Consider the following 190404-nt stretch of genomic DNA (forward strand, 5'->3'; position numbering starts at 1 on the left):
AAAAAAAAATCAAAAGTCAATTCTATAAACGTCAATTTAATTGACTGTCAAAAAAAAATGTCAATGAAATGAACTAAGTGTTTTGGCGTCTCGTTCTACTATTAAACCAAATACCTTTTTTTATGCCAAAGACAAATCAGCACGTTGTTCCCCGGGGAGACGGATGGGCCGTGCAAGGAGCTGGTAATAGCCGAGCTACCCGTATTACAGAGACACAAAGCGAAGCTATCAATGCCGCGCGTGACATCGCTCGCAATCAAGGATCAGAGCTGATTGTGCACAGCCAGGATGGCAAAATCAACTGGCGCAACTCGTACGGAAATGACCCGTATCCCCCAAAGGGATAACAAAAAGAGCTGAAGGCTACTTCGGCTCTTTTTCTTTTAAATAGTACTCACTGGTAACTTAATATAACAATGCAAATCAAACAATCGCGGATTAACAATCCGCATAATTTTCTTCAATCGCTACCTGCTGGTAGCCGCTTCTATATAGTTTTGACGGATATAGAAAGCCATGCCAACAAACTTCAAAAGATAGGATTTAGCGCGGACCTCCGAGCGGGTGAGAAACTACTACCTAAGCCCTTTGGGTCTGTTTCACGTTTCAACGCTCAAGGGAGAGACGACAAATTGACTGATCTTCCAAAAGAAACTTGCTATAGAGACGGAATGGTCAAAGACTGGCACGGAAGATGGCACAATGTCGAAATACCTTATCAACGATATCAGCGTATACATGTTCCTGGTCCAAGCGAAGAACTTATAATCGCCATCAAGGATAACAAGAAAGTAGTCATCTCCCGGGAACTTGAGTACCACTCCGATCAACAAAAGAGCGTTAGTGAAGTAAAACACGTAATCAATCTGTTCTTGGAGTTGTTCGGCGAGTGTGAAATATTCTCTGATGCTTTAGTACAGCTGCACCAATTCGAAATCGAACGTCGTAACTGGACCGTTTTACCAACGGGTGAATACCCTTGGGATAGAGCTAAAGACGTGCTGAGTGATGTTACCAAAGGACTATCAGAAAGCAAACGTCGGTTAGTTGATTTTCGATTTGAGCACATCACTAAATTTAAGCCCAGTAAGCTCATAATTGGAACCGCAGGTTTCTACGGATACGTTATTTTCTGCTTTGAAGATGTTAATCTGTATCTTCTTGAAAGCCGATTTACTGACAATGCCACCTACGTTTTTGACGATAAATGGGAAGCTCTGGCAAAGCTGACGAAAAGCGAAATTATAAACGGCGAGTTAGCAAAAGATCGTGTTGTACATAAGAGTGGTTGGCCAATGCAGATTAGTCGATTATTCCCTAATCGGCCAGATACTAGTGATTCAATCCAGAAAGCCGCTTAATCACTTATGTAATTTTGGGAGCTAATAATGGCTCCCTTTTTTGTATCCTCGGAATACCATTATGAATATGTTCTTGGTGCTATCTTGTCCTACAGTAAACGAACGTTTGATTAAGGCAGAAACTGCTAATTAGTAGATCGTCTTGTCACGTTATAAACATTGGAAAAGGTATGCATATTATTACCGGTTGCACTCCCATGTGACCAAAATTGCTATGAAAATATTGGACTTGAGAAATGAAAATAGTTGGCCCACAGAGGTACTTAATTTTTTAGAGGAGAAAGCAGAGATATTTCGTGCTTGGAAGACAAGTAGCGGCCAAGTTAGCGCAACAGAATATGATGAAGTGGTAAACGGGCTCCTTGCAATTCTAAGAACTGATTATGTTCTGCGCGGCTATCATTGCACACGTCTAACAGACACAGAGATTCAAAATATTGTTACAAATGGCATGTCTTTACCCAGCGCGTCTATGTTGAGTGAGCGATTGGAAGCCATTGTACAAACTGGTGCGATTGAATCACAGGTGGCAAGGCATTTGCTCACTAATAACGAGGCTCATAATACCAGCAGAGCCGGGATGATTTGGTTTTGCTTTTTTCCACCATATAAAGCAGGACAAGGAGGAATAGAGCGGTTCTTTCGTAGCTGGGGCGGTGAAGCACTTTATAACAGCCATGAGGATGATCCCCTATCTGGCCCTATTATTACGACAATTGGTAGGCCCTGCATAATTGAGGCTTATGTCCCCATAGCATCTTTAGAATATTACGGTGGTTTAGAGTCTATAGTGATAGGCCATTATTTGAGAAAAAGAGGGGTGATAATAGATATGGACCTAGATCACGAAGATCGAGCCAAACAGCCGATCCCAGCTAGTAATATAGTTAGGATTATAAAATTCCCGGAAAAAGATTTCATTGATTTAACGAAATGCGACAAATGGAAGCCACCTTTAGAGCCGTCTGCGAATCCAGAGGATTTGATAGAAAAAACCCAGGAAACAACACTAAGTAAACCACTCAATATGAGCAACTCAGACAAGTTGAACGAAGCCTTATCAAAGTTTAATAAAGCTCTAAGCGAGAAGAAAGAAAGTGTTCAAAGCGAGGAAGACAAGGTATTATCATTCTTAAAAGCTTTTGAAAGTACAGCTCGGGGAGTTATTGTACCTGCATTTGAGGAAGCTTTAGAAGAAATAAAGCTGCATGATCATGAAGGAAGAGTTGAGGTTAAACCTTATTCTTCAGGCTCCCAAAGCAAAGGCAAAGTAGAAATTAAGGCTGCTTCTGTTTCACTCCATATTTTTATAAAGGGCTTGAAGCGCAAAAGGCTCGAAGGTGAGCCGCGCATCTTTTTTAACGCCAGGTCGGACAATGCTAACAGTCGTGAGGTCCAGGCAGTATACAACTTCTTCACGTCAGGCGAATTGGAAACTGGAGGATATATATCAATTGGTACTGAATCACAGATAAGCGGTGGTAAATATGTCTTGGAAGACATTACTCCTCAGGTCGCTAAGGATGAAGCTATTAAATTTTTAACCATCCTCTTTGAGAGACTAGAAATAGTGAAATGATAGACAGAAGCCTCGTAGTTTATTTGCCCTGTTTTGTTCACAAGCATAAGCTCGTATAGTCATTAACAGAGCTAAGCGAACGGGTATAGTCGCAAGGGGTAAAAAGAAGAAATGGTGTCTAATAAATAGCAAAAAATCCTAGTGTAAATTTGACAGATATGGGTATTTAAAAAATATGAAAAAAGAACAATTCCGCAAAGGTCAAGTATTTGGAAAATGGACTCTCGACGCTTATCTAGGCGGTGGAGGCAATGGAACGGTTTGGCGATGTTTAACTAAAGAAGGCGAAGAAGGGGCAATCAAAATACTCAAGCAAGTAAACCCTAAATCATATTCTCGTTTCCTTGACGAAACAAGTGTATTAGATAAAAACTCTGATGTTATAGGTATCATACCGATACTTGATAGATATTTACCTGATGATATAAAGGGGAAAGTTCCTTTCTTCGTAATGCCTGTTGCCAAAAATGCAGAAAAAGAATTTATTAATAAATCATTTGAAGAAAAAATAGATGCGATTCTAGAGGTTTGCGAAACTCTTAAAGTGCTACATCAGCGAGGAATATCGCATAGAGATATAAAACCATCCAATTTATTATATTACAATTCACGATTTTCGCTTGCAGACTTCGGATTAGTTGATTTTCCAGATAAAAGGGATGTATCTGTAGCTAATGAACAAATAGGTGCTAGATGGACAATAGCTCCTGAAATGAAAAGAGAATCTTCAAAAGCGGAAGGTATCAAAGCTGATATATACTCTTTAGCAAAGACATTGTGGATTGTTCTTACTGGAAACTACAAGGGTTTTGAAGGGCGTTATTCAACAGAATCTATTATAGAGCTAAAAAAATTCAATACAGATATATATACAAATCCAATTGATAAATTATTATCTGCCTGTACTGATAATGACCCAAACGCTCGCCCAAACATCGATGAATTTAGTATAGAACTTAATAACTGGAAAGCAATAAACGAAGACTTTCATAAAAGGAATCTTGCACAATGGTTTGAAATTCAGACTAAGCTCTTTCCGTCTGGGTTTCCAACTCGAGTGATTTGGGAAAGTATTGATGATATTATAAATATTCTAAAAATAGTATGTTCATACAAAGACCTAAATCATATGTTCTTTCCAGATGGAGGTGGGATGGACTTGGAAGATGTAAGGTTGTCTAATGAGGAAGGATGTATTGAATTAGACTATCAATTTATTGAAGTAATAAAGCCGAAAAGATTAATTTTCGAGTCTTTCAATTACAATCCAGAATGGAATTATTTCCGTTTGGAGCTTGACGAATTAATGCCCTTGAATCTCGACGGACGTTTAAAGCGCGAAGACATTAGAGAAGAAGTATCTGAAATTCATCCTGGTATTTACGATAGATATGAAATCGTCGAAAATAGATATGAGTACAGCGAATATGGTAGAAGTATTCCTGAATCCGCCCGTCATGTAACAAGATGGCTTAGAGGATCATTTGTTTTATTTAACAAACGATCCCCTTATAACATGGATAATACTACATACGATGGTCGACATAATGAAAAAGATTCCAAAGATTTTAGGGAGTATATACAAAATAATTTGAACCTTTACAAACGAATAGTATCAAGGCCTGATTTTAAAGATATGGATGATGAATTCAAAGAGTATTGGAGATACAGGTTTATGGATATATAATTCCAACCATAGGGTATTCTTATAACTGTCCCTTCCTTTCATTTGAAATTGTAACTTATTGCAATTAAGATTTTTGCAATCTTATTTTTGAGAGTTTTATGAATGAACGAACCAGATAGTATACTTCTTCTTAGCAAACTCATTAAATAAGTAGTTTTCTTAAAATCTGGTTACAAGGACAGCAATATGAAACGTTTGTGAGGGTCATAAATGTGAAATCATCACACTTATGACCCTTTTCGTCCAATTGACCGTTTAAATGATAAGATTTTGATTAATAACTAGTAAAGCATTTTTTTTTGACTAGTTAGATGAAAATTTTGCACCATTTATGCAGGATAATGTACAAACTACTATTGAATTTTAGTTAAAGGCAGGGTTTGTTACGAATGTTAAACGGTCGTCGTTTATGATTTGTAACAAATACCACTTTTCCTTTATATTGGCTGTTTAATTTACTCCTTGATGGAAAGTCAGCCAATACTTCATGTTGCTTATTACCGAGTCTCGACCAAGCAGCAAGGCCAGAGTGGGCTAGGTCTGGAGGCCCAGCGTACCCAGGTCATGGGTTTCATCGGTGGCCAGGCCTAACTGGTGCAGGAATTCATCGAAGTTGAAAGCGGTAAGCGTTATAGACGCTCCCTGAGGCTTTGGCCTATGCCAAATTGAACAAGTCCCGCTTAGTGATTGCTAAGCTGGATCGGCTCAGCCGCAACGCTGGATTTATCTTTGCGCTTAAAGATAGTGGGGTGGATTTTGTCTGCGCTGACATGCCCCATGCCAACACCCTAACCATTGGCATTTTTGCTACCCTTGCTCAGCATGAAAGAGAGTTGATTGGCGAACGAACCAAGAAGGCTTTAGCTATTAAGAAGCAACAGGGGTTTGTCTTAGGCTCCCGCCAGAACTTGACGCCACAGGCTCAGCGAAAAGGGGAGGAAGCCATCAAGGCCAAAGCAGCAACGAACGAAAACAACAGGCGGGCTTTATTGACCATTAAAGGCTATCTCCATCAAGATAAGACCCTGCAACAGGTTGCAGACGAATTAAATGCGTCAGGATTCCGCACAGCCAAAGGTCAACTCTTTCAGCGGGTGCAAGTTCATCGGCATATGGCTAAACTCTTGTCTGCTTTAGAAATGAATAGTTTGTTTCCTGAGCAAAGGGGTAAAGATCATATACCAAGAACACGTCATGCGCTTGTATGTGAAGCCTGATCCAAAAAACAGCCCATTTCACATTAGATAACTATCTTTACCAAAATCAACTATAACCTATAACACGTAGCCACCACGCAGTTTTATTACTCTCAATTCTCACCGTAAAATCGTCACACTCCACTTATAATAACAGAATTCTTTTCGGGTAACACATACATAAATTCTTTAGTGTGTTACTTTTAATCACTTTCTTAATGTTTCTTTTTATCCGCAATTAATAAACTGAAAGTCAAATAGTTAACAATAATAAAATAACCTATATCACGTCTAAATATAACTCATATCTCGTTTATATGTAACTTATATCTCGTAGGACTATAACCTGATTCTCGTTTAAACATAACCTAATTCACATAGATATATAACTTATATCTCGTATTCACCAAAGCGCCGATTAGTCTAATATTCATGAGTTTGAATACCCTATGAGCTAAAAAGCTATTTTCTGCCATCAATTTTCTTGTACTTATATGAAACTAGATGTACTAATTCACTCGGTCTCACTCTACTTACTTCTCAACTATAACCGGTAACACGTAATTATAACCTAAAACACGTATGCCTGAAAAATTAGGGTAAAACAGCATTTTAAAGTCAAATCAAAATTTTTGTAGTCCAATCATATTCACGTAAGTTGATACATCTTTTTAAGTATATTTAGTGGTATGACGAAGGAGACTACATTACGAAGACGCTCGGATATAGGTGAACGAACAATCGCCCGAATGAAAGCGGGTAAGAACGGTATCGTAGAGGCTACGTACCGCATGGACGTAGTGGAATTCCGCGTGTTTTTCACAATGCTTACTATGATTAGTCCAGATGACTTAACCTTCTGTGAATATGAACTACGCGTTGCAGACATTATCCGGTTATTTAGTTTAAGTCGAGACGGGCGCAGTTACGAAAGTATAAAAGATGCAGCGGAACGGTTGGTAAACAAAACAATGGTACTTTATCATACAAAGGAAGATGGTAACCGGTATCGTACAGTTATTCCCTTTCTAACTAGTGCTAGTTCACAAATCGGCAATACTAAGTCTGAATCGATTCGTGTTACTTTTCATCCTGAATTAAAACCGTATTTGCTTCAACTTCGCTCGGAGTACCTTGAATTTGACGTACGTAATCTCTCAGGAGTGCATAGTCAGTTTTCTATTCGCCTGTACATGATGCTACGCCATCAGATGAACTTAAAAAAGACCTCTATCCGCTATACGGTGGAGCGGCTTCGAGATGTCCTTGAAATTGGTGAAAAAGAATATCCGCTTTACGGAAATTTCAAGCAAAAAGTATTACTTAGAGCTTGTAATGACCTAAATACATTTACGAATATCCGTGTTAATGAAATGAAAGAGGAGCGTAGTAACCGTAAAGTTGCTGCTGTTATCTTTCATATGTCTACCCAAGCCTCACCCCTACTTCCAGCGGCCAAACCCACTATCTCAGTCAGTAAGAGTAAAGAGGCCAATAAGATTACGAAAGAAAAGCAAGAAGTTATAATTGGAGCCAATGATTCTAGAACTGAGCATATTGCTGATCAATTGTATGCTTCTGTTGCGCAGTTTGTTAGACGTGAAGTTATATTGAACTGGCTTCAAAAAGCATCGGAAGATCAAGTGCGTACTGCTATCAACTACACGTTGAAACAAATAAGGCAAGGGACGGTAATTAAAAATGTAGCGGGCTATATACAGAAAATGATCAATACGCCATTACCAACCTCCAATGATGTTACTGATACACAGATAGATCCGGTAAAGCAACAAGTTAAAGAACAGGCGCAAGACCGCCAGCGGCAACAGGCCATTGAAGAGGCAAAATTGCAGGCTCTAACTGAAACGAAACACCAAGTAGCTTTCCAGTTAATAATTGACCATCCCGAGTGGCACGAAACGGTTCGTCAACACATGCAATCAGGCATGTTTGGAAGATTTTATAACAATACGCTATCCCTTTTCGAGAATGCTCAAAATCCAGTTATGTACGGCCCATTTTTTCAAGCGATCGAACGCCTTCAGCCATTAATATTTAAGGATTTAGAATAATAGTTTCCATACGCCCCCCAGAATGGCCTCCCTCCTATTCGGGCTGTTTTGATGTTGGCGCTAAGGATTATCAGTCTTAGCAATTCTGATACTATTTTAGACAATAGCCTATTTTTCAAACATTTAAATAATTAGACGTACATAGAAAGAAAAGTTCTTTATTTTGCCTTGGATAAAAGAAGTTCTTTATACTTTTACAAAAGATAAAATTTTATCCTTAAGCTCATGATTAACCAGGACAAATTAGTTCGGTTCCTGCGTTCTAAACCCGCCTTAAATCTGTCTCAGATTGAAAAGGAAGCGGGTATTCCTTCTAAGACGCTGCATAAAGCCCTATCCGATCAAAAAGACATCCCGGCGAAACACTTGCCTGCTTTAGACGAAGCGGTACGAAAGTATGGCTATTCAGAAGCCCTTTTTAATAAAGCCAAAGTGATTTCGATTGTGAATCACAAAGGCGGAGTGGGTAAAACGACAACGACTATCAACGTGGGTAAAGCCTTAAGTTTACTTGGAAATCGGGTGTTACTCGTTGATATGGATTCACAGGGGAATTTGTCCCAGTGCTTTGGTATTCATGACCCGGATGAACAAGTAATTGATGCCTTGCTAACGGGGTCAGACCTACCTATGATAGAGATTTCCCCTAGTTTATTTCTTTCCCCTTCCGATATACGGATGGCGTACCGGGAATCAGAATTGGCTAATTCTATTGGAGCCGACCGCCGATTGGCCTTAAAGCTGGAAGATGAACGAGATAAGTTTGATTATATTCTCATTGATTGCCCGCCAAGCCTAGGCATTTGTACAACCTGCTCGCTCGTAGCATCAAATTATTGCGTAGTGCCGATTCAACCCGAGGCCAGTGCCTACCACGGCGTAGAAAGCCTGTTTAATCGAATAGCTGAGGTTCGCAAATACATTAACCCTACTTTGTCAGTGAAAGGAATTGTGTTTACGATGGTGCATAAGAATCAGAGTATTCATAAAAGCATGATGACTCATATTCGGGATACCTACCGAAACTTTCCCATTTACGAAGCGATCATTGAGGTATCGACGGTCATTAAGCAATCTCAGGTTGCCAAGGAAGATTTGTACACATATTCTAACAAATCAGTCTCCTGGCAGCAGTATCATCATCTTGCCACTGAAATAATGACAATCTGATATGAAAAAGGACTTCATGAGTTCGATGCGCGAGAAGACCTCTACCCTACCGACATCCCTTTTATCGACCGAGGAAAATATAAAGAGCCAGATTCAGGTCCTTGACCAGCTTCGGGATTTAATTCCGCCCCTCGCGCAGGAGGAATATAGTCAACTTCAGCAAAATATCCTTAAACATGGGGTAAAAGATCCGCTGAGCGTTTGGGAGACAACCTCAACAATTTTACACCTTGATGAGGAAAACCGACCGGTTTACGTCCTTATTGACGGGCACAATCGGTACCGAATCAGTCAGGAGCATAAATTGGATTACCGGATTAACCTGCTTCGATTTACCAGCTTAGACGAGGCCAAGGATTACATGATCGACTTTCAGTTAGGAAGACGCAATCTTTCAACTGAGCAAATCGCTTACCTAAGAGGTTTACGGTATCTACAACAAAAGACGGTTCGGGGTGGAAATAAAGTAACAACTACTCCTATAGTTGATGTTTCTATTGTGCTAGCAGAAGAGTATGGTGTTAGTAGTCGTACCATTAAGCGGGATGGGGATTTTGCCGCAGGTTTAAATAAGCTAAACCCTGAGCAAAAACAGGAGATTCTAACGGGAAAGAAAAAGATCGCTCGATCAGCTATTGAAGCGATAGCCAAATCTAATTCAGTTGATTTCAATTCAATAGTTGAAGATGCGAACTTAACAGTTAAAACAAGTCAAAAAACAGTAGGGGAGGATCGCATAAAAAAACTTGAGACTGCGATTCGAGAATTAGCTGCTGGAACACTTTCCCGTAAATCTTGCGAACGTATCCTACAGAAAACCAATGAATTACTTGCCATTTTACAAGCAAAATGACAAGCTGTCACTTTGCTTGTAAAATCAGATAATGTAACTAATTTCATAGTTGATCCATATTGATCCTTATGCAAAATAGCCCAAAGTGACAGCTTGTCACTTTGGGCTATTTTGCATAAGGATCAATTCAAAAACGAGTAGGGGAGTAAGCTGTTGTGAAGCCTTCAAGTAAACTCAAAATGATCAATTCCCCAGACCAGAAGTTGTTAGAATTTCCTGTTGTAGATCCTGGTTGAAGTCTTTTGAAGTCGATTTGTTAATACAAATTCGTTTGTTAAGCCCACTTAGCTCTAATAAGCTTTTGGTGAAATAGGAGAGAGGTAAATTAGCTTCGGGAAGACTTAGCACTAGTTGATCTGTGGTTTGGTCAATAGAAATTAACAAATCAGTTGACTCGGTTGCATTGGCGTTAAGCGATATGGACGATTGGCCCAAAATCATTTCATTATAGGCTTTAATACGATCAAGTAAATCGTCTCGGAAAGCTCTGTAGGTTTCCTGCGTAGGCAATGCAAAGCCAATCTTATATTTTCCCACAGGTACAGAACGAAGCGGGAATTTAGTGGCCAATAATTGTTGAATGAATTGCAGATCATACGCAAAGCCTTTTGCATCATTATCAAACGCTAGGTTAATTTTCCAAGCGTGTGCTTTAGCGCTTGTGTCGATATACTTGGTTATGGTGTTGACCTGCTCGGGTGTAAGATGGCCACCTGTAGAAAAATACACCGAGTTAAATTTAATATCTCCGCGTAGAATCCGTAACTGCTTATGTGAAAGTGCATCAATGGCGCTTTCCATAATAATAAATTGCTCCACTTTTGGGGGCAGATTCGACATAAAGACGCTAGATGTCTTATCGCTACCCGGTGCATGCAGTTTCACATTCTCATTGCGAATTTCTAAACCAGTCACTTCCGTTGATACCCCATCATAATACGGAAAGGCAACATTTGAAAACAGAATGTACTTGTGCTGAGGATTGTCTTTTACGGTAGTAAAGTCTACTATCTGATGTTTTTGAGGATCAAAATACGTGATTTGGGTAGCGATTCTATTAATAAACTCAATACTATTAATAGTTTCTAAACTAATATGACGAGTCTTTAAATAGTTATCATTTTCCAGTGGCCAAAGTTCAAATAAGTCTAAGGAAAAGACTGGCTTAAGCTTCCTCTCAACTAGCTGGTCAGTCGCTCGTCTGTTTAAATCAACTTGTTCAGGATCAATACGTAAGTAATCGTAAAGGACACTCACAATATTTTTAAATTCATCTTCGCCGGAGCGGTTAAATTTAGAAAAGACGGTTGCTAAACGGTTGCGAATGAAATTGATAATTGTCCCGGAATCTGTGAAATTACCAACCCGCTGATAGACCTGTTGGCTGGCATCCTGAGCGTTCTTGATGAGAATTACGTCGTTATAGGCTACATTCTCCAGAACAGGTCGAGCTTTCCCTTTATTCAGTTTCAGCAAGTAGCCATAGTGAATGGCCAGTTCGACGATAGACACGTTTGACCGCAGTTCCTGAACGGGAATCAGGTTCGGGAATCGTTTCTTTAGCTCGTCAAATTTTGTCATTTCTAAGAATTACTTGCCAAAGTAATATTACAGTAAATCAGGTAGAAAAGCCCCTTCCTTGCAAATGAATGGTTCAAACCTTTGTTGATCAAGTATCTTTCCGCATTCATATTTATTAATGAATCCCTATGAATACTAGCCTTACCCTGCCTCAATTGGTTGAGCAGTTTAGTAAAGTAACAGCTACCAAAGCCAACGACGTATCAGGGATTCTACAGACTTATCATTCAATTGGTATTGAAGGGGGAACATTAACACTACTCCAAATTCAGAATTTACTTCAAAAAGGAATCAGACTTACTGACAAGTCCCTAGTTGATCAGTTGAGGGTTGTTGATCATCATAATGCCCTTCAGCAAATATTGACGATGGCAAATGAGCACATTCCTTTAAACCGCACCATTTTACAGGAATTAGCCTCAACACTAATGTGTCATACGGGCGGTCTTATCTATTCATTATTGAGTCAGTATGACACTAGCCGAGGAGAACTTCGGATTGATGATAAAACGGTGGGAAGGCGGGTACTAATTGATTTTCATAAACTGCCTAGGGCCTTGGATAATCTACTAAAGGAGGTTAATACGGCCATTACACGGTTGAGAACACCCCGGCAGATATACGACCTATCATTTACAGCCCACTTTCAACTCTTAACGCTTCATCCCTTTGGGGCAGGCAACGGCCCGATGGCTCGGCTACTGATGAACTATATTCAGCAATTTCATCAACAACCAATAAGTTTAATTCATGTCGATAGCCGAATCCCATACTTAAATTCATTAGATGCCAGTTGGCGACAGAAATCACCAACTCCCATTGTGAGTTTTATGCATAGCCAACTAGTAAGATTTCTGCAAGAATGTATTGACCCGCATTAAGTCATGCCATTTGGAGCCGCTGAAGAGCAGATTATTGATGCTGCCAAGAACTATAGTACCGTCCTGCACAAAGCCAGTGAGCTAGTCACCCAGGCTCCTGATGAGCTACTTTCGGGCTCTCCGGCAACGATCTATTTAAAGAAACTTGGACATCGACCACTTACTTCAGAGGATTTAACGAAGCTTATCAACGCGCTGGGAAGTGCGGACGATAAGCAAATTGTGCTCGACTTTCAACAGGCTCAGTTGGAGCTATCCCAGCGCCTTCAGCAGACAAAAAATATTGGCTTAGTCCTCAAGCAGGCCAACATACCCTATCAACAGGCGTATGCCCGCTTTAGTCGAAGTGACCTCTGGAAACCTGATCAGATGATTCAGATAATGGAGGTACTTCGGCGCTTGCAGCTCTGAAACTTAAGATTTAAATTAAAGGGACATTTTATTGAACGATTTTCAGTGATAGCCGGTGCTAACACAACCCATTCATCGATAGTTACATAGCTAGTTCATTAAATAGTATTCATTATCCATTTATTGATCGGAAACAGCCGGTTGAGTAGGAGAGGAACCTGTACCGATATAAACACGTAAGTGGCGTAAAGAAAACGCGACAAAACCTCTACCAGAAGTCTACTAAGTACAATCAAGAAAGACCTGTCGGGTTGCTCCGATGATTGATAGCACTTTTTCAGGTGCTTGATTATAGCGGGCAAAGAAGTTATTGGTCGCTTCAATCAGCTTTTTGATGGATTCGAATAACTCACAATGCGTCACCTCGCGTCGCCAGTGTCGCCACAACATCTCAATGGGATTGAGCCAGGGACTGTAAGTGGGCAGATACAGCAAGACTAACCGGCCAGCGGCTCCTCGTACTACGGCATCTATTTCTCCGCCACTATGGGTATCGGCGTTGTCCCAAGCCACGTAAATGGTTTGCACTGGGTGCCTCAGCAGAAGCTGCTCAAGAAGCTCCGTAATCTGTTCGCGTCGTTTTCGTTTACGAACAATAACCACCGTTTCGCCTGTATGATAGTTGACCGCCCCGATGCCGAATCGTTTGTTGGTTTGTCCCGGCGTGGGAATCATTACCTGCCGACCTACGGGGCTCCACATCGCTCTAAGGGTCGGTTGCCAACTCAGATTAAACTCGTCAGCATAGTAAAAAACCGCATTAGCTTCTAACTGATCTCTTTTGATCTCAATCTCCTTTTTTTAAGTAGGTACTCTGGATCAGGGCTGCTGATTTTATGTTGGGGCCGGGATAAGACAATCTCCATGGCTTTTAGTTGAAGACGCACACCCTCTTCCGATAGGCGCACACCCGTTTGCTCGGCTAAATAATCGGCCAGCCGAGCCAGCGTCCACAGCGAAAATTCCAGGCCTAAACTGCGGGGACGTTGGCGTACACTGCTGAGTAGTTGTTGACGATAAGCCTGACTAACTTTGGAAGGCTTCCCACTTTTGGGTGCATCATGCAGGCCAGTAATCCCTTCGGCTTGATAGCGTTTGAGCCAACGTTGAACCGTGCGTTCACTTTCGCGAACAATCAGGGCGATCTGGGGAGCTTTTAAGGCTTGCTCGGCTGAAAGCAAAATCATTTGGGCACGAGTACGGATACGTGGGAGCTTAGTGGTTTGATACAAATCCACTAGCTCCTGATGAGCCGACGGGGGTAGGTTATCGATTTGGAGTGCTCGCATATCCAAAGATAAGCCAATCTGGTGTCCGACAAGTCTTTTTTGAATATACTTAGGGGGGTATTGAACTGTCTACCGCCTAAAGAAAACTGAGCACCGCTGTACAGCTATAATCACTTCATTTACCGCCCGGCTTCCTTATACCACTTCGGCGCATCGAGTGGCAGTCTCCGCCCATCGAAGGGCGTTTTGATAGGGCCGTAATATTTGGTCAGGTACGTCAATACGGCGGGTTCAGTGTCGCCAAGGTCCCAGAGTTTCTGCGTCCGCTGCATCCAGCGAATCCGCTCGACCCACTTCTCCCGGTCGAAGTGGCTTTGCAGAATCAGCTTGCTGGAGTGGCAAACAGTGCATTGGCCTTTCACCAGCATCAGGTTCTTATCCAGGGCCAGCCCCGTTTCGGAGTCAACCTGTACGCCATCGGGGTGAACAGACACAGCACCATCTTTGGCTACAGCCGACGACTTAGCTTTTACTGCCTTCCCGGCTGGCGAACGGTGGACTGGCACCGTTGTGGCTGTCGGTTTTGACGGCCCTTTTTTAGCGGGCATGGGCTGCTGCGTTATCCACGCACAGAGCAGCCAGATGCATAGGCTGCCTATCAGCCACTGGTATTTTTTTTGTCTCGTAGTCATGATTTCTGTGTTCGATTTATCCCACTCTTCCCACTCCTCCTTTATTCCCGTTCTTACACTACTTTGAGTGCAATCCGATGACAGGCATTATTAATGTAACCTTCGGGATTCCACTGCGGCATCACCATCGGCTGCGCCACGCCCGCGTCGTCGGTAGCCCGCGCCCAGACCTCATAATACCCCTGAATGGGCATTTTTACCTCAGCGGTCCAGTGTTGCCAGGCCAGCCGGTTTTTTGGGGCTTTCAAGGCCGCTTTCTGCCAGGTCTGGCCAAAATCAATTGACACGTGTAGTTCTTTCACCGTTCGGTCGCCCGCCCAGGCATGACCGCGCAACGCCAGCGGTTGGCCCATCGGCAGTTCCAGCCCCGTTTTGGGCGAGGTAATTACCGACTTCACCGGCATCGACTCGATGATTTTGAAGTCGCTATCGGGTGGATCAACGCCGGGCACGACCGGGTGAATGGGGATGCGGTAACTTTTACCCGTCATTTTAGCCCCGTCGTGGACTTTATCGCGAATGGCAATCGTGTGCAGCCACTTCCCCGATACCGACGCGGGCCAGCCGCCAATGACCAGCCTTAGCGGGTAGCCGTGCACCAGTGGAATATCCTGCCCGTTCATAGCCCAAGCAATCATCGTTTCCTCTTCGAGGGCTTTGGCGATGGGAACACCCCGCGAGATGACCGGCTGTTTCGGGTCGCGGCTCAGGTGCAGGTCCTGCCCGTAGTAGCCGATATAAACCGCATTATCTTTCAAACCCACATCGGCCAGCAAATCTTTAAGCCGGATACCAGTCCACTCGGCGCAACTGACTCCGCCTTCGGTCCACTGGTTACCCGCTGTTTTGGGGAAGTACCCCGCCCGGCCGTTTCCTCCGCACTCGACCACCAGTTGGTAGGTGTAGGGCTTGAATTTGGTTTTAAGGTCGTTGAGGGTGTAGGTTTTGGGCGCGTTCACCGATTCGCCGTTGATGGTCAGTGTCCAGTTGGCCACGTCGATGGTTTCGGGGATCAGGCCATTGTTGCGGATAAACATCTTGTCGGCGGGTGTCACGGCATCGTCGAGCAGATAAGCCGGGGTCTCCACGTTCCAGGGTTTGTCATTCAGCACGACTAAGTTCTTGTTTTTAGTCGCCATTGGGTCGAGCGGGTCGAAGGCCAGCGGCAGGTACTGTTTGGGGAGCCGGTCGGCAAAGGCGATGTTGGTACCCAGCAGGGCGGTCAGGGTCGTGAGCGAACCGGCTTTTAGGAAACCCCGCCGGTCGAAAAGATTGGCTGCGTCGTTTTTCATGGGATCAAAAGCGTCAGTAAAAGTGATTTTGTTTAGTTGATTGAACTATACATGCAGGATAGCATAGAGTGATACAGTGGAGATCAGTATCCACAAAACGACGCCCTGCACCATTGGTTTCCAGCCCACCGCGCGGATAACTTTACCCGATAGCCCGGCCCCAATCAGAAACAGCGTCAGCGTCAGGCCAACGTGGGCCAGGTGCACCAGCACCCCGGCGACCGGCTCAATAGCGGGCAGGTAGGTATGGGCGATCATGGCCAGAATAAACAGACCGATGAAGTACGGAATGCTGATGTTACGGTTGCCCGTTCTGAACATAGCTGCCGTGCCAAGAGCGACCGGAATGATCCAGAGGGCGCGGGCCAGTTTCACGGTTGTAGCCAACTGCAAGGCGTCCGGGCCAAATTTAGCGGCTGCGCCCACCACCGAACTCGTATCGTGAATGGCCAGCGCGCACCACAGTCCGAACTGAGCGGGCGTCAGGTGCAACCATTGGCCAATGAGCGGAAAGACGATCAGTGCGACGGAGTTCAGGATAAAAATGGTACCGAGGGAGACGGACAGTTGCTTTTCTTCGGCCCGCATCACGGGCGATAAGGCCGCAATAGCGCTCCCTCCGCAGATGGCCGTACCGGCTGCAATCAGGTGAGCCGTAACCCGGTCGATCTTCAGCCATTTGCCCAGCAGAATACCCACCGTCAGCGTCCCGGCAATGGACACGACCGTAAACAGTACGCCTTCTTTCCCCGCCTGCACCGCACTGTGTATGTTCATACCGAAGCCCAGCCCGACCACCGACGCCTGTAACAGCCAGTGCGTGGCTTTATGATTGAGGTGCAGGAATGGATGGCCGACAAACTGCGCCATCAGCAGCCCCAGCAACAAGGCCAGCGGGGGCGACACAATCGGGGTCAGGCAAAGCACCAGCGCGGCCCCGAAAATTAGCTCGCGGGTGGTGAAGGTGTGCGTGCGCAGGGTGTCGATATACTTGAGGAAAGGGGGTCGGGGCGTTGTTGTCGGATTCATAACCGGTTGCTTTAATGATAGACTAAAGGTACCCTACCGACGGGCACGGGGCCAATCATCCCTGCTCATGGGTTATTACGTCCGGTTATAGTGATGGCGTGTAAAGCGCATGAATGTATCGGCCAGCCCCTCGCTTACCCCCTGCAACTGAATGGCGTAAAAATCGCGCTGTATCGCCAGACCGGCCACATCCAGCACTCGCAATGTACCCGATTTGAGTTCATTCTGCACCGCAAAAATGGACACAAAGGCCATGCTCTTTGAACTGCCCAGATACGATTTGATTCCTTCGGTGCTGCCCAGCTGCATACCGACGGTGAGGTCGGTCAGGCGCAGCCCCGCCTTGCGCAGGGCGTGTTCGACTACTTCGAGTGAGCCAGAACCGCGTTCGCGCAGCACCAGCGGAATGGTTTTCAACTCATCCAGCGTCAGCTCATCCCGCCCGGCCAACGGGTGGTCGTCCCGGCAAACCAGTACCAGTTCGTCTTTGACAAAGGGCGTATAGCGAACATCGCTGTGGTGGGTGCGGCCTTCCACTAAGCCCAGATCGATGTCGTTGCCCAGCAGGGCCTGTTCGATCTGTTCGGTGTTGCCGCTGAGCAGGGATAGCTTCACCTCGGGCGTGTGCTCCTGAAAGCGGGCCAGTACCGCCGGAATGACGTACTGGGCAATGGTCGAACTGGCCCCCAGCCGCAGCTGTCCGCCTACCCGGCCCTTGAGTGTATTCATGTCGAATTCGGCCTGCTGGTAAATCGCAATGATTCCTTCAGCGTGGCGAAACAGCACCTGACCGGCCCTAGTAAGACTAACCTGGTTACCCCGCCGGTCGAAAAGGGCCGTGCCAAACTGGCTTTCGAGTTCCTGAATGTGTTTGGTAATGGCGGGCTGGGTCACGAATAGGTCGGCGGCTGCTTTGGTGAAACTGAGCCGTTTGGCCACCGTGTAAAAGACATTCAGGCGAAAATCGAGCATAGAACGATAGGAGTGAACGGCTAAAAATGAATTGGTCAAACCGGGAAGAAGGTGTTTTACAGTGTCGGGGTTAACTCACCTTTTCAATAACCATCAGGGCGTACTCAGAACCACGGCACCGGCCGGATTTTTATCGCCCTGCAGCACCACCAAGAACCGCCCCGCCAGCCGCAGTTTAATCTGGTAGTACGCATTGATTTCCACCGCGCCTTTGTCATCCGTTTTAAACGCTACCACCGCTTCGGGGTTGACCGCCATGCTTTTCTGGTCGGACAGGTAGAGCGTGTATGCTGTGTCGGGCGTCAGCTTTTTGAGGGCCAGAACCAGCTCGTCGATCCCCCCGATGGTGCGCACGGTAGCCCCGCCCCCGACGCCCGGAACGGGTGGCGTCCCGTTGGGCGTCAGCCGCACGTTTACCGGTGTGGTTGGTACGAAAGCCTCCAGATTGGCTAGCCCGGTCGATCCGTCGGGTATCGCCCGGACGGCATACACCAGTGCCTGCGGGGCCTGCCCGCCCGGTATCTGCCGAATTTTGGTGTTGGTCTTCGTATCAATGACATCAACCGCGTCGCCGTTCTCCAGCCCTACGTACAGTTTACTGCCGTCGCCCGAGGGCCATATCCCGTGGGGATTCGGGCCGACCGGAATCGTGGCCACCAACTGACGGCTGCGGCTGTAGACTTTCACCACGTTTTCCCCGCCCACCGTCACGTAGGCAAACGCCCCGGCGGCACTGCCGCTGTAGCGCGAGCCGCCCTCCGCCCCCGCGAAGTTGACGTGGTTGGTGCCCGGTCCGGTGTCGATGACGCCTTCGGTTTCGTAGGTCTGGGCATTCACCACGCTTACTTTGCCCTCATCCTTGTGGGTGAACCAAACCTGCTGCCCGTCGAAGGTGGCCGCGATATTGGGCGAAAAGGGCGTTACGGTTGGAATACGTTTGATAACCTGGTAAGTTTTGGTGTCGACTACGTCCAGTTCGGCGGTGAACGAGTGGTTGACGAAAGCCACCTTACCGTCGGGCCGGAACACGACCATGCCCGGCCCTTTGGCCGTCTCGATGCGTCGAACCTCCTGCAACTTCTCCACGTCGATAACGGACACGTAGTCCTCCCCCCGCACCGTTAGCCAGAACTGCTTACCGTCGGGCGTGAAAAAACCCTCGTGCGGGTTGCGGCCCACGTACACTTTCCCCTTGATTTTGTTGGTCGTCAAATCCACAAAACTGACCGAGTTCGTCAGCGTAGAAACGACGCCTAAGGTGCGGTTATCCGGAGAGATGCCCAGGCCGTGCACGTTGGCCTCCCGGTCGTAGAGTGGGCTAAAGTCGTTGGGGCGGGCGATGCCAAAGCGAATGACCCCCAGGAGTTTGTCAGTCGAGGGATCAAACACCGATACTGTGTTGGAACTCTGGTCGGCGGTGTAGACCCGGTCCTGGCCCGTCACGCCCACCGGACCCGCATCCGGCGTGGTGACCGGTGTCAGCATGTGATCCTGGCAGGCGGTCAATACGCTCAGGCCAACCGCCATTAGTAGTACTGGAATTTTCATGATCTGTTTTCGTTGAGTGTGATTGCTGTATATGGCTGATTCAGCGCGGTTAATCCATCACAACACCGAACGCCTTGGGTTGGTAACCCATGTGGTGCTGTGATGGATCAATCAGTTCATTATGAATTAGGGGTCAGGGCCTGCCCGTTCACCACCGGGCTGATCTGCACCACGCGGGTAGCACTCCCCGTCTTCCCCGCATTGTCGGTCACGCGGGCCGTAATGGTCACCGATGTTTTGCCCACGGGCATCAGCAGCGAGCCGCCCACCACCCAGCCGAAGGTCGTCCGCACGTAGCCCGTGGGGTCGAGTTCGCTGCCCGCAATGTTGAACACAGGGGCTAAGTTACCCCCGGCCACGATGATGTTGCCGTTGGGTTGCAGCAGGGGCACGTCGAAGGTCACGTTCAGCCCCGTTACGTAGCGGTTGGGCCCTTTGGATGACTGGGTAGGGTCGACGATCGTACCCCGGGTGGCGTCGTCGCGGCCCTCCCCATTTTCATTGACCCCAATACCCGCTCGGCTGATGTCGAGTGCGGACACCTGAATGAAAAACAGCGAGGCATTGGTGGGTGGCGTGGGCGAGGTTTTGGGGCCAGTGGACACACTAGACGGATCGCGGGGAGCCAGCAGGGTGACAACCGGACCCGCCGGGTCAACCGGACCCGTGGTGTTGAGGGTCGCCGAGGGCGGGGGCGTCAGGGCCTGCCCGCTGGTGGCTATTCCATTGCCTTCGGCAACGGAGAGGGTGATTTTGTCGGTGCCCGTTTTGCCCGCTTTGTCCCGGACCGAGACGGTAATGGTAAACTGACCGACGCCCACCGGAATGGATTCGAGCACGTGCCAGCCGGTCCAGATGGTGACCCCCGGGCCGGGCGTGTCGTCGGTGCCGGCGATGTTGAAGAGGGCCGCCAGGTTGGTATTTTTTGGGATGATACCACCGTCGGGTTTAACCAGGTCGGTGTCGAAGAGAACCGTCAGGCCCGGCATGTTGGGGTTGACATTACCCAGCAGGGCGGTGTTGCGAATGTTGAGGCTTTCGTTGGTAATGACGTTGACCGAATCGCGGGTGACCACTTCCACATTAATCTCAAAGCCGCTGCCGTTGAAGCTGCCGGCTCCGGGTCGGCCGTCCCCGCGCGTGACGCGGGCATTAGCCACGGGTGAAACAATGCGCACGGTAGGGGCAAAATTTTCCGGTTCGCGGTGGTCGGCGCAGGCGGTGGCCAGCAGGGCCAGTATTCCAATCAGCAGTAGTCTATTGAACATCCTATTGGTTTTACTTAACGGGTTAATTGTGAGCTAACTTAGCTACTACGGAATAGTTTGGAAAAAGGTTGCGTGGGATAGATCGTCTGCCCGATTCGTCTATCCTCGGGAAGCGGATTTAAAAGGGGCAGGTGCCGTCTCGTTGCGGTATCGGGCTAACTACCAACCGGCGAAATGAGCTCCTTCGGGCGCTGTTGTTTTTCGTAGAGGATACCCAGGACGGCCCCGAAAAGCCAGTTAGCCACCGCAAAGTAGGCTATACCGGATGGGGGGAGTACGCGCCAGCCGATTACTCCCTGGCCGAGTGCGGGTAAGACCAGCAGGCCGTTGATGAGCCAGGGGAGCAACGAAAACAAACTGCCCTTTACCAGCCCGCTACCGGGCAGCCGGGCGTGTAGGACCGCGACGAAGAGCCACACCATACCAAAACCGGTCGCGTAGTGAAACGCCAGCCAGAACGGAAGCGTAGCCGGGCCGGGTAATCCGGCCTTCGCCCAGGCGTAAGTGATGCCCAGCCCATTGGCTATCGGTCCGGCGTAGCGACTACCGAGCCGGAGCAAACCGCCACTTTCCGCCACAATACCCAGGGGTTGCGCCAGTTTCAGGGCCAGTGTATTGACCGTAATCGCTACAGTTCCGGCCAGTAGTCCCGCTCTTAGTGGTGTTGGGGTCATGTTTGGATGATAAGTCGACTTGGTGAACGGATGATGGGTGGCAGGCAGGTAAATTAGGCCGGGTTGAAGGCCCGGTCAGGGGGCAATGGGCGGTTGAAAGCCATATTTTTTGTAGATGGCCTGCGCGGTTGGCCCGGTCAGGAAGGTCATAAAGTCGGTGGCAGCCTGGGGATGCGGGGCCGTTTTGACTGCGCCCCCCTGGTATTCGGCCACCACGTTTTCAATATCGGGAATGGCAATCAGCTCGACGGGGTTCTTCAGCTTCTGCTGATAAAACGCTTCGGTAAACCAGACTGGCCCCGCGTCCGACTCGTCGTAGAGCACCCGCATGGGTGTTTGGCGATGGTGAATCTGGGTCAGAAATGTGCTGTGGTCGGCTACTTTCGTTTGCATGATGGCCGATTTGAGCGCGTCGCCCCCGGCCTTTATGTAGGCCTCCTCGATGCGTCCGCCGATGCCTTCCCAGGCGGGGTTAGGCATGCTTATCCTCACGTCGGCCCGACTCAGGTCTTTCAGTCCGGTGATCTTTTTGGGATTGCCTTTTCGCACCATAATCGCCAATTTATTCCGGGCGTAGGTCTGAATGCTCACCAGCCGGTCGCGGTTTTCCTGCACCCGCTTTTTGCCGCCCAGGTACACATCGGGCTGGTGGTCGATCCGCATATTGCCGATGACGATCGAGCCGGTGGCCATCTGTTTGGCCAGAATACCCGGCGGCAGCGTCTCCACAAAGATCCGGGTGTAGGTGGGATAGTCTTTTTTGAAAGCGGCCAGCAGATCGTCCAGTACCATAAACTGATTGCCGCCCATAAACACCACCAACTGCGGGTTGACGATGTCGCCGTAGAGGTCGGGCACATTATCGACGCCCGGTACGGTGAAGGATACCCCACCGGTGGGGGGCGTATTCCAGGGTGGGTCGAAACGGTTCGGAGTAGGGGCTGGCTGCGCCTGACTGTCGGTAAGGAGGCTGGCCATGAGCACTATCGTAGCGAGAATTGGGTTGATTTTCATGAGCGAATATGGATGAAATTCCGGTGGAAAGTCTTGTTGATTGGATTATGGGTGAATGATCGTCCAGCCTTCCTGCCCCCGGATAATCAACTCGCCATTGCCGCTCGGCACGTAGGACAGGAACGGAAACAGTTCGTCTTTGCTGATTTTACGCTCGCGCATGGTATTCTCGCACATGGACAGGGTTACGCCCCGGTCCTGGAGTTTTTTGACCATCTCCTCATAACCGCTGTCTTTTCTGAACGCGGCTACGCCGGGGCCGTGAACGACCAGTTCGAGGTCGAGTTTACCCTTGAGCCGGGGATCGTCGAGGGCGTTCTGGATGTTGCGGAGGGTGCCTTTAATTTTATCGGGTTCTTCGCTGTCGAGCTGGTAGGCCGCTTTATAATGGGCTTTGGTGGCTTCAGCTCCATGGAAAACTGACGGGTCTTTGGTCTGCGCCAGGGCGGGTACGGTTGCGCCCAGCAGGGCGGTGACAAACAGCATAGTGATTGTTTTGAGCGTTTTCATACGAACTGGGTTGAGATTGAATTTAGTCATTTTGCTTGCGGGTCAGCCGCTTTCTTTGCGTCGGCAATGGGTTGATATGGCCCGAATTTGTGCTGTTTTTCGCTGAATGCGTCTGCATAGGGCGCAAAGGGGAAATCGACGGGTTTGGCTTCGATCTTCGGCCAGTCTCTGTGTTGATCTTTGTGGGGCCGGGGCATCGAGTTGACAAAGGCCGCCAGGTCCCAGGCTTCAGCATCGGTCAGCATCGGGCTTTCGTAACTGGCTCCAAACGGCATGTTGTTTTTAACGTATCCCGCAAAACTGGATAGCCGGAACAGGCCCGCTCCGTCGTTGTAACTGTGCGGCCCCCACAGGGGTGGGTAGGTGTACTGCGCGTCACCCGCCACCTTAATGCCTTCCCCTTTCGCCCCGTGGCAACTCTGGCATTTGGCCGCATACAGCAACTTACCTTTGGTCGGATCGGCTGCGCGGTCCAGAAAATCCAGTTTCGCCAGGCCCGCCCCTTTTGGCTTATCGCCTTTGGGAACACCCGTGCCGATCCATTTCATGTAGGCTACCATCGCTTTCATTTCACGGCTGCTGCTGTCGGGTCCTTTGCCGCTCAAGCTCCGCTCGAAACAGTCCGTGATGCGTTTCACCACCGTCTCGATACCCCCCGACCGTTCCCGAAATTTGGGATAGGTCGAAAAAACGGCCGCGTAGTTGTTGCCCATGATTTTGGTGCCCGCATCCAAGTGGCAGTTCTGGCAGTTCATGCCGTTAGACAGGTGTAATACCGATCCGTTCGGGCCGAGGTATTTGGCGGTGTGGGCCACTAATTCCCGCCCGTAGCGGATCTCTTTGCCAGCCGCCCCGGCGGGCAACTGGGCATCGCCGGGCGGGTGCCAGTAGTTGGGTTTGGGCTGCCCGTCGGGTTGCGATGAAACAACCGGAGTTACGGAGGCCGTCTGCACCGCCGGGCCAGTGGTCCAGGCAACCGATTGGGCCGGCGCGGTCGTGTCGCCGAGTCCGACCATAACGACAACGATCAGCAGGCCGACGATAGCCACAGCGATCAGGCCAATCAGCGCGTTGAGCCAAGTAATCAGTTGCCAAACCGGCGCATCGGCCGATGAGTCAGTTTGGCGGGGTGCGGGCAGATCAGGTTGCGTTTCCATTTTTATCGTTGTGCGTTTACTTATTTCGTGAACCACAGTTTTATGGCAATACCAACCAGCAGGACCGCAAAACCTTTGGTCATTAGCTTGACGGGTATCATGGTGGCGAGTTTGGCTCCGAAAAAGCCGCCGATCAGAAATCCGGCGGCAATCCAGACGGCGGCCCAAATGTCGATAGCCCCCTCTTTGTAGTAGGCAAACGCGGCCAGCAGCCCCACCGGGGGAATCAAGGTGGCCAGGGCCGTTCCCTGCGCCGTTGTCTGCGAGAAGCCGAAGAGCAGCACCAGGGCCGGTACGATGATGATACCCCCGCCGATGCCAATCAGCCCGCTCAGGGCACCGGCCAGCAGACCAAGCAGGAGTAATAGCAGGACATGAGTCATGGTAATTCAGGGGATAAATGACGAATAAGCACCAAACAGATTTACGGATGGTCCGGTTAGCGGAGACTGGCTTTTTGTAACCGATCGGTCAGCAGACCCTGTAAGCCACCCAGCACCAGCAGAAACAGTCCTACGAAACCCAGGGACGTTTGCAGCCCGTCGGGACGCATCACTAAGGAGAAGGCAAAGCCACCGGCTACCAGCACGCAGATGGCATGAATGATCTCGACGCCGTAATCTTCTTTCTCGTCGGAACGGGTGCCCAGGAAGTAGAAAATGGCTTCGATGGCTTGCAAAAAAGCGTAAACGATGCCCCACAGCCCCAGAATATTGACTATCATCGCCAGTGGCTGACCAGCTTCGACCAGCAGGGCAACCCCGAAGATACTGTCCCGAATACCGGAAATGATAAACCAGCTATCGACCTGTTCGTGGCGTTTCCGGCGGAAGCCCAGAATCATCGTGCAAACCCCGGCGGCCAGCAGCAGGCCACCTAGCAGCAGGGCGTGGAGTAACGATGCCGTTGTTGGATGAATCAGCAGGACCAGGCCCATTCCGGCATAAAAGCCACCATGAAGGCCCATCAGCCACCAGGGCTGGGTTGCGGTTTTAATCGTGTTCGTTTTCATGAGTATAAGGGGTTTAGCCCGTTTTGTTGTTTCAAAGGTCAGGCCTTTTCAGAACCTCCGCCAATCACCAATAGTTATGGTCGATCCCCGATGGACGAGGGAGTACCCACCAACACCCCCTCGCTCGTTTCGATCCGTACCTGTTCCTGCTCGTGGGGCAGATTCGATTCGGGCGTGGCCGCCAGGGGTACCGTCTGCGGAATAAAATCATCGATAGCACCGGGTTTACTGTAGTCGTAGGGCCAGCGGTAGACCAGCGGCAGCTCACCCGGCCAGTTGCCGTGGAGCGGTACAATGGGCGTGGTCCATTCCAGGGTGTTCGATTTCCAGGGATTTTGCGGAGCGTACTTCCCCCGGAACATACTCCAGAAAAAGTTGAACAGGAAAATAAACTGCGCCCCAAACGTCACGAAAGCCGCGACGCTGATAAACTGATTCAGGTCGGTAAACGAATGGGTAAAATCGTAGGTGCTGAACGAATAATACCGGCGCGGAAACCCGGCGATACCGAGGTAGTGCATGGGGAAGAAAACTAGGTAGACACCCACGAATGTCAGCCAGAAATGCACGGCTCCCCAGGTGGCGTTCATCAGCCGGCCAAACATCTTGGGGTACCAGTGATAAATGCCGGCCATTGTACCAAAGAACGAGGCCGACCCCATAATGAGGTGAAAGTGGGCCACCACAAAATACGTGTCATGCAGTTGAATATCGAGTACGCTGTTGCCCAGAACGATGCCCGTGACGCCCCCGGTAAACAGAAACGAGACCACCCCGATGGCAAACAGCATGGCCGGACTGAAGATGATGTTACCCCGCCACAGCGTGGTGATGTAATTGAAGCCCTTGATGGCCGAGGGGACGGCAATAATCAGCGTCAGCAGCATGAAAATCGACCCCAGAAACGGGTTCATACCCGACACGAACATGTGGTGTGCCCAAACGACGAATGATAAAAAGACGATGGCAGCCATCGAGATGATCATAGCCAGGTAGCCAAAAATGGGCTTGCGCGACATGGTGGCAATCACTTCGGAGGTGATGCCCAGCGCGGGCAGAAAAATAATGTATACTTCTGGATGGCCCAGAAACCAGAACAGGTGCTGATAAAGAATAGCGGCTCCACCCGTTTCGGGCAATGCCTGACCGCCGATGTATATCTCGCTCAGGAAAAAACTGGTCCCCAGCGAATGATCGAAAAACAACAGCAAAAACGCCGAGAGCAGCACCGGAAAGGCAATGGTAGCAATGATGGCCGTGAAGAGAAAGGCCCAGACCGTTAGCGGGAGCCGTAGCATCGACATGCCCCGTGTGCGGTAGTTGATCACCGTAGCGATGTAGTTGATACCCCCCAGCAGAGTAGAAATCACAAACAGGGCAAACGCCAGCAAATAGAACGTCATGCCCAGGCCTGACCCGCCAGCCGCCTGGGGTAAGGCACTCAGGGGCGGATACACGACCCAGCCCCCTTCGGGCGGGCCGGTGGCGATAAAAAAGACCGAGAGCATCACCGCACTGGCCGCGAAGAAAAACCAGTACGACAGCATGTTGATAAAGCCCGATGCCATGTCCCGCGCCCCTATCTGGAGCGGAATGAGCAGGTTGCTGAAGGTACCGCTCAACCCCGCCGTCAGCACAAAAAACATCATGATCGCCCCGTGCATGGTGACCAGCCCAAGGTAACTGTCGGGCGTGAGCTGGCCCGTTTCGCTCACATAGTGGCCCAGCAACGGGCGCAGCCAGCCCAGTCTGGCAGCCGGGAAGCCCAGTTGCAGCCGAATCAGCATCGACGCCCCCCCCCCAATCACCGCCCAGGCCATGCCCGTCAGCAGGTATTGTTTGGAGATGACTTTGTGGTCGGTACTAAAAATGTAGCGGGTCCAGAACGACTGTGGCTCGTCGTGGAGGTCGATGTCAGTGGCAGGGATTGGCGCTTCGGTAATCATAACAGTGTTGATGAGTAGGGCCAAAGCTACCGGCTTCGGGCGGTCTGATAAAGAGACAAAAGAACAGTTACACAGGACAATTCAATGATTATCAGGCGGTAACTCGCGGCGCTGCTGGGGCGTTTGCCCATTGTTTTTACGATAAAAGCGCGAGAAGTAAGCCGTATCGGTAAAACCCAGCGTGTAGCTGATGGCCTTGATCGTCAAGTCGGTATGCAGCAACAATCGGTCGGCTTCGGCCAGCAGACGGTCTCGGATGAGCTGGCTGGCTGTTTTGTCCAGTTGCTGCCGACAGCAACTGTTGAGGTAATTGGGCGTGACGCGCAACTGATCGGCGTAAGCCTGGCAGCTTCGCTGGTTGGCAAACTGTGCATCGAGTAACTCCTCGAACCGACGCACCAGCCCGCTGCGGTTGTGGGCAGGTACATAAGCCACCTCTTCGTAAAGCTGAAAGGCGTTTTCGAGCATCAGGTGCAGCAGCGAGGCAAACACCTCGGCCTGCCGGGGCCGGGGGTGCGTAAACTCCCGGTACGCCCAGTCGAACAGGGTAGGCAGCATGGGGGCGTCGGGCCGGAGCGACAGCAGCGCCGTGGGCCGGTCGGGCCGGAAAAACGGGTAGTCGAACAACCGTTTGGGAAAACGGGCCTGAAAATAGGCCCCATCGAAAAAGAGCAGCACCCCCTGGGCATCATTGCTCAGGCTCCAGCCGTGTACCTGCCCCGGTGCCAGAAAATACAATTGCGGGGGCGTAACGGTGTATGTTTGGGCATCGATAGTATGCGTACCCGACCCGGCCCAGACGTACATCACCAGGTAGAACGCATGGGCGTGGGGCTGGTCGATACCCCGCATCTGCCGGATTAGATCGGCGATTTGAATCATGTAAAACCCACGCTGATCCGTGGCATCACTGGGGTAATCGGCAATAGTATAGGTGGTTAATGGCTTGCGTTTCATGGTCGTGTCAGTCGCCTGGCTGGATAAGTATGTCCAGACGACCGGCTCAAAAGTAGGGAGCCATCGACCGGTGCGCCAATCATAACTGGTGCGGGGGCATTCCGAAAAATGATAGCCAGGTGGGAGCGGATTGCGTCACCTTTGTGGCCTGCTCGGCGTGTGTCGGAAAGCCCGATCAGGTTCCATTCACTTCCGGTTTTATCAACACACGTATGACCAACTTCCGGCACTGGCCGATTCTCGCTATGTTATTTACGCCCGGATTACTCGCGGCTCAGACCCCAACCGACACCCTGCATGTGTATGGTCCCGGTGGTCCGTTTGGCCCCCTGAATGAATGTGCTGCCCTATTTGGGCAGCAGACGGGCCACCCCGTTAAGGTGGTTGCTGGTCCTGATGTGGTCTGGCTGGCCGACGCGCAGCAACGTGCCGACCTGTTTTTTGGCGGTTCGGAATATATGCTCACCCAGTTTACGGCCGCGCACCCCGATCTGGTCGATGCCGCGAGTCGCACGGAACTGTACCGCCGGGCGGCCGCCATCCTGGTGCGGCCCGGCAATCCGAAGCAGATCAAAACCCTGCGCGACCTGACCAAACCGGGCATTACCATCCTCGACGTGAACGGGGCCGGGCAACTAGGGTTATGGGAAGACCTGGCCGGTCGGCAAAACCTGATTGGCGGCATTCAGGCCAACATCGGGCAGTCGTTCGCCAATTCGGCGCTGGGCATTGCCGCCTGGAAACAGGACAGCCGCTACGATGCCTGGATCACGTATGCGTCGTGGCATAACCGGCTGACGACCGAAACGGCGGTGGTGTCGTTGCCCCCATCGGAAGTCGTTTTTCGGGGTACGCCGATTGCCTTGAGCAAAACGACCCGGCAGGCCGATACAGCCCGGCAGTTCGTCCAGTTTCTGCAATCTGACAAAGGCCACGCGGTCTTCAAAAAATGGGGCTGGGACTGATGGCTACGTGCTTCTGTCAGTAACGTCTACGCCGACCGCTGGCCGAAGGAACAGAACGTAAACGGCTGAAGCGTACCGAACGGCGTTGGGTGCTCGACCTGCTGGCAATATCGCTTGTTGAAAAACTGCCCCAGCGTAGCGGTTAACTGGGTTTCGGAATACTGCTGAACAGGTAAGCCGCTGCATCGTCCCGGCCCGTCTTCGGCAAACGTACCCACCACCAGCCGCCCCGTTGCGGCCAGGTTATCCCGAATCAGCGTCAGGTAGTCAGTTATTTCAGACTGGCTGGTCAGGAAGTGAAACGCGGCCCGGTCGTGCCAGAAATCAAAGGGCGTGTCCGGTCGAAACCGGGTCGCATCGGCCACCACCCAGGTGACCCGGTTGGCCTGTGCACCAAGCCGCCGCCGGGCTCGGTCGAGCGCAGCCGCCGAAATATCCAGCACCGTAACTTGCTCGAAACCCCGCTCCAGCAGACAGTCGACCAATCGGCTATCGCCCCCGCCCACGTCGATGATTCGGGCGGATTGGGGTAGCTTGGCTTCATCTATGAAACGCAGCGATTCGGCAGGCACCGGCTCGTACCAGCTAACCTGATCGGTTTCTTTGGTTTGATACACAGTATTCCAGTGCTCCTGACGGTGATGGGGGTTAGGCTCCATGGGAATTGATAGTAAGTAATTTTGGTCGTAAAGTAATCACATTACGGATGACCTTGTCTTGTCCTAAAATGAGTTTACCATCACTCTAAGCAGATGGACCACTTATTTTTGCTTCGTACTCAGGCGCATGAGCTCAAGATGCGTCAGATGGTTGAAGAGATCAACCTGGGTCGGCTGACCATTGATCAGGCCATGGCCAAGTTTAACGTTTTGACTCGCCACACGGTTAGAAAGTGGCTGGACCGGGTACGCCACGAGAACTTTCAGCGCACAGACGCCATGAAACAAGCCAGCCAGCAGCCACCGCCAACGATTGTCGAACAGATGGCCCATAAGGCCGATGAGTTGGCCCGACAAGTCAAACAGCTCCAGAAAGAGTTGGAGCAAGCTCAAACTCAGGTGCTTTATTATTCGACCGTCATTCGGGTTGCCGAGCAGGAGCTGGGCATCGCCATCGAAAAAAAGTCCGTTACCAAACAATCCAACTCCTTCGAGTAAGCTATCCTCACCTCCGCGTTCGGCGGATCACGGGATTGTTTGGGTTTAGTCGGCAAGCTTACTATCAACATAACCATCGGCAGATTAAAGGAGAAGAAGCCGATAAACAAGTGCTGGATCTGATCGAAGCAGTTCGAAAGGATCACCCTCGCATGGGAGGTAAGAAACTATACTGGCTCCTTAAAGAAGAGCTGGGCCAAAGGGGAATAAAAATGGGTCGGGACGCTTTGTTCGACTTAATGGCAGCTAACCATCTGTTAATCAGAAAGCGAAGGCGAAAGATGATCACCACCTTCTCTCGGCACCGGTTTCGCAAATACCCGAATTTGATCAAGGACTTAGTCATCTTAAGGCCTAATCAGGTTTGGGTGGCGGACATAACGTATTGGCTAACGGAGGCTGGCTATCTGTACATTTCATTGATTACCGACGCCTATTCGCATCGAATTGTGGGTTTTGCTGTAGCGGAAAATCTGGAAGCCGTTCATTCTCGACGAGCCCTGGAGATGGCACTCAAGCAAATCACCAAACGAATGGGACCGCACTTGATTCATCATAGCGACCGGGGTATCCAGTACTGCTGTGATGAATATACCAAGGTCGTGGATGCCTATCATATTCGAATCAGCATGACGGAGAACTCGGACCCCTTAGAGAACTCGGTGGCCGAGCGGGTCAATGGAATTCTTAAAGAGGAGTATCTAAGCCATCAACCGGTTCGTTCGCTGGAGGAGGCCTACACCCTGTTGGAGAAAGGGGTGTTTCTCTACAACTACAAGCGCCCCCATTTGAGTTGTGATATGCTCAGTCCGGTAGCCGCTCATGGGAGCCATGGGCCGTTAGAACGGCGCTGGAAAAATTACTATAAGCCGCCCGAATCAGGGGCCAAGAAATAGCTTAACTTCGGACTACCAGTAAAACTGTCTTGTCCTAAAATCAAACCGACGTTTTCGTGAACGTTTTTTTTGGATGTTGATCTTTAATAAACGATTCATTAATAGTACATTATCGGCCCAAAAAATAATATTAGATAACCTTTTCTTGAACGAAATTGGTCGTGACCCGTCCTAAAATATTGACCGTATTACATTCTTAAAACATACCTGACTCGTTGTTCTTTCCGGGTATAGGCAAAAAAGCATTGTTTATTCCACAAGCAGTGCTACCTTTGGCTTACAATACCTGGAAATGGTGTCTTCCCGGAACCGCCCTTAATAAGGCTGATGGCGCCTGTACTCTACAACTTATCCTGTAGCTACAGTGCCTATGTCTTTATTTGACGCACCTTCCCTGCGCTCTCCCCGCGTCCTTACCGTACTTCGGCGCTTTCCCACCCTGTTCTTTATTGGCAAATGGCTTCTAATTTGTAGTTTGATTGCCATAGGCGTTGGCACGGCATCGGCTTTTTTTCTGGTCGCGCTGGATTACGCGACTGCCTGGCGGGAAGCTCACCGCTGGATCATCACCCTTTTGCCATTAGGGGGACTGCTAATTGGGTTACTCTATCATTATGTAGGCCGCTCGGTCGAAGCGGGCAATAATCTGCTACTGGATAATATTCACCAACCCAGCGCTATTATTCCCTTTCGTATGGCTCCCTTAGTGCTTTTAGGGACGATTGGCACTCATTTATTTGGTGGCTCGGCAGGACGGGAAGGAACGGCCTTGCAAATGGGTGGTTCGATTGCCGATCAGTTTACCCGACTATTCCGTCTGGGCCCTCGTGACCGGCGATTAGTACTCATTGCAGGCATGAGTGCAGGCTTCGGGTCTGTTTTCGGAACGCCCCTGGCTGGAGCGGTCTTCGGTTTGGAAGTCTTTTTTATTGGCCGACTTAGTTACGAAGCTATTTTTCCGTCTTTTGTGGCGGCTATCGGCGCTGACCTGGTTACGCGCTGGTGGCAGGTGGGTCACACGCACTATGTCATCCCTTCTGTACCCGTACTCTCGCCACTTTATGCCCTGTATGCGGGCCTGGCGGGACTAGCTTTTGGCGGTTGTGCGGTTGTTTTCAGTGAACTTACCCACGCCATTGGACGTGCCTTTAAATCCCGGATTCCGTTTTCCCCTTTCCGACCCCTGGTGGGTGGGGCGCTGGTCGCCGGAGCCGTGTGGATCGTTGGAACAACCCGCTACATCGGGTTGGGCGTTCCGGTTATTGTCGAGTCGTTTCAGGAGCCCATTGAACCCTACGGATTTGCCCTTAAACTAGCGTTTACAGCCCTGACGCTGGGAGCAGGCTTCAAAGGAGGTGAAGTCACGCCCTTGTTTTTTATTGGTGCTGCTTTGGGTAATGCCCTATCCTACTGGATACCACTGCCCACCGCCTTACTGGCTGGAATGGGATTTGTGGCCGTTTTTGCCGGTGCCGCCAACACGCCCTTAGCCTGCATTATCATGGCCATTGAATTATTCGGCACGGCCTGCGGACCCTATGTCGCCATTGCCTGCGTGGTCGCCTATCTCTGTTCAGGACACCGTAGTATTTACGGTTCTCAAGTGATTGGTCAACCCAAACACCGGTATTGGAGGCACCATGAAGGGCAACGACTATCTACATTATCGAACCAGACCAATAAGTCTACATCACTAAATCTTAAATCGAATGAATCACCAGCCCCTTGAGTGGTCGCAGCGGTGTAGCCTCCGCATTTATGTTACGTATCATCAAGTATCGCCGAATAGTCGTTTCTGGCATCGACATTTCGGGCCGAGTCTGGGACAGAAGCTTTTACAACTGGCAAAAGCACAGGATGTGCATCAGGCTATTCTCTATCATACTAAGGCAGGCTATCTGGCCAAGGAAGGGATTAGCCACCACTTTGCCGAAAGCACACCCGCATCACACCCACTCTGTCTGGAGCTGATCGACACCTATGAGATCATTCACGCATTTATTGAGAAAAATAGACCCTTACTCCAGGAAGCCCTCCTCCTGTTGACCAATCTGGATTCATTTCAGCGAGTCGTCTGAGCGGGCAGTACTAACCAGAGAAAAGGCATCAATTACGCATTATTTTTTATTTAAATTATATAGGTACTCACGATGAAAATTCAGGAACTCAATGCCCTCGAAGTCCTCGATTCCCGAGGCAATCCAACGATTGAAGCGACGCTAATTCTTGAGGATGGTAGCGCTGGTCATGCCATGGTGCCGAGCGGGGCCTCAACCGGCGAAAACGAAGCCGTTGAACTGCGGGATGGTGACCCGCACCGCTACGGTGGTAAAGGCGTTCAGAAGGCCGTCTCCAATGTAGAATCCCAAATCGGAGACGCTATTCGTGGGAAGTCGTTTGCCAGTCAGCAGGAGCTGGATGCCAGCCTGATCGAACTGGATGGGACACCGAATAAAGCCCGATTGGGAGCTAACGCTATTTTGGCCGTTTCCATGGCCTTTGCCCGTGCGCAGGCCCAGGCGAATCAGGTGCCCTTGTATCGCCAGCTTCAGTTACCCCTAACGGATGCAGTCTGGTTGCCGGTTCCCTGCATGAATGTGATTAACGGCGGGCGGCATGCCGATAACAACGTGGACTTTCAGGAGTTTATGATCGCGCCCCACGGAGCAAGCTCGTTTCAGGAAGCAATTCGGATGGGAGAAGCGGTCTTCCACACGTTGAAAGACCTGCTTAAAAAGCGGGGCCTAAGCACGGGTGTGGGCGATGAGGGTGGATTTGCGCCGGATTTAAAGGCCAATGAGGAAGCGGTGGAACTAATTCTGGAAGCGATCAATAAGGCTGGCTTCAAACCTGGTGAGCAGGTTAGTTTATGTTTGGACCCCGCCACCAGCGAACTCTGGCAGGATGGGAAATATGTCCTGTTTAAAAGTACAGGGGAACGCTTATCTAGTGATGCCATGATCCGGCTCTGGGATGAGTGGACGCGGCAATATCCAATTGTGCTACTGGAAGACGGATTGGGTGAAAATGATTGGGACGGTTGGCAGGCCCTAACGGCTACCCTGGGTGATCGACTTGAACTGGTTGGCGACGATTTGTTCTGTACGAATCCGACTTTACTTCAAAAGGGTATTGACCAGCACGTAGCAAACTCCGTATTAATCAAACCCAACCAGATTGGTACCGTAACCGAAACGCTGGCCACCATTCAGCTGGCTCAGCAAAACCAGTATCGGACATTTATCTCGCACCGTAGTGGAGAAACGGTTGATACGTTCATTGCTGATCTAGCCGTTGCGACCAGCGCCGGAAAGCTTAAAACGGGTTCTGGATGCCGGGCCGAACGCACCGAAAAATTCAATCAACTGCTTCGTATCGAACACCGGCTGGGCGAGGCTGCCCGCTTTGCCGGACATGATGCGTTTGGAAAGTAGGAAATCATTAACATGGCTCGTTATGGAAACAATTCAATTATCAGAATCGCATCAGCGTCGGCTGGAGACGGTCTTGCACATCATTGAAATGAGATTGGGGGAACTACAAGTCGACCTTGATCGGCAGATGCCCCCTATAACCTATCACCTTGAGCCCCCGCTTTCCGAAGATCAGCAGACGCTACTGAGCCATCAGATTGAGGCCATTCGGGACGAACTAGCTCAACTCATGCGTAAATACGGACTGGCGGTCCGTCACCTGCCCTGGAGCCAACGGCTCAATGCACTTAGTTCATCTTTATGGGTTGATTTGCAGGACAGTCGTTCTGATCAGATGAAAGGATATGGCGCGTTTACGCCCGACGAACATCCGGCGGACTATGATCAGGATATAAGCCAGTTGCTGTCTCTAATTGGCACGATTCAGACCTTATCAATTCTTGAATAGATCCTGAAGGAAGGTGAAGAAACCTGCCAGCTTTTGTCGTTACCTCCTGCACTGAATTGGGTGTAGGAGGTAACGGCCTAAGTATCCGTTCACCAAAGCTTTTTCATCAATCGTTTATGTCTGCCGATTTAATCCGATTTTGTTGGATAGCGAGCCTATCCTTGGAATTACTCGTCTATATGAGCAGCTGCGCCAGCCTGCAAAATACAGCACAGCCCCCAACGCTGGCACGAAGTAATTGTCATTCGTCTGTTTCATGGACAAGAGACTATCCTGCCCTAGCGTCACTGACTAATCTAAATCATACCGACACCCTGCTGACCAAGCGCTTCTCACCGAACAGTTTGAAAATGGCCCACCTGATGGGGATGATTCCCCTTCTGAACGAGCTTGTCATGCAGGAAAAACGCCTGGCTTCGTCAGGACATCCTGATCCATCCGCTTTTCGTTTTGTTCGGCAGCAGATTACCGAATGGATTGGTCTAACCAACCTCCAGATTTCATCGACTGCTTCTGAAATGGATTGTGAAGAGGAACGGGCTGATCAGGTGGCTACCTATCTGGTGCAACAGGCCAATGGCCGGGAGCAGAAACTAACCGTTGCGTCCCTAACCGTGGGTGCCCTTACCAGTATCATCTCCATTGCCCTGTTTGCCCGGAAGTCAAATTCGGATGCCCTAAATGCGCTAGGCATTGGGGGCGGAGCCGCCGGAGCGGGATTGGGTCTGGGAATTCTGCTGGTAAAGCAAAAGGTTCCATTTCAACATCCCCGAAACCCGCTGGGGGATCTTTGGACAGGCCCTGACACCTCCTCAATTTTTCCGCCCTTGGTCTGGGCGTTTTTGAACCAGCCAACGCAACCCGGCCATCCATCCTCCTCTGTACGACGGCAATTGTTGGAACGGTGGAACGACTTGGGACAGTTGGGAACGACGCCGGGCAAGGAGCAAACCCGCTTAAGGGCCCTGTTTTTTGGCACTGGTGGTACGTACACCGCTGACGAATTACAGATCCGGGCCAATATGCTCGACCAGCTTGAATCAGAAATCAATTTAATAAAACAGGATTTAGCCACCCTGCAACTGGATGTGCTGCATTAGCTTAAGGTTAACCGAATCTGGTAAGAATATGAAGTTAATTCCATTAACACGTCTTCGATTTGAGCAGGTTAACCGCGCCTGGCTACTTATCTTTTTGTTAGTTGCTGGTTGTAAGGGCAATGAGCGGGCAGAGCAAATGGCTGAACACGCGACGCAATGCGCCCCTTTACCACCCTTACCCGCCTACTCTGTCGAACCCCTTGAGCCAATTCATGGCATTCAGCGGGACACGTTACTACGTAAACGATTTTCTGTTTCGGCTCTAGAAACCGCATGGGCTTGTCGGTTGCTACCCGAACTACGCGGTTTAACGCGGGCTGAAGCAAAAAATGCGCCCGTAGCACTATGGCATCAACGAATCAATGAGCGGCTTACGCTGGTCTCGCTCGAACTGGCCAGTGTGGCGGCTGAACTGGATTGTCACGAAGAAACGACCGATCAAGTAGCTGATTATCTAGCTGAACAGAAGAATAGTCGTACCCGTGTTCTGACGTTACTCTCAATTTTGGTTGGCGCGTTTGGGGGGGTACTCACCAGTGTCATGGCCCTGCGCAATGTCAGTAAAACCGTTATCAAATATTCTGCTATCGGGTTTGGCTTGTTTGGTGCCGGTATAGGCTTGACTACGCTAATGACAACCCAACGAGTACACATCACCCATAAGCGTAATCCGCTACGGGACATACTGACAGGCCCGATACGCTCTAATTACTTTCCACCCATGGTCTGGGCATACCTGAACCAACCCAATAGCCGAAATATCAATCGGCAGTCGATCCGTCAACAGCAATTAATACGATGGGCCACTTTCGAAGGCCTGACAACACAACAATTAACCTCAGACCAGAATAAGCTGATCAGTCAGGGGGGGATCTACACGGCCGATGAACTACAGCGACGAGCCAATCTTTTCGATCAACTGGAGTCAGAGGTCAATTTGATGAATTATGACTTGCAGCGACTGGCCCGTGAGGTGAACTCAGTGCCTAGGCATTGGTAGCTGGCTGTAGAAGGTGGGCCATTTTTGACGAACATAATGTAGGCTGTAAAGGCTACGAATAGGATTAGAAAGCAGAGATTAGACTAAATAAATGACTCAAAAGCATAAAAGGTTGGCCAAATTTAGCCGGTATATGAAACGAATTCGTACCCACTATTGGATTCTCATATGGTTATATCCTATGTGTTTAACTGCCCAGATTCAGGTTTCGTTTCCTGTCAGCCGCGCCGTTTTTCAGCGAACAACCACGAATAAGGCAACGATTCGCATCAATGGCTATTTTACCTTACCGGTAAGCCGGATTGACGCCCGGGTTCTGGCTCGCAACGGCCAGGGTACCTCATCTGACTGGGTAACGATTCAGAGCAATCCATCCAGTGGAAACTACGCCGGTGATCTGGATGTGCTGGGCGGCTGGTATAATCTGGAAGTACGGGGCATGAAGGGTGACCAGCTTGTCGGCACGACAGTTGTCGAACGGGTTGGCGTTGGTGAAGTATTCATTGTGGCGGGGCAATCCAACGCACAGGGCATGTATGATGACATGGCCAGTGCCAGTGACGACCGGGTTAATACAATCAATTATTTTGATGCCACCGAATCACAGACTGACCCGTCTCCCGATGTACTCAATAAGTTTGCTCACCTGGACCAAGGTGGCCGAATTGCTCCACGTGGGCTGGGCAGCTGGTGTTGGGGGCGGCTGGGTGATTTACTCGCGCAGCGGTTAAATGTCCCCATTCTGTTTTTCAATGCGGGCTATGAGGGCACGGCGATGCGAAACTGGCGGCAAAGTATTGAAACGGACCATTCGGAAAGTATCTATGTACCAGGCACTTATTATAAAGACGGGCAGCCGTATGCCAACCTGCGGGTTGCCTTACAGTTTTACACGCATATGCTTGGTGTACGTGCTGTGCTTTGGCATCAGGGAGAAGCGGAAAATTTTGCCAATACATCCCTGACGAGTTACGTGAATGATCTTCAATATGTTATCAATCGGAGTCGACAGGATTCGGGGAAGAACATCGCCTGGATGGTAGCCAGAGTATCTTACACCGGTGATGGTATAGGGAGTCGCCCCGAAATTATCGCAGCCCAGAATCAGGTGATTGCATCCGGGCCAAATGTATTCGCCGGTCCAGAAACAGACGGTATTCAGATCCCCAGGCAACGACCTCCCCGAACGCAGGCCACCTACGACGATGTCCATTTTGACATCAATGGCCTGTTCGAAGTGGCTAATGACTGGAATGCGCGGCTAACCGACGATTTCTTCACTACAGCCCAACCGCAACCACCTGTTCCGGCTCCGACAGTTTCCATTTCCTGTTCAACCGATAACCAGCTGACGATTGCGGTAAATGGGACGTTCCCATCGGTTAGCTGGAACACGGGTGAGAATGCACAGTCTATTGTGAAAGGGAGTGGCACTTACCGGGCGAAAGTCAAAGATGCCTTGGGGAATGTACTTCTTTCCTCCGTTGTTAGGGTGCCTGATGTTCCATCCATTCAGGCGTCTGGACCAACCACTTTTTGCGCTGGAGGCAGCGTCAAACTAAAATCTTCGTATGACACCGCCATTCTCTGGTCAACCAGTGCTACCAGTCCGGAAGTGACGCTAACAACGCCGGGTGATTATTCAGTGCGTTACCAGGACGTAAGCGGGTGTTCGTTCATTTCCCCAACCGTATCCGTTCGGGTCAATCCATTACCGGCCCAGCCATCGGTTACAGCCGTTACGCCCACTACATTTTGTCAGGGCGGTGCCACCACCTTAAGTTCGGATGAGAATGCCGCTTACAACTGGAGTTCAGGGCAAACCTCCCGTAGTATTAATGTAATGGCCGCTGGTACTTATACAGTCAGCGTTACGGATCAGAATGGATGTATCTCGCCCCGTTCAATGGGCGTTGTAGTGGTCGTAAATCCATTACCATCAACACCGGTCATTACTGCCAATCGAAGCACAACCTTTTGCGCCGATCAGCAGGTAACCTTAACCGCCACCGAAGACCAGCGTTATCAGTGGACGAGTGGGCAAACCGATCGTTCCATTACTATCAATCAATCGGGCACCTATGCCCTACGCACCCAAAACAGGTTTAACTGTGTTTCGGCCCTCTCATCTGCTGTTGAGGTACTGGTGAATTCATTACCACCCTCTCCCGTATTAACGGCCAGTGGACGAACGGTTTTTTGCGAAGGAGATCAGGTCACGTTAACGGCTAGCAGCTCGTTGCCACCCATCTGGACGACAGGCGATTTGACGCTAACCCTTATTGTTCAGCAATCGGGAACGTATACGGCTCGTGTGCAGGATGCCAATGGTTGTTTTTCGCCAACTGCTCAGGCCATTGCAGTGGATGTAAAGCCGTTACCCAGCGTGCCCTCGGTGAATCAAATTGGAACGTACACCCTCCAGGCGACGGGTTCACTACCAGGTGACTACTATCATTGGTATGTAGATTCCGCTTTGCTTGCCGCTCAAGTAGAAACGATCAAAGCCAGCCGGTCGGGTCTTTACTCCGCGCAAGCATTTATTACCTATAGCCCAGCGCTAACGTGTTTTTCTGCATCCTCAAGCGGCTTCAATTTCGTGATTGATGATAGCAATCAGGGACTGAGCATTTACCCGAATCCGAGTCCAACCAAACAAGTTACGGTAGAAACCCTGGCTACGTTAACCGATGCCACCATCGGTATTTACACGCTGGCCGGTCAGCAAGTCGCCACGTTTGAAGTTCCAATTTTCGATGAGCAAAAGCTACTTGATCTGACGATGCTTTCTGAGGGAATCTATATCGTGCGCGTACAGGCGGCAGGTTTTTCTGTCGCAAAACGCTTTTTGATTGGTGTTGATCGTTAATAAAATGACTTATGATTCCCTAGGGACGGACGTTTAGTAAACGAATGAAACTACAGGTCAATTTAACTAACCGATCAACTTCATAATCGGGAAAAGCATCCAATTACCCTGAGTTCATAATCTCTGTCAGACATTAATCGTCATCATCCTCGTTTTCGATTTTATAGATTGTTCCATTGGGTCGGACGTTAAGTTCTTTTCGATCCTTACCCACTTGAATTTTCACTTCGTAATGTATTTTGTCCTTATCCCGTTCACGTTCGGCTGAAATCAGTTTAGCCCCTGGGAATCGTTTCTCAATAGCCTGCGTAACAGCTTTGGGTAGGTCTGAAACGGCTATATCATCGGCCCGGCTGGGTAATGTACTAAAACTAAAGGCGATCAGGGCTAACCCAATCAGCCATTTTTTTGTGCTCGTTTTCATATCGTTGAGGTACTATCGTTGAACTATACTTACTAATCTAACGACAAACAGGCCCAACTGTTTAGCAGGACTTTATGAGCTAATCTGCTCAACAAAGAAACTATTTGGCTAGGCCCCTGTCTCTGGGTAATATGTTGCTACGCGATCAAATTGATTTGCCTTACTCCACTTTTACTATTGACACAAGCGGCCGGATTACTGGGCAATGTTAGCAGCACAAAATTATTTCCTTCGTATGCTATGTATCTAGATATAGTTGCTAGGCTAGGTGGAACGGTGGGGTCGTACTACGGCAGTCAGCGGCTTCAGCACGTCCTGATTAAGCGTCTTTTAGCCCTCGTACTTTTAGTTGCCGGGGCTAAACTCATTTTTACGTAAAAGCAATCAATTCTATCCTTGAGTGTATGACTTTTGCTTCGATGAAACAGCTATTTATTAAATAGTTCTGTATAATCGCTATGCCGCTCAATGCCCAGACAGGATGGGCTCAATCAACGATGTCAAGGCAAGCGGCTGTAGTAGTTTAAGGTGACTGAGCTGGCACTGGCCCGTTCGCTGAGGGTAAAGAAACCTTTGCCTTCCTTATCAAAACAAACCGTTTCGCCCTGTGGCTCAATCTGATATCCTAGTTGGCGGGGTTCCGCCCGAAGCAGTGTCTGCCCAACGGATTCCCCTGGTTGACGGGTCCAGTAATAGAGACCGGTGTACGTTTTTAGAATAATTTCACTCCCATCTGCCGACAGGCTGCCACCGGTTACCAGGCTAAGCGATAGTTCGCCGATTCGCTCGGCTAGGCTAATGCTACTGGTTGATTGCGGGTAGGCAAGGCGATAAAGTTGCACCTTTGTTTCCCGTTTAGTCACGATCCACAGATCACGGGTAAGCGGGTCGAGCAGTAGCGTTTCTGCATCGCGGGCACCATCGGGATAACGAAACTGAATTTGGGTCAAATCGTGAACCGGCTCAGAAAGGCTACCGGGTTCGGCAAACCGATAAATCGTATTGACATCGTTGGTGGCGTTGTTATCGCCCAGATCGGCCAAATAAAGGTACGTGGTGTTCGGCTGTGGCCCCGGCCCGATGGTCAGATCTTCCCAATCCCGGTTGGTAGTTCCTGGTAGGGCGTAGCGACCGGTAAGACTCCCATCATGAGCCAGCAGGGAAAGCTGAGCAGGCGTTCCTCCGTCTTCCTGAACCCACAATTGGCCATTCATTGATCGGCTGTCCACTAGGCCCGACGCTTCGTCAACCAGACCGGGCATTACCGGCTTTCGATCAGGAATGGTCGCAAAGTGCGCAATTGCCGGACCCGAATCGCTTTTCGGTTGGCAACCGATGATGAGCCAGCTACTGAGTAGGAATAACTTAGTAACGTGAGTAGCGATCATAGGAATCAGTTTAAGGAACTTAGTACTCTTTATCTGCCGTGATGCCGAAGAGTTTACCCGTTGCCCATAACCGTTTCTCCTGCTTTAGCGCCTTTCGGTTACGCCGGGTCAGAGCCGAAGGATCAAGTTTGGATAGATCGGGGCGGCCCGCGTTAACCCAAGCCGTATACCAGTAATTGCTGGTGGCCTGAGCAGCCGCCCGCATCTGCTGTTCGACCATGCCGTTGAGCCGGGTATGGTACTGCCGGGCATAGTCCACCGAAAAAAACGTCTGATTAAACCGGTTCTTTGCCAATGCCCCCGACGAATCGGTCTGATAAATCTGATTGGCGGCAAACGCCCGCCGAACAGCGCGCTCAGTGCTAAGCAACGTATCGACTAATGCATGGGTCTGACCGATAATGTGCCAGGTCTCCGCCCGCACGTCGGGAATGTACCGCGCCGGACCCGTGTGCAAATTGTAATTTTCACCGAAAAGCTCAGGTATTCGCGATTCCCAAAGGGCATGAATACCCCGCTGGCCCGTCAATTGGCCGTCATGGTTCGCTGAGGTATGCAAGGGCATATGGGCATCACCAATGTAGTGCGCCAAATCGGCTGCCAGAAACAGAATCTCGGTTTTGCGTTGTTCGCGAAACGCCCGGGTCAATTTATCCATTACATCAGCGATGTACCAGGGCAGAATTCCGTTCTGTTGCAGAAAATTCGCATCGTAGGCTTTCTGTGCGTCTGCCAGGGTGAGCAGTTGTTCCGGCTGCGGCTTGAAGTTCTCGATGTCGATGTAATGGCGCGGGTTCTCGGCTTTGTCATTAAGGGTGTACTTTCGCAGGTCCGGCACAGTCGATTCCTGAGTGATAAAATCAACATGATTAAAAAAGAACGTTTGCAGGGAATCTGGCAGGGCCATGACAGCCGCCCGGTTGATGTGCTCATGCCCAAATGTACCCCAGGCCAGCAGGGCCGGTGCCACCAGCAACATAGCCATGGGAAATAACCAGCTTTTAGTTCGTTGTTTCAGGTCGTTGTTCATCAGCTTGAAGAAAGTAGGTCTTACTGACCTAATTCGAGTAAGACGAAGGTATCCGGCAGAATGCTAGGACGCGGATTGGGGTTCTCGGCGGTTGGGGCCGGGGCGGGACCGAACTGAGCGGTAACGGTGAACAGATGTCCCGTTTTGGCATCGAAGGCCAGCGTTCGGGCACCACGTTCGGTCGGTGCGTTTTCCAGGACGCGAAAGGAAGTAGGCGATATGGCCTGTACGACGGTTAACGTTCCATCCCCATTCGAACTAAACGCCCGGTTCGTTTTGGGATCGAATGCCGCACCATCGGTGCCTTGTCCAATGGGCAACTGGGCCACCCGTTTACCCGTTTCGCTATCGAGCACCACCATCGTCTGGTTTTTACGGCAGGCACTAAACAGCCGGTGATTGACCGCATCGAACGCAATACCGGTGGGTTCTTCGCCCGGTGTCAGCGGGTAGCGGTGTAGTTCCTTCAGCGTTTTGGCATCGAAGACGACGATCTCGCTGGTATCTTCCACGTTGACAAAAATCCGGCCCTTCCCATCGGTTACACCGGCTTCAGGATTGCCCCCGATGCTGAACGTGGACAGAGGCTTCCCCGTTGCTGCTTCCAACACCGTAATATCCCGGCTGTCATTATTAAAGATAAACACCCGGCCTGAAAAAGCATCGTAGAGCAGCGCGTCAGGGTTGGTTCCGGCTGGTACATCGCCCAGCGTTTTCAGTGTTTTGGGGTCGAACATCATGACCGTATTGTTACGACCATTGGTGATAAAGCCCCGGTTCTGTTTAGTCGCAATCGCTACCCCGTGCGCGCCTGACATGTTGGGAATGACACCCACCCGCTTCTTGGTGTCAGCGTCAACTACCTCGATCTGGTTGTTGTGGGTAATATACACGCGTCTGGCATCCGGGTCAACCGTTACGTAATCCCAGAAACCAGTGCCCCCTAAGGGCGTTTTTGAGAGAACGCGGTACGTCGGCGGGGTCTGTGCCATCAGCGAGCCTACCAACAAAGCTGGTAATAAGAATAAAAGCGTCCTTTTCATTGATTACTTATTTATACGTGATTTCTGTAGGTCTATACGTTTTCTGGGAGTTGACGCCTACGTACGGCGTTGATTCACCCGGACTTTTAGTCGACCGTGAAACAAGGCTCTCAGTGCCGTAGGGAACACAAGTAGCAGTAAAGGCAAACCGGCCACGAAGCCACCAATGACGGCCACCGCCAGCGGTTGCTGCATTTGCGCGCCCAGTCCGAAGCCCAGGGCCAGCGGCATCAGGGCTAGTATCGCGCCAATGGCCGTCATCAGCTTGGGCCGCAGCCGCAGGGCGATGGCATAGTTGACCGATTCGTCCACGTCACCGGTGCGGGCCAGCGTGTGCTCAAACTGGTTGACCGTAAAAATGGCGTTCTCGGCGATGATGCCTACAATCATGATGATGCCCGTGTAGCTGCTCACATTCAGGGCGATACCCGTCAGGTATAGCGCTGTGATGCAGCCCGTGATGCCCAATAGCGAGAGCACCAGCACCAGCACCGATAGCCACCAGTCTTTAAACAAAAACATCAACACGGCCAGTACCAGTAGGGAAGCCAGCGTTAGAATCAGTAATAATTCACTGAACGATTGCTGCTGTTCGGCGTAGGCCCCACCGTAGCCAATGGTATAGCCCTGCGGCAGGGGCAGTTTTTGAGCCAGTTTGGTTTGGATTTCGGTAATCGCACTGCCTAAATCACGTCCGTCTAAACGAGCTGTTAGTACCACAGTCGATTTAAGGTCTTCCCGACGCTGCTCGATTTCACCGCCCAAAACACTCACCCGGCAGAAAAACGATAAGGGGCGCGTGGTGCCATCGGGCAGAAATATCAGCACATTACGTAGTTTGTCCAGGTCATTCTGATCGAAATTGGCAAACCGCAGCACCATCCTCCGCATCTGCTCGCCATCCTGAAACGAGCCCACCTGAATGCCGGCGGTCAGAGCCGCTTGCGCGGGTGAAGGAATTGGTTGAGCCGCATTAGGACCCAACGATACACCACCCGTGTAGGCTGTGAGCTGGGTCTGAAAATCGGTCAGACCAATTTTATACTGACTCAGCTTGGCCTGATCCGGCTCGAATACCAGCGACGGCCCGGCTTCAACCAGTCCATCATTGACATCGACCACGCCCGGTACGGTTTCCAGAATACCGGCGGCCTGGCGTGATAAATTCTGCAACAAGGCGTAATTGTCGCCAAATAGTTTGATTTCAATCGGCTGGGGGGTACTCATCAAATCACCCAGCAAATCGGCAATCCGTTGCCCGAAAGAAATATCCAGTACCGGCTGGGCGGCATTGATGCGGGTACGTAACTCGTCAATGACTTCCACCGTCGATTTAGTCCGTTCGGTTTTCAATTGAATAGAGTAGTCACCGAAATTGGTAGGAACCCCCTTGAAGGCCATGCGAATACCGGTTCGGCGGGAATAGGTCGCTACATCAGGATGCGCCACAATGATCTTTTCCGCTTGCCGCAGAATTCGGTCAGTTTCCTGAATCGAGGTACCGGGCGGGGTAAAATAATCCAGCACGATGGTGCCTTCGTCTAAGTCGGGCAGGAAGCCCGTTTCCAATCGGCTGTAGGACCACCAGGCACCCAAACCCAGCAGGGCGATAAACACCAGCGAGACCAGGGGCCGGGCAAACTGGGCCGTGAGCCACCGCAGTCGACGCACATTAGCCGCTTCGTCCACTGCATGCGGATTCTTATCGGGTTTAAAACCAATCATCAGGTGCAATACGGGCAACAGCAGCCAGGTGACCAGAAAGGAACAGATCATCGTAATCTGCATCGTATCCGAAAGCTCCCGAAAGAAACTACCTGCCAGCCCGCTCATCAGCCGGAACGGAAAGTGAATGACAATGGTGGAGAGCGAAGAGCCTACCATTGCCGGAAATAGATTACGAATCGCCTGTTGTACCACCGAATAGCGATCCTTTTCCGGCTCTTCTTCGTGAACCCGGTAGATCTGCTCAATGATAACGATGGCATCGTCGATAATCAGCCCGATAGAGGCCGCAATGGCCCCCAGCGACATGATGTTGATGGTGATACCCACCACATAGAGCACTAAAATGGTAAAGGCTAGCGTAACGGGGATGGTGAGCAATACCACCGTGGAGGCCCGCCAGGAACGCAGAAAGACGATCATCACCAGAATGGCCAGTAGCAGCCCTTCGTAAATCGTTTTGGTGACGCTGTTGATACTGTCCCCCACGAAAGCGGACTGATTGTAGTACGATTTGAGCCGCATTCCTTTGGGCAACACCTTGTTGATCTCGGCGGCTTTGGCTTCGGCGTTCTTGGCAAAATCAATCAGGTTTATGCCCGGCTGCTTGACCAGATCAATCTGGACCGCATCGTGCCCATTGGCATTGATCACCAGAAACTCCTGTTGCTGTTCCTGCACGTCGATCCGGGCTACTTCACCCAGCCGCACCATCCGTGTCCCATCGTTTTTTACAATCAGATCACCCAGCGCGTCTACATCCAGCACGCGGGTGTCGGTCAGGGTTAGATAAAGCCTGCGGTAATCGGCCACGTAGCCATTGGACAGCACGTTGTTGTTGGCGTTGATGGCCGTCATCAGCGCCGAGATCGACAGGTTGACGGAAGCTAATTTGACCGCATCGGGCATCACCACGATTTCTTTGGACTTCCCCCCCCGAATCACTACGTTGGAGATACCCGCTACCTGCGAAAAAATAGGCCTGACGAGCAGATTCGCTTTGTCACGTAGAGCCACTAATCCGTGCTGATCGCTCTCAAGCGTATAACCATACACTGGAAACAGGGATTGATTCATGGCCTCGATGGACAGATTCACGCCCGGCGGCAGAAAGTTGCGAATCTCGTTGATGCGGCTTTCTACCTGCGTTTTCTGGGTGTAGATGTTTTGTCCCCAGTCAAAAAACACGTCGATGGTGCAACTGCCCCGGCTGGTACTGCTCTTGACCACGGTTACTCCGTTGACTTTCTTCACCGCACTTTCGAGCGGCTTGGTCACCGTAATCATCATCCGGTCACTGGGCTGCTGGCCATTATCGGCGATGATGGATACGCGGGGGAAAAGTACCTCAGGGAACAGGTTTGTCTGCATCCGGGTATAGGCAAATACGCCTGCCAGGAGCAGCAGTACGCCCGTAAACAGAATCGGGCGGCTGAAGACTTCGAAATACGACCGGTTGGTCGGAGGGAGATCGGGCCGGGAACTGGAGGTCGGTGCCGGTTTGGGTGGCTGGTCGATCATAGCTTCCGGGGAATAACCTGTACCCTGGCCGTATCAGGCAGGCCATAGTTGCCTTCAATGATGATTCGATCACCGGCCCCGAAAATAGGAGCACGTACCTCAACGGTCGTGGTCGTGCGTTCACCGAGCGTTACGGGGACTTTCACGGCCGTACTGTCATTAACTAAACGCATCACCCAAAAGCTCCGCAGCATCTCATCGGTCAACACGGCGGCTTTCGGTAGCAGCTGGGCATTGGCGTTGGCCTGACTGGTTACATCGACCTGCACCGTCAGGTTTTCGGGCAAAGGCACAGGCCGACTGATGCGGGCCAGTACACTCTGGGTCTGGGCCAGCGCATTCACCGTCGTCAGGGGGGTGGTGAAGGTTGCCATCAAAGCGCGTCCATCGGGCAGCCGAACCCGGCAGCTGCGGCCCGGTTTGGCCAGCGCCTGGTATTCATAGGGTACATTGACCTGCACGGCCAGGGCATTATCTTCGGCAATAGTGCATAATTGGGTGCCTTCCAGGACATAGTCACCTGTTTGCTGTTTGTCGAAGGTAGTGATTAAGCCCCCCGAAGCCGCCCGTACCGTTACCCGGCCAATGAGGGAGGAATCACCCGCGATGGCTAGTTTGCCCAGTGCCCGGCGCTCTTTGGTTTCCAGCTCATAAAGCGCTTGCCCGGCCTGCACCCGTGCGCCCAGACTCACGTTTACCTTCGTAATAAACCCCGCCACGGGGGCCGTAACTGCGTTTCGTCGCAGATAGAGTGTCGTACCAAACAGCGTGAGACTGTTACTGATCCCCCCCCGTTCAACAGTCTGTACCATGACCGGGGTTCGGGCAACGATCTGGGCTGGGGCCGATTCCGTTTGATCCGCAGTTCCGCAGCTTCCCAGACACAGCAGGAGCGTTAGCCCAATGATGCCAGGCCATAAGCGGGTCGGCCTAACGTGGCCCAACCAAAGGCTACCAGTTATAATAGTTGAATGCATTGATGAGTAGTTGACGGTTGGATTGGAGCAGTAGGGCGTCGCGACGGACGGCTACCATGTTTTTGAGTACCGTGATGTAATTGATAATGGAGAGTTGACCTTGTAGCAATTCACGGCGGTACGAGGAAAGGACGCCCGCGTAGCCAGCCAACTGCTGATTAAACACGAGCAGCCGTTCATCCAGCCCCCGCAGCTCACCCCGGATTCGTTCCCGTCGGACACTATTCTGCGAATTGATGAACCGGCGATAATTGCCGAAACTCTGTTGCAGAACGGCTGTTCGCTGGCTGTTCAGTCGTTTTTGGTGGCCATCGTATAGCGTCCAAACCAGCGACACGCCCGCGCTGAAGCCCAGTCGCCGGGGCAGGTCGGGTAAATAGGAGGTATTGAGTCCGCCATTGGCAATGAAGTTCCACTGCGGTTTATAGCGCAGCTCGAAGATTGTCTGCTGGGCCAGTAAGGCTAAACTATCCAGTCCGTAGCGCCGGGTGAAACCGGACTCCTGGAAACCAAGATCCGTATTCATCGTCAAATTCAGCGGGGCCAACTCAACCAATGTTGTATCGGCGATACCACTTAGGGCACTCAGTTCCAGCACATCACGCCGGTAAGCGGTTTGATAGCCCACCCGCAGGTTACGCTGCGTTTGGGTCTCAATATCCACCAGCGTCAGGTCGGATTGTTTGAGCAGGGAGGATTCGACAAATTTCTGCACGATGCCGCGCTGCTCGGCCAGGAGCCGTAACAAACTATCGGTGTACTGAACCTGCAAGCGATCCTGCAAACAAAGAATGTACTGATCGGTCACGATCCGTTCGACATCATGCTGCCCCAGCCCGATAACGGTCTGCCCAATCTGGGAGGCCAGTACGAACGGTTCGGCATAGGCTTTGGCTCGAAATAAATTGGAAATAGGCTGGGTGACATTAATAAGGCCCTGATACAGCCCCCCATTGGATACGGCCAGGTCATACCCAAAATAACGGTCGGCTCCGTGCGAGTTTAGCTCAGGGGTAACGCCCCCGTTGTCGGTCGAAAAAATAGGGGCAAATTGAACCGCTCCGGATAGTTGCACCAGTGGTTTGGTATAAAAGGCCTGAAGTCGCTGGGCTTCGAAGGCGTTCCCCTGAAGCTGGTTCTGGGTATCACGAATAAGCGGGCTGGCCTGCCGGGCGTTGTTCAGATAATAATCAAGACCCTGCTGAGCCTGTAGGGGCTGGGTCAGGAGAATACCCAGCCCCAGAACTAGATAGCTTGTGCGCATCAATGAAACCATTATCAATCTTTTTCTTCTTCAAGGAATTTACCGGCTTTGTCGAAAACGACTTCCATACCGGTGATCCGAATTTCATAACTGCGTTCGCCGTTGGCTTTAGTCACGGTTTCTGCCGCCTGAATTTTCTCCTTCGGATAATGCGCTTTCATATAAGCCGTGATAGACGTTGGCAGACTGGAAATGGGTACGCCCACTTCTGTTTCGGCCACGTTGCCCTTCGTATCGAATTTGACGGCTCGGTGATTGCCCGCCAGTTTGAAAATGGCTTCGTAATAGGGCGTAGCCCGTTCCCACTCCAGGTGCTCTACAGTTGGGTGAAGCTTTTTAAGGGCTTGTTGAATGGTAACGGGCACTTGTTTTTCAGGGATTAGTTGAGCCTGAAGGGAAGGAATAGCCAGTATAATCAAGGCAAAAATCAGCGTGCAGCGCATGGGATGTATTGGTTGAGTGAATAATGAGTGTTTACATATTACAGGATTAGAACAAGCGTGCCGCCGATGATTAACGCAGCCCCCAGGGCCGCTTTCCAGGTCAGTACTTCGCCAAGAAAGACGACCGACAACAGGATGGCAATGGCCACGCTGAGTTTATCCACCGGAGCCACCTGCGAGACTTTTCCTAATTGAAGCGCTTTAAAATAGAGAATCCACGATAAGCCCGTCGCTATACCCGAAAGGATCAGAAACACCCAGTTTTGCCGGGTAAGTGCGGGTAAGCCTTCCAGGCCACCCCGCCCCAAAACAATGCCCCAGGCAACGAGTAGAATGACTACCGTTCGGATGGCCGTGGCCAGATCGGTATTGACTCCTTTGATACCAATCTTGGCCAGAATGGCCGTTAAAGCGGCAAACAGGGCTGAGCCCAGGGCGTAGGTCCACCACATACGTATACGAACTTAAATTGGTTAGCTCAAACGTACGCGTCAATTCTGATGGAAATCTAATACGGTCAGTCTGAATGGGCCCCTTTTGTCGAACAGACTTTAGTGGCGGGTGTCAGAATTGAACCTGCCTAAGCGGGCAGAACGCTATTTCCAGGCGATGACCCCAAGCCCCAGCAAAATGAGTAAGGCCCCGCCCATTGTTTTCAGGGTCAGGGGTTCTTTTAGCAGCCATACCGATAGAAGCAGCGCAATCACAATACTGCCTTTGTCGATCAGGGCCACCTGGGAGACGGGACCGAGTTTGATGGCCCGGTAATAAAATATCCAGGATAGCGACGTAGTAACGCCGGAGATGGCCAGGAAAATAACGGATGCGCGATCCAGGGCACGAAACTGGCTGCTTCCCTGCAAGAACAGGGCGTTCCCCCAAACCAGGATGAAGACAACGACGGTTCGAACCGCCAGACCCGTATCGCCACTGACCTGTTTAAGCCCGAATTTGGCGATGACGGAGGTCAGCCCGGCAAAGAACATTGAGACGATAGCGTAAACGATCCATTTTTCCATATTCATTTCATGATTTAATTGGTCAATAGGTGATCAGTCTTTGCAGGAATCATCCCCATCGTTTCTGACTTGATAAATTTATCGGCTAACAAAATGCTTCTGTATTATCGCTGGGAAGACATGGCTCCTGAGGAGTCGAAATAACGTTTGACAAGAAAATTAGTAAGCCGATACACGCTGTAAGCAATGGGTAAACTCACGAATACGGGTACTAGTACGTCGGTTGGATAATGAACGCCTAAGTACACCCGGCTAAAAGCTACCAGACATGCCCAGGGAAATAACAGCCAGGCTACCCATCGTAGCGCTCGCTGGGTCAGAAACCAGTAGTAGTAGGCCAGCGAAAATACATTGCAGGCGTGGGATGAAATAAACCCGTAAAGACCACCCCGGTAGCCATTGACCAGATGGAGCTTACCCGTTAACGCAGGCTCGTGGCTGGGCCGCAGCCGATGAACCAGGGGCTTGATGAGACCGGATGCCAGCTGATCGCTAAGCAGGATCAGCAGCACGATTAAGCCAATCATGACGATACTGCGCTGGCCATACTGGTAAATGAGTAGACCCATCAGAAACCCGTACCAGGGTAACCATATCCACTGGTCACTGGCCCACCACATACTTTGGTCGAGCCAGGGAGTATGATACCCATTAATCCAGCGTAGTACGTCGGTGTCCACTCCATTGATCGTCGCCCAAAGCCCTTGTGGACTACTAAGCCGACTTACCATATAACCAAGCAAACCCACCAGACCAATCCTCCAGGCAGTTCGTTCGTAGGCGCTACAGGTTCGTGTATTCATCCGGCTAACGGAGCAGTTTAAGTATGGATACAACTAATGTCTTTTTATAGGTCGTTCTTAAATCGGCGTATCAGAGGGGTAAATTACCCGGTTGCCGAAATCCTAAAAGCCTTCTCGAACCTGTGCATAAACGTATAAATCAATTCTGATGCAATTCTATTGCAACCAGTTAGTGGGCAGGAGGCCAGTGTAAGGTAAAGGCATGTTGATGTAAAGTAGACTCATAGGCGTAGGTTAACGTTAAGCCATACCGATCTGTAATTTGCCGGGCAATAGCCAGCCCCAGTCCGGTAGCCTCCGGGAGGGCTGGATTTTTAACGAAACGCTCAAAAAGTTCTTCAACCGGAAACGGCAAGGGTTTACCCGTGTTCGTTAATTGCAATCGTTCGGCGGTTAGCTCAATGGTTATGCTCCCCCCATCGGGCGTGTGCCGAATCGCATTTCGCAGCAGGTTCCCCAGCAGTACCTCGGCCAACTGAGGATTCATCTGCACGGTTGGATCGCCTGTCTGGTCCTGGTGTAATTGAATCTGTTTATGACGAATAAATTCCGAATTAATTTTCAGTAGCCGATCGAGAGCCATCCCAACGTGTATCGGCTTGTCTTCGGTAAACTGCTGGTTTTCAATTTGGGTCAGTAGCAGTAACGCTTTGTTGATCTGGGCCAGTCGCCGAACCGCTTCAGTGGCCCGTTGCACGTGGGCTAACTCCGCATCGGGCAACCCTTCTGACTGAAATAAGACTTCTAATTCGGCTGAAATGACGGCTAGGGGCGTTTGCAATTCATGGGATGCATTTTCAGTGAATTGCTTCTGAGAGGCATACACGCTTTGATTACGGCGAATCAGTGTTGTCAGATCGTTTTGTAACTCGTTGAATTCGGTTACCTGCGTTGGTGGCCAGCTCGGCAGCGGGTCCGTTTCCAGCCTAAATCGTCGAATTTTGGCCAGTGCATCAGTAAAGGGTTGCCAAAGTCGCCTGGTCATCCGCCGGTTGATTAGCCCCAGGCCGAGCAACAACAGTAAAAAAACGCCGGTTTGCAGACCGGTAATAGTTAAAATAAAGTCTTCCCTTTCGACCAAGGACTGCCGAACCCGGAGTTTATAGGCATGCCCACGTATCCGCAGATGAGTGGCTAATTCACGATGGGGCTCCCATTCGTCTAGCATCGCCAGGTAATACGTTGTATCGTATAAGGTGTATGACTTCCGGCCCAACGAACGCGAGCCGGTTGAGTCCGGCTGAAGCTGTACGTCTGGATCGGTTCGCGGTAAATAGGGCAAAAGTCCCGGTTGATGAGCGAGTAACTGGGTAATCTCCGTTCTGCGAGCCATTAACGCTTCGTCAACATCCTGTATGACAAGCCCCTGAATCAGGGCATAAGTGAGGGGAATACTCACCAGCCATAGCAAACCCGCCAGGGCTGCATAATAGCGGAAGGTAAGCGTGAGCAGGTTTTTCATGGCGTTAGCGAAAATAAATAACCTACACCATAGCGCGTTTTGAGATAATCGGGGCAACCCGCCCCGATGAGTTTCTTACGCAGGTTTTTGACGTGCTGATAAATAAACTCGTGCGACTCGGCCAGTTCCATCGATTCTCCCCAGATGTGTTCGGCAATGGCTGCTTTACTCAGCAACCGATTCTTGTTGGCAATAAAATAAAGTAGCAGTTCATAAGCTTTACCCGTCAACTCAATCGGTTGACCGTTTATACTTACTGTCTGACTTTGGGGCTGGATACTGATAACCCCAAAGTTGATGGTCCGTTCGCCTTCGAAGAGCCGCCGACGAAGTACCGAGCGTATGCGGGCGTTCAGCTCCGAGAGGTGAAAGGGTTTGGTCAGGTAATCATCGGCCCCCAGATCCAGTCCGGTTAGTTTGTCGTCTAAGCCTGTTCGGGCAGAAATCACAACGATACCCGCCTGGGGCTGACTTTCCTTGATACTACGGACTAAATCGAGGCCACTGCCATCAGGTAAGCCGATGTCGACCAAAAAACAGTCAAAATCTGTGTCGTTAATCAACCGGGACGCTTGCCCAAAGCGGTCTGCCGTCGAAACCCGGTAGCCTTCTTTTTCCAGATACGCACGAATAGCTTCCTGAAGCGTCGGTTCATCCTCAATGACTAATAACCGCATAATTTTCACAAATAGAGCCGAAAGTACACCTCAAAGCTGAAGCAATTCTAATAAACCAACGAAATCCAGACGTCGGGAGGGCGTAAAATTTGGTTCATTGGCAGCCCTTTTGGCTAGTATCAAAATTGCTTCAGAATCGGGTAGTACGTTTACAGGGTAACCAACAAATAACGTAGCGGTATGAAAACGAATGTCATTGCATCTGCCCTGCTTCTAGGCGTAGCTATGGGAAGTATATCGGCTCAGTCTGTTGGCACCAATGGGGTACCACAAGCTGTGAAAACGGCCTTCGCGGGTAAGTACGCCATGGCCAAAGGGGTGAAATGGGATAAAGAAGGCGGAGCCTGGGAAGCGTCGTTTGAGTTGAACGGGGAGAAAAAATCGGCGGTCTTTACCCCCAGTGGTAAGCAAACCGAATTGGAAATTGAAATTCCGGTGGCAAAACTGCCCCAGATGGTACTTACCTATATGAAGGAGCAGAAAAAAACCATTACGGAAGCCGCCGAAATTTCTGATGCGACGGGTAAACGGTATTATGAAGCCGAGGCAGGTGGCAAAGACTATCTATTTAATGCCCAAGGCAAACCTGTTCAGAAAATTGGTCAGTAAGTCTGTTCCCTTGTAGCTAGATGGCTAGCTACAAGGTTTTTCGTTTTTTGCACGCTATAATGAAACAATTTATTTTTCTTCTCGTATTCACCAGCTCTATACAGGCTTCTGTAGCCCAAACCCAATCGGAAACCGCGAAAGCCTCTTCCGTAAGTACCAGGTCAGCCATTAGTCCCAGCGCTTATATTATTCCAATCGGGCTAATGACAGCGGGTCTGTTGACGCAGGGTGAAATTAGTCGCCATGTTCAGTCGGAAGTTGTCGGGCGGTATCCCGGTTTTACATCCCACGTCGACGATGTCGGTCAGTTTGTACCTACGCTGGCGGTGCTGGGGCTGGGAGCCGCTGGCGTAAAGGGTAAACACACATTCGGCGACCAGGTGGTGCTGACATTCTTATCCCACGGGGTCGCGCAGGTCATTACGCAGGGGCTAAAATATACAGTGGCGTATCCCAGACCCGATGGCGTTGGTAATGAGTCGTTTCCGTCGGGGCATACTTCGTTTGCCTTCACGGGTGCCGCCCTGTTGGCTCATGAGTACGGCGGCCGTAGTGGCTGGTATAGCGTAGGGGGCTATGGTATGGCCACGACAGTAGGGGCATTGCGGGTCCTGAAGAACCGGCACTGGCTGGCCGATGTGCTCTTTAGCGCTGGAGTAGGCATTGGAGCCACCCAACTGGTCTATCAGACCTATCCCAGGCTCAAGCGGGTTATTTTCCACAAAAAGAATATGGCTTTAGTGCCTGTGTATACGGGGTATAGTACCGGGATCTGTATGATGGCCGTGTTTTAAGGCTGCGTTTGTCAAATCGTGTTGTGGCAGATGTCTCGTCCTGATTTTATTCGGACGTTTTTCTGAACGGTGACAGGGTAGGAGGTAAGTGGCTAAAAACAGGCCTTTTTGCGTTCAATAAATCCGTTCAGTTTAATAGTTCACCATTATCACCTTCTATAAGCTTTTTCTGAATGATTTGGGTTAGCTAGAGCGCCATGTTATATACAGTAATTTGAAAAAACAAAACCTAGTTCAGCTGCTGCAATCAAACTGAAATTTATGGTAATCCTGCCATCTTTGGTACACTTTTAAAGGCACTATTTACCTATCAAGGCTTAATGGATTTCCAATTGGTAAACGAATTAACAAGATTATATTAAAATTCATCAACTATTTCTACACTTGCTTTTGCAAATGGGCTTTTGTTAAGTTGTAATTGAAGCACCCTCTTAAAATTATTAAGTTCCCTCTGTTCTATAACTTCTTGTAGCTTAGTTCTACCTTGATATCCTTTTTGCAATATCATTTCGATTGCATCATCAATACCTGTTAATGTACTAGGCATATCATACATAACTGCATGTGGCGCATTCGAGGAATCCAATTGAAACCAAGCGGGATGTTTGCGAAACCTAGTTTTCATTGTATTTTCTACAAATCCGTGTCTCTTATAAAATTGCGCTGCCTTTTCTCTTATCATTCCCTGTAAGTCTCCAGGTATAATAACTTTTAAAGTAAAATCAGTAAAAGTTATTCCATTAAATTCTAATGCATCAGCATTTTGTATACTATCAACTAACCCTGCAACGAAATTCTTATAATATCCAATTGCCAAAGCTGTAGTAGGATATAAGCTTGAATGACCTAGTTTGTAATGTTCCTCTATTTTATTTGCACATTCGCTACAAGCCGATTTTATACTTGCATCATCTGCCTTGTTAAAACGTGGCATATAAATTCCATTGAAGTCGGATGGCAACTTCATATCTAAACCTTCTTCTACGAGTAGATAAGATTTATCACGGCCCATCGAGCCTAGAAAAAGAGCCATTTCAAGTATTACATTGTCTCTCGGCTCTATAACTAACTTATTATCAGATGTTAATGTCAAGTCATCCGCAGTAGCTACAAAGACTCCAAAGTCAAAATAGCTAGCCATTCGTAGAAGGTTATCAAAGGTACTACGGTTAGGTTCCCAAATACCAGGCTCTTTCCATAGAAAACAATCTCCCAAATCTGATAAGTAAGCTTTAACTTTTTCAGCTACGCTGTAACCTGCCTTTGAAGAACCAATAAATATTTTCGGTTTTAAGTCAGTCATTAAAAAATATTTTAATAGGTGATAATTGCCTTTTCTAATACATTACTTCTCAGAATATCCTTAGATGAATCTTCAATTAGAAGGTCCAAGTCTTTTTTCAAAAGTTTGATGTCGGGTACTAAATCGTCTGATGACAATGGGTTTTCCGTTCCATTAGGGCTGTCAATCTGTTTCCTATAAGCTGGATCATCTATTATACGTTGCATCTGAACTGATGCTGATTTTGCTAGAGCCAATTCAGCCCCTGGAAAATATATTAAGTTGTTATTCTCGATTGAATGTACAATCGAAGTGATTTGAAAACTTTTCAGGTTTTTTAATTCCACATCACTATCCGCTTTTAGGTTTTTAAGTAGCCTAATTGTTCTTCTTAATCCGTCTTTAGTATTGTCTCCTTTCAAATTCACTTGATGAATATGTGCAAAAGGAAAATCTGCCTTACTGTTTCTGGGGCCATTTGGAAATTTATATAGATAAATTCCTCTGTAATACTCGTCATTTCGCTGATTCTTGGTCTCCTCATATATATCTGAGTGGTACCAGTACCCAAATACTATATCTACTTTCCTTCCCAATGATTTATTAAAAATGGAAATACACTTTTCATGACTATCATCTACCTCGTCATAGATGTCTTTCAAAATCTTAGTAGCCTGTTTTCTTAGCTCCTTTATGTCTTGATTAGGATCAGACGCTGTGTAACTACTGCGTGAGGTTTGGGGATAATGGTATTTATCCACTATCGTAAGCAGATCAAAATCACTATGGACCTTAATATTAGTATTAGTTTTAACAGATCCTTGCGTCCTGTAAGCCCTTTCGAAATGTAGATCAAGGCCATTTTGCAGATGTGTTTGTACTCGTTGAGCAGCAGTATACGTCTTATCATTATACTTCTGATCAATTGGTCTCATTGATTCTAATAGGTATTTAACATCATCCGGAATTTGACGAGTATCAAATGATTTTGATAGAACAGACTCATTTAGTTCTTTATCAAATTTTCTGTTTTGAAGATTAGCAAGTCTGTTTGTGTAGTTTAAAGTTGCCATTGTTGTTATTTAAATTACTGTGTAAGGTTATGATATCTAGATAGATATAAGCTAAATGAGCGTTTTTTTAATCTCGCAAAAGGGTAGCAAATAATCGCATCTCCCATTTCTACCCTCTGTCCACTTTCATTTGATGACATACATTTATGCCACCATATTGAAATGTGTTGATTCTTTATATGCGCCGTTGATTATCCTTTACTTTTTGACGTGTATTAAAATAGGTCGCACTTAGAAAATGTATACATAAATATCTATATAGGCTATTTAACCCATATTGTGCATTTCTTCTCTCTAAATCGTCCGATTCATTCTTTCATCCACGTCAACTCTATGAACCTCTAATTTTTAGGCAGTTGGATAGATTGACAATTTGAATCACACCCATTCAGGTACATTTTATTCATTTTTAGATACGATATATTTGATTTTAGGTACGAATATAGTACATTTGATAACGACTTTACTCAAATGATTACAGAAATTATAAAAATTATTGAAGGTGGTCTTAACAAAGACCCTCAGAAGGTTCTCAACTATGCGAAGCTACTTGCTGAAAACTTGAGCAAAGCGGGTGATAGTAAGGGGGCTGATCGGATCCTACGGGCAGTACATAATAAACAAGCGCAACCTGTATATCTAGATCAACTTCTTACCGCTCCCGTTGATCAGGAAACTCGGATGAATATTGCGGACTTAATCATTCCTCAACCCAATCACCAAGTACCCATCATTTTATCAGAAAGCCTTCGGCATAAGTTAGATGGTTTTATAGGGCGTGTTCAACACCGGAATGAACTACAAGCTGCGGGCGTTGACCCGCACGCATCCTTGTTACTTTATGGTCCCCCGGGTTGTGGGAAGACAACTTTGGCCCATTATATCGCGCAACAAATGCAATTACCCCTGGTGGTTGCCCGGCTCGACTCGTTGGTTTCCTCATTGCTAGGGAATACAGCCAAGAATATTCGTAAAATCTTTGAGTTCGCTAGCCGTCAGCCTTGTATATTATTCTTAGATGAATTTGATGCGATTGCCAAAGCACGTGATGATCAACACGAACTAGGTGAATTAAAACGAGTGGTTAACAGCTTGTTACAAAATATTGATGAGTATATAGAATCAAATATTCTCATTGCCGCCACCAACCATGAAGAGCTGCTGGATAAGGCAATCTGGCGACGTTTTAATAGCATAATTGAAGTTTCTCAACCACAAGTCTCAGAAATCCAACAGTTACTAAAGCTGTATTTACGATCTACTAACTCCAGTTTTGAATTAGACAGTAAAAAGGGGGAATCTCTGTCCGAACTATTAACTGGTAGTAGCCCAGCCGATATAAAATCAATTTGTCAAAATGCCATTTCTCAAAATGTGCTTGACAAAAAACATTCGCTTACATACGAAGATCTCTTGTTGCAATTCTATTATTATAAACATCACAGTGCTGCCTCACCAGAAACCCTGATGAGCTTTCTAAACTCGCATGGAGTTTCCCAAGCAGCTATTGCCGACTTATTGGATACATCGCTCCGTCAAGTGCGTAATTACTTTAATCCTAAATCATAAGCATGGAATCTAGAAATCTTCCTATAAAACTGTTTAGCAAACGAGGTACACAAGATGAACGGCGTACTGAGGGTGGTGGCGGAAACAACTTGCCCGCCTGGGTCCTTTCGGAAGTTCTCTTAGAATCAAAATCGGCTGAGTTTAGAGAAGCGCTAGGGACCACAGCCCAACTACTTGCTGAACGATCAGCAAATCGACGCTTTATTCCTGCCGTGCTTACAGTTACAGTTCGGGAAGATGCTATGGCTAAATCCCATCGGGGTGAAGTCGCTAAGATTTTTAATCGGAAGGAAGAATACAATTTTATTGGGGTATCTGAAGATCTAGATTTCTTGGTCAAAGTTGATTCTGCCGAACATCTTGCCTTTATCGACCATAATTTAGAGCGGCCCACGTCATTTGCATTAGGTGTATCGGCGATTGATGAGATTCGCCCTTTTCAACCTCATGTTGATTTACCCATTGATCATGATGCTCCGCTAAAAGTAAAGCTTGTCAATTTTCATAATCGCCAGATAAATCAGCGCATCGAACAAGCGTTTGAACAAACACTTGAAGCCAATGATATCAGCTTTAAAAAAACAGAATATACGTCAGGCTTAACCATCTACAAACTGAATCATGTTCAGCAGGATGCCTTAGTCTCTGTACAGGAATTTGAGGCACTCTATTCTATTGATCCGATGCCTTCATATCGCATCACATTAGATGAGTTAACGCCTAGTGTACCATTGCCAGTTAAAGCTCCAGTTGATGGACAGGATTATTTAGTAGTTGGCGTACTTGATTCTGGAATTGCTCCTATTCCGCACTTAGCACCCTGGCTGGATTCGCGACGATATACCGCTTATGCTGAATCTGAAGTAGATAGGTCACATGGAACATTTGTAGCTGGCATTCTTCTCTATGGGGATGAATTAGAAAAAAGTAACTGGGTTGGCATGGGTGAGTTTAAATTACTGGATGCCACAGTATTTCCACATCCAGGAATGGGAATTGATGAAGATGAACTGATCGAGAATATTAAGAATGCTGTAGAAGCTCACCCTGACGTACTCCTTTGGAATTTATCAGGGGGCGGTACCTTAGAGTGTAATACCCGCGATTTTTCTGATTTTGGTAAAGCATTAGATGATTTACAGAATCTATCAGGTGCTTTGATTTGCAAGTCGGCTGGCAATTGTACCAATTTCGCATCGGGACAGCCGAAACGTCGAATCCCAAATTCCGCAGATTCTGTACGCTCGTTGGTCATTGGCAGTATAGCACACAATCGTGGTATACATGATCAAGTCCCAGAAGGTCATCCTTCACCTTTTTCCCGTACTGGGTTTGGTCCAAATAGACTTATAAAACCGGAGCTAACACATTTTGGTGGAAATGCCGGTGTTGAACCAAGCGGGCGGATGACTTTCACAGGTGTTAATTCTTTTTCTATTTCTGGTGGAGTAGTTAAACAAGCAGGTACTAGTTTTTCAACTCCACGAGTAGCTTCCTTACTCGCAGGCCTATCTCACCGAGTAGCAGGAGAATTCGATCCTTTGTTGTTAAAAGCTCTCTCCATACATTCAGCTAGATACCATCCAAGTATCAAATTGAGTCCAAAGGATCGATTAAAAGAAATGGGCTTTGGCTTACCTAGCTCAATTGAAGATATAATTTTCAATTCACCTCATGAGAGTACTCTGATTTTACAAGACAATATTGTCCGAGGAGGCTACATTGAAATATTGGATTTCCCATTCCCTGACGTATTGGTGAATGAGGAAGGCCAATACTACGGCGAAGTAATTATTACCCTAGTCACAAATCCAAGACTTGATAGCACCCAAGGAGCTGAATATTGTCAATCAAACATTGATGTTTCATTTGGTACATATGATCGTATCCGTTTACGTGATACAACGAAGAAAACTGTTTCTAACCCCATCGGTAAACAAGAACCTTACAATCTTTTACTGCCGAGTCATTACGCGGCTAAATTCCAACGGTATATCGATCACCCATTTACACAAGAAAGGCAATTACGTGATGATTTAGGCAAATTTCACCCGATCAAAAAGTATGCAATTAATTTACAAGAAATGACCGAATCGCACCGGGTTCGAGGATTAGCCTTTCCTAAAAAATGGTTTCTAGAGCTTAAAGGATTATTTTCTCATGCAGCCGAAAATGCAGCTGCTACAGATGGTGAGCAATTGTCTCAAGAATTTTGCCTTGCGGTTACAATTCGCGACCCATTAAAACGCCACGACGTTTATAGTGCTGTGACTCGAAGCTTAACTATTAATAACTTTCAGCATAACAATATTCAATTAAGGAATGAAGTGAATATTAATCTACGTAATCGTAATGGTGGGTCAACTTCATAATCCACTCAAGGTAAAAAATATAAATATTTTTACCTTGAGTGGATTATTTGAAAAAAATTAAATTGATTAAATTTTAAATGAACTTTAAACAACTAAAGTAACATTTGTTATGGCTATTTTAACAGTTGCATCGAACAACCGTCCGAGTATTTTCATTGGTAGTAGTAGTGAAGGTTTAGAAGTGGCAAGAGCTGTAAAGACAAACTTTGATAAAGAAGCTGATGTGGATATATGGGATGAAAATCTTTTTGCACTAAATAAAAGTACACTTGAAAACCTAATTAACAGGGCATCTTTTTATGATTTCGCAATAATTATTTTGACTCCTGATGATGAAGCTGTAATTCGAGGTAAAAATGAAGTAATTCCAAGAGATAATGTATTATTTGAATTTGGTCTCTTTTTAGGGGCAATTGGAATAAATCGCGCTTTTTATATCGCAGAAGAATCTGTTAAAATTTTATCAGACTTTAATGGAATAAGTAGAACTACATATAGGGGAAGAGACAATCTAGTAGCAGCTGTAGGAAATAGTTGCAATACAATTAGAAGAGAAATGGAAGTTGCTGAAAAATTGTATAGATTCTCGTTACTTCCTTCAACATCACTAGCAATTGGTTATTTCAAAAATTTCCTTGAAAAAGTTGCTGATGCCTTTACACATATTGATGAATTTGAAGTACTTGAGAAGAACTCAAAAGGTGATGTAGTAAATAGGCAGGTAGTGCAAGTAAAGAATAGATTTCCATCAATAACAATTTTACTGCCTCAAAAATTATCTGATCTGCAACCAGCAATTTTAAGAAGAAGAACTAGTGCATTAAAGCAAATTACAGTCAATACTTCGTTTCGTCCTTTTCCGTTTTATATAGAAGGAGATGTTAATGAAGAAAACGTTAATTTTTTTGATATACCCACAACTTTACTGTCGTCACTTGAAACGGTGAATAGAATATTCTCGCAAGATTTTTTGGTGAGAGATAACAACCTTGATCGAATACAACGGCGTGAAATTTCAAACTTTGAAAAAACAATTAGGATACTTGTTCCTGATAACATTGAAAATGAACTAATTAAATTTGACATTTTAAAATAACCTACTTAAACAACAAAGAAAATGGCCGATTGTCAAAATTTATTCAGAACCTATCTCTCTAAGATTTCGATTGATAGTGATAAAGAGAAAAAAATGAAAATTTCACGTGATAAGTTGCGTGATAAAATTCGTGATTGGTTTAAGGAAAATCAACCTAATTATAAGCCCTACTTTTATGTTCAAGGCTCCACGAAGATGAAATCAGTTATCAGGACAAAAGATGATATCTGTGATCTAGATGATGGAGTCTATTTTTTTCAAACTCCTGATCATAAGCCTGAGACCTTACAAGACTGGGTACGTCAGGCGGTCGATGGATATACAAGTAAGCCCGCACAACATCGAAAAAAATGTATACGAACGATATTCGCGGGAGATTATGAAATTGATCATCCAGTCTATTACAAAGATGCAGATAGCGATGAGTATCAAATAGCGATTAAAGGTGAAGGATGGCGCGATGATGATCCAAAAGGAATGATTTCCTGGTTTATTAAAAAGAAGAAGCAGGATGCGCGAATTGTTAATGCAGTCATGTATTTGAAAACCTGGTGCGATTTTAAACGACATAAAATGCCTAGTGGCCTAACGATGACAATTTTAGCATCAAATGCATTAGACAAAATCGTCCTTAATGATCGTGATGACATAACGCTGAAAGATATTCTTAATGAGATTAAAAAAACTTTGGACGCCGAATTTGAATGCACTGTTCCTGTTGAACCTGGTGATGACCTTTTTGAAGATTATGATCAAGCTAGGAAGGATAACTTTATGACTGCTTTAAAAGAGTTTTTAGATGATGCAGATAAAGCCCTTAAAGAAGACAATCAATTAAAAGCAAGTAAGTTGTGGCAAAAACATTTAGGCGATCGTTTCCCGGACGGAGAAGATAAAAAACAAGATTCAGTATTAAAAACAACTGTAGCTGCTGGGGCAGCTAGGTCTAATCCCTGGAGTAATGGCTAGTGGAATTGAATTATTTAGGCAAGAGTCAATAAACATAAATGACCATTTTCCTTCTTTGAACTATTCTGAGGAGGAAAATGGCCTTCCATTTATTTATGGTAATATCCCGCTTCATGACACTGAAGGGGAGCTAATAGATAATTATTCAGTAAAAATAGTGCCAACGGATGAGTATCCTTCAAAGCTTCCTTTTGTGTTTGAAACGGGAGGAAGGATTCCTATTAACATCGATTGGCATGTTTTTTCAGATGGACATTGCTGCTTAATGCCATTTCCTCAAGAGACTTTAACGTGTAAAAAAGGAATAAAACTAGCTAATTTTATTGAAAAAGAAGTTGTACCTTATTTTTACAATCAAAAACACCGTGAGCTCTATGGGTATTTTTTAAAAGAAAGATCTCACGGTAATAAAGGGCATACTGAATTCTTTCAGGATAAGTTTAATTCGACAGATCCAATGTTAATAGCAAAAGGTCTTCGCTATATTGCGCAGCATAAAGAGCCAAAAAACACAGATAAATGTTTTTGTGGCAGCGGATCTAAATATGGAAAATGCCATCGTCAGGTATTCAGGGAGTTGAGTTTATTTAGTGAACAAGAATTATTAATTTATGCAAAACTTGTTTTAAACGAGTTTTAATATTGATAATAGTTAAATTTGACAGTAAATTCTATTATCCCTATCTTCTAGTAATAAATTAACTAGTGTGTTGATGTTCAGCAATCTGATAATTATTTATTTGCTGAGTAATTATTTACCCGCCTATTATGCAATTCTCAGAGTTAATTATTACATTAGAAGGGCTGCACCATCAGCTTAGCCAGCAGGCTGCTCGACAAGCCGATCAATTGCTGACTCTTCGTAACTATCTGTTTGGATTTTATATTGTCGAGTTCGAACAGCATGGTACTGACCGTGCTGCTTACGGGCAGCAATTACACAAACGTTTGTCTATTGAACTCCAAAAATATTCTATTAAGGGCGTGTCAGATCGTTCCTTAAGGCAGTATCGTCAATTCTATCTAACCTATCCTCAAATTTGGCAGACGCTATCTGCCAAATTCAAACTGCCTGATTTCGAAGCCATTCGTCAGGTAGATGCAAGATGGGACATGAATATTGACACAGATATACCTGCTCTTGACTCGACCCTCTTATTAGATCGACTAACTTACTCGCATTTTGTTGAACTATTAAAGGTAGATAATCCATTGTTACGTCGTTTTTACGAGGTCGAAGCACTCAAAAACAACTGGAAAGTCCACGAGCTAAACCGGGCTATTACAACGCTCTTGGCCGAACGCACTAGCCTGTCAACGGATAAAACTGCCGTGATTGCTCGCATTCAGGAGAATCAACCGGCTGGTCTAGAAGACTTGATTCGAAATCCGTATTTGCTAGAGTTTCTGGGCTTACAAGAAAAACCGGAGTACACAGAGAACGACTTCGAAAAAGCCATCATCGACAATTTACAAGATTTCTTATTGGAGTTGGGACGAGGATTCTGCTTTGAAGCTCGTCAAAAGCGTATCAGTTTCGGTAATCGTCACTATCGAATCGACTTAGTTTTCTACCATCGAATTTTAAAGTGTCACGTGTTGATAGATCTCAAAATCGGCGAATTCGACCACGCGGATGCCGGCCAGATGACCGTTTACCTCAACTACTATAAAGCCAACGAAATGAGCGCAGGTGATAATCCGCCCGTTGGTATAATCCTCTGCGCCAGTAAAGACAACTCCCTAGTCGAGTATGCCACAAGTGGTATGGCAAATGAAGTGTTTGTCTCACAATACTTGGCTGAATTGCCAGACAAAGAGCAGCTACGGGCCTTGATTGAGCGGGAAAGTCGGGGCTTGTAAAAAAGATTGCTTATATTATTGAAAATAGCTAAGACACTAAAGAGATTATAAATCGTCAAGGTTTTTTTGTGGTAATTAAGAGCAAAAACTATGCTACATTCCACTTGCTAAGCCTTATCTTTTTTTCATCAATCGGTAATAGTGCTTTGACTTCTAAAATTTGTTTCTCAGTTTCAACATATATGTATTCAATGTCATTTTCGGTAAAAACTAATGGATACTTTTCCAATTGACTATTGTATAAATTTTGCTTTGCTATGTATTTTCTTCTATCTTGAGATATAAGTTTTCCTTCAATTTGTTTTTTAGTCGGCACAAAACGCCATTCATTCTCACTTCTGAAATCAAAGTTATTTTGGTTAAAATAGCTATTATAACCAAAAGCGTTTTTAGTGAAGCATTTAATTGTCATAATAGACAATCTGATATTTGGCGAGAGTTGTGTAGCTGCATTTTTACGTCTAGCTTTTAATAAATCTGCTAGCGAGTTAGCGATGACTGAATTCTTGTCTATATATAAGACAGGATGAATTTTATGTTTATTTACCCATGATTTAGTAAAGGCAATTCCGAACTTCCCGTATGTAATGTTATTATCATTTATCGTTGCAAGGTTATATTCACTAAAAGAAATCATAGGGTGTGCAGCACTTGAAATTTTTTTGTCTCCAAGGCAAAATTCCTCTTTACAATAGTGAAGTCTAAGTGAACGAGACATAATTATACTTTTCAGTTTATCAAAGTCTGATGTGAAGTGGACAATATATTTCATTATATTTTATGTATGGTGAAGAGTCGATATTTGAACATAATCTGGGCGTATTTTTTCTAGCTTAGGCGTTTAAGGTCACAATCTATAATTGTTACAAATCATAAACGAGCGCGTTCAAGATTTGTAACAGGCTAACTTGATGGATTCAAGTATATGTCCCTCTTTCAAAATTTGTGTCAGACACAGAATCAATGATACACAAATCATAGAAAGTTAGAAAGTAAAATTAACAATTCTTCATCTTACAGATAAGGTGGACAATAACTATCTAGAAACTTACAATAGATTGCTGAAGGCTGAAATCAACTCCATATCATGAAATACTATACATTTGATCAGCATCGGCACAATTATGCTATCTGGACAGCGGCAAGAGCAGTACAAAGGGACTTTACAACGACGGGCAAGATTAAGCATGCAATTGATCAGTCGAGTCTCGAACGTTTTGCCCAAGATGAGAGCGAAGTGACTATAGAGCAGTTTGACGCACTTCATCAGCTTTGGGCTGATAGAATCATTAGCAGTTTAAAAGCTGACGACGTTCAAACAGCTACTTATGGTAGAGCCGCAAAGATCATCTCCATTTATCTCAAGACGTCTGTTATATTATGTAACAGGGGTCAATGCAACCGAAGCAGCATCATTCATCCACCAATTGATAGTATTTTGCTTAAAAGTCTTTCAGCCTTGCCAGGACTCACTGATCTAAGATCCATTAGGTGGACTCAACTCGATAAAGTAGGTTACTGGTATCTAGCAGAAAGATTACGAGATCATTTTGGGTCATTTGATTGGCGATTGGAAAATTACTGGGTAACTAGGTAAAGTAGTAATTGATTCTCAAAGTTTTACTGGTTTCAAAACCTCCTATCATAATCTCATAAAAGTCAAAGCTTTTTTTACAGCTCAAACATACGTTTATGTTAGTACAAGGTGGGTAGGATATATGATTTAAAGAAGTGCTATTACTAAAATTTATACTTGATAAGTGCCAGATCCTGACCCAGGCATATAAAAAGAGCCTGATGATGTTGTTTTAATAGGTATTATTGGTTTTGATGATGTATAGTGATCAATGATATCATTATACTCTGCTTGGCTCAGACCCCATAAAGCGATGTACGATTGTTGCTGAATTAATGTGTCAAGGGTATTTTTTGCAAAGTAATACCCTTGATTAAGCCAATTATATGTTGCACCAATGAGACTTAAACACGCATCTTCTATAAGTAAGAATTTTTCAGGGTTTGTATTAAATAGGTCATATGTTTCTTTCCAAGTTAAATCACTTTTGTTTCCTTTTCTATCATCATAAAAGTAATTAGATACTTCATATGGGTCCATCATATATGCAACGTCTCCTTGTGAATTTGGGCGAATAAATATGGCTACTTTGCCATTATGAGTTTGTGTATTTCTATAACTAATAACTATTTTTCTTTCAGCTAACCACTTATCTTTGATTATTTGAACAGGACATATTGATAAGCTCTGAAAACCGAGTTTATTTTTCAAATCTATTTCAATTGCATCTTGTAGATTTTTAAATTTTTGAATAGCATCACCTGTATAGTTAATGATATCTAGTACATTTTTAAAGTTTAAGCCGCCGAAATCGCCAACTTTTATTTTATTTACTGCAACTTCGGCTTCATACATATCTGTAAAAATGGAATAACTATTTTGGCCGATTTGATGAGTTTCTCTTGAAGCTGATTTTCTTGAGTTAATGCTATTAGGTCGTTCTGTAGCTGGAACTACATGAAACTTCCAAAAGCTTTCGTAGTTAAAGAATGATTGAGCCATTCCAAAATTTTTAGCTCCATCTTGTTCGACTGAATCTCCGTCGCTGACAAGGTTTATATTATTTAATGCTGTAGTCAGCTTATTTAAGTCAAACGAGTTGCTAGGTTGCATAAAAATTTGATTGGTGGCTAAATACATGGTTTAAAGGGAGAATTACCTATTAAAGCTATTTAGGTCACTTTATAAAATCGTACATAAATCCTCATTCTGTAATTAATACCCGTTTGTTGAGACACCTCTAATCGGGTATTGACGACTTTTGTATCTTTCTTTAAACGCGCCCTGCTAAACAATCCAGAATTAAACAAACTAAAAACGTCAATAAATTCATTCTAGGATAGGTGAATCCTGAAATCGTCCAGTAAAAGGCTTGTCATTTATATTTAATGAACATGATATATACTTAAAAATCAAGCCCTTATGACCCTTTTGAATACTTATAAAAAAGCGTTCACGAAAACCCTTGGCCAAATGAACGCGTTTACAGATAGGTTCTTTTATTGGTAAGGAGATGTAACAGTAGCGAATGCATTTTACCCGCTATCCTATTCTAAGCCGCGTGTCAGGTAACCTCTCTAATCAATCAACTTTCCTAATCTCGGTTGCACTGAGGGTGATGGCAAATTCGCGCCGTTGGCTGTTCCAGCAGTGTACTCGCTGACCATATTGACTGATCACCGGAACAGGCCAGTCAATATCAGCATTAGCCGCTTCTAACTCTTGAGCTGCCTTGGGGTTAATGAGCGTAACTAAGTCGTTCACCTTAAATTCGTGGTTTGTCCTCATTCATTAGTTAACTTCCTACCTTTGTTTCCTGGTAAAAGTCTTAAAACCAAGTGAATGAAAGCTATTAACATCCATTTTTTTTCACCTACTGAAAACCAACAGCCTACGGCCAAGGCCGAAAAAGCCCCTAAACCAGCTAAGCTAATTTTAACCGGTTTCATTTCTAGTGCCGGTAAACTTGTTTTGCCCGCCAAGACGGTGGCTCATTTAGGGGTCGATCTTAGCCAAACTTCCTTTAAAGTAGGTATGGACGAGGGCAAGCGCAAAGCCAAATCCCTCTACCTGGTTCCAGGCAGTACCGATGCGGAAACCTTTACCTTCGAGAAAGCGGCCAAAAGCTATACGTTGGCACTACCCTTTATTTTGAAGCGGAGCGGAGTGGATTTTACCAAAACAAAATACGACTTTACGATTCGTCTTTTCGAGTATGAAGGCACAACCGCCTTTGACCTAAAAATAGCTCCTGAAGCAGCAGCTGTTAAAGTACCTTACACCGGTAAGCCAAGAGGCCGCAAGCCCAAGCCGGACATCGTTGCTGAGTAACGTTAAGAAGCCCTGATCAGTCAGGGCTTTTTTGTGTTTTGTATTTTTTGACAGGCAAGGTAATTTTTCAACCGGCCTTGATTGCCTAAGGCCATCTTTTATCAGTTTCACTCCACATTTTTCTTTCTCTGCCAACCTGACAGCTTTTAGGCGGTGAATTCAATTCCCTTTTCCACTATCTTTGTTTTGTCACAAGGCTACAACGTGCGTTCTTGACTTGTGACAAACTTCCTTTATATATACTTATAGCGTCTTTATGGTGAAATACGTAGCTTACTACCGGGTATCTACCCAAAAGCAGGGGAGGAGTGGGTTGGGACTTGATGCACAAAAGGCAGGCATCCACGCCTTTTGTGGTGATGCGTTAATCGGCGACTTTATTGAAATTGAATCGGGTGGCAAGACGAGCCGCAAGGAGCTGGCCAAAGCCATTGAACTCTGTCAGAAAGAAAACGCCAAGCTGATTGCTTACCGGCTGGACCGGGTGCTTAGGAATCTGGAAATTCTGGTTGCTCTGCGGTTGAATAAAGTTATGTTCACGGCCCTGGATTGTCTCAATGACTCCGATATGATTATTAACATCAAAGCCGCCTTAGCTGAGGATGAACTGCGCAAGATCTCCGAACGGACAAGGGCCGCTTTACACCAAAAGAAAGCCCGGGGTTTTACCTTAGGCAAACCCGAGAATTTTTGTGACGAAGGCCGTCGGAAAGGAACGGCCGTTGGCAAACAAGCCGCCCGGATTCACCCGGCTAACCAGCAAGCCGCCGAATTGATTCGACTCTATCAACGCGATAAGCTTCCCATGAGAGCGATTGCGGAACGACTCAATAAAACAGGCTTCCGGACTCGAACTGGCAAGTTGTTTCATGCCGAATCGGTACGCCGGTTAATGCGTGAATCGACCGTGCTGGAATGATATAAAGAACCCTATCAACAGTAGTATCAACTAGCATGGCCAACGCTAAAAGCTAATTTTATTCCCTTTATTTGTTTATAAGACCCCTTGCCCATTGTGGACGATTTACTGCCCTTGCCTCATCAGTCCTTGATGCGGAGTTTCTTACAGCAGAGCCATTTTCAGCACGTTTCCATTATTGGTTTATTGGCAATGGCTTTCCAGACTCGCCTGCTAATGAGCGAACCTGATAAACCCCTTCGTGACGATATATCTCTACTGGGGTGGCCACCCCAGTATATTACCCATCTGATGGATGAATTAGATGTAACTTCGGCTGAACTTACTCAATATGCTCGACTGGGTAATGATTTTTGGAGTTCTCAACTCAAACTGATGCCCACCTTTCAACGCACGATCGTTATGGGGCTGGCTACTATCATTCTTACCCCGTCGGGGAGCAACATGAATCCCAACCGATATACCCCCTGGCTGCGATACTGGGCAAATGAACTCAATATAGATTATCTTACCATGTCCCATTGGATGGAAATATACGGGATAAAACAGATCAATTATTTACTGGCTCGGGGGTTTATTCCCAGTGAATTTTAACAGATCTTGCGCGATTGACGGATTTCAGTAAGAACCAAACAGTCGCTGATACACATCCTATTTAAGGCAATGGATGTTCCTTGATCGTTGTAGTCGTGTCTGGCTATAGTGTATTGCTAATCTTGCCAGCTAGTCTTTAAGCTTAGATTTCCATTACTCTTTCACCTTCTAGCAATGACACCGAAGCAAATTCAACGGCTGGAGAAAAAGATTGCTGATATTAAACGAGCTTTAGCCGCCGAAAAACGAAAGTTTGGTGGCTACGATGATTCGCGAGGATTGCGCTATTTACCCACTCGGTATTATCTTCAGTTAGGCGATTACAAAGGGGGAGTAACGTATACTCGTTGGTTCGCCAAAACATTTCCCGATGACATTGGCTTTCCCGATTTTCTGTTTGAATGGACAGTACTGCTTTTCAAAGCTGGCAAATTCGACCAAGCCAGGATCAAGGCTTGGCAAACCTTCTGTTCTAATACGTATATCCTGGATACATTTCTAGGCAATCCAGCCCAGCCCATAGCTAAATACGAGTGGTCCAATCTGGCTCAGGAAAGCTTTACCGATCAGTTTCCCTATTCGCAGCAGCAAGCCGAACTACAGGATTTTAGTCAGTGGTTAGTCGAGCTTTTGTCAACGGATTTATTCAAAACCCGTAAAGACCGCTACATAGCCATTCAGCAACGATTAGCCACTGAGGACGACCAGGAAACGCGGCGCTATTTATTGAGCGAAGCCCATCAGCTAGAGGAGTGGTTTTAAAGCAAAGCCGTTTGATTCATAAACTCAGCTACGTCCCAATTTTTGAGACGTTGATACGTGAGACGGCAATTTGAGATTACTAATAATGTCCGGGTGTATGTCCCGAGAGGAAGCTATGCTGTTTTGGAAAAACGGGCGTTTGAAGAAACACTACCCTAACTGTCCGATCCTGAAAATAAATTATCTTCGTAAAGTTGCGATGAAGCCGTTAAGCGTCGATCCAAGCCTTTATAATAGTACCAAAAACTACTTTGCTGCGGTTAAGTTGTCATCCAGAATCGCTGTGATTCTGCAATGATTAGGACAATCGGCAACCGCTTCCAACAACTGTTGTTTGATGCGCTGCAATTGGCTGATTTGCTCTTCGATCAGCCGGACTTTTTCTAGTACCTGGCCTTTGCCTGCTAGGCAGTCCAAACCACCGGTTTCGTAGCAGGTAATGACCTGCCGAATTTCTGCCAGTGTGTAGCCGATCTTCTTTAATTCCTTGATCGCCCGAAGTCGCGATAAAATGGCCAGTGAATATTCCTTGTAGTTGTTTTCCCGCCTGGCTCGTTTGGGCAATCGCAACAGACCGATTTTCTCGTAATACCGGATCGTGTCGCGGGAAAAGCCCGATTCTCGGGCTAGGATGCCGATGAGCATAACTATTTATCGGTGAAACGCTTGACAGTGGACTATACTCCACCGTTTAAATTTACCAGAAAAACATGAAAGCACTCCTGCTTACCGGGTTTGCCTGGCTGGTCGCACTGTCCTGCCTGGCTCAGACAAAAACAGTAAAGACGATGGAAACCGAAGCCGTATTGAAAAAGAAAATCGCCCTGGCCTGCAAGCTTACGGACAAGAACCAGATCAAGCGAATGAATGAATTGCATCAGACGCTTTTTAAAAAAGTGTCGCGCGCCGTAGAGCATCCCAATATTTATGAGCTGGTATTCGAGAAGTCGGATAATGCCATGATTGTCGATCTGGCCGAATTTATCAAATTCGAGCGACTATGCTGCCCCTGGCTAGTATTTCATTTAACCTTTCAGCCCGAAGAAGGCCCGATTTCGTTGGAGATGAGCGATTCCGCCGAAACAAAGCAAATGGTCTATCTGGTGATGGAACTCGACAAACTTTAAAAGCCCGCCGTTCGCTAGGCTGGCTGCTTAATTACGGGGCGCGTAATAGATGATGCACACCCCGACGAGCGCGATTAATGCGCCAATAATATCGTATTTGTCTGGCCTAAATCCATCCACCTTCCAGGCCCATAGAAGCGCCATAACGATAAAAAATCCGCCATAGGTAGCGTATACCCGGCCAAATCCGGCTGGCTGAAAAGTAGCCACGATGCCATAGCCTGCCAGAATGATACCGCCAACAAGGCCATACCAAAGCGGTTTTCCTTCTTTCATCCATTGCCAGACCAGGTAACCGCCCCCGATCTCACACAGGCCCGCCAGAATAAATACAAGAATGGATTTTAAAACTGCCAGCAGCATACTCGTAAAACGCTAAGGGGCTCGTTCAAAAATAGAGCTAACCATCAAGCAGTACGCAAGGCTTCCGCCTAGACATCCGGCCATTCGCTTTGCTTAACGGCCTGTGCCGCTTTCTCCACATCCTCAGCGACGCACACGAAGTCACCTCCCGTAAAGTTGCCATTCCTTTAACTAAATCAAGCGGCCATATTCTTTATGGTCTACGAAATAAAATATAGACTTGTATTTGACTACCTGTTGTACAAAGCTTTGCCGTACCTTTGTGGCTGTGAAGTGGTTTACGACGATATTGTCTCTCTACCTGCTTGGTCTATCGGTATGGCCTTGTGCGGATGAGGTGCAGCCTATTCCCAGGCAGGACCATACGATCGTGCTGTCAAAAGCTGATCGGTCTTATCCCGGTTCGTCCCATGAACACCGCGATCAATGTACCCCTTTTTGTAGCTGTTCGTGTTGTGCCGCTATCGTTACGTTCCTGCCACAGTTCAGCTATAAGCTGACTGCTTCCGTGGCGATAAAACCTGTAGTGGCCACCAGCTTCCGCTATACATCTCCCCATTGGGCTGATACGCTCTCCGCCATCTGGCAACCGCCCAAGCTTACCGTCTGAACACAACTGAGTTTATGACTAATCGTGCCCGCTTTTAATCAGCGTGTGCTGCTAGTTTGTGAACAGCTTCTTCTTGTTACTCACTTGTTCAGATCTGATCATGCTGGATCGTATCATTCGCTTTTCCATACAGAATAAACTCATTAGTGGGCTTTTTATGCTCAGCTTACCGCTAGCCACCTGGCTTATTTCCTGTACAAATGGGTCGCCCGAACCTACAATGGGCTCCGTTAAGCTCACGTTTGATAATGTCGTGGGTAACCAGGATTTAGAATTGGCTAAGGGTAGGTATGTAAATGCGGGTGGCGAACCGTTTAGCATTACAAAACTTCACTATTTTGTCAGTAACCTTCGGTTTCATCGCGCCGATGGTACTGAGTACGTAGTGCCTCAAGATAGCAGTTATTTTTTAGTCCGCGAATCCGACTCCGTTTCGCAAACGCTCACAATTAACCAGGTACCCACTGGCCACTACACCCGTGTTAGTTATTTGATTGGTGTAGATAGCCTGCGTAGCACATCGGATATAAGTCGTCGAAAAGGGGTACTTGAACCCGGAAGCGTTGCCAATGACGCCATGTACTGGGATTGGAATTCAGGCTATATTTTCTTCAAACTTGAAGGATTGTGCCCCCTGTTAACGGCAGATCAATCCGATGAAAAACGGTATCAGTATCATGTTGGCTTTTTTGGGGGCTATGACGCCAAAACAATCAACAACCTACGTACCGTTACACTACCCTTAGGCACCAGTGGTGTTCAAGTGGGCAGCCAGACAACGGTTCAAATTACCATACTGGCTGATGTACTAAAGGTATTTAATGGTGCCGCTCCCCTACGTATCGTGGCTAGTCCGAATGTGATGGTCTCTCCTTTGTCGGCCATAATCGCTACGAATTATGCAACTATGTTTCGATTCAGCCACCAATCAGTACAGTAATCATGACACATTGGCGCTCCCTTGGGCTTTATATAAGTGTGACTGTATTTGGTATGGCGGTGGCCTGTCAGCAAACTCTGTCGGTAGAGCCTGATTTACCTGGCAAGCCTCCCTTGGTTGTGTATCAAACGACACCTTACCCCTGGACTAAACCAGTTAATTTCCCTGATCCCGTTTATGACCTACGTAAAAATCCCTTGACCTACGAAGGGGTCGCTTTGGGTAAATCGCTTTTTTTTGACGGGATGCTGTCCCGTGATGGTACGATCACCTGTGCCTTCTGTCATATTCCGGAAGCCGCCTTTGCCCACACAGATCACATCGTGAGCCATGGCATTCGTGACCAGCTTGGCCCCCGCAATGGGGTAAGCATTCAGAATGTAGCCTGGAACCCGGCCTTCTTCTGGGATGGCGGCGTTCATGATCTGGATCTACTACCCATTTCCCCCATTCAGAATCCGGTGGAAATGGGGGATTCGCTACCGAACGTACTGAACAAATTGCGGACAAGCGCTAAATATCCGCCTATGTTTAAAGCGGCCTATGGAAGCGATGAAGTCACCTCAGAACGCTTTTTAAAAGCTTTATCCCAGTTCATGCTCACACTGGTATCAGCCAATTCGAAGTATGACAAGTACCGTCGAAATGAAGTGGGTGGTGAATTTACGGATCAGGAACTTCGGGGACTTTCCTTATTTAAAACCTTTTGCAGTAGTTGTCATTCGGGTGAACTATTTACCGATCAGCAATACCGCAATAATGGGTTACTTCCCAAGGCAACTAAACCAGATTTTGGGCGGTATAGCATTACCTTAAATGAATCGGATAAGTATACCTTTCGTGTACCAAGTCTGCGCAATATCGAACGGAATCTACCCTATATGCACGACGGTCGCTTTTCCAGTTTGGAACGTGTGCTGAACCATTATGCAACGGGCATCCAGGATAATCCCACCCTAGATCCCTTGTTAAAAACGGGTAATCAAGTCGGTTTGCCGCTAAGCCAGCAGGAACAGAAAGACATTATTGCTTTCCTCTACACCTTAACGGACTACACGTTTCTAACGGATCGCCGGTTTAAACCTTTTTAATCGCTACGGCGGACCCCTAAACAACAAACGCTCCTTTAGTCAGTCAGTTCCTGTACAACGGGCAGAAAAAAAGCGCCGTAAACGCGAACAACCCTATCAGTTAGCAGACAGGACTGCCAGTCAATGCTGAAGTAATTCGTCAATTGAGGTTTAGTGTCAATCCATTCTTTTGATCTAAACAATACGCAGGATGGAGCATGGGTGGTATTTATTAAAGCTCCGATCTGTTTCATCGTCTTTTTAGGACCTGGAGTCCATATTCAAGCACTTTGTCAGACCTATACGCTACAAATAGTCACAAATAACCAAGTAAAAAATGGATCTAAACGTAGAATTAGTCCTGGTGGCCCAACTTTTTGTGGCGTTTGTACTGGGGGCATTATTGGCTTTGAACGTGAAAGCCAGGGGAGTCCAGCAGGCATTCGAACGTATACTGCCATTACGCTGACTGCCGCCCTATTCACTTTAATTGGCGTGCATTCCCCGGATACTACTGCATCCGGCAGGATTGTGGCCAATATCGTTACGGGCATCGGATTCATGGGAGCTGATATTATTTATAACAACCTTGCCGAACGGACTACCCACGGGCTAACGACCGCATCTTCTATTTGGGGAGCCGCTGGAATTGGCGTAGCAGTGGCCTATACTATGTATTTTATTGCGGTAGGTGCCACGGTGGCTATCTATTTTCTACTGGCATTACAACACGTCAAGTGGTACATACAATTCAAGGAAAAAGCAGTGGCCAAATCACAAAAGAGGCCTAAACAGGAAAATTGACACCTGTTTTTTGATAATAGACTTCTAGGAACCGGCCCTTCTGAGGGCCGCGTTCCTCTTCCAAATGATTGACAGGACAATTAAAAATCTGATTCTAGCCGTCCGCCTAACTTGATGCGTTGATAGATCCTAATTAAACCCGCTTCCGCACTAACGCATGCAAAAGCCCTGTAGCTATCGCCGGTTTTAGTACTTTCCATCAAACTCCATCCTATGAAAAAACAATTTTTTTGCAGCTTTTTAATGGCCTGCTGTCATCTCAGTCTGCCTATAATGGCACAGAATAGCCCGATTGACACGACGCTTTCGAAAATCCAACGAACTCAGGTTGACTCGTTTCGCCCTGTATTCCGTCCATCAGCTTACCTGATTCCCGCTGCGTTGATGAGTACGGGCCTGCTGACTCAAGGCTACTTAAGTCGCCAGGTTCGCCAGGAAGTTCTTTCCCGGTACCGGGGCTTCAATGTCTCCCTGGACGACTATCTGCAATACGCGCCCTCTGTGGTGGTGCTGAGCTTAGGGGCAGCGGGTCTAAAAGGGCGTCATTCGTTTAGCGATCAGATTGCTCTTACTCTACTCGCAAATGCGGTCTCGCAAGGGATTAGCCAAACGCTAAAATATACGATCGCCTATCCCCGGCCTGATGGCAACGGACAGGAGTCGTTTCCCTCAGGCCATGCCACCAATGCTTTCACGGGGGCCACCCTACTGGCTCATGAATACGGGGGGCTCAATGCCTGGTATACGGTGGCAGGTTACGCCACGGCGACCACTGTGGCTAGCTTTCGAGTGCTTCGAAACCGCCATTGGCTGGCCGATGTGCTGTTCGGAGCCGGTGTAGGCATTGGTTCTACCGAACTGGTTTACGGGCTCTATCCCTGGCTTAAACACTTGGTGATTCACCGGCGACAAACGGTTTTGGTGCCTCTTTATACTGGTAATTCAATCGGCATCAGGCTAGTCTCCGTTTTTTAAGCGTACCCGTCCAGATCCTGACTAGACTCACCACAGCGGATTCATACTAGTACCGACCAACAGCCCTATCACTTTCGAACATCACCTGGAGTCTCTGCTGAGCTAACTCACCCGCATCAAGTGGCTCCTACAGACTAGTACTTTACCTCTATCTATTAGACGTAGCCGATTAGCTTTATAACGGGCAACGTTCATTTTTTTTAACTCCTTTCTTTTTGACTACCTGTTGCATATGCATTAATGGTATCTTTGTTCCGTGAATCGGTGCGTGATCCTACTAGCCTTTTATCTGCTGGGCCTTTCGCTCTGGCCCTGCGCAGACGAACTGCTGTTCCCATCAGGAACAGCAGCCACTAGCTACGCTACGTTGGCAGCCGCGTCTATACCCCAGCCGGGATCCTCGCATCCCCACCAGGACCAATGCACGCCCTTTTGCAGCTGCACCTGTTGCGCTGTTGCCTTGACGACCATTATCTTTTTCAGCTATAGTCTCACCCGGTCTGTTGACATCAGCCCGGTACGCGTAGTCACCTTCCCCTATACGCCTATTCACTGGGCTGATCAGGCGTCGGCCATTTGGCAACCCCCTCAACTTCGGGTCTGAACCCCCTTGCTGTAACCAGCGAAAACGCACCTCTTCTAAAGAAGGGTGTGCTGATTGGCTATAGACAGCATTTTCTTTCTTCTCACTTGTTCAGATCTAATCATGCTGGATCGTATCATTCGGTTTTCCATTCAAAACAAACTCATTATTGGGCTCTTTACGCTCGTTCTAATCATCTGGGGCGGCTATTCACTGAGCCGATTACCCATTGATGCCCTGCCCGATATTACGAATAATCAAGTACAGGTCATCACGCAAAGCCCCGCCCTGTCGGCTCCCGATGTGGAACGGTTAATTAGTTTTCCCATCGAGCAGACGATGGCCAATCTGCCCGATCTGATCGAAGTTCGTTCCATTTCAAGGTTTGGCTTGTCAGTCGTCACCATTGTCTTCGAAGACGGCGTCGATATTTACCTGGCCCGTCAGCAGGTCAGTGAGCGATTAGGAGCAGCCCAATCCCAGATTCCCAGTGGCTCGGGTACCCCCGAATTAGGACCTGTCTCCACGGGGCTCGGCGAAATTTATCAGTACATCATTCAACCAAAACCCGGCTACGAAAAACGCTATCCGGCTATGGAGTTGCGCTCCATTCAGGACTGGATTGTGCGACGCCAGTTGCTGGGGACCAAAGGTGTGGCCGACGTCAGCAGCTTCGGGGGCTTACTCAAGCAGTACGAAGTGGCGGTCGACCCCCAGCGGCTACGGGGCTCAGGGGTAACCATGGATGAGTTATTTACAGCTCTCTCCCGAAACAACCAGAATACGGGGGGAGCCTACATTGACCGTCGGCCCAATGCTTATTTCATTCGGTCGGAGGGGCTCATTGGCAACCTGGCCGATATGGGAAAAATAGTCGTGCGCCGGACGCCGGGGGGTATTCCCATTCTGGTACGGGACGTGGCCCAGGTCCAGCTCGGGCAGGCCGTGCGCTACGGAGCCATGGTTGGCAATGGGAAAGGCGAAGTGGTCGGGGGCATTGTGCTGATGCTGAAAGGGGCCAATGCTTCTCAGGTGATTGGTAACGTGAAGCAACGCATTGAACAAATCAAAAAATCGCTGCCTGAAGGCGTCGAAATACACGCCTTTCTGGACCGGACCCGCCTGGTTAACCGGGCCATTGGGACCGTAGAGAAAAACTTAATTGAAGGGGCCCTCATCGTCATCTTCGTGCTGGTGTTGCTGCTGGGGAACTGGCGGGCGGGATTTGTCGTGGCCTCTATGATCCCCCTTTGTATGCTGTTTGCCGTCTCCTTGATGAACTTTTTTGGCGTATCGGGTAACCTAATGAGTCTGGGGGCCATTGACTTTGGCTTAATAGTGGACGGAGCCGTCATTATTGTGGAGGCAACGCTCCACCACATTGCGCTCAAAAATTTCCGTCACCACCTCTCCCAGGCGGAAATGGATGAGGAAGTCTTCGAATCGGCCAGTCGCATTCGATCCTCAGCGGCCTTTGGCGAGATCATCATTCTGATTGTTTATCTACCTATTCTGGCCCTGGTGGGCGTGGAAGGGAAAATGTTTCGCCCCATGGCCCAGACCGTCGCCTTTGCCATTCTGGGAGCCTTTATCCTGTCGTTAACCTACGTACCCATGATTTCGGCCTTGCTGCTCAGCAAGAAACCCATCCGGGAGGGGACGCGGACTATTTCCGATCGGATTATTCACTTTTTTCACCGGCTGTATGATCCGGCGATTCGCTGGACACTCCGTCACAAAGGGATTGTGGTCAGTTTGTCGGTGGTTCTCTTTGGGCTGGCTGGATTCATCTTTAGCCGATTAGGGGGCGAATTTATTCCCCAGTTGGACGAGGGCGATTTGGCCGTGGAGATGCGCATTATGACGGGCTCATCGCTGGCCGAATCAATTGATGCCAACCTGAAGGTTGGCCAGATGCTGAAAGCCAATTTTCCGGAAGTCAAGGAAGTCATTGGTAAAATTGGCTCCAGCGAGATTCCAACGGATCCCATGCCTATCGAAGCCACTGACCTGATGGTGATTCTTAAAGACCGTCCCGACTGGACCTCAGCTACCAGCCGGGAAGAACTGGCCGAGAAGATGCAGGCCAAATTGCAGCAGATACCCGGCGTGAGTTATGGTTTTTTACAACCCATCCAGATGCGCTTTAGTGAATTGATTTCCGGCGTCAAGCAGGACATCGCCATCAAGCTCTTTGGCGAGGATCTGGGCGTACTGGCGGATTATGCCGCCCGGATCGGCCGGGTGGTGGGCAGCGTCCCTGGCGCGGAAGATCTTTACGTCGAACAGGTATCGGGACTGCCCCAGATTGTGGTCAAATTCGATCGGGATGCCCTGGCTCGTTTTGGCCTGTCGGTCGAGGAAGCCAACCGGTATTTGCAAGCCGCCTTTGCGGGGTCAACGGCGGGCCTGGTCTATGAAGGGGAACGACGCTATGACCTGGTGGTTCGCTTGCAGCAACAGAGTCGTCAGCGGCTCGAAGATGTGCAGAATCTGTTAATCGGTACGGACGGCAATGGACAAATTCCTCTCAGCCAGGTAGCCGATATTTCCTTTCAGAATAGCGTCAACCAGATTCAGCGGGAAGATGCCAAACGGCGAATCATCGTCGCCTTTAACGTGCGAGGCCGTGACGTAGAAAGCGTGGTGAACGAGCTCCAGCAAAAAATTGATGCCCAGATCAAATTCCCGCCGGGTTACTACGTCACCTACGGCGGACAGTTTCAGAATCTTCAGGAAGCCAAAGATCGACTCAGCATTGCCGTGCCAGTCGCCCTGGGCCTGATTTTTATGCTTCTGTTTTTCACCTTTGGGTCCATCCGGCAGAGCCTGCTGATCTTCTCGGCGATTCCCTTATCAGCTATTGGGGGGGTCATTGCCCTCTGGCTGCGGGATATGCCCTTTAGCATCTCGGCGGGCGTTGGCTTCATTGCGCTGTTTGGCGTGGCGGTGCTCAACGGTATCGTCTTGATCGGAGAATTCAACCACCTTAAAGACGAAACGGACCTGAGTCTGGACGAACGGATTTTGCAGGGAACGGCGACCCGCCTGCGCCCCGTGATGATGACGGCGCTGGTGGCCTCCCTGGGCTTCTTACCCATGGCACTGGCTACAACCGCGGGAGCGGAGGTCCAGCGGCCCCTGGCCACGGTTGTCATTGGTGGGCTGGTGTCGGCAACCTTACTAACCCTGCTGATTTTACCCTGTCTGTACTGGTGGGAACAAACCAAATTTGGCTCAAAACGACTTCCGGCTGTACCGGCGGGTGTCGGTAAAGTGGCCAGCTGGCTAGTAGGGCTCGGTTTACTAACCGGTAGCGCTACCGCCACGCAGGCACAGGTCCCCCAATTGACTTCAAGTGGCCCCTTATCGCTCAATGCGGCCCTGCAGCAAGCAACGGCCAATAACGGGACGGTCCGCATCAATACGTTGACTATTAGCCAGCAACAAACGGGACGCCGGGCGGCCCGCGACATCGGGGCCACCAACTTTTCCTGGATGGGCGGCCAGTATAATGGCCCTAATTTCGATAACAATTTTACCATTTCTCAAAACCTGCCGAATCCCAAACTGGTCCGCCAGTTGGGGCGGCTGGCGGATGCCAACGTGGCCGGCAGTGAAGTTCAGGTCCGCATTAGTCAAAATGGCCTTCGATCCCAGGTAAAAGCCGCTTACTATGACCTGCTGTACCTGACGGAACGGCGTCGGCTGCTCCGCAGTCAGGACAGTCTGCTGATTGCCTTCCGGACAGCGACGGACCTTCGACTCAAAACCGGCGAAGGAACCGCCCTTGAGGTGGCTACTGCCAATAATCAACTCGGTGAAATTCGGAATGCGTTGGCCCAAACCGAAGCGGACCGTCAAATCGCCCTGAGTCGGCTGCAAACCCTGTTGAATACCAACCAGCCGATCGATCTGGCTGACAGCCTACTGACACGCCGGCCGCTTCCCGCAGTCACCGACTCAGCGACCTTGGCACAAACCCCGGAACTGGCCTTTTTACGGCAGCAAATCGACGTAGCCGCCCGTCAAACGGATGTGGAACAGGCTCGGCTGCTCCCCAGTTTTTCACTGGGGTATTTTAACCAGTCACTAATCGGCACGTATACGGTGAACAATGCGGAAGTGACCTATGGAGGGGGTAAACGATTCCAGGGCGTCACGGCGGGGGTAGCCCTGCCCCTGTTTACCCGGCCCCAGCGGGCCCGCGTCGAGGCGGCCCGGCTGGGCCAGCAAATCGGAGAAGCGACACTGGCGCTTTCCCAGCGCAATTTACAAGGTGAACTAAGCGCTACTATTCAGGAAATTCGCAAGTTACAGAGTAGTCTGTCCTACTATGAGCAAACAGGCTTACCTACCGCCCGGCTGCTGGCCGACAAAGCGGGCGTAGCCTTTCGGGCGGGTGAGATTGCCTACCTCCAGTATTCGCTGGCCCTCACCCAGGCCTATCAGACCCGGGCCAGTTACGTCGATGTACTGGGCAGCTACAACCAATCCGTCATTCGCCTGGAGCAGATCCTGGGCTTACCTTAATACAACCATGAGACAAATCATCCTTTTCGTCGGTCTACTGGGACTGACCATTGCCTGTAATCAAGCACCTAAAAATCAAACCGACACCCAGACGACCGATTCCAGTGCCACGCCCGAAGCACCTCCCGCGGATGTCGTAGAATTAACGAGTGATCAGTTGCGCATTGGGGCTATCGAAGTGGGCCAGGTGGCCTATCGAAACTTAGGGGTATTGCTTCAGGTCAACGGGCGACTGGCCGTCCCGGCCCAGAGTCAGGTCGCCATCACGGCCTTACAAGGAGGCTTTGTCCGAAGCCTGCCGCTGCTCCCCGGTCAACCGGTTCAAAAGGGACAACTACTGGCCCGGATTGAAAATCCTGATCTGGTACAGTTACAACAGGACTACGCCGAAAATCAGAGTCGGCTGACCTACCTGGACGCCGAGTTTGTTCGTCAGAGAGAACTCAGCGAACAGAACGTAAGTGCGTTGAAAGTATTTCAACAAACGGCTTCGGACCGCAATCAGGTTCGCGCGCGCCTGGGAGGGCTGGCCCAACGGCTGCGGTTGGTCGGTCTATCACCCCAAGCGGCCTTGGACGGCAAGTTCAGTGCATATTATACCGTAGTAGCCCCCGTGAGCGGGGTCGTCACGGCCATTGGCGTAACGGCCGGGCAGTACGTACAGCCCGCAGATGTGATTGCCCAACTCACCAGTAGCCAGGGTCTGTACGCCGAACTAACCGTGTTTGAAAAAGAACTGCCCCAATTGCGGGAAGGCCAGCGGGTAAGCCTTCGGCTGAACAATGAAGGGGGAAAAGAGCGGTCGGGTCACATCACGTATATCAACCGGACCATTGATGCCGACCGTTCGGTGCGGGTGGTCGCCAAACTCGACAAGACGGATGCCCGCTTAGCACCCAATACATTCCTTAAGGCAACCCTAGATTTAGGTGACAGCCGGGTGACGGCCCTGCCCGAAGCCGCTATTGTCTCGGCCGAGGGTAAGGATTACATTTTTGTGGTGACCGATGAGAAAGCCCCGGAAGAACACGAGCACCAGGAAGGGGAGGCAAAACACACTGAAAAAGAAGCCCACCCTCATCAAGCGGGTGAAACCGAACAGCACGGGATGCGTTTTAAACAGATTCCGGTACGCCGGGGGGTTACCGAGGGGGGCTATTCGCAAGTGACGCTGCCTGCCAATTTTGATCTGAACAAAACCAAGGTGGTTGTCAAAGGAGCCTTTGCCGTACTCTCGCAATTAAAAGGCGGGGGCGAAGAAGAGGAATAAACGAAAGGATAAGCACGCAGGCTTTACCAAAGACGTAAGCCTGTCGTGCTTACAAAGTCCTCCAATAGATAGTCGTTCACCATACATCATTGCGTCAATGGAAAAACTACAGCTTGATATACCCGTGTTGCTGCCGGACCTGCCGGACCAAAAAGATCAGTGCGTCCAGCGGTTAATGGCTCTCTTAGAGGATCGGCCCGGTCTTGACAAAGTTCACATTCGGCCCGCTACGGATAAGCATCCCGATCAACTTTGTATTCATTATGACCCCGGGACTATCTCTCTGACCCGTGTACAGACCCTGGCCCGGCAAACAGGAGCTGAACTCACCCAGCGCTATGGTCATTATATTGGTCACCTAGCGGGTATTCGCCATGCCCGCCACGCTCGGACGGTCAGCGATCAAATCAGTCGCTGGCCTGGTGTGCTAGAAGCCTCCGTTTCGGCCAGCGGGGCCGTTCATCTGGAATTTGATCATCAACAAATTAGCCTAAGTGCATTGATGGATCAGTTAGCCAAAAATAATACGCCGGGGCAGCTAACAGACCAGGCTAAGAGCCGGGCTACGGAGCCAAAGAATCCTGATCACCAGGGCCACGACCATGCGCCGGGTGAAACGCACGACCACGGGGCCAGCGCATCGGACCAGCCCTCGAACGACAACCACATACATACGGCAGGTGACGGCCACAATCATGAGCACGGCGGGATTTTCGGCCCGAACACCGAGTTGATCTTTGCCAGCCTGTGCGCCGTCTGCCTCGGCATTGGTTTTGGACTTTCGTTCGTAGCGGGCCTGCCCACCTGGGTGAGCCTGACACTGTATGGTCTAGCTTATTTCTTTGGGGGCTTCTTTACGGCTAAAGAGGCAGTAGAAACCATACGGCAGGGCAAGTTCGAGATTGATTTTCTGATGCTGGTGGCAGCCGCCGGAGCTGGGATATTGGGTGAGTGGGCGGAAGGAGCCTTACTGCTGGCACTGTTCAGCATTGGCCATGCTCTGGAACATTACGCCATGAACCGCGCCCGCAAGTCCATTGCGGCCCTGGCAGACCTCAGCGCCAAGACCGCCACCGTTAGGCGAAACGGAAGAACCGAAGAAGTTGACGTAGCGACGCTCCAACTAGGTGAGGTTATCATCGTTAAGCCCAATAGCAAGATCGCGGCTGACGGGGCAGTCGTGAAGGGGAGCGGACCCGTCAACCAGGCTCCTATTACCGGCGAAAGCGTACCCGTCGATAAGGTGGCACTGACGGACGAAAACGCGGATCCGGCCGGGGCGAAGCCGGAAAACCGGGTGTTTGCCGGGACCATCAACGGAAACAGTGTGCTGGAAATTAAGGTGACCAAAGCCGCCCAGGATTCGACGCTGGCCCGGCTGATCAAGCTCGTCAACGAAGCGGAATCCCAGCAGTCGCCCACCCAGCAGTTTACTGATCGATTCGAGCGCTGGTTCGTGCCCGCCGTGCTGATTTTAGTGGTAGCCCTGTGCTTTGCGTATTTAGTGATCGACGAACCATTTTCAGTCAGCTTTTACCGGGCAATGGCGGTGCTGGTGGCTGCCAGCCCCTGCGCTCTGGCTATTTCGACGCCTTCTGCGGTGCTGAGTGGTGTGGCACGGGCGGCCCGCGACGGGGTGCTCATCAAAGGAGGGCGTCCTTTAGAAGATCTGGGTGAATTAACGGCCGTAGCCTTCGATAAAACAGGTACGCTCACCCAGGGAAAACCAACACTCAGTCAGGTTGTTTCCCTGGCCGGATCGGAAGAACAACTCCTGCTGGTCGCCGTGGCGGTCGAGGGACTGAGCGACCATCCCCTGGCGGCATCCATCGTGCAGGGCGTAAAAGCTCGATTAGGCGATAAGCCGGTACCCGAAGCCACGGCGCTAAAGGCCCTGACGGGGCGGGGCCTGCAAGCCACTGTGGACGGCAAGCCCGTATTTGTGGGGAACAAAGCCCTCTTCGAAGAGCAGAAAACGCTCACCGATGCGGTTCGGAAGCAAGCCGATGAACTGGAAGCCGGTGGTCACACCGCGATGATTGTGCGGCATGGCGACGAGTTTCTAGGCATTCTAGGCGTGATGGACACCCCGCGTCCCGAAGCCAGACATACCCTGTCGGACTTGAAAGAACTGGGTATTAAGCGCATGATTATGCTGACGGGGGATAATCAGCGGGTCGCTGATGCCATTGCCAAAGAGGTCGGCCTAACCGATGCCCTAGGCGATCTGCTGCCCGAAGCCAAGGTGCAGGCCATTCAGAAACTGCGCGAACAGGAAGGCAAGGTGGCCATGGTCGGCGACGGCGTCAATGATGCCCCGGCGATGGCTAAGAGTACAGTCGGCATCGCCATGGGAGCGGCTGGTTCAGATGTGGCTCTAGAGACTGCCGACATTGCCTTGATGGGCGATCAACTGGAAAAGCTGCCCTTTGCCATTGGCCTGAGCCGGGCCGCTCGGCGCATCATCCGTCAGAATCTGTACATTAGCCTGGGCATGGTTGCCGTGCTGATACCATTGACTATGCTGGGGATCGCCCGGATAGGGCCCGCAGTGGTGGCCCATGAGGGATCTACTTTACTGGTTGTCTTCAATGCCCTGCGGTTGCTGGCTTATCAACAAAAAAAATGAAGAAGGAAAACCACGTATTGCTAACGCCAACAGGTAACAAGGTTCACCTGCACGCCCGCGATGACATTCGCAGTGTGCGGGTGGATCGCCTGGTGTCTGAAAACGACCTGACCTTTGCCCACTACCCGGCCCTGTCGCTGGCCATCGTCGACGAAGCAGACCTGGTGCTCTGGAGCGAGGAACTATACCCGTATGCGCTGCCGGAGACCCCCTCTGAAGCGATTATCGGGCGCACGTTTGCCGTCTGGGAAAGCCTGACCATTGAAATAGATACCCACGGAGAATCGTTTGATTTTTCGATTCGGGTGTATTACACGCTAAACCCGGACTGAGGTGAAAACTATACGAAGCGCTTGTCTGGCGGCATCGCTGCTTTTGCTGCTTATGGGTTGCGCTTCATTTCCGCAATACCGCCCTATCCAGGATGCGACCAATTCAGGGGCTTCAGTGGATTCAGCCCTTGTCACCATCTTTCTGTTAGAGCGTGATTTGCCAGCTAGGATGGAGCGGATCGGAACCGTTACAATTCATACGTTCGGATCGATTTATTCGACGCATCAACGGGTAGAAGATGAACTGCAAAAACTGGGTCGACAAAAGGGGGCTACCGGTGCGTATCGTATTCATCATGGTACCTACGACCATGATAAAGATGGATTAATCACGTATTTATTATTTCGTTATACAAAATAAGGTTTCCTATGACCCCCCTGTTTCAACAGATTATCACCTACGCCCTCTTGCCCACCGCTGCCCTGACAGGTGGGGGACTTCTGGCCCTGTTTATCCGGTTTGGCGTTCAGGTCCGTTCGGCTATTCTGCATTTTGCCGCTGGCGTGGTCTTTTCGGTCGTGGCGGTTGAAATTCTGCCCGATATTGTGCGGCTGCATGATCCGCTGTTAACCGTGCTTGGGTTTAGCGTAGGTATCGGGTTGATGCTACTGATCCGGCGACTGACCGAAACACCCACAGAAACGACTGACAACCCAGCTCCGATAACTGGTCAGGCTGGTCAGTCAGCCGCAGCGTTTCCGCTCGCCTTTCTGCTGGCCATCGGGGTGGACATTTTCATCGACGGGCTGCTGCTGGGAATCGGCTTTGCGGCCGGAGCGAAAGAAGGCATCCTGTTGGCCTTTGCGTTGGGGGTTGAAGTGCTGTCTTTGGGACTGGCGACAGCCACTTCCCTGACCGAAGACGGCGTATCCCGGTCCCGTATCGTCCGGTTATTAGTCGGCCTGTCGGCTCTGTTTTTTGCCAGCACGGTCGGCGGAGCCACGCTCCTGCATAAACTGCCGGAAGCAGGACTGGACCTGGTGCTCTCGTTCGGTTTGGCGGCCCTGCTGTTCCTGGTTACCGAAGAGCTGCTGGTCGAAGCGCATGAAGGGCCGGAAAAGCCCTGGCTGACAGCCACCTTCTTCGCGGGGTTCTTATTGTTTCTGATCCTGGGTATGGTGGCCTGACGACTCCGTACTTAGTAACCGACTGATTATGTACAAGATTATAAGCAATCAACCCGGTCGGCTGGCCCTGCTGGTGGCGGACTTCATCACGGCGGATGACTATTACGATCTGCGTCCCCTCCTGGATGCCGCGCTGCACAGTGCCCCCCTCCCCCGGCTGTATTGGGAAATGGAATACTTCCGGGGCTGGCAACCGGAGGAGCTGTGGCGGGATTTACAGTTTGACCTGACGGTCACGGCGGATTTTGACCGTATTGTCTTGGTCGGTACGGCGGGTACCTTGGCCCTGATCACGCCCGTCATGCAAACCATTTTCCGGGCTGAACTGCGCAGCTTTTCATCCGACCAGAGGCTACTTGCCTGGGCCTGGTTTACTGAAGCGGAACCGGCCGTTTCTGACCGGCCTACTACGTAACCAACGAATCACATGAACAAAACTAGCTTATTCCAACGATGGGCCATCGGGTTTGACCACCTGGCCAACCGAATCACTCACCTGACGGGTAGTTCGGGAGCCTTCCTGACCGCGTTTACGGTGGTAGGCCTATGGGCTGTAATGGGTCCGCTGTTCGACTATTCTGAAGACTGGCAATTGGTGATCAACACGGGAACCACCATTATCACGTTCCTGATGGTCTTCATTATTCAAAAAGCCCAGAACAAAGAGTCACTGGCTGTACAGCTCAAGCTCAACGAACTAATTGCCGCTACAAAAGGGGCTTCCAATCGGTTGGTAGCGGTGGAGAACCTGACGGATGACGAGCTGGCCGTGCTCTGCCAACATTACCAGACGATGGCCGAGGTGACCCGGCAGGCCAGTGACCTGCGTAAATCCCATTCAGTGGAAGAAGCTATTGAGGAAGCCGAGCAGAAACTGGCTGACGAAAAATCATAAAGAGAAAAGAAAGCCCTTGGGTGTCGGAATAGACACGTTACCAAACGGACGTTTATGAAAATCTGTAGATCATTAAAAACGAAGTTTTGGCTATACCGGAACAAAGATCGTTCGGCGCGAAGGGCTTCAAAAAGGCATTGTACCATACGGTTCCCTTTCGTCATCGAACAGACCAGTTTACTACTCGTCTGCTGGTGTATCAGTTTGGTGAGTTGCGGCCAGATACTTCAGGTTGCTGATGCCAAAGGAACGGTTCGGACCACGTTTGGGACCGGCGATCAGCTACAGATCGTTTTTCAGCCTGCACACTCAGCAATTCGCACGGTTTCCGGACAGCTTCGTCGCGTTGAGGCGGGCTCGCATAACCAGGTTGATTTTTCAGGCGACCCTCAGGGCGTTGCCGTGGCCTACGTTACGGGGTTACGCCGGCTGCCCACCGTTCTGAATGGCCTAACGGCGGGGGTTGCCCTGGGGGCTACCGCCAGCACGCTTATCGATAAACGAGACCTGCCATCTGCGCCCCAGGCTGTCTTAAGCCTGCTCATCGGGGCGGGCCTTGGAGCGGGCGTAACCCACTGGCAACGGACCCGCCACCCAAAACGAGTCCGGCACCGATCTGAGCGGGGTTGGTCATCTCAAGTTCGGTAACAAAATCAGTATATGAAAAAAAGAAACACTTATCAGCCGAGGCTATCGGCTTTATCCCGGTCCGTCATCGCTTTAGGCGTTGGTACGCTGGTTTGGCTGGTAGCAGGCGGGTGGTTTAGCTGGCAGACCCGCGTGCTGCTTGCCTGTCTTGGCTACGCGCTGACCGTGCTGGGTATAGTCTGGTTCATTATCGGCTGGACAGATGCCCGGCAAATGGCGCAGCGGGAAGACAATAGCCGACCCGTCATTTTTCTATTCACAATAGGGGCAGCCCTAACTAGTTTGTTCGCCGTGGTGACCTTACTGGGTTCGTTAAAGGGTCTCTCACCTTCGGAGACGACCCGGCACATCGTGTTGTCGGGATTGACCGTCGTATGCGCCTGGACACTCATACACAGTATGTTTACGCTACATTATGCCCATCTATACTATTATGATGCCGCTGACAACCGGAGTGTGGGTGGTCTGGATTTCCCAGGCAAAGAATTACCTAATTATATTGACTTTGCTTACTTCTCATTTGTAGTGGGCATGACCTGTCAGGTATCCGACGTGGCTGTTAGCTCTTCTCGTTTGCGGAGATTAACGTTGTTGCACGGCGTTATATCATTTGCTTTTAACACAATCATCCTCGCGTTCAGTATTAATACCATTTCCAGTTTTCTGTAAGTTATTCATCAAGTCGATAGATATGCAGACGCTTATTCATCAGGAACTGACAGAGGCACAAACCGTGCTGTCCGTTTTTATGGCCGATACTGACAATATAGTTGCTATTGAGAAAGCCGCCCGGCTGATGGCCGAAGCCTTACGAATGGGCAAAAAAATTATATCCTGTGGTAATGGCGGTTCGCACTGCGATGCCATGCACTTTGCCGAAGAACTGTCGGGCCGCTACCGAAATGACCGACCTGCCCTGGCCGGGTTGGCCATTTCGGACAGCAGTCATTTGTCGTGCGTGGGCAATGATTACGGCTACGATTTTGTGTTTTCCCGTTTTATCGAAGGGCTAGGCCGGGCGGGCGATGTCCTGCTGGGATTAAGTACGAGTGGCAACTCGGTTAACGTGATCCGTGCGGTGGAAGCGGCCCGGCAGCAGCAGATAGCGGTTGTCCTGTTAACGGGTAATGATGGAGGGCAGTTGGCAGGCCAGGCGGACGTCGAGATTCGGGTTCCCTATGTCGGGTACGCCGACCGCATTCAGGAAGTACATGGCAAAGTCATTCACGTGCTGATCCTGCTGATTGAGCAGTTAATGACTACCCAACAAACGATCCCAACTGAGACACCGGATTGCTTGCCAAACCAGCTTCTGCAGCTATGACTCAAACCGAAACAGTGCCGACTTCACCAGCGCCCATGGCCTGCACGTCTGGACGCTTACGTCAGGCATTGTGGTCAAGCGTGGCGATGTCGTGGCCGATGATACCCTGACGTGAGCCAGACTGAGGAGCCCGGTTAAAAGCCCTCGCCAGCCGACTCACTGCACAGTTTAGCATCAGCCACCTTGCTCTTTAGTCCGAGCGGGCGGATCAATGCGCCAATAGCCTAACCACCTTGTAAACCGCTGGGAAGGCAATATCCCACAAACGTTATGATGTACGCTCATTCCATTGTGCCGGTCCTGTTATTAGTAGTCGCATTCGGCTGCACGCCAACTGATTCGACCGGTCCCGTTCCCATCACTTTTGCTTCGGTACCGCTGCGGTCACCTGTTGAGCCGGGACTTATCGACGAAGCGTCGGGTTTGGCTGATAGCCGAACCATGGATGGACACCTCTGGGTCGAAGAAGATAGCGGCAATCCGGCTCAACTGAATTTACTCTCATCGACTGGTAAGTTGGCAGGGCGACTTTCTCTGCCCGGCGTTGCCAATCGGGATTGGGAAGACATAGCCGTTGGCCCCGGCCCACAGGCGGGGCTTTCTTACCTGTATCTGGCCGATATTGGTGATAATGGTAAGCAAAACGACCAGAGTTACATTTACCGACTGGCCGAGCCGAAAGCACTGAATGAACCTATTACAGCCATTGACCGGATTGCATTCAGATACGCCGACGGTCCGCGTGACGCCGAAGCAATCCTGCTCGATCCGCTCACCCGCGATCTTTGGATCGTCACCAAAGAGTCGCCCGTTGGTCGGCTTTACCATCTGCCCTATCCGCAAAGTACGTCCACCGTCTCGACGGCCATGTTTAAAGGTGAAGTGCCGCTGAGTCTTGTCACGTCGGGAAGCATTTCCCCCGATGGTCAGCAGATCCTGCTCAAGACGTACGTCAGTGTGACCAGGTGGCCACGCGCCAAGGATGAAACCATCGACGGTGCGCTGCTGAAAGACAACCCTGCCCCGGTTATTTACCAGATCGAGCCGCAGGGCGAAGCCATCGCCTTTGACAAAGCGGGCAATGGATTCTATACTCTGAGCGAGCGGGCCAGTGCCTCGTCTGTTACACTTAATTATTACAAACGCCAATAAGCCATCAAGCGTAAGACTATGCTATTGAACCGATCAATTCCCTTACCTTTTCTACTGGGTAATATCCGCTACGAAGCCTTGTCGGTCTTTGTGTTTGCCAACCTGATATTTACCCTGCGGCACTATGTTGGCTTAGAGAGTTTAGTTATCCCCCTAGCTATTCCGGCTCTGATGGGTACGTGCATTTCGTTGCTGCTGGCCTTCCGCACCAATCAGGCCTACGAACGCTGGTGGGAAGCCCGCGTGGTCTGGGGTGCCATTGTTAACGATAGCCGGACGTTGATTCGTCAGCTACGCACTTTTCTGCCCGATAAGGCCACGCCTGCGGAAACGATCCAGATTTTTGCCCAGCGCCAAATTGGCTGGTGTTACGTGCTGGGGCAATCGCTGCGGGGGCAACCCACAGAAGAGCTGGTGAACACGTATCTTCCCCTTATCGAACAGGCTCCTGTACTGAAAGCCCCGCACCGTCCGCTGGCCATCCTGCAAGCCCAGGCGGATGCCCTGCAACAATTGGTATCGGCGGGCTACCTGACCGACTATCAACTGGTTCAGGTGGATAGTACGCTAACCCGGCTCACAGATTCGATGGGTCGGTGTGAGCGCATCAAAAACACTGTTTTCCCGAAAACGTATACGTTTTATCTCCAGGTTTTCATTGTTCTGTTTACGACCATGTTACCGTTCGGCTTCGTCGAGAATTTGTTTTTTGTCGAAGTTCCCGTTGTCACGCTGATTGCCTCGGCGTTTTTTTTGATCGAAAAAAGCGCTATTCAATTACAGGACCCCTTTGAGAACCGGCCCACGGATACCCCCGTAACGGCCATTGCTACAACTATAGCCGCGAATCTTTCGCAGATGACTACCGGTTCCCCCGTTGAAAAATCGGACGCGTCACCCGTTTACTTTGTTCTTTAATTAATATGGCACAGGCTTATCACACACTATTGGATTTAATGGGCGTATCGGTCGGGCTAGGCCTGATGGGCTGGTGCCTTTACCGGCTGGCCATCCTGTTTGGGATTGTTTCGGTCAAAAAGCGGGCCAAGAAGACGGGGAGTAAGCTCAATACAGACCTGAGTCAACAGTCGGGTAAGAACGTTTCCAGCAAATCGCAAAAGCGAACAGCTGCCAGTATATCTCGACAGGCACTTTACAGCGCCCGAAAACACCGGGGCTAATCTTCCTGATAACGGGCGTATTCCATGAATATATCCACGATGACCAACCAAAACGATGAATGCGATTTTATATGGAAGTTTAACGCTGAGTATACTCCACGCACTGATTCCCAGTCACTGGCTGCCGTTCGTCACCATCGGCCAAACTGAGCGGTGGACTCTTCGGCAAACGCTGACCATCACGGCCATTGCCGGCCTGGCCCACACCATCAGCACGACGCTGCTGGGCGTGCTGGTGAGTCTGGCGGGCTGGCATTTGGCCGAAAACTTTCATGAACTTTCCGAACGGGCCATTCCACTGCTTTTGTTGACATTAGGACTGTGGTATCTGATGCAGCATCTAAGCCATCGCTATGTTCACGACCACATCGATACGGGGGACGTTCGGAAAAATCGTTCGTTTTCCACCCTACTACTGTCGCTGGGGCTGGCTATGTTCCTCTCGCCGTGTCTGGAGATTGAAGCCTATTTCCTAAGCGCGGGTGCGAAAGGCTGGAGAGCCGTGATGCTGGTAGCCTTGATTTATAATGTGATCACGCTGTCGGGGATGCTGTTAATGGTGAGCATCGCCCGGCGCGGCTTACGGCGCGTGAATGCTCATTGGTTCGAGCACCGCGAAAATCTGATTACCGGCCTCACGCTCGTTGGGCTAGCTGTACTTAATTTTTTCATTGAATTTTAAAACTAATTATGGCACACGATCATAACCACGACGAAGACGGTCACACCCACGATGATGTGGAGCTGATCGAAGAAGGAACAACCCCGGTAGCGGATGCCGCCCCGGCAAAAAAAGGGCCGGAGCAAACCTGGCGAACGTATGCGCCGGTCATCATTAGCCTGGTTCTTTTATTAGGTGGTATTGCACTGGATAATTACGCGGGGGCCGGGCCGACGTTTCGGTGGTTCAGGGACCCCTGGCGATTGATCTGGTACGTAGCGGCCTACCTGCCCGTGGGCTGGCCGGTGCTGAAACGGGCCTGGAGCAGTAGTATCCGGGGCGACGTGTTCACCGAATTTTTCCTGATGGGAGTGGCAACGCTCGGTGCGTTTGGTATCCGCGAATACCCCGAAGGCGTGGCGGTGATGTTGTTTTACACCATCGGTGAATTGTTTCAGGATGCCGCCGTACTGCGGGCGCGTCGCAGTATCAAAGCCCTGCTCGATGTTCGTCCCGACGAAGTGACGGTACTCAAAAATGGACAGGCGCAAACCGTAAAAGCCGCTACGGTGGCTGTTGGCGATGTAATTCAGATTAAACCCGGCGAAAAAGTAGGGCTGGATGGCACCATGCGTTCTTCTTCAGGTACGTTCGATACGGCAGCTCTAACAGGCGAGAGCGTACCGCGCACGATTGAAAAAGGGGAGGCTGTGCTGGCAGGCATGATTAACCGGCAATCGCTGGTGGAGATGGACGTCACCACGCCCTATCAGGATTCCAAACTCTCACGCATTCTCAAATTAGTGCAGCAGGCCACTGGCCGCAAGGCGCAGACCCAGGAGTTTATTGCCCGTTTTGCCAAAATCTACACCCCAATCATTTGTTTGCTGGCGGTGCTGATTACGGTCGTGCCGTACTTCTTTGTTGGGGATTACCAATTTGCTGACTGGTTGTATCGGGGTTTGGTGTTTCTGGTCATCGGCTGTCCCTGTGCGCTGGTGATCTCCATACCGCTAGGTTATTTCGGGGGCATCGGGGCCGGATCAAAGCAGGGTATTCTGTTCAAAGGCTCGGTGTTTCTGGATTTGATGACGCAGGTAAAGACAGTAGTCATGGACAAAACCGGTACGTTGACCAAAGGCGTGTTCAAGGTGCAGGAAGTCAAACCTGTTGGTATCGACGCGGCCGAACTGACGCGTTTAACGGCCGCGCTGGAAAGCAAATCAACTCACCCGGTCGCTACGGCTATTCTCGAACATTCAGATAAGGGTCACGAAACGATGTCGGTGGAGGGTGTGGAAGAAATTGCCGGGCATGGGTTGAAGGGGACCGTAGATGGGAAAGAAATACTGGCCGGTAACGCCAAGCTGCTCCGTAAATTCAACGTATCGTTCGATGAATCCTTGATTCAAATCCCCTTCACCATCGTCATGACGGCCATCGACGGGCAGTTTGCGGGTTATTTCACCATTGCCGACGAGGTAAAACCCGATGCCGCCGATGCCGTCAAACGCCTGAAAGCCGATGGCATTCGCACCGTGATGCTGTCGGGTGACAAAGGAACCGTCGTGGAGGCCATCGCCAAACAAGTGGGCGTGGACGAGTGGCACGGCGATCTGCTGCCCGAAGATAAAGTGCGGGAGGTCGAACGACTCAAAGCTGATTTAGCCACCAACCCAAAGGCCAAACTGGCCTTCGTCGGCGATGGCGTAAATGACGCGCCGGTAGTGGCACTCGCCGATGTCGGTATGGCGATGGGCGGTCTTGGCTCGGATGCCACCATCGAAACCGCCGATGTCATTATTCAGAATGATGAACCCAGTAAAATTGCTACCGCCATCGACATTGGCCGGGCCACGCGCCGGATCGTGTGGCAGAACATCACCCTGTCAATGGCGGTCAAAGCCATTGTGCTGGTGCTGGGCGCGGGCGGGCTGGCCACCATGTGGGAGGCCGTTTTTGCCGACGTAGGCGTGGCCATGCTGGCCATTCTGAACGCGGTGCGGGTGCAGAACCTCAAGTTCAGGTAATTAACCTTAGTTTACACAATCAACTCCTTTTACGTTTGACTTATGAAAAAGATCACTGCCTCCCTGTTGCTCCTCCTTTTACCCCTGCTGACGCAGGCCCACAGCTATTGGCTCGAACTCAAAGGCTCCGGCAAGGTCGGCGAACCGATGACAGTACAATGCTACTTCGGCGAACTGGAAAACGGTCTGCGCGAAAAAGCCGATAAACTGGCGGGTATCAAAGCCTTTACAGCCTCAGTGCTGCTGCCCGATGGCTCAATTCACCCGCTTACGCTATCTCCCGCCGAGAACTGCTACCAGGCGCAGTTTACGCCCAGCCAGGCCGGTACGTACCAGGTGCTTTTGGTCAACGATACCCGTGCCGTGCAGGACTGGACCAGTCACAAACTGGGCATCGTGCGGCCCCGCGAGTATTTGCGGGCCATCTGTCAGGTTGGCGGGGGAAACCTGTTTGCCAAACCCGTTCATTATCTGGACGTAACACCCGAAACGGGATTAATCTTGGGCAAACCGGCTACACTGCTGGTTACCAAAGACGGTACCGCCTATGCCAACGCCCCCCTCAAGCTAACCGCTCCCGACGGTAAGCAGATTAAACAAACCGCCGATGCCAACGGCCGGTTTACGCTAACGCCGACCGGAGCCGGGCAGTACGTGGTGGATGTGGACTTTATGGACAAAAAGCCCGGACAATATCAGGGCAAAAACTACCAGGCCGTGCGCAATAAAACGGCCCTGACCCTAGTGATCAACTAAGCGTGTTTGCTGCCTCATTTAGAATCCGTATTAACTTGTCCGCAGCGCAGTCACCAACTGGTCGAAACCAGGCTGTCCGATGCCTTTCCGATCGTTTATGAATGTGCCAACTGCACCACCGTTCTCCGGCCATTGGCGAGCGATGGTTGCGTATTTTGTTCAGACGGAACGTAAAATGCCCGCCCATACAAGCACCAAAGTCGTGTTGCGCTTCGTGAACGAACGCATCAGTGCCGTTCCTGATAAGTGCCGGGTGCGGGCTGGCTGGACGCGACGTGGCGATGCTGAACGCTATGGAGGTGCAAAACCTGACAGTTGAGTCAACTCGTTTCAATCAACTATATACGGTTTGACCGGACTTGTGCCGGAGCCTACCTGATTTAATCTCTACTTCTGTTCACCCCAATGGAGAATGGAAAAATGCTCTTTGCTAAAGAAAATGCAGCGAATGGATAACTTTACGAACCAACGAAAGTCCATCACTTTGCAGGAAGCTAAAGAATTAATAAAGCACCTTACGCAGAAGGAGCTAGCTGACCTAAACGATGGCCAATATACCAGGTGCGCAAGTACGCTGGGCCGCCTTTGGCTTACAACAGGTCAGCTTGATGTGGCAGCTTCTATTTTTACAGCGGTTGCCAATCAAGCCAATCAATTAAACAAATCTGTTGATTGGATCAACAGTGAACTTGGCTTTGAGATTGTCGCATCCCTGAATTATGGGAGTCGATTGGATTTAATTCAACAACGATTGAGGGAGGATATGGGCAGTGATGAAGCCCTCGATTTGTACAATCAACGATTGGTTCGTTTCGATAGTTACGATCCTCCTAAGTATCCGTAGTACCAAACAACGGGACTACTCGTTACCGATTGCGTTGATCGTAAACACGTTCTAATTGGCGTAAAGCCATCGCCTGTGTCAGGTTAGTAGGCAATGAATGTTAAACACTGAAATTTAGGTCAATACTACTAGTTGGGAAATGAATGCACGAACGACCTACTAATGATCAATCCATTCAAAAAAAATTCAGTTGAGGGACCCATTGCGGAATTGCTGGTGGGTGTAACCGGAAATCAAAAATTGGCCATCATTAACTTAGTACTGGGCGTAGCTTCCTGTGATGCCCCGGCGAATGAGGCCGAATTGGATTTGCTGCAAACGTATTTGGCCATACTGGGCGTGACCACATTGGGCCAGGCACTTGTCCGTCTTGATGCCACGGATGTTCCGGCTATGCTTAAGGAATTGGCCCTGTTAAGCAATAAACAAAAAGAATTTTTAGTCCTGCTGGTGAACAACATGATCTGCGTGGATGGCCCGGCCAGTGAGACCGAGTTCTCGCTGGCAACTCACCTTTTCGACCTCATTGGGCTTCCGCTTGAGAAATATGTGGCCCTGGTGAAGCAGGCCAGTGGTCAACCCTAATTCGTTTATCAGAAATCACGATTTACCATGAAGAAAATTATGACGCTGATTGTTCATGCAGGCAGGCCTAAACTAGGCCGTTCCCGTCAAGCAAAATCGATTGGATTCGCCTTACTATCCGTACTTCTGGCTGGATCAGCGATTCCAGTCTACGGCCAATTTGGGTACATCATTTCGGATCTGGTTCCCATTGATTCCCAGTCAGGCGATGTCGTTTACCAGGGAACAGGCCAGGTAAGGGGAGCGTCAACGGTCGACTTATATACCCGTGCTCAAGCCTATTTTAAGAAAACGCTTCGTCCTGGATCAAATGTTGACTTACCCCATCACTCGAAACGAATCGTGCGGGCGGGCGGTATTCTAACCCTTAATGTATTGATATCCGGGGCCGTTCAGCCGCAGGCATACCGGGTCAGCTTAGAGGTTAAAGTACGGGAAGGCCGGTATCGTTACGAGTTTAGTCGGTTCGCTGCTCAGCCCGATTCAGTACGGGGTAACCTACCCATCCGTGACCTTTATCCGTCGGCTAAACGAACCGTTGATATTGATGAGCAATCCGCCCGCACCCTGCAATCATGGGATCGAAGTGTCCGGGCCTATATTGCTGGTTTTAAGCACTACATGGCTCAACCATCCGTTGATCAGTAGCGTGTCGATCAATGACACGCCATTGGTAGTTCCAGTAGGCTGGTTACGTTAAATGTTCAGCCCCTTCGTGACAGAAACGGCTAAACGCACGCCCCGCACGCTTAACGTCTTGGGTTGGCCTTCGCTCAGGCAACTACCTGAAAATAAAGGAGTAGAGCCGCTGCCGCACTCATTAATACCAGGGTAATCGCCCCCAGCGCATTGGAGAGACGGCCATTGGTAAAGTTCCCCATAATGGCTTTATTGTTGGCTAAATGCAGGATAAGAGCAACCATAATGGGTGCCGTCAGGCCGTAAAGAATGGCTGTATATAACAACGCCTGAATGGGACTGATGCCCAGCAGATCAAGGAGTAGTCCAACCACTAAGGAGAGGGTAATGGTCAGATAAAAGGCGGGCGCTTGGCGAAACTTGCGATCAAAGCCGCCCCGCCAGCGAAAGGTTTGGGCAACCGCATAGGAGAGCGAACCGGCCAGCACCGGAATGGCTAATAACCCGGTACCAATAACACCCCCCGCAAAAAGCCAATACGCAAACTCGCCCGCCAGCGGTTTTAGGGCCTGTGCTGCCTGCTCGACGGTATCAATCCGGCGAATTCCCGACGCATAGAGTACCACACCGGTAGTCAATATGATAAAAAACATAATCAGGTTCGAGCAAAACATGCCTACGTTCACATCATACCGCATAGACTCCAATAGCCGCTTATTAACCATGACCCGTTTGCCGAGTCCATTTATAACGCTGTTTTGCTGCATGGCTTCGGCCTCCATATCGGTCTGCCAAAAAAACAGGTAAGGCGAAATCGTTGTTCCCAGAATGGCGACCAGAATGGAGGCAAACGCTTTGGTAAACTGAAATTGGGGTATAAACGTTTGCCGGAGCACATTCAACCAGTCCTGCTTGACCAAGAACGGCACAACCAGATACAACAGCAGCGTAGCGCACAGCCATTTTAAAATAGCGGCTACCCGTTGATACGGATAAACAATGACCGCGCCTAATATCAGGCCCGTGAAGAATACGCTGAACGCAAAGGTGGGTACCTGTGGCAGGAGAAGGTGAGCTACTGCCCCCATGCCTTCCAGGTCGGCCCCAATATTAAGCACAATGGCGGGGGCCGTTAGCAGTAACAGGCCATATAATACCCACCGGGGATAATGCTTGCGCAAGGTACCGGCTAATCCCTGAGCGGTTACCAAACCGATACGGGCGCACATTTCCTGCATAGCAGCCATGAGGGGAAACGTAACCAGTGCTGTCCAGAGGGTAGCCAGCCCAAAAGCCGTTCCAGCCTGGGAATAGGTAGCAATGCCAGATGGATCGTCGTCGCTGGCTCCAGTGATAAGACCAGGTCCCAAATTTTGCCAGATACGTTGCAGCCGATTAGGCTTTTTCTGACGTGTACCTGGGGACTGACTGTCGGCGGGTTCAGGAGGCATATGCTGCGTGCTCTTTACAAGCTTTTCCAGGAAGGTAACTTCTTTATACCGATTGTAGTTTAAAACCAAGTAAGCGCCTATTGAAAGTGACTTGAAAACAAAGCCAGATAGGAGTTCTCGTTACAAACGCAAGGTTGCCCGTGTGCCCGTGCAGGCGGATTTAAACGATAATGACTTAATCACTTAGTTTATCCCTGTTTTCAGAAATTAGTGATTGATTTCTATGTATGATTTCCTTCGCTTCTGCTATCCGATTTGACAAAAAAAGTATACCTGTTGGTGTGCCATGAGTGGGTTGCTGAATGGTAGTATTCGCGATTTGACTACGCAAATACTACTTACTAACAAGGGCAGTGACTTTCACTTTTTAAGGTATATTTGTTCAATGAATTATTTACGGCATCTTTACCAGTTGACGTGTTTATTTTTATTGGCAAAATACTTGAGATAGGGATGATATTTAAAAAAACGCTTTGTTTCCTGCTGTGTATTTTTGCTATTCGCTTCATAGCTTCCGCTCAAATTCCGCTTACGCTCCGGGAAGTTCTTCAGCAAGTCCGCACCAATAGCCCCACCTTACGCGTCGAGCGGTTGACTATTGCGGCTGCACAAGCCGATCAGGTTACAGCCAACCTACGACCCAATCCCATTTTAAATAACCAAACGCTGTTTCAGTTAAGCTCCGCTCAAGTACCAACGCTAACGGCGGAACAAAGCCCTGGTGTATTGAGTCGGCAACGGCGGCAGTTCTGGTTACAGGCGACTAAAGAATTCGACATTTTCAACAAACGCCAGGCACGCAACCGCTTTGCCGAGGCAACGACCAACCTGACTTTTCGGAGCGTAGCCGAAACCGAACGCGGACTCCTGTTTGAGGCCGCCAACCGATACTTGGATGCCCGGTACGCTCGCATCCAGCTTGAGTTGCTCCAACAGGCCAAAAATAACGCGGATACACTCGTCCAACTCAACCGGGTACGGCTGCGCGACTTAGTCATTAGCAGCACCGACTTACTCCGTACTCAATTAGTAGCCGAACAATATGGTATTCAGATCAACACGGCGCGGCAGGAACTGCACAATCGCTTAAACGAGTTAAGACTTGTTATTGGCTCGGTCGATAGCGTCAGTGTGATGATGAACGACTCACTGGTAAACACCAGTTTTCTTAAGGCAATTGCCAGCAGCCCGGTCGATAGTGTACTGAGGCTGGCCATGACTGATCGCACTGACATCCGGGGTGCCGAAGCTAACCTGGAAACGGCTCGACGTAATGTAGACCTTCAACAGGTCTTAGCTCGCCCGCGTAACGAAGCTGGTTTTATTTGGAATCCTCAGAATACAGTACCTTACGCCGGGGTCTATCTGACCCTGGAATTACCGGTTTATAACCGGAATCAAGGTGGGATTCAGAAATCGAAAGTATTACAGGAACAGGCTGCACAATCTGTTTCCTTTTTGCAAACTCGTGTCAGGTTAGAAATACAAACGGCGTATCAATCCTTTCTAAGCAGCCGCCAGAACGTAGACCGTTTTACGGGTATCCGAGCCGATGCTAACCGGGTACTGGCCTCGGTACGCTATGCTTACCTGCGCGGAGCCACGACGCTCATCGACTTACTACAGGCTCAAAGTGCCTGGTTCGACACCCAAACAGCGTATTATCAGGCTGTTTATAGCTACCATCAGAATTACATTCGATTGTTATACGCAACGGGACAGATCAGTATCTATTAACTGTTTACCGTCAGTCGAGCAATGCTTTTTGGGTTCTAGTAAGCATCAGTTCAGTCAATGAGTGCACACCGCCGGAGTGATCGTGACCGCCGCTCAAGTCGGTCGTGATGGCTACATTCTATTACTTAATGCGGAGGCTTAAACAAGCTTTCTGAACTTCACCGGCTGAATGCTGAAAGTAGGCTTGATTACCAAAGCATCGAATAAAATACAGCCGATTATTTTTGGCGAAGCCATAGTTTATCATTCGGATCAGGCCTTGACGCGGGCTAGTAAGCGCTAGTTGCACGACTTGTCCGGTTAGACCACCGATCGTAATGGCCTGATTTCGTTCAATCTTAACATCGTTCGATATACTCCGTGCTATAGTTATATCATTCTGCATAGCACTGGTTAATTCACTGACCGCTATACCGGGCAATACTACGACTTTCATTTCAGCACATTCAGCCGGATTGGTTTTAGGCGAATAAGCCCCGGTATAAGCAGGTGTGTGTTTAGTGTCTTTAACAATAGACCACCCTTTCGGAAACTGGATCGAATAGCCATCGACTTCATTGGTGTACAAACCACGTTGTACAAATATTGTTAGGAATAGCAAGAATGTATTGAGTAGCATCATTGGCCAACGCACCACAGGCGGTTGTTAAAAATTTCATTGAAAGAATAAACAAACTGTGAATATGTTGGCGATGAAGATGAATTAGCAAAGAAAGCCATTAAATTTAATGGCTTTCTAACTTCGTGCCTAGCAGTACCAGGTGTCATAGATCCCGGGAATGTGAAAAATTTTCAATTAAACGCTTCCCGATACGATCGATTGTCAACTAACCGACCCAACGTATAAATTTGGCGATATATTACGGGATCACGGGAAACTAAAATCTCTTTGAGCGTTGTTTTACCGTATTGCTGGCTTAACCTCTTTGAATGGACCTTGGATTACTAGTTAACAGTTTATCAAATAGTATGGAGTTAGATCCACTACTCACGCAATTATGTTATACACTCTATTGATATAAGGTCCAAGTGATAAAAGTAATGTGATCCTTCCTCTGACAAGTTCACGGGTTGGTTAACATTTTATCGTATTACAAGTATGGAAAACCAGTATGATTACTCATTTCTCACCGATAGCTTTGACATCGCTTGTCAGGCAATACGGGATACCGAGTGGGTAACCAACCCTGCCGATTCGTCAAATTCAGATAAAGGTATTATTCGCCTTGGCGAAACTGTATGGCTGCACAGGGCTCATTTAGGAACTGGGGCATGGCAACAGGCTCGATTGGCTGATAATACATTACGTTATATTCAGCATGATGATTTTACCTATGAGCAGCTTGATAGTGAGTAATAATTCTGTTATAAGAACATTGCGTTACAAAGAAGGGGATGTATCATGATGATACATCCCCTTCTTTGTAACGACCTTACCTTGATAAATTAGGCTACCGTATCGCTGTGGCCGCTGGTATCATGCGTTTCAGCGTGATGTTCAGCCGCAGCCTCCGCGTGCTGATCCGCTAAATTATGGTGGCCATAGGCCACGTAAGCTTCGTGGGCTTCTTTCTCGTGCTCGCCTGCTTCGTGCAGTTCCTGGGCTTTCTGGTGATGCTTGGCTGCTTCGCCAAAGTGATAAGCTGCTTCTTTATGATGATCGTGTGCCATGATAAACTGGATTTTGTTATTGGTTAGTTAATGGTTTTTAGGGTAAAATTGTTTAACGATTATCGCTCAGGAAACTGACGGAAGATTACCTTTCTATAAACTAGGGTTGTCAGCCTATTTTTTCACCCCTTCAAAACTCAATAGTTTGTATGAATAGTATTTATTGGTCTTACGGCATTTATTCCTTTTTTATCGGTGTCCTTATTTTCTGTATTGTTTTGGTTGGTCATCGCTGGCGCAACCGAAGACGATAGTTTGGAGGATTGGTGTAAAATAGGATGCCACATACTAATTTTTTGGCAAAAAAACGTTCGTGAGTTGGTTGAGTAAGCAAGCTCTCTACAAGGATACACTAGGCGAAAGAAACGCAGGATGACCAGCTCATTCAAACCCGGATCGATTGCGACTGCGAATAGTAAGCAACGGCCTGTTTGCAGGAATCCGCCAGATGGGAGTCCCTATAGCACACTGGACGGTGATTGTGTCGATACCTGCGGTCAGGGTGTCCATCTCTAAGAACGAAATGCTGGAATTAGCCTTCCGTTCTTAGAGATTTGCCAAGAAATCTGCCGGATGGGTGGAGAAGCATGTAGCAAACAGGCTCACGACTACTGCCGGGGATGTGCCCAGGCTTACCGAACGCGCGGAAGCCTGCCATCAACATCATGAAAAATTACGCAGACGTCAACACGACCGATCCTATGGCAACCACTCATCAAAGCACCCGTTTCGCCGAACCACGCCTTCACTAGGAGGGCAAAATTTTGCAAGCTTTTGAAACGGTACTTAAACGAGTACCCCTTTCCCTGGAAGAAACTATCCGCCAAAGCAGTGTACAGTCCCTCGACCAGATACTGGCTGATACCGTGACTTTACGTGACCTTTATAAAAAGCACCACTGGCAATTAGTTGGGCCTACGTTTTATCAACTTCATTTGCTTTTCGATAAGCATTACGAGGAACAGTCCAAATTAGTCGATGCCATTGCGGAACGGATACAACTTTTAGGCGGATTGAGCATCGCAATGGCCGCAGACGTGGCTGAGATGACCAAAATTCCCCGCCCTCCACGTGATCGGGAAGAAGTGCCGGTACAAATTTTGCGCCTGTTTGAGGCCCATGAGTTGCTGTTAGCCGAAATTCGTGAGGCTGCCAAACAAGCGGATGAAACGGGTGATGAGGGTACCAACGACTTGCTGGTTAGTCAGGTGCTACGGACGAACGAATTACAGGCGTGGTTTGTGTACGAACACATCGTCGATACCCCCTGACCAAAGCCGAATAGCCGTAGATAAGACCTATCGTTCAGCCATACAACGCCCTGGAGGAGGAGAACATAAGAAACCTGGGGCGAAATGAGGAATCTTCTACCTTAAAGTAAGTTTGATCATCTTTTAATGCAGAACCATCGGCTAAAGGAGAACCAATACGTGCAAAACCAGAATTTGCTTAACCGGCTTACACCAAGTTTTTTTATATTCTTTACTAATCCTTGGTTACTTTAAACCGGCCCGGACTTGCGACCAGCATTCGGTCACCGATCATATCGGCTAAATGAACAGAGTCTGCCCGTTCCCAAGTAGTAACCAATTGGCCAGCATGGTTATAAAGGAAAAAACCTGGCCCTTTCTTTTCTTGATTCAACAGATAGACGATGAACACTTCTTGTCCCCAGTAATGCGCCTGATGGACTTCCCAGGTATTGGCATTGGTTGGGAAAACGCTTATCTCCTGGATCATTCGGTTCAGCCAGCGCAGTTTACGGGTAGGCTGGTCGCACCAGTGACGATGAGTCAACGGCCTGATCGATTGGCAGGACAACAGGCCCAGCGTGAGACAAAACAAAAACTTCATATGAAAACGGTTTAGGAATAGTCATAGCCTCTTGTAAGTGATCAGAATTTCATAACGACCATGGCAGCCCTAAAGGCGGCAAACGTTGTATAAGCTGCCGCCCGATGGTACGGTATTAGATCGGGGCTTTGTGTTTCATAGAAAATAAACCCCAACGGCTAGCAGCCATTGGGGTGAGTAATGTTAGAAGTAGGTCGAAAAACCAAACTGAAACCCGGCTGTGCGGGCGGGGGGATTGCCCAGTAAATCGGTTTGCCAGTGGTAGCGGTAGTTACCCCGAATCACCGTCGTAGGCGAAGGCCGGAAGCTCAGCCCCGGCACGATAGCCCATAGATCATCCCGCAGCGGATCCCCCGTTTCGGCGAATGTACCCACGTTGTAATCAACCCGCTCCACGCGCAGAGCCGCGTTGACAACGGCTTTTTTCCAGCCAAACATGGTCTTCTTCACCAACGGATGCACGATGTCAATCCAGCCGCCCTGCTGCATCCGGCCAAATTGCTGGGTGTAGGTGGCGGGGACGTTGATGCTGGCCCACACGAATTCGCTGTTGATAAATGTACCCGTAGGCAGGGTTGTGTTGAAATCCAGTGCCCACACATCGACCCGCCGACGTTGATCGAGTACCAGCCCATCAATCTGGAATTTATTGTACACCCCTCCCATCCACGACAGGCCGATTTCGCCCCATTTGCGTCGTTTGAAGGCCGTTTTGAGGGTAACTAACGGCACTCCATTGAAGCTCTCATCGAAGCGGTCACGGTTGGCTTTGGTGGCGGGCAGGAACGTGCGGTTCTGGCCGTTGGCAATGATCTGATCATCGAAGCCATTGGTCAGGTACGCTTCGTACGCCCATACCCAGTTGGCGGTGTATTTCTTGCCATATAAGCCAAAGCCCACATTGCTCCAGGTGGAGGGAATAATCGTCACCGACGAAATGGGCCGGTCGATAAACTCCCACTTGGGGCCATCGTGGTTCTGGTTGAAGGAACCAATCGGATTCATGATGATGCCCCCGCGCAGGTTCAGCAACGGAGTCAATTCGATGTCCATGGCGGCAAACTCGATGTTGATTTCCTTCGTGCCGTCCTCGAACTCGATCTCGGAGAGAAACTTGATCCGCCGGTTGATGCTCGATGCCAGGAAGATGGTCATCCGGCGGGCCTGAAACGAAAGGCCATCCGTCTTGCCATTGGTTTGTATATACTGGGTGTTGGCTTCCAGATAGCCCCCAATCGACACGGGGGCCTTCGTTGACGTCAGAAAAGGCCGGTCATACGTAGCATCCATATTAATCTTTAGGGCTCCCTTCTCCTGTTTACCCTTGCGAAGCGTCGAATCCCGGTAAAACAAGTCGGCAAACGCTTTGGGCATGGGGGTCGAATCAGTGGGTATCGGCTTGGTCACGGTCACCGCCGTAGCCGCCGTAACCGAGGTTGAAACGGGTCGGGCCGCGTCAGGCTGGGCATAAGCCGCCAGGTGTATCAGTGCAGACCCAATCAAAAAATAAAGTGTTCTCATCATCAGGCAATATTGATGTAGATGTACTGTTCGTCGGTTGTCACAGTGTATCGCTTCAGGCTATCCTCGGCGGGGCCTTCCGTTACCCGACCATCGGTGTCGTATTCGCTGCCGTGGGCCGGGCACGACAGGTAGCCGTCGTGCGCGTTGAGGTCATTGCCCTGATGGGTGCATTGCATCAGTACCGCCGTGAAGTTGTCGCCCCCAACCCGGCGCAGATAAATCGGGTGGGTCTGATTCTTCATTTCGACCACCATAAACGGGCGTTGCCGTTTGCCGTTGGGATCAAGGTCAAATTCTTTCTTGCTGATCTGAATCGCCCAGCCTTTGATGCGCGGAGCCTGGGCGTAATAGACGCTCGCACAGCTCGTCAGGGCGGCCGTCAGCACGGATGTACTCAGGCAGGCCATACCGCAGGTTTTCAGGACCGCCTGCCGCAGGAAGTCCTGTCGGTTTAATGTTACTTCTTTTTTCATAAGAGAAAGGCTCGGACTGGCGAGCCAGGTGAGGTTAGAGAGTGTCTAAGAAACGAAGCAGCTTACCGCGTTCGGCTTCAGCCAGTTTGGCGTACTTTTCCACGCTGCGGCTGGCTTCCCCGCCGTGCAGCCGGATGGCCTCGTCTACGGAGTGGGCGCGACCATCGTGGAGCAGGAATACCCGCCCCCCCTGGGAATTTTGCGACAGGCCCAGGCCCCACAGGGCGGGTGTCTTCCATTCGGCGGTTTTAGCTATCCCTTCGGTATAGCCGTCGTCAAGGCCCGCACCCATATCGTGCAGCAGCAGGTCGGTGTAGGGTGAGAAAGTCCGGTTGGCCAGCACGGCTACATCCGATTGCCCTGTTTTCCAGTCGGGCGTGTGGCATTTGCCGCAATCCAGGCTGATAAACAGTTGCTTACCCGCCACTACCATCGGGTCGGCGGGGGTACGTTGCAGGGGCACTTTTAATGTTCGCAGGTAAAATACCACCGCATTGACCTTTGCCGACGATACCTCCGGGTCATCTACGCCGTCACCAGCCTGCCCGGATACATTGTAATTGATCGGATCTTCGGAATCAAACTCGGAGGTAATGCCCATATCCTGCTTGTAGGCGTTGACGGTCTGATGCAACAGGTCTATAGCTGCCGCCTTCTTGCCGAACCGCCCAACGTACCTGTCGTTTTGTTCTTTATGGAACCACTGCGGTTTGAAGTAATGGGGAGCATGAATCCAGTTGGGTACGCCCGAAATACCGTCCCCGTCCCGGTCGGTCGGGTCGGCATTTGTCAGAATCTGCTCGTCGGAAAGGGCGGCCAGCAGGCCCAGTCCTGTATTGGCGGGTGGGGTAAACTTAGAGAAGACCGCACCCACAGGCAGTAATTCGGCGGTATGGCCCGGAATGGCCCGGTTTTGCAGTTGGGGGCCACCCTGCCCCATAAACTGATTACCCGTATCATCGTGCTGTCCAAAGCGGGTGAGGGTGGTGAAGGGCGTTCCTTTCCCATCACCGGCATGGCAGGAGCCGCAGGAGCTGGCAACGAAAATAGGCCCCAGGCCTGTGGCCGGGGTGAAAATGTCGCGGTTGAAGGCGGCATCACCCAGCGCAAACAGGGCATTCTGTTCCGGGGTTAGCTCGGCAATTGGCCCGTCGAGCAGGGCATCGTCGGCAGGAGCCGCTGGCAATAGCGCTTCGCAGGCCACTGCCACGAGCACAATTACCGAAAGCACTAGATAGAGTAGTGTTATCTTCTTCATCAAAAAGCAGGAAAAAAGTGAATACAGTGGCACCGTACACCCCGGTCGTCATGAACCAGTGGCTATTCAGTGCCAGAACCAGACCGGAAGGGCCTGTTAATGCCGGAAAGAGAGCGGGGAGGGCGGGCCGCGCAGCGTGGGGCGGGCCAGGCATACCGTCCGTATCCTGTATGTAGGGGCAGCAGGAACGGAACGGATAATAAAGCGCACCAACAGCAGCAGAAAGGCGATCAGTAGCGCAAACGTGGGTACGAACGCTGCGTTGCTGACCGCATCCAGCAGGAGCAATTCGTGGGTCGTGTGCGGGTTAGCCGACAACGGACAGGATTTGCTAAAGAGGTTGTAGGGGTGTGCGTGGGTAATGATCTGTCCGTTGGCCAGCCGGTGTGCATGGCGGAACAGCACCGAGTTGATTTGCATCAACAGGAGTAAGCCCAGCAGGAGCCGGGCAATCCGTTGCCGTATGGGCGCGTGTGCTAACAAGTTGCGGTTGAAGCCATTGGGCGCAATCTACAGAAAATTTGTATAGGTACAATTTCCTATTCATTTCAACGTTTGCGTACATTGCACTATACAGGATGTACCTATCTCTTCTGAAATGAAAATTCTCTATCGACTGGCCACTATTCTACTCCTCACAGTTGGCACAATGGCCACACGTAGTAAACAGACAACGTCCGCAGACACGTATAAAGTAGATGTATCGAAGAGCAGCCTGCACTGGAAAGCCAGAAAGGTAACAGGCGAGCATATGGGTACAGTAAAGCTCGCCGATGGCGCATTGCTATTCGATGATAACAAGCTGACGGGTGGCCAGTTTACCTTCGACATGAACAGCATTGTCTGCACCGATTTGACCGATCCGGAATACAACGCTAAACTGATCGGCCATCTGAAGTCCGACGATTTCTTCTCAACAGGCAAGCACCCGACTTCCTCCTTTACGATCACGAAGGTGATGCCGAAGGGAGCCACCACGTACCTGGTAACGGGTACTATGCGTATCAAAGGGATTGCGAATGCTGTAACATTCCCTGTTCGGGTGAAACAAGATGGAGCGACGGTGGAAGCGCAGGGTAAAGTGACGCTCGACCGAACCCAATACGACATCAAGTACGGCTCAACATCTTTCTTTGACGCCCTTGGCGACAAAGCGATCTATGATGATTTTGATATTGAACTGAAACTAATAGCCAACAAGTGAGCCATTTGGTTAGCTAAATTCAACTAAAAATAGCGAAAAGCTCCCAATACGTCTTCTGGTATAGGTTGCGTAGCCTTTTACTTAGGGACCATTCATAAGTATATCCGTACAGATTCCCCTCCTACTTGACCAACCGTTTCTGTTCGAAAAAGGGTATTTAAATCATTTAATAACGTCATCATCATTGCCTATCAATGAAAGGTTTGCGGTAATACCAACACGGCTAAATCCGTCCAATCAAACAATGTTATTTTTAATCAGGATCACACCCGTAAGCTTCTAGCTAAATTGGACAATTATTAAAAAGCTCATCGTCTTATAAAAACGCTCCCGCTTGAGACGTAGGAGGGTTTATGTGTGTGCTTATTAAACGGGGCGTTTAAGGAGATACTCAGATGACTGATTAAGCAATAATATACATAGTCGGACGAACGATTACTTATAAATGTTACACTAATAGCAAATTAATCGTAACTTTACGATGAAACAAATTTCGTGTCTGGAGATAACAATATTTAATACTGTGCTATGAAGCTTTTCAGCCTATTACCATTATGCTTACTGATTACAACCGCTATCTTCTTGGGCAATGATACCGACAAAAAAGTGGTACTGAATAGCTCTCTAACGACCTACATCAACGGCATTAAGCAGGACTTTTCAAAAATCCCCCAAGACCGCAAAACTGAATTAGAAAAAATTGCGGAGTTTATTCAACAGAAGGTAAACGCCAAAGAGCCTGTCCAACTAACTTACATCTGTACCCATAATTCTCGGCGCAGTCATTTCGGCCAACTATGGGCAGCAACAGCCGCTGCTTATTATGGCGTTCCGGGCGTGAAAACCTTCTCAGGTGGAACGGAAGTCAGTGCCTTTAATGAACGGGCAGTAGCGGCCTGCAAAAGAGCGGGATTTGATATTAGCAAAGCATCAGAAGGACCGAACCCAGTGTATGCTGTTACTTACGCATCGGGCGCAGAACCCATTAAAGCGTTCTCCAAGAAATACGATGATGCCAGCAATCCCCCGAGCAATTTCCTGGCGATCATGACTTGCTCACAAGCCGATAAGGCATGTCCCATTGTGAAAGGCGCAGCCCTGCGGGTAGCAACGCCTTATGACGATCCGAAAGCTTTTGATGGCACACCCCAGGAAACCGCCAAGTATGACGAGCGGTGCAAGCAAATTGCTACGGAAACCTTTTACGTTTTTTCCAAAGTAAAGGTGGCTATTTAACCAGCTTATAGATTTTATTCATCGCAATATTGCAATGAACAAAAAACCTGTTACCTTTGGAACATGGGACTGACCAAAACCGAGATATTCACCGAGGAACAAAATCGCATCGCCGATCTGGCAAAGGCATTTGCTCATCCGGCACGGGTAGCTATCCTACAATTGCTGGTGGCCAGGAAAGCGTGCGTCTGCGGAGATCTAGTAGACGAGCTGGATTTGGCCCAGGCAACCGTTTCACAACACCTAAAAGAACTAAAACGCATTGGCATCATTCAGGGCGAAATCCACCCGCCCCGCGTATGCTACTGCATTAATCCCCCCGTATGGGAGGAAACTCAACGCGTATTCGGAGCCTTGTTTGATACGTTCGTACCAGTGACCTGCTGTTAATCAATCGGCAGGTGTTTTTTTGCCTAAGTCAATCGTAATATTACATTATACCAATAGAAAAATATATGGAAACTGCCGAGCAAATCAAAGAAGTCGTGCGCCAGAAATATGGCGCGATTGCTGAACAACCAGATGCCAATAGCTGCTGTGGGCCAACATCCTGCTGTGGCCCCGAAATTGATGCCAACGTGCCAATTGTCATGTCCCAGGATTACCAGGAGCTGAACGGCTATGTGGCCGATGCTGATTTAGGTTTGGGCTGTGGCCTGCCCACACAATTCGCCCAGATCAAACCCGGTGATACGGTCGTGGATTTGGGTTCAGGAGCTGGTAATGATTGCTTTGTCGCTCGCGCTGAAACCGGCAAAACGGGCCGAGTGATCGGTCTGGATATGACTCCGCCCATGATTGACCGCGCCCGCAAGAATGCGAAAACCTTGGGCTTTACCAACGTCGAGTTCGTCTATGGCGACATCGAGGATATGCCTTTGCCGGAAAATCTGGCCGACGTGGTGGTGAGCAATTGCGTGATGAACCTGGTTCCTGACAAACAGAAAGCCTTTTCGGAAACCTACCGCATTTTGAAGCCAGGTGGCCATTTCAGCATTTCCGATATTGTGCTGAAAGGCGACCTACCCGAAGGCTTGCAACATGATGCCGAAATGTATGTGGGCTGCGTATCAGGAGCCATCCAAAAGGATGCTTATCTACAACTCGTACAGGATGCCGGGTTTACTACCATCCAGATTCAGAAAGAGCGGGAAATCGGCTTGCCGGACGATGTACTGCAAAAATTTCTGTCAGCCGCTGAGATTGCCGACTACCGTCAGCAAGACCGGGGCATTTACAGCGTAACCGTATTCGCGCAGAAGCCTGCCGACAGTTCGACCGCTGCCGCAGCCTGCAAACCGGGTTCGGGCTGCTGCTAATCAAGGAACAACGATAAAAAGAAAAGCCTTATGAAAAATATCCTAGTGCTTTGCACGGGCAATTCCACCCGTTCCCAGATCGCCCACGGCTATCTGCAACATTTCGCCGATACGGCGGGCCGGGGTGAGAGCGCCCAGGTTTACAGCGCGGGCGTTGCTCCCCACGGGGTCAATCCCCTAGCGATTCAGGTCATGGCCGAGGATGGCATTGATATTTCCCATCACACCTCTAACCACGCCGACGAATACACCAGTCTACCGCTCGATTACGTGATTACCGTCTGCGACAATGCCCGCGAACAATGCCCGTTCTTTCCATCCACAGCCAAGAAGGTGCATCATAGCTTCACCGACCCGTCCCACGCCCCAGGCCGGTCCCGCTCCGGCGTACCGGCCGGTGCGGATGATAAGCTGGCGCAGTTTCGCGCGGTACGCGATGAAATCAAAGCGTACAGCCAGCAATTCATCGAGGAAAACGTAACGAGCCAAGCCACCCATGCCTAAACTTTCGTTTCTCGACCGCTTTCTAACGCTGTGGATCTTCCTGGCCATGCTGATCGGCGTAGGTATCGGGTATTTCTTCCCGCAGTCGCAAGGCTTCATCAATCAGTTTAATTCCGGCTCGACTAACATTCCCCTGGCTATTGGCCTAGTGCTGATGATGTACCCGCCGTTGGCTAAGGTGCGTTACAGCGAGTTACCGAAGGTGTTTGCCAATACCAAAATCCTCGGTCTGTCACTGCTGCAAAATTGGATTATCGGCCCGCTGTTAATGTTCGGTTTGGCGGTCGTCTTTCTACCTGATAAACCCGAATACATGACCGGCCTAATCATGATCGGCATTGCCCGCTGCATTGCCATGGTGATCGTCTGGAATGATTTGGCCAAAGGTGATCGGCTTTATGCTGCTGGCTTGGTAGCTTTCAATAGCATTTTCCAGGTGCTGTTCTATTCGGTCTACGCCTACGTGTTTATTACGGTGCTGCCGCCCTTGTTCGGGCTGAAGGGTTACACCGTCAATATCACGATTGGCGAAGTAGCCAAGAGCGTTTTCATCTATCTGGGGGTGCCATTTCTGGCCGGGTTGTTCTCGCGGATCATCCTGACCAGGCTGTTCAGCCGCCAGTGGTACGAGGAACGCTTTTTGCCCGCCATTAGCCCTATAACGCTGATTGCACTACTGTTTACCATCGTGGTGATGTTCAGCCTCAAAGGGCAGTTGATCGTGTCCATCCCGCTCGATGTGGTGCGCATCGCCATTCCGCTGACGATCTATTTTGCCATCATGTTTTTTTCGGCCTTCTACCTCTCGAAACGAGCCGGAGCCGATTACGGCAAATCTACGTCGTTAGCCTTCACCGCAGCGGGCAACAATTTTGAGTTAGGCATTGCGGTGGCCATCGCTGTTTTCGGCATCAATTCCGGCGCGGCCTTTGCCGCCGTGGTTGGCCCGCTGATCGAAGTGCCGGAGCTGAATCTGATGGTCAATTTTGCGCTGAAACAAGAGAAGAAGTTTGCACCTCACTACACAAAAGCCTTTCAAAAACACGCATGAGAATTGCCCTGTTTTCGGACATTCACGCCAATCTGCCCGCGCTCGAAGCGGTATTGGCCGACATTGACACCCGCCAGCCTGACGCGGTGTATTGTTTAGGTGATCTGGTCGGTTACAACATCTGGCCGAACGAAGTGATCCGCACCATTCGCCAACGTGGTATTCCGACGATTGCCGGGAATTATGATTATGGCATCGGTCGAGCCTCCGACGATTGCGGATGCGCCTACAAAGAGGAGCAGGAAAAGGCCAATGGCAACGTGTCCATTGCCTATACTAATGCTCAAGTAGGTAATAATGAACGAAACTATCTGCGTACGCTCCCAACCCATATTCGGGTGGAATTTGAGCTGGGCAATGACCCCGAACATCTTTGGCAGCAACAAACCCCATTCACGCTGCTGCTGGTGCACGGCAGCCCCCGGCGCGTAAACGAATATCTGTTTGAGGATCGGGGCGACCGCAGTTTGGGCCGCGTGATCGAGGGCGCGGGAGCCGACATGATGTGCTTTGGCCATACGCACAAACCCTTTCACAAAGTGGTGAGTGCCGAAGCAGAAGGCCAGGAAACCTATTGGCGACATGCCATCAACATTGGTTCCGTGGGGAAACCAAAGGATGGTGATCCGAGGGCCGGTTATGTGCTGCTGACCATCGACGAAACGGCCCGGCCCGGTTCACGCGAAGGGGTGGCCGTGGAATTTGTGCGCGTTGCCTACGATGTAGAAAAAGCGGCCCAGGCCGTTGAACAAAGCGAATTGCCCGATGCCTACGCGGAAGCCTTGCGCATCGCCCGTTGATCGCCCTACCCGACCGCTCCTAAACCTCCCAGCGTATGAGAAAGATTCTCTATTGGTTCGCCATTCCTGGGATGCTGTATTTTGTCGCAGCTCCCGGCCTTGCTCAGTCGAGCAATAAGTATCTAATCGATTACACAAAGGAGGGGGCATGGCGATATACCAGCGTCAGAGAAACACCCTACCAGAGCAACGGACGCGTAATTCAGCACCAATTAACCGCGCTGGGCAAGAAGCTCAATCATTTGTCGGTGGTCGATGCCCCGGCTTATTCAAAGCTCCAGGGCGATTTACACGGGTATTTGCAACGGCTCGAAAACGATTCCCCAGATTATGGCCGGGCAGAAGTGTATCATTCCGTTTTACTGCGCCTGATGCAGTTCGAGGAGTCGATTAAAGAAAGCCTAATCGAGAACATGCAGCGCGATCCGCGCCCAACAGCCGCCGACGCTGCAAAACCGGATGAAGGACAGCAAGCCGCCGTACTACCGTATGCGTTGCTCTTTCGTCGGCAGGATCACCGCTCCAAGCTAGTGCATATTGTCATCAGTGGGAAAGTCACTATCCTAAAGCATGGCCCCACTTATTGCCTAGTGCGGTGCGGCCCTCACGAAGGATATTTGCACAAAGCAATGATCCTTCGTGAGGGCCTTTCCTCGTCGCTTTTCATAGCTACCTTGTTCACATGCATACGCATGTATGCATGTGAACAAGGTATGACAAATGATGCATCCACCGTCGCTCAGAAGGAGCGTTTTTAGTAACGGCATTAACAACTCAAATACCTACTTAGTCTGCAATCGAATAGGCTCCGCCTGGTCTAAACGGCAGGCTTAAGCGAGTCTTCCAAACATTGAAGACTCGCTTAAGATGATTACTAAAATTTCATGTTTTGAATCCGTACTGCGTTTAAAATAGCTAGCATGGCTACACCCACATCGGCAAATACGGCTTCCCACATAGTCGCTAGCCCACCAGCGCCCAGCACGAGCACAATGGCTTTGACAACCATCGACAAGGTGATGTTTTGCCAGACGATCCGGCGGGTAGCCCGGCCAATCTCGACTGCCGTGGCGATTTTGGCCGGTTCGTCGTTCTGAATAATCACGTCGGCGGTTTCGATGGTGGCATCCGAGCCAAGTCCGCCCATCGCCATGCCGACATCGGCCAGTGCGACCACCGGCGCGTCGTTCACCCCATCGCCAACAAAGGCCAGCTTTGCTTTAGGATTGCCTGCTAAGTCCGCTTTAAGCCGTTCCACTTCACGAACCTTGTCTTCGGGTAGCAAATCGCCGTGCCATTCGTCAATACCGACCTGTTTGGCAACGATCTCGACTACGGCTGATTTATCACCCGATAACATAACGGTGCGAATTCCATCGGCTTTCAGGCGTTTGACGGCATCAGCGGCATCGGCTTTTACTTCGTCGGCGATGGTGAAATAGCCCGCAAACGTTCCATTTATTGCCGTCATGACGATTGTAAACGGAATTTGTGTGAGGGCTTCATCAAAGGATACATTGAATTTTCGAAGTAGTTTAGCATTACCGGCTAAGACCTCTTTCCCTTCGACGGTCCCTTTCAGCCCATGTCCGGCAATTTCCTCTACGTTTTCAACGGTCGACGTCTCATATCCCTTTTCCCCGACGTGGACACGGGCATAGTCGATGATGGCGGTCGCGACGGGGTGAGTCGATTTGCTTTCCAAGGCCGCCGTCAACCGGGCCAGTTCGGGCGCTTCGATGCCCAATGGCTTAACTTCCTGCACCTTAAACACCCCCTTCGTCAGCGTTCCTGTTTTATCCATCACAACCACTTTAAGCTGGGTCATTAAGTCCAGAAACACGGAGCCTTTGAACAGAATACCCTGCTTGGAACCAGCCCCAATACCGCCAAAGTACCCCAGCGGAATGGAAATCACCAAGGCACAGGGACAGCCGATGACCAGGAAGACAAGTCCCCGATAGAGCCAGTCGCGGAATTGATAATCCCCAACAAAGAAATACGGCACGACCGTAATCAGCACCGCCAGCAAACAAATGATTGGGGTGTATATTTTAGCAAACTTGGCAATAAACTCCTGCGTTTGGGCTTTGCGACCGGTTGCCTGTTGCACAAGTTTGAGAATTCGGGACAGCTTGGAGTCTTGATAAAGCGTGGAGACATCCATCTCGACCAGAGACTGCCGGTTAATCATCCCGGCCAGTATCGCTTCTCCCTTTTGAATGGTTCGGGGAACGCTTTCGCCCGTCAAAGCAGCTGTATCAAACGAGCCACTGTCAGATCGCATGGTGCCATCTAAACCCACTTTTTCGCCGGGTTTCACCTGTACGACATCCCCTATAGCAACTAAAGCCGCTTTCACCGTTTGTGCTACTCCATCACGCAACACTGTCACCTCATCGGGTCGTACATCCAGCAGCGACTTAATGGAACGGCGGGCTCGCAGTACGGCTGCATCCTGAAACAATTCACCGATTGTATAGAATACCATGACGGCAACACCTTCCGGATATTCGCGAATGCCAAAAGCGCCCAGTGTTGCAACGCTCATCAGAAAGAATTCCGTGAACACGTTCCCGCTTATAATTCCTTTCCAGGCCCGCTTCAGCACAGGCCACCCAACGGGCAAATACGCAATAACATACCAAATGAACCGAATGGGGTCTTTGAACCACGGGAATGACGAGTCGGCTTTAGCGAAATGATCCAGGGCAATACCACCGAGTAAGAGAACCAGACTGGTGATGACCGGCGCATACGTGCGCCAGGTTTGCTCTGGCCCCTTTTTTGCCGGGGCGGCATCCGCTGCCGGGGTTGTGCCCTCCTCGATCAAGGCGACATCATCCTCGTCGTGCTCTTCCTCGTCTGTATGATTTTGATCGTGTGCCATATAAATTGCCTTTAGAATTCAATAAAAAAATTAAGTACGGCCAGCCCGACGAGCGTTAGGCTAGTCATCAGATTTTCATTATGCTCAAACCAGTGCGGATCGACCCGTCGTAAGCCACGCCGGCCTACGGTTACCATGATGAGCATCCCCGACAAGGTAACAACATTATAGATGAGTGTCACCAGCAACACAGCTTGCCAACCTTTGGCACCGGCGCTTAAAAAATAAGCTTCGATCTCAAGACAGGGCGATAAAAACATGGCCAGTCCCAGCGAAACCAGCAACGCACCAAACGAACGGGTTTTCCGCGTAGCACCGGCATTGATATGGTCATGCACATGCCGATGACGCACATGTTGCATCAAATACCAGACTCCCAGTGTGAGTAAGAGTAAGGGAATGACTCGTTCTGAAAGACTATGATAATTCTCAGCTAATTGCCAGCCAGCCAAACTGACGAATAGTCCCAACAGACTGGTGCTGACCGTATGGGCCAGTCCAGCCACCGCGGTGACCAGTAGCAGTTGCCGCTGTGACCATCCTTCTGCCTGGCCAATCGTTACAAAGGGTAACCAATGGCTTGGAATAAGCGCGTGTAGAACGCTTAGCAAAAGGCTACCCGTTATCAGTGCTTGCATCAGTGTAATCAATATACAGGTCGTTGCTCCGACCCTTTCTACCCTATCTGAACGATCCATCAATCCCGATGTTTACAAGCGCTAAATAGGTCCCGACTTGAGATCATTGACCTACTTTTTTACTCGTTGAAACGTTTGCTCGCCCGTCCCCAGGATTATTCTCTTTGTTTATCTTCGGTTTGACGATTCATCACAACAACCTGCTCTTAGATCGAAGCAAACATATCGGCAAGCTCCCGCTCGAAACCACCCGACAGAATCGGGAAACGGCACCAGGAACGCGGATCTAGATTGTGATCGTCCAGCATGAAGGAAGGCGCGTAGCGTTCGCGCTTCCACTGGTTGCGGCTCCACAGTTTGAAAAAACGCTCCACCCACACCGCTAATTTGGCCCGTTCGTACCGATCCGTATACCGGCTTTCCAGCAGCAAGAGCACATCCAGCGGGGCTTGTTTGTCCCGAATGGCCGCGTTCTCAATGGAATTGAGCACATCGTAGGGCATCAAATCATCTTCGTCGGTTTGCTTTTTATCCAGTGGCCGCAGTTCCGCCGTGGGTTGCAGGTTGTTGACCGCATGAAGCCCCTTGACCCGAATCAGCTCATCGTCCCCGACCGGCCCCGAGCCCTGACTGGTACGATCAATGGGAATGGTCTGGTTTTTAACATTGAGCCCCACTGTTTCCAGCCAGCGTAGCCAGCCCCGCAGAAAATGCTTGTCGATGCCGGTAATGGGCGAAATACTGCCCGCCGTATCGCCGTCCATCGTGGCATAGCCCACCGCTGCTTCCGAGCGGTTCGACGTGCTCAGTAGCAAGGCGTTCTTCAAATTCGCGATCAGCCAAATGCCCGGAGCGCGCACCCGCGCCTGAATGTTTTGCAAGGCAATGTCATCGGTGTCCCAGGAGAGCACCCGGCCAAATTGCTCTTCGATCAGGCCGCGATAGGTTTCCACCAGGCCGTTGATGTTGATGCGCAGAAACGTCGCGCCAATGTCGTCGGCGAGCTGTTTGGCTGAGTTGAACGTATCATCGGAGGAATTTTCCGTGCCCTGATACATGACCGTCAGCAATTGGCCGATCATCGCTTCGGGCGAATCGCAATCCTGAATGGCCCGGATATAGGCCAGCTTTTTCTTGACCCCATCCAGACCGATCGTTACCACCGCCATGCGGATCATTAAATACACCGTGACCGCAATGGCCGAGGAATCGGCCCCGCCACTGAGCGAAAGTACATAGCCCTGCGAACGGCTCTTGCGCAGGTAATCGAACAGCCCCAGAGCAACCGCCCTGGCAAATTCTTCTTCTTTCAAATAGCCGCCCTTCTCCCAGGCTTCCAGTTCCGCTTGCTGCACCAAGGGTGCCACCCGTGGCCAGTCAAACCGCTCAACCACCCGCAATTCAGGATGCATCCGGGTCAGGTTGCCCCGGCTCTGCACCTGGCTCAACCGGGTTTGCTCGACATCCACTACCGCCGGAACGATCACAAAATCTTCGTAGCTGAGCCGTGCCCCTGACACCAGCAGCACCCCATTGGAGGCTACCATCGCATCCCCGTCATAAATCACCCGACCGGCCTCATTACCAAGCAAATTGGTATAGATGTAGCTCACCCCAAAAGCCCGCGAGGCATCCACCACCAACCGTTCCCGTACTTCGGACTTGAAGAAGGCAAAATGGCTGGCCGACGGATTGAGGATAATATCCACCCCCCGATCATAAAGACTTCGCCCCGGTCGCCCGGCGATCCAGGCATCCTGGCAGATTTCAAAGCCAATGCGAATACCGGAAACGTTGAAAAGCAGATCACCGATGGGATAGGCCGTTGCTTCGTCCAGTAGGGTCAACTCATCGCGCACCCCAGCGGGCCAGGGCTGAAACCATCGTTCTTCGTAATGAATGCCATCATTGGGCAAATGCTGTTTGCCCACAAATCCCAGGATGCGCCGGTTGCCTATCAGGCATGCCGTGTTGATGGTTCGGTTGCCGTGGCGCATCGGCAGGCCGACCGATACGAGTATATCCGCTGTATGTGGCACAATATCGAGTAGCGAGCGAATGGCCTGGGCGATGGTGTTTTGGGCGTAAAACGCGTCTTCGCAGCCATAGCCCGAAATGCAGAGTTCGGGCAGACAAAGCAGGCTAATCTGCTGAGCGCGGGCCGCATCAATGGCGTTGATGATGTTTTGGGTATTGTGCGCCCAATCGAGCGGAGTTTGATTCAGGGCGCCAGCGGCTACTTTGATGAGTTTCATAAGCGAATCGGTTTGTGATGAATTGGCTTATTTAGCCAGCTGGAAGATACGCAGCGCCCCCCGTGCCACGACCACGAAAATCGCCAAACCGATTATCAAATCAGGATAAGGCGAATGGGTCAGATACACTAGGCCACCGGCCAGGATGACGCCCAGATTCACCACAATATCATTTGAGGTGAAAATTTCACTGGCCTGCATGTGCGCTTTGTCACTCTTTTCGCGTCGCAGTAGAAACAGGCAGATCGAATTGCCGATCAGGGCCAGCAGGGACACGCCTACCATCAACCCGAAATCGGGCAAGGCTTCGCCCGCGATGAACCGGCGCACCACTTCTACCAAGCCCCCAGCGGCCAGAATCAATTGCAGATAGCCACTGATGCGGGCCACCTGTTTTTGGGCGCTCACCGCTTTACCGACCGCATAGAGCGCCAGACCATACACCAGGGCATCGGCCAGCATATCCAGCGAATCCGCTACCAAGCCCATCGAATCGGCCAGGATACCCGCTAAAACTTCCAAGCCAAAAAAGAACGCATTGATGGCCAGTACCGTCAGCAGCAACCGCCGGTCGCGGGGAGCTTCTTCGGTCAATTCGGACAGGTCCGCCTCTTGCGTGCTGAGCAGGGAGCTATCTAGGCGTAAATCCGCCAAGGCGCGCGTGATCGGCGCGGCATCCCCATGGTGCAGCACCGTCACGTTGCGGTTGGGAATATCAAACTGAAGCTGTTCAATCCCCGACTGATCGGCCAATTTCATACGAATGAGCTGTTCCTCGGAGGGACAGTCCATCTTGGTGACTCTGAAAATGGATTTGTTCATGGCTATCAGGGAAACAGAGTACATCTAATCAGTTGCTCAATTGGGAGAGATTGAGGCGAATCGTCCTGTTGACTTATCCATTCCGATGGTCCGATTGTTTTCGGGCGCTGTAATGCGCTTGTTTAGATAAGGTTCCGGTGGGTTTTGTCTGTTTTGTTTTTGGTGGGGGTTGATACCCTCCCGTATTACGGTGCACGCGTTTTCTGGATCGTTTCGTTGGGATGATCCACCCCAGTAAGATGACTAGTCGCCATAGACTCCATCCCAAGACTCCGATCCCAATGACCGCCCCGAACAGCATTTTAAAAGCAATTAGGTACTGAATCATGCGAAAGCGGTTTAGTAAACACCCCCTGGTTTGACTGCCGATCTGGGATCAACCTGCTGGCTTGTCAGGTGGGATAGGTTAACGTCGTTTATAGTAATTCAGGGTCACTGAGCTCGCATTGCCTCGCTCGCTCAGGGTAAAAAAGCCAGTTCCCGTTTGATCAAACGCTACCGCTTCTCCCTGTGGTTCAATTAAATAGGGTAGTGAGCGCGGGGACTGGTTCAGTAGCGTGGCGGCAAGGCTTGCCGTACCCGTTCGTTGCCAATAAAAAATTCCCACGTACGTCTTAAGCAAAATATGCGTGCCGTCCGGGGAGATGTTCCCTGATGTGACCAGACTCAGCGGCAGTTCGCCTTGAAAGCTGGCAGTCGTGGGTTGGGTGGTATTCTGCGGGTAAGGCAGTTGATACAGCCGAACTTTGGCTTCGGCTTTGGTAACAATCCACACATCCCGGGTTAAGGGATCAAGCAAAATGGTTTCGGCATCCCGTGGTCCATCCGGATAAGTAAACGCGATCTGATCCACTTGTTTAATGGCTTCCGTGGCCGTTTTGGGCTCTTCAAACCGATAGATGTAGTTGACCGCGTTCGTTTTTGCATTATCGCCAATATCGGCCAGGTACAAATACGAAAGGCCTGGTTGAGGACCTGGGCCAATCGCCAGATCCTCCCAATCCCGGTTTTGGACGCCGGGCAGGGGCAGTCGGGCCACCAGTTTGCCTTGATAAGAGAGTAAGTTTATCTGGGCTGGATTACCGCTGTCCTCCTCCACCCATAAATTCCCCTTCATGGTCCGGCTGTCGGCAATACCTGAGGCTTCGTCCAACAAACCGGCTTGGATGGCAACCTCTTCCGGCGGGATGTTGACCGTAAAGTCAGGATCAACTGGGTTGGTTGATCCACAGCCAGCCAGTAGACCAACCAGGTTCGCATACAGCAGGAATCGACCCCACCAGCTGGCAATCGGAATAGGGCGCATGAACCTTGCCTGCGCCGTGGTCGCAGGCTTACGGGGTATTTTATCTAGTGAGTAATGCATCGATGTGAGTGAATAAAAGTACGCCCCTAAAGAGCGGGGGAAGAAGTTTATAAAAATGGGTTTGACGCCGAGCGTCTCCTGAGTGGCGTCAAAACAGGCCTACTTAGCCTGGTCGTTCACCCCTGTACGCTTACTGGTCTGGGGCCGGTAAGGACGATCCGGTCCACAGTTGCGTCACGACCACTTTAAGATGAGCCCGGTTGCTAATGACCAGGACCGACGCCAGCGCCAGATAAGCCCAGCCCAAATAGGTTAGCGTAGCGACCTCCAGGGCTGGGTTGTCCTGAAAGTGAAACGCCAAAAGAAGCTGAACGCTAAACAGGAGCAATAACGCCGTTGCATGCCCGAGCGTGAGTCGTAGGCCAAGCAGTAAGGCTACCCCAAACAAGGATTGGGCAGCCGTTAGAAAAAACTCTTCGTGCTGACGAGCGTCCAGGGGCAGTGCTAGCCAACCGGCCGCCCCGGCGCTCATAGCCAGCGGCAGCATACCCACCAGCAAGGTCCATTGGTTTATTTTATCGCTGATCATGGCCGCCAGTCCGCTAGTGGCCCGCCCGGCCAGCACAAACAGGACAGCAATCGAAACAGTGGGCGCCTCACTGGCCAGTGGTGCTAGCCATTGGATAAGCAAAAACTCATCAACGCCCAGTTGGCGACCGGCCAGTACGATGGATTCCGCAAACGGTTCCGCACTGACCAAAATGACGGTTCCCGCCACCAGGGTGAGTCCGCCTATGATTCCCCACTGCTGCCGGGGTGGTAAGGTCAGTATGGCTGCTGCCGGGCCGGGTTCATCCGCCTCGTCTTCATCCGTCTTGGATAAACGGCTAACCCGCCAGAGATAGCCGCCGAACAGACAACCCAGGATGACGGTATCCAGCAGGTCGATCCGGTTTTTGAAGACGATGACAAAGGCGTATAAACTGGCCAGCAGCAGGAACCCAATTTCCAGCCGGTTCCCGGGCGAGAGCACAATGGCCGACTGACGGGTTTTGTACCGGTTTAGCAAAACCATCAGGGGCCAGGCCAGGCCCACCAGTAAGCGGTTGGCACCGGTCATGTTCGCGGCGGCATAGTGAACATTCAAGGATTGCGGGTCACGACCCGCTTCAAAGGCATAATAAAAATCGACAGCGTATTCGGGCAGTACCGTAATTAAGGCCACTAAAGCCAGGATTAGCCCTTGCGCGATAAACCGCTCAGCGGTTTCCGCCCCCCAGGACAGCATAAAACCAGCCGCCAGGATGGCACTGCCAAACAAGCCAACTGCCAGCAGCGGGGCAGGATACCAGCTGCCCAGTCGCATGATCAGCGCGGGTAGGGTGACTGCCAGGGCGATGAATAGGTACAGAACAAATGTGCGCATGGCCAACAGGAAATGGGGTTGGGAGACTTATTGGTTGATCAATTTTTATTGAATCTATTCATATCACCGGGTGAGGTTCCCTTAAGAGAAGCCGTAACAGGAAACGGACGGCCCGCCTTTATTCGCCCTCTTCTTCCGTATTGGTCATCGCCGAGAGTAAATCATAAGCGCCCACAAGCACGATTTGATGACCCTTCGGTAACGGTTGAGGGAAGGAAACGGCCTGATAGCCATTTTCGCTCACCCCGGTCATGACCGGAATCGGCCGGAACCGATAACGCCGTTGCTCCCCTTTGCCTTCGATGGCCTCCAGCAAAAAAATATGGGGTTTGTTGCCAAGCTGCACCACCGCGCTTTCGGGCAGCGCCGGTACAGGTTGGGACGTCGTTTCAATGACCGCTTTAAGAAAGGTGCCCGGGCGAAGATCCGCCGGAACGTTTGTCAAGCTGGCAAAGACAGCCACCGTACGGTCGGCATTGGTCTCGCGGTTAATCAGTAGAATACGGCCGGTATATTCCTGGGCTGAGCCGCCCTGGGACTGGGCCGTAAGCTGCATGCGCACCCGCTGGCCGATGGCAACTTTAGCCATATCGCCCTCAAATATGGTCAATTGCGCGACCAGTTTGCGGGTATCCACGAGTTCAAAAAGCACATCATTGGCCGCCACAAAACGACCCCGATTGACCCCGGATGCGGTAATGGTGCCGGTAATGGGTGCCCGAATGGCAACTGTCCGACTGATTTTACCCGTTTGCAAACTGGAAACAGGGATGCCCAGCAACGCCAGCTGCTGCCCAAGCCCTTCGAGTCGGGCACGCAGGGAACCCCGCTCAGCGGTCGCCTGCTGAAATGTTTTCAGGGCCCCTACATTTTGCTGACTTAAGTCCCGTTGCCGCTCATATTCCTGCTCCTGAAAGGTAAGACGGCTAGTAGTCTCCAGGTAATCTTGTTGCAGGCGGATAAACTCCGGATTTTCCAGAACGGCCAGTACCTGACCTTTACGAACCATCGTTCCGGGCAATAAGCTGGCTGAAACCAGGATACCCCCGTAGGGCGATGACACGGACACCTGTTGCTGAGGGGGCGCATTCACCACCCCATTCACCCGGATCAAATCGCTCAGCGTGCGGGTCTGTAAGGAGCCAACTTGAATGCGGGCCGTCTGAAATTGAATGACTGAAAGCTCGACGGTGCCCGCTTCCTCGGCTTCCTCCGAGGGTTTGTCGGCTTGTTGTTCGGTGGATTCCGCTTTGGGGCGGTCTTCCGCCGGTTTATCCTGTTGCGTGCAGGACCACAGGCTAAAACTGATACTCATTAGGGCGATCATACACCGCCGGATTACTAGGAATGGGTTCATGGCTCTGTGCTGCCGAGAATAAACTCGAGATTAATAACCGTTTGATTGTAGTCGTTGAGGGCTGTTAGATAACCGGTCTGGATGCCGATGACGGTGCGCAGGTTTTGCAGCAGTTCAACATAACCGATTTCGCCCGCCCGGTAGGAGCGCTCGGCCGTCTGCCGGATCAGGGCCGCTTGGGGTAAAGCCGATTGCTGATAATAGACCAGGGTCTGCTGATTTTTTCGGTACGTCTGAATGAGTTCTTCGTAAGCCCCCTGCAAACTTTGTCGCCGGGCATTCAGACTGGCCTGGGTCCGCTGCTGGTTGAGTTCACCGGCCTGTACCCGCGCCCGGAGCGGTTTGGCCACCAGCGGAATGGAAATGCCAAGCTGGCCATAAAAAAACCGATGCGACGCGTTGTAGTACTGCTCTGAACCATCGGCCTGTGGGTAAAAGCCCCGTAGCGATTGATTGGTCACACTCACGGAGTAGTCCGGTTTAAGCCGGGCCCGTTCGAGGTCCGTCTCCCGCTGGGCCATCAATACCTGCTGAGCGAGCAGGGCCAGTTCCGGGTTTTGCGCTAACGCCAGCGTGTCCGTAGGGGAAAATCGAAGCGGGCGAGCCGTCAGCACCGAATCCGTAATTTGCGGCAGGCTGGAAGCACCTAACAGCGTTTGTAGGCGTCGGCGCTGAATCTGTTCGTCGGCTTGATGCTGACTGAGTGCCAGCTGCACCTGCCGGGCTTCAACCTCAGCGGCCGTTTGTTCCAGCAGGGTGCCCTCCCCGGTACGCCGTCGCAGACCAGCCGCTTCGACGATGGCCCGTAGTAAACTATCCTGGCGAATCAATTCGGTACGCAACGCCCGCAAATAAATTAATTCATAATAAGTGGATTTGGTTTGCTGGACCAGTTCCTGGCGGGTTAATCGGCTTTCCGCTTCGGCCCCACTCACCCGACTCTCCAGCAATCGGCGCTGACTCCGAATGAGCGCCGGAGCCGGTAGCCGCTGACCAAGGGAAAGCGACTGATCGAAATAAGGGCTGTTATATTGGCCTAGTGAGACGGAAAGGTCGGTTTTCCCCACGTCATTGGCCGTGCCGCGCAGGGCCTGCTGTACCCCGATGGTCAAGGTCGATACGCGCACGAGCGGATTGGCCAGCATCGTTTGATTTAGGGCCTCGCTCAGGGAGAAGGGAGTAGCCCGGATGCCGGGTTGCTGACCTAAGTTGGGCCGAGCCACGTCAGGCCGGGCCACGTCAGGCTGGGCAGTGACCTGAGCCTGACTAATACCCGGTTTCAGGCCTAAACTCAAGCCCACTAACGCCACGATCAACCCACTTGACAAGGCTTTGTTGGGGGGCCGGGTAGCCCGGTGTTTTCGTCTGGCTGACCAGCTCTCTTCTAAGTAATAAAGGATTGGCAGCACCAGCAGGGTCAGCAAGGTGGCCGAGACCAATCCGCCAATAACCACCGTCGCCAGGGGCTTTTGTACCTCGGCACCCGCTGTGGTCGAGAGGGCCATGGGCAAAAAGCCTAATGAGGCCACCGTGGCCGTCATCAGGACCGGTCGCAGCCGAGCGGCTGTGCCCTGATAAATCACCTCATGCAGATCCTCTAGGCCCTGCTCGCGGCGGATTCGATTAAACTCGCCCATGAGCACGATGCCGTTGAGGACGGCCACGCCGAAGAGCGCAATGAAACCGATACCGGCCGAAATACTAAAGGGCATATCGCGTAGCCACAGGGCAACAATACCCCCAATGGCTGACAGCGGTATGGCCGAAAAAATTAAAGCAGCCTGCCGCACCGATCCGAAGGTCACAAACAAAAGCAGAAAAATAAGGCCCAGGGCGACGGGAACGGCGATACCGAGTCGGTTGCGCGCTTCGATAAGATTCTCGAATTGCCCGCCGTACGTTATATAGTAACCGGTTGGTAGCCGAATCTGCTCGGTCAGCTGGCGCTGTAGTTCCCTGACTACACTTTCGACGTCTCTCCCCCGCACGTTAAAGGCGATGGTCAACCTTCTTTTGGCATCTTCCCGCTGAATCTGGTTTGGCCCCGGCTGAAGCGATACCTTTGCCAGCTGGCCTAGCGGAACGGGGGTACCCTCCGGCACCGAAACGGTCAGGTTCCGTACGTCATCGATACTCTGACGATTTTGATCCGCCAGGCGGACCACCAAATCATAGCGTCGCTCACCCTCGTAGACCAGGCCCGCGCTTTCACCGGCAAACGCGGCACTAAGGGTTCGGTTCACCTCATCTACCGCCAGGCCGTAGCGGGCCAGTGCTTCCCGATCGAGGGCCACCACAATTTGGGGTAAGCCCTGGACCTGCTCTACATACAGATCGGTAGCCCCTTCTACCCGGTTCACGACGCGGCCAATCTGGCTGGCCAGCCGTTGCAGTTCGCCTAAATCCTCCCCAAACAGTTTGACGGCAACGTCCTGCTTGGCGCCCGAGATTAATTCATTGAAGCGCATCTGGATGGGTTGCTGGAAGCCGTATGTTACGCCGGGAATGGCTTCGAGGGCCTCCGCCATTTTTTCCGCCAGTTCTTCCTGACTTTGGGCGGTGGTCCATTCGGCCTGGGGCTTGAGCAGAACCATCAAATCACCGGCTTCAATGGGCATCGGATCGGTGGGAATCTCGCCCGCGCCAATCTTGCCGATAACTTCCCGGACTTCGGGGAACTGCTTGAGTAGCAGCTGGGCGGACTGCAAAAATTTGTCTTCCGTTTGGCTAAGCGACGAGCCGGTCAGTGTACGCAGTTCCACGGCGAAATCGCCTTCGCTAAGTTCGGGTATGAACTCGCCCCCCAACGTGGTAAAAAGCCATCCAGCCCCAATCAACAGAATAACCGCCAGGGCTAAAACGAGCCGCTTGGCCCGGAGTGCCCACCGGATGACGGGGTCGTAGCGCCGGTGAAAGAAGCCCATCAGCCGGTCGGAAATCGTTTGGGTACCTTCCCGAACGGGTTTCTTGCTCAGCAGCAGGGCCGATACCATGGGTACATACGTTAAGGAAAGAATAAAGGCCCCTAGAATGGCAAAGCTGACGACTTGTGCCATCGGCCGAAACATCTTTCCTTCAATGCCCACCAGGGCCAGAATGGGCAGGTAGACGATGAGGATAATGATTTCGCCGAAAGCCGCTGAGGTGCGGATACGACTGGCCGATTCAAAGACTTCTTCATCCATCTCGGCCTGGCTGAGGTTATGCCGGTAGTTCTTCAGGGCGATGTGGTGCAGGGTAGCTTCCACGATGATAACGGCACCATCGACGATCAGTCCAAAATCAATCGCGCCCAGACTCATCAAGTTTCCCGACACGCCAAACAGGTTCATCATCCCTACGGCAAAGAGCATCGACAAGGGAATGACCGAGGCCACCAGCAGGCCCGCCCGCAGGTTACCCAAGAATAGAATCAGGACAAAAATGACAATCAGCGCCCCTTCAATCAGGTTACGGGTAACGGTGTGGATCGCGCGGCCTACCAACTCACTCCGATCCAAAAAAACGCGAATGTCCACCCCTTGTGGGAGTGTCCGGCGAATCTGGTCGACCTTTCCTTTGACCCGGCCGATGACCTGGTTGGCATTTTCCCCCTTTAGCATGAGTACGACGCCCCCCACTGCTTCGCCCTGCCCGTTGCGGGTCAGAGCCCCGTATCGGACGGCGGAACCGAAGCGCACCTGGGCCACATCGCGCACCAGCACCGGCAATCGTCCGCTGGTTCGACGGACGACAATCCGGCCAATATCCTTCAGGCTCCCCACCAGCCCTTCCGAGCGAATGAAGTAGGCACTGGGTTTTTTATCGATGTAGGCTCCGCCGGTATTCTGGTTGTTTTTTTCCAGCGCCGTAAACAGATCGCCGATACTTAAGCCAAGGGACCGGAGTTTATCCGGATCAACGGCGATTTCATACTGTTTCAACAGGCCACCAAAACTGCTGATGTCAGCCACGCCGGGCGTACCCAGTAGCTGCCGCCGAACTACCCAGTCCTGAATCGAGCGCAACTCCATCGGCGAGTAGCGTTTCTCAAAGCCGGGCTTCGCATACAGCACGTATTGGTAGATCTCACCCAGACCAGTGCTGATTGGACCCAGGGTCGGCTCGCCGGTACCGGGCGGAATCTGCGTGCGGGCTTCGGCCAGCCGCTCATCGACTTGTTGACGAGCCCAGTAAATATCCGTATTATCGTTAAAAACCAGCGTGACTACCGAGAGGCCAAAGCGCGATATGGAGCGTATCTGGGTAATCGTTGGAATCGTCGCCATCGTCTGTTCAACGGGAAAGGTGATCAGCCGTTCCACTTCCTGGGCGGCCAGGGCTGGGGAGCGCGTAATCACCTGCACCTGATTGCTGGTGATATCGGGCAGCGCGTCAATGGGTAAATGACGAAGCGAATACATCCCCCACCCGATCAGCCCGATTGTCAACAGGCCAATAATGAGTTTGTTCCGAATGGAAAATCGGATAATGGAGTCAAGCATAAGGGAAGCAAAAAAATGGTAAACAGGCCTTGCCCTCATTGGTCAGCATGAGGGTTCATAGGAAACAGGATAAGCAGGATAAGTAGACAAAAAGGTCCTTAGCTGACCTTGGGGGGTTGCCAGATGGGCAAAAGTGGCGTAATGGGATTTACCTGTAGATAGGCAAACGAATCCGTTGCTTGAACCAGTAACGACCGTTGTAGTTGAATGAACGTCAGGCAATCCGGGGGAATGCAGCTGGCCGCTGGACAGGAGGAGCAGGCACAAAACGGCGAGCAGACGTCGGCTCTGGGCCCGGAGTGGGCGGCAGGGCTGCTAGAGGCCGCCTGGATGGTTGGCTGGGCGTCGGTAAGGGCATACAAGTCGTTTTCGGGGCAAGGCAGCACCGAAACAACCAAGACATGCAAGCTTAATAGCAGACAGAACAACGCTTTCACCCGGCAAAGGTAGAGTCTGGTTTGGTAAAAACCAATTGGCGTTTTTCGCCAGACAACGATCATTGGCGTCGTTTAGCCGTTGTGGTAGCGTAGTATACGATCTACCTTTAACTTCTTAATTGACCGACTCACGTTCATAATGCGATCCTGGCATTCCGTAGCTGACCTGGCACTGGTAAGGCGACCAGTTGCGGAGGTGCGGCACGGTGAACCCGACACAGAGCTTCACAGGGTAGCCCGGAAAGCACCAGAACATACATTGCCCATATAATCCGCCACCATTTCACGGCGCGAAGATACGAACGATAGCCGGAAAGGAATAGGGTTCTTGATTACACGCATACGAACGTATGCTTGCGGCTTTTTATAGCAAAGATGCCATCGCATATCATTTGCTTATTTAAGAATTTGCTTAAATAAGCAAATGATATATCTTTGTTTCGAAATGGAAAATTCCTCAACCTGCGTCCGCGTCTTTGCCGATCAAGAACAGATTCGCCAATGTGCTGAGAAAATAAAAGGTGCTGAGTTGGTCTTCGAGCGACTAGCTCAGGTACTAGATTTGGCAGGCAATGCCAATCGATTGAAAATTATTTACCTATTGCAGCAAGATAGCAACTTATGCGTTTGCGATTTGAGCGACATTTTGGGCATGACCATTTCCGCTGTTTCCCAGCATTTGCGTAAGCTTAAAGATGCGCAGTTGATTCAGGCCCGCAAAGTTGGCCAGACTGTTTTTTATTCCTTACGGACAGAATCAACGGGCATTTTACATTCTCTGTTGGAACACCTGGAAACGATGCAAACCGCACCTTCATTGACTGCTTAGTCTAGAGCAATAACGATTACAAACTATGAAACTTGCAGGATTGACCGGGCTACTCACTGCCTTTGTTTCCTCTCTCTGTTGCACCGTCCCTTTGCTTACTTTGCTTGTGGGTGCCACTGGCTCGGCTAGTGGATGGGCCTGGCTGGAACCTATGCGGCCTTACAGTATCGCGCTTACGGTGGGCGCGTTAGGTTGGGCTTGGTATGAACAATTAAAACCTAAAAAAACAATGGAATGTAACTGTGAAACGAAGAAAACCACTTTCTGGCAGACGAAGCCATTTTTGGGTGTGATGACTGGAATGGCATTGCTACTACTGGCCTTCCCCTCCTACTCAAACTGGTTGTACCAAGATAAGAATCAAGCGACTGTGCAGCCCGCGCAGGCAGGTACGCAACAAGTGGCTTATGTAACCATCAAGGGCATGTCCTGTGAAGGCTGCGAACATCACATCAAGCAGGAGGTCACCAAGATCAAAGGCGTATCGGCAGTCGATGTATCTTATCAGAAAGGGTCTGCTACCGTCAAATATGATAGCAAAAAGACCTCCCTGACTGACATCAAAAAAGCGGTGGATGCTACCGGCTACAAAGTTACCAGCCTAAAGACGCTCTAGAGAATGACCGTTACACTCGAATCCGTAATCACCTGCCCAAATTGTGGCCATCAGGCAGCAGAGATAATGCCGACCGATGCTTGCACCTATTTTTATGAATGCACATCCTGCCAGACCCTTCTAAAGCCGCTGGCAGGGGACTGTTGCGTCTTCTGTTCCTACGGGACGGCGAAGTGTCCACCAATCCAAGAACAAAAAAGCTGTTGCGCATAAGCCCCAAATAGGGGCTTTATTTTTGCCCGCGTAAGTTCCTACATAAACGCTTCTTCACATTAATACAGAATAAATGTAGATCTCACAAAACTGTTAGGTTCGCTGCTGAGACAAAACCCAGATTCATGGCTGGCCTTTGTCGCTAAAAACCAAGACCTTTCAATAGGTAGCGGGGCGAGCTAATCATAAAACTAGGTATAGACCTATCGATGCGATACAGACCCCGCTACCCTTTGAGTGCAGAACAGGGAACTCATAGGAATTGAGGCACCAGGCCTACTATCACAGTTTCGTTCGCCATTCTGCTTACTGATAGTCTGTAACGTAAATCCGCTAAACCATGACTACTTACAACTACTTCATCGGTACCGATATTGGCAAGAAAACGAATGCAGTTTGTGTCTTCGATGTATTGGAAAACCGGAAACTTGAGCTGACCATACCCAACACCAAAGCTGGGATGGAAGTCTTGCTTAAACAACTCAATAAGCTACCTGACTTTAGACTGGAAACAACGCTGTTCTGTATGGAACACACGGGGATCGTGCGACACGAAGTTGCACGTTTTGAGTATGGATGATGATCCATTCGGTTAGTGCTCGAACCGATCTCCAATCCGTAGGGGCGCCACGGGTAACAGTGGGGTCTGTTGCAAGCGGATAAAGCCTAAGATGCGGGTCAATCCTTGACGCAAATCGGGCCAGGAGAAGACCGATAGGGTGAATGAGAATGAACCTCTGATGAGGTGGCGTCAGTGTTGGTTACCGAAACAAGGATTGATACGGTAATGATGGGACAAAGAGGAACATTCGGCGATGCCTTCGGATGTCGAGCACCCTAGTCCCCGCCATAAAGGAGGCACCCCACCCGGTCGTATCTCAGACGTGTGGAACGTGGTAACCCCAATGAAGTCTGTATCGAAAGCTACAGTAGGCCTGACTGTGAGGAAAGGCACAACTCTTCAGTGGGAAGAGGAGGGCTCAAGAAGCGAAAGCTGGTAAGCCGAAAGGCAACGGGAATCCATAACCGGCCAGATAGGGCAATACCCACCTTGAAAGAGGGCTGACGTGAGTCTGGTAGATGGCCCCAAAGACGGAAGAACAGATTTTGAACAAGGAGCTTAGTTCGATGCACCCTAAACCGGAAGCAAACCGACTCGTTGGACCAACCGACTGGCATGCCATTGATTGGCAGAAGGCATTTCGGTTGCTCAAAAATCTACGCTCCCGCATCTTTCGGGCGGCTCAGGAGGGTAACCATAAGAAGGTACGTTCCTTGCAAAAGTTAATGCTGCGGAGTTATGCGAACCGAGTGACCAGCGTCCGTCGGATTACCCAACTCAATGCGGGTAAAGACACGCCGGGAGTGGATCAGGTGGTGGTCAGAACGGCTAGTGACCGACAGAAGCTGGTGGAGGAACTAAGGCAACACCAACCTTGGAAAGCCAAACCCGCCCGCCGGGTTTACATTCCTAAAGCCAACGCAAAGCGCAGGCCTTTAGGAATCCCTGTTATCGGAGACAGGTGCTTACAAACCATGGTGGTGTAGGCCTTGTAACCGGAATGGGAGGCTAAGTTTGAAGCCAGTAGTTACGGTTTTCGACCGGGTCGAAGTTGCCATGATGCTATTGAGCGCATCTTTCGGTACGCTCGTCCTGATGGTCGACGGAAATGGGTGGTCGATGCGGACATCAAAGGAGCTTTTGATCACATCGATCACTCGTTTCTGCTCGAACGGATCGGTCGTTTTCCTGCCAAAAGACTGCTGGAACAATGGCTAAAAGCAGGTTATCTGGAAGCGAATGTCTTCCACCCGACTGACTCAGGCACTCCCCAAGGGGGTAGTTGTTCACCGCTATTAGCCAACATTGCCCTGCATGGCTTAGAGCAGGCAATGGGGATGAGCTACTACTATGGGGGTGGTCGTGTACAAACCTGTGGACCGCGCCGAGTAGTTCGCTATGCCGACGATTTTCTGGTCTTTTGCTCGACACAAGAAGATGCCCAACAAGCCTTATTGCTGCTTAAAGACTGGTTGAAGGAAAGGGGATTAGCCCTATCAGAGGAGAAAACACGTATTGTTCATCTAACAGATGGGGTCGACTTCTTAGGTTTCCATGTGCGTCAATATCCTAGCCGAAACACGACAACAAGCTGGAAAACGCTCACCAAACCCAGCAAGGAATCGGTTCAGAAAATCCGGGACCGCCTGCGATCGGAGTGGTTAGGGTTAAAAACCCAGCGTGTGGAAGTGATTGCCAAACGGCTGAATCCGATCATTCGGGGTTGGTCGAACTACTTTCGGATTGGGGTAGCCTATGAGACCTTTACCAAGTTAGATCGCTGGATGTTCGACCGTCAGGTACGCTATGTTAGTCGGATGCATCCCCGTAAAAACTACGCCTGGAAACAAGCCAAGTATTGGGGACGGCTCAATCTGGATCGACAGGACAAGTGGGTGTTTGGGGATAAACAGACGGGTATGGCCCTGCAGAAGTTTGTCTGGACGCCAATCCAACGGCATATTCTGATTCAGCATACTGCCTCTCCGGATGATCCTAGTTTGCGGGCGTACTGGCAGAAACGTACCCAACGAAAGTCGGCTGAGTTAGTACCCAGCAAGCAACGGATTGCCCGACGGCAGAACCATCAGTGTCCGGTCTGCAAAACGAGTTTATATACTGACGAAGCCCTGCATGTACATCATATCAAGCCGAAGCAGGAAGGCGGCAGTGATGCCTATTCCAATCTACGGTTAGTTCATGTAACGTGTCATCAACAGGTGCATTCGAAAGCATTCGCAGCAACGAAAACAAAGCAAGGAACCCTGAGTCGGTTGTCATCTGCTTGAGCCGGATGTGTTGAAGGCACAAGTCTGGTTCTGAGGAGGGAAGGGAGCCGCAAGGCTCCTGACCTATCCTACTATTGCCAGCCAATGATCAATTTCTTTTATCCCATTGGCGCTAATTTATGGCTGCAATCAGCGGTCCATATTAAACGCTCACTGGGTTTAACGCGGGGAAAAACTGATAAGGCTGATGCCCGGTTGATTGCTAAATACTGTATGCGCCATCAGCGTGATCAGAGGCTTTTTAAGTTGACTGACAAAGTGTTAGCTACTGTTCGCCAGCTTGCCCAGCAACGGGAACGTTTGATGGAGATGGCCAAGGCCTTCACGGATTTAAGTCAGGATTATCAGGCGATGGGCCTTTTAGCGGAACTGAAACTACATCAGCAGACCAGTGAGATAGCCTTAGTTGCCTTACAGAAGCAGATCAAGCTGGTAGAGGCTCAAATCGAGGGCTACATCAAGGCCTCCTCAGAGTTGAAATCGAACATGGATTTACTTATGAGTATACCGGGAGTGGGTCGACAAACGGCCTTATTTATGCTCATCTTCACCAGCAATTTCACCCGGTTTACGGACGCAAAAAAGCTAGCCAGTTATGTTGGTGTGGCGCCTTTCGCTTATGAGTCAGGTTCATCAGTAAGAGGCCGAACGAAGGTCAGTCGGATGGCAAATACCAAATTGAAACATCTTTTGCATATGGCTGCCTTAGCCGCGGTTAAGGCAAAAGGTGAATTGAGGGATTATTTTGAGCGGAAAGTAGCAGCTGGGAAGCGCAAGATGAGCGTTTACAATGCTATTCGCAACAAATTGGTGCATCGAATGGTATCGGTCATGGAGCGGAGAACGGCTTACATACCGATGTATCAGAAATAGAATAATTTTTAGTCGACAGGGCTTGTTTTGTTCATAGGAATCGCTCCTTCCTGAGACAACTCTATCTTCATTTATCGGCTTAAAGAAACGGGCGTTTCAAGAAACGCTTTCCTAATAGTTATTCTGGGCTTACTATTGGCATACCCAAACAAAAAGGCCGCGCAGCCACGGCGGCAAAATTCCGACCACAGCGGTGGGTCCCATGTTTCTAAAAGATAAATGTTGTTATTTAACACAAGAAAGGCGTAAAGGCGTGCTGAAATAATCACTCAATTATGCATTTACACAGAGCGGGCAATCTTCTCCAACACCCGGTGGCTATCACCAAACTTGCATAGCGCATCACAATGAGTCCGAAGCTCAGACATGAGCATGTAGCGAATTGGCGTGTTTGTCTGCTTAATTGACGGGCGGGTTAGTTGAATTTCTACCTCTTTCCTGCGACTATCAGGAACCACTAAATACAACGCAGTGGCATGGTCGGGTAATGAACAGATTAAATCCGTCAATCGTAGTATACCGGAATAAATGGACGTGCTTTTCTCAACCTCGAAGGCACAGATAATTCGTCCGGTACCTTTTTCTAACCAGACAATGTCAATTAGGCTGATCGTCTGGCTCGTTTCAGCTGAGACGGGTAGGGGAGGTAGAGCAGGTAAACTCAGGAAGGAAAACGAATGTCCGTTATAGTGACGGGACATGTCATTTCGTGCAGCGGCCACGTCATACCCCAGCGCCCGACCAATGGTTAGCAGGTGATACTGCATCTCGCTGTGCGTATGTTCTTCCTGTTGTTCATCAACCACACCTTTGTGGCGTTTTTCTATCTGTTTCTGAAGCTTTTCCCGATCAACGGCCGGTTGATCGGCCAGTCCCGGTACCAGCAGGTTACCCGCTCCAACCTCAAATAACAAACCCGCCAGGGCACCCAGGTCGTTTGACAGCACAGACCGATACTCGTTGTTTACCGTCAGCATCTTTTCACGGATGGCCAGGTATTCCGACCACGATCCTAGTTTCCGACGCTCATTAAAGAGTCGGTTATAGCCATTAATGATCGCCGTATTAAAAGGGAGGACCCAGGTTGGATGCAGAAAATAAAGAATACTGGCTACGGCCGGCCCTAGACCTTTGATCTTGTGCGCATCCAGTTTGTGAATTTCGTTGACGATGGTTTCGGGTTTGGTGGCCTTCAGGCAGCATTCCAGAAACTGGCCGAAGTATCGCTTGTGGTCCTGATTCTCATAAATATCTGGAATACGCAGCTTTGGTTTCCAGTAGAAAGGATGCGACGCGCCTTCAAATACCTGTTTCTGCTCGGTGATGCAGGTGAGCACAAACTCAAGAGAACTGCCTTTGAAATCGTTGGGAAACGAACCGTCTTTAATGTCACTGATGACTTGTAAGACGCCACGCCGGATCGAGCGAAAGGCTTTCAGACGGTCTTCATTGTGCAGAAACCAATTTTGGTAAATCAGATTCGGGTTTTGTTTGTAGTCGTCAACCAGGCGGGTAAAGGAGTCAGCAAGCATGATAGGGGGTAAAGCAATAAGTCAGGTGACTAAGGTGATGGATGAAAGGCAGATAAACAAGTGACCGTAACTAATTCAAATGACATTAACTTAATGAGATCCGTAAATTCTATAAGTCTACAGGGGTAATCTTGTAAAAACTCAGATCAATAACCACAAGTTATGTAGAGGAACAAACGCATATCTCAACGCAATGAAAAGTAACGTATTTAAACTAGCTGGCTTCTTCGTATTGATGGGGGGAGCTATGACCGCCTGTACAAAAAATAGTGAGGGTATAACGCCACAGGAACATGATGCCAATGTGTATCAACAGATTAACCATCGTATGATGGCAGAGATGGACAAAATGACGGACACTAACGACCCTGACCATGATTTCTCAATGATGATGCGAATGCACCACCAGGGGGCCATTGATATGTCGAACGAGGAACTTAAATCAGGCGACAATCAGGCCATGAAGGCGATGGCGCAACAGGTAATTACTGCTCAAACTGCGGAAATCAGCCAGTTTGCTCAATTTTTACAAGGCCATACGCCGGTTCCCATTGCGGCCGGACCCACCTACAATGCCGAGGAAATGGAGTCGATGATGAAAATGATGCGGGCGCAGGATGTCCGTATTCTTACGGGTGACTCGGATGTGGACTACGCCCAGCTTTTGATCGACCACCATCAAAGTGCCTTGGAAATGGCGATGTCAGAGCTTAAATATGGCGATGATGCCCAGATCCGGCAGATGGCTACAAAAATCATCGAGGATCAAAAGAAAGAAATTGGTACGCTACAAGACTGGCTGAAAGCCAATAAAAATTACTAACCAATACAGTTTCAAACCAACGTTTATGGCAATGAAAGGAAATCTGATAAGTGCCGCCGTATTGACCACAGTACTGGCTTTTACTGAGCCTATGTTTGCTCAAAGTGGCCAATCATCAGCCAGCAATGCAATGATGAAATCGATGCAATCGGGTATGACCAAGATGATGGGCATGAAAATGACCGGCGACTCCGATCATGATTTTGCCATGATGCTCAAGATGCACCACCAGTCAGCGGTCGATATGTCAGATATGGAAGTCAAGCAGGGCAAGAATGCACAGGTAAAGGCTCTGGGGACCAAAATCAAGACCAACAATCAGAAGGAGATTAAGGAACTTGACCAGTTTCTGAGCAGTCATAAACCTATGTCGGGGTCTTCGAAGTTAGGTCAGCAGGGTATGGAGATTATGCACAGCGGCAAGCACTCGATGAACGGCAACGTGGATCATGACTATGCCAGCATGATGGCCCAGCACCACCAGCAGGGCATTGATATGGCCCGTGTATTCCTGAAGGAAGGGAAGTCGGAAAAGATGAAGATAATGGCAAATAACGTTATCAAGGTGCAGACTAAAGAGATGGCCGAGCTTAAGAAGCTGGAAGTCAACCTGCACTAGCGAATAACGCTTGTTGAAACAGAAAATGCCCCGATTAACTTCTGCAAGCTAATCGGGGCATTTTCTGTTTAATGTAATAGCCAACAAGTTGACTACGAGTCTTTCTTCATCTTCATTTTACTGTGGTCCATACCTTTCATTTTACTATGGTCCATGCCTTTCATGTCGCCGGACATACCATCCATTTTCATTTTGCTATGATCCATCTTTTTAGCTGACTTCGCTGACTTTTTGGGTGCCTTTGTCTGTTTGGCATCTTGGGCAATAACCCCACCGAACAGGAGCAGTGAGAGAGTAAGGGTAATGAGTGAGTTTTTCATGATCAGTTGAGCTTTCCGTCGCTCACGTGAGCCGACATTTTAAAAACAGCGGATCGGGTGAATAGTTTACTTGCCGCCTGTACGGGAGGAAAAGCGGGCAAGGCCCCTAAAAATAATACTTGTCTCAAAGGCAGTATATGGATATTTTGTTGATATTCAGGAAGTTCTATAACGATTTCGCCGAATCTTACAAGCCCCGTTACTACCCGTTTGCGCGGAAGCCGCGTTCTTAGCGTATAGCCCTTAGTCGGCCACCTATAAACTCAGACGATTATGAACGATTCATTCTTCTCCGGTTGCGAACAATAGTCGCTCGGCTGCCTGCAACCCGCCCCAGCAAAAGCGGGGCTTCACCTGAAAGCCATTGTCAGATAGGTCCGGTGGTCTGGTGTAGACCATCAATAGCTGCCAAACATTCTGGTACTAAACCATCAACGTATGGACGCCTGACCTTACTAAGTTAAGCAAGGTGATGTACCGATAACCCCGACCATATCAAGAATCAGGTCAACGACTGACCAAGGTCATTGGATGTGCATCCGCCTATGCGTTGCTTTATCCTGTGACTAAATCAATATAAACACAAACGATTATGAACAATACATTTTTAACAATCATCAGCCACCGCTCATCCGGTCTGGGCAAACTCATCCTGAACAAGCGAAGCCTTACGTTGAAAATAGGCTTAATGGGCTTGTTACTGCTCGCATTTGTGGCGGTCTTCGCTACGGGCAACAACCTTGAGCGGGGTATCAATACGGACACGAAAACCAATGCTGTCGCTCTGTTAACGGCGCAACGGGTGGTTGACGACGGCATGGACATGGTTCATCAGGGTATGGACGTGGTAAAGTCCGGCAAAAAAATGATGGATAAAGGCAAAGCCACCAAGGATAAACACATGATGGAACGGGGGATGAAACTGATAAACATGGGCATGGACATGATGGCCATGGGTCAGGAGATGATGACCGATGCAAAGAGCAAAATGTCTGGCAAAAAAGGGGCTGACATGGACATGAACACAATGGGCAAAGACAAATCCATAACCGACAAAGGCATGGGTGCTATGGGCAAAGATAAAGCCGCAACCGATAAGGGCATGGCGGACGATAACATGGACATGATGGACAAGGGCATGGGCATGATGGATAAGGGCAAAGGAATGGCCGACAAAGGGATGGGTATGATGGACGATGATATGATGGATAAGGGTATGGACATGATGGACAAAGGCATGACAATGACGGACATGTGTTGCGGAGACAAGATAAAGAAAGCACCCATGAAAAAATACCCGATGAAAAAAGGCAAAGCCCCAATGAAGAAGGCTCCGATGATGGACGATGATATGTGATCTGAGCTGTCCAGAAACTGGGATATAGTCACGCAATACCTCACTGCCAAGGCGTAAAGTATAGACAGTAAAATCTACTTAATCATCAGCAATCCAAAGAGTTATGAAAAAAATAATCATGCCGATGCTACACGTCAGCATCATGTGTCTGTTCCTCGTCACGTTTGCGTCGGTTTTCGTCGCGGGCTGCTATACGAAAAAAAATGTCAGCGGGGACACTAGCGCCGATTCCGTGGCCCAGGCAGCCGGGCAGCCGAGCAATGATGGGGGTATGAACCAATTCCATCAGGGTATGGATATGGTCACTTCTGGCAAAAAGATCATAGATGAAGGTCAGGACGCCAACGATAAACCAACCATAAAAAAGGGGCTGGAAGTCATGGCAAAAGGGCTGGACAAAATGGATAAGAGTAAAGAATCAATAAAAAAAGAGCAGGGTACGCTGGCCGATAGAACTATGACCAACGATGATATTTCCTTAATGGACATGGGTGTGGCCCTGATGAATAAGGGTAAAGATATGGCCGATAAAGGAATTGAAATGAACACGATGGACAAAGGCATGACCATGATGGACGAAGGCATGGACATGGTGGATAAAGGCATGGGATTGACCCGGAAATGTTGCGGAAATTAAGGGGACTGTACTCTACACAACAACCGATAAAATCCATGTGTATGACGTATCATCGAAGCGGCATTTCAATTCTGTCGATAACAGTCATGCTACTGGCAGGTGTATCGGTCACCAAGGCGCAAAGCGAGCATGAAAAGCACCATCCGCAGGCCTCAGCCGCGCCGATGTCTGGAACAGCAACCGCCATGTCGTCAGTAACTATTGCGCCCGATTCGGGCGGGGCTCCAGGGGGGATGGCAGGTGGTGGCAAAGGGGGGATTGGTGGCAGTGGGATGGATGACGGAGCCAAAGGGGGGATGATGGCCGAAATGGGGGATATGATGAAGGGGATGGGCAAGGCTCCCCCAATGGCACCCTATCCAACCCTGATGCAGATGCCGGACCTGATCCCCGAAAAACGTGACGAAATCAAACAGGCATCCGATGCCTGGATCAGCGAAGGGAACGCACAAATGGCTTCTGGCCTGCGAAAACTATCGGATGCCGTACAGTCCCGAAATCAGGATTTGGACATTAAACGGGCCGCTACCGAAGAAATTCGGCAAGGTCAACGGCTGCTCGAAAGCGGATTTTCCGCGCAACGGGCCTTGGCCGAAAACGAAGACCCGCGCACGATGGCACAGCAGTGGTTCAACCAGACTATGGGACTCGCGTCCACCAATCAGCCGGAGAAACTACCGGGGTTTGGTGGGCTGTCGTGGTTTCACTACGTTATCATGCTGATGCTGGTGGCGTTTGCCGTCACGATGATCTGGCTGTATTTTCAGAAGATGAAACGCGCTAACGCGCTCGTTGAAAAATTGGGCGGCAACCCGAACGAGTCGATATCACCTCCGGGCGGTGCCAAGCCCGATGCTGCGGCACCCACGGGTGGCTCACTACCTGCCGCACCTAGACCATCTGCGGCAAAACCCGAACCGGCTGATGCGGTCATCCCTGCGCCTGCGTCTCCCGCGCCCGTTGCTCAACCGGGTGCCGCGCCCAATCCCGACAATACGCCCTCGAAACCAAATTCGTTTTCGGGTACGTTGCTGGTGTCCGAAATTTTTCAGGAAACCCCCAACGTCAAGACCTTCCGACTGACCGATCCGGGGGGCGGCAGACTGCCGTTCAATTACCTGCCGGGGCAGTTTATCACCTTATCGGTAACACCAAACGGCATCCCCCTCAAACGATCCTATACCATTGCTTCCTCGCCTACGCACCGGGATTACTGCGAAATCACCGTCAAGCAGGAAGAATTTGGCACCGTATCGCGGTATCTGGATATGGAGGTTCACACCGGCGAATTGCTGCAAGTCACCGGGCCGTCAGGCAAATTTATATTTACTGAAACACACGCTAAAAGTGCGGTGTTCATTGGCGGTGGTGTCGGGTTAACGCCCATGATGAGTGCCACCCGCTATTTAACCGATCGCTCCTGGAAAGGGGAAATTTATTTTTTCTTTTCCTGTAGGGACGAGGACAGCATTATTTTCCGGGAAGAACTGGTATACCTGCAAAAGAGGTACTCCAATTTACACGTCTTTTTTGTGCTCAGCCGACAGCAAGGCGGGGCCAGTGTTGAGTTCATACCCGGTCATCTTACCAAAGAACTATTGGCTGAACGGGTGCCGAATATTGTCTCCCGCATGATCCACATTTGTGGACCAAAGTCATTGATGGATGCGGTAACGTTAATGTTGAAAGCGCTGAACGTACCGAAAGAGAATGTTATGCAAGAGGTATTTGCAGGTCCGCCACCGGTCGACAAGGCTCCGTTACCGACAACCGATGCACCTGTAAAAGCGCCGGACGGTGAAGAATCAGAACAACCAGCTGCACCTGAAACACGCGCCAATACGGCGGTCGTCACCTTTGCTAAATCGAACAAAACGGCCCTGCTGACCCCGGACAAATCGATACTGGAAGCGTCGGAAGACATTGGCGTAAACATCGACTATTCGTGCCGGGTGGGGACGTGCGGGATTTGCAAGGTCAAGCTGTTGTCAGGCAACGTGACGATGGCAGTTCAGGACGCGCTGACCGATGAGGACAAAGCACAGCAAATCATCCTGGCGTGCCAGGCTAAAGTAACCGCACCCGTCTCAGTAGACGCCTGAACCCCATGAAAAACGAACGAACTATTATCGGTGGGCTGCTTGCCTTTCAGCTTGTACTGTGGCTAGGCTTCCTGTTTCATCATTCACCGCGCTTCCCTGGTAGTCTGACGGGCGGAGTTCTAGCTGTGTTAGGCGCGTTGCTGATGATTTTACCGCCCCTGATCTATTCTGCCGTGAAGCGGATTGAGGGGGTTAAGCAATTCGTCACGAAGCGCGTATCGCTCGGTACCCTGCTGACGGGGCACGTCTATACGGGTATCATCGGCTCGATTCTGGCGATTCTGCATACGGGCCACCATTTTCAAAACAACCTCGGTATCTGGCTGACGGCCATGATGCTGCTAACGGTATTCAGTGGCTTCGTCGGGCGGTATTACCTGGCGTATGCGTCGATGGAAGTGCGCGAGAAAAAAGACCTGCTCAATAGTCTGGCCACCGAGTATAACCAACTAACAGCGGCAATGGCACAGCCGCAGAACGCCGACATGGCCTACGTGGCCTCCCATGATGTTGTGGGCCGCGACTTGAACAGTTTTTGGGGAACCGAGCCTGCGGTGGTTGACCTAAATGCCCCGCTCAAACTCCGCGCCGAGCGGCTGACCGAATCAATCGCCGATCTCGAATACGCCATAGCGACGCACGATATCCTGAAACGACGCATGACCTACTGGCTCGTCGCCCATATTGCCACGTCGAGTGCCTTTTATATACTGCTCGTTTTCCACATCTGGTCAGCGATTTATTTCGGACTGCGATGGTTCAACTAAAAGGGCAAACCTGGTTGTTGATGCTGGCCGGGCTGGTGTTTGCGGTAGCCGTTTTCTACGCATTCCGACAGCCCAACAGCAAGCCCATAAACGTCAACTGGCAGAGTCAGGTGAGTCCGGGTCACCTCTCGGCGGCTCACGCGCAATTTGCCACCAACTGTGCCGCCTGCCACACGCCGGTGATGGGCATTAACGAAGCGAAATGTATTAGTTGCCACGCCGACAACAAAGAATTGCTGGGTCGGCAGCCAACCGCCTTTCACGCGACCATCGGCAACTGCGTGTCCTGCCACATGGAGCATCTGGGGGTGAACGCAAACCTGCGCGTGATGAACCACGAAGCCTTAGCCAAAATCGGTGGGAAGTTGTTTGCGGGCGGAACGAAGATGCCTAACCAGGCCGCTAAAGCCCAGTTGCCCGCCAATCACCCGCTACTGTCATCCCTCGAAGCCGAACTGAAATGCGCTAGTTGCCATAACCCCAAAGCCCCGCCCCATTTCGGTTTGTTCGGCCCGGACTGCGCGTCGTGCCATGCCGCTACGGAGTGGACGATTTCGGCGTTTCAGCATCCATCCCCCCGCTCAACGGAGTGCGTTCAGTGCCATCAGGCCCCGCCAAGCCACTATATGATGCACTTCGAGATGGTTGATAAAACGGTGGTGGCCGGGGGGAGCAGCGGGCAGATTGAGGGGTGCTGCGGAGGGGTTGACGTGACACAGTGCTACAAATGCCACCAAACGACCTTTTGGAACGACATCAAAGGCGTGGGTTTTTACAAGCATCATTGACGTACCGATGGAATCAGATTGTATCAAAGTAAATTAGCCAAATCACCACAATGACGCTCAAACCATACTCAGCGAGTGTTCTATCAGTGGCGGGATTCATTCTGTCGGGCATGGGTTTGTACTTTATTATCCTTCGGCCTCCTTTATTGCCTGAGGACCTGCACTACATGGGAACATCTGTGCAGACAGTGAAACAGCATTTACCTATGCTTCCATCTTGGTTGCAAAAGGTTTTTTGGGTACTGGGCGGTCACCTGTTTACCACCGGGTTGTTGACTGTTTTTATGGCCCGCACTTCGTTTCGTACTCGCTCACCTGGGGTCGTTACCATTACTATGCTAGCAGGGTTGAGTTCAATTGGCTGGATGACGATTGTCAATTTTATAATTGGTTCAGACTTCATGTGGCTCCTGCTGAGCTTCACATTTCCCTGGGTAGTAGCGTTGGTTCTCTACCGTCTGCGTATATAGTCGAGTTACAACGTCAGGGCGTATATTTTTATGTGAACTCTTGAGGTGTCCCTATAATCAAGATGTAGCTGGCTCAGCCGACCAATGACCGAAGTTAACTGGTTGCTAAAAAAAGCTGATGAGCCGGTCAATCCCAAAATATTCCGTTTAAAATGAAATATCAATAATTTAACAACCAATCAATCTTTTACTATGAAAAACTCTCTTGGCGTACTCGCCTTCCTGTTGCTGGCCGGACTCGGCGACGCGGCCCAGGCCCAGACTACCCCCAAACACAAAGCCCATGCTGCTGTCAAACCAGCCCATGAGGATTACATGGTGATGAAGGGCGGCAAAATGATGATGATGCAACACGGCAAACTGTCGCCTATGACGATGAACATGACCATGAGCGACGGCACCCTCTGCATGACCGATGGCACCTGCAAGGCTAAAGACGGCACGGTTACAAAGATGAAAGAAGGTGACCATTGCATGATGAAAAACGGCAAAATGATGGTACATCCCGGCACCAGCAAAATGCCCTGACGGACAAACTGATCCAGTTGACCCACGGTCATAACCTAACACAAAAGGGGGTAGCTAGTAAATAGCTACCCCCTTTTGTCATCCGCTTAATTTGCTACCGACGCGACAGTCCGTTCAGAAATTGTAACCCAGCCCACCACCAACTGTTTTGTACCGGGTATCGTAATCGGTGTGCAGAAACAGATTTTTGGTGACGGTGTACTGTAGCTCAACATGCGCCCGCACATAACTCCCCACTAACCACTGCGTTTGATACTGGAAATCCAGGCGGGGAAACAACATTTGCTGGCCGTTTAGCTGGAAACGGACGTTACCGCGTGTATCGAGTTTTACTTCGGACTGAATCAAAAACGGCAACATATACCGAATACCCGCCACAGCCCGGACGATACGCCGGTCGGTAACGACCCCATCTTCGGGCCGTACCCGGCGCAAAAACTCTTCATTCCCGCCGTCAATCCCGGCAAACACCCGCAACCAATCGCCGAGATAGCGTTCATAGTCCAAGTCGAACTCGAACCGATTTGTGCGCCAGTCGTGGTCTCCCCCGGCAACGATGGCGTTTTTGTTAGTAGAGACATTTAGACTAAAATAGTTGATCGGATAACCGGGTTGCAGGAAGCCCCAGACAAACGGCTGATTATCGCGCATGTCGCGCAGGTGAAGTTTTTGAATAGCAGCAATGGATGAGTCCGGTTTGTCGCCATAGCTAACCACGCGGGCCATTCCGCTGAGCATGTGATACAGTAGGTGACAGTGAAAAAACCAGTCTTTCTCGTCATCAGCCATAAACTCAATCGTGACGTTTTCCATGGGCGATACGTTCACCGTATGCTTCAGGGGTGAATACTGACCCTGCCCGTTCAGTACGCGGAAGTAATGACCATGCAGGTGAATCGGGTGCATCATCATGGTATTGTTCGTCATACGGATACGCACAATTTCGCCCCGCCGAATCTGAATCATATCCGCACGGGACAGTGGTTGTCCGTTGAAGCCCCAGATGTAGCGGAACATATTGCCCGACAGGGTGAGCGGTATTTCGCGGATAGGGCGATTCGCCGGAAAGACAATCGGTTCGGGAGACTTGAGAACGCTGTAGTCGATGGTATTCTGCTCGTCCATCATATTCATCCCTTCCATACCCCCGCCCCCACTGCTCATTCCTTTCATCCCGGCCATATCGCCAGTTTTACTGTCCATGTTCATTTTGCTGTGATCCATGCCAGCCATGTCATCCGGCTTTTTGCTGTCCGTTTTCGTAGTGGGCATCGAATCCATTTTCATGGCCATGTTACTATGATCCATGCCCCGGTCCGCCGACGCGGGCATGGAGGAGTGGTCCATCTGTTCATGGTCCATCCCCGTCATGTCCATCTTACCATCTTTGGCCGTTTTCATGCCGTCCCTGTTCATGCCACTGTGATCCATCCCAGCCATTGATCCAACCGCTTTTGACGGCTTTGAGGCCTTTTTTTTCGGAGTCGGCTGCTTGGCAGACGGCTTTTCACCCATATCCATCTGGCTGTGGTCCATCCCGGCCATCGGATCCTGCTTTTTCGGTTTGACGGGTACGGCCTGTGCTGGCTTAGTCTGTCCCATCTGCATCTGACTATGGTCCATGTTCCCCATGGTTGGTTCTTTGGTGCCCGGTTTTGCCGAATTTACGGGTTGTTGGCTAGCCCCATGATTCATCCCGGCCATATCGTGCATCATGGGGCCGTTCATGTCGGAGTTAGTCTGAGCAGTTGTGTCGGTTTTGCCCATGTTCATCGTACCCATGCCCACCCCCCCCATTCGACTCATGTTGGCGGTTAATTTATACAGATCGGGGCGGGGGATAGTGGGGGCGTACTTCGCCTTACCCTTTCCCAGCAAAGCCGTTGCGTAACCAGAACCGTCTTGTGCCGTCGCCCGTACTTCAAAAGCGCCACCGTTTGGGACAGTGACAATAAAGTCATAGGTCTCAGCAATGGCAATTAGCCGCCGGTCAACGTCCACCGGTTGAACATCCAGACCATCGGCAGCAATCAACTTCATGGGACCACCGGCATAATTAACGTGAAAATAGGTGGACGCACTGGCGTTGATAACCCGAAGCCGAACGGTTTGACCTGCTTTGATTTCCGGGTATCGAACCGTGTCTTTTCCATTTACCAGGAACCGGTCGTAGTAAACGTCGGAAATATCCATCGGTGCCATTTTCATCATCGACTGCCGCAGGTACGCCCCCACGGCCTTGTGCTGAATAATGCGGTTGAGCGATTGGACATTGTTTTTTTTGATCGAGTACCATTCGTTGCGCCGTTTCAGGTTTTTCAGGATATGGGCCGGATTTTCATCCGTCCAATCCGACAATAGTAACACCAAATCATGATCTACTTTGTGAGTGGGCTGCTGAGGTTGAATGGCAATCGAGCCGTATACGCCAATCTGCTCCTGATAGCGCGTGTGGGAGTGAAACCAGTACGTACCTGACTGAACGAGGGGGTACTCAAACGTGTAGGTGTCGCCCGCTTGAATAGGGGGGGTATTCAAATACGAAACACCATCCTGTTTGTTGGGGAGCAGGATGCCGTGCCAGTGCAGTGAGGTTTCTGTTTTCAGTTTGTTATGAACCCGGATAACGGCTACATCACCTTCTGTAAACCGCATGGTGGGTCCGGGAATTCCACCGTTTATGGTCATGGCCTTTTTGGGTTTGCCCGTAATATTAACCGTCTGTTCATCAATGATCAGATCATACGGTACCCGTTTCCCTGTCGGCTTTACGTTCGCCAACGCCTGTGGCCGCGACACTGGTAAACTTGTTTTGACAGCTGGGAAGTTAGACTTGTCAGGATTGTGAGGTTGCTCAGCCGACCGATTGGCATCGGGCATTGTGTGCTGTTGATGTTGTCCATTGCTGGCCGTAAACACCAGAACAAGACAAGTGATGAGAAAAAAACGTTTCATAATCAGTGCTTTCGAATTATAATTTAATAAAACAAAAAGCCCTACCTTATAGCAGAGCCGTTTATAATTGACAGGCCTGGTCTCTCAACCCTCTTTACTTATCCAGTTCAGCGATTTTGTCCTTCATTTGCCTGATTTCTTTTTCCTGCGCTGAAATGATATCCTGCTGTAACTTTTGCAGTTCGGGATCGCTGAGTTTGGCCGCCCTAGCCATCAGAATGGCTGCGGCATGGTGCGGAATCATCGACTTGGCAAACTGCTTATCGCCAACCGCCGTTTGATCACGAATGAGGAAAAAAAAGCCGACCAATGCTAGGGTACTAATCGCGACGACCAGAACATTCCGCTGTTTGTTTGTATACATGGACGACATTAATAGTACTTCGATAATAAGCATTGGCATTGTCATCAGGCCAGCCATATACAACTGATTGACGTTCGGAATTACATTTTCAAAGCGGTCCACCATCGAGTACATAAGGGTATACATTGATAAAAAGGACAAGACTCCCATGATGGCTAATTTGCCGTAGTGGTTTTGCCCAGCCATCGTGTGGCCCTGCTGCATTGACCGAGCCTGGTCGGTATGTTGATTGTGTGTTTCCATAAATAGATTTGTTGAGTACTGTTAAAACAAATAAGCTGCCCCACCGGACAGTGGACCAGCTTATAAGATTAAGATCATACTATTACAAAATTTTGGAAATCAGGGCCGTGGTATTGGGTCTGCTTTATAGCCTGCCCGTTCAACCGCTTTTCGAACCTCCTCACCAATGCGGTTGTCCGTTGTCTGCACGGTTAGAATCTTATCCGGGCTGGCGGTGTCTACATTCCAGCCATCGAGTTGTTCGATGTCATTGAGAAAAGGCGTTACGGTTGCCACGCAACCACTACACTTAATGTTTGTTTTGAAATTCAATGTTTCCATGTTCGTTATGATTTTTGTTATGTGTTTTGATTAAACGTAACCTTCGTTCATTACAACTTAGCCGCCCGAAGTCGTAAGCTGTTGGTAACCACCGACACCGAGCTAAGAGCCATTGCCGCCCCGGCAATCATCGGGTTCAGTAGGAAACCGTTGATGGGGTACAGCAGTCCGGCGGCAATGGGAATGCCGATGAGGTTGTAGATGAACGCCCAGAACAGGTTCTGCCGAATGGTCTGTACTGTTTTCCGGGAGAGCTGGAGGGCTTTGGGTACACTGTTCAGGTCGGAGGTGATGAGTGTCATCTTGGCCACGTCCATCGCAATGTCGGAGCCGCGGCCCATCGCAATACTGACATCGGCCTGCGCCAGTGCCTGCGAGTCGTTGATGCCATCGCCAATCATGGCCACGACCTTGCCCTGTTGCTGAAGCTCCTTCACAAACGCGGCTTTATCGGCGGGCAGGGCTTCGGCCCGGAAATCACTCAGGCCGACGGCTTTGGCCACAGCCTCAGCCGTTTGCGCGTTGTCGCCGGTCATCATATACACGGCAATACCCCGTTTTCTGAGTGTATGAATGGCTTCACGGGAGGTCTCTTTTACCGGATCGGCAATGGCCAGTACCGCCAGAACGCGCGTCTGATCGGCGAAATACACGACCGTTTTCGCTTCGTTTTGCCAGCCAGTTGCCAACAGTTGAACCGCCCGGTCAACCCCAACACCACGCTCCGTTAATAGCCGGGCGTTACCCACGGCATACGTCGTGTTCCCGTAGCGGCCTGAAACGCCCCGGCCGGTCAAGCTCTCAAACTCCTCAAGAGCCGTGCCGCTGATGCCGTTATCTCGTAGCCGCTCGACGACAGCATCGGCCAGGGGGTGTTCAGATTGGGACTCCAGCGCGTAGAGTATGGGCAATAAATTGGCCACCTCACCGTCGCTTACCTGCCAGGCCAGATCCGTTACGGTCGGTTTGCCTTCGGTAATGGTGCCGGTTTTGTCGAGTACGACGGCATTGACTTTGTAACCGAGTTCCAAACTTTCCGCATCTTTGATCAAAATATTATTGTCGGCCCCTTTGCCTACACCGACCATGATGGCCGTTGGCGTAGCCAGCCCCAGCGCACAGGGACAGGCAATGACCAGTACTGTAACGGAGGTCAGCAAAGCATGAGTAAACGCGTTTTCACCTCCTAAGAGCATCCAGGCTCCGAACGTCAGGATGGCAATACCAATGACAACGGGCACGAAAATCCCGGCAATTTTATCCACTAATTTCTGTACGGGTGCTTTGCTGCCCTGGGCTTCCTGCACCATTCGGATAATCTGCGCCAGTACGGTTTCACCCCCTACCTTCTGTGCCTTGAATCGAAATGCACCTTTCTGGTTGATGGTCCCGGCAAAGACCAACCCGCCCGGTCGCTTTTCAACCGGCACCGGCTCACCCGAAATCATACTTTCATCGACGAACGAGTTACCTGACTCGACCACGCCATCCACCGGAATCTTCTCGCCCGGTCGCACGACAATGACCTGTCCGACGCGTACCAGTGCAATGGGTAATTCGCGGTCAGTGTCACCCTCGACAACGCGGACGGTTTTGGGTTGCAGGCCCATCAGTTTCTTGATCGCCGAGCCGGTGTTCGATTTGGCCCGTTCTTCCAGCAGCTTACCCAATGAAATAAAGGCAATGACTACCGCAGCGGCTTCAAAATAAACGTGTGGGTGAAGGCCCCGACTGTGCCAGAATTGGGGGTAAAATGTATTGAAGGCACTAAACAGAAAGGCAATGCCCGTTGAGAGCGCCACCAGCGTGTCCATGTTGGTCTTGCCATGACGGGCCTGCTTCCAGGCGTTGACGAAGTAGGACCGCCCCAGCCAAAACACCACCGGTGCTGACAGCGCCATCATAATCCAGTTGGCGCTGGGCGCATTCATGAAGAACATACCCAATACGACCACTGGAACGGAAAGAATGCCTGCCCACAAGGTTCGCTTCTTCAGCGATTCGTACTGTCGCTGTTGCGCTTCCTGTTGTACCTGCTGAGGATCGTCAACGTCGACCACTAAGTCGTAGCCAATCGACTGTATTACCTGCTGCATCCCGGCCGGGGTAATCAGTTTAGCATCATACTCGACCGAAGCCGACTGGTTGGCGTAGTTGACAGCCGCTTTCGCAATGCCGGGTGTATGGCTAAGCATGGACTCGACACTGACGGCACAAGCTGCGCAGGTCATCTCCAGTACTGGAAACGTTTGGCGGGTTAGCTCACCCCTAGTTGCGGATTTTGCAGGAGCAGTAATGGGTTGGGTCATCATGGTTTCGTCAATTTATAGGACAAAGATCGCCCCGCGTACCACCCCTTTCGTTATACAATTACCCCGGCCGCTTGTGAGATTTTAGGGGAACCCGGTTAGGATGCCGCACCACCAGCGTATTGATTGCACGGCCGCTTACAGGGTCCCCTGCTGTAACGCTTGTTTCTGTTGACGTACCTGACGGAAATAGGAAGGAGTCAGGCCGGTCTGCTGCCGAAATTGGTTGGAAAGATGTTGCACACTACTGTAACCCGTTCGGTGGGCAATTTCGGTGAGGGTCTCATCTGAGTAGACCAGCCATTCTTTCACCTTGTCGATTCGCCGGAGGATGATATACCGTTCCAACGTGATGCCCTCTGTTTTTGTAAACTGACCGCTGATGGTGTCATAATCCAGGCCCAGCGCGTCCTGAATCTGGGTTGATAGACGGCGGTTTGGCCGGTCCGCCGGTGCGGATCCGATGTTGCTATCACTAAGGTCAGTCGCCTGGGCGAAATAGGAATCAACAAAGGTTTTGGCTCGCTGGTGAACAGTCAGTTTCTGTTGGCCCTCCAGAAGACTAAATCCCTGTTTCGATAAAACGGTCTGGATGCGCTCCATGTCATTCGACGTCAAAGCGTCCCGAAGTGTGACCTTTCCTAACTGAACAGTAAGGACATCGAAGCCAGCCTGGGTCAGTTCGCTTTGAACGACATCGATGCACCGGGCGCACACCATGCCCCGAATTCGTAGCAAACCTCCCTGGTGTTCCGCGTTACCGTCGTTCTGATCGTCCGGTTGAATCGCTTTTATTATTGTTGGCTCCATCTCTATCAGGCAATATCTAACAGGGCCGCCGGACTGTTGAATGCCAACCCGACTACTTACCCCGTCACCGCGCACTGTTAATAATGTAGGCAGTGTACTCAATACGATAACAAACAAAGCTATGGGTATGCGTGATGCCAGGGCTTGCAAAATTTGGGTCTTGCCTTGCAGAATTTTTGTAGTATGGCCTTTTCTAGCGTAAAGTGAGTTAATTAGAATGAGTTAGCGTGTTTTGCGCTTTCAGAATACACAACGAATACTAACGGAACCAGAAATATGACGCATCAACACCGGTATATGATACACGGCCTAACGACCACCGAGCAGGCCGAAGCCATCCGAAACCGTTTGATTGGTCAGCCCGGTATCATCGACGCCCTGTTAACAGTTGACCCACCCGAAGCCTTGCTTACGGTTGAGCAACTTCCTTCCGTTGCCGACATACAGCAATTGGTTTCGACGGTCGGGTCATTTCATGTAATGGAAGCTCGTGATGAACCGGTCCCCACACATACCGACCATCAGGCCAGCGGGTCGCCTGCCAATCACCCGCATGACCACGAACCGGATGCAAACCACGAAGCGTCTGCTGCCGAATCACCCGCTGAACAGCGGGCACTGCAACACATTGGGCACGATGGCCACAGTGGCCCCAACAATCCTGAACAACATCAGGGCGGTATGGGCATGGAACATGAGTCGATGGATCACGCCCAGATGGATCATTCTAAAATGGATCATTCCAAGATGGGGCATAGCCAGCAGGGCGGGCATGACGGTCCGCCGATGCGGGGACACGATCATGGGGCCATGATCGCCGACTTTTTACGCCGATTCTGGATTTGTCTCGCCCTGTCGGTGCCGGTTGTCCTCCTGTCGATGATGTTTCGCGACCTGACAGGCTATACTATTGATTTCCCCTTTCGGAATGGGGTGGTGCTGGTGCTTGCGTCCATCATTTATGGCTACGGCGGCTGGCCATTCCTGACGGGTATGATCGGCGAACTAAGGAATCGGCAGTTGGGCATGATGACGCTCGTTGCCGTAGCCATCACCACCGCCTATGTCTATAGCGTCGTCGTATTGGTTGGGTGGTTGAGTGGTATGGATTTCTTCTTTGAGCTGGCCACGCTGATTGATATCATGCTGCTGGGCCATTATTTCGAGATGAAATCGGTAGCCGGAGCCTCACACTCATTGGAGTTGATCGTACAGATGTTGCCTTCAGATGCCCATAAAGTGAATGGAGATACCATCAGCGACGTAAACGTAACGTCGTTGACTGTTGGGGACGTAGTATTGGTTCGACCTGGCGAACGTATTCCAACAGATGGCGAGGTGGTTGAGGGAGATAGCGCGGTAAATGAGAGTATGTTAACGGGCGAGAGTGTACCCGTACAAAAAGCGCTGCGCGATACGGTAATCGCCGGAGCGGTCAACGGAGAAGGGTCGCTTAAAATTAAGGTCACCCACCGGGGAGAAGATAGCTACCTCAATAAAGTGGTCAAAATGGTTGAGGAGGCTCAGACTGCCAAATCGCAAACCCAGACCCTGGCTGACCGCGCAGCGGGCTGGTTAACCATCATTTCCCTGTCGGTGGGGTTAATTACGCTTGTAACCTGGCTCTGGCTGGGTAAAGACGTCGCTTTTGCCATCGAGCGGATGGTGACGGTCATGGTGACGGCCTGCCCCCACGCCCTGGGCGTGGCCATTCCGCTGGTAGTAGCCATCTCCACGGCCATTTCAGCCCAAAAGGGACTACTTATTCGCAACCGGACTGCCTTTGAGGAGGCCCGCAAAATTACCGCGATGGTCTTTGACAAGACCGGCACGTTGACCGAAGGTGAGTTTGGCGTTACACGCGTCAAGGTGTTGTCGGCAGATATGGACGAGACTACTATGCTAGGTACGACAGCCGCTTTGGAACAACAGTCACAACACCCGATTGCCCAGGGCATTGTTCGTGAGGCCCAAAAAAGGAAACTGGATTTGCCAGCAATCAGCAACTTTCAATCCATTACGGGTAAAGGGGTTATGGCTATAGTGAACGGAAAATCGGTCGTAGTCGTCAGTCCTGGCTATCTGAAAGAAAAAGGTATCAAACTGCCCCCGGATGCTACTGGCAGCGAAGCGGAAACGGTAATCTTCGTTCTGATAAACGATCAACTGATGGGTTACGTAGCCTTAGCTGACCGTATACGCGATGATTCCAAAGAAGCCGTTCGACGCTTACAGGAGTCGGGTATAAAGGTGTATATGGCCACCGGTGATAACCAGAAAGTAGCCGATGCCGTGGCTAAAGAACTGGGTTTGGACGGGGTATTCGCCGAGGTGCTGCCCGACCAGAAAGTAACGATCGTAAAGGATTTACAGGCAAAAGGCCAATTCGTAGCCATGACCGGCGACGGGGTTAATGATGCTCCCGCCTTAGCGCAGGCCAACGTAGGCATCGCCGTAGGTTCCGGCACCGACGTTGCCGCTGAGACTGCCGACATTATCTTAGTCAACAGTAAACCCACCGATATTACCAACCTGGTTGATTTTGGAAAGGCTACCTACCGCAAGATGATTCAGAACCTATTCTGGGCGACGGGCTATAATGTGATTGCCGTTCCGCTGGCGGCTGGGGTGCTGTATCCCAACTTTGTGCTTAGTCCGGCTTTGGGTGCTGTATTGATGAGTGCAAGTACGGTGATTGTGGCGCTGAACGCACAACTCCTAAAGCGGAGTCTTCACCCCAAACAGGAATAGCTACTACTCCTTTACGGTTAATTTTATCCGTTCAATGGACTGTTTCTCTAAAATTAAGGCCCGGTCACCAAAGCAATAAAGAGCTTTAGCGACCGGGCCTTAACCTTGTAAAGTATCGAGTTCGTACCGTTACTACTTGTTCATATGGGTATGCTGATTCTCAAAGCAGTGCAGGGCGCAGGCTGTTCCTTTGTAGCTTTCATGCACATTCCCGATTTTTTTGCCCTTAGCATTAAAAATGTCACAGGTTTTGTCCGGATTATTTTTGATGGTGAACATCAGATCGCCATTGGCATCCATATAGGTTTTCCCGTCTTTTCCCATATGCCCCATTTTCTTGTTCGTTTTGGCATCGACTAAGTTGCCCTGTCCGTCTACAAAGGCCATTTTGTGTCCTTTTGCATCCTGTATCATCTTGTCTTTGGTAACGAGTCCAATCGTTGCTCCCGTAGCGTCTTTCACCTGCCCAGTGGCATTGATCGTCATCGGTTGTTTATAATTGGCACTTTGCGCATACGTATAAAAGGGGCTGGTAATCAGGCAGACAAAAAGAAAAACGAGTGCTAGTGATTTCATGATAGTATTGTTAAAAGTTGGTTGTAGTTAGCCAAGGCGACTCGCTTGTTGTATCCGTGGGCTTCACCCATGTAGCGTACCAAGCAAGATCACTGGATTAGATAATGATCTGTATAAAGGTCAGAAGTTCGAAGATTCAATGAGATGATCTTAGTTACATGAATTCCTGACCTTTCTCATATTTCTACAACTGAAGCAGTTAACTCTTCATTTGACAGTCTTACATGAAAAAGGGGTGGAAAACGGCAGGCAGGAATATGAACTACTTGGCTTTGCCTTAAGACAACTGATAACCTTATACTGACCTATGAACTAGACGCTCAGTCAGAGAAGACTGTTAAGCCATGAATCGGAGGTCAGAACACGAATTGAGGCAATGAGAACTAAGTGGCTTACCATACAAAATTGAGAGAAGCTGCACCTTCGAGCATTCTGAAAAGTTTAGCCAATCGATGTGATCCGTACTATCTGCCAGACAATTGCCTGCTAAGATCAGTTGTACGCTATGCCCTTGTTGAAAATCTTTTCCAAACAACGTTCCAGCTCGTCTACTGCTACATATATGTCGTCTTCCAATCCGGCAGCCCAACCCCCCGTTGCTGCTGAGCCGTGAAAGTAGGCCGAATAGCGTAGGCCGAGTTGCTCAGCCATATTTCGGTAGAAATCGGGGAAATAGGTTGGGGTGAACAACTCAAACAGATGTGTGCCCGGTTGGCACCAGAGGATGTTTACAAACGAGGCCCCGTGTGGACCAATTATAAATTCGGCGTTTTGGTAGATAGCCACCTGGTCAGCTACTGAACGGGGCTTGTCTTCGATCACCTCAATGTTATAGCGTCGCAGCAAATCGATCAGATCAGGCTCGTTGAGCACTCGCCGTCTCCCAGCACGGCTCATGTACACCCGGTTGCGTTTTCCTGATGGTGAAGGTAGTTTAGGTAAGATGTGTTTGCGGAGCGCGTTGATGTCTGCCTTGTTTGGATAAAACCAGTGGCCGGTATTCGCCAGCACACATTGCTCGAAACGTACCTGCGTCGTGCAGGTATCCACAATACGGGCCGGATCTATATCCATCAACGAAAGATACTCCCGCTCGTAGGTGGTGTTAAATAAGGGATAAGCGACGATGGCTTCGTTGAACATAGCTTCAGGAATGGCTTCTTTAATCCGGCATAATTTCCCTGCCACTAACATCACGAAGTCAAAATACCCGCCCCAGACAACCCCATCCAGGTAATGACTCCAGGGAGCAATCAAGGTTGTAGTGGTGAGCTGATGGCGCTTTTTTAGGTGAAGGACGTTCCGAAAGAAATCATCCGTGTTGATATCCGTACAGAAAACAAACTTCCGGCTGCGAATACCCCCATACGGAAGTTGCTGAAGCGCTCCATTTAATTGTCCTAAAAGCCACACCGAGACAGGTTCAGTTGCTGACTGAATGGCAGGGAAATACACCTTCGTAGGATTGCTCAAGTCAGCGATCTCAGAGAGCGATAGTGCGTTAGCGGGGTAGGTAAGACACTGATACGGTTCAAGCTGGTAGGCTGTTTGTGGTTTATCTAAAAACTCATACCCCAATTGGCGATAATACCATCGGGACCCCTTGCCTACGACCAGCTTGACCAGTTTGGCGGGAAAGCGTTTGAGTTTTCTATGTAGAGACTGAAACCGGGATACGCGGATGGATAGAGGTAGAGCCATAAAAATTGCGTTTAAGCAAGTAGTCTGACGTAACGGATCAATTGATTTCTTCCTTCGTTTCTCCGCAGGTCAGCATCTGATCGCCGAAAAAGGGGTTGCGGATAGGCTTTTTGTCGCTGAGCCAGTAACTGCCCTTGTTATTGAGGGCCATCGGGCAGTATTGACGGTACACTGGTTTATCCATAATGCCAAACGCCTTCACGCTTCGGTACAAACCATCCTCGAACTGAGCGTAGGCCGTGCGTTGCTTGTCCAGATCGCCCGTACTGCGAATCGTTTTCAGCGCAGCATTCATCGAATTGAAATTCTTCATCCAGTCGGTATGGGCCTGACCGGATATCTGCTTCATGTCCACCCGGGAAAGGGCCTTTTCGACCCCGGTTGCCGCAACTTTTGTGCCACCACTATTAGAGCCTATCAACGATTCAGTCAATTTTAACGAGGCTTCATACACACCCGTTAACTGCTTTTTGAAGGCGTCCGGTGCACCACTACCCGTTGGTTTGCCAGATGAGAGTTCTGGTACCGGCTCCCCGGACTGGCTGACAGGGGTTGATCCCGCCTGGCGGCTGGCAATCGGTGCTGGATTAGTCTCGGCGTTTGGTGTCGATTTAACGCCCGCTTCGTCTGCCTGTTTGGTAAACGGATTCACCCCTTTTTTAAGAATTAGTTCACTATAGAGCAGGTAGGCCCCTGACATGGCTATGGTCTCCTCGCCGTTTAGTCCGCTGGTGATGACCACCCGCTGATCGGTTTCCGTGCCGGTTTGAACACGACGCGGCTGGAACGAACCCGGCCCGGTCTGCACAAACACGACCGCGCCCTCTCCCCCCCGCACGACCGCATCAACGGGCAGCGTCAGCCCGCGCTGTACCCCATGCCGGAGCAGCACCTGAGCCTGTTGGCCGGGTTGATACCGCCCGCCCGGATTGGCCAGGACGGCCCGCATAATGAGTACCTGACTACCCGCCTGGTATTCAGGGTTGATGAACGCAACCCGTGCTGTCAGATCCCCTTCGTATCCTATTACCTGCACGGATACCCGGTCGCCAACTTTCACGAACTTCGCTTCACCGGCGTATAACTCAGCCTCGACCCAAAGCTGGCCGAGATTAACCAGCCGGTAGAGCAAGGCCCCTTCACCGACGTATTGCCCTTCACTGGCCGCAATCTCGGTAACCGTACCCCCTGCCGGAGCTACGAACGGAATACGGGGCAGTACTTTCCTGGTTCGGCCTAATACGGCAATCTGTTCAGCGGTCATGCCGTAGAGCCGGAGCTTCTGCTCGGCGGCCTGGCGAAACTGACTATACCGCCCGGATACGTTCGACGCTTCGCCGTTGCCCATTTCCTGCTCTTGTTGCAGCGCGATTAAATATTCCTGCTGCTGGGTAAGCAGCGGTTCGCTGTAGATTTCATACAGTACCTGACCCTTACGGATGGTCTGTCCGGTTTCCTTTACGTACAGCCGCTCAATTCGGCCAGCCACGCGGCTGCTGATGACATCCGTTTGCTGCTGATCGGCCGCTAACCGGGCGTTCAGGACGGTGCTGTTACCGATGCTGCCCGATGATACCGGTTGCACCGTTATATTGGCCAACTGCATCTGACTGGCGCTAAGCATAACCGATGCGTCGGACCGCTCACCGGCTTTTGTACCCGTTTTACCGACAGCTACCAGGTCCATGCTACAAATAGGACACGTACCCGGTGCTGACTGCACAATCTGTGGGTGCATGGGGCAGGTATAGGTTGTACCTCCCTCCCCGTCAGGGCCGTGATTATGTCCTGAATGATCATGGTCGCTGGCGGCAATTTGCGTCGAATCATCCGCTTTAGTCGAGGACGTACCTCCTGATTGGCAGGAAGCATTGAGCAGTATCAATAGCCCCGCCGATCCATACAGCCATCGTCGTATCATATTATTGGGTAGCCTGTGCTACGTTAACGAAGCTTTCACTATCAATTAAAAACTGGGCATTCCGGGCCACGGCCTGTTCTTTCGTCACGCCACTCCTGATGGTCACAAACCCACCTGCCTGAGCCCCTGTCTGAACACGGATAGGTTTAAAGACTCCCAGCCTTTCCTGTTGCACAAACGCAACCTGCTCATTGCCTAAATCCAGCACGGCCGTTGCGGGCAACCAAAGCTCATCGTTGGCATGCTGTCCGGTAGCACCCCGACGGATGTTTGCCCGGGCCAGTTGACCCACGCGTACCGAATTACTACCCGGCAGGTAAGCCCGAACGGTAACAAAGGGTGTCCCTTTTTCTACGAAGGGGACTACGAAACTTACCCGTGCCGGGCGTGGTCGCTGGCCCGTCTGATCAAACGAGATGGTTAACGCATCGCCGGGTTTGATACCAGCCGCATCGCGGGCGTATAGCCGGAACTCAGCCCACAGGCGGCTGGCATTAACCACCCGGAACAGGGTTTGACCCGTTTGCACGTACTGCCCTTCCCGAAGCAACAACGACCCACCAACAGGACCACCATCCGGTGCCGGAGTCGGGGTAGAGAACGTGACTTCGTCCGTTCCCGCCGTGGCTCCACCGCCGTTCATGCCTCCACCGCTGCTCATGCCTGTATTCGACCCGCCAGTTGCCATGCCGCCCGATGCGGGTGTGGCTGCCGATGGTGAACCGCTTGACTCCTCTACGACGTAGCCGTCGTAGGGACTGTACACGGCCAGTGAGTAACTGGGCTTGCGCGTACGGACGAGGTCGGTAATTTGTCCGTCCGTGACACCCAGTAACCGAAGTTTTTGCTTCACTGCCGAAATCAATGGCGCGTTACCCGCGTCGGCATCGAGCAGGTAAAGCAGTTCGCGTTGGGCTGTGACAATGTCGGCACTGTAGAGTTCGAGCAGTTTTTGCCCTTTGCGAATCGGCTGGTAATTGAAACGCACGTACAGCTTCTCCACCCGCCCGCCAAACCGGGCAGGAATGGTGTAGAGCCGACGCGTGTCATACGTCACGATCCCATTGGCCTGCACCACTACGGCTTCATCACGCCGTTCGGGATGAACCGTGGTGATGTTGGCCACTACGACCGAGTTGGTTGATTGCAGCAACGCATTCAGGTCGGCATCGACCTCCAGGCTATCACCTCCCGCGCTCACTTTTTTGACTAAATCCATGCCGCAAATCGGGCAGGTGCCGGGTTTATCCCGCACAATTTGCGGATGCATCGGACAGGTGTACGCTACTTCGTCAGCAGCATGGTTGTGCTCGGTTTGAACACTGGTCGCCGGTCCGCCGGATCGATTGGATTCGTTCTTGTCATTGCCGCTTTTGCAGCCTGCAAGGAGTATCAAAGCCAGCACCAGTAACCGGGCTATTGACCCTGAATGCCTTTTATTTCTCCAGTTCCCGTTCATAGCTCACAATCATGCGGTAATAGTCCTGTAGGCGCGTCAGGTAGTCCATCTGCGTCATATTTAGTGTTTCCCAGGCATCAATGACGACGGGTAACTCGCCTTTGTTCTGTTCGTAGGCAATCAGCTGGGTGTCGTAATTTTTGCGGAGGGTGGGAATTACCCGTCGTTCGTAGTTGTCTACCTGCGTTCGCATGTTCCGTATGTCAGTCAGCATCTGGGCGACCATACCCTGCGTTTCATTGAGCATTCCTTCCCGCTCGTAGCGCATGGCTTCGATATCCTGCTGCATGCCTTTAATTTCGGCTTTGTACATCCGGGACGCCCAGGGTACAACCGGGATCGAAATCATACCCATCAGCGTAAACTGGGTAGGCATCATGCTCTTGACCCCCGAAAACGGCTGCATGTGGTCAAACCGGATGCGAAAGTCGGGGCGGGCCTGCGCCTTCTGTGCTTCGATGCCTGCCTGCATACTCAGAATCTGCCGGTCCATGCGCCGGATGTCGGAACGTACCTGGCCAATGTCTTCCGTAGTGGGCAGGGCTTGCTGCGGTTCGGCCGGCCGAAGGGTAGTATCCGGTTGAAATGCCTCGGTTGTGGGCCGGTTCATCAACGTGTTCAATCCAATGCGTTTACGCTCAATATCGGCCTCGGTCATCGTCACCATGTTATCCAGCTCGTAGAGCCGACCTTGCGCTTTATAGATGTTACCTAAGCTGCCCTGCTGGTAAGGATAGCGGATGTCGGCCAGCTTTTTCATCAGTTGCAGAATACGCCGGTTTTCTTCCAGTACCGTCAGCCGTTTTTCCAGCACGAGCCAATCAAAATAGAGTTGTTTGGCATCTGAACGCAGCCGGTTGAGCGTTACGCCCCGACCGGCCTCCTCAACGGCGGCTTTCGACTGTTGAAAGACCTGCGTGGCCCGCTGCTTGGCCCGGTTGGGAATGTCCTGCTCCACGGAGACCATGCCAAAGCCCTTGTCGCGCTCGTCCATAATCATCTGCGCCGGATAAGGGGCCATGAACGTACCTACGCCCACCATCGGGGCCATCCAGCTACGCGCTCCTTCGGCGTAGGCACGGGCCGCTGCGGCCCGGCTTCCGTAGGGTTTCAGCAGCGGGTTACGCTCGTCAATCCGGGTCAGCACACTATCCAGGGGCAGCACTGGCACGGTCCGTCGCACGGCGGGAGCGGTCTCGCTCGGGCCCGTCCGGGGAGCCGGTACCGGTTGCCCGACTGCCTGACCGTAGCCATGACCCGTCAGCAACAGACAAAGAGTTAATATGGGGTTAATGCGAAGCATCTAATACGTCGAGTTTACCAAATTTGCGTAATTCATACTCCTTGGTCATCAGGAAGATGAGCGGAGTGACGAGCAATATGTGCGTGGAAGAGGTCAGTACGCCCCCGATCATTGGCAGGACAATCGGCAGCATCACGTCGCTGCCTACACCAGCCGCCCACAGCACCGGCACCAGACCAAACAGGGCTACCGATACGGTCATGATTTTAGGTCTCAGCCGCTTGGCTGCGCCGTTGATCACGTACTCCCGAAGCTCCTCCCGGCTGATGGTTTCGCGGGAGTTTCCCCGCTTGGCCACCAGTTGTTTCATGGCGTCGTTGAGGTAAATGACCATCACCACGCCCGTTTCAACCGCAATGCCGAACAAGGCAATGAAACCCACCGCTACGGCCACCGATAGATTTACGCCGTAGAAGTACACCATGTAGGCCCCGCCGATCAAGGCGAAGGGAATAGTAATGAGGCTCAGAAAGGCTTCCCGCGCTGAGCCGAAGGCTAAATACAGGGAAAGAAATATGACGATCAGTACAATGGGCGCAATGAGCAGCAGGGTTTGCCGGCCCCGGATGAGGTTTTCATATTGGCCGCTCCACTCCAGAAAATAACCATTTGGTAGCTTCAGTTCTCGGTTTACTTTGGCAATGGCTTCCTCAACCGTGCCGCCCAGATCCCGGTCGCGCACGTTGAACATGACCGCGCCCCTTAACAGCGCGTTATCCGACGTGATCATCGGTGGGCCGTTCTCAAATTTGATCGTGGCTACCGCCGAAAGTGGAACCGTACCAAAAGCAGCCGTGGAAATGGGAATGCGCCGGATGCGCTCGACGCTGTTGCGGTAATCCTGCGCCAGCCGTACATTGATGGAAAACCGGCGACGCCCTTCGATCGTCTGCCCGATGGGAGAACCGCCAATAGCCGATTCGACCACGTTATTGACGTCATCCACATTCAGCCCATAGCGACCCAGGGCCTCCCGGTTCACATCGACGGTCAGGTACTTACCGCCCGTCACGGGCTCGACGTACAGATCTTTTACGCCGGGCACTCCGTTCAACGCAGCTTTAACCTGTTCCGAAACAGCATAGATACTGTCGAGTGACTGCCCGTGCACCTTGATGCCTACGTCAGTACGGATACCGGTGGACAGCATATTGATCCGGTTGATGATGGGCTGCGTCCAGCCGTTGACCACGCCCGGAATCTGGAGTTTGGCGTCCAGTTCGTTGATGAGGTCTTTCTTGGTAATACCTTCCCGCCACTCAGCCTTGGGCTTGAGCATGATAATGGTTTCAATCATGCTGATGGGCGAGTTGTCGGTCGCCGTCGAGGCCCGCCCCGCCTTACCCAACACTTCAGCTACTTCCGGGACCGATTTGATGAGTTTGTCCTGCACCTGCAAAATCCGCTTGGCTTCGGCGTTCGATATATCGGGCAGGGTCACGGGCATAAATAGAATCGACTGCTCGTCCAGGGGCGGCATGAACTCCGAGCCAAGGCTCATCAGCATGGGTACGCTGATGGCTAGTGCCAGCAGGTTAATACCGATGGTCGTCTTGCGCCAGCGCATTACCCAGCGGATAATGGGTTCATAAATCCGTTCCAGAAAGCGGTTTATGGGGTTTTCATGGTCGTCTTTAAAACGGCCCTTCATAAACAGCGACAGCATCACGGGGGCCAGCGTAACGACTAAAAATGCATCCACCAGCAGGATAAACGTCTTCGTCCAGGCCAGCGGGTGAAATAATTTACCTTCCTGACCGGTCAGAAGAAAGACCGGCAAAAACGAGGTTATAATGATGATGGTCGAATAGAATACGCCCCGGGATACCTGAATGCTCGACCGCTCGATAATCGCAAGCCGTTCTTCTTCAGGTATATCAACATAGTTTTTGGGCCCGCTACCGAACCAGCTTTTTATCTTTTTCCACATGAGTTTAGCGCGTTTGTGGGGTGGGTTTAGGGACCAGTTGTCCATTGATGTAGTCACCTTGCCCATTGCCGTTCGTGGCTGATGGCGTGTCGTTGACCGTGCCTGATGGGGTAACAGCAGGCTCCCCGTTACGCGCTGCCGTTAACTCAGCCTGCCGAACGGCTAAATTTTTGTACGCATTCTCGGCCATGATGATACCGTTATCGACGATCACGCCAATCGCCAGGGCAATGCCGGTCAGCGACATGATGTTGGAGGAAATGTCGAAGGCATTGAGCAGAATAAAGCTCGTGGCAATGGTAATCGGAATTTGAATGATGATACTGACGGCTGACCGCCAGTGCAGCAGAAATAGAATCACCACCAGCGAGACGACAAGCATCTCTTCAATCAATGTGTGCTGAATGGAGGCGACCGACTCCTGAATCAGCCCACTTCGGTCATAGACAATGTTAAACCCTACCCCTTCGGGCAGGCCCTTCGCGACTTCTTCCATTTTCTGCTTGACGTTGCCAATGACCTCATCAGCGTTCTCGCCGTAGCGCATCACCACGATCCCGCCCACCGCTTCGCCCTGCCCGTTTAGATCAAAAATGCCCAATCGGGTTTCGCCCGTCATCTGGACCGTTGCTACATCAGCCACGCGCACAGGGACGGTGCTGACGGTCTTCAGTGGGATGTTCTGAATCTGCTCAACGGATTGCAAATAGCCCGTCGTCTTGATGATGTAGCCGATACCGCTCAATTCAAATTTACGCCCCCCGGCTTCGTTATTGTTGGCCCGGATAGCCCCAATGACCTGCGGTACTGACAGGCCATAATAGGTCAGCTTGTTGGGATCGAGTGTAACCTGGTACTGCTTCTGAAAACCGCCGAATGAGGCAATTTCAGCGACACCCGGTACGTTTTGCAGGCCAAACTTGACGTACCAGTCCTGCACGGCCCGCTGTTCGCCGAGGTCCATGCCGGGTGCTTCTAAGGTGTACCAGAGAATATGTCCCACGCCGGTGCCATCGGGGCCAAGGGTTGGCGAAACACCTCCGGGCAGCAGCCGGGCGGCATAGTTGAGCCGCTCCAGTACCCGTTCTCTGGCCCAATACACCTCTGTATCATCGTTAAAGATCACGTAGACGAAGCTCATGCCGAACATGGACGTACCCCGCACGTATTTCACCTGCGGCAAACCCTGTAGGTTTGTCACGAGCGGATACGTAATCTGGTCTTCGATAAGCTGCGGAGAGCGGCCCATCCACTCGGTAAAGACAATCACCTGATTCTCCGACAGGTCGGGAATCGCGTCAATCTTACCCGTCTTTACTGAGTACACGCCCCAACCAAACAGGCCCGCTGCCAGCAGCAGTACCATGAAGCGGTTACGGAGCGAAAATTTTATCAATCCTTCAATCATACCGATTGGCCGGTTTGTCGGTCTGTACGACCCGGCGCGTTTTAGTGTTTTATCCGTGGGCAGCCCATAAAAAAAGCCGCCTGTTTGTGGCGGCTTTCAAGGGCGAAGGGTTTCCCGCCTTATTGGGGTAACACCTCGGCTTTGTAGCCTGCCTGCTGTACGGCTGCTTTGACTGTATCGGCCGTAACGCCGAGACGTTGGACCGCTTCGGTCTGCACCGTCAGCACTTTATCGGGATTCTGCGTATCGACCTGCCAGTTGCCTGCGCCAACGGATTCGTTCAAAAAAGGCGTTACCGTAGCCACGCAGCCCCCACATTTAATATTCGTTTTCAGTTTTATCGTTTCCATGACCGTTTTCAGGTTTGTCTAAATTACCCTGCAAAGATCGCCATGGAGCGGGGCGGAGCCGTTATACAATTCCCGCACTCGCTTGCAAAATTTTACCTCGTGTAACCCACAAGCAGGTTGCAGGGGTTTACCTGTACATTCATCAACTTCTGCTTCACTTTCCAGTGAGCAGCAACCGGTTTAAGGCTGAATAGTTTTATATCCAATCTAGTGGGTTTCGGTCGGTTGTATGCTGATTCCGGTAAGCAGCGGGTGTCAGTCCGGTTACCTGCTTGAATTGATTCGTCAGATAAGCCACACTGCTATAGCCCAAGCGTTTGGCGATGTCGCTGATGGGAATTTCGTTGTAGCTCAACAATTCTTTGGCCCGCTCGACCCGCTGAAGTATCCAGAACTTTTCGATAGTCAAATTCTCCGTTGTGGAAAACAGATGGCTCAGGTGCGCGTAGTCCAAACCAACATGGTCGGCTAAATAATCAGACAACGTCGTTCGTAACCCAGCGATGTGCCCGCTTTGGATCAGTTCAATAATCAGGGTTTTGACCTGGTTAACCACGCGGGTCGTTTTATCAGTCAATAAAGCAAACCCATGCCGCTCCAGCATGGCGGTAATCGTCGTCAGATCAGCAGAAGACTCCTCCAGTAGAACCCGCCCCAACTCGACCTGCGTGACCGAATAGCCCAATCGTTCCAATTCGGTGCGCACGACCCAGATACAGCGGTCGCATACCATGTTTTTAATATAGAGTTCCTGTAGAGCCATCAGCAGTAAGTTCCCCGGAGACAATCCGTTAGATCGTCTCCGGGTGGTGTAACACTATATTTCTTCTTTTACTGACCCACACTTCAGCATCTTGTCACCGTAGTATGGATTTCGTACCTCACGGGTAGCGCTGAGCCATGAGGCGCCCTTACCCTCAGCGGCCATCGGGCAAAACTGGACGTATGTTTTAGCGGGCTTAGTGGCTTTTGCCAGGGCAATCATGCTCGTTGAGAGGGCCTCGAACTGCTCCCGTTGTGCGTTTACATCCGTCGACTTGCTAATGGCAGCGGCTTTACTTTTCGCCGTCACCAGGGCTTTCTTATCGGTAACGGATAGCTTGGCAGGATCGACCTTCCCCAGCGCATCGACCAACGTGGTTGCGCCCGTTTTGGCTTTCCCGGCATCGGTCGCGACGAGGGCATCTTTCACCGAGTAATAAGCGGTGAGTGCCGGTGTCGTCGTTTGGGAAGAAGCAGCCAGTGAGACTAATGATAGGCCCAGAACGGCCACGGTAAATCGAATCGTTTTCATTGGTTATCTAGAGTTTACTTGGTAAAGTATTTGGTTGATTAAAAGGCAGTTGGTTGCGATTTTCGTCCTTGTTTCGGCTTCCGCCTTAACTGGGGAGACGAAACGAAATACAGCGCAAACCCCGACGAGATTGTCAGCAATCCGAGTATAGAGAAGGCCCGAAGCAGACCATTATTAATATCGTCACGCCCTTCGTAGTCCATCGTGTGGAGCATCCAGAGCACATCAAAAATGCGCCAGGGGTCGGTTCGCACGGTTTGCACCGTACCCAGTTGAGCCGCTACGTACACCGTCGCGTGGGCCGGTTGCCGGAACGTAATGGCATAGGCGGGCAGCGGCTTTTCACGGTACTCGTGGTGCCCGTTGGTCGTTGTCAGGTACTCAACCCGCTCAACCTCAGAGGGGCCACTAAATCGTTGCCGGGCCAGGGCAGTAGCCTCGGTTTGCGTTAGCTCACCCCGCAATTGACCGGTCTTCGCGTCTGCCAGTTGGGTGTGCGTCAGGACATGACCGTTTCCATGCTGCATCTGATAGCTTAGCTGGTAGAAAGGCCGGTTGAGTACCTCGATCAGGGTCACCGTCAGCAGGGAAGTCATGCCCATCTGCCGTAACGCGTTCATGGGAACGGAAGGCGAAACCAGCGATTGGGAGACGGGAAATCCCGTCGCGGCCCGTTTCAGATGGTCACCGTGAATATCGTTGAGGTTTGACCAGCTGAAATACAGGCCACCCACCGTCCAGAGCAAAAACTGCACGCCAATGAACAGCCCCAGATACCGATGGGTTTTGCGAATGCGCAGATGCCAGGTTCGATTCATGCCAGCTTATTCGGCTTTCTGTGACTGTTTATGTTCGTGGCGGTTGCCATCGGCGGGTTCCCCCTCATGCTGTTCGAGGTAGGCCCCCCGCGGGCCAATACCGTAGAGGTACGTCAACGCGCCCCCCTGATGGCCGGCCAATCCGACGGCAATGCCCGCCCCGACCAAAGCAAGAGCCGCTACGCCTTCCAGCCACTTCAGGGGTCGCCAGAGCGTTATGCCTTTAAGCAACGTACCCACCAGCCCCAGCCAGATCGTATAATCTGCGTAGGTTTCGTGGGTTTCTAAGGCTACCTGTGCCGCATCGCTCAAGCCGTCCGTATGCGGATGCACATACGTACCCGCTACATACGCCCCCACCGTTCCAACGGCAGCGACCAGCAGCGTTATCCAGTTGAGCGACCCCGATGGTTTTAGCAAAACCACGAGCTGTAACAACGCGGCCAGCAGTAGCATACTGATAGGTACGTGGACGACCATCGGGTGATACGTCGGATAAGCGTCCAGTGGAGCGGGCATAGGAGCCATCGCCTGACGCTCATCCATGTGCATACTATCGGCAACCATACCCCCATGCTTCATCGACTGATGCTGGCTCAGGCTCGAATCGCGACGGGTTGAGTCCGTTGCGGCTTTCTTCTTGTGTTTTCGACCATGTCCAAAACCGGGTTGAATCAGTAACAGAAGAGCTGAAATCAACCATAGTGTCCGAATTTGCTTCATTGTTTCAGGTGATATGGGTGTAGCTTACATCCACGTGTATTGGAATGCCGACTGGAGGAGCTTGCCTGGCTTACTTCATGTGCGTATGCCCGGCCTGAAAGCAATGCAGCGCACAGGCCGACCCTTTATAGCTGTCGTGCACATTGCCGATTTTAGTGCCTTTCGCGTCGAAAATGTCGCATGTATTGTCGGCGTTGTCCTTAATGGTGAACATCAAATCGCCGTTGGCATCCATGTATGTTTTGCCATCCTTGCCCATTCTTCCCATTTTCTTGCCCGTTTTCGCATCCACAAGGTTGCCTTGACCATCTACGAAGGCAATTTTTTTACCGGTAGCATCCATAATCATTCGGTCTTTGGAAACGGTGCCAACGGCTTTGCCCGCCCCATCTTTAATCTGTCCAGTGGCAGAAATACTCATCGGCTGTTTGTAGTTGGCCGATTGGGCGAACAAGAGTGAAGGCAGGGCCATCAACAAGGCCAGCATCAGCATTGCGGTTTGTTTGGTTTTCATACTATTCGTTGTTTAAGCAATTAGGCTGGCTTTACTGCGTAGTGCAAAGCCAGTGTTCCAAAAAGCGTGTTGACTTGACTGGTCTGAGTAATCTGACGAAAACCCTCATTATAGAGCATATTCGGTAGAAGTCCCTCTACGTTAGCTCTGGTTGTATCGAACCCGTCAAAGAACTGAAGACCGTAAAACAACAACCTCATAAAATCATTGGCCGGCTTGCCCCAATCCGCCAGCATTAATACACCTCCCGGTGACAATACCCGATGCATCTCCAAAATCGATTGCCGTTTATCCGCATCAGACAGGTGGTGCAGCAGAAGGCTACAGGTAACGATGTCCATGCTATCCTGGGGATAGGGCATTGCTGTTGACAGGCCTCGATCCAGCGTGAGCGGCCAACCTATCACCGCCTGCTTTTGTTGGGCAATAGCCAGAATCGTTTCATCACCATCCAACCCAAACACACTAGCTCTAGGAAACTGCCGATGCAATAACATGGCCTGTGTACCCGTGCCACACCCCACGTCAAGGATGTACCTGGGCTTGCTGTCCTGAATTGGTTCAAGCAGTAGCGTCCGAACGTGTTCTTCCTGCATGGTTAGCGCCATTAGCCGGTCATAATACCGGGTTAAGCCGTTCCAGCGCAAGGCGGGTTTGTACGAAGCAGTGGCCGGTTTCATGGTTTATAATTTCTTTTCCCACTCAGCAATGAGCTGCTTATTGAGCGTAACGTACTCGGTAAACTTCTTCTCGGCGGCTAATTCTGCTGACTTCCGGGCCGCAGCAATGGCCGCTTTGTAGTCACCTGTCATTGCCAGCAGCTTGGCTTGCAGATGCAGGTAATTGAACGCCGGTTTGCCGGTGGCCGCTTTGGTGGCCCACGTCAAGGCCTGTTTGGCATCCTTGTTTGTGTCGAAATAATACAGAGCCGACTGATAAAATACGCCCGACTCCTCATCGGTGGCGGCTGCCGTGCGTTTTAGGATGTCTGCCGTAATGCGCTCGTCAGCGTTGCTCACGAGCGGAAAATGCACCGACGTATTAGCCCATGTCAGGTACAGATTGGCCTGATTCTTTACCAAATCCTGCACCTCGATGGTAAACGACTCATAAAACCGCACGGACGAGTCTGGTTTGACCGTAAACCGCAGCACATCGTTCTTGGCTTCGTACCCCGCCGTGCCATGCCCTTCCGTGTACGAGTTCAGGATCACCGTCCATTCGGTGCGGGTTGGGATGGTGAAGAGCGAATACTTGCCAGCGGGCAGCAGTTTTCCGCCTACGGTCATCGGATCGGTACTGGTCAGGATCGTGGCATCCGACGCGCCGGTGCGCCACAACTCGCCATAAGGAACCAGCTTGCCAAAAATGGTGCGGCCCTTTACTGCCGGTCGCGAATAGTCAATGGTCAGGTCAGTAAAACCGATTTTCTGTTTGATCGTTGCTGATGGGGAGGGTTCTGGTAAGCTCAGTTGCGCCAGCGTTGGTTGTGCCAGCAGTCCGGTCAGGAGCGCAACAAAGGCGGTGGGTTTACTTAATGGGTTCATGGTAAGATTTAGTATTTGAGAACGATACCATTGGGTTTTTTGCCTACCGGGATGTCTTTCGATTTGGTCCGTTTGGCCACGTCTACGACGGATACCGTAGCCGCCCCTTGATTGGTGACGTAAGCGGTTGCGCCATCTTTGGTGAAGGCAATGGCGTGCGCGTCGAGGCCCGTCTGAATTTCACTCATCTTCATCCAGCTACCATTCATACGCTCGAAAATAGAGACCTTATTACCTGTTCCGGCCTGGCTGACCCAGAGTTCGTTACGGGTGGCATGGTACGCTGCGTAGCCAGGCGTGAAACCCAGCTTAATCGTTTCCACAACGGTTAAACTCGCTACGTCGAGCACGCTGATGCTTTGGCCTTTTTCATTGTCTACATACATCCTGCCATCGGCTCCGGGCCACGCGCCAACCGGGTCATCGCCAACCGGAATCGTCTTGGTAACCGACTTGTCGGCGACCTTGATGACCGTGACCGTATTGCTCATGCCATTGGCCACGAATGCGTATTGACCGTTCGCCGACATTGTTACTTCGGCGGGTTCCATACCCACAGCGATGGTATTCTTCAATGCCATTGTAGTTGCATTATACACCAGTACCTTGCCGGCATCATCCATCTGGGAGGTCCATATTTCGGAGCCGTCGGGCGAAAACACGGCGTTATGGTTCATCACCGGTGTTTGCTGGTTGACCGTCGTCGCGCCCGTTTTAGGGTCTACCACCAGCACCCGACCGGTCATGCCTGATGTGCCCCCGGCGTGGCCCGCACTGAGGTCCATGCCGGGTACCCCAACGCCCAACTTGCTGCCATCGGGGGATAGGTAAATGTGATGGGGCCACATGACCATGTCGGTCATTGACATAGTACTGTGGCCGCCTGAGGCTTCGCCAAACGCGATCGTTTCTTTCACCTGCTGACCAGCCAGATCAATAACCGACAGGCTATTCCCTTCAGCATTGACTACGTAGGCAGCCGGGTAGTTAATATTTAGTTCAGGTTGCATGGATGACATGTCATGCGTGTTGCAGGCAGATACGCCCAGCATCACTAAGGCCGCTATAGCCAGCGCCCGTCCGGTAGTTTGGTTGTTCATTGGAAAAGATAGGTTGTGAAAATGATGTCTGACAGCTGACCGAAAGCTAGGTTCCTTAGCATAGAAACCGCTCAGCTTAGACAGGATCAAAACATAAGGAGCACCTCGGCCGGTATAGCCGCTGGTCGCATGAGCAGGGAACCCCGCTTAACAGAGTCGCACAGAAAACCCGCTGACCGGGACGTTCAAATCCGTCCGCCAGCGAGTAGCGACATAAATCGTTGGCTCAAATAAGCCAGGTACAGTGGGAAGTCAGACGAAACCGACCCGTTCGATGAAGTGGGGTGTCGGCAAACGAAGAAATGGGTTCAGCCGAAGGGAAGGGCAGCAGAGCCGCCAGCAGAAGCTGAAATTGGGGATTGGGTAGAAAATCCGCTGGCTGGGGAGCCTGATGCGGGTGATAGTCGGCCACGAAGCTGCTCACATCGAGGTGTTCATAGCTGAGCGTTGTCTTACAGCAGGGTATTCTTTTAACGACCGGTTCGCCCGTTGCCGGAACTGATGGTTCGTCAGCCAGACAGTGTTTGGGGCAATTTTTCTGAACTGCCAGCAGGGTCTTCGAGTGGCCGCGCATCTGACACCAGTGTTCCACCATACCAAAGCCCATACTGCTTACCAAAACCAGAAGGGCCAGCCAGCAGCAAAATAGACGGGTATGTAGGGATTTTGGCATTGAATACACGATTACCGGAACAAAGGTAATCGCTTTTCTAAACAGATGATTTACAGGATTCCGTGTAGCCTTTACAAAATTTATAGAAGTGAGCCGTATCCTTAGCGAACGGGATTAACCCACTCAACCTATCGACGTTGAATCAGTTAATCTAACTGATAACCAAAACCTCTGTTTGTATGGAAACTGCCTTAGCCCCCCAACATTTTCAGGAATGTATCGACGCCTGCCAGGACTGCGCCGTAAGCTGTGATGCCTGCGCCGAAGCCTGTTTAGGCGAAGTGGATGTAAAAATGATGGTCAACTGCATTCGGCTCGACCGCGATTGCGCCAGGATTTGTTATATGGCCGTCGCTTTCATGGCCAGTGGTAGTCCCCATGCAGCTGATGTCTGTCAGCTTTGCGCCCACCTTTGTGAAGCCTGTGCTACCGAGTGCGGAAAACATGCTGACCACATGGATCATTGCCGACAGTGCGCCGAAGCTTGTCGGAAATGCGCTGAGGAATGCCGTAAAATGGCTCAGGGTGCCCACGCAATGGCGGCTTAATAAATTGTAGAGCGAACAAGCTCCATCGGGTTAAAACCTGGTGGAGCTTGCCAGTTCATGCTTACGGCTTAGGGCGTAAATTAGTTGTGGCCATCATCACCTGCCCCTCTGACTCCCAGACGCACATTACGGTTTGGCCCGCAACGGCAATACTGGGCATCTGACCTTTACCAACCTGGAGTGTTGGATTAGCCGCTGATTTAACCCAAATGATGCCTCCCTCATCCCAAGCTAATACGGGTTGTGCTGTTCCAGCAGCTAAGGTTATGTTGCGACCCGTGGTAATCGATTGCTCTGGCTCACCGGGTAAACATGTATATAGATTATTTTCACGTCGCCAGGCAGTAATGGGCTGACCTGCTGCTGAAAGAACGACCGCGCCCCCATCCATCGGACAAGCCGTTAATTTCCAGGTGCCCGTACCCAGTTTTTGGGCAGGAGCGTAGGTCTTGCCGCCATCCGTCGAGTGAATCAGATGTAAGTCACGTGAACCACCCAGCCAATTGCGGAACTGTACATATACATCATTATTTTTAGCGGCAAGTGAAACCTTACAGCACTCGCAAACGGTGCCATCAGGCGATCTATAGATAACCTGATTTTTGGACCAGGTGCGCCCCCCATCCCGGGAAGAGGCACCGACAATTTTATTCTTCTTATCGTCACGCAGGTCAAGCCAGGCGGCATGGAACAAGCCATTGCCACTACCGGCGATGGCTTGAAAGCCTTCTTTGGCGATCTCGGGTACATCATTAACCCGTACGGCTGGTGACCACTGATTTGTAGCTCGGTTGAGCGAGTACGCATAAATATCACCTTGCCGGTTAACGGCGGTTATCACAATAAACTGATCCGTGACAGCCAGTTGTGGGCCACGCTTGGCCCCGGCCACTAAATTTGACAGGGTCGCTACCCGGGTAGGAAGTTTAAAGGAGTCCGTGGAGCTGTTTGCTGTAGTATAGTAGATCGTTGAATCCAATCCATAGACCAGATGCATTGTGCCTTTTGCATCAGCCTGAACAACGGGAAGATGCCCCAAGGCGACTTTTTGGGGAGTGGAAGGCTGACAGGTAGCAGAAAGAAACCAACCCTGCCATAAAAATAATAACAGATAACGCATGCGAGTAAGTAGATGGATTGGTATATGCAATGAAGCAAATTAAGCTTACTATATAACTGAATAGAAGCGACACTTTTTTAAGTGGCTGTTATTAAAGCACGTTAGAAAGCAGATTTCCTATAGATACTATTTAGTTTGTGATCCACTAAAATGACTTCAACCCTTATTTGTGTAACTCGCAATCGACTATTAGTCAATAATTTCGCTCAAGATTGACTGTAATCGACTTGCTCTGAAATCGTTTAATAAAAGAACCGTTTAACTATACTATTTTTATTGTATTTAACCAATAATGAGTTATTTATATAGATATTGAAGTTGCGAAAATCGTCCATAAATACATCGGTATTCTTAACCAGCCGATTACACCAGTTGGTTTCTCAGCGAGTTAAATCCACATCCAGATTCAACGGACAAGGATTTTCTGTAAAAAGTGTATTACGGTAAACCTTACTTTTCTTAAAAGACACAATTACTTTCTCGGACATAAACGGACGCGATCCAGCACGGTTCGCCGTTGCGATACCTTCGTAGTGACCGTCCCCGGCTGGGCCGGGCGGGCCAAGCGGTCGGAAATTGCCGAAGCGTCCCGCGACGGCGCACCGTACCCGGCGACAGAAGGCAGCCACCTCTTTGTTTGGTTGTGCCCAACAGTCTCACAAAAACGCTCCTACTTGAGACTAATTCAGCTGATAGGTTAGCGAATTATTAACCCCTTACAAACGGTCGTTTAGAAAATGTAAAACCAGTGAAGCAACCTTGAACGGGCAGACAGGATAATGAAAAAATATATAAATTATCTATTTTAGTTACTTTACAAAAGCGTGTGAGAGGAGGTTGCCTTACAGAACAAACTAATCTGGCCATTTCTCTAAACCAGCAGCAATGCGTAATGCCCGTTGCACATCTTCCCAATAATAACCGCTGTCATAACCAGTTGACAACCGATCACAGATCGTTAGAAAATCATTAGCGGCATCAAACCGCATTTTCTCAGGAACTGGTTGCTCGGGTTGAGCTGAGAGTTGATCGGACACGCCTTCCATGCCAGAAATAATAAATTGTAAATAATACTAAAAAAGCCCCACGGGATAAGACCAATGGGGCTGAAATAACGTAACAGATATAAAACGCCCCCTATTAACCCTTTATTGTGTACCTCGAAACAGGAAAGGCCTTATTTAGCACTTTATTTCTACCCGCTCATTTGCTAACCTGGTTCATTTCATACCGGGGGCATTTATTTTCCTAAGGGGCCGCGTGGCTCGGCCTTCCAGTCGAACGGTCGCCGATGAAGCTGGAACAAAAAGGCCGAATTTGTAACGTTTGATTTAATCAACTGCTAAGGGTGGATTATAGGTACCTGAAACGAGTTCCGTATTACAGGCGTCAATCCCTTCTTTCAATTCCAATATCGCCCGCTTATTTTCCGGTAAATCGGCTAAATCAGTCAAGGCGGTCTGCAAGGCGACCTTCCGGGCCCAAACCTCTTTAATTTGTTCTTGTGTCATGGTCATCTTTATGCGTTGTTTGATTGCTGCATTGATTCCAATCAAGGGTAGCTAGCTAGATTACCCGTATTGATTTTGTCAATGGCTATAGTTGTTGTTTATCGGCCAACTTCTTCACATCATCAGGGTTGACGAGTTTTGAGCTCTGGCGTTTGTCCCCATCAGGCTGGACTTTAAGTTTGCCCGATGACATCCACCCAACCACGGTAGCTTTGTACGATTTACGCGTAATGCCATTTTTGAGGGGTGTGACGATCACTCGATCCCCCGGCGCAATGACTCGGTTCATACCAGTATTCCCTTAAATTCACTTTGCCTCCAATATATCGTCCCAACGTGTCGTGGGTCGCTTGCTGAGATACTTCTGTTTCATAGGCCAATCGGGATTGTATTGCTGAGAAGCCAACCTCAGCTTATCTTGTCCATAACGCCGGTTCATTTTATCAACAACGGCCGACAGTTTGATTAATTTCTCGTCTGGGCCATCGATAAATACACCTTTTTGCCGGTAATCACCGGGAACAAGATCCGATAGCATAACGCCTACTTTCTGGTAATTGAAGCCAAAGCGAAAAATGGCTTTCAGGCCCGATTCCGCGTATTTGAGTAGTTCGGATGTACTACTGGTGGGATGAGGCAGAACGAGGGTAATGCTGTTACTGTACTGTTTGGCAGGTTGACCCGGTCCGTCGCCACGGTTGCCGGGCGTTTTTCGGAACCGATCGGTGTGCAGAAACACGGTCACCGCACCGCACAGCGAATCCTGTTTACGCAAATTTTCGCAGCACCGCGATAAGTGGGTGGTCAGAGCATCAGTTACGTTGGCCAGATCGGGAATCAGCTTGCCGAAGCTGGGAGCCGAACAGATGGTTTTCTTAGTGGGCGGGCTTACGGCCAGTAGCTTGCAGGGAAATCCTCTTAGCTCATGCACCATACGTAAGCCGTTCACCGTCATTAGGCTATTGATCCAATCATCGGGAACGTCCCGAAGTTGGGCGGCCGTCGTAATGCCAAAACTTTTGAGCTTAGCGGCATAGCGACCGCCTACCCCCCACAGGTCTTTTACCGGAAACTCAGTCAAAGCCTCGGCAATAGCTTCCGGTGTATCAAGGACGCATACGCCGTTTAACTCAGGCGTTTTCTTGGCGAGTCGGTTGGCAAGCTTAGCGAGTGTTTTGGTTGGCCCGAAACCCACGCAAACCGGGAGCCTAAGCCACTGGTCCACCTTCTCCCGAACAGCGGCTCCCAGGTCCTGATAGGTCGGGTAAGCGCCCATATATGCCTCGATCCACAGGAATGCTTCGTCGATGCTGTATACCTCCACATCGGGCGCAAACTGCGTCAGGACGCTCATGAGTCTTGAGGAAGTTTCACCGTAAAGCTCATAGGCCGAGGAGAACACGACGATATCATGCTGCTCCCTGAGCTCTTTCGTTTCAAAGAAGGGCTGACCCATTTTTACCCCGAGCGCCTTCACTTCATTCGAACGAGCTATCACATTTCCGTCTCTATTACTGAGGACAATAATAGGTTTACCCTCCAGCGTCGGGTCAAAACTGCGGTGGGCTGAGCAGTAAAAATTATTCCCATCCACTAAGGCGTACATACTTAGGTGGTTTAGACACAATGAACGTTACGACGCCGAGCACCCGAAACTGATCCTTACCCAGATGAACGTAGATCGGCGGGTACTTCTCATTGCTGGATTCGAGCATGATCATATGCCCTTTGCGGACGAATCGCTTCACGCAGCATTCCCCGTTGACCCAGGCGACCACGACACTCCCCGAAAAAACCAGCTTCACCGAATCCACGACCAGAATTGAGCCTGGATAGATGTAGTCGGGTGTCATGCTCTCCCCTACGGCCTTGACGAAGTAGGTGCAATCCGGATGCACTACACATAGCTCATCCAAACTCAGTTTTTCGCGGATGTAGTTCTCAGCTGGAGAGGGAAACCCGGCCGGTACCAGCGCATCAAAAAATGGCAGCCGTTTACGCCGGGCGGGATTAACCAGGTAGATGTTTTCGGATGGAATACGGTCTAAAATATCAATCATGGGCGGTCGGTGAATAAAGCAACAAACCGCTATATTATACTTTTGTTATATATATTGCAACTATCACACATTCAGCATCCTATTGGCTATCTACTTTTCGTTATAGTATTGGGTCGCATTGCCGAATCGTACATAAAACCTCACCGTGTCACTATTTCGCATAGTTAGCGGGACTTATAGGCTATTAGAGCACATTTCATTCAAACGAGCAATTGATTGAAATGAAAAATACAGTGTTAAAAGTGAAGTCTATCGCCTACTAAACTGTTTCATATTGCCGTTCGCGAAATCAGATTTCACGAAACTCATCCATTTAAGGGCTATTCTGAAATAAAAAGGGTTATTGCCAAGTCATGAGGATTTATGTACGATTTGGCAACGTAACCCATCCATCGTGAAAAGGTTGTCAAAGCGTAGGTTATCTATCAATGGCTATGACACCCAGCTATACATTTTAAACGTAATTCTTGTTCTCAAATCTTTCGAAGATACAGGGTTGTAATGCCTTGTCGAAGGTGGATAGGGTAGTTTTTCAACTCCCGGTCAATTAATTTGTGATCATGGGGCACCGCTTCAGTAATGTACTCCGGATCAATGAAAATGATGTTGAGCCGCTCATGTACCTCGTGGCCAGCCCGCTCGGTGTGCTTGAGTAAATGTTCACTGGAGGTGGTGGTTTTCAAGGTGGCCAGATCATCAAAATAGCGGTAGGTACAATACCAATAGTAATATTTGTGGTGGTAATTGGAAAAACAGGCTTGGTAGGCATCAGGCTCTTCCCTCACCCTGCGCAGGAGTTCGTCCGTCTGCTTGAGTTCTTTGAATTGGGCTACGCTCAGTTGCTCCATCAGGGACCGGTTCAATAGTTCATCCCGATAATTCTTGATGTGCTGCACCACGTCTCCATGAATTACTTGACGTTCAATGGAATATTTGTGCTTGTAAAAGAACGATAGAGAAATAGCGGGCTTATCATAATTGATTAGTTTAAGGTTTTTCAGGGGTTTACCGGGCCGGTTATAGGCTTGATACTGCTTCATATATTGCATGGGAATGAAGTAGTATTCCAAGTGGGGATCAGCCGGGGGCGGATTGCTAATCTGATTGATTCCCGGAGACAGGGTAACCGCTTGGGTTTTGAGGACGGTGCGCAGGCCATCCAGGGGGGCTTCGTCATTTCGTTTGGCCGGTTTTCTAGGCATGATTACAAGCTTGAATTGTAGGTGATTTATTTACTATAAAAGTAAATAAGTAATTCATTTGTTGCAACTGCTTATTCCCCTTTTACACGTTTTTTGAACGATTGATCTATTATCCCTTTATCAATATTTTATTTGATTGATTTAAGGGCCTTGTAAGTAACTGAATAATAGCAAATTACAATGACAAAACGGAGGTTTGGTAGGTTGCAAACGGAGGTTTAGTGGGTATTCTAGTGTTTACAAACAGAGGTTTAGTAGGTTGCAAAGGGAGGTTTAGTAGGAATCAAACAGAGGTTTGGTAGGTGTCCTTTTTACAAAAAGAGGTTTAGTAGGTGTATACAATGAAAAAGTGAGGTTTAGTAGGTAATGCATTTAAGAGGGTGTTTGAGAGTATAATTTGGCCAATTATGCTCTGTTCAGGCGTAAGTACTGACATTGTCGGGCCACAAAAACACATGTAGTTCAAAATTCAGTCTGTAGAAAAAGGAGGTTTGGTAGGTATGATTTAAAAACAAACATAGAAAAAGGAGCTTTGTATTATCAAAATCCCTTTTCTATATTTGGGCGTTCTCATACCCTTTCCTTATTTAATTCTTATGAGCGTCACATCGGATTCAAGTACCTCAGTTCCTGCCCTTTTCAGCAAACGTTCTACAAATTACCAGCCTAATTTTTTTACGGAGTCTCGGCAAGAATTTACTGAGTTAGAGAAGAATATTGTCACTTTGGTAATCAACCAGATTGGGCATATGGCTTTGAAAGGAGAAATAAAACCGGATACCAACATCAGGTTTCAAATTCCCTATGCTGAACTGACGACTAAACGGTACGATCAGATCGCTAACGCAGCAGAAACACTCCAGTTCAAACGTATCAGCTATCGAAACGATAAGACTGAGAAGTTTCATTTTATCGTGCCTTTTCCCAGTATTAAGTCAGATATTGTTGCGGGAAAGAAAGTTATTGAACTGACTATGTTTGCCGATGTAGTCCCTCATTTTTCCGAATTAGGGAAACGCTACACCAAATACGAGTGTGATATCATGCTATCCCTCAGCTCGGTGTATGCTAAGCGAATGTTTGATATTGTCAGTATGTATCAATGCCGGGGTCAATATCGATTCACCTACCAGGTGGATCAGTTGATGGTTATGCTGAATTGCCCGGAAGGATATACATTCAATGACTTCAAGAAAAACGCGCTTTGGGTAGCTCAGCGTCAACTTCTGGAAAAAGCTAATATTGTGCTTGAGTGGGAGCCAACCAAAAAAATAGGTAAGAATATAGTTGAGCTTGATTTCATTATTCAGACTCAGCTCCAGATAGCCTCAGATGCGGTTAAACAAGATCAACAGGTCATCAACAAGATGTCGATCAACGAGGCCGTAACAACTGCCTGGCAACTACTAAAAAGCTATAAATTAAAGAGTTGGCAAAAGGACCGTATCATTTCAGATCATAGCCTGCTGGAAACCTTTTTCAGAGTAGATTCTGAACTAGCCAATGGCTTGCGTACGAATGTGAAAAATCCGACGGCTTACTTGGTCAAGTCGCTCGGCATCGATAAAGAGAAGGCCCCTCAAAAACTGAAGCCTCAGAAGACTCCTCAATCAGTAGTCTCAGCGCCTACGCTTTTCCCGCAAGGACCAACTCTTCGAAGTGGATCAGTCAAATCCATAGGTGCCATTTTTGGGGATATGATTATGAATGAATAACGCAATTACGAATAGAATTATCGGAAAATTAGTGACAAATTGGGTGCTATAATATTGTAATTGATCAGTATTGGAGTTAAAAATAGAAAAAGTAAACTTGTAGATTTGTAAACTTGTAAAGTTGTTTATCATTTTACTTGTAAATCAATTCATCATTTTACAAGTTTACAAACGGGGTTTAAAATTCTGTCCATATCACAGCACAGTATATACTGTGCTTCATGCGACTCAATTGAGTAGACTTGCCCAACCGGCAAAGAGCTTTAGGCAATATCTCCTATCGCCTAAGCCGTTCAAAAAGGCCTACTATGGGCAGCGTTAAAACTAATACAATCGTTATCAAGATCAACTTACTTTCCCGACTGAGACTACGTTCGACGACGACCAGCGAAAGAAGTAACGAAAAGCTAACAGCGAACACGAGAATACATAGGGTCACAAGTAACCGCACAACCTGGCCACCAGGTCGGCGTTTTTGTAAAAATATAGGTACCATTGGAATGTCTGGGTAAGGAGGTATTATTCGACTAACAGTAAATCAAATGTGCCCGTAACGTCGTAATCCTTCGCTGACGAAGTGCCGACGCCGGTACCAAACAGGGCGGACTGAAATGTACCCTGAAGCCGATACAGCTTGTTTTGGCCTTCAGCTTTAACGAGCGTCGATTCAGAGATCGTCAAGGTGCCCGATCGGGCCTGGTACAGCTGGGGTCCGGGCAGGTTCAGGATCAGATCCGCCTGCGCGCCGGTGGGTGTTGGCTTGGTTTCAAAGCCCATTGGATAAGTGCCGGGATCAATGGCGTTAATAACCAATAACTTCCCATTGGATTGATACGCTGCCGGCACGGCATAGGATTCAGCAAACGTTCTGGGCTGCCCAACGGTGAAATTGGCGGTGATATCCCCCAGAACGATTTTGCCCGATACACCCGTATAGGTCTTTGTCGAGGCATCCTGAGCCTCTGGACCCTCGGCCAGTAGATTCAATCCACCGCTGAGGGCAATACGCCCGGAACCAACATAGCCGGTCAGGGTTGCCGGAATTCGGAGATAACCAGGTAGCTGAGGCTGTGGATCTGGGTCTTTCTTACCACAAGTCCACAAGCATACCGTTAAGACCAACACCAAAACATAACTAGCGTATCGTTTCATTTCCCTTTCCAACCGTGCGACGGTCGCTACTTTTTAGGTCCGTATAAAATCGTTTCGTTACGCGTTTGAGTAATGTTCTCGTAACGTTTCTTTACCTCTGAGTTCATATTTGCCCGAAGTGCCATGCCTTTCTGAAAGCATTCGGAAATTCGCGTATGCAGCTCATCGATCATCTTGAGCGGCCCTGTACACCCTCTCCCCTATCCAAGCAGTAATTGTGTAAAATGGAATAAATGACTTCTATCAAAAAGTCATTTCGCTATAACTATTTTTATAGTTTACACTTTTATTTTCCTATTTTCATTTACCGTTTAATCAACTTTTAGTAATTTAGAATATGTGAAAAGCTTTGGATTTTTAACAAGAAATATTCAAAGCTGATCTTAAGTCAGTTAGTTCATATTGCCTGATGTGCATCCTGAAAATGGGCCATCTTTTTATCTCAACGTTCTATGAGTTTACTAGAAAAGTTAACCGGTAAAAACCGTGGCCTTAGTGCGTATGGCCAGTATCAAAGCGAATACATTTATCCTATCCTAGAAGGGCCCTTAAAGAGCCGTATGAGCTTCAAAGGCCGGGAGGTTATTGTCTGGAGTTTTAACGATTACCTAGGGCTGCAATCGGATGATAAGGTCATACAAGCTGAGACCGAGATCGTTAAAAAATATGGTTCTGGCTACCCCGCCGGGTCACGGCTCTTGACCGGAAATACAGTTTACCACGAACAGTTAGAGCAGGAAATTAGCCAACTTATCGGCAAGGATGTTTTGCTGCTCAACTTCGGCTACCAGGGCATTATGTCGGTGGTAGATAGCTTAGTGGACCGGCATGATACCATCATTTATGATCAACAAGTACATGCCAGTTTGATTGATGGCGTAAGGCTCCATCAGGGGCCAAAGTTTTCCTATAAACACAATGACATTCATCAACTAGAAAGGCTACTATCTAAAGTTCAGCCCGGTAGTGAGGTATTGGTTTTAGTCGATGGCGTGTTCAGTATGCGAGGAGATACGGCCAACGTAGCGGACATTCTCAGGCTAAAAGAGACCTATGAATTTACCCTGCTGGTAGACGATGCCCACGGGTTTATGAGCTTTGGAGAAAGGGGATCAGTGGGTGACTTGATGCCCCAAGTCGATATTTACATCAGCACCTTTGCCAAAGCACTGGCCACCACAGGTGGATTTGTGGCGGCTCGTAAAGAGTTCATCGACTATTTTAAGTACAATTTACGCTCGCAGACATTCGGTCGAACCCTCCCTCTACTCACAGTGGCCAGTGTGCTTTTCAAATTAAAGCTACTAGCTCAAGAAGGAACAGAACGACGAAACAAGCTCTGGAAAAATACTCGGTTATTACAGGAAGGCTTGAAAACGCTGGGGTACGATATTGGCAATACCTGTAGTCCCATAACCCCTATTTACTTGACCTGTTCGGAAGAAACAGCTACTGCCTTTCTGGGAGAACTTCGCTATACCTATGGCGTATTTTGTAGTCCGGTAGTGTATCCTGTCGTGCCAAAAGGGACTATGATTCTTCGACTCATCGTAACGGCCTTGCATGAGGAGAAAGACATCACCCAAACGTTGAACGCCTTCGCCAAACTTCAACAAACGTTTGCGCTGAACAGCACACTGGAATATAGCGAGGACGAGTAAGAGCCTCTACTACTATTTTCTGATTTAAGGAGCGAGCGGGAACAGTACCACACTCATTTTTGACTCGCAGCATTGTGGATAAGGTGCTGATATTCAATTCTTTATCTTATACATAGAACCCAGGTGAGTATATTTAGTAGCATTAAAAACTCAGTTTGAAACTGAGTTTTTAGCCTAAACTACTGATTATCAACTGTAAAAAACTGATTTATAACTGATGCTATGGAAAAAAGTAAAGAGAAAGACAAGCAAATTTTGATTTCGGCGGATTTGTTTGCCGAGTTTGAACGGATGGCCGATAGTTACGATCTATCAAAAAAAGGGCTGTTAGAAGCCATGATTTTCTACTTCAAAGCGACCCATGCCGACCCCCGAGACCCTAAAGCGGACAATCCAACGGACGCCATAAAAGCCCTAGATAAACGCTTAGTCTCCTTCATCCGCCAGCAGGAAAACGAACTGCTTCGCCCCATCAACGACGATATAAAATTACTGCTACAACTCATTAGTCAGGACCTACCCAAGACGCTGCGTCAGTCGCAGATACGAACTATTGGCGGGGCGTTTAAGCCCGAATTTCAGACGGAACGATTTCGGGCTGTCTATGAGGAGTTGATGAAAAAGACGAATTAATCTATTTCTCTTTTGCTGTTATGATAGCCAAGATTACGAACGGAGGTAAAGGAAGCTGTATTGGATTAGTACAATACTTAGAAAAGGAAGGCGAAGGTAATTGGTTCACCCATGACAAGGGGAATATTGACGCTTCACAGGTAACGAGCAGCATTGACGCGAATCGGAAGCACTTAGGGCAACAGGACGATAAATATTACCAAGTCATTTTAAGTCCGAGTCAATCCGAATTAAATCATCTGGGGAATAACCGTCACCAATTGGAGTCTTTTACCAGAGGGGCAATGGACCAATACGCTTCACAATTTGGAAAGGGGATAAAGAGTGCAGACCTCGTTTGGTTCGCCAAGATCGAGCAAGCGCGAACCTTCTCCCATACTGATAAAGCTGTGCAACAACAGCAGCGCGTCGAGGGTGAATCCAAGGAGGGACCCCAAACCCATGTGCATATCATCGTAAGCCGAACGGAGGATTTAGGGAGGTATCAACAAAAAAAACAGGCTGGCGAGATTGATCGTAAGCACCCCCTGAAATTAAGCCCCGCTACCAACCACCGGGCGACTAGTCAGGGAGCTGTTCAAGGGGGGTTTGACCGAACCGAATTTAAGCAAGCAGTGGAGCAACAGTTTGACCGGCAGTTTGGCTATGAGAGGCCCTTAAGTGAAACGTTTCAGTACGCGAACACTTTGCAGAAAGGTAGCCAGGAAGAACGCATAGCGTTACGGCTGGAAGCCCTAAGACAACAACCTAATTACCTCCTCTCGGAGCGATCAAATCAACGCAGCGAGAAAGCCGAACAAGAACAGATTCCGCAGCGAAAAAACGAGGACTTATCCCTCTAATAATCTTTATCTAATAACTTCTTCTCAACGATTATTTAGTAACAACATGACTGTATTAATTTATGCCATTTGTATCGGTATACTCTCGGGAAATTTGATCATGATTGCGATGGGTTTTCTGCGGAAATTAGGAATTGATTTTATTCCTGATTTAGCCTTACGCATGGTTTTCTACACCCGCAAAACCCATTTTAATAACCACGTACTTTGGAATAAACTTTGGCTGCGCTTTGGGATCATGGCCCTGATCCTGATGTTTGGCGGGCTGATGCTCTCCCCTTTTTTAACCTTCTTCATAGGCAAGGATTCCACCTTTACGGCTTGGCTGTACATGACCTTGCTTGCTACGGGTGTTTATGGCTATTGGATTCATACCGGCAGGCCCCTGTTTCGGTGGCAAACTAATCCAGAGCCGGTACCCGATGATCAGCCCCGCTTTTCGTTTATGACGGTAGATGGTGTACTTGAGCTTTATAATATTTTTCGGGGTATCTTCATTTGCGGAGGTCCGGGCACCGGCAAAAGCAAAAGTCTCATTGAACCCATTATCCAGCAGTCCGCAGCCGCAAACTTTACGGGTATTCTCTACGACCGAAAATTCCCAACCTTGTCCGAGGAAGTAGCGGGGGCTTATGCGACCAGTAGCGTAACAACCTACTATGTGAATTTTACGGATTTGACGCGTAGCCATCGGATTAATCCCGTTAGTCCCAAGCTCATTATAAACGCCAGTTACGCCCGTGAAGCCGCCCTGACCACGTTTAGTAATTTGGATTACAAGTCGAGCTTAAAACGAGATATTTGGCTACAGACCGCCGAAGCCTTATTAACCGGCAGTCTTTGGTTTCTGCGCAATAACTACCCTCAGTTTTGTACCCTTCCCCATGCCAGTAGCCTCATCATTGAAACGCAACCAAAGCCTTTGCTCGAACTGTTGAGTACAGATGAAGAAGTCCGTGGATCGGTCGCTGCCATCACCAGTAGTCAGGACTCAGAAAAGACCTTGGCCAGCATTTTTACGACGGTGCAGAGCTATTTGGCCGTACTAAACACGCCCGAAATCTTTTGGGTCATGAGCGGGGATGAAGTACCCTTTGATTTAAACAACCCTGACAAGCCAAGTTTTTTAGCAGTGGGCAATGATGCCGACTTACCCACTACGTATTCCCCTTTAATTTCCCTCATCATTGCTACGGCGACCAAACGAATGAATAAACCGGGCAGGTTGCCTAGTATCATTATTTTGGATGAGGCCCCTACCCTATTCATTCCTAATTTTCATGAATTGCCCGCAACCGCTCGTTCTAGTAAGGTGGCCACCGTGTACGCAGTACAAGATATTTCTCAAATGGAAGGCCAGTTAGGGCCTCAGCACTCAGAGATGTTACTAGGTAATTTGTCCAATCAGTTTTATGGCCGCTCAACTAACCCCAAAACTCTGCAACGGGTAACGACCTTGTTTGGCAAACAAGATGTGGAGTATCTAAGCTACTCATCGGGTCAGAGTACGGGGGATAGAAGCTCATCCAGTAGCCAGAATGCCAGCACATCCATTCAACAGCGGGACCGTCTGCCCATGCAAACGATTCGGGACCTGCAAACGGGCCAATTTGCTGGATTTATTGCAGAAGGGAGCACCAATGAGTTTGTGACTCAGTTTATAGCCCCCCAATCAAAAGCGAAAGCCATTGAGCCGTTTATGACGGTCAGCGAGGAGGAAAGACGGGCCAACTTTCGCCAAATAAAGGAAGATGTTCGCCAAATTGTGCGGGAGAATACGAAACCGACTAAGCCCAATCCCCCCACTGAACCCCCCAAACCGGATAAACCAGAGGGTCCAGAGCCGCCCGACGGTTGGGAGGATTTTTCTTGATGAGGCTTACTGAATACTAGTAAGAACTTAGCCTTGAGTATTATCACGCCGAGGCTAAGTTCTTCTAAACTATTCCAGTTCAACTTATCTTATTTTGCATAAAGCGAGTCGGATATGATTCCGTTTGCTCGTGGCATGAATGACATAAAGTCCGCCCATTGTTTATATCCCAAAGAGCATTACAACTACGCGCCGATTCTACACTATCTATCTTGTATTCTCTGACCAGTAAGGTAATGCTTACTTTGTGATCAGCTTCAATAACCCGTTTGCGTCCGTTTCTGGCCCCGCATTTCTGACAGGTAAACCTATCACGTATGAATACGGCCCGTTTCCATGTTTCATATTCATCCATCTGGCGAATAAGTCGGACAAGGTTCCATACTGAAACAACCTTATCCCGTGGTTCACTATTCATGGAATTTATACCTATTCAGCCTCTATTGGATGGGACACTACAGCCTCTTTAATTAGAGGGTCTAACCCGTCAATCAGTATTTCAAGTTGGTACGACAGAACGCGTACTTCATCGGCCAGTAAGCGGCCATTCTGAGCGACCATGTAGGGGTTTTTGGTCAATAGGTAAACATTGCGAAGGGTCTCGATTTGGGCGTAGAAACTGCCAGTAGAGACAAGGGGCAAGCTAATCACTTGCTCAAAGGGGTTTGCATGGCTGTTAGAAACAGCGTTACTTTGCACCGTTTGCATTTGACTATGAAGTTAAGTGTGACATTCGCCCCTTCGCTCGATCCGCCAAGATTTAGAAGCGTTGGGGCTTTTTTGTTGTCGTTTGACACTATAAATATAAAGCTAATTATGGATATATCCATAATTATTTAACAAAAAAATTAACTTAAAATAATGTCAAAAGAAACCCCAAGAGCATTAGCAACTTTCTGGAGTGTCTCTATTGTAAGATTCTGTTTACCAACTTCGTATTGATTTACAGTGCCAACCGACAAGATTAGCTTATCGGCCAATTCTTTTTGGGTTAACCCTTTCGCTTTTCGAGCCTCCCGAATCTTTTGGCCAACCCGCTGTTTTACGTCTTCCATTGTTTACTGTACCAATCAACCTTTTAAGGCAAGGTTATTCTCGTAAAATTACGAATTATGGAACGTTCCATACTGTATAACTTTGCATTATGTAGAAGATAAATTGGGTTTGAGTAAACTCTATAATTGATGTGGCCACATAAATCCACCCAAATTTGGGTCGCTTTGCCATAACTTTAAATGATGCCCCAGCCTAGTATATTCTAGGTATTGAGTAATTACTGGTCACGGGTCGAGGGAACAAGAACGCTACAGTTTATGCCGCTAAGGATCTAAGCCAGATCGAGGACATGTACGGGCGCAACAAGAAAGATGCCCTGCTCGCCAACCTAAACAATCAATTTTACGGGCGAGTCGGTCACCGGGAAACGGCGCAATACATTAGTGATCTGTGGGGAATGGAAGACGTAGAACACCGCACCTAGGGCCAGGGCGAAACCAGCTGGGAGTCAGTTCAAACACAGAGTCAAATGATCAACCGCAGTTACGCCCAGCGTAGCCGGGTACGGATTCAGGATGTCTTAGAGCTGAATACAGGGGAATTCTACGGCCAATTGGTCGAGTCGGATTTTAGCAGTTTCAAAGCCCAAATCAAGATCCAGGAAAGTGGGCCTTTACCAGAGATCGTACCCGTTACACAGGTAACACCTTATGACTTAAAACAAAACTTTCAGCGTATCCAGGATGAAGTAGAGAGCCTATTCAAACGTCAAGGGCCTAACCAGAGCGGAGTTCTTGAACCCATTCGACCTAAACCAATTGCTCCCCAACCAATTATACCTACTCAAAGCAACGGTCGAGCAAATAACAATGGTCAGGCCATGCAACCAGGGGAAAGTTTAGATTTTTAGCTTGATTGCCTTCGGCGACCCCTTAGCGGGGAGAAAGCCCAACAATTAAGGCGGGTCAATGCCGGTCATCATTGTCGGCATTGACCTGCCTTAATTGTTGGGATATTGATCGAAGCAAAACAATCTTACGTAATACAAGGACATTTCTATCTGCCACCAAAATACTTATCAATCCTCTTTAAACTTATACTCTGGACCGAATGAAAAACACGGTTACACATTGTGGGAGCGTTCGGGGCATAGCTATTGAATGTTCTTGCAGCCAACCTGACAACTGCCAGCGCAAGAAGGGTGATTGTGAAATCACTCACTTCTACCACCTCCTTTCATCGTTAGAATACGGGAGGGCTACCCTTCTGCAGGTAGCCCCCTCCGGTTCTGTTTTTATAGCAGATGTTCGGATAAATTTCACGATAGTGAAATCACCACATTAGATTAAGATTTGTCAGACGATAACTCATCGCTAGATCGCTAACGTTGAAGCGTTTAGCTAATAATGGTACTAACTCAAAGTCTTCATCTCGCGTAATATCTGACTTCATGAAGTAACTTATTCCTTGACGTGCTAAATCAAGCGGCATTAACAACGAAGCAGCAAATGAATTGGCTTCGCGTTCCTGAATATCTTCTCCGGTTGATGAATTACTATCTCGAAACAATGCGAAGTACTTTTCAGGGGTATCAACGAAAACTCCTTTTCGTTGATGGTTAAGCACATAATGGCCTAGCTCGTGTGCGATAGTAAACCGTTGTCGTTTCGCGCCATTTTTTGTGTTGAAGCCAATTTGTGCTTTATCTCCTTCGCGCAATAGTACACCTGACACATCTTCTCCAAAGTCATGTGGTATTAGATCAATTCCTAGCATTGTCGCAACTCGTTCCACATCAATGCCTACATTTTCAGTTAAACTGCTAAAATCTGTCGGGTAACATCCAGTTCGACGGAGAAGATTATTAGCTGCTTCTTCGATCTGTTTTTGTCTCTTTGGGGTCATGGCTGTGTGTTTTTAGGAAAGTTTCATAGAACTGTTCGACCTTGGATTTGTCTACATCACTTACATCCTTGAGGGTTTCCTCATCTAGTTGCGCAGCTGGCATGTAATCCTGCTCTTTGGGTATTAATGTTTCTAAGGGAACATTAAGCGCTCTAGCTATCTGGATGATTAAATGTAAAGGCGGATTCTGCCGTCCTTGTTCAATATTTACGATTGACGTGCGAGTAAGGCCAATTTGGCTAGCTAAATGCTCTTGTGTTACTTTCAGGAGAGTTCGACTCTCTCTTATCTTCTGCCCTAGCAGCTTGTACAGTTTGTCTTGTGTATTATTATCCACGCAGCAAAGATATAAAAAAAAATCAAAAGTCAATTCTATAAACGTCAATTTAATTGACTGTCAAAAAAAAATGTCAATGAAATGAACTAAGTGTTTTGGCGTCTCGTTCTACTATTAAACCAAATACCTTTTTT

The 190404-nt window shown here is 49.8% G+C and carries 190 protein-coding genes, 1 pseudogene and 1 riboswitch; of the genes and pseudogenes, 100 read left to right on the forward strand and 91 right to left on the reverse strand.

Translation table 11 applies throughout. The annotated features are described in order from the left end of the window. Positions 1-122 precede the first annotated feature (122 nt). The 9 genes from ACYVK4_RS31400 (at position 123) to ACYVK4_RS31440 (ending at position 9918) form a co-directional block, all read left to right on the forward strand. A complete protein-coding gene (locus tag ACYVK4_RS31400; RefSeq protein WP_461131559.1) occupies positions 123-347 on the forward strand; it encodes a DUF2188 domain-containing protein in 225 nt (74 codons plus the stop codon). A 69-nt stretch (positions 348-416) separates the two neighbouring features. Further along, positions 417-1361 carry a hypothetical protein gene (locus tag ACYVK4_RS31405; RefSeq protein WP_461131560.1) on the forward strand — a complete coding sequence of 315 codons (945 nt, stop codon included), beginning with the start codon at positions 417-419 and terminating at the stop codon, positions 1359-1361. 214 nt (positions 1362-1575) lie between these two features. Next, positions 1576-2940, forward strand: a complete 1365-nt coding sequence (locus tag ACYVK4_RS31410; RefSeq protein WP_461131561.1) for a hypothetical protein — start codon at positions 1576-1578, stop codon at positions 2938-2940. Between the two features lie 175 nt (positions 2941-3115). Continuing rightward, positions 3116-4627, forward strand: coding sequence for a protein kinase domain-containing protein (locus ACYVK4_RS31415; protein ID WP_461131562.1), 1512 nt, complete (start codon positions 3116-3118; stop codon positions 4625-4627). A 465-nt stretch (positions 4628-5092) separates the two neighbouring features. Beyond that, positions 5093-5218 carry a hypothetical protein gene (locus ACYVK4_RS31420; protein ID WP_461131563.1) on the forward strand — a complete coding sequence of 42 codons (126 nt, stop codon included), beginning with the start codon at positions 5093-5095 and terminating at the stop codon, positions 5216-5218. 59 nt (positions 5219-5277) lie between these two features. Then, entirely contained in the window at positions 5278-5844 is a 567-nt protein-coding gene (locus tag ACYVK4_RS31425) for a recombinase family protein (protein WP_461131564.1), read from the forward strand. Positions 5845-6572: 728 nt separating this feature from the next. Continuing rightward, positions 6573-7895, forward strand: a complete 1323-nt coding sequence (locus ACYVK4_RS31430; RefSeq protein WP_461131565.1) for a replication initiation protein — start codon at positions 6573-6575, stop codon at positions 7893-7895. 225 nt (positions 7896-8120) lie between these two features. Continuing rightward, complete coding sequence (locus ACYVK4_RS31435; protein ID WP_461131566.1) at positions 8121-9065, forward strand: AAA family ATPase; 945 nt, start codon at positions 8121-8123, stop codon at positions 9063-9065. Position 9066: 1 nt separating this feature from the next. Further along, positions 9067-9918, forward strand: coding sequence for a hypothetical protein (locus tag ACYVK4_RS31440; protein WP_461131567.1), 852 nt, complete (start codon positions 9067-9069; stop codon positions 9916-9918). Positions 9919-10101: 183 nt separating this feature from the next. Here the strand turns inward: ACYVK4_RS31440 and ACYVK4_RS31445 are convergent, their stop codons facing one another. Further along, positions 10102-11499 (reverse strand): toprim domain-containing protein, encoded by a 1398-nt coding sequence (locus ACYVK4_RS31445; protein ID WP_461131568.1) that lies wholly within the window; start codon positions 11497-11499, stop codon positions 10102-10104. 128 nt (positions 11500-11627) lie between these two features. On the opposite strand from ACYVK4_RS31445, the gene ACYVK4_RS31450 reads away from it, so the two are divergent. Both ACYVK4_RS31450 and ACYVK4_RS31455 read left to right on the forward strand, forming a co-directional pair. Further along, complete coding sequence (locus ACYVK4_RS31450; RefSeq protein WP_461131569.1) at positions 11628-12380, forward strand: Fic family protein; 753 nt, start codon at positions 11628-11630, stop codon at positions 12378-12380. A gap of 3 nt (positions 12381-12383) precedes the next feature. After that, positions 12384-12791, forward strand: coding sequence for a hypothetical protein (locus ACYVK4_RS31455; protein ID WP_461131570.1), 408 nt, complete (start codon positions 12384-12386; stop codon positions 12789-12791). 222 nt (positions 12792-13013) lie between these two features. On the opposite strand, the gene ACYVK4_RS31460 is transcribed toward ACYVK4_RS31455, so the two are convergent. The 16 genes from ACYVK4_RS31460 to ACYVK4_RS31535 all read right to left on the reverse strand — a co-directional run bounded on the left by ACYVK4_RS31460 (position 13014) and on the right by ACYVK4_RS31535 (position 28091). Further along, on the reverse strand, positions 13014-13583 hold the full coding sequence (locus ACYVK4_RS31460) for an IS630 family transposase (RefSeq protein ID WP_211211226.1): 570 nt from the start codon (positions 13581-13583) through the stop codon (positions 13014-13016). Continuing rightward, on the reverse strand, positions 13559-14080 hold the full coding sequence (locus tag ACYVK4_RS31465; protein WP_040585487.1) for a helix-turn-helix domain-containing protein: 522 nt from the start codon (positions 14078-14080) through the stop codon (positions 13559-13561). The genes ACYVK4_RS31460 and ACYVK4_RS31465 overlap by 25 nt, the downstream gene beginning before the upstream one ends. A gap of 119 nt (positions 14081-14199) precedes the next feature. After that, positions 14200-14712 carry a hypothetical protein gene (locus tag ACYVK4_RS31470; RefSeq protein WP_018619825.1) on the reverse strand — a complete coding sequence of 171 codons (513 nt, stop codon included), beginning with the start codon at positions 14710-14712 and terminating at the stop codon, positions 14200-14202. 53 nt (positions 14713-14765) lie between these two features. Continuing rightward, complete coding sequence (locus tag ACYVK4_RS31475) at positions 14766-16004, reverse strand: sulfite oxidase (RefSeq protein WP_018619826.1); 1239 nt, start codon at positions 16002-16004, stop codon at positions 14766-14768. Between the two features lie 45 nt (positions 16005-16049). Then, positions 16050-17033: a YeiH family protein gene (locus ACYVK4_RS31480; protein WP_018619827.1), complete on the reverse strand. Its 984-nt coding sequence runs from the start codon at positions 17031-17033 to the stop codon at positions 16050-16052. A gap of 75 nt (positions 17034-17108) precedes the next feature. Further along, positions 17109-18005, reverse strand: coding sequence for a LysR family transcriptional regulator (locus ACYVK4_RS31485; protein ID WP_018619828.1), 897 nt, complete (start codon positions 18003-18005; stop codon positions 17109-17111). 93 nt (positions 18006-18098) lie between these two features. Then, positions 18099-19553, reverse strand: coding sequence for a YncE family protein (locus tag ACYVK4_RS31490; protein ID WP_018619829.1), 1455 nt, complete (start codon positions 19551-19553; stop codon positions 18099-18101). A 119-nt stretch (positions 19554-19672) separates the two neighbouring features. Then, complete coding sequence (locus tag ACYVK4_RS31495; RefSeq protein ID WP_018619830.1) at positions 19673-20821, reverse strand: hypothetical protein; 1149 nt, start codon at positions 20819-20821, stop codon at positions 19673-19675. A 155-nt stretch (positions 20822-20976) separates the two neighbouring features. Then, positions 20977-21495: a hypothetical protein gene (locus tag ACYVK4_RS31500; protein WP_018619831.1), complete on the reverse strand. Its 519-nt coding sequence runs from the start codon at positions 21493-21495 to the stop codon at positions 20977-20979. A gap of 75 nt (positions 21496-21570) precedes the next feature. Continuing rightward, the gene (locus ACYVK4_RS31505; protein ID WP_018619832.1) at positions 21571-22509 is read right to left on the reverse strand and encodes a molybdate ABC transporter substrate-binding protein; all 939 of its coding nucleotides are present in this window, start codon (positions 22507-22509) and stop codon (positions 21571-21573) included. A 45-nt stretch (positions 22510-22554) separates the two neighbouring features. Continuing rightward, on the reverse strand, positions 22555-23019 hold the full coding sequence (locus tag ACYVK4_RS31510) for a DsrE family protein (RefSeq protein WP_026260770.1): 465 nt from the start codon (positions 23017-23019) through the stop codon (positions 22555-22557). Positions 23020-23045: 26 nt separating this feature from the next. Then, positions 23046-24176, reverse strand: coding sequence for a c-type cytochrome (locus tag ACYVK4_RS31515; RefSeq protein ID WP_018619834.1), 1131 nt, complete (start codon positions 24174-24176; stop codon positions 23046-23048). A 20-nt stretch (positions 24177-24196) separates the two neighbouring features. Next, entirely contained in the window at positions 24197-24559 is a 363-nt protein-coding gene (locus tag ACYVK4_RS31520; protein ID WP_018619835.1) for a sulfite exporter TauE/SafE family protein, read from the reverse strand. A gap of 56 nt (positions 24560-24615) precedes the next feature. Then, positions 24616-25188 (reverse strand): DUF308 domain-containing protein, encoded by a 573-nt coding sequence (locus tag ACYVK4_RS31525; RefSeq protein WP_018619836.1) that lies wholly within the window; start codon positions 25186-25188, stop codon positions 24616-24618. Between the two features lie 74 nt (positions 25189-25262). Beyond that, on the reverse strand, positions 25263-27134 hold the full coding sequence (locus ACYVK4_RS31530; protein ID WP_018619837.1) for a cytochrome c oxidase subunit I: 1872 nt from the start codon (positions 27132-27134) through the stop codon (positions 25263-25265). 81 nt (positions 27135-27215) lie between these two features. After that, positions 27216-28091: a helix-turn-helix transcriptional regulator gene (locus ACYVK4_RS31535; protein WP_018619838.1), complete on the reverse strand. Its 876-nt coding sequence runs from the start codon at positions 28089-28091 to the stop codon at positions 27216-27218. A 212-nt stretch (positions 28092-28303) separates the two neighbouring features. On the opposite strand from ACYVK4_RS31535, the gene ACYVK4_RS31540 reads away from it, so the two are divergent. Next, positions 28304-29056: a substrate-binding domain-containing protein gene (locus ACYVK4_RS31540; protein WP_018619839.1), complete on the forward strand. Its 753-nt coding sequence runs from the start codon at positions 28304-28306 to the stop codon at positions 29054-29056. A gap of 26 nt (positions 29057-29082) precedes the next feature. Here ACYVK4_RS31540 and ACYVK4_RS31545 read toward each other — a convergent pair whose 3' ends face one another. Further along, positions 29083-29715 (reverse strand): class I SAM-dependent methyltransferase, encoded by a 633-nt coding sequence (locus ACYVK4_RS31545; RefSeq protein ID WP_018619840.1) that lies wholly within the window; start codon positions 29713-29715, stop codon positions 29083-29085. A 93-nt stretch (positions 29716-29808) separates the two neighbouring features. Between ACYVK4_RS31545 and ACYVK4_RS31550 the strand changes: the two genes are divergently transcribed. The 9 genes from ACYVK4_RS31550 to ACYVK4_RS31590 all read left to right on the forward strand — a co-directional run bounded on the left by ACYVK4_RS31550 (position 29809) and on the right by ACYVK4_RS31590 (position 39960). Further along, the gene (locus ACYVK4_RS31550; protein ID WP_245563720.1) at positions 29809-30213 is read left to right on the forward strand and encodes a hypothetical protein; all 405 of its coding nucleotides are present in this window, start codon (positions 29809-29811) and stop codon (positions 30211-30213) included. Then, positions 30195-31109 carry an IS3 family transposase gene (locus ACYVK4_RS31555; protein WP_026260772.1) on the forward strand — a complete coding sequence of 305 codons (915 nt, stop codon included), beginning with the start codon at positions 30195-30197 and terminating at the stop codon, positions 31107-31109. Before ACYVK4_RS31550 ends, ACYVK4_RS31555 begins: the two co-directional genes overlap by 19 nt. A gap of 279 nt (positions 31110-31388) precedes the next feature. Further along, a riboswitch (Fluoride riboswitch) is annotated at positions 31389-31453 on the forward strand. Between the two features lie 26 nt (positions 31454-31479). Beyond that, positions 31480-32838 (forward strand): voltage-gated chloride channel family protein, encoded by a 1359-nt coding sequence (locus ACYVK4_RS31560; RefSeq protein WP_461131571.1) that lies wholly within the window; start codon positions 31480-31482, stop codon positions 32836-32838. Then, positions 32819-33187, forward strand: a complete 369-nt coding sequence (locus ACYVK4_RS31565) for a DUF190 domain-containing protein (protein ID WP_461131572.1) — start codon at positions 32819-32821, stop codon at positions 33185-33187. The genes ACYVK4_RS31560 and ACYVK4_RS31565 overlap by 20 nt, the downstream gene beginning before the upstream one ends. A 72-nt stretch (positions 33188-33259) precedes the next feature. Beyond that, positions 33260-34543: a phosphopyruvate hydratase gene (eno, locus tag ACYVK4_RS31570; protein WP_461131573.1), complete on the forward strand. Its 1284-nt coding sequence runs from the start codon at positions 33260-33262 to the stop codon at positions 34541-34543. A 22-nt stretch (positions 34544-34565) separates the two neighbouring features. Continuing rightward, positions 34566-34991, forward strand: a complete 426-nt coding sequence (locus ACYVK4_RS31575; protein WP_461131574.1) for a hypothetical protein — start codon at positions 34566-34568, stop codon at positions 34989-34991. A gap of 350 nt (positions 34992-35341) precedes the next feature. Beyond that, positions 35342-36091 carry a hypothetical protein gene (locus ACYVK4_RS31580; protein ID WP_461131575.1) on the forward strand — a complete coding sequence of 250 codons (750 nt, stop codon included), beginning with the start codon at positions 35342-35344 and terminating at the stop codon, positions 36089-36091. A 28-nt stretch (positions 36092-36119) separates the two neighbouring features. Continuing rightward, a complete protein-coding gene (locus ACYVK4_RS31585) occupies positions 36120-37091 on the forward strand; it encodes a hypothetical protein (RefSeq protein ID WP_461131576.1) in 972 nt (323 codons plus the stop codon). A gap of 181 nt (positions 37092-37272) precedes the next feature. Beyond that, entirely contained in the window at positions 37273-39960 is a 2688-nt protein-coding gene (locus ACYVK4_RS31590; protein ID WP_461131577.1) for a T9SS type A sorting domain-containing protein, read from the forward strand. Between the two features lie 133 nt (positions 39961-40093). Here the strand turns inward: ACYVK4_RS31590 and ACYVK4_RS31595 are convergent, their stop codons facing one another. The 13 genes from ACYVK4_RS31595 to ACYVK4_RS31655 form a co-directional block, all read right to left on the reverse strand. Then, positions 40094-40384 (reverse strand): PepSY domain-containing protein, encoded by a 291-nt coding sequence (locus ACYVK4_RS31595; protein WP_461131578.1) that lies wholly within the window; start codon positions 40382-40384, stop codon positions 40094-40096. Between the two features lie 500 nt (positions 40385-40884). Next, positions 40885-41772: a PE-PGRS family protein gene (locus ACYVK4_RS31600; RefSeq protein ID WP_461131579.1), complete on the reverse strand. Its 888-nt coding sequence runs from the start codon at positions 41770-41772 to the stop codon at positions 40885-40887. 19 nt (positions 41773-41791) lie between these two features. Beyond that, a complete protein-coding gene (locus tag ACYVK4_RS31605) occupies positions 41792-42802 on the reverse strand; it encodes a zinc dependent phospholipase C family protein (RefSeq protein ID WP_461131580.1) in 1011 nt (336 codons plus the stop codon). A gap of 20 nt (positions 42803-42822) precedes the next feature. Further along, on the reverse strand, positions 42823-43845 hold the full coding sequence (locus ACYVK4_RS31610) for a YncE family protein (protein WP_461131581.1): 1023 nt from the start codon (positions 43843-43845) through the stop codon (positions 42823-42825). Positions 43846-43902: 57 nt separating this feature from the next. Next, positions 43903-47091: an efflux RND transporter permease subunit gene (locus ACYVK4_RS31615; protein WP_461131582.1), complete on the reverse strand. Its 3189-nt coding sequence runs from the start codon at positions 47089-47091 to the stop codon at positions 43903-43905. Further along, positions 47088-48068, reverse strand: a complete 981-nt coding sequence (locus ACYVK4_RS31620; RefSeq protein WP_461131583.1) for an efflux RND transporter periplasmic adaptor subunit — start codon at positions 48066-48068, stop codon at positions 47088-47090. Before ACYVK4_RS31620 ends, ACYVK4_RS31615 begins: the two co-directional genes overlap by 4 nt. Beyond that, positions 48043-49332, reverse strand: a complete 1290-nt coding sequence (locus ACYVK4_RS31625; RefSeq protein WP_461131584.1) for a TolC family protein — start codon at positions 49330-49332, stop codon at positions 48043-48045. Before ACYVK4_RS31625 ends, ACYVK4_RS31620 begins: the two co-directional genes overlap by 26 nt. A 14-nt stretch (positions 49333-49346) precedes the next feature. Beyond that, the gene (locus ACYVK4_RS31630) at positions 49347-49775 is read right to left on the reverse strand and encodes a PepSY-like domain-containing protein (RefSeq protein ID WP_461131585.1); all 429 of its coding nucleotides are present in this window, start codon (positions 49773-49775) and stop codon (positions 49347-49349) included. A 38-nt stretch (positions 49776-49813) separates the two neighbouring features. Next, complete coding sequence (locus ACYVK4_RS31635) at positions 49814-50227, reverse strand: EamA family transporter (RefSeq protein ID WP_461131586.1); 414 nt, start codon at positions 50225-50227, stop codon at positions 49814-49816. A 144-nt stretch (positions 50228-50371) separates the two neighbouring features. Continuing rightward, positions 50372-50800, reverse strand: a complete 429-nt coding sequence (locus ACYVK4_RS31640; protein WP_461131587.1) for an EamA family transporter — start codon at positions 50798-50800, stop codon at positions 50372-50374. A 98-nt stretch (positions 50801-50898) separates the two neighbouring features. Further along, a complete protein-coding gene (locus tag ACYVK4_RS31645) occupies positions 50899-51597 on the reverse strand; it encodes a phosphatase PAP2 family protein (RefSeq protein WP_461131588.1) in 699 nt (232 codons plus the stop codon). A 169-nt stretch (positions 51598-51766) separates the two neighbouring features. Beyond that, positions 51767-53059, reverse strand: a complete 1293-nt coding sequence (locus ACYVK4_RS31650; RefSeq protein ID WP_461131589.1) for a sensor histidine kinase — start codon at positions 53057-53059, stop codon at positions 51767-51769. Further along, entirely contained in the window at positions 53056-53736 is a 681-nt protein-coding gene (locus ACYVK4_RS31655) for a response regulator transcription factor (RefSeq protein ID WP_461131590.1), read from the reverse strand. The genes ACYVK4_RS31650 and ACYVK4_RS31655 overlap by 4 nt, the downstream gene beginning before the upstream one ends. A 180-nt stretch (positions 53737-53916) precedes the next feature. On the opposite strand from ACYVK4_RS31655, the gene ACYVK4_RS31660 reads away from it, so the two are divergent. Both ACYVK4_RS31660 and ACYVK4_RS31665 read left to right on the forward strand, forming a co-directional pair. Beyond that, complete coding sequence (locus ACYVK4_RS31660; protein WP_461131591.1) at positions 53917-54345, forward strand: hypothetical protein; 429 nt, start codon at positions 53917-53919, stop codon at positions 54343-54345. 59 nt (positions 54346-54404) lie between these two features. Beyond that, a complete protein-coding gene (locus ACYVK4_RS31665; RefSeq protein ID WP_461131592.1) occupies positions 54405-55139 on the forward strand; it encodes a phosphatase PAP2 family protein in 735 nt (244 codons plus the stop codon). Between the two features lie 358 nt (positions 55140-55497). Here the strand turns inward: ACYVK4_RS31665 and ACYVK4_RS31670 are convergent, their stop codons facing one another. After that, the gene (locus tag ACYVK4_RS31670; RefSeq protein WP_461131593.1) at positions 55498-56442 is read right to left on the reverse strand and encodes an STING domain-containing protein; all 945 of its coding nucleotides are present in this window, start codon (positions 56440-56442) and stop codon (positions 55498-55500) included. Positions 56443-56453: 11 nt separating this feature from the next. Continuing rightward, complete coding sequence (locus ACYVK4_RS31675; RefSeq protein WP_461131594.1) at positions 56454-57494, reverse strand: hypothetical protein; 1041 nt, start codon at positions 57492-57494, stop codon at positions 56454-56456. Between the two features lie 471 nt (positions 57495-57965). Here ACYVK4_RS31675 and ACYVK4_RS31680 point away from each other — a divergent pair, with 471 nt between their 5' ends. The 6 genes from ACYVK4_RS31680 to ACYVK4_RS31705 all read left to right on the forward strand — a co-directional run bounded on the left by ACYVK4_RS31680 (position 57966) and on the right by ACYVK4_RS31705 (position 65363). Then, complete coding sequence (locus ACYVK4_RS31680) at positions 57966-59063, forward strand: AAA family ATPase (RefSeq protein WP_461131595.1); 1098 nt, start codon at positions 57966-57968, stop codon at positions 59061-59063. A 2-nt stretch (positions 59064-59065) separates the two neighbouring features. Continuing rightward, complete coding sequence (locus tag ACYVK4_RS31685; RefSeq protein ID WP_461131596.1) at positions 59066-61435, forward strand: S8 family peptidase; 2370 nt, start codon at positions 59066-59068, stop codon at positions 61433-61435. Positions 61436-61544: 109 nt separating this feature from the next. Further along, positions 61545-62531, forward strand: coding sequence for a TIR domain-containing protein (locus ACYVK4_RS31690; protein ID WP_461131597.1), 987 nt, complete (start codon positions 61545-61547; stop codon positions 62529-62531). 21 nt (positions 62532-62552) lie between these two features. Beyond that, positions 62553-63500: a cyclic GMP-AMP synthase DncV-like nucleotidyltransferase gene (locus ACYVK4_RS31695; RefSeq protein WP_461131598.1), complete on the forward strand. Its 948-nt coding sequence runs from the start codon at positions 62553-62555 to the stop codon at positions 63498-63500. Then, positions 63493-64140: an SEC-C metal-binding domain-containing protein gene (locus tag ACYVK4_RS31700; RefSeq protein WP_461131599.1), complete on the forward strand. Its 648-nt coding sequence runs from the start codon at positions 63493-63495 to the stop codon at positions 64138-64140. The genes ACYVK4_RS31695 and ACYVK4_RS31700 overlap by 8 nt, the downstream gene beginning before the upstream one ends. Before the next feature lie 128 nt (positions 64141-64268). Further along, complete coding sequence (locus ACYVK4_RS31705) at positions 64269-65363, forward strand: PDDEXK nuclease domain-containing protein (RefSeq protein ID WP_461131600.1); 1095 nt, start codon at positions 64269-64271, stop codon at positions 65361-65363. An 88-nt stretch (positions 65364-65451) separates the two neighbouring features. Here the strand turns inward: ACYVK4_RS31705 and ACYVK4_RS31710 are convergent, their stop codons facing one another. Further along, positions 65452-66081: an abortive infection system antitoxin AbiGi family protein gene (locus ACYVK4_RS31710; RefSeq protein WP_461131601.1), complete on the reverse strand. Its 630-nt coding sequence runs from the start codon at positions 66079-66081 to the stop codon at positions 65452-65454. A gap of 369 nt (positions 66082-66450) precedes the next feature. Between ACYVK4_RS31710 and ACYVK4_RS31715 the strand changes: the two genes are divergently transcribed. Beyond that, positions 66451-66960 carry a hypothetical protein gene (locus tag ACYVK4_RS31715; RefSeq protein ID WP_461131602.1) on the forward strand — a complete coding sequence of 170 codons (510 nt, stop codon included), beginning with the start codon at positions 66451-66453 and terminating at the stop codon, positions 66958-66960. Positions 66961-67110: 150 nt separating this feature from the next. On the opposite strand, the gene ACYVK4_RS31720 is transcribed toward ACYVK4_RS31715, so the two are convergent. Further along, positions 67111-68079: a hypothetical protein gene (locus ACYVK4_RS31720; RefSeq protein ID WP_461131603.1), complete on the reverse strand. Its 969-nt coding sequence runs from the start codon at positions 68077-68079 to the stop codon at positions 67111-67113. Positions 68080-68520: 441 nt separating this feature from the next. Beyond that, positions 68521-68703: a hypothetical protein gene (locus tag ACYVK4_RS31725; protein WP_461131604.1), complete on the reverse strand. Its 183-nt coding sequence runs from the start codon at positions 68701-68703 to the stop codon at positions 68521-68523. A 78-nt stretch (positions 68704-68781) separates the two neighbouring features. Between ACYVK4_RS31725 and ACYVK4_RS31730 the strand changes: the two genes are divergently transcribed. From ACYVK4_RS31730 to ACYVK4_RS31745, 4 genes are all read left to right on the forward strand, one after another. After that, positions 68782-69270, forward strand: coding sequence for a hypothetical protein (locus ACYVK4_RS31730; protein ID WP_461131605.1), 489 nt, complete (start codon positions 68782-68784; stop codon positions 69268-69270). A gap of 256 nt (positions 69271-69526) precedes the next feature. Beyond that, positions 69527-70189: a recombinase family protein gene (locus tag ACYVK4_RS31735; RefSeq protein WP_461072982.1), complete on the forward strand. Its 663-nt coding sequence runs from the start codon at positions 69527-69529 to the stop codon at positions 70187-70189. 132 nt (positions 70190-70321) lie between these two features. After that, positions 70322-70783: a hypothetical protein gene (locus ACYVK4_RS31740; protein ID WP_461131606.1), complete on the forward strand. Its 462-nt coding sequence runs from the start codon at positions 70322-70324 to the stop codon at positions 70781-70783. Between the two features lie 174 nt (positions 70784-70957). Next, positions 70958-71545 carry a hypothetical protein gene (locus ACYVK4_RS31745; RefSeq protein WP_461131607.1) on the forward strand — a complete coding sequence of 196 codons (588 nt, stop codon included), beginning with the start codon at positions 70958-70960 and terminating at the stop codon, positions 71543-71545. Between the two features lie 246 nt (positions 71546-71791). On the opposite strand, the gene ACYVK4_RS31750 is transcribed toward ACYVK4_RS31745, so the two are convergent. Continuing rightward, positions 71792-72190, reverse strand: coding sequence for a MerR family transcriptional regulator (locus tag ACYVK4_RS31750; RefSeq protein ID WP_461131608.1), 399 nt, complete (start codon positions 72188-72190; stop codon positions 71792-71794). Positions 72191-72255: 65 nt separating this feature from the next. Between ACYVK4_RS31750 and ACYVK4_RS31755 the strand changes: the two genes are divergently transcribed. Next, entirely contained in the window at positions 72256-72672 is a 417-nt protein-coding gene (locus ACYVK4_RS31755; protein WP_461131609.1) for a hypothetical protein, read from the forward strand. A gap of 27 nt (positions 72673-72699) precedes the next feature. Here the strand turns inward: ACYVK4_RS31755 and ACYVK4_RS31760 are convergent, their stop codons facing one another. Then, a complete protein-coding gene (locus ACYVK4_RS31760) occupies positions 72700-73035 on the reverse strand; it encodes a YnfA family protein (RefSeq protein WP_461131610.1) in 336 nt (111 codons plus the stop codon). Positions 73036-73303: 268 nt separating this feature from the next. On the opposite strand from ACYVK4_RS31760, the gene ACYVK4_RS31765 reads away from it, so the two are divergent. The 28 genes from ACYVK4_RS31765 to ACYVK4_RS31900 all read left to right on the forward strand — a co-directional run bounded on the left by ACYVK4_RS31765 (position 73304) and on the right by ACYVK4_RS31900 (position 98633). Next, positions 73304-73645: a DUF6660 family protein gene (locus ACYVK4_RS31765; RefSeq protein WP_461131611.1), complete on the forward strand. Its 342-nt coding sequence runs from the start codon at positions 73304-73306 to the stop codon at positions 73643-73645. A gap of 100 nt (positions 73646-73745) precedes the next feature. Continuing rightward, a complete protein-coding gene (locus ACYVK4_RS31770) occupies positions 73746-74585 on the forward strand; it encodes an MbnP family protein (RefSeq protein ID WP_461131612.1) in 840 nt (279 codons plus the stop codon). Between the two features lie 2 nt (positions 74586-74587). Beyond that, positions 74588-75676: a cytochrome-c peroxidase gene (locus ACYVK4_RS31775; protein ID WP_461131613.1), complete on the forward strand. Its 1089-nt coding sequence runs from the start codon at positions 74588-74590 to the stop codon at positions 75674-75676. Positions 75677-75829: 153 nt separating this feature from the next. Beyond that, positions 75830-76459 carry an MgtC/SapB family protein gene (locus tag ACYVK4_RS31780; RefSeq protein ID WP_461131614.1) on the forward strand — a complete coding sequence of 210 codons (630 nt, stop codon included), beginning with the start codon at positions 75830-75832 and terminating at the stop codon, positions 76457-76459. A gap of 273 nt (positions 76460-76732) precedes the next feature. Continuing rightward, positions 76733-77434, forward strand: coding sequence for a phosphatase PAP2 family protein (locus ACYVK4_RS31785; RefSeq protein WP_461131615.1), 702 nt, complete (start codon positions 76733-76735; stop codon positions 77432-77434). A gap of 268 nt (positions 77435-77702) precedes the next feature. Then, complete coding sequence (locus tag ACYVK4_RS31790) at positions 77703-78038, forward strand: DUF6660 family protein (RefSeq protein ID WP_461131616.1); 336 nt, start codon at positions 77703-77705, stop codon at positions 78036-78038. A 102-nt stretch (positions 78039-78140) separates the two neighbouring features. Then, positions 78141-82550, forward strand: a complete 4410-nt coding sequence (locus ACYVK4_RS31795) for a CusA/CzcA family heavy metal efflux RND transporter (protein WP_461131617.1) — start codon at positions 78141-78143, stop codon at positions 82548-82550. 7 nt (positions 82551-82557) lie between these two features. Next, on the forward strand, positions 82558-83820 hold the full coding sequence (locus tag ACYVK4_RS31800; protein ID WP_461131618.1) for an efflux RND transporter periplasmic adaptor subunit: 1263 nt from the start codon (positions 82558-82560) through the stop codon (positions 83818-83820). A gap of 97 nt (positions 83821-83917) precedes the next feature. Continuing rightward, positions 83918-86449 carry a heavy metal translocating P-type ATPase gene (locus tag ACYVK4_RS31805; protein ID WP_461131619.1) on the forward strand — a complete coding sequence of 844 codons (2532 nt, stop codon included), beginning with the start codon at positions 83918-83920 and terminating at the stop codon, positions 86447-86449. Next, positions 86446-86781 (forward strand): hypothetical protein, encoded by a 336-nt coding sequence (locus ACYVK4_RS31810; RefSeq protein ID WP_461131620.1) that lies wholly within the window; start codon positions 86446-86448, stop codon positions 86779-86781. The genes ACYVK4_RS31805 and ACYVK4_RS31810 overlap by 4 nt, the downstream gene beginning before the upstream one ends. A gap of 1 nt (position 86782) precedes the next feature. Next, positions 86783-87142 (forward strand): hypothetical protein, encoded by a 360-nt coding sequence (locus ACYVK4_RS31815; RefSeq protein WP_461131621.1) that lies wholly within the window; start codon positions 86783-86785, stop codon positions 87140-87142. A gap of 8 nt (positions 87143-87150) precedes the next feature. Next, positions 87151-87909, forward strand: a complete 759-nt coding sequence (locus ACYVK4_RS31820) for a ZIP family metal transporter (protein ID WP_461131622.1) — start codon at positions 87151-87153, stop codon at positions 87907-87909. A 28-nt stretch (positions 87910-87937) separates the two neighbouring features. Then, positions 87938-88324 carry a SpoIIAA family protein gene (locus tag ACYVK4_RS31825; RefSeq protein WP_461131623.1) on the forward strand — a complete coding sequence of 129 codons (387 nt, stop codon included), beginning with the start codon at positions 87938-87940 and terminating at the stop codon, positions 88322-88324. Positions 88325-88336: 12 nt separating this feature from the next. Continuing rightward, positions 88337-88804, forward strand: coding sequence for a low affinity iron permease family protein (locus tag ACYVK4_RS31830; RefSeq protein WP_461131624.1), 468 nt, complete (start codon positions 88337-88339; stop codon positions 88802-88804). 54 nt (positions 88805-88858) lie between these two features. Beyond that, complete coding sequence (locus ACYVK4_RS31835) at positions 88859-89452, forward strand: hypothetical protein (RefSeq protein WP_461131625.1); 594 nt, start codon at positions 88859-88861, stop codon at positions 89450-89452. 12 nt (positions 89453-89464) lie between these two features. Next, on the forward strand, positions 89465-90121 hold the full coding sequence (locus ACYVK4_RS31840; RefSeq protein ID WP_461131626.1) for a DUF1345 domain-containing protein: 657 nt from the start codon (positions 89465-89467) through the stop codon (positions 90119-90121). Between the two features lie 22 nt (positions 90122-90143). Then, positions 90144-90776 carry a D-sedoheptulose 7-phosphate isomerase gene (gene lpcA, locus ACYVK4_RS31845; protein ID WP_461131627.1) on the forward strand — a complete coding sequence of 211 codons (633 nt, stop codon included), beginning with the start codon at positions 90144-90146 and terminating at the stop codon, positions 90774-90776. A gap of 270 nt (positions 90777-91046) precedes the next feature. After that, on the forward strand, positions 91047-91928 hold the full coding sequence (locus ACYVK4_RS31850) for an SdiA-regulated/phytase-like domain-containing protein (protein ID WP_461131628.1): 882 nt from the start codon (positions 91047-91049) through the stop codon (positions 91926-91928). Between the two features lie 18 nt (positions 91929-91946). Continuing rightward, entirely contained in the window at positions 91947-92846 is a 900-nt protein-coding gene (locus tag ACYVK4_RS31855; RefSeq protein WP_461131629.1) for a bestrophin family protein, read from the forward strand. Positions 92847-92851: 5 nt separating this feature from the next. Beyond that, positions 92852-93109 carry a hypothetical protein gene (locus tag ACYVK4_RS31860; protein ID WP_461131630.1) on the forward strand — a complete coding sequence of 86 codons (258 nt, stop codon included), beginning with the start codon at positions 92852-92854 and terminating at the stop codon, positions 93107-93109. 55 nt (positions 93110-93164) lie between these two features. Continuing rightward, the gene (locus tag ACYVK4_RS31865) at positions 93165-93791 is read left to right on the forward strand and encodes a hypothetical protein (RefSeq protein WP_461131631.1); all 627 of its coding nucleotides are present in this window, start codon (positions 93165-93167) and stop codon (positions 93789-93791) included. An 8-nt stretch (positions 93792-93799) separates the two neighbouring features. Next, complete coding sequence (locus tag ACYVK4_RS31870) at positions 93800-95800, forward strand: heavy metal translocating P-type ATPase (protein WP_461131632.1); 2001 nt, start codon at positions 93800-93802, stop codon at positions 95798-95800. Between the two features lie 42 nt (positions 95801-95842). Continuing rightward, positions 95843-96556: a DUF4198 domain-containing protein gene (locus ACYVK4_RS31875; protein WP_461131633.1), complete on the forward strand. Its 714-nt coding sequence runs from the start codon at positions 95843-95845 to the stop codon at positions 96554-96556. 6 nt (positions 96557-96562) lie between these two features. Then, positions 96563-96730, forward strand: a complete 168-nt coding sequence (locus tag ACYVK4_RS31880) for a GDCCVxC domain-containing (seleno)protein (protein WP_461131634.1) — start codon at positions 96563-96565, stop codon at positions 96728-96730. Between the two features lies 1 nt (position 96731). Next, positions 96732-96875 carry a hypothetical protein gene (locus ACYVK4_RS31885; RefSeq protein WP_461131635.1) on the forward strand — a complete coding sequence of 48 codons (144 nt, stop codon included), beginning with the start codon at positions 96732-96734 and terminating at the stop codon, positions 96873-96875. Positions 96876-96968: 93 nt separating this feature from the next. After that, positions 96969-97400: a hypothetical protein gene (locus ACYVK4_RS31890; protein ID WP_461131636.1), complete on the forward strand. Its 432-nt coding sequence runs from the start codon at positions 96969-96971 to the stop codon at positions 97398-97400. A 162-nt stretch (positions 97401-97562) separates the two neighbouring features. After that, positions 97563-97985: a hypothetical protein gene (locus tag ACYVK4_RS31895; RefSeq protein ID WP_461131637.1), complete on the forward strand. Its 423-nt coding sequence runs from the start codon at positions 97563-97565 to the stop codon at positions 97983-97985. A gap of 27 nt (positions 97986-98012) precedes the next feature. After that, positions 98013-98633: a hypothetical protein gene (locus ACYVK4_RS31900; protein ID WP_461131638.1), complete on the forward strand. Its 621-nt coding sequence runs from the start codon at positions 98013-98015 to the stop codon at positions 98631-98633. 125 nt (positions 98634-98758) lie between these two features. Here ACYVK4_RS31900 and ACYVK4_RS31905 read toward each other — a convergent pair whose 3' ends face one another. Beyond that, positions 98759-100144, reverse strand: a complete 1386-nt coding sequence (locus ACYVK4_RS31905; protein WP_461131639.1) for an NRAMP family divalent metal transporter — start codon at positions 100142-100144, stop codon at positions 98759-98761. Positions 100145-100528: 384 nt separating this feature from the next. On the opposite strand from ACYVK4_RS31905, the gene ACYVK4_RS31910 reads away from it, so the two are divergent. Beyond that, the gene (locus ACYVK4_RS31910; protein ID WP_461131640.1) at positions 100529-101812 is read left to right on the forward strand and encodes a TolC family protein; all 1284 of its coding nucleotides are present in this window, start codon (positions 100529-100531) and stop codon (positions 101810-101812) included. Positions 101813-101933: 121 nt separating this feature from the next. Here ACYVK4_RS31910 and ACYVK4_RS31915 read toward each other — a convergent pair whose 3' ends face one another. After that, entirely contained in the window at positions 101934-102413 is a 480-nt protein-coding gene (locus tag ACYVK4_RS31915) for a PsbP-related protein (RefSeq protein ID WP_461131641.1), read from the reverse strand. Positions 102414-102911: 498 nt separating this feature from the next. Here ACYVK4_RS31915 and ACYVK4_RS31920 point away from each other — a divergent pair, with 498 nt between their 5' ends. Further along, entirely contained in the window at positions 102912-103169 is a 258-nt protein-coding gene (locus ACYVK4_RS31920) for a hypothetical protein (protein WP_461131642.1), read from the forward strand. 89 nt (positions 103170-103258) lie between these two features. On the opposite strand, the gene ACYVK4_RS31925 is transcribed toward ACYVK4_RS31920, so the two are convergent. Further along, entirely contained in the window at positions 103259-103483 is a 225-nt protein-coding gene (locus ACYVK4_RS31925) for a hypothetical protein (protein ID WP_461131643.1), read from the reverse strand. Between the two features lie 764 nt (positions 103484-104247). On the opposite strand from ACYVK4_RS31925, the gene ACYVK4_RS31930 reads away from it, so the two are divergent. Further along, the gene (locus ACYVK4_RS31930; RefSeq protein WP_461131644.1) at positions 104248-104754 is read left to right on the forward strand and encodes a Dps family protein; all 507 of its coding nucleotides are present in this window, start codon (positions 104248-104250) and stop codon (positions 104752-104754) included. Positions 104755-104968: 214 nt separating this feature from the next. Here the strand turns inward: ACYVK4_RS31930 and ACYVK4_RS31935 are convergent, their stop codons facing one another. The 5 genes from ACYVK4_RS31935 to ACYVK4_RS31955 form a co-directional block, all read right to left on the reverse strand. Next, positions 104969-105337, reverse strand: a complete 369-nt coding sequence (locus tag ACYVK4_RS31935) for a hypothetical protein (protein ID WP_461131645.1) — start codon at positions 105335-105337, stop codon at positions 104969-104971. A gap of 183 nt (positions 105338-105520) precedes the next feature. Beyond that, positions 105521-106861: a hypothetical protein gene (locus tag ACYVK4_RS31940; protein ID WP_461131646.1), complete on the reverse strand. Its 1341-nt coding sequence runs from the start codon at positions 106859-106861 to the stop codon at positions 105521-105523. Further along, on the reverse strand, positions 106861-107334 hold the full coding sequence (locus ACYVK4_RS31945; RefSeq protein WP_461131647.1) for a QcrA and Rieske domain-containing protein: 474 nt from the start codon (positions 107332-107334) through the stop codon (positions 106861-106863). The genes ACYVK4_RS31940 and ACYVK4_RS31945 overlap by 1 nt, the downstream gene beginning before the upstream one ends. Positions 107335-107368: 34 nt before the next feature. After that, entirely contained in the window at positions 107369-108592 is a 1224-nt protein-coding gene (locus ACYVK4_RS31950) for a di-heme oxidoredictase family protein (protein WP_461131648.1), read from the reverse strand. A gap of 96 nt (positions 108593-108688) precedes the next feature. Further along, a complete protein-coding gene (locus ACYVK4_RS31955; RefSeq protein WP_461131649.1) occupies positions 108689-109075 on the reverse strand; it encodes a hypothetical protein in 387 nt (128 codons plus the stop codon). Positions 109076-109190: 115 nt separating this feature from the next. Here ACYVK4_RS31955 and ACYVK4_RS31960 point away from each other — a divergent pair, with 115 nt between their 5' ends. The 8 genes from ACYVK4_RS31960 to ACYVK4_RS31995 all read left to right on the forward strand — a co-directional run bounded on the left by ACYVK4_RS31960 (position 109191) and on the right by ACYVK4_RS31995 (position 115464). Further along, a complete protein-coding gene (locus ACYVK4_RS31960; protein WP_461131650.1) occupies positions 109191-109796 on the forward strand; it encodes a YceI family protein in 606 nt (201 codons plus the stop codon). A 528-nt stretch (positions 109797-110324) separates the two neighbouring features. Then, entirely contained in the window at positions 110325-111032 is a 708-nt protein-coding gene (locus ACYVK4_RS31965) for a low molecular weight phosphatase family protein (protein ID WP_461131651.1), read from the forward strand. Between the two features lie 63 nt (positions 111033-111095). Then, complete coding sequence (locus ACYVK4_RS31970; RefSeq protein ID WP_461131652.1) at positions 111096-111422, forward strand: ArsR/SmtB family transcription factor; 327 nt, start codon at positions 111096-111098, stop codon at positions 111420-111422. A 65-nt stretch (positions 111423-111487) separates the two neighbouring features. Continuing rightward, a complete protein-coding gene (locus tag ACYVK4_RS31975) occupies positions 111488-112351 on the forward strand; it encodes an arsenite methyltransferase (protein WP_461131653.1) in 864 nt (287 codons plus the stop codon). A gap of 30 nt (positions 112352-112381) precedes the next feature. Beyond that, positions 112382-112855, forward strand: coding sequence for an arsenate reductase ArsC (locus tag ACYVK4_RS31980; protein ID WP_461131654.1), 474 nt, complete (start codon positions 112382-112384; stop codon positions 112853-112855). Then, positions 112848-113906, forward strand: coding sequence for an ACR3 family arsenite efflux transporter (arsB, locus tag ACYVK4_RS31985; protein ID WP_461131655.1), 1059 nt, complete (start codon positions 112848-112850; stop codon positions 113904-113906). Before ACYVK4_RS31980 ends, arsB begins: the two co-directional genes overlap by 8 nt. After that, positions 113903-114706: a metallophosphoesterase family protein gene (locus tag ACYVK4_RS31990; RefSeq protein WP_461131656.1), complete on the forward strand. Its 804-nt coding sequence runs from the start codon at positions 113903-113905 to the stop codon at positions 114704-114706. The genes arsB and ACYVK4_RS31990 overlap by 4 nt, the downstream gene beginning before the upstream one ends. 71 nt (positions 114707-114777) lie before the next feature. Then, the gene (locus ACYVK4_RS31995; RefSeq protein WP_461131657.1) at positions 114778-115464 is read left to right on the forward strand and encodes a hypothetical protein; all 687 of its coding nucleotides are present in this window, start codon (positions 114778-114780) and stop codon (positions 115462-115464) included. A gap of 116 nt (positions 115465-115580) precedes the next feature. Here the strand turns inward: ACYVK4_RS31995 and ACYVK4_RS32000 are convergent, their stop codons facing one another. The 9 genes from ACYVK4_RS32000 to ACYVK4_RS32040 form a co-directional block, all read right to left on the reverse strand. Beyond that, complete coding sequence (locus ACYVK4_RS32000; RefSeq protein ID WP_461131658.1) at positions 115581-117596, reverse strand: heavy metal translocating P-type ATPase; 2016 nt, start codon at positions 117594-117596, stop codon at positions 115581-115583. A gap of 11 nt (positions 117597-117607) precedes the next feature. Further along, complete coding sequence (locus ACYVK4_RS32005) at positions 117608-118234, reverse strand: hypothetical protein (RefSeq protein WP_461131659.1); 627 nt, start codon at positions 118232-118234, stop codon at positions 117608-117610. 206 nt (positions 118235-118440) lie between these two features. Beyond that, positions 118441-120489 (reverse strand): NAD(+) synthase, encoded by a 2049-nt coding sequence (gene nadE, locus ACYVK4_RS32010; protein ID WP_461131660.1) that lies wholly within the window; start codon positions 120487-120489, stop codon positions 118441-118443. 27 nt (positions 120490-120516) lie between these two features. After that, positions 120517-121281, reverse strand: coding sequence for a cation transporter (locus ACYVK4_RS32015; protein ID WP_461131661.1), 765 nt, complete (start codon positions 121279-121281; stop codon positions 120517-120519). 436 nt (positions 121282-121717) lie between these two features. Then, on the reverse strand, positions 121718-122677 hold the full coding sequence (locus tag ACYVK4_RS32020) for a PE-PGRS family protein (protein ID WP_461131662.1): 960 nt from the start codon (positions 122675-122677) through the stop codon (positions 121718-121720). A gap of 130 nt (positions 122678-122807) precedes the next feature. Next, positions 122808-124043 (reverse strand): sodium:proton exchanger, encoded by a 1236-nt coding sequence (locus ACYVK4_RS32025; RefSeq protein WP_461131663.1) that lies wholly within the window; start codon positions 124041-124043, stop codon positions 122808-122810. A 118-nt stretch (positions 124044-124161) separates the two neighbouring features. After that, the gene (locus tag ACYVK4_RS32030) at positions 124162-125400 is read right to left on the reverse strand and encodes an efflux RND transporter periplasmic adaptor subunit (RefSeq protein ID WP_461131664.1); all 1239 of its coding nucleotides are present in this window, start codon (positions 125398-125400) and stop codon (positions 124162-124164) included. Next, entirely contained in the window at positions 125397-129884 is a 4488-nt protein-coding gene (locus ACYVK4_RS32035; RefSeq protein ID WP_461131665.1) for a CusA/CzcA family heavy metal efflux RND transporter, read from the reverse strand. The genes ACYVK4_RS32030 and ACYVK4_RS32035 overlap by 4 nt, the downstream gene beginning before the upstream one ends. 98 nt (positions 129885-129982) lie before the next feature. Next, positions 129983-130384, reverse strand: coding sequence for a hypothetical protein (locus tag ACYVK4_RS32040; protein WP_461131666.1), 402 nt, complete (start codon positions 130382-130384; stop codon positions 129983-129985). 382 nt (positions 130385-130766) lie between these two features. On the opposite strand from ACYVK4_RS32040, the gene ACYVK4_RS32045 reads away from it, so the two are divergent. The 8 genes and pseudogenes from ACYVK4_RS32045 to ACYVK4_RS32080 all read left to right on the forward strand — a co-directional run bounded on the left by ACYVK4_RS32045 (position 130767) and on the right by ACYVK4_RS32080 (position 135702). Next, a complete protein-coding gene (locus tag ACYVK4_RS32045) occupies positions 130767-131150 on the forward strand; it encodes an ArsR/SmtB family transcription factor (RefSeq protein WP_461131667.1) in 384 nt (127 codons plus the stop codon). A 25-nt stretch (positions 131151-131175) separates the two neighbouring features. Next, positions 131176-131766, forward strand: coding sequence for a mercuric transport protein MerTP (gene merTP, locus ACYVK4_RS32050; protein ID WP_461131668.1), 591 nt, complete (start codon positions 131176-131178; stop codon positions 131764-131766). Between the two features lie 3 nt (positions 131767-131769). Continuing rightward, a complete protein-coding gene (locus ACYVK4_RS32055; RefSeq protein WP_461131669.1) occupies positions 131770-131979 on the forward strand; it encodes a GDCCVxC domain-containing (seleno)protein in 210 nt (69 codons plus the stop codon). Between the two features lie 340 nt (positions 131980-132319). Next, positions 132320-132559, forward strand: coding sequence for an IS110 family transposase (locus ACYVK4_RS32060; protein WP_461131670.1), 240 nt, complete (start codon positions 132320-132322; stop codon positions 132557-132559). A 500-nt stretch (positions 132560-133059) separates the two neighbouring features. After that, positions 133060-133527 (forward strand): reverse transcriptase N-terminal domain-containing protein, encoded by a 468-nt coding sequence (locus ACYVK4_RS32065; RefSeq protein ID WP_461131671.1) that lies wholly within the window; start codon positions 133060-133062, stop codon positions 133525-133527. Positions 133528-133560: 33 nt separating this feature from the next. Beyond that, positions 133561-134391: pseudogene (locus ACYVK4_RS32070) on the forward strand (reverse transcriptase domain-containing protein); the annotation flags it as partial. A gap of 69 nt (positions 134392-134460) precedes the next feature. Continuing rightward, positions 134461-134829: an HNH endonuclease gene (locus ACYVK4_RS32075; protein WP_461131717.1), complete on the forward strand. Its 369-nt coding sequence runs from the start codon at positions 134461-134463 to the stop codon at positions 134827-134829. An 84-nt stretch (positions 134830-134913) separates the two neighbouring features. Next, positions 134914-135702, forward strand: coding sequence for an IS110 family transposase (locus ACYVK4_RS32080; RefSeq protein WP_461131672.1), 789 nt, complete (start codon positions 134914-134916; stop codon positions 135700-135702). Positions 135703-135983: 281 nt separating this feature from the next. Here the strand turns inward: ACYVK4_RS32080 and ACYVK4_RS32085 are convergent, their stop codons facing one another. Next, entirely contained in the window at positions 135984-137234 is a 1251-nt protein-coding gene (locus ACYVK4_RS32085; RefSeq protein ID WP_461131673.1) for a hypothetical protein, read from the reverse strand. A gap of 193 nt (positions 137235-137427) precedes the next feature. On the opposite strand from ACYVK4_RS32085, the gene ACYVK4_RS32090 reads away from it, so the two are divergent. Beyond that, positions 137428-138057, forward strand: coding sequence for a DUF305 domain-containing protein (locus ACYVK4_RS32090; RefSeq protein WP_461131674.1), 630 nt, complete (start codon positions 137428-137430; stop codon positions 138055-138057). A 31-nt stretch (positions 138058-138088) separates the two neighbouring features. Next, entirely contained in the window at positions 138089-138676 is a 588-nt protein-coding gene (locus tag ACYVK4_RS32095; protein ID WP_461131675.1) for a DUF305 domain-containing protein, read from the forward strand. Between the two features lie 92 nt (positions 138677-138768). Here ACYVK4_RS32095 and ACYVK4_RS32100 read toward each other — a convergent pair whose 3' ends face one another. Further along, positions 138769-138996: a hypothetical protein gene (locus ACYVK4_RS32100; protein WP_012931094.1), complete on the reverse strand. Its 228-nt coding sequence runs from the start codon at positions 138994-138996 to the stop codon at positions 138769-138771. A gap of 592 nt (positions 138997-139588) precedes the next feature. Here ACYVK4_RS32100 and ACYVK4_RS32105 point away from each other — a divergent pair. From ACYVK4_RS32105 to ACYVK4_RS32135, 7 genes are all read left to right on the forward strand, one after another. After that, entirely contained in the window at positions 139589-140353 is a 765-nt protein-coding gene (locus tag ACYVK4_RS32105; protein WP_461131676.1) for a hypothetical protein, read from the forward strand. 103 nt (positions 140354-140456) lie between these two features. After that, a complete protein-coding gene (locus tag ACYVK4_RS32110) occupies positions 140457-140990 on the forward strand; it encodes a hypothetical protein (RefSeq protein ID WP_461131677.1) in 534 nt (177 codons plus the stop codon). Between the two features lie 41 nt (positions 140991-141031). Further along, the gene (locus ACYVK4_RS32115) at positions 141032-143092 is read left to right on the forward strand and encodes a 2Fe-2S iron-sulfur cluster-binding protein (protein ID WP_461131678.1); all 2061 of its coding nucleotides are present in this window, start codon (positions 141032-141034) and stop codon (positions 143090-143092) included. Between the two features lie 5 nt (positions 143093-143097). After that, positions 143098-143859, forward strand: coding sequence for a hypothetical protein (locus ACYVK4_RS32120; protein WP_461131679.1), 762 nt, complete (start codon positions 143098-143100; stop codon positions 143857-143859). Further along, on the forward strand, positions 143847-144647 hold the full coding sequence (locus ACYVK4_RS32125) for a cytochrome c3 family protein (protein WP_461131680.1): 801 nt from the start codon (positions 143847-143849) through the stop codon (positions 144645-144647). Before ACYVK4_RS32120 ends, ACYVK4_RS32125 begins: the two co-directional genes overlap by 13 nt. A 50-nt stretch (positions 144648-144697) precedes the next feature. After that, positions 144698-145117 (forward strand): hypothetical protein, encoded by a 420-nt coding sequence (locus ACYVK4_RS32130; protein WP_461131681.1) that lies wholly within the window; start codon positions 144698-144700, stop codon positions 145115-145117. 192 nt (positions 145118-145309) lie between these two features. Then, positions 145310-145645, forward strand: coding sequence for a DUF6799 domain-containing protein (locus ACYVK4_RS32135; protein ID WP_012931087.1), 336 nt, complete (start codon positions 145310-145312; stop codon positions 145643-145645). A 114-nt stretch (positions 145646-145759) separates the two neighbouring features. On the opposite strand, the gene ACYVK4_RS32140 is transcribed toward ACYVK4_RS32135, so the two are convergent. The 5 genes from ACYVK4_RS32140 to ACYVK4_RS32160 form a co-directional block, all read right to left on the reverse strand. Further along, the gene (locus ACYVK4_RS32140; protein WP_461131682.1) at positions 145760-148600 is read right to left on the reverse strand and encodes a multicopper oxidase domain-containing protein; all 2841 of its coding nucleotides are present in this window, start codon (positions 148598-148600) and stop codon (positions 145760-145762) included. 94 nt (positions 148601-148694) lie between these two features. Further along, entirely contained in the window at positions 148695-149207 is a 513-nt protein-coding gene (locus ACYVK4_RS32145; RefSeq protein WP_012931085.1) for a DUF305 domain-containing protein, read from the reverse strand. A 99-nt stretch (positions 149208-149306) separates the two neighbouring features. Continuing rightward, complete coding sequence (locus ACYVK4_RS32150) at positions 149307-149528, reverse strand: heavy-metal-associated domain-containing protein (protein WP_293691124.1); 222 nt, start codon at positions 149526-149528, stop codon at positions 149307-149309. 50 nt (positions 149529-149578) lie between these two features. After that, the gene (locus tag ACYVK4_RS32155) at positions 149579-151840 is read right to left on the reverse strand and encodes a heavy metal translocating P-type ATPase (protein WP_461131683.1); all 2262 of its coding nucleotides are present in this window, start codon (positions 151838-151840) and stop codon (positions 149579-149581) included. Positions 151841-151975: 135 nt separating this feature from the next. Further along, complete coding sequence (locus tag ACYVK4_RS32160; protein ID WP_461131718.1) at positions 151976-152557, reverse strand: helix-turn-helix domain-containing protein; 582 nt, start codon at positions 152555-152557, stop codon at positions 151976-151978. 570 nt (positions 152558-153127) lie between these two features. Between ACYVK4_RS32160 and ACYVK4_RS32165 the strand changes: the two genes are divergently transcribed. Then, positions 153128-155398: a heavy metal translocating P-type ATPase gene (locus ACYVK4_RS32165; protein WP_461131719.1), complete on the forward strand. Its 2271-nt coding sequence runs from the start codon at positions 153128-153130 to the stop codon at positions 155396-155398. Positions 155399-155530: 132 nt separating this feature from the next. Here the strand turns inward: ACYVK4_RS32165 and ACYVK4_RS32170 are convergent, their stop codons facing one another. From ACYVK4_RS32170 to ACYVK4_RS32250, 17 genes are all read right to left on the reverse strand, one after another. Then, positions 155531-155974 carry a 5-fold beta-flower protein gene (locus ACYVK4_RS32170; protein ID WP_461131684.1) on the reverse strand — a complete coding sequence of 148 codons (444 nt, stop codon included), beginning with the start codon at positions 155972-155974 and terminating at the stop codon, positions 155531-155533. 492 nt (positions 155975-156466) lie between these two features. After that, positions 156467-157675 (reverse strand): glycosyltransferase family 61 protein, encoded by a 1209-nt coding sequence (locus tag ACYVK4_RS32175; protein ID WP_461131685.1) that lies wholly within the window; start codon positions 157673-157675, stop codon positions 156467-156469. 37 nt (positions 157676-157712) lie between these two features. Further along, positions 157713-159596, reverse strand: coding sequence for an efflux RND transporter periplasmic adaptor subunit (locus ACYVK4_RS32180; protein WP_461131686.1), 1884 nt, complete (start codon positions 159594-159596; stop codon positions 157713-157715). Position 159597: 1 nt separating this feature from the next. After that, on the reverse strand, positions 159598-161055 hold the full coding sequence (locus tag ACYVK4_RS32185; RefSeq protein ID WP_461131687.1) for an efflux RND transporter periplasmic adaptor subunit: 1458 nt from the start codon (positions 161053-161055) through the stop codon (positions 159598-159600). Beyond that, positions 161033-162358, reverse strand: a complete 1326-nt coding sequence (locus tag ACYVK4_RS32190) for a TolC family protein (protein WP_461131688.1) — start codon at positions 162356-162358, stop codon at positions 161033-161035. The genes ACYVK4_RS32185 and ACYVK4_RS32190 overlap by 23 nt, the downstream gene beginning before the upstream one ends. Beyond that, positions 162345-164288, reverse strand: coding sequence for an efflux RND transporter permease subunit (locus ACYVK4_RS32195; protein ID WP_461131689.1), 1944 nt, complete (start codon positions 164286-164288; stop codon positions 162345-162347). Before ACYVK4_RS32195 ends, ACYVK4_RS32190 begins: the two co-directional genes overlap by 14 nt. Before the next feature lie 4 nt (positions 164289-164292). Continuing rightward, complete coding sequence (locus ACYVK4_RS32200; RefSeq protein WP_461131690.1) at positions 164293-165696, reverse strand: efflux RND transporter permease subunit; 1404 nt, start codon at positions 165694-165696, stop codon at positions 164293-164295. Positions 165697-165815: 119 nt separating this feature from the next. Then, positions 165816-166046, reverse strand: a complete 231-nt coding sequence (locus tag ACYVK4_RS32205) for a heavy-metal-associated domain-containing protein (protein ID WP_012931250.1) — start codon at positions 166044-166046, stop codon at positions 165816-165818. A 196-nt stretch (positions 166047-166242) separates the two neighbouring features. After that, positions 166243-166809 (reverse strand): helix-turn-helix domain-containing protein, encoded by a 567-nt coding sequence (locus ACYVK4_RS32210; protein WP_012931249.1) that lies wholly within the window; start codon positions 166807-166809, stop codon positions 166243-166245. A gap of 54 nt (positions 166810-166863) precedes the next feature. After that, complete coding sequence (locus ACYVK4_RS32215; protein ID WP_461131691.1) at positions 166864-167340, reverse strand: DUF3347 domain-containing protein; 477 nt, start codon at positions 167338-167340, stop codon at positions 166864-166866. Positions 167341-167378: 38 nt separating this feature from the next. Further along, positions 167379-168158, reverse strand: coding sequence for a hypothetical protein (locus ACYVK4_RS32220; protein WP_012931247.1), 780 nt, complete (start codon positions 168156-168158; stop codon positions 167379-167381). Between the two features lie 6 nt (positions 168159-168164). Then, a complete protein-coding gene (locus ACYVK4_RS32225; RefSeq protein ID WP_461131692.1) occupies positions 168165-168881 on the reverse strand; it encodes a DUF2231 domain-containing protein in 717 nt (238 codons plus the stop codon). Between the two features lie 70 nt (positions 168882-168951). Beyond that, positions 168952-169395, reverse strand: coding sequence for a 5-fold beta-flower protein (locus ACYVK4_RS32230; RefSeq protein ID WP_461131693.1), 444 nt, complete (start codon positions 169393-169395; stop codon positions 168952-168954). Positions 169396-169415: 20 nt separating this feature from the next. Continuing rightward, positions 169416-170075, reverse strand: coding sequence for a class I SAM-dependent methyltransferase (locus ACYVK4_RS32235; RefSeq protein ID WP_461131694.1), 660 nt, complete (start codon positions 170073-170075; stop codon positions 169416-169418). A gap of 3 nt (positions 170076-170078) precedes the next feature. Then, positions 170079-170942: a DUF2911 domain-containing protein gene (locus tag ACYVK4_RS32240; RefSeq protein ID WP_461131695.1), complete on the reverse strand. Its 864-nt coding sequence runs from the start codon at positions 170940-170942 to the stop codon at positions 170079-170081. Positions 170943-170950: 8 nt separating this feature from the next. Beyond that, positions 170951-172042, reverse strand: coding sequence for a YncE family protein (locus ACYVK4_RS32245; RefSeq protein ID WP_461131696.1), 1092 nt, complete (start codon positions 172040-172042; stop codon positions 170951-170953). A 226-nt stretch (positions 172043-172268) separates the two neighbouring features. Continuing rightward, positions 172269-172715, reverse strand: coding sequence for a hypothetical protein (locus ACYVK4_RS32250; protein WP_461131697.1), 447 nt, complete (start codon positions 172713-172715; stop codon positions 172269-172271). A 179-nt stretch (positions 172716-172894) separates the two neighbouring features. Between ACYVK4_RS32250 and ACYVK4_RS32255 the strand changes: the two genes are divergently transcribed. Next, positions 172895-173263: a four-helix bundle copper-binding protein gene (locus ACYVK4_RS32255; protein WP_461131698.1), complete on the forward strand. Its 369-nt coding sequence runs from the start codon at positions 172895-172897 to the stop codon at positions 173261-173263. A 61-nt stretch (positions 173264-173324) separates the two neighbouring features. On the opposite strand, the gene ACYVK4_RS32260 is transcribed toward ACYVK4_RS32255, so the two are convergent. From ACYVK4_RS32260 to ACYVK4_RS32290, 7 genes are all read right to left on the reverse strand, one after another. Continuing rightward, entirely contained in the window at positions 173325-174383 is a 1059-nt protein-coding gene (locus ACYVK4_RS32260) for a sialidase family protein (protein ID WP_461131699.1), read from the reverse strand. A gap of 854 nt (positions 174384-175237) precedes the next feature. Further along, the gene (locus tag ACYVK4_RS32265; RefSeq protein ID WP_461131700.1) at positions 175238-175429 is read right to left on the reverse strand and encodes a hypothetical protein; all 192 of its coding nucleotides are present in this window, start codon (positions 175427-175429) and stop codon (positions 175238-175240) included. 285 nt (positions 175430-175714) lie between these two features. Continuing rightward, positions 175715-175894: a hypothetical protein gene (locus tag ACYVK4_RS32270; protein WP_461131701.1), complete on the reverse strand. Its 180-nt coding sequence runs from the start codon at positions 175892-175894 to the stop codon at positions 175715-175717. Positions 175895-175979: 85 nt separating this feature from the next. Beyond that, positions 175980-176183, reverse strand: coding sequence for a hypothetical protein (locus tag ACYVK4_RS32275; protein ID WP_461131702.1), 204 nt, complete (start codon positions 176181-176183; stop codon positions 175980-175982). A gap of 18 nt (positions 176184-176201) precedes the next feature. Then, positions 176202-177500: a Y-family DNA polymerase gene (locus ACYVK4_RS32280; protein ID WP_461131703.1), complete on the reverse strand. Its 1299-nt coding sequence runs from the start codon at positions 177498-177500 to the stop codon at positions 176202-176204. After that, a complete protein-coding gene (locus ACYVK4_RS32285; protein WP_461131704.1) occupies positions 177475-177954 on the reverse strand; it encodes a LexA family protein in 480 nt (159 codons plus the stop codon). Before ACYVK4_RS32285 ends, ACYVK4_RS32280 begins: the two co-directional genes overlap by 26 nt. 473 nt (positions 177955-178427) lie before the next feature. After that, positions 178428-179156 (reverse strand): hypothetical protein, encoded by a 729-nt coding sequence (locus ACYVK4_RS32290; protein ID WP_461131705.1) that lies wholly within the window; start codon positions 179154-179156, stop codon positions 178428-178430. A gap of 596 nt (positions 179157-179752) precedes the next feature. Between ACYVK4_RS32290 and ACYVK4_RS32295 the strand changes: the two genes are divergently transcribed. Next, complete coding sequence (locus tag ACYVK4_RS32295; protein ID WP_461131706.1) at positions 179753-180871, forward strand: replication initiation protein; 1119 nt, start codon at positions 179753-179755, stop codon at positions 180869-180871. Positions 180872-181390: 519 nt separating this feature from the next. Here ACYVK4_RS32295 and ACYVK4_RS32300 read toward each other — a convergent pair. After that, positions 181391-182023 carry a hypothetical protein gene (locus ACYVK4_RS32300; protein ID WP_461131707.1) on the reverse strand — a complete coding sequence of 211 codons (633 nt, stop codon included), beginning with the start codon at positions 182021-182023 and terminating at the stop codon, positions 181391-181393. Positions 182024-182475: 452 nt separating this feature from the next. Between ACYVK4_RS32300 and ACYVK4_RS32305 the strand changes: the two genes are divergently transcribed. The 4 genes from ACYVK4_RS32305 (at position 182476) to ACYVK4_RS32320 (ending at position 187032) form a co-directional block, all read left to right on the forward strand. Next, positions 182476-183684, forward strand: a complete 1209-nt coding sequence (locus ACYVK4_RS32305; RefSeq protein WP_461131708.1) for an aminotransferase class I/II-fold pyridoxal phosphate-dependent enzyme — start codon at positions 182476-182478, stop codon at positions 183682-183684. 222 nt (positions 183685-183906) lie between these two features. Then, a complete protein-coding gene (locus ACYVK4_RS32310) occupies positions 183907-184317 on the forward strand; it encodes a BfmA/BtgA family mobilization protein (protein WP_461131709.1) in 411 nt (136 codons plus the stop codon). 20 nt (positions 184318-184337) lie between these two features. After that, complete coding sequence (locus tag ACYVK4_RS32315) at positions 184338-185159, forward strand: DUF5712 family protein (protein WP_461131710.1); 822 nt, start codon at positions 184338-184340, stop codon at positions 185157-185159. A gap of 46 nt (positions 185160-185205) precedes the next feature. Beyond that, positions 185206-187032, forward strand: coding sequence for a type IV secretory system conjugative DNA transfer family protein (locus ACYVK4_RS32320; RefSeq protein ID WP_461131711.1), 1827 nt, complete (start codon positions 185206-185208; stop codon positions 187030-187032). Between the two features lie 429 nt (positions 187033-187461). Here ACYVK4_RS32320 and ACYVK4_RS32325 read toward each other — a convergent pair whose 3' ends face one another. Both ACYVK4_RS32325 and ACYVK4_RS32330 read right to left on the reverse strand, forming a co-directional pair. Next, on the reverse strand, positions 187462-187740 hold the full coding sequence (locus ACYVK4_RS32325) for a hypothetical protein (RefSeq protein WP_461131712.1): 279 nt from the start codon (positions 187738-187740) through the stop codon (positions 187462-187464). 140 nt (positions 187741-187880) lie between these two features. Next, the gene (locus ACYVK4_RS32330; protein WP_461131713.1) at positions 187881-188087 is read right to left on the reverse strand and encodes a helix-turn-helix domain-containing protein; all 207 of its coding nucleotides are present in this window, start codon (positions 188085-188087) and stop codon (positions 187881-187883) included. Positions 188088-188308: 221 nt separating this feature from the next. On the opposite strand from ACYVK4_RS32330, the gene ACYVK4_RS32335 reads away from it, so the two are divergent. Both ACYVK4_RS32335 and ACYVK4_RS32340 read left to right on the forward strand, forming a co-directional pair. Then, the gene (locus tag ACYVK4_RS32335) at positions 188309-188512 is read left to right on the forward strand and encodes a TraM recognition domain-containing protein (RefSeq protein ID WP_461131720.1); all 204 of its coding nucleotides are present in this window, start codon (positions 188309-188311) and stop codon (positions 188510-188512) included. A gap of 45 nt (positions 188513-188557) precedes the next feature. Further along, entirely contained in the window at positions 188558-188938 is a 381-nt protein-coding gene (locus tag ACYVK4_RS32340; RefSeq protein ID WP_461131714.1) for a hypothetical protein, read from the forward strand. 422 nt (positions 188939-189360) lie between these two features. On the opposite strand, the gene ACYVK4_RS32345 is transcribed toward ACYVK4_RS32340, so the two are convergent. Further along, on the reverse strand, positions 189361-189933 hold the full coding sequence (locus ACYVK4_RS32345; protein ID WP_461131715.1) for an ImmA/IrrE family metallo-endopeptidase: 573 nt from the start codon (positions 189931-189933) through the stop codon (positions 189361-189363). Continuing rightward, entirely contained in the window at positions 189893-190270 is a 378-nt protein-coding gene (locus tag ACYVK4_RS32350) for a helix-turn-helix domain-containing protein (RefSeq protein WP_461131716.1), read from the reverse strand. Before ACYVK4_RS32350 ends, ACYVK4_RS32345 begins: the two co-directional genes overlap by 41 nt. Positions 190271-190404: the final 134 nt, after the last annotated feature.

This window comes from Spirosoma aerophilum (assembly GCF_054782495.1).

What these genes read in the sequence shown, in the direction of transcription:
- ACYVK4_RS31400 (WP_461131559.1), top strand. Translation starts at nt 123, where the DNA reads ATGCCAAAGACAAATCAGCACGTTGTTCCCCGGGGAGACGGATGGGCC.
- ACYVK4_RS31405 (WP_461131560.1), top strand. Translation starts at nt 417, where the DNA reads ATGCAAATCAAACAATCGCGGATTAACAATCCGCATAATTTTCTTCAA.
- ACYVK4_RS31410 (WP_461131561.1), top strand. Translation starts at nt 1,576, where the DNA reads ATGAAAATATTGGACTTGAGAAATGAAAATAGTTGGCCCACAGAGGTA.
- ACYVK4_RS31415 (WP_461131562.1), top strand. Translation starts at nt 3,116, where the DNA reads ATGAAAAAAGAACAATTCCGCAAAGGTCAAGTATTTGGAAAATGGACT.
- ACYVK4_RS31420 (WP_461131563.1), top strand. Translation starts at nt 5,093, where the DNA reads ATGGAAAGTCAGCCAATACTTCATGTTGCTTATTACCGAGTCTCGACC.
- ACYVK4_RS31430 (WP_461131565.1), top strand. Translation starts at nt 6,573, where the DNA reads ATGAAAGCGGGTAAGAACGGTATCGTAGAGGCTACGTACCGCATGGAC.
- ACYVK4_RS31435 (WP_461131566.1), top strand. Translation starts at nt 8,121, where the DNA reads ATGATTAACCAGGACAAATTAGTTCGGTTCCTGCGTTCTAAACCCGCC.
- ACYVK4_RS31440 (WP_461131567.1), top strand. Translation starts at nt 9,067, where the DNA reads ATGAAAAAGGACTTCATGAGTTCGATGCGCGAGAAGACCTCTACCCTA.
- ACYVK4_RS31445 (WP_461131568.1), bottom strand. Translation starts at nt 11,499, where the DNA reads ATGACAAAATTTGACGAGCTAAAGAAACGATTCCCGAACCTGATTCCC.
- ACYVK4_RS31450 (WP_461131569.1), top strand. Translation starts at nt 11,628, where the DNA reads ATGAATACTAGCCTTACCCTGCCTCAATTGGTTGAGCAGTTTAGTAAA.
- ACYVK4_RS31455 (WP_461131570.1), top strand. Translation starts at nt 12,384, where the DNA reads ATGCCATTTGGAGCCGCTGAAGAGCAGATTATTGATGCTGCCAAGAAC.
- ACYVK4_RS31465 (WP_040585487.1), bottom strand. Translation starts at nt 14,080, where the DNA reads ATGCGAGCACTCCAAATCGATAACCTACCCCCGTCGGCTCATCAGGAG.
- ACYVK4_RS31470 (WP_018619825.1), bottom strand. Translation starts at nt 14,712, where the DNA reads ATGACTACGAGACAAAAAAAATACCAGTGGCTGATAGGCAGCCTATGC.
- ACYVK4_RS31475 (WP_018619826.1), bottom strand. Translation starts at nt 16,004, where the DNA reads ATGAAAAACGACGCAGCCAATCTTTTCGACCGGCGGGGTTTCCTAAAA.
- ACYVK4_RS31480 (WP_018619827.1), bottom strand. Translation starts at nt 17,033, where the DNA reads ATGAATCCGACAACAACGCCCCGACCCCCTTTCCTCAAGTATATCGAC.
- ACYVK4_RS31485 (WP_018619828.1), bottom strand. Translation starts at nt 18,005, where the DNA reads ATGCTCGATTTTCGCCTGAATGTCTTTTACACGGTGGCCAAACGGCTC.
- ACYVK4_RS31490 (WP_018619829.1), bottom strand. Translation starts at nt 19,553, where the DNA reads ATGAAAATTCCAGTACTACTAATGGCGGTTGGCCTGAGCGTATTGACC.
- ACYVK4_RS31495 (WP_018619830.1), bottom strand. Translation starts at nt 20,821, where the DNA reads ATGTTCAATAGACTACTGCTGATTGGAATACTGGCCCTGCTGGCCACC.
- ACYVK4_RS31500 (WP_018619831.1), bottom strand. Translation starts at nt 21,495, where the DNA reads ATGACCCCAACACCACTAAGAGCGGGACTACTGGCCGGAACTGTAGCG.
- ACYVK4_RS31505 (WP_018619832.1), bottom strand. Translation starts at nt 22,509, where the DNA reads ATGAAAATCAACCCAATTCTCGCTACGATAGTGCTCATGGCCAGCCTC.
- ACYVK4_RS31510 (WP_026260770.1), bottom strand. Translation starts at nt 23,019, where the DNA reads ATGAAAACGCTCAAAACAATCACTATGCTGTTTGTCACCGCCCTGCTG.
- ACYVK4_RS31515 (WP_018619834.1), bottom strand. Translation starts at nt 24,176, where the DNA reads ATGGAAACGCAACCTGATCTGCCCGCACCCCGCCAAACTGACTCATCG.
- ACYVK4_RS31520 (WP_018619835.1), bottom strand. Translation starts at nt 24,559, where the DNA reads ATGACTCATGTCCTGCTATTACTCCTGCTTGGTCTGCTGGCCGGTGCC.
- ACYVK4_RS31525 (WP_018619836.1), bottom strand. Translation starts at nt 25,188, where the DNA reads ATGAAAACGAACACGATTAAAACCGCAACCCAGCCCTGGTGGCTGATG.
- ACYVK4_RS31530 (WP_018619837.1), bottom strand. Translation starts at nt 27,134, where the DNA reads ATGATTACCGAAGCGCCAATCCCTGCCACTGACATCGACCTCCACGAC.
- ACYVK4_RS31535 (WP_018619838.1), bottom strand. Translation starts at nt 28,091, where the DNA reads ATGAAACGCAAGCCATTAACCACCTATACTATTGCCGATTACCCCAGT.
- ACYVK4_RS31540 (WP_018619839.1), top strand. Translation starts at nt 28,304, where the DNA reads ATGACCAACTTCCGGCACTGGCCGATTCTCGCTATGTTATTTACGCCC.
- ACYVK4_RS31545 (WP_018619840.1), bottom strand. Translation starts at nt 29,715, where the DNA reads ATGGAGCCTAACCCCCATCACCGTCAGGAGCACTGGAATACTGTGTAT.
- ACYVK4_RS31550 (WP_245563720.1), top strand. Translation starts at nt 29,809, where the DNA reads ATGGACCACTTATTTTTGCTTCGTACTCAGGCGCATGAGCTCAAGATG.
- ACYVK4_RS31560 (WP_461131571.1), top strand. Translation starts at nt 31,480, where the DNA reads ATGTCTTTATTTGACGCACCTTCCCTGCGCTCTCCCCGCGTCCTTACC.
- ACYVK4_RS31565 (WP_461131572.1), top strand. Translation starts at nt 32,819, where the DNA reads ATGAATCACCAGCCCCTTGAGTGGTCGCAGCGGTGTAGCCTCCGCATT.
- eno (WP_461131573.1), top strand. Translation starts at nt 33,260, where the DNA reads ATGAAAATTCAGGAACTCAATGCCCTCGAAGTCCTCGATTCCCGAGGC.
- ACYVK4_RS31575 (WP_461131574.1), top strand. Translation starts at nt 34,566, where the DNA reads ATGGAAACAATTCAATTATCAGAATCGCATCAGCGTCGGCTGGAGACG.
- ACYVK4_RS31580 (WP_461131575.1), top strand. Translation starts at nt 35,342, where the DNA reads ATGGCCCACCTGATGGGGATGATTCCCCTTCTGAACGAGCTTGTCATG.
- ACYVK4_RS31585 (WP_461131576.1), top strand. Translation starts at nt 36,120, where the DNA reads ATGAAGTTAATTCCATTAACACGTCTTCGATTTGAGCAGGTTAACCGC.
- ACYVK4_RS31590 (WP_461131577.1), top strand. Translation starts at nt 37,273, where the DNA reads ATGTGTTTAACTGCCCAGATTCAGGTTTCGTTTCCTGTCAGCCGCGCC.
- ACYVK4_RS31595 (WP_461131578.1), bottom strand. Translation starts at nt 40,384, where the DNA reads ATGAAAACGAGCACAAAAAAATGGCTGATTGGGTTAGCCCTGATCGCC.
- ACYVK4_RS31600 (WP_461131579.1), bottom strand. Translation starts at nt 41,772, where the DNA reads ATGATCGCTACTCACGTTACTAAGTTATTCCTACTCAGTAGCTGGCTC.
- ACYVK4_RS31605 (WP_461131580.1), bottom strand. Translation starts at nt 42,802, where the DNA reads ATGAACAACGACCTGAAACAACGAACTAAAAGCTGGTTATTTCCCATG.
- ACYVK4_RS31610 (WP_461131581.1), bottom strand. Translation starts at nt 43,845, where the DNA reads ATGAAAAGGACGCTTTTATTCTTATTACCAGCTTTGTTGGTAGGCTCG.
- ACYVK4_RS31615 (WP_461131582.1), bottom strand. Translation starts at nt 47,091, where the DNA reads ATGATCGACCAGCCACCCAAACCGGCACCGACCTCCAGTTCCCGGCCC.
- ACYVK4_RS31620 (WP_461131583.1), bottom strand. Translation starts at nt 48,068, where the DNA reads ATGCATTCAACTATTATAACTGGTAGCCTTTGGTTGGGCCACGTTAGG.
- ACYVK4_RS31625 (WP_461131584.1), bottom strand. Translation starts at nt 49,332, where the DNA reads ATGCGCACAAGCTATCTAGTTCTGGGGCTGGGTATTCTCCTGACCCAG.
- ACYVK4_RS31630 (WP_461131585.1), bottom strand. Translation starts at nt 49,775, where the DNA reads ATGCGCTGCACGCTGATTTTTGCCTTGATTATACTGGCTATTCCTTCC.
- ACYVK4_RS31635 (WP_461131586.1), bottom strand. Translation starts at nt 50,227, where the DNA reads ATGTGGTGGACCTACGCCCTGGGCTCAGCCCTGTTTGCCGCTTTAACG.
- ACYVK4_RS31640 (WP_461131587.1), bottom strand. Translation starts at nt 50,800, where the DNA reads ATGAATATGGAAAAATGGATCGTTTACGCTATCGTCTCAATGTTCTTT.
- ACYVK4_RS31645 (WP_461131588.1), bottom strand. Translation starts at nt 51,597, where the DNA reads ATGAATACACGAACCTGTAGCGCCTACGAACGAACTGCCTGGAGGATT.
- ACYVK4_RS31650 (WP_461131589.1), bottom strand. Translation starts at nt 53,059, where the DNA reads ATGAAAAACCTGCTCACGCTTACCTTCCGCTATTATGCAGCCCTGGCG.
- ACYVK4_RS31655 (WP_461131590.1), bottom strand. Translation starts at nt 53,736, where the DNA reads ATGCGGTTATTAGTCATTGAGGATGAACCGACGCTTCAGGAAGCTATT.
- ACYVK4_RS31660 (WP_461131591.1), top strand. Translation starts at nt 53,917, where the DNA reads ATGAAAACGAATGTCATTGCATCTGCCCTGCTTCTAGGCGTAGCTATG.
- ACYVK4_RS31665 (WP_461131592.1), top strand. Translation starts at nt 54,405, where the DNA reads ATGAAACAATTTATTTTTCTTCTCGTATTCACCAGCTCTATACAGGCT.
- ACYVK4_RS31670 (WP_461131593.1), bottom strand. Translation starts at nt 56,442, where the DNA reads ATGACTGACTTAAAACCGAAAATATTTATTGGTTCTTCAAAGGCAGGT.
- ACYVK4_RS31675 (WP_461131594.1), bottom strand. Translation starts at nt 57,494, where the DNA reads ATGGCAACTTTAAACTACACAAACAGACTTGCTAATCTTCAAAACAGA.
- ACYVK4_RS31680 (WP_461131595.1), top strand. Translation starts at nt 57,966, where the DNA reads ATGATTACAGAAATTATAAAAATTATTGAAGGTGGTCTTAACAAAGAC.
- ACYVK4_RS31685 (WP_461131596.1), top strand. Translation starts at nt 59,066, where the DNA reads ATGGAATCTAGAAATCTTCCTATAAAACTGTTTAGCAAACGAGGTACA.
- ACYVK4_RS31690 (WP_461131597.1), top strand. Translation starts at nt 61,545, where the DNA reads ATGGCTATTTTAACAGTTGCATCGAACAACCGTCCGAGTATTTTCATT.
- ACYVK4_RS31695 (WP_461131598.1), top strand. Translation starts at nt 62,553, where the DNA reads ATGGCCGATTGTCAAAATTTATTCAGAACCTATCTCTCTAAGATTTCG.
- ACYVK4_RS31700 (WP_461131599.1), top strand. Translation starts at nt 63,493, where the DNA reads ATGGCTAGTGGAATTGAATTATTTAGGCAAGAGTCAATAAACATAAAT.
- ACYVK4_RS31705 (WP_461131600.1), top strand. Translation starts at nt 64,269, where the DNA reads ATGCAATTCTCAGAGTTAATTATTACATTAGAAGGGCTGCACCATCAG.
- ACYVK4_RS31710 (WP_461131601.1), bottom strand. Translation starts at nt 66,081, where the DNA reads ATGTCTCGTTCACTTAGACTTCACTATTGTAAAGAGGAATTTTGCCTT.
- ACYVK4_RS31715 (WP_461131602.1), top strand. Translation starts at nt 66,451, where the DNA reads ATGAAATACTATACATTTGATCAGCATCGGCACAATTATGCTATCTGG.
- ACYVK4_RS31720 (WP_461131603.1), bottom strand. Translation starts at nt 68,079, where the DNA reads ATGTATTTAGCCACCAATCAAATTTTTATGCAACCTAGCAACTCGTTT.
- ACYVK4_RS31730 (WP_461131605.1), top strand. Translation starts at nt 68,782, where the DNA reads ATGAAAGCTATTAACATCCATTTTTTTTCACCTACTGAAAACCAACAG.
- ACYVK4_RS31735 (WP_461072982.1), top strand. Translation starts at nt 69,527, where the DNA reads ATGGTGAAATACGTAGCTTACTACCGGGTATCTACCCAAAAGCAGGGG.
- ACYVK4_RS31740 (WP_461131606.1), top strand. Translation starts at nt 70,322, where the DNA reads ATGCGGAGTTTCTTACAGCAGAGCCATTTTCAGCACGTTTCCATTATT.
- ACYVK4_RS31745 (WP_461131607.1), top strand. Translation starts at nt 70,958, where the DNA reads ATGACACCGAAGCAAATTCAACGGCTGGAGAAAAAGATTGCTGATATT.
- ACYVK4_RS31750 (WP_461131608.1), bottom strand. Translation starts at nt 72,190, where the DNA reads ATGCTCATCGGCATCCTAGCCCGAGAATCGGGCTTTTCCCGCGACACG.
- ACYVK4_RS31755 (WP_461131609.1), top strand. Translation starts at nt 72,256, where the DNA reads ATGAAAGCACTCCTGCTTACCGGGTTTGCCTGGCTGGTCGCACTGTCC.
- ACYVK4_RS31760 (WP_461131610.1), bottom strand. Translation starts at nt 73,035, where the DNA reads ATGCTGCTGGCAGTTTTAAAATCCATTCTTGTATTTATTCTGGCGGGC.
- ACYVK4_RS31770 (WP_461131612.1), top strand. Translation starts at nt 73,746, where the DNA reads ATGCTGGATCGTATCATTCGCTTTTCCATACAGAATAAACTCATTAGT.
- ACYVK4_RS31775 (WP_461131613.1), top strand. Translation starts at nt 74,588, where the DNA reads ATGACACATTGGCGCTCCCTTGGGCTTTATATAAGTGTGACTGTATTT.
- ACYVK4_RS31785 (WP_461131615.1), top strand. Translation starts at nt 76,733, where the DNA reads ATGGCACAGAATAGCCCGATTGACACGACGCTTTCGAAAATCCAACGA.
- ACYVK4_RS31795 (WP_461131617.1), top strand. Translation starts at nt 78,141, where the DNA reads ATGCTGGATCGTATCATTCGGTTTTCCATTCAAAACAAACTCATTATT.
- ACYVK4_RS31800 (WP_461131618.1), top strand. Translation starts at nt 82,558, where the DNA reads ATGAGACAAATCATCCTTTTCGTCGGTCTACTGGGACTGACCATTGCC.
- ACYVK4_RS31805 (WP_461131619.1), top strand. Translation starts at nt 83,918, where the DNA reads ATGGAAAAACTACAGCTTGATATACCCGTGTTGCTGCCGGACCTGCCG.
- ACYVK4_RS31810 (WP_461131620.1), top strand. Translation starts at nt 86,446, where the DNA reads ATGAAGAAGGAAAACCACGTATTGCTAACGCCAACAGGTAACAAGGTT.
- ACYVK4_RS31820 (WP_461131622.1), top strand. Translation starts at nt 87,151, where the DNA reads ATGACCCCCCTGTTTCAACAGATTATCACCTACGCCCTCTTGCCCACC.
- ACYVK4_RS31825 (WP_461131623.1), top strand. Translation starts at nt 87,938, where the DNA reads ATGTACAAGATTATAAGCAATCAACCCGGTCGGCTGGCCCTGCTGGTG.
- ACYVK4_RS31830 (WP_461131624.1), top strand. Translation starts at nt 88,337, where the DNA reads ATGAACAAAACTAGCTTATTCCAACGATGGGCCATCGGGTTTGACCAC.
- ACYVK4_RS31835 (WP_461131625.1), top strand. Translation starts at nt 88,859, where the DNA reads ATGAAAATCTGTAGATCATTAAAAACGAAGTTTTGGCTATACCGGAAC.
- ACYVK4_RS31840 (WP_461131626.1), top strand. Translation starts at nt 89,465, where the DNA reads ATGAAAAAAAGAAACACTTATCAGCCGAGGCTATCGGCTTTATCCCGG.
- lpcA (WP_461131627.1), top strand. Translation starts at nt 90,144, where the DNA reads ATGCAGACGCTTATTCATCAGGAACTGACAGAGGCACAAACCGTGCTG.
- ACYVK4_RS31850 (WP_461131628.1), top strand. Translation starts at nt 91,047, where the DNA reads ATGATGTACGCTCATTCCATTGTGCCGGTCCTGTTATTAGTAGTCGCA.
- ACYVK4_RS31855 (WP_461131629.1), top strand. Translation starts at nt 91,947, where the DNA reads ATGCTATTGAACCGATCAATTCCCTTACCTTTTCTACTGGGTAATATC.
- ACYVK4_RS31860 (WP_461131630.1), top strand. Translation starts at nt 92,852, where the DNA reads ATGGCACAGGCTTATCACACACTATTGGATTTAATGGGCGTATCGGTC.
- ACYVK4_RS31865 (WP_461131631.1), top strand. Translation starts at nt 93,165, where the DNA reads ATGAATGCGATTTTATATGGAAGTTTAACGCTGAGTATACTCCACGCA.
- ACYVK4_RS31870 (WP_461131632.1), top strand. Translation starts at nt 93,800, where the DNA reads ATGGCACACGATCATAACCACGACGAAGACGGTCACACCCACGATGAT.
- ACYVK4_RS31875 (WP_461131633.1), top strand. Translation starts at nt 95,843, where the DNA reads ATGAAAAAGATCACTGCCTCCCTGTTGCTCCTCCTTTTACCCCTGCTG.
- ACYVK4_RS31885 (WP_461131635.1), top strand. Translation starts at nt 96,732, where the DNA reads ATGCCCGCCCATACAAGCACCAAAGTCGTGTTGCGCTTCGTGAACGAA.
- ACYVK4_RS31890 (WP_461131636.1), top strand. Translation starts at nt 96,969, where the DNA reads ATGGAAAAATGCTCTTTGCTAAAGAAAATGCAGCGAATGGATAACTTT.
- ACYVK4_RS31895 (WP_461131637.1), top strand. Translation starts at nt 97,563, where the DNA reads ATGATCAATCCATTCAAAAAAAATTCAGTTGAGGGACCCATTGCGGAA.
- ACYVK4_RS31900 (WP_461131638.1), top strand. Translation starts at nt 98,013, where the DNA reads ATGAAGAAAATTATGACGCTGATTGTTCATGCAGGCAGGCCTAAACTA.
- ACYVK4_RS31910 (WP_461131640.1), top strand. Translation starts at nt 100,529, where the DNA reads ATGATATTTAAAAAAACGCTTTGTTTCCTGCTGTGTATTTTTGCTATT.
- ACYVK4_RS31920 (WP_461131642.1), top strand. Translation starts at nt 102,912, where the DNA reads ATGGAAAACCAGTATGATTACTCATTTCTCACCGATAGCTTTGACATC.
- ACYVK4_RS31925 (WP_461131643.1), bottom strand. Translation starts at nt 103,483, where the DNA reads ATGGCACACGATCATCATAAAGAAGCAGCTTATCACTTTGGCGAAGCA.
- ACYVK4_RS31935 (WP_461131645.1), bottom strand. Translation starts at nt 105,337, where the DNA reads ATGAAGTTTTTGTTTTGTCTCACGCTGGGCCTGTTGTCCTGCCAATCG.
- ACYVK4_RS31940 (WP_461131646.1), bottom strand. Translation starts at nt 106,861, where the DNA reads ATGATGAGAACACTTTATTTTTTGATTGGGTCTGCACTGATACACCTG.
- ACYVK4_RS31945 (WP_461131647.1), bottom strand. Translation starts at nt 107,334, where the DNA reads ATGAAAAAAGAAGTAACATTAAACCGACAGGACTTCCTGCGGCAGGCG.
- ACYVK4_RS31950 (WP_461131648.1), bottom strand. Translation starts at nt 108,592, where the DNA reads ATGAAGAAGATAACACTACTCTATCTAGTGCTTTCGGTAATTGTGCTC.
- ACYVK4_RS31960 (WP_461131650.1), top strand. Translation starts at nt 109,191, where the DNA reads ATGAAAATTCTCTATCGACTGGCCACTATTCTACTCCTCACAGTTGGC.
- ACYVK4_RS31965 (WP_461131651.1), top strand. Translation starts at nt 110,325, where the DNA reads ATGAAGCTTTTCAGCCTATTACCATTATGCTTACTGATTACAACCGCT.
- ACYVK4_RS31970 (WP_461131652.1), top strand. Translation starts at nt 111,096, where the DNA reads ATGGGACTGACCAAAACCGAGATATTCACCGAGGAACAAAATCGCATC.
- ACYVK4_RS31975 (WP_461131653.1), top strand. Translation starts at nt 111,488, where the DNA reads ATGGAAACTGCCGAGCAAATCAAAGAAGTCGTGCGCCAGAAATATGGC.
- ACYVK4_RS31980 (WP_461131654.1), top strand. Translation starts at nt 112,382, where the DNA reads ATGAAAAATATCCTAGTGCTTTGCACGGGCAATTCCACCCGTTCCCAG.
- arsB (WP_461131655.1), top strand. Translation starts at nt 112,848, where the DNA reads ATGCCTAAACTTTCGTTTCTCGACCGCTTTCTAACGCTGTGGATCTTC.
- ACYVK4_RS31990 (WP_461131656.1), top strand. Translation starts at nt 113,903, where the DNA reads ATGAGAATTGCCCTGTTTTCGGACATTCACGCCAATCTGCCCGCGCTC.
- ACYVK4_RS31995 (WP_461131657.1), top strand. Translation starts at nt 114,778, where the DNA reads ATGCTGTATTTTGTCGCAGCTCCCGGCCTTGCTCAGTCGAGCAATAAG.
- ACYVK4_RS32000 (WP_461131658.1), bottom strand. Translation starts at nt 117,596, where the DNA reads ATGGCACACGATCAAAATCATACAGACGAGGAAGAGCACGACGAGGAT.
- ACYVK4_RS32005 (WP_461131659.1), bottom strand. Translation starts at nt 118,234, where the DNA reads ATGCAAGCACTGATAACGGGTAGCCTTTTGCTAAGCGTTCTACACGCG.
- nadE (WP_461131660.1), bottom strand. Translation starts at nt 120,489, where the DNA reads ATGAAACTCATCAAAGTAGCCGCTGGCGCCCTGAATCAAACTCCGCTC.
- ACYVK4_RS32015 (WP_461131661.1), bottom strand. Translation starts at nt 121,281, where the DNA reads ATGGACTGTCCCTCCGAGGAACAGCTCATTCGTATGAAATTGGCCGAT.
- ACYVK4_RS32020 (WP_461131662.1), bottom strand. Translation starts at nt 122,677, where the DNA reads ATGCATTACTCACTAGATAAAATACCCCGTAAGCCTGCGACCACGGCG.
- ACYVK4_RS32025 (WP_461131663.1), bottom strand. Translation starts at nt 124,043, where the DNA reads ATGCGCACATTTGTTCTGTACCTATTCATCGCCCTGGCAGTCACCCTA.
- ACYVK4_RS32030 (WP_461131664.1), bottom strand. Translation starts at nt 125,400, where the DNA reads ATGAACCCATTCCTAGTAATCCGGCGGTGTATGATCGCCCTAATGAGT.
- ACYVK4_RS32035 (WP_461131665.1), bottom strand. Translation starts at nt 129,884, where the DNA reads ATGCTTGACTCCATTATCCGATTTTCCATTCGGAACAAACTCATTATT.
- ACYVK4_RS32040 (WP_461131666.1), bottom strand. Translation starts at nt 130,384, where the DNA reads ATGATCGTTGTCTGGCGAAAAACGCCAATTGGTTTTTACCAAACCAGA.
- ACYVK4_RS32045 (WP_461131667.1), top strand. Translation starts at nt 130,767, where the DNA reads ATGGAAAATTCCTCAACCTGCGTCCGCGTCTTTGCCGATCAAGAACAG.
- merTP (WP_461131668.1), top strand. Translation starts at nt 131,176, where the DNA reads ATGAAACTTGCAGGATTGACCGGGCTACTCACTGCCTTTGTTTCCTCT.
- ACYVK4_RS32055 (WP_461131669.1), top strand. Translation starts at nt 131,770, where the DNA reads ATGACCGTTACACTCGAATCCGTAATCACCTGCCCAAATTGTGGCCAT.
- ACYVK4_RS32060 (WP_461131670.1), top strand. Translation starts at nt 132,320, where the DNA reads ATGACTACTTACAACTACTTCATCGGTACCGATATTGGCAAGAAAACG.
- ACYVK4_RS32065 (WP_461131671.1), top strand. Translation starts at nt 133,060, where the DNA reads ATGGCCCCAAAGACGGAAGAACAGATTTTGAACAAGGAGCTTAGTTCG.
- ACYVK4_RS32075 (WP_461131717.1), top strand. Translation starts at nt 134,461, where the DNA reads ATGGCCCTGCAGAAGTTTGTCTGGACGCCAATCCAACGGCATATTCTG.
- ACYVK4_RS32080 (WP_461131672.1), top strand. Translation starts at nt 134,914, where the DNA reads ATGATCAATTTCTTTTATCCCATTGGCGCTAATTTATGGCTGCAATCA.
- ACYVK4_RS32085 (WP_461131673.1), bottom strand. Translation starts at nt 137,234, where the DNA reads ATGCTTGCTGACTCCTTTACCCGCCTGGTTGACGACTACAAACAAAAC.
- ACYVK4_RS32090 (WP_461131674.1), top strand. Translation starts at nt 137,428, where the DNA reads ATGAAAAGTAACGTATTTAAACTAGCTGGCTTCTTCGTATTGATGGGG.
- ACYVK4_RS32095 (WP_461131675.1), top strand. Translation starts at nt 138,089, where the DNA reads ATGAAAGGAAATCTGATAAGTGCCGCCGTATTGACCACAGTACTGGCT.
- ACYVK4_RS32100 (WP_012931094.1), bottom strand. Translation starts at nt 138,996, where the DNA reads ATGAAAAACTCACTCATTACCCTTACTCTCTCACTGCTCCTGTTCGGT.
- ACYVK4_RS32105 (WP_461131676.1), top strand. Translation starts at nt 139,589, where the DNA reads ATGAACAATACATTTTTAACAATCATCAGCCACCGCTCATCCGGTCTG.
- ACYVK4_RS32110 (WP_461131677.1), top strand. Translation starts at nt 140,457, where the DNA reads ATGAAAAAAATAATCATGCCGATGCTACACGTCAGCATCATGTGTCTG.
- ACYVK4_RS32115 (WP_461131678.1), top strand. Translation starts at nt 141,032, where the DNA reads ATGACGTATCATCGAAGCGGCATTTCAATTCTGTCGATAACAGTCATG.
- ACYVK4_RS32120 (WP_461131679.1), top strand. Translation starts at nt 143,098, where the DNA reads ATGAAAAACGAACGAACTATTATCGGTGGGCTGCTTGCCTTTCAGCTT.
- ACYVK4_RS32125 (WP_461131680.1), top strand. Translation starts at nt 143,847, where the DNA reads ATGGTTCAACTAAAAGGGCAAACCTGGTTGTTGATGCTGGCCGGGCTG.
- ACYVK4_RS32130 (WP_461131681.1), top strand. Translation starts at nt 144,698, where the DNA reads ATGACGCTCAAACCATACTCAGCGAGTGTTCTATCAGTGGCGGGATTC.
- ACYVK4_RS32135 (WP_012931087.1), top strand. Translation starts at nt 145,310, where the DNA reads ATGAAAAACTCTCTTGGCGTACTCGCCTTCCTGTTGCTGGCCGGACTC.
- ACYVK4_RS32140 (WP_461131682.1), bottom strand. Translation starts at nt 148,600, where the DNA reads ATGAAACGTTTTTTTCTCATCACTTGTCTTGTTCTGGTGTTTACGGCC.
- ACYVK4_RS32145 (WP_012931085.1), bottom strand. Translation starts at nt 149,207, where the DNA reads ATGGAAACACACAATCAACATACCGACCAGGCTCGGTCAATGCAGCAG.
- ACYVK4_RS32150 (WP_293691124.1), bottom strand. Translation starts at nt 149,528, where the DNA reads ATGGAAACATTGAATTTCAAAACAAACATTAAGTGTAGTGGTTGCGTG.
- ACYVK4_RS32155 (WP_461131683.1), bottom strand. Translation starts at nt 151,840, where the DNA reads ATGATGACCCAACCCATTACTGCTCCTGCAAAATCCGCAACTAGGGGT.
- ACYVK4_RS32160 (WP_461131718.1), bottom strand. Translation starts at nt 152,557, where the DNA reads ATGGTGTGCGCCCGGTGCATCGATGTCGTTCAAAGCGAACTGACCCAG.
- ACYVK4_RS32165 (WP_461131719.1), top strand. Translation starts at nt 153,128, where the DNA reads ATGGAAGCTCGTGATGAACCGGTCCCCACACATACCGACCATCAGGCC.
- ACYVK4_RS32170 (WP_461131684.1), bottom strand. Translation starts at nt 155,974, where the DNA reads ATGAAATCACTAGCACTCGTTTTTCTTTTTGTCTGCCTGATTACCAGC.
- ACYVK4_RS32175 (WP_461131685.1), bottom strand. Translation starts at nt 157,675, where the DNA reads ATGGCTCTACCTCTATCCATCCGCGTATCCCGGTTTCAGTCTCTACAT.
- ACYVK4_RS32180 (WP_461131686.1), bottom strand. Translation starts at nt 159,596, where the DNA reads ATGATACGACGATGGCTGTATGGATCGGCGGGGCTATTGATACTGCTC.
- ACYVK4_RS32185 (WP_461131687.1), bottom strand. Translation starts at nt 161,055, where the DNA reads ATGAACGGGAACTGGAGAAATAAAAGGCATTCAGGGTCAATAGCCCGG.
- ACYVK4_RS32190 (WP_461131688.1), bottom strand. Translation starts at nt 162,358, where the DNA reads ATGCTTCGCATTAACCCCATATTAACTCTTTGTCTGTTGCTGACGGGT.
- ACYVK4_RS32195 (WP_461131689.1), bottom strand. Translation starts at nt 164,288, where the DNA reads ATGTGGAAAAAGATAAAAAGCTGGTTCGGTAGCGGGCCCAAAAACTAT.
- ACYVK4_RS32200 (WP_461131690.1), bottom strand. Translation starts at nt 165,696, where the DNA reads ATGATTGAAGGATTGATAAAATTTTCGCTCCGTAACCGCTTCATGGTA.
- ACYVK4_RS32205 (WP_012931250.1), bottom strand. Translation starts at nt 166,046, where the DNA reads ATGGAAACGATAAAACTGAAAACGAATATTAAATGTGGGGGCTGCGTG.
- ACYVK4_RS32210 (WP_012931249.1), bottom strand. Translation starts at nt 166,809, where the DNA reads ATGGCTCTACAGGAACTCTATATTAAAAACATGGTATGCGACCGCTGT.
- ACYVK4_RS32215 (WP_461131691.1), bottom strand. Translation starts at nt 167,340, where the DNA reads ATGAAAACGATTCGATTTACCGTGGCCGTTCTGGGCCTATCATTAGTC.
- ACYVK4_RS32220 (WP_012931247.1), bottom strand. Translation starts at nt 168,158, where the DNA reads ATGAATCGAACCTGGCATCTGCGCATTCGCAAAACCCATCGGTATCTG.
- ACYVK4_RS32225 (WP_461131692.1), bottom strand. Translation starts at nt 168,881, where the DNA reads ATGAAGCAAATTCGGACACTATGGTTGATTTCAGCTCTTCTGTTACTG.
- ACYVK4_RS32230 (WP_461131693.1), bottom strand. Translation starts at nt 169,395, where the DNA reads ATGAAAACCAAACAAACCGCAATGCTGATGCTGGCCTTGTTGATGGCC.
- ACYVK4_RS32235 (WP_461131694.1), bottom strand. Translation starts at nt 170,075, where the DNA reads ATGAAACCGGCCACTGCTTCGTACAAACCCGCCTTGCGCTGGAACGGC.
- ACYVK4_RS32240 (WP_461131695.1), bottom strand. Translation starts at nt 170,942, where the DNA reads ATGAACCCATTAAGTAAACCCACCGCCTTTGTTGCGCTCCTGACCGGA.
- ACYVK4_RS32245 (WP_461131696.1), bottom strand. Translation starts at nt 172,042, where the DNA reads ATGAACAACCAAACTACCGGACGGGCGCTGGCTATAGCGGCCTTAGTG.
- ACYVK4_RS32250 (WP_461131697.1), bottom strand. Translation starts at nt 172,715, where the DNA reads ATGCCAAAATCCCTACATACCCGTCTATTTTGCTGCTGGCTGGCCCTT.
- ACYVK4_RS32255 (WP_461131698.1), top strand. Translation starts at nt 172,895, where the DNA reads ATGGAAACTGCCTTAGCCCCCCAACATTTTCAGGAATGTATCGACGCC.
- ACYVK4_RS32260 (WP_461131699.1), bottom strand. Translation starts at nt 174,383, where the DNA reads ATGCGTTATCTGTTATTATTTTTATGGCAGGGTTGGTTTCTTTCTGCT.
- ACYVK4_RS32265 (WP_461131700.1), bottom strand. Translation starts at nt 175,429, where the DNA reads ATGGAAGGCGTGTCCGATCAACTCTCAGCTCAACCCGAGCAACCAGTT.
- ACYVK4_RS32270 (WP_461131701.1), bottom strand. Translation starts at nt 175,894, where the DNA reads ATGACACAAGAACAAATTAAAGAGGTTTGGGCCCGGAAGGTCGCCTTG.
- ACYVK4_RS32275 (WP_461131702.1), bottom strand. Translation starts at nt 176,183, where the DNA reads ATGAACCGAGTCATTGCGCCGGGGGATCGAGTGATCGTCACACCCCTC.
- ACYVK4_RS32280 (WP_461131703.1), bottom strand. Translation starts at nt 177,500, where the DNA reads ATGTACGCCTTAGTGGATGGGAATAATTTTTACTGCTCAGCCCACCGC.
- ACYVK4_RS32285 (WP_461131704.1), bottom strand. Translation starts at nt 177,954, where the DNA reads ATGATTGATATTTTAGACCGTATTCCATCCGAAAACATCTACCTGGTT.
- ACYVK4_RS32290 (WP_461131705.1), bottom strand. Translation starts at nt 179,156, where the DNA reads ATGCCTAGAAAACCGGCCAAACGAAATGACGAAGCCCCCCTGGATGGC.
- ACYVK4_RS32295 (WP_461131706.1), top strand. Translation starts at nt 179,753, where the DNA reads ATGAGCGTCACATCGGATTCAAGTACCTCAGTTCCTGCCCTTTTCAGC.
- ACYVK4_RS32300 (WP_461131707.1), bottom strand. Translation starts at nt 182,023, where the DNA reads ATGAAACGATACGCTAGTTATGTTTTGGTGTTGGTCTTAACGGTATGC.
- ACYVK4_RS32305 (WP_461131708.1), top strand. Translation starts at nt 182,476, where the DNA reads ATGAGTTTACTAGAAAAGTTAACCGGTAAAAACCGTGGCCTTAGTGCG.
- ACYVK4_RS32310 (WP_461131709.1), top strand. Translation starts at nt 183,907, where the DNA reads ATGGAAAAAAGTAAAGAGAAAGACAAGCAAATTTTGATTTCGGCGGAT.
- ACYVK4_RS32315 (WP_461131710.1), top strand. Translation starts at nt 184,338, where the DNA reads ATGATAGCCAAGATTACGAACGGAGGTAAAGGAAGCTGTATTGGATTA.
- ACYVK4_RS32320 (WP_461131711.1), top strand. Translation starts at nt 185,206, where the DNA reads ATGACTGTATTAATTTATGCCATTTGTATCGGTATACTCTCGGGAAAT.
- ACYVK4_RS32325 (WP_461131712.1), bottom strand. Translation starts at nt 187,740, where the DNA reads ATGCAAACGGTGCAAAGTAACGCTGTTTCTAACAGCCATGCAAACCCC.
- ACYVK4_RS32330 (WP_461131713.1), bottom strand. Translation starts at nt 188,087, where the DNA reads ATGGAAGACGTAAAACAGCGGGTTGGCCAAAAGATTCGGGAGGCTCGA.
- ACYVK4_RS32340 (WP_461131714.1), top strand. Translation starts at nt 188,558, where the DNA reads ATGATCAACCGCAGTTACGCCCAGCGTAGCCGGGTACGGATTCAGGAT.
- ACYVK4_RS32345 (WP_461131715.1), bottom strand. Translation starts at nt 189,933, where the DNA reads ATGACCCCAAAGAGACAAAAACAGATCGAAGAAGCAGCTAATAATCTT.